We start from the raw sequence: 230,686 nt of genomic DNA on the forward strand, positions 1-230,686 counted from the left end.
TCTTCAGTTGTTTATGAAAACTCCCGGTGATCTGAGGTTTACAGATGCCACCAATCCTGATGGTTCACCAATTCTGGAAGGCTACCCGGTGATTACCGATATTCAGGAAACCCGTTACGTGACCGGGTATGCCGTAAAGAAAGGGCTTTCCTATCTGGAGTCACAAAAAGAAGGTAACATAGGAGAAACCGGAAGCATCGTGTTTAGGGCAGCAGAAGCTTACCTGAACTACATTGAGGCTTCTTACCTGAAAAACGGTAACATTGATAGTAAGGCAGACCAGTATTGGCGAGCAATTCGTGAACGTGCCGGCGTGAACCCCGATTACACCGTAACTGTAGCAGCTACCGACATCAGCCTTGAAGCAGAAAACGATCTTGCCGCTTACTCAGCAGGAACACTTCTTACAGATGCAACTCTTTACAACATTCGCAGAGAGCGTAGAAGCGAATTAATCGCCGAGGGAATGAGGTTTTTTGATCTGAAACGCTGGAGAGCTCTGGATCAATTGAAAACCGACCCATATATGGTAGAAGGTTTCAAATTGTGGGGGCCAATGCAGAATTGGTATGTGGACGAAGAAGGTGCGTCAACGCTCATTGAGCCCGGAACAGAAGGAGAAACTCCCAACGTTTCCAGCAGCACTGAAAGTGACTATCTGCGTCCTTATCGAATCAACCTGGACCAGTCCAACAGAGTTAAAGACGGATATTCATGGACTCCGGCTCACTACCTGAGCCCTATTGCAATCGAGCACTTCAACATTACAGCTACAGATGCTACTAAACCTGAAACATCTGTAATTTATCAGAATCCCGGATGGCCAATGCAGGCTAATGCGGGCGCAATAGACTAGTTTTATTGACATCTCAAAGCTGCGCATCTACGCCTCTGATGCGCAGCTTTTTTTTACCCGTTTGCCAAGGAAATTGGCAAACAAAAAACATCTCAATGAAACCAGTCCCGAATGCTCGGGAATATTCTCATTAGACCAATATCATAGAAAAATTTTACACGGATGAAACACTTACAGATTTACCTGTTTTTCCTGATTGCCATATCTGTCAGCTGCAGCTCAGGGAAAGATGAAGACACACCCAAAAGAAAAATCATCTGGCAGGATGAATTCAACGAGGACGGAACTCCGGATCCGGAGAAATGGACCTTTGCCGGAAGAAATACTCCTGACTGGGCATGTTATTGTACTGACGATCCCTCCACCGCCTTTGTCAGGGACGGGAAATTGCACCTTGTAGGCAAACTCTCAGAAAATCCTGAAGATACCGCCAAATACAATACCGGCTGTATCTCCACAAAAGAAAAGTTCGATTTCAAATACGGACGAATTGAGATAAAAGCCAAACTTTCAAAAGGAAAAGGATCCTGGCCGGCCATTTGGATGATGCCTTCGGAAAATAAATACGGGGGATGGCCACATAGCGGAGAAATTGATATTATGGAACACCTCAATTTTGACAACTTCGTGTATCAGACAGTGCATAGTGAATATGTGGATATTCAGAATAAACGTCAAAACCCCGATTATTCCACCACTGCATCTTTTAAAGAAGGAGATTTCAACACCTATGGAATGGAATGGTATCCGGACAGCATTGTTTTCATGATAAACAACAAAAAAACGCTTATATATCCCAAAGTTGAGAAAGAAGGTGCTGCACAATGGCCATTCGATCAACCTTTTTACATCATCCTTGATCAGGCCCTTGGTGGCAACTGGGTCGGAGAAATCATTGATGAAGATTTACCGGTAACCATGGAGGTGGATTGGGTAAGAGTATATCAGTAACCACCCAATAATTATCCGCCATTTTCTTTTCAGGGGGCCAAAGTCAATTCACTATTAGTGCGTTCGAAAAATAGCATTTCAAATATTTTGCTTTCATTTTTTCTTTCTGCAAGGCCAAATTTTGAAGCATAGCCATAGCTACGTTGAAAAATTTTAACGATGCAGAATGGAAAAAGGGATGTAAAATATGAAATAGTATTTTGTGACCGCACTACTATCTTAGGGTCCCCTTTTGCAATGTAATCTTTAATCTGTCTCTAATGAAACGAGCATGGCAAGGGTTCCACAATGGAATATGTATAAAACCCTTTCATGCGAGATCCATCAGACCAATAACTTAGACAAATTTTATGCTGATGAAACGAGCATGATATTTTTTAAGCATAAATATCACAAGAGAACATGTTAAAAAAATATTATGCGAGAGCGAAGCGGTTACATTCGTTCTCAAATTTTTAATTAGTTTTTTATCAGATAATTACAAAATTTTAAACGAATGAAAAACGTTAAGCTTCTCCCCCTAATAATTCCGATCTTCCTGTCATGTGGAAATCCTGAAGGTCATCAGGCATTCCAGGAACCTGAAAATCCTATTGAAACCATTGCCCGGGGCTGGAAAGAAACAACACCCAAGCTACACGCTTCCTTTGCTCCCACAGACCAAAAATTCAAAAAACAAATCCCCCCTAACATTGCAGGATCTTCCGGGCAAAAGATAACTTCATGGAAAGGGGAGCGGGTAAACCTTCAAATGCTGGTTTGGAGTTCGGAAGACATTAATAAGATTGAAATAACGCCTGAAGCATTAAAAGGACCTGGTGCCAGCACTATTCCAACAGAAAATGTGAACGTCCATCCTGTCAGATATGTCCTCTCAGATGAATTCCTTACCGGATGCGGCCATCGCGATAAAGACACCATACCTGCTTATCTCGTGGCTGATATTCTGGAAAACAACCTGCCTTTTGATTTAAAAGAGAAAACCACCCGCCCCGTTTGGATCACCATTGATATTCCTGCCAATGCAACAAATGGAAGCTATCATGGGGAAATAGAGATAAAATCCAGCAAAGGAAACTCACAAACACTCTCCCTAACACTGGATGTTCAGGATTTAACACTTCCCTCTCCATCCGATTGGACTTTCCACCTGGATCTCTGGCAAAATCCGTTTTCCATTGCCCGCTTGCACAACACTGAATTGTGGAGTGAAGAACATCTGCAAGTATGTGGCCCCTACCTGAAAATGCTTGCACAAGCCGGACAAAAAAGCATCACCACAAGCATCTTGCATCGTCCATGGGGAGGTCAGACTTATGACCATTTTGAGTCCATGATACAATGGACGCACCAGGGTGAAAACCAATGGTCATTCGACTACGAAGTCTTTGACAAATGGGTGGAACTGGCCATGGATGCAGGTATCACCAACCAAATCAACTGCTACTCAATGGTTCCCTGGGGAAACAGAGTACGCTATTTTGATACAGACTCCGCCGGTCATGTTACCAAATCGGTAAAGCCCGGCTCGGAGGAGTTTAAATCGCTATGGAAACCATTTCTGCTTAGCTTTAGAGATCATCTGAAAGAGAAAGGGTGGCTTTCCATCACCAACATTGCCATGGATGAAAGACATGTGGAGGAAATGAAAAATACCATTGACTTTATTCACGAGGTTACTCCGGAATTTAACATTGCACTGGCCGGGAATTATCATGAGGAAATTGCTGATGACCTGAAAGATCTCTGCGTATTTCATAATCCGGAGCTCAACACCCAGATCATTACTGACAGAAAAGAAAAAGGGCTTATCACCACCTTTTACACCAGTTGCGCAGCACCGGAACATCCCAACAATTTCACTTTTTCACCTCCGGCAGAACAGACTTTAATCGGGTGGTACGCAGCAGCAAAAGGATTCGATGGATTTCTCCGCTGGGCCTACAACTCATGGGTAAAAGATCCTTTAATGGATTCAAGATTCATCACCTGGCCGGCCGGAGATACTTATCAGATATACCCGGGCCCACTCAGTTCTATTCGCTTTGAAAAACTCAGAGAAGGCATTCAGGATTTTGAAAAAATACGAATCATTCGCGAAAGGCTGAAAGAACAGGATGATCAGGAAGGATTGGAAAAACTGAACAGTGTACTTTCCGCATTCACTCATCAAAACATAACCAGTCCGGGAGCTGCAGCAAATCTTGTGAAAAATGCGAAAAAGCAACTGAATGAAATCATTGTCGAACATCTATAATAGGATCTGCTAAAAAAACACTTAGAAAACTAACATTCAGCTATTTAAATATCGTAATTTCTTTTCATATGCAAGAGTTTTTATGCAAATCCTTCAAAAAGGTTGCACCCGCAAAGGTGAATTGTCAACATATCACTGTTCAAAGGAATGTTATTATAGTGAACGACTGTTACTATTTGAAAAGCGCGGTGGCCTGTCCGTTTTCCGGGCCGGCGGTTGGCGGAAAGGCTTAATGGGCGACATTCAAGGCCTTGTGCAATGGCCGGAAATTAAGCCTGAAGCGGGCGGATAGGTTTAAACGGACTAGACCTTTTTGGTTCTTTTTGGGGCGATGCCAAAAAGAACAATAAAAAATGAAATAAAAATAGGGCTGCTGACTTTTTCAGCAGCACCTATAATATGAGTAAGCTCCGCGAATTAGGAATATCCTCAAACTGAGGGGGACCGGATGTTTAGTCCCTGATTTGGGGGCAACCAAATAAAAAATAACACTTAAAAATCTACAATTTATGAACAAACGAAAATTATTAACAGTTCCTGCTTTTTTACTACTACTGGTTATTAGTTCCGGCTGTGACAAAAATGACACTGAACCGTATAAGGGTCAATCTGATGCTGTGTTTAACCCTGATAAAAGCTACGGTATTATGACAGATATAGATGGTAATGAGTACCGTACTATACAAATAGGTAACCAAACCTGGATGGCTCAAAACCTGCGTGTTAAGCACTTCCGCAACGGCGACCCCATAACAGCCCGCCCTGAAGGAAATTGGTTTGGCATAGAAGAACCGGCTTACTGTGCTGTAAATAATTGTAACCACCCCGATAGCACAGCTACTTTTGGATTGCTGTATAACGGTTATGTTGTGGCTGATGAGCGACAAATAGCCCCGGAAGGATGGCGGCTTCCCACTAAAGAAGATTTGTTTGAGCTGATAGACCATCTCAATACTGATGAAGGTACAACTCATATTAGAGGCAATACCATTGTGGGCGGCATGTTGAACGAAACAGGTAACAAGAACTGGAAGCCCTTTAATCTCAGGTCAGACAATAGCAGTGGACTTACCCTGCTTCCTACAGGATACCGCGTTGGAGAAAAATTTTCTGCAACAACTACAATGGCTTCTCTTTATACTACTACATATTACGATTCTGAATTAAAAATTAAAACATGTGTTTATTCTACCTCCTCTTTACTTCCTAATATAGATCTAATGATAACCGGAGGCATTGTTTGTGGTCGTTCTATCCGTTGTATAAAAGAATAAAATGTTAAACAATTAAATCAAACGATGATGACAAAATCAACAATTACTCTTGTAATTTTAATGGCTGCCCTGGTATGCGCAGGTAGCGTTACAGGCCAAAATTTTTCGGTGTCTATTGATGCTAAAGGTATTTTTGCCGATCCCTATTTTTACCCCAAACAAAGAGGGGAATCTTTCCAGTTTAAGGTGAATGTGAAAAATAAAACCGAAAACACACAAACCATATCCATCGATAAAGAAGCAACATTTCCCTATCCTGTTCATAACTGGGTGAGCATTGCAAATTTACATCTATTCACACAAAACCCGATAATATAAATCCACCATCATTGCGTTTGTTAATTTTTTTTAATTTATCCGAAGTTTCTTATATTTGGCTTTCGTAATACATAAGCCATGGAAGTACTGAGAGAAAGCACTTTTAAATTATTAAAAGAAGGAAATGAAGCTGCATTTGAGGTGGTTTTCAAGACCTACTATGCCAGACTTCAGGCGTTTTGCAGAGAATATGTAGTGGATTCATCAATTGCAGAAAACATTGTTCAGGACTCCTTTATGACTTTATGGAACAAGAAAAGCCAACTCAGGGAAGACACCAACCTAAATGCTTATTTGTACACAATTGTTAAGAATTTCAGCTTAAAACACCTGAGAAACCTCAAAACATCTGACAACCACAAAGAATACGAAAAGAACAGGGCAGAAGAGCTAAGCCTAAATGCCATGGCCCTTGTGGAGTTAGAGACATCAGAACTGGAATTTAAAGAAATAGAACAGCTTATTCATGAAACTTTGGAAGAACTTCCTCCCCGATGCAGGGAAGTCTTTGATCTGAGCAGATTTGGCGGACTGAAAAACCGGGAAATCGCAGAGAAACTCAACATTACTGAAAAAGCTGTTGAGGCCAACATCTCAAGGGCTCTGAAGAAGTTAAAGGTTGAACTGAAAGATTACCTTCCTCTGTGTATTCTGTTCTTAAACTAAATTCTTTTTGCACAAACCAAGCAATACTTAATTTAACCATCCACCTCCGGTCTCCATCGCAAACTCAGCAACAAACACATACAAAAACAACTCCACAGATACTCTGTGTGGCGTTTGAACTTATCTAACCACTGTCATAAGCCATCATTTTCGCCTCTCAAAAAACAAGAAAAATACCGTATTTGTAAAAAATAATGAAAAAAACACAATTTCCATATAGGGGAAAAGCGTGACAGTGGATTATAATACTAAAGGACTTTCAACAAACAATATGAACACAGACCAGATCATAAAATTATTCACAGATGAACTTTCCGCCAGGGAGCGTGAGGAAGTCCTCAATTGGGTCCATGAAAGTAAAGGAAATAAAAAAGAATTCATAAAGTTGAAAAATGCCTGGAGCCTTTCTGCAACCGATTCAGGCATTAAAAGTCAGCAGATTGAAAATGCCTGGCAGACATTCAAAATAAAAATTCGGAAAAACAGAAATAGAGGAACCAGCAGACTCCCCGTTTATTTCAAATATGCAGCAATGTTCATCATTGTATTTGGTGCCGGTTTAATTGCAGAAAAACTTATATCTCTAACAGACACTGTGCAGGAGGTCCCGGAGAATATGGCTGTCATTCAGGCACCTCCCGGGCAGGGAGCACAGGTTACTTTGCCCGACGGATCAAACGTTTACCTGAACTCCGGCACCCAAATATCCTACTCCAATAACTTTTTACAAGACAATAGAATTGTGAGTGTCATTGGAGAGGCCTTTTTCGAAGTGTCAAAAGACAGGCAACATCCCTTTATCATTAAAACAGACAAACTTGACCTGATTGTTCATGGAACCTCTTTTAATGTTGAAGCTTATGACCCGTTGCTGATGAATGTTACCCTGGTTGAAGGCAGCTTAGGTCTTAATTCAAAAAACGGAAAAGAACTCGTCAGGTTACAGCCCGGAGAAAAAGCAAATTACGACTCGGAAAGGAAAAAGGTCTCCATTGAGAAAGTGGACACAGAACTATATACCTCCTGGAGAAAAGGAATTATAACCTTTCGGAATGTCGCGCTCTGCGATATTATCGGAAAAATCGAACGCTGGTATAATGTAAACATTGAAATTGTTTCAGACGAACTCAAAAACCAAAGATATTCAGGCACTTTACTAAAGTCCAAGCCGGTGGATCAGATCCTTGAAGCACTTTCAATTACAGCATCATTCAGTTATGAAATTCAATACATCGATGATGCACCCACTTTAATTAAGCTAAAGAAATCGAATGAACAATAAATGTTAAACGTGCCTGCATTATTCACCTATCATAAATCAAGATCTTCGTGAATTTGGCAGGCTAAAAAAAGCCCTTTGGATTATTATGTATTACAATACGAGCTAAAAGAAGAGAGCTGCAGAAAAGTACCAGTTTCCTGCAGCTCCCAAAAGAAAATGTGGTTAAACGCCACCAGATGAACAACAAAGTCAACAAATGCTAACGTGACACATTATTCACCTATTAAATTTCAAATATGAGAAAAAAGAATTTAAACGCGCAATGTTTCAGGCGTTTTAATAAGATATTTTTAGCTATGAAACTAACCTTCGCATTAATGGTTGTTTTTACAATCCAGTCTTTTGCTGCCTCCGGTCAAAGCAATATGTTCAACATATCATCTGATCAAACAACCATTGAGGCTGTTCTAAACGAAATAGAAAACAAATCTGATTACTATTTCTTTTTTAAGGGAAATGAGGCGGAATTAAGCAGATCCAATATCAGTGTAAATTTCGAGAACTCCTCATTACAGGAAGTCCTTAACAGCCTGCTGGAGGACACGAATTACTCCTACAAAATCATTGAAAATTATGTGGCCATTGCTCCGAAAGGGCAAATGGATCAGCAAGCCGACAACAGGGTTGTTACCGGAATCGTAACAGATCAAACCGGAGAACCCATTCCCGGCGCAACAATTACAGTGAAAGGAACATCGCAGGGAACAATTACAAATATGGATGGTGCCTTTTCTCTTTCCATACCTGATGATGCCGAGGTTCTGGTTTTTTCTTTTATAGGGATGGAGACACAGGAAATTCCGGTAGGTGAAAACCTGAAATTCAACGTGACCCTGAATGAAAAAATAACAGGACTGGACGAAGTTGTTGTGGTGGGATATGGTACCATGAGAAAAGTTGATGTTAGTGGTGCTACCTCACAAATCAGCACCGATGATTTCAAAGATCTGCCATCATCAGATATTACCCAGTCGATGCAGGGACGTGTATCAGGTATGTCTATCGTCAATAATTCAGGAGCCCCGGGGGTAAGCTCTAAAATCAGAATCAGGGGTAGCAACTCAATGTTGGGAAACAACGACCCTCTCATTGTTTTGGATGGAGTTGCCGTCAATATGTCCATCAATGACATCAACCCCAACGACATTGAATCGATAGATGTCCTAAAAGATGCATCTTCCACGGCCATTTACGGATCAAGGGGAGCCAACGGAGTAATTGTGATCACTACCAAACGTGGTGCATCAGGAGCCCCCCGGGTTCAGATCTCTACAGACTATTCCATCGATCAGGTTTCCAACACCTATGATCTACTAAATGGTGAAGATTATATTGCACTCAACAACATTACCCCCACAAGTGAGGTCGCAAATACCGACTGGCAGGATATGCTGTTCAGACAAGGTATGACCAGCAACACCCGTGCAAGCATATCAGGTGGAAAAGATAACCTGAACTACTTCCTGTCCGGAAGCATGGTGGACCAGAAGGGACTGTTAATCAACACAGACTATCAAAAATACACCCTGCGGTCAAACGTGGATACAAAAATAAATGACCGTCTGGATATATCTCTGAATGTTACTGCATCGAAAACAGAGACAACAAACTCCGACGTTCTGGAGGCCTCAAAACAAAGCCCTATCTGGAATGCCTTGATCTGGTCTCCATCTGAGCCGGTTTACAACGAGGATGGTACTTACAACAAAACCGACCAGTACGGATCGATTGTTTACAATCCTTATATGAGATCTAAAGAGCGTCAAAATGACGTTTTTGCCACCTCGCTGCTGGCAAATTCCAAGATTAATTACAAAATTCTGGAAACGCTCGATTTTACAGCAACACTCGCTGCCGAGGAGATAAAAACCGAGAATGCAAGTTTCACAAATCAATACGTTAATGCCACAACCGGCTCGTCCCGTTCCTTTGCCGATAACTTCTATTGGCAGACAAGCTTCCTGCTGACGTATTCCAACACTTTTAATGACATTCATCGTTTATCGTTAATGGGTGGATTTGAGCAATCACAAAATACCACAAAGGGATTTAATGCAAACGGCAATAATCTGGCCAGTGAATCTGTAGGTTATCACAACCTGGCCCTGAATGAATCATCAAGCATTGGCTCATACTGGAGACGTTGGGCTTTACGCTCCTACCTCAGCCGGGCCACCTACTCACTGAAAGACCGTTACCTTCTTACAGCTACCTACCGGATCGACGGATCTTCAAAATTTCAGGGAGATAATGAATTCAGTGCTTTCCCATCAGTAGCCCTCGGATGGAGACTCAGCGAAGAATCATTTATGGACAATGCATCAAGTGTGAATAACTTAAAGTTACGCGCAAGCTGGGGCGTGACCGGAAGCCAGGCCATCAATCCATACGCAACCATGGCTTTGTTGTCACAACAAACCTACTCCTATGGAACTTCCAACCCACTGACTGGCTATATGCCCAGCGGTGCTCCAAACCCAAATCTGAAATGGGAAGAGACAACGCAAATTAACATAGGTGCGGATCTGTTGATGTTTAACGGTCGGTTGAATGCAACCATCGATTATTTTAAGAAAAACACAGAAGGTCTGCTTCAGGCAAAGGCATTGCCTGCCTACAATGGTGGAGGCACCATCATCTCAAATATTGGAGAAATTGAGAATAAAGGGGTTGAACTGGCCCTGGGAGGAACAATCATAAAAACTTCAGACTTTAACTGGAACGCTTCTCTGAACTATTCAAAAATTAAAAATGAGGTAATTTCTATCGGAGATGAAGATGAGATCTTTCCCGGAGGGAGTTATGCCCCCGGATTTCTATCTGAAAAGGTTTTTATTGTAAAGCCGGGAGAATCGCTGGGAACAATGTATGGATATAACTTCCTGGGCTTATGGCAGGAAAATGAAGCAGCCGAAGCAGCCAGATTTGGTTATCAGCCGGGAGATTCAAAATACGAAAATCTGGATGGGAATGACAAAATCGATGGTGATGACCGTAAAATTATCGGCAATGCCCTGCCCGACTTTACCTGGGGATTCAACAACACACTATCCTACAAAGGATTTGATCTGAACCTGATGATTGAAGGTGTACAGGGTCGCGACATCCTGAACCTGGCCTACGCAGGAACCGCAACGGCAGTTGGCGATGCCCGCTCTATTACTCTGGAGGAAGCTAAAAACACATGGACACCAACAAATACCAACACCATTTGGCCAAAAATCGGAAGTTCCAGCAACACAGAGTTGACCAACTCCACAAAATGGATACAGGATGGCAGTTACATCAAATTAAGAAACGTGAGTCTCAGCTACACCATTCCTAAAGAAAAACTAAAAATAGGTGACCTGCGCATCGTTTTGAGCGGCCAAAACCTCCTTACTCTTACCGATTACAAAGGATTTGATCCGGAAGTTTCATCCACCGGGAAAAGTGATATTGACCAGGGACTGGACTTAGGGTCATACCCCACAGCCCGCTCCTACACTTTAGGTTTGACATTAAACTTTTAATCACTCTAAATCGACTTAATTATGAAAAAATATATTAGCAGCATACTGATATTATTAACCCTGTTTACCTCGTGTAACGATGATTTTCTGGAAGAAGTTCCCAAAGGGCAATTAACCACCAATGGTTTCTTTCAGAATGAACAAGACCTGGAATTAGGACTTCGGGCTATTTACAATAAGATAAGCACGATGTTCAACGCGACTCAAATCTTCACACCGCTCTTTGGTGCTGATGACATTACCACCCGAACAGGTAGTAACAAGGGGCCCTTTCGTGAATACGACACCTTTTCGGCAACCAACTCCAACCCCTGGGTGTATTATCATTATCCTTACGCTGTTATCTTAGCTTCCAACAATGTTATTGTCAATTATCCAAATGCAGTTAAAGCAACAGAGGGTCAAAGACAGTTAGCGGCTGGACAGGCTTATTTCATGAGAGCTCTCAGTTACTTCTGGCTGGTCAGGGTATTCAATGAAATCCCCCTGATTACTGAATTAGAAGTAAACTATGAGGCTGTAAAAGCAAGCCCGGAAGAAACTTTTGCTTTGATTATTGAAGACCTCAAAAAAGCTGAAGATTTCCTTCCGGAAAACTGGACCGGACTCAAAGCAGGAGTCGCTCCTACCAAAGGATCCGCCAAAGCTCTATTGGCTTCGGTATATCTGCAAATGGCCGGTTACCCGGTTAAAGATGAAAGCAAATATGCTCTTGCTGCTCAAAAAGCCAAAGAGGTTATTGACAACAAAGATGTGTATGGTTACCGCCTGCTGGACAACTTTGCTGATTTATGGACTCCTCAGCAATTTAACGATGAGATGGTTTTCAGCCTGGTTTATGAGCACCAGCTTGGACTTGGAAATATGTGGGCTCCCCTGGGAGGCAAGCCGGAAGAAGAAGGCGGATGGGATGATTACATGGTGGAAATTAACTTCTTCAATAAGTTCCCCGAAGGACCTCGTAAAGATGCCACTTTCCAAACCATCATCCGTCCGGATGCAGAAACCACTTTGCACTGGACAGAAGCTGCTCAAAAGCACCCCTATTACAAAAAGATGCAACTCATGGAAGGTTCTGATCCTGAAAAGCCCTGGATCAACCCCAGCTGGTGGGGAAGCAGAACCAATATGGTAATCCGGTATGCTGAGGTGCTCCTGATTTATGCAGAAGCACAGGCAATGGCTTCAGGACCAGACGCATCAACCTATAATGCACTCAACCAGGTTCGTAACCGTGCCGGATTGGAAGATATGACCACAGGACTCTCAAAACTTGCATTCAGAGACTCTGTAGTAATGGAGCGTGCATGGGAATTTGCAGGTGCAGAAATCAACCCTGCACGGTGGTATGACCTTGTGCGGCTGGAGCGGGTGGAAGAAGCTGCCAGTGACAGACACGAGTGGGAGCTGCCCATTCCAAATCCTCCTACAAAAGAAGACTATTTTGCTCCAATCCCCGATAGCGAAATAAGGATTAATCCAAACTTAAAATAATAGGGTGAACGGGTCTTTTAACCTGCCGGCGGAAAGTTTTCTGCCGGTGGGTTAAATTTTCATTTACCCTGGTTTATTCATAAGTTTTCGTTATGAGATGTTTAAATACCAATAAATTCAGGCAACCGCAAAGAAAATTGATGAAGGGAATAGTGAGCTATTTTCAAATCAATTTTATTGAGGACGTCTGAATTTAGCAGGGAGTTGGACATCTTAATAGATAATATATGAATAATCCAGGTTATAACATCCCCATAAATATTTTTACAGAATCCTCCCCCGTTCCAACTCTTTTCAAAAATAAACATCCGTACAGAACGGACACGCTTCAAAAGGTTTGCGCTTACCCTGCACCTCAACTGATTGTTGCGCCCCATCCCGCACAGGGAAGTATTGATTTGTCAGATCCCATAACAATAAATCGTTAGATTTTAGAAGTTAGAGATTAGAATAAATCTTAAGATATTGACATTCTGCATTTTATCAAAAACATTCATTCAAATTTAACGGTCTAACTTCCAGAGCTTTGGAAAAATTTAACGGACTGTTGCTATAAAGTTCAAATAAAGACAAAGACACCTGAACACCAGCTCCTATCCATCGACATCCATTGTGTCAGATAATTAATTGACCCGGCGGTATCGTAGTTGTTAAACCTGTCACCAAAAGGGCTTTTCTGACCCAAATTGAGCATTAAAGAGGATAAATACAATACGTGCTGACCCCTCAAAAACCTGGAAAATCAATGAAAAACAGGCGCCATATGTGCTCATTCACGCGCAGAATACAAAAACATCATTGCCAGTTACATCAACTAAAAGGATTACTATGAAAAAAATTATTTCAATCCTCCTCGCCCTGATATTTGTTCAGATTGTATCTTCACAATCTAAAGTCTCCCTAAGAGAAGAACAAATGGTTTTGCCTACCTACCCGGTAGCCCCGGCGGATAAAAATCCAATATTCTTTAACAATGAAACTCATCAGGGAGCTGCCAAACACATCTATCCTTATGCCCTGAATGACACTTACCTTCATGAGCGTATTGAGAAAGCATATAAAGCATTAATCCTCGAAAACGATTACATCGAACTTTGCATTACACCCGAAATCGGGGGTAAACTTTATTATGCCACCGACAAAACCAATGGTTACAATTTTATTTACAAAAACGATGTGGTAAAACCATCCAACATCGGGATGACCGGAGCATGGGTCTCCGGAGGTATTGAATGGTGCGTGCTTCATCACCACAGGGCATCCACATTCCTCCCTGTCAATTATGATCTCCAGGAAAACGAGGATGGCAGTAAAACCATCTGGATTGGGGAAACTGAACCTCGTCAACAGATAAGATGGACCATGGGAATCACAGCGTTTCCGGGAAAATCGTATTTTGAAGTCGAATTAAAAATTCACAACGCCACCCCCTTCACCCACTCCTTCTTATACTGGGCCAATGTAGCAACCCACACCAATCAGGATTATCAAATACTGTTCCCACCAAGCGTTCAGTTGGCCACTTATCATGCAAAAAATGATTTCACGAGATGGCCTGTATCCACAGAGATTTATCGTGGGCAGGATTTTACGCAGGGCGTTGATATCAGCTATTGGAAAAACTCAAAGCGTTCCAACTCCTTTTTTGCACACAACCTGAAAGAGGATTTTATGGGAGGATATGACCATGGTCGTCAATCAGGAACCATACACGTGGGCAATCATCACATCAGCAAGGGTGCAAAAGTTTGGGAATGGGGTTCAGGACCACGGGGACAGGCAACGGAAGCCAGGCTCACAGAAAATGCCGGACCATACGTGGAAATAATGGTAGGAACTTACTCCGACAATCAACCGGACTATAGCTGGATAAAACCTTATGAAGTAAAAACCTCAAAACAATACTGGTATCCGGTAAAAGGCATCCAGGGCTTTAAGAATGCCAACAAAAAAGGGGCCGTCAACCTGGAAGAAAGGGATAACAACACCGTTTTTCTGGGGTATTACTCTACTCAGAAGATCGAAACTGCCAAAATCATATTACAGAATGAGAACAACACCGTTTTTGAAGAAGAGGTCAGCATTTCGCCAGAAGCGGCCTTTTCCCAGTCAATAAAACTGGATCGCCCATTCAAACTTACAAACCTTTACACCCAGTTGGTAAACACGAAAACAGGAGAAGTTCTGATATCGTATAAGCCCGAAATAAAAGAAAAGGTGGAAGAACTTCCGGAAATTGTGGAAGCCCCGGAAGAACCGGAAAACATTAAAACCGTTGAGGAACTCTTTTTGACAGGCAAAAGAATCGAACAGTTTCATCATGCAACCTACCAGCCCCTGAATTACTATTGTGAAGCTCTGAAAAGAGACCCGGGCGACATCAGAACCAATACTGCAATAGGTAATATTCATCTTCAAAATGGTAATTATTCAGAGGCCCGTGAATATCTGGGAAAAGCAATTGAGCGACTTACCAGAGACTATACCCGTCCCAAAGATGGTGAAGCGCTTTACCTCCAAGGGTTGACACTTAAAGCACTTGAAAGATATGAGGCAGCAACTGACACCTTGTACCGGGCCGCCTGGGATTATTCTTTCTCAGCTGCATCTTATCTGGAACTGGCAAGGATTTCCACTTTGAAAGGAGACTTCCCCAAAGCAATTGAACAAATCAACGAATCTCTTGCTACCAATGCCCGAAACAACAGCGCGATTATTTTAAAAGCCGTTCTTTTGCGAAAAACAGGAAATGATGAAGTCGCAGAGCAAATTCTGAAGTCGCTACTCAACCAGGACCCACTCGATTTGAAAGCAGCAAATGAGACTTACCTTCTTGCAAAAATGCAGGGAGATATAGAAAAAGCTGATGAAAAAAGATTGATGTTGGAACAAAACATGCGCAGTTTTGACCAGAATTACCTTGATGTGGCCACTTCATATATCAACGATGGCTTACCGGATGAGGCGCAGGATATTCTTTCACGCTTTAACGGAACAAACCCCATTGTGGATTACTACCTTGGCTACCTTGAAATAGAGAAAGGTAATAAAACCAAAGCTGCAGACCATTTTAAAAAAGCAACTGCGCAATCGGTGGATTATGTTTTTCCTTTCCGCCTGCTAACCGTAAAAGTGCTCGAAAGTGCACTGGAACATGATTCTACTGATGGAAAAGCACTTTACTACCTCGGAAACATTTATTACCATCGAAATCAACGCGACAAAGCCATCAACTATTGGGAAGAGGCTGTAAAACACAATTGGGAACTGGCTGTAGCCCATCGGAATTTAGGATGGGCCTATTACAATCACCTGGACGATGGAGAAAAAGCAATTTCAGCATACGAAGAAGCAATCAAACAACGCAAAGACCAAGCTATTTATTATGAAGAGCTGGATGAATTATATGAAATGAGCAATGCATCCATCGACACCAGGCTGAAATTATTCGAAGGAAACCATAAAGTAGTATCCCATCGTGATGATGCTTTTGTTCGCCAGATTAAAGTTTTAACACTGGCAGGCAAAGCTGATAAAGCTGTAGAGTACCTTGATGGTAAAACATTCAGTTACCGGGAGGGTAGTTCAAGGACCCGTGACGTTGTAATAAATGCACATCTTGCATCCGGCCTGAAATGTCTGAAGGAAAACAAGCCCCGCAAGGCACTGGAAATGTTCACAAAAGCACAGGTCCCCGACGAGGAAGCCAGCGAAAGCAGAACAGGCAACAGAAATATTCAGGTGCACTTTTTAACCGGGCTGGCCCACTATAACTCAGGAGATAAGGCCAAAGCCGAAGAGTATTTCAACAAAGCAAAGGAACTGACGGCTCATCCATCCGAATTCGTCAGTTATTACAAGGCCAGTAGTTTACTAAAACTAGGTGAAAAAAATAAGGCGGAAAACATTCTCAACTCCATGCTTGAGGAAGCCGAAGCACAATTTAAACAAAGCCCGAAAACGGATTTCTTCAACAAATTTGGTGCAGGTCAGGCTGAAAACGAACGGCTGTCTTATGCGTATTTATTAAAAGGCCTTGCTTACAAGGGTCTGGGAAAGACAGCCGCAGCCAAAGAAAACCTTCGCCGGGCCATTGATCTTTCAAAAAGTAATCTCTGGGCACAACTGGAGTTACCGATGTAAAAACCATATTAACCAACTTAAAATGAAGAAGGATGAAAAACAAATGGATTATTCTGTTTTGTGTAGTTTCATTATTTGGATGCGAAAATAAAGAACTTGAAACTACCAACACAACATCAGTTGAACAAACAAGCCAACCACAAAGTGAGAACAACATCTTAAAATCGGCCGGAAACTTCCAATTGGCCTGGCAGGACGATTTTAATGAATCCTCACTTGATGAGAACAAATGGAGTCGAATACCAGTGGGAGCTCCGGATTGGAAAAACTACATGACCACCGATGATCAGGTATTTGAACTGTCTGACGGATATCTATATCTAAAGGGCATAACTAATCCTGATACCCAGGCTGATCCAAGACCCTATTTAACGGGAGGTGTCTGGACCCGGGGGAAGTTCAATTTCACTTACGGAAAAGTAGAGGTTCGGGCAAAAATGGAGGCAGCTCAAGGCTGTTGGCCGGCTATATGGCTTCTGGGAAGTACCAGCGAGTATGGCGGCTGGCCTGATTATGGAGAAATTGACCTTATGGAACACCTCAACTTTGACAACTTTATTTACAGTACAATCCACAGCAACACAAAAAGTTCGCCCAGTAGTAAAACTGCAGCGGTTAACACTGGTGAATTTAACGTTTACGGAGCTGAATGGTATCCTGACAGAATAGTATTCACAATAAATGGGACTACAACATTTACCTATTACAAAGAAACGGGAGCAGATTGGAGACAATGGCCATTCGACAGGGCTTTTCATATTATTTTATCCCAACAACTGGGTGGAAGCTGGGTTGGAAATGTCAATGCAAGCCATTTACCGGTTGATTTTATCATAGACTTTGTAAAATACTACGAGTATATTCCTAATCCGACCCCCCCATCAGGAGATAATCAGCTTATCAAAATTCAAATGAATGGGAATACCGTTAATTCTTGGGATCACCTGACAGAAGTAACATTAATTCATGAAGGTACAGAATACAATCTCCCAGTGGGACATAATGCTCCATCTTTATTGGGAGATGGGATAGGAATAAATGGTGCTTCCTCGAACTTCTATGGTTTGAATGAAAACGGATTGTTAGAAATAGATCTGGGACAAGGTTATGAATTTGATGCTGTCAAGTTAGGAGTCTATAATGGAGATGGTCGTACTTACCCTAATGTCGAAGTATCCACTTCTTCTGATGGATCGGCCTATAGTATCCCAGTTATTCAGGATGTACAAAGCCATGCCACATTCACATTAAATCCGATTCCTAACCAGTATATTAAGATACAAATGCACGGCAGTACAGCCAATATGTGGAGTCACTTAACCGAAGTCACGCTTATTCAAGATGGGACTGAATTTGTTATGCCTGCAGGTCATGATGCACCGTCAGTATTAGGAGATGGCATAGGCGTAAACGGAGCAAGCACGGGCTATTTTGGACTAGATTCCAGCGGATTACTGCTCATAAATCTGGGACAGGCTGTTCTTTTTGATTCGCTCAAATTAGGTGTTTATAACGGAGGGGTTCGTACGTATGAGGATGTAGAGGTATCTCTTTCCTCTGACGGAGTTAACTACGGACTGATTGAAACTCATGATGTGCAAAATTATCAGGTATTCTTTTAAATAAAGTAATCACCTATGTTTTGAACCTTGATGAAAGCTCCTGTTTTTGACAAAAGTGGCAATTGGAAAACTTTGAGAAGTTTGACTTTTTAAGGTTCTAAGTGTTTTGTCCTATAAAACTAATATCGAATTGCAGGTTTTCAATGAATGAGTAATAAAAAAGAAATGAGGCAATACAATATGCAGCCTCATTTCTTTTTCTTTCATTCAATCCTCTAATTTCACGGCTCCATCTTCCGACAATTCCACCCTCACATCATCTTCTCTGCTCAATCCCTCTTCAAACTCATTGCCTTCAATCAGCACATTATCCACTTTCTCAAAAAAGAAGATGTGCTCATTCCAGTGAAAGGGATCAAAAGCATTGTTGTAGGTAATGGTATTGTTTCGGAATTGTAGTCCGTCGGTTGACTTAGCATACAGCAATGGCCGGTCAAACATCTCGAAAGTATTGTTTTCGATGACAATGCCCGAATGAAAAAATTTCTCCTGCTCCTCTAAGTTTGGAATTTCAGGATAGATGGAGATGACCGCATTGGTAAATTGATAGTTGGCTGACAGTGCATTCACAAATTTGTTATTCCGTATAATCACTTCTCTGCAGGATCCGGTCTCGTACCATCCATTGCAATCGCCGCAAAGCAAGATTGCGGTCCCATGGGTGTGATCAAACAAGTTGTTTTCACAAATCACCTTTTTGGGCGTGCTGAATAAAGTTCCCCTTGCCCGATTGTTTCGGATGGTATTGCCAGAGAATAACACTTCCGGAGTCCAGGTCAGATTCTCAATGCCATATGCTCCCTCTCCGGAAATCTCTTTTGGCAAAGAATCATTAAAAACAATCTCAAACTCTTTGGCCCCAAAATAAGTTGGGCGGTCAAGGGCCCGAATCTCCTTTATGGTATTCACATGATTACCCACAAGCTCCATTTTTTCTGATTCCACAAACTGTACACTATCTCCGGGCTCTCCCCATTTAAACCCCCAGGCCTGAGGGTGCATATAGCGGGCATGCAGAATATTGTCAGCGGGTCGCTCAAAAACTTTCAGGTAAGTTCCATGCACATTGATGGCATCATCCGCCATTCCTTCGTAAAGACCGTTTTTAGAAATAATGGTCCCTTTACATGCCGAAAAATGCGTGGCATCTGCCTGTGTTGTGAAATAGCGTGGGTCCTCCTCCCCCTTCAGACAAACATTAAACCCTTCAAGTGTGATGTTTTCGCTCATTTGCGCCAGCAAGCCCATACCCTCGGCATAATGAACAGTCACATTCTCCAGCACACTGTTTTTACTTTCATTGATGAAAATTCCGGGGGTTGGGCGATAATAGGTGCGCAAGGCATATCTTTCTCCCGGAGAAGTAACATTTACCTGATTCCACCCCTCAATCCTGAAGGTATCCGGAGCAATTTCTGTTACCGACTCCGGATTAAAGCTCACATCACCGCGCCTGTAGGAAAGTCGTTTATCTTCCCTGAAAGCCATCGAAACAAAAGGCCGATACTCATAACCTTCCCCGAGAACTACCAGCTTTCCTTCTTCAATCCTGTAATTCTCCCCCGGACAAATCGTGGCCTCAAGCACATCACTTTCTTTATCAACCTCCAGAATTTCAAGTTGTCGTAAAGCAGGAACTTCAAAATCAACAGAAAAGTTCTTCAAGGTAACATTCTCACATCCCGATAGTGCAAATGGGATCATCCGACCGTGAAAAACAAATTCAGACCCCTGACCATCAATGGTAACATTTTTTAAGTTCTCCAGTGCAAAGACAACCCGTTTGGGATTCACCTGATCATGATTGGAAATGTAGTATTCCCGCACAAAAGAACTGTTTTCATAAAAATCATACCTCCCTTTGGGAAAAGTGATGGTTACCTCCTCCTCATTGCTTCGCTCCCTGAGAGATCCTACCATCTTTGCCGCTGCCGGAGAAGAATTTTCAGTCTTACTTTGCATAAACTGCCGGAACGACAACTCATTTTCCTTCTCCTGCCCGCAACCGATCATGAAATAAGCAATGAATAAAAACAATATTACTTTTTTGGTTCTCATATTTCAAAATGTTAATTCTAATATAATATTACATACAATTATTTCAATTTAGCTAAAGTTTGGAATACAACCTCATTCCGGTATTTCAATTAGTCCTTCTCATACAATTTCTAAAAAACATTAGAAGATTTTGCAAAAAAACCACTCATCCAATGATTACATTTGCTAAGGTTCTTTTGTTATTTTTGTAAAAAAGTGGAATTAGTTTGTTTATTTTTTATCAGATCGTTGGACAAGCTAATTCCGGAATCATCTGATATAAAAAAAAAAAGACCCTTCATTTCAACCTGTCGCCCAAATATCAATCAATGAAAACTTTATATTTTTTCATTGTTATTGTTTTTTGGTAAAATTAATTCTTATTTTTGGCATTATGTAATACATATTCTGGATCAAAAATAATCATTAACGAACAAAAACACAATTTCAGGTTTAAAGCTAGGCAGAAAACAATTCATGAATCCTCCACAAATCCATGCACAATTGAAAAATAAAATAACTATAAAACGACTCCCGATTAGTCGGGACGAGTTCCATTAGACCTTCACAATCAAATTTTATACTAATGAAACGAGCATGGCAACGGTTGCCTCAAAAGAGAATGTAAACAATCAACCATGCGAGTTCCATCAGACCAATAACTTAGATAAATTATTTACTGATGAAACGAACAACCATCTTCACACTATTTCTGTTAATGGCTGCTTTCCTTGCAGCCCAGGGCAGCTACATGGAAAACTCACGGATGATCTCCGATAACAAAATGGAACCCCGGAGTACTTTTTACAGTTATTCCAATGCTGAAAAAGCCAAAACCTTTAACCGGGAGCAATCAGAGATGCTTATGCTCAATGGGGACTGGAAATTCAACTTCAACGATACGGAAGCAACAATTCCATCAGGTTTCTATGAAGGCGGATATGATGTCAGCACGTGGGACAACATTGAAGTACCTTCCAGCTGGGAAATGAAAGGATATGGCACACCCATTTACACCAATGTGGTTTATCCATTCCCCGTAAAACCACCTCACATCCTCAGGGACAATCCGGTGGGAATATATGCACGTGACTTTGAGCTTCCTGAAAACTGGGACCAAAAAGAAATCATACTTCATTTCGGAGGAGTTAGCTCCGCATTCCATCTTTGGATAAACGGAGAAAAAGCAGGATACAGCCAGGGAAATCGGCTGCCGTCAGAATTCAACATAACACCCTTCCTGAAAGAAGGCAGCAACCGCATTACTGTTAAGGTTTACCGCTGGAGTGATGGCAGCTACCTCGAAGATCAGGACCACTGGCGAATGAGCGGAATTCATCGGGAAGTATTCCTAATGGCACGAAATAAAATCAATATCAGCGATTTCGCCATACGCACCCGTTTTGACAAAACATATCAAAATGCTTTGCTGCAGATCCGCCCCGAGATTGCCCGTTTTGATGACACCGACATCAAAGGATGGACCATCGAAGCAAGTTTGACGGATGCCAGCGGGAAGAACATACTTGATTCGCCACTGACCGTCGATATTAACCGCGTTGTCAACGAATATTATCCACAACGCGACAATGTCTATTTTGGCCTGATGGAAAGGGAAATTTCTGCACCTCGTAAGTGGACCGCAGAAAATCCTTATCTCTACAACCTCATCCTCACTCTCAAAGATGCCAAAGGAAATGTGGTGGAAGCCATTCCGTCAAAGGTAGGTTTCCGGGAAATTGAAATCAAGGACGGTACGTTACTGGTCAACGGGAAAAAGGTAAAACTTAAAGGAGTTAACCGGCACGATCACAGTGAAACAGGTGGAAAAACCGTTACGCGCGAAGAGATGCTCAAAGATGTATTGCTGATGAAGCAATTCAACATCAACTCTGTTCGGACCTCACATTACCCCAACGATCCCTACTTCTATGAACTTTGCGATGAGTACGGAATTTATGTGATGGACGAGGCCAACATTGAAACTCACGGAGTGGGAGGTTATTTCTCCAATCAGACAGACTGGTCCTACGCCTTCCTTGACCGGGTGGTGAGAATGGTGGAGCGCGACAAAAACCACCCGTCCATTATATCCTGGTCACTCGGCAATGAGTCTGGCTCAGGCCCCAACCATGCAGCTGCGGCCGGCTGGGCAAAGGAGTTCGATCCTACGCGGTTTATTCATTACGAAGGAGCTCAGGGCAATCATGAACATCCGGATTATATCAAACCCGGATCAAAAGAACGGGTTCAATACATGGCCAACCCTACCGATCCTTACTACGTGGATGTTTTAAGTCGAATGTATCCAAGTCCGGACCAGGTTGAAGGACTGGCCAAAAGTCCCTATATCAACCGCCCCATCGTAATCTGCGAGTATGCTCATGCCATGGGTAATTCAGTAGGAAACCTCAAGGAATACTGGGATCACATCTATACCTACGACAATCTGATTGGGGCTTATATCTGGGACTGGATGGATCAGGGAATTCTGCAAACAGATGAAAATGGTCGTGAATACTGGGCCTATGGCGGTGATTTTGGGGATACCCCAAACGATGGCAATTTCTGTATCAACGGAGTTATTTCTGCCGACCAGACACCTCAACCGGAGATGTATGAGTTGAAAAAGATTTTCCAGGAAATTACAGCACTTCCCGGAGACCTCTCAAATTACGAAGTAAAGATACTTAACCGACACTCGCACAGCGACCTGTCGGATTACGAGCTGAAATGGAAAGTTTTGGCTGACGGAGCCACTGTTCAGTCAGGGACACTTCAATTTCCTGTAATTCTCCCGGGTGGTTATGCAGCTGTTCAAATCCCGGTTAAACCATTTAAGAAAGAAAAAAACAGGGAATACCTGCTGGAGCTCAACTACACGTTGAAATCTGCTACAAAATATGCTGACAAAGGCTTTGAAGCGGGTTGGGATCAGTTCCTGCTGGCCGACAATAAAGAGATTTCTGATGTTCAGGCCACAGGCAGTCTTACCGGTGAAGAGGTCGAAAATACCTACACACTCTCCGGAAGACGTTTTAGCGCAACTTTTGATAAAACCAACGGTGGCATTGCTTCATTCACCTACAGAGGTAAAGAAATGCTGTCAGCACCTCTGAAACCAAACTTCTGGAGGGCTCCAACCGACAATGATATGGCCGGGGGGAACCATATCTTTAAATCCATGAAAGTTTGGAAAGAGGCCGCAGCCAATATGAAACTCCAAAACTGGGAAGTCATCAAAAACAATGAAGGACTTCACACCATCAGGGCCGAGTACAAACTTCCCGTTAATGAGAGTCTTCTTGTTATGACCTACACAGTCAATGGCGACGGAGAAATCGCGGTGGACATGAACATCCAAAAAGGAAAAGATACTCCTCCTCTTCCCCGCTTCGGAATGCAGGGAGATATCCCGGGTTCTTTCAACGATGTTGAGTTCTACGGCAAAGGACCGCATGAATCCTATTGGGACAGAAAAGAAGGAGCACGACTCGGCCAATTCACCATGTCATTGGATGAAATCCCTTACAACTATGTTTATCCTCAGGAAAACGGCAACCGCAACGATGTGAGATGGTTAAACATCTCCGGAGGCAAAAATACCATTCAGGTGAAGGGCATTGAACAATTCGATTTTTCAGTATGGCCATGGTCAATGGAAAACCTGGAAGAAGCCACCCACATCAACGAACTGGAGCCCAGAGACGTATATACGATCAACATCGACTACGGCCAGATGGGACTAGGAGGTGATGATTCATGGTCACATAAGGCAATTGCACATCCGCAATTCCGCCTTTCTGACGACAACTATTCATTTTCTTTCATTCTGGATTTTTCAAAATAAGTAAAACGAGCATGGCAATGATTGCCTCAAAAGAATATGTATAAGTTCTTGCATGCGAGTTCCATCCGACCTTGAAAAATTAATTTTATACTGATGAAAGGCAGGGAGTACCGGAGAAATACCGGTACTCCTATTAAAATCCTTAGTCATGAAAAAAATTACTGCACTCAAAAAAACCGGTCAAGGTTTACTCGGCGTGTCTTTCATTACCACACAAAAATATGTCACATGACTTTCAAAAAGTATTTCATTTTCATCCTGATTGCCGGATTTGCATTTCTGAATGCTTCGGCACAGGAAAAATACATCAAAAGAGTGGACTTTGAGGAGGGAGAAACGCTCCAAAGCAAAATTCACAAAGCTGCCAGAGTTGTGCCTACCCAACAACAGCTCAACTGGCAAAAGCTGGAAATGACAGCCTTTATTCACTTTGGGATCAATACATTTACCGGACGTGAATGGGGCGACGGAAGCGAATCACCTGAAATATTTAATCCTTCAGAACTGGATGCCAGACAGTGGGTAAAGTCTCTGAAAGAAGGAGGGATGAAAATGGTCATTCTCACCGCCAAACACCACGATGGATTCTGTCTTTGGCCCACCAAAACCACAGACCACTCGGTTGCTTCATCTCCCTGGAAGAACGGAAACGGAGACATCGTAAAAGAGTTGAAAGATGCCTGCGATGAGTTCGGCATGAAATTCGGTGTTTACCTTTCTCCCTGGGACCGAAATGCCGAGTGCTACGGCGATTCCCCTGCATACAATCAATTTTTCCTGGATCAACTCACCGAATTGCTCACCTGGTATGGCAAGGTGGACGAAGTATGGTTCGACGGCGCCAACGGAGAAGGCCCCAACGGGAAAAAGCAAATTTATGACTGGTCCGCTTACTACAAAAAAATTGAAGAGCTTCAGCCCGAAGCTGTGGTAGCCATCATGGGTGAAGATGTGCGCTGGGTTGGAACCGAAACCGGTTACGGACGTGAGACCGAATGGAGTGTTACCGCTCTTGCTCCGGGGGGAACAGCTGAAATGAAAGCCATCAACCAAGAGTTGGACCTCAATGCACAGTCGAAAGATCTTGGAAGCCGGGAGCTGATAAAAAAAGCTGAACATCTCTTTTGGTTTCCCGCGGAAGTGGATGTTTCCATTCGTCCCGGATGGTTTTACCACGAAGAGGAGGACAGTCGCGTAAAATCACTGGCAAAAATGGTGGACATCTACTACAACTCTGTAGGGATGAATGCAGTTCTTTTGCTGAACGTTCCCCCCGATAAAAGAGGTCTGATTCATGAAAACGATGTAGCTGTGCTAAAAAAATTAAAAACCTACATCGACAAGACGTTTGAAAACAACCTGATGCAGGGCGCCACTTTTGCGCCTGAATTACAGACACAGACCATCCCGGCCGACAACCTCTACGGGGCCGCCTGGAAAACACCCCGTATTCCTGCTTCTGCTGAGGCTTCGTTGCAAGGAACAAAAACCTTTAACGTTGTTTTGCTGCAGGAAGACATTACCAAAGGACAGCGGGTGGAAGAGTTCAGCGTGGAAGCATGGATTAACAATGGTTGGAAAACCATAGCAACCTCCACCACCATAGGTTACAAAAAACTGCTGCGGGTGCCGGAAACCACCACCAACAAAGTTCGGCTAACCATTCACAAATCCCGCGACAAAGCTATCATATCCAACTTTGGGATTTTTCAGGCACCTGAGATTTTATCCGATCCGGTGATTCTGAGAAACAAAAAAGGAGAAGTGGTTATCACTACAGAGACGGCTCATCCGGTAATTCGATACACCCTGGACGGATCCGAACCAACCGCTTCCTCCATGGAATACACAGGACCGTTCATCCTTGAAAGCGGAGGTACAGTCAAAGCGCGTGCCTTCATCAACAATTTTGAGGAGCAGAGCAGCATAGTAACACGGGTATTCTACATCAACAAGTCCAAATGGGCTGTCACAGATTACAGCACTCAACACGAGGGTTACCCCGCTACCAACGCCATTGATGGAAACGAAAGCACCATGTGGCATACCCCGTGGGGTGAAAATGTGGACAAGCACCCTCATCACATTACAGTGGATATGGGAGAAAAGCTAAAAATAAATGGATTCTACTACAGCCCGAGAGCCGGAGAAAACAAAAGCGGAACCATTGCACGATACTCGTTTTTCATCAGCAAAAATGGTAAGAAATGGACGAAAATTAAAGACAATGCCGAGTTCAGCAACATTGCCAACAACCCCATACGGCAGGAGGTCACATTCAACAAAACCTGTAAAGCAAGGTTCTTCAAACTCGTTAGCCATGAAGGTGCATATAATGAAGCATGGATCTCAGTTGGGGAAATCGGTGTAATGAATGTAAAATAAGTTCTTTGCCTACTTTCTTGTATCAAGACAAGAATTGGAGCGCAGCGGAAATCATGAACGCCAAAAATAATTATACCGTGAACTAAAGTAGGTCAGGGTTTAAGGGATGAAATCCCTTTTAGGAAATATTTAGTACACTATTGAATATAAAATAATAAATACAGTTTTTTTAATGAGAACATCAATATTCACAACAGGATTGGCATTGGCATCTCTCGCAGCAGGCGGATGCCAGCCACAGCAGGAGAAAAAGCCGGAGAAGCCCAACATCCTGTTCATCATGACTGATGACCACTCCTATCAGACGCTGAGTGCTTACGATAATCGATACATCAACACACCCAATCTGGACAGGATTGCCAACGACGGAGTCATCTTCTCCAACAGCTTTGTGGCCAACTCCATCTGTGCCCCCAGCCGGGCTGTCATGCTCACAGGGAAACACAGCCATGCCAACGGTCAAATTGACAACTCCACGGCTTTTGACGGAAGCCAGCAAACATTCCCGAAAATCCTGCGTCAAAACGGTTACCAGACCGCTCTCATTGGCAAATGGCACCTGAAAAGTGACCCCACCGGGTTTGATTACTGGAACATACTGCCGGGTCAGGGCTCCTATTACAATCCGGATTTTATTGAAATGGGTGAAAACAAACGCTACCAAGGGTATGTCACCGATCTGACAACCGATTTCGGTATTGATTGGATTGAAAACCGCAACAAAGAAAAACCTTTCTGTCTGCTGCTACACCATAAGGCCGCACACAGGGTCTGGATGCCGGATACCGCTCATCTGAAGGAGTTTGCCGACACTACATTCCCCCTGCCGGAGACTTTCTATGATGATTATGAAGGTCGAAAGGCCGCACAAGAACAAAACCTGAGTATCCGCACCGACGATATGGATGTGGTATATGACCTTAAAATGGCTGACAAAGAGGGTGACATTCAGACAAGGTTGTCAGAAGCATACAGACATGGTGCCTATGCACGTCTGAATGATGCTCAGAAAAAAAGCTGGGATGACCACTACGATCCTATTATTGAAGATTTCAAGCAGGCCAATCTTTCCGGAAAGGATCTCAATGAATGGAAGTTTCAACGGTACATGAGAGACTACCTGGCAACCATCCGCTCCCTGGACAACAATATCGGAAAATTGTTGGACTATCTCGACAAGGAAGGTTTGCTGGACAACACCTTGGTGGTTTATACATCTGATCAGGGATTCTACATGGGCGAACACGGATGGTTCGACAAGCGGTTTATCTACGAAGAATCATTCCGCACCCCCCTATTGATGCACTTCCCTAAGGGTTATCAAAAAACCGGAGAAGTGCCCGAGATGGTTCAAAACATTGACTATGCTCCCACATTTCTGGATATTGCAGGGATTGAAATCCCGGAGGATATGCACGGAAAATCATTGCTCCCGCTAATGGATTCAGAGCCTGACAAAAGCTGGCGCGATGCCCTTTACTATCATTACTATGAGTTCCCCAACGAGCACATGGTAAAAAGACATTATGGCATAAGAACCGACCGATACAAATTGATTCATTTCTATTACGACATCGATCAATGGGAACTTTATGACCTGAAAAATGATCCCAAAGAATTAAACAACCTCATCGACTCACCTGAATATCAGGAAGAGATTGTCTCCCTCAAGAAACAACTCAAAGAGCTGATGCTTGAATACGATGACCAAAAGGCTTTGAAGATTTTTGAAGGAGAATTGGTTGTTACTGAATAAACTTTTCAACCTGGTTTATTAGAACTCAGTGAGGGGGCTGTCCCAAAAATATAAAATACCAGAATAATGTCATGTTGAGCGTAGTCGAAACATCTGTTTATCAAATGAACAGATTCTTCGACAAGCTCAGAATGACATCAAATTTGGACTTTTCGGACAACCTCCTCACTATCATCAATATTACAATAACATGATCCGAATCATCACATCACTCCTGGCAACTCTGCTTTTCTCGATTTGTGTTTCCGGACAAACCCCGGAAACGCCCCGACCCCGTACGCCAATCATGGGATGGTCGAGCTGGAACAACTACCATGTAAATATCAGTGAAGAAATTATTCAATCACAGGCTGATGCCATGGCCGCCTCGGGAATGAAAGAAGCAGGTTACTCTTACATCAACATCGACGATGGCTTTTTTGGCGGACGCAATGAAAATGGCGGATTACTGGCACACAAAAAAAGGTTTCCTTCAGGCATGAAGGCACTGGCCGATTACATTCATAAAAAAGGCTTAAAAGCCGGAATCTATTCTGATGCCGGCATCAATACTTGTGCCTCCTACTGGGACCAGGACACCATTGGCTCAGGCATGGGGTTGTATGGGCACGAATGGTCCGACTTAAACCTGATGCTCAAAGAATGGGGGTACGATTTTATAAAAATCGACTGGTGCGGCGGACAATGGCTCGACCTCGACGAAGAAACACGATACACCCTGTTGGGAAAAATGATTCGCTCCATCCGTCCCGATGTGGTTTACAATATTTGCCGATGGGAGTTTCCTGGGAAATGGGCATTAACAACCGCTGATTCATGGCGCATCTCCGGAGACATCACCAATACTTTTGAATCTGTAATGCACATCGTTGACCGGAATGCTGACCTCTGGAAATATTCGGGTCCCGGACACGTCAACGACATGGATATGCTGCAGGTGGGGCGTGGTATGGGCTATGAAGAGGACAAAACCCATTTCTCCATGTGGTGCATGCTCAATTCCCCGCTGCTTGCCGGAAACGACCTTACAAAAATGTCGGATGAAACACTGGAGATTCTGACCAACAAAGAATTAATTTCCATTAACCAGGACCCCTTGGTCTATCAGGCACGGAAACTGGAGGATCATGGCGACCTGGAACTCTGGACCCGCCCATTGGGATCAACAATGAGCGGCCGGGTGGCGGTGGCTTTGCTTAATAGATCTGACAAAAATCAAACGATGACCCTCGAATTGGAAAAAGTTGCCATCATTCCCGGCGAGGGCTACGTCGTAAAAGACTGTTGGGAACATACAACATCATCCGGAATGACAAAACCAACACTCTCTTATGAAATACCTCCCCATGGAGTAGTAGTATTGAAAATTGACGGAACCAATCCTCCCTTTAATGTTTTTCAGTTCGAGAATGGGAAAAAACCGCAATAACATAAAACAACAAATACTGTAATAATCATTAAGCTATGAAGAACACAAAATATCTTCTCTTATTCCTTTTTATTGTTTCAGCATTAAATGCAAGGACACAGGAAGCCAAATACTCCACCTATTACTACCAGAGAGCTTCTCTTTTTGAGCAACTCCAGGTGGACAACAACGACATCATTTTCCTGGGAAACAGCATTACCGACGGAGGCGAATGGGCAGAGCTTTTCAACAATCCCAATGTCAAAAACCGGGGCATCAGCGGTGATATTACCACGGGAGTTTATGATCGTTTAGATGCCATTCTCAAAGGTCAACCGGAAAAGATTTTTCTTCTAATCGGCATTAACGATGTGGCCCGGGGATTGTCCGTTGACTCCATTGTCGACAACATTGCATTGATTGCAGAGACCGTTAAAAGGGAATCCCCTGCCACACAATTATTCCTGCAAAGTGTACTGCCGGTGAATGATGAATTTCCCGGATTTAAAGGCCATACTTCCCGCTATCAAATGGTTCCTGAAATCAACAAAAAACTGAAGCTGCTGGCCCGAAAAAAGAACGTCACCTATATCGATCTGTTCTCGCACTTTGTCGATCAATCAGGCATCAAAATGGACAAGAAATACACCAATGATGGCCTACATCTTATGGGTGAAGGCTATATGCTTTGGAGAGATATTATTGCATCCTACCTCCAATAAAAACACAAAACGATCAAGTGAATTCAACTCTCATGAAAAATACTTTCTATATATCATCCATTGCCGCCGGAATATTAATGAGTTGTTCCCCTCAGACTCCTCAGGAAAAAAAATCAAGCAATATTCCCAAGCCCAATGTCCTGCTTATCTACACCGATGATGTCGGATATGGAGATATTGGCATTTATGGAGGAGAAGTGCCAACTCCACACATTGATGCACTGGCCCAAAATGGAATCCAGTTCACCAATGCCTACGCAACTTCTGCAACATGCACCCCGTCACGGTTTTCACTTCTAACCGGAGAATACTCCTGGCGCCAGCCGGGTCGTGGCGTTGCACCGGGGGATGCACCCGCCCTCATCCGTCCGGGCAAAGAAACTTTACCCGCTGTAATGCAACGGGCAGGATACCACACCGGAGTGATTGGCAAATGGCATCTGGGCCTGGGAGGAGAAAACGGCCCCGACTGGAATGGAAAAATAAGTCCCGGACCACTTGAAATCGGATTTAATTACTCCTTTATCATTCCCGCCACAGGCGATCGCGTTCCTACTGTTTTTGTGGAAAACCACCATGTGGTAAATCTTGATTCATCAGATCCTATTGAAGTAAGCTTTCGCGAAAAAGTGGGAGACCGACCAACCGGGACTGAAAATCCGGAAAAACTCGCACACCAATGGTCGCACGGTCACAATCACACCATCATCAATGGTATCAGCCGAATAGGTTATATGTCAGGAGGGGAATCAGCGCTTTGGCGGGATGAGGACTTTGCAGATACGTTCCTGAAACAGACCAAAAAATTTCTGGAGCAGGAAAAAGAGAAACCCTTCTTCCTCCTTTTCTCCACACACGACATCCATGTACCCAGAGTTCCGCACGAACGGTTTCAGGGAACAACAGACCAGGGTCCCAGAGGGGATGCCATAGCCCAGCTCGACTGGTCGGTAGGCCAATTGATGAACCTACTTGAGGAGAAAGGACTTGAAGAGAATACACTAATTATTTTCTCTTCCGACAATGGTCCTGTGCTTGATGACGGATATGAAGACAATGCTGCTGAGCAACTGGGACTTCACGACCCGTTCAGCAACCTGAGAGGTGGCAAATACAGTGCTTTTGAAGCAGGAACCAAAGTCCCCTTCATCGTTTCCTGGCCCAAAGAAATTAAAGCAGACCAAACAAGCACCGCCTTATTCAGTCAGATTGATCTGCTGGCCTCCTTTGCCCATTTCACAAAAACCGACTTCAACGGGAATCAGGCCATAGATTCACAAAACAATTGGAGCACCCTCATGGGAAAAGACAAAAACGGACGTCAATGGGTGGTTCAGGAGGCTATTCAGGGAGTCCTTTCCATCCTGGATGCAAAAGGTTACAAATACATCGCTCCCAAGGACGGAAGTAAACTGGTTCCCTGGGGAGTGAATATAGAAACCGGCTTTACGTTGGAGTCCCAGCTGTATCATCTGAAGAAAGACCCTAAGGAAATCAAGAACATTGCAGAAACACATCCTGATATAGTCAACAACTTAAAAACCCGGCTCGACAGCATTAAAAGATAATAATACTTCAAAAATATTGCACTCATGAATCATCCAGTTACAATAAAACAATTGCTGATTTTCTCTGTCAGTTTTTTATTTTCTGCTTCCATTTTTGGACAAAACATTCCTGATGTTTTCCCAACACCACAGAAAACATCCTACACCGGAAATCAATTTGCTCCTGAGAAAGGAAAAACCACCTGGAAGTTGAGTAGTAACATAGACCCGGATATTACAAAAGAATTGCAGGGATTATTCAAAAATCTGAATATTACCATTATTGCAGGAATTTGGGAAGAGTCGAAAAATCATACAATTAAATCAGCCCCGTCAAAACCGGAAGGATATTATCTTAAATTATCCGGAGACAGCGTTGTTTTGTCCGGTCACGACTATGATGGCCTTTATTATGCACTTCAGACAATCAAACAAATTGTTCCGGAAGAAAATCAACCTTTGCAAATCCCGGGAATTGAAATTACTGACTGGCCGGATGTCCCGTTCAGAGGTTCTGTTGAAGGGTTTTACGGAGAACCCTGGAGTCATAAAGATCGATTAAGTCAACTTGAATTCTATGGAAAGCACAAGCTAAATACTTACATCTATGGCCCAAAAGATGACCCATTCCACGGATTTTCAGACCAATGGAGAGAACCCTATCCGGAAGAAAAAGCCCGGGAAATTGAAGAGTTGGTTAAAGTGGCCGGAAAAAACCATGTAAATTATGTATGGGCTGTGCACCCCGGTCGAGATATTCACTGGACAGATAATGATGAAGATGGAACCATCGATGATTTTGAAGCCTGCCGTAAAAAATTTGAGTTGATGTATGATATGGGTGTTCGGTCATTTGCGGTGTTCTTCGATGATATCAGCGGGGAAGGAACCAATGCCAAAATGCAGGCCAAAATGCTGAACTACCTAAATCAGGAGTTTGTAAGCCAAAAACAGGATGTCACACCATTAATCATGTGCCCCACACAATACAACAGAGCCTGGTCATCAGGAGATTACCTCCAAATACTTGGAAGCGAATTGGATCAGGACATACGGATTATGTGGACCGGAAACTCGGTCTGTGCAGACATCACCAAAGAAAGTGTCGATTGGATAACTGAAAGAATTCAACGAAAACCTTTCATTTGGTGGAACTGGCCTGTAAGTGATTATGTGCGCACCCGTTTGCTGCTGGGGCGTGTTTACGGGCTGGATAAAGAAAATCAGGGATCTCTTTCAGGATTTACATCCAATCCCATGGATAAACCGGAGGCCTCAAAAATAGGACTGTTCGGAGTGGCAGACTATACATGGAACATGAAGGATTTTAATTCAGAAGTCACCTGGAAAGAAGGCATTGAACGTCTTTTCCCTGAATCATCAGAGGCCATGATAACTTTTGCCATGCACAACAGCGATCAGGGGCCCAATACACATAATTACAGACGGGAAGAATCGGAAAACATCCGCCCTTTTATTGAGGAGTTTATGCACTCCTACGCAGAAGACGGCGTTTTCCAACCCAACACCTACCGGAAAATAACCACTGAATTTCAAAAAATAAAGGAAGCAGGGGCAACACTCAGGAAAGAACTCCCAAATTCTCATCCTGCCTTTTTTGAAGAAACAAAATACTGGATCTACTCATTTGAATCTCTTGGAGAAGCAGGAACGACACTCCTCAATAACCTCCGGACAACCAATGAATCTTCCAAAACCCGGATTGCAGAACTGAATAAGATGCTTGGGCAATTCAGGCAAATGGATACCTATAGTAAGCTTCAGAAAAAAGCCGGAGAACCGGATCCATGGGCACAGGGATGCGTCACGGGTGGCACGGTTCTTACACCTTTTGTACAAAACCTGTTTCAACTTCGTGCTTCCGAAATTCATACTATAATCACCGGAGAAAAACCGGTTGCAAAAGGACTCAGCGAAGCTTTCTTCAAACCAATCACCAACATGACCTCGTTGACCAATCTTCAGCTCACCCGGGATGGAAAATACATAAAAATCAACCCCATACTGGAAATCCTAAAGCTTAACCCGGGCGATTTCATCGGTATCGAACTCCCTGAAGGTATCTTTGCCAATTATGTACACGCCATCCTTGGAAATAATGAAGTTTCTGAATACGGAGAAATCCAGGGTTCAAAAAATGGAACAGACTGGAAAAAGATAGATACCCGCAACAACGAGGGAACGATGCAGGCACGACTGGACGAAGAAGATAAAATAAGATTTGTTCGCTACATAAACATATCTGACAAGACTGTGGCTCTCAAAACAGATCTGTTTAAAGTGGATATCCCCGAGAATTCAAGAGTTAACAGCCCGGGAGCAATGACGGACAAAACTGTCTCCTCATATTACAAATTGCCGGTTTCGAAAGAATCCATAAAAATTTCAGCCCCCGAAAACCAACAAGTTACCTCGGTTGTGATTCTTGGCGATTTTGCAAATGCAACAGTGCATTTTGTTGATGATTCATCAATTCTTTATTCCGAACTATCGGAAGGGAACAAGAAGATAATTGACAACATCACCATTTTCAATCAACCATCACAAAGCCAGATTCACGAGATTTATTGGGTCACCGAAATAAATTAGATTTTCCTGATATATGCAGAGTTTCTCAACCACAACCTGAAAACGGGAAGTAAAGCTATTTCAGGAGAGTCAAATGCTCCCTAAAACACAACAAAAGAAATAATTAAGAAACAATTAAAAATACAATACCGAATGTCACATAAACTAATTCTATTAGTCGGTTTGTTCGCAGTCCTTGCCCCTGCAATAGGACAAAGCAACGAACGCCCAGACTGGGAAAACCCTCTGGTAACGGAAATTAACAAAGAGCCCGCACGAGCTACATTCACCTCTTATCCTGATGCCAACATGGCAAGAAGCGGTGAGCAATCCCCCTATATTCAATCACTTAACGGAACCTGGAAATTCCATTTTTCCAAAAACCCATCTGAGCGCCCAACCGATTTTTACAAAGAATCGTTCGACATCAGCAACTGGGACAATATCAAAGTACCCGGCAACTGGGAAGTAGAGGGCTTTGGCATCCCCATCTATGTGAACATCCAATATGAGTTTGCCGATCCCAGAACTCCCGTCACTGAGATGAAAGAGGGGCCCAATCCACCTCAAATACCCCGCGATTATAACCCGGTGGGTTCTTATCGTCGCTCTTTCGAGGTACCTCAAAACTGGGATGGTCGTCAGATCTATATCAAACTGGGAGCCGTAAAATCGGCCTTTTACATCTGGGTAAACGGAGAAAAAGTGGGCTACAGCCAGGGAAGTAAACTGCCTGCTGAATTTGACATTACTGATCTTGTTCATCCTGGCCAACCGAATACAGTCGCACTGGAAGTGTATCGCTGGAGCGATGGCAGCTACCTGGAATGTCAGGACTTCTGGCGCATTTCAGGCATCGAACGGGATGTAGAGATTTATAGTCAACCCAAAACACGCATTCGGGATTTTGAAGTCGTTTCGACCCTCGATGATAGTTACAAACACGGAAACCTTGACCTTTTTGTGAACATCAAAAACCATCTGCCGGCCAATAAGAACATTACTGTTGGCATGGAACTGACAGAGACAAACAACAACCAGGTGGTTGCCAAAAAGCAATCGATAAAACTTCCAAAAATGAGTGAAGTCACTGTTAAAATGGCTGCCACCATTGAGAATGTCAAGCCCTGGAGTGCTGAGCACCCCAATCTTTACAACCTGATCATCCAACTCTATGATGAAAGTGGAGAAGTTCTGGAATCCACTACCCGTAAAATCGGATTCCGGTCGGTGGAGATCACCAGGGGACAGCTGCTCGTCAATGGAGTACCCGTCACTCTCAAAGGAGCCAATCTTCATGAGCATCACCCTGAAACAGGCCATGTTATGGATGAGGAGACCATGATGCGTGACATCGAACTCATGAAACAAAACAACTTCAATGCAGTCCGTCTGGCACACTACCCGCAAGCAGAGCGCTGGTATGAATTATGCGATGAACATGGTCTTTACATTGTGGATGAAGCCAATATAGAGTCGCACGGTCTCGGCTATGGTGACAGATCTCTGGCCAAAAATCCCCTCTGGGAAAAGGCTCACGTAGAACGAATGACCCGAATGGTAGAGCGTGATAAAAATCACCCATCTGTTATTATCTGGTCAATGGGCAACGAAGGGGGTAACGGAGTTAACTTCTATGCAGGGTACAAAGCCATCAAAGAATTAGACAGGAGCAAAAGGCCGGTTCAATATGAACGTACCGAAGTTGGAAGTCGTTATGCGCTCGATTTTGAATGGAATACCGATATCATCGTTCCTCAATATCCGGGTCCATCCACTTTTGAATGGTTTGGCGAAAAATTGCTCGACCGGCCCTTCATCCCCTCAGAATATGCTCATGCCATGGGAAACAGTATGGGAAACTTTCAGGATTACTGGGACGTCATCAATAAATACCCGCAATTACAGGGTGGTTTTATCTGGGACTGGGTCGATCAGGGCATCCGCTCGATAGATCGGGAAGGAAACGAAATTATGGCGTATGGAGGCGATTTTGGAGAAGATATGCCCAGTGACGGAAACTTCCTGCTCAACGGAATTGTGAATGCCGACCGTACCCCCCAGCCGGGCCTCCTGGAAGCAAAGAAAGCTCATGAGTGGATTACCTTTGAGCCATTGCGTCTGAACGAAAGAACGGCCAAAATACTGGTGGAAAACCGTTATGACTTCACCAACCTGAGAGAATATCAAATTAGCGCTTTCATTAAAAGTGACGGAAAAATATTGAAAACGGTTGATCTTCCCGTAATGGAAACACCTCCTCATCTGGGAGAAACCATCACCTTCGACATTTCCGGCATTTCCCCAAAACCAGCCACTGAGTATTTCCTGGAACTGGAAGTAACCTCCCGAGAAGCTCATGGAGTTATTCCCAAAGGGCATTTAGTTGCCCGGGAACAGTTTAAACTCCCCTGGAAAGAAGAACACCCGGAAATTGGGAACTTAGCATATGATGTTAAGCAAACGGAAACAGCTGATAACTTTGTCTTTGAAACCGGCAAAGTGACACTTTCCATAGAAAAGACCTCCGGAAGAATAAACAGCTATCGTTTGAACAAAACCGATCTTCTGACTGACAATGGTGGTCCAATGCCCGATTTCTGGAGAGCCCCCAACGACAATGATTTCGGAGCAGGAATGCCAAAGAACAACATCAACTGGAAAAAGGCCACCCAAAACCAAAAGCTTGAAAGTATTGAATTGGTCAAAAATAGCAAAGGTGAATACCAGATCATTGTTGTATGGAATTTGTCTGATACCGACACCCGTTTCCATACTACCTACACCATTCATGGCAATGGCGGTGTAACACTGAACAACAAGCTGGAAGCCTCAGCTACTGAAAACAATGACATCCCAAGAGTGGGTATGGTGTTGACTCTTCCCCGGGAATTTGATCAACTCACCTGGTTTGGACGCGGCCCATGGGAAAATTATGTGGACAGAAAGGCAGCTTCTTTTGTGGGACTTTATTCTTCAAAAGCATCAGATCAGATGGTGCCTTACGAGCGCCCTCAGGAAAACGGAAACAAGACAGGAGTTCGTTGGGCGGCACTCACCAACAGCAAAGGGGTGGGACTCATGGCCATTTCAGCAGAGCATCCGGGAGAAGGATTCGAAATGACCGCCATGCCTTATCTCACAGCTGATTTTGATGCAAGAGAAGGATACGAGTACGGCCCTGTACACCTGGAGCAAAAACACATTGCACAGGTAAAAGAAAGAGACCTGATCCGTTGGAATATAGATTACGGCCAGCGAGGTCTGGGAGGCATCAATAGCTGGGGAGCACAGCCACTTGATAAATACCGGTTGTATCCGGACAAAGAATACACCTATTCTTTCACGCTGATTCCGGTCGAAGCAAATGATCAAGACCAACTTATACAAAAAGCCAAAGAAAAATGACTCTCATGCAAAATAACATTTTCAAATATGCTCCTGCTGCCATGGCCCTGCTGGCCATGAGCAGCTGCGGGCAACCAAAAGAAAGGCCTCCTCAAAAGCCCAACATTATCTACATACTGGCAGACGATTTGGGATATGGAGACCTTAGTTGTTACGGGCAGGAGAAATTTCAAACGCCCAACATCGACCAACTTGCCGCAGAAGGCATCCGGTTTACCAGCCATTACAGCGGCAGTACGGTTTGCGCTCCTTCCAGATGCTCCCTGCTCACAGGCTTGCATACAGGTCATGCCCCGGTCCGAGGAAATCGCGAGATTCAACCCGAAGGACAGCAACCCATGCCGGCAGATACCCGCACCCTCGCGCACGAACTAAAAGATGCAGGTTACAATACAGCCTGTATTGGGAAATGGGGCCTTGGCTATCCCGGATCGGTAAGTGACCCGTTAAAAATGGGATTTGACTATTTCTTTGGTTACAACTGTCAGCGACACGCCCACCATTATTTTGTGGACTATCTATGGGAAAACGATCGAAAAATCGAATATCCGGAGAAAGTTTATAGCCACGATGTACAAACAGAAAAAGCTTTCGATTACATCCGGTCGCAACAGGATAGTACTTTTTTTCTTTATCTGGCTTATACCATCCCGCATGCGGAAATGCGTCTGCCTGAAGCATACATGGAACCATTTATCAACCGGTATCCGGAACCAAACCCGTTTCCGGGAGGACATTATGGTGCACAACAACATCCGCGTGCTGCATTTGCCGCCATGGTAACTCACATGGATCGGGATATCGGAAGATTAATGCAATTATTGAAAGATCTCGGGTTGGATGAAAACACCCTCGTCGTTTTCACATCCGACAACGGAACACATGTGGAAGGGGGCAATGATCCCGATTTCTTCGACAGCAACGGACCATTACGTGGATATAAAAGAGATCTGTACGAAGGGGGCATCCGGGTGCCATTCATTGCCAGATGGAAAAATGTGATCGAACCCGGGCGTGAATCAAATCACATTTCAGCCTTTTGGGATATGTACCCCACCTTTTGTGAACTCGCAGGAAAGCAACCGGAAAAAAACACCGACGGTATCTCTATGGTACCCGAATTCACAGGAAAAGAGCAACCGCGGCATGATTACCTTTACTGGGAATTCCCGGTGCTGGGCGGACGCCAGGCAGTTCGAATGGGAAAATGGAAAGGTTTACGCTATAACCTGGCGGAAGGCAACCGAAATATTGAACTTTACAACCTGGATACAAATCCGGGAGAAACCAGGAATGTGGCAGAAAATCATCCGGAGGTGTTAAGCAAAATCAGCGCTGCCATGCAGGAAGCACATGAGCCTTCTCCGGTTTTCAAATTACCAATAGATGAATAACACAGAAGAGGCGGTCCAAAAAGTACAATTTTAATGTCATTCTGAGTGCCTACCCCAAAAAAGTTTGGGGAATAATGTGTAAATGACAGAATTGGCTTGTCCCTGAAAGGGGCAAATTTTAATAACCCCGGGTCGATAACCCGGGGTAAGGCTGAACGATTGGAATCAGGTCCCCGAATGGGGGCCAACAATTACAACCTTGACTTTCCGATTGTTGTAAAAATCTGTCATTGGTACCTTGTCGAAGAATCTGTTTGTTTGAAAAACAGCTGTTTCGACTACGCTCAACATGACACTTTTGGTGTGATTTATACTTTTTTTGACAGCCTCTAAATGACCTTAAAAACGATTGTAAAAACCATCACCAGTAAAATGTTTATGAAAAAATCACTTCTCATATTCCTCTTTCTCACAGCAATCTGTTCATTGCTGTTTGCCGACAATCCTCCCTCTCCGCTGACGTTGTGGTACAATCAGCCGGCAAGTCAATGGGAAGAGGCCATTCCCATTGGAAACGGCCACATGGGGGCTATGATTTTTGGGGGCACAGACAAGGAGAGAATCCAACTAAATGAGGAAACAATCTGGACCAAACGAGATGAATTCTCCGACAAACCGGACGGACATAAATACATCAACAAGATTAGAACGTTGCTCTTTGAGGAACAATATGAAGAGGCAGAGACACTGGTCCGCCGACACCTGCTGGAAGACAGAATGCCAAACAACACCAACTCTTACCAAACCCTGGGCGATCTTTATCTTGATTTTGAGAAATTTGAAACCATAAGCCAATATCAACGTCAGTTGGATCTTAGTGATGCAATTGCCTCGGTCTCTTTTATCTCCGATGGAGTTCACTTCTCGAGAGAATACTTTTCATCGAATCCGGCCAATGCCACCATTATGAAAATATCGGCAGATCAACCAGGCCAGATTTCTTTTACGGCAAGGCTCAACAGACCCGGTGATGGGGAGAATATCTCTGTGGATGGGCACACCATCATCATGAATCAGAAAGTGGATGACAAAGAGGGGGTTACTTATGAAACACGGGTTCAGATTCGTGCCAAAGGTGGGAAAACAGAGGCTACAGACAGACGCATAAAGATTACAGGTGCCGATGAAGTAGTGTTGATTCAGGTGGCAGCAACAGACTACCGGGGAGAAGACCCCACCCTGCTGTGTAATAACTACCTGAATGATATTTCAGAAAAGAGTTATGAGCTTCTCCGAAAGGAACACATAAGTGATTATCAATCCCTGTTCAATCGCGTATCCCTGGACCTGGGAACTTCGGATGCCATCTATTTCCCCGTGAATGAACGACTGAATGCACTTCGAAAAGGTGCTGAAGACCCGGCTCTGTTTTCATTGTACTATCAGTTTGGGCGATACCTGCTCATTTCATCATCACGCCCGGGTTCCATGCCGGCCAACCTGCAGGGATTATGGGAAAGCACATTAACACCTCCCTGGAATGCCGATTATCACATCAACATCAACATACAAATGAATTACTGGCCTGCTGAGGTCACCAATCTTCCTGAGTGTCACCTCCCTTTCCTGCATTTTATCGGACAACTCAGGGAAAATGGCCGGAAAACAACCAAAACACTCTATGGAGCCAGAGGATTTACTGCTCACCATACCACCGACGCATGGCATTTTACCACTGCACAGGGACAACCGCAATGGGCAATGTGGCCGATGGGAGCTGCCTGGGCAACCACACACATCTGGGAGCATTTCTTATTCACCCGTGACACTACATTTCTTAAGGATTATGGCTTTGATGTAATGAAGGAAGCAGCCCTTTTCCTCAGCGACTTCCTGGTTAAAGACCCTGAGACCGGACTGCTTGTATCCGGCCCCTCCATGTCTCCCGAAAACACTTTTTTCACACCACAGGGCAATCGCGCTTCGGTGGTTATGGGGCCATCCATGGATCATCAGATTATTCACCATCTCTTCTCATCGGTAATTGAAGCGTCCAAAGTCTTAGATGCTGAAGACCATTTCACCCGAAAAATCACCCGGCAGCTGAAACAACTTACACCTCCGGAAATTGGTGAAGACGGACGCATTTTGGAGTGGTCTGAAGAACTAAAGGAAGCCGAGCCCGGACACCGCCACATGTCACATCTATACGGGCTATATCCCTCCAGTCAGTTTTCATGGCAAAAAACACCCGAGCTGATGGAGGCTGCCCGCAAAGTAATTGAAGAACGCCTGAAACACGGAGGTGGGCACACCGGCTGGAGTCGGGCCTGGATGGTAAATTTCTATGCACGCCTCAAAGACAGCAATGAAGCGTATCAGAATATGAGAGCTTTGCTGACAAAATCCACCCATCCCAATCTTTTTGACAATCATCCACCTTTCCAAATAGACGGAAACTTTGGTGGCACCGCAGGATTAACAGAAATGTTGCTGCAATCACATCAGGGTAATATTGAACTCCTGCCTGCATTACCTTCACAATGGAGGGAAGGATCTGTAAAGGGGCTTAAGGCCCGGGGTGGATATACCATTAACATATCCTGGAGCGATAGCGCCCTTACCACAGCAGAAATTAGTGGGCCGGTGGATACGGATGTTCCGGTGGTTTACAACGGGCAAGCCATCAATGTGACCATCTATAAGGGAGAAACGACAATTATTCAGGTACAGGACTTTTAAACTGCCTGACACCTAAAACTTTGAATTAACTATTTATCAGATAATCACAAAATTTCAAACCAATGAAACGAGCATGGCAACGGTTGCCTCAAAAGAGAATGTAAACAATCAACCATGCGAGTTCAATCAGACCAATAACTTATATAAATTATTTACTGATGAAAAAAGGACTATTAACACTTTCAATGGCTTTGGGAATCACTCTTTTTGCCGGGTGCAACTCTCAAAAGGCCACTAAGGATGATCTTTCCATCATCCCCTTGCCGGTGGAAATGACTGCCGGAACCGGAGAATTTAAACTAAACGGAGACACAAAAATTCTAACTTCTTCCGATAATGAAGAAGTCCTGGGAGTCGCCGGATATTTGTCTGAATTGTTGTCTCCGGCCACCGGATTTGCTTTCACCACAGAGTTGGCAACAGAAGCGGCAAAGAACACCATATTTCTGAAACTGAATCCTGAAATTTCAGGGGAGACCGGCGCATATCACCTGACGGTTTCTGATGATCAAGTCATTATCGAAGCCCCTGAATCTATAGGCCTGTTTTACGGAGTTCAGTCGTTGCGACAACTCCTGCCTGCAGAAATTGAGTCATCCACAGTTCAGAACGGAATTTCATGGAATGTTCCGGCAGCGGAAATCAAAGACGAACCTCAATTTCAGTATCGGGGATTGCACCTCGACGTGGGTCGTCACTTCTTCCCGGTGAGCTTCATCAAAAAGTACATCGACCTGCTGGCCATGCATAAAATGAACAAATTCCACTGGCACCTCACCGAAGACCAGGGATGGCGGCTGGAAATCAAAAAATACCCTAAACTGCAGGAAATTGCAAGTCAAAGAGAGGGTACCCTCATCGGACATGGAGGAGAAACCCCGTTCGAATACGACAACAAACCCTATGGCGGCTATTACACACAGGAAGAAGCAAGGGAAGTGGTGGCGTATGCAGCAGAACGTTTTATCACAGTCATTCCGGAAATTGAAATGCCAGGTCATGCAACGGCAGCGTTGGCCGCGTACCCTGAACTGGGTTGCACCGGAGGGCCTTATGAAGTGATCAAACGATGGGGCGTATTCCCGGACATTTATTGTGCCGGAGAAGAAAAGACCTTTGAGTTTCTGGAAAATGTATTGCTCGAAGTCATGGACATTTTCCCCAGCGAATATATCCACATCGGAGGAGATGAAGCTCCGAAAGACCGATGGGAAGAGTGTCCCAAATGTCAGGCCCGCATTCGCCGGGAAGGATTAAAGAATGAACACGAACTCCAAAGCTATTTCATCACCCGAATGGAGAAATTCCTAAACAAACATGGACGCCAGATTATCGGATGGGATGAAATTCTGGAAGGTGGTCTGGCCCCCGGTGCCACCGTAATGTCGTGGAGAGGTGAAGCAGGAGGTATTGAAGCTGCAAAGATGGGACACGATGTAATTATGACCCCCAATTCTCACCTTTATCTGGATTACTACCAGACTGATCCTGAAAATGAACCATTGGGAATTGGTGGTTATCTGCCTCTCGAGAAAGTTTATTCATACCACCCCGTTCCTGAGGCCCTCACAGATGAAGAAGCCAAACACATATTAGGCGCTCAGGGCAATTTATGGACCGAATATGTAAAAACGGCCGACCATGTGGAGTATATGGTATATCCACGCGCCGTTGCGCTCTCTGAGGTTGTCTGGACTCCAAAAGAGCAAAGAGATTACAGCAACTTCCTGAGCAGATTGGAAAAGCACTACAAAAGGCTGGATATTCTGGATGTGAATTACTTCTATGAAGTTCCTAAGCCTTCCTCCAACACAGCTAAAGCAGGTTTTCTGGAATCGACCCAAATAGCACTCAGCACTCCGCTGAAAAATACAGAAATCCGATATACGCTTGACGGCTCAGAGCCAACAGCAGAATCAGCACTTTACACAAAACCTGTAACCGTAGATAAAACCGGAGTATTAAAAGCCATTACTGTAAAAACATCAACAGGAGAGATCAGTAAAACATTGGAAATTCCGGTTACCAAAGTAGCCTACACCGCTCCAATTGAGAACATAACTCCGGGAGAAACCGGTCTGACATACAGTTATTACGAAGGTTTCTTCAGAACCGTAAAACAAATGGAGGAACAGCAACCGGAAAACACCGGAATTGTAACTTCAAAATGGATTCCGGAGGTTGTGAACAGTGCTTCCTTTGGTTTTACCTTCTCAGGACTCCTCCCTGTTGAAAAGAACGGTCTTTATCACTTTCATCTCTCCTCTGACGACGGAAGCAAAATGTACCTCAACGAACAGGAATTCATCGATAATGACGGACTCCATTCCAATCAAACAGTAATTGAACCTGCTGCTTTGAAAAAGGGGCTTTATAAAGTGAAAATTTATTTCACGGAAGGCGGAGGAGGATACAACCTCAACCTGAAAAGGCAATCGCCGGACGGTTCTGTAAAAGAACTTACTCCTGCTGATTTCTTCACTGAGAAATAGTCCGGAAACGGAACCGCAAAAGCAGTAATGGTCAAAGGGGACACACTGCTTTTGCGTGTTTCCTTCGGATTCACTCTACTTCCAGATTTACCCCTTTTCACACAAATTTTTAAACTGATAAAAGGAAGCTGATTGTGACACCGCAACAAACAACCGGGATGTCATTCAAAAGATTATTGAACAACAAGAAACGTAAAAACGGACTCTAGTTATCTCATCATGAAAAAAATCACCATTCCATATTTAGACACACTATTTTCATCGCCGGAGGAAATCGTCGAAATCCTTGATGAAAAAGGAGTGCAAGAAACCATTGAAACGGTCAACTGGAAAGAATTTCCTTACCAACCGCAGGTTTCATTTGCCATGGCTTACAACGAAAACCATCTTTTTCTGAACTTTAAGGTACAGGAACAGCACATAAGAGCCATGGAAACCGAAACCAACGGAAATGTGTGGGAAGACAGTTGCTGTGAATTCTTCTGCGCCTTTGACGATGAAGGTTATTACAATATAGAAACCAATTGCATCGGCACTCAACTCATCGGGTGGGGAGCCAACAAAGAAGAAAGAACACTGCTGAATCCGGAAACTATTGATGCCGTCCAGAAACATTCTACCCTGAAACGAAGAACCATTGAACCTCAAAGCGGCCGTTTTGAGTACCAGTTAACCCTGATTATTCCAGCAGCCACTTTTGTCAATCATCCGGGGGTGAAATTCACTTCAGGAATGCAACTCAAAGGAAATTTTTACAAGTGCGGGGACAAAACACCCGAACCCCATTTTATTTCCTGGAACCCCATTGAAATTGAAGACCCCAACTTTCATCGACCGGATTTTTTCGGAGTCATTGAATTGGCATAAACCAAAAAAGAGCAATACAGAAAACCTGCATTGCTCTTTTTAAATAAAATATCACTCCCTAATCTCCCTCATTCATAATACTGCACATTCTCTTTGGTTACCACATCCAGCGGAAGGTATTTGATTTGCTCCACCTGCTTTTTAAACACCAGGTAGTCCGCCAAAAGCTTCACGCCCCAATAACCCTGACCATGCGGATTCTGATTTATCAGAAAATCTATAACCCCACTGTTCAGCAGTTCCCTGTTTTTTAACAAAAGGTCATAACCAACCAACTGAAAATGCTTCAGGTTATGTTTGATCAGAAAATCTGCAAGAACAAAAGAGCGGGAGTTGGTGACAAAAAATCCCCGCAAATCAGCATTTGATTCCAACAGTTTATTCATGTGATGATTAAAACGCGTTGTATCTTCCCAAAAATCTACCTCCGTACGAACGATCTGGTACCCATCAGAACGAAGGTCCTCAAAATAATCCAGAAACCCCTGTTCTTTGCGAACCAGGTGCGTTGAGTTGGTTACCTGCTCATCTAAATGAACCACCATAAAAGTGCCCGGCTTCTTGCATCCGTAATGGAGTAATCTGCCGGCAAGCAACCCGCTCTGATAGGAATCCTGCCCCACATAGGCCACCGGTTCATAATCGGGAATATGCGTATTAAAAAGATTAAATGGCACCTTTTCCTGCTTCCACTTATTCAAAAAAGCCAGCGATTCCCGATAAAAAATGGGAGCCACCAAAATACCGCTGTAATGACTCGAACTGACTTTCTGCGCTTCCCTTTTGAATGATTCCGAATCTTTCTGATTAAACAGAAATTTATCAACTACCACTCCATATTGGCGCAGCTGATCTGCAGCCTCCTCAACCCCGGCGAAAGGAGCATTCCAATATTCGTCATTACCGGGGTTGGGAATAATTGCCGCAATACGATATTCTCCGGATGAAACCAGGGCACGGGCCATGATGTTTGGCTCATAATCCAGCGCTTCCATCGCCTTTTTAATTCGCTTTTTTGCATCCTCCGAAACCCTGCCCCTGTTGTGAAGCACACGGTCAACGGTTCCGGCAGACACACCTGCCTGTTCGGCAATATCTTTTATGCGGGCAATCTTTTTCAAAAAGGTTGATTTTTTTAATTTCTGACTTTATGTCCCTTTAAGGCATAATAAAGGATATACAAAAACAAAGGAAGACAAAGCCAATATGCATTTTGTGCTCCAAACATATCCTTCAGAAAGCCATACAAGGTAGGTATTAATGCACCACCAACAATAGCGACCACCATCAGTGATCCACCTGCTTTGGTAAAACGTCCCAGATCCGTCATAGCCAGCGGCCAGATAGCAGGCCACATCAACGCAGCTCCAAGTGCAATAAGCACTACGAAGAAAATTGAAATTTCCTCAGGCGCCAGAACCACCATAAAAGACCCCACGATTGCGGTAACCGTACTTATTACCAAAGCCTTTGACTGACTGACGTATTTGGGAATCAAAATAATACCGGCAATATAGCCAACTACCATTCCTACCGGGGCAATCCATGCATACCATTCAGGATTGGCGAGTCCCAGACTCTCGGCATAATCAACCAATGTCCCCAGCGCAACCGTTTCAACACCCACATAGAAAAACAGGGCAAGAACACCTAACAATAAGTGATGGAACTGAAAAATTGATGTCTTCTTAGCGGCATAAGGACAGTCATCGGCACTTTCTTCATCTTCACCAACTGCTTTCACTTCCGGAAGGGGTGAAATCAATGCAATCAACCCCAAAAGGAGAAATACCCCAATGATGATGTAGAAAGGCAAGGTAGTGTCGGAGAACGTTACCTGATCCACACTTTTTCCAATCACCAAAGCAAGGAATAACGGTGCTACAGGCCATGCCAGCTTATTCAGGATTCCCATAATACTCATTCGCTGTGCGGCACTATCAATAGGCCCCAAAATGGTCACATAAGGGTTTACTGTTGCCTGAAGAAAGGTATTTCCCATACCACTCAAAAATGAAGCTGCCAAAAACAAAGGAAGACTCTCCATTTGTCCCGAAGGAATATACAGATAAAAGCCGATGGAGAACAAAAGGAATGACAAAGCCATGGTCTTTTTGTAACCGATACGGGCAATCACAAAGGATGCAGGATACCCAAAAATCAGAAATGCGGAGAAGGTAGCTGCCAGCACCAGATACGATTCAGCAGAACTAATACTCAGCTCGCTTTTCAGCAGTGGTATCAGATAACTGTTAATTCCGAGGGCAAACCCGATGGAAAAAAACATCATCCCCAAAATGGCGAGTGCAACCAACTGTGTGCTGCCTCTCTTTTCAGATGCAATTTGATTACTCATAATAGATTTCTTTCAAGATTTAAAATTTGTATCGTCTAAAAGCCTCAATGGCCTCATATTCTGTAAGTCCAAGACTATCATAAAGCTGAGCCGTCTCTCTGTTCCGGTCTTCGGCACGCTCCCAGAATTCGCGAGAATCAGTTCCCGGGAAAACAGGTTCATCTTTCTGTGACTGGTGTTTAAAAATAGCCATTCTTTTCTTCTTGAGCTCATCGGGGCTGATGGGCACTGCCATCTCTACATCTTCAATATCCCATTCCTGCCATGCACCACGGTAGAGCCATACCCAGCAATCTTTGGCCCACTCTTCTTCTCTGATAACTTTAAGTGCATCGAAAATGGCATGCAGACAAACCGCATGTGTACCATGAGGATCCTGCAAATCACCGGCAGCATAAATCTGATGAGGCTTCACTTTCCGCAACAAATCTACAATTATATCGATATCGGCCTGCGAAACAGGGCTTTTTTCCACACTCCCGGTTTCATAAAACGGCAGGTCCAGAAAATGGATGTTCTCTTCTTTCACTCCACTGAAACGGCTGGCAGCAATAGCCTCTCCCTTTCTGATTTGTCCTTTAATGGCCAAAACAGATGGATGACTATTCCCATTCCCCGGGTTTTCTTTCAGATAACCGGTAATCTCATTATAGAACTTCTCAATATCTGTCTCGCATAATGACATCTGACGGGAAAGGCCGCGCATAAAATCCAAATACCTGTAAGCATCGTCATCAAAAACGGCAATATTACCCGATGTCTGATACGCAACATGAACATCATGACCCTGCTCGGCCAAACGGATAAACGTGCCACCCATCGAAATAACATCATCATCCGGATGGGGACTGAATACAATTACCCTTTTGGGGAAAGGCTCAGAACGCTCAGGACGAGTCTTGTCATCACTTCCGGGTTTTCCTCCCGGCCATCCGGTGATGGTTTGCTGCAACATATTATGAATCTCGATATTCAAATCGTAAGCTTTCTCTCCGGTCTGAAGAAGAGATTTCAAACCCCACTCTTTGTAATCGGCTTCAGTAAGCTTCAAAATAGGTTTCCCGGTCTGCTTAGACAACCAAATCAAAGCTTTTTTCCGCATGGTATCATTCCATTCGCAGTCACCCGTCAGCCATGGTGTCTCAATTCTGCTAAGTTGAGCCCCGGCAGCTGGATCAACCACAAATAAGGCATCCGGATGATTTTGCAGAAAAGAGGCAGGAAGCTCAGCGGTCACTGGTCCTTCCACCGCGGCTTTTACAACCTCCGCTTTACCCTGACCCCACGCCATCAGGTAAACTCGTTCAGCCTGCATGATGGACTTCACTCCCATCGTAATGGCACTTCGGGGTACATTTTCTTTACCTCCAAAATCCCTGGCTGCATCCTCAATGGTTACCTCATCAAGATGAACCAGTCGCGTTTCATCGCCTGCCTGCGAGCCGGGTTCATTAAACCCTATATGCCCGCTGCGTCCAATACCCAGAATTTGAATATCCAGTCCACCCAGCGATTTTATCTTATTATCATAGTCGCGACAATACCCCTCTATCTGCTCCCGGGACAATGTCCCATCAGGGATATGAACATTCTCGGGAAGGATGTCCACATGAGAGAAGAAATTCTCCTGCATAAACCTGTGATAGCTATTCACATCCTCATGACCCATGGGATAATATTCATCCAGATTAAAGGATATCACATTTTTAAAGCTTAACCCCTCCTCTTTATGAATCCTGATCAATTCCTTATACAACAACAACGGCGAACTGCCGGTGGCTAATCCCAGAACCGTTGTTTTATTAAGCTTATTCTTTTCTTTAATCAATGAGGCTATTTCTCTTGCCACAAATGCTGATCCTTCATCACGATCGCTGAAAACTTTAACCGGCACCTTTTCCAGGTGACTCCTTAATGTTGACTCTGTCATAATGGCTCCTTATTTAATTGGATAATTCTTTTTTCCTGCAACAAAATTAATCATTTTGTGTGTACGCACACACATTTTTTAAAAATTTATTTGCCAGTCACTTAAAAACAACGACACAACATCGATATTTTGCTTCATCTGCGTGTAACACAATGTCAATCACACACAATAAATAAATTCCGGGAAAGAGAAGTCCAGGCCACGTTATGCATAAGACGGGTAAAATGTAAAAAGACTGAATGCCTGACAGCAATAGTCAGCTCTATAAAGCATCAATCCCCTCCTCTCATTATTGGTCGCGACGCGACCAATAATGAGAGGAGGGAAGAGTTGTAACAAATTTTCCTGGGGCCTTGCCCCACGCTATTGCTCTCAGGCCGTTGGCCTGTTGAAGAATCGTTTTTGAGAGAAAAAACGTTGCCCTAAAGAAAATTCAGACAATTTAAAATGTAATAAATTGGTTTGCCAACTTTTCAGCAGCCTCTAAATAAGTCCTTTCAGGGAATGACGTAACAGCCTGCCCGGATCCTTCCGGGAAGCAAATGTGACTTGTATGGACAAGCACTAAATACCCCGACATAACATTAACCGACAAAAATTATTCATTTCAAAACACAAAAACCCACAAAACATTGACTAAAAAACCTTTACCAAACAGCCTCATGAAAAATTTAAAAAAGAGAGCAGTTTTTTTCACTTTTTTCATACCCGAAATTTGCAAGAAGTGAAATTTGATTTATCTTTGCATCCGCATTTGAAAAAGAACACTTCATCTGCGCAACGAAATGGTCCCTTCGTCTAGTGGTTAGGACGCCAGGTTTTCATCCTGGAAACAGGAGTTCGATTCTCCTAGGGACTGCTAAAAGAAAAATTTGTAACAATTAGCAAGGATTAGAGATGGCAAATCATCAATCAGCAAAGAAGAGAGTTCGTCAGATTGAGAAGCGTAAGCTTCACAATAAGTATTACGCCAAAACGGCCCGTAATGCTATCAAGAAGCTGAGAAGCACTACAGAGAAGGCAGAAGCTGAATCAATGTATCCTCAGGTTACTTCTATGATCGACAAGCTTGCCAAAAAGAACATTATTCACAAAAATAATGCGTCAAACCTGAAATCAAGTTTGGCAAACCACATCAGTAAGCTGGCTTAAGCATTAAGCCTTTTTACGGTCCCTTCGTCTAGTGGTTAGGACGCCAGGTTTTCATCCTGGAAACAGGAGTTCGATTCTCCTAGGGACTGCTGAGGTCTTTCCATATTGGGAAGACCTTTTTTTGTTCCTTTTTTTGTATATTGCATCAACCGGTTTAACCTTACAATTCATTAACCCGCCCAACCCCCTGCTCAGGATCTTCTATTTTGCCGGGATTTGGTGCTAAAAAAAGAAGGATGGAAGAATATCAAAAAACCAGCATCCGAAACTGGGCCATTGAAGACCGCCCCCGCGAAAAACTCATACAAAAAGGCATCGCATCACTTTCCAACGCAGAGCTTTTGGCCATCCTCATAGGATCCGGAAGTCGCAAAGAGTCAGCCGTTGAGCTCTCAAGAAAAATTTTGGGTGATGTCCGCAACAACCTCAACGAACTGGGCAAAAGCACCATTGATGCGTTGCAAAAACGTTATCACGGCGTTGGTCAGGCCAAAGCCATTACCATTGTTGCAGCACTGGAACTGGGCCGAAGACGTCAGCTGGCCTCCCCCTTAGAGAAACCCCAAATCAGAAAAAGCGAAGATGTATTTGCATTGATGAGTCCGGCTTTAGCCGATCTGCCACATGAAGAGTTCTGGATTCTCGTGCTCAATCAGGCCAACAAAGTGGTGACACGTTTCAACATCAGCAAGGGAGGAATCGCCGGAACCGTCATTGATGTGCGGCTAATCATGGAAAAAGCCCTTTATCAGCACGCTTCTTCCATCATTCTATGCCACAATCATCCGTCCGGAAATCGCAAACCCAGCCAGCCCGACATCTCCATCACTAAAAAACTTGCCGAAGCTGGAAAAATTCTCGACATTCATGTATTGGACCATGTAATTATTGCCGAAAACCATTATTTTAGCTTTGCCGATGAGGGCATCCTCTGATCCTTCATTATTTGAAAAAACCCCATTAGATACTCATTTTCATGAAAATTCAACACTTACACAACCAGGAAATAAACCGCCTCAGATATGACAATGCACTTAAAAGATCTTTCAATGCCAATATTTTTGCCTACTCCTGGTATATGGATCAAACCTGTGACGAATGGGAACTGCTAATAGAAGGAGACTATGAAACCGTGTGTCCGATACCCTTAATCCGCAAAATGGGAATTGCAAAGGTCAGCCAGCCCCGCATGACTCCTTTCCTTGGTGTTTTTTCTTCTAATCACCTGCCCGCCGAAAAAGTCGAAGCAATTCTTCACAGCATCCCATACGCCAACATCTCTCTTACTTTAAACCACCTGAACCGACTTACCAAATACAACCGGAAACGGACCGTAAAAGTTCCGGTACTCGATTTGATTACTCCCTATAAAAAGATAAAAGAGCGGTATAGCGAAGAGGCAAACGCAGCTCTGTCTAAAAATGACGGATCTTTTGTGATGCGCTCGATCAGGAGTGATGAATATATGTTTTTCCGAAGAAGACAAAATAAAAAAGGAGCCACCGAAGAGATGCAACTGACACGAATAATGAATTATGCGATCCGTTACAAAAGCGCAGGCATATACGCCACCTACTCCTCGAGGAATGAACTAATTGCAGCAGTCTTCCTGATAAAATCCAACAACAGACTTTTCCTGTTCGATTGCACAGAAAATCAGGAAGGACGCCGATCACATGGTGTATTTAAAGCCATCAATCAACTGATAGAAAGCAACTGTGAAAGCAACCTCACACTTGAAGTTCCCTTTTCATGCGAAGCACTGACCTCACTGATAATGTTTGATCAACATCAATGCCTCAGATATAAAAAAGGATTTTTGTAATGTCCAAAGCACCAAATGCTTTTCCAACATCTACACAAGAGACGCTTGCCGGATATTCAGTAGCGTTGCTGCCCCGAGCAAAGATAAATACCAGCCGCTGGGATAAATGTATCGAAAACGCTCTTAACGAAAGCCCTCTGGCTTACAGCTGGGTTTTGGATCATCTATCTCCAAATTGGATGGGGTTAATACTGGGAAATTATGATGGAATAATGCCTCTCCCGGCAAGAAAGCAATTTGGCCTTAACTTCATTCAGATGCCGGAAGGAGTTTTAACTTTAGGGCTTTTTTCGAATAAATCTGAAATAATAAGTCTTTTCCCAGGCATTCTGAATCATTCTGCCTTTTCAAAGTATCATTTCATAAACTACAACGGAGCCATAAAAACAGTCCCAACCTCACTACATCAGGGAAGCAAAATAAAACAAACTTATGAATTAAATTTATCAGATAGTTATAAAAATTTATACCGCCATTTTTCGCAGTCCCATAAACGCAATATTAAACATTTTCATTCCACAAATTTAAAAATTGACTCCAATCCCGCATCTTTTGTTTACACTTCTCTTCTTGAAAATTTAGGTAAAAAAAGACCTGAACTTTTTATGTCTCATACAAGTCGGATCCGCATACAAGAAATGACTCATCAAGCACTAAATAAAAACATGGGAAAGACATATTCAGTTTGGGAAAATGACAACCTTATTGGAGGAGCATTCTTCCTTATTGGCAACAAACGCATCATAGCATTTCATCTTGCAAATGCCCGGGGAAGATTTCATAAAACCTCATTTGCTATTATTGACAAGTTTATACAAGAACACTCAGAACAAGAAAAAACACTGGACTTTGCAGGTTCTGTCATTCCCAATGTGGCTACTTTCAATCATCGATTCGGTGCCACTCCAGCTAATTATCTGGCTGTTACAATAAACAAACTACCTCAACCCCTTAAATGGGCAAAAGAAAAAAATCTGCTCTTTAATTTAAAACGGCTCTTTTTTAAATAGATCAAACTGGAAAATTCAGACTTAAACATTATTTTTGCATATAAAAATCGGGAAATGGAAATTAAACTCATTAATGAACCCTTCAGCATCCTTAGCACTTTTGTAGCAGAATTAAGAGACGTTAATATTCAGCACGACCCCCTTCGCTTTCGCAGAAACCTGGAAAGAATTGGCGAAATCTTTGCCCTGGAAATCAGTAAAACATTAACCTACAAAGAAACCGACATCCCTACACCACTGGGAACTGCCAAAGAGTGGTTGCCTCAGGAACAAGTGGTGGTAACCTCCATTCTCAGGGCCGGAGTACCACTCCACAACGGGCTGCTTAATTATCTCGACCGGGCAGAAAACGGCTTTGTTTCAGCATTCAGAAAATACACCGACGATGGAGAGTTCCGCATTCATATTGAGTACATTTCAGCCCCCGATCTCAACGATAAAATTGTAATTATGGCCGATCCCATGCTGGCTACCGGATCTTCTTTAGAACTGGCATACAAAGCTATTCAGGCCAACGGAACCCCCAAGCATGTGCATCTGGTGAGCATTGTGGCAAGCCAGGAAGGTGTGGAGTATATTCAGAAGAAACTGGGTGACGAACCTGTAACACTATGGCTGGCCACTGTTGATGATGAACTCAACGCTAAATCGTACATTGTTCCGGGACTGGGAGACGCGGGAGATTTGGCTTACGGCCCCAAACTGTAAAAGCAGCTTACAGCTTTATCACCTCCGACTCATCCCGACATTCGTTCAGCAATGTTGCAATACTTTTATTCATCCCCGGATGTATGAAGTCCGGTGCAAGTTCCTGCAACGGAAGCAGTGTAAAACGTCGCAAATGCAAACGCTCATGAGGAACAGTGAGTAGTGGTGAAGAGATTACGATGTGATCATAAAATAAAATATCGATATCCAGAAGGCGACCCTCGTAATGAGTGGTCGTCTTTTTTTTGCGCCCCATGTCACGTTCAATTTGCTGGGTTTCTACCAATACCGCCTGCGGCTCCAAACGCGTCTCCACAAAAACCACCTGATTCAAAAACCACTGGTCATCCTCAAACCCCCATGGAGGACTTTTATAAAGGGAAGAGCAGCGCTGAACAAGCCCTATACGTTGTTCAAGAAGCGCTAAAGCCTGCTTAAAGACATTTTCTGTATTCCCCCGGTTTCCTCCGAGAAGCAGAATTACATTTGACATAAGTGTGCATCGTTTGATGAAAAGCTGAATTCTGTCACCTTCAAATAAATAATTTTTCGCAAATTTGTAAAAGAATGACTTTTGAAGAAAACAGACAAGTCTTAAATCTATTATTTTTACTAAACAATTCCTGTCTTTAACTTAAACAAGAAAATAACCCTAAAAAAACAAACATGAAGAAATTTCTCAAGTACACCCTTGCTGTCATTGTAGGATCAGTGGTTTCCATCACCATCCTGACGCTCGGGTTTTTTATTTTTGTTGGCATTCTTGCAGCTTCAACTTCTCAGGAAGTAACCGTCAAGGACAACTCACTGCTTGTACTCAAGCTGGACGGTCCTATCGTTGAAAGACTTGCCGACGATCCATTCGCACAGATTTTTGCTGAAATTTCGGGCGAAGCCGCCCCAATGGGCTTGAATCAGATCCTCTCAAGCATTAAAAAAGCCGAACGCGACGACCGGATCAAAGGAATCTATCTTGAATCCGGACTGGTAATGGGAGGTCACGCCACCATCGAAGAGATTCGCAATGCCCTTTTGGATTTCAAAAAAACCGGTAAGTTTATCATCAGCTTTGCCCCGGTCTATTCCCAAAAATCTTATTACCTGGCATCAGCTGCCGACCGCATCTATCTGCCTCCAGCCGGAATGCTTAATTTCCAGGGTATCTCGTCACAACACACCTACTTCAAAAACACGCTGGAAAAACTGGGTGTTGATGTTCAGGTGTTTCGCCATGGCAAATTCAAATCAGCCATTGAGCCATTTACCCGTACCAACATGAGTGATGAGGCCAGACTCCAGACCGAGACCTATGTGAATTCAATGTGGGATCACATCACACAAAAAATCTCAGAAGTCAGGAATATTGCCCCCGACAGGCTCAATGAAATCGCCAATCAGGTTCCCATGTTCCAAACCGATGACTTTCTTCTGAAATCAGGTTTGCTGGATGATCTGAAGTACAAAGATCAAGTGCTCAATGAACTGAAGGACTCCACAAAAACCGATTATACCAAAGACCTCAACAGCATTGATGTAAGACAATATGCAAAAGCCTATGTGTCTGACGGCAAAAAAGGAATTGCTAAGAATAAATTGGCCATTATTTATGCCGAAGGAGCCATTGACTCAGGTCAGGATGGCATCAATTCTGAAGACCTGTCGCGTACCATTCGTGAGGCTCGTCGTGATTCTTCCATCAAAGCGGTGGTTTTGCGCATCAATTCACCCGGCGGCTCCGGAATGGGCTCTGAGATTATCTGGAGAGAAGTGAAACTAACTGCTGACACCAAACCACTGATTGTCTCCATGAGTGATCTGGCTGCATCGGGAGGGTATTACATAGCCTGTGCTGCAGATACCATCGTTGCCCACCCAAACTCCCTCACAGGATCCATTGGTGTCTTTGGAACCATCCCAAACCTGGAAGGACTGCTTGACAAGGTAGGCATCTCAACAGACGTTGTTAATACCAATAAATTTTCTGACATGCCGGCTCTGACACGCCCGTTCCGTCCTGAAGAAAAGGAGATTATGCAGGCCTACATTGAGCATTTTTATGACTTTTTCCTTCAGCGTTGTGCCGATGGAAGGCAAACCACCAAAGCCGCCATCGATGAAATCGGGCAGGGACGCGTCTGGAGTGGCGAAAATGCCCTTGAAATTGACCTTGTGGATGTATTGGGCGGAATCGACACTGCCGTAGATATTGCCGCTGAAAAAGCCGGTATTGCTGACAACTACCGAATAGTGGAACTGCCGGAAGTATTGCCTCCATTTGAGCAATTGATAAAAGATCTGACCGGTAATGCTTCGGCCTATATGAAATCCGTATTCTTTGGAAACTCAGAATACCTGAAGTATATGCAAACAATTGAAAACCTGAAGGAGTCATACCCCATTCAGGCACGGGTTCCATACGAAATCTCAATCAATTAACAATACTGTTTTATTGCAGAGGGCGCATAAGGTCGTTTCACTTTATGCGCCCTTTGTTATCCAATAGCCAACGAATGATACGCGCCTTCCGGATTTTACTTTTCCCCTTTTCGTTGCTGTATTGCCTGGTAACATCCATCCGCAATGCACTATACAACAGCGGGATTAAAAAAAGTACCGCCTACCCGGTTCCGCTCATCTCTGTCGGCAATCTCACCGTAGGCGGAACAGGAAAAACTCCCCTGACCGAGTTGTTAATCAAAACGCTGACTCCGGATTACAACTGTGCCCTTCTGAGTCGGGGTTATGGCAGAAAGACAAAAGGGCCGATCCATGCAAAAGACGATGCCTCTCCCTCAACCATCGGAGATGAGCCCTTGCAGATCATGCAAAAATTTCGGGATCTCACCGTTATGGTGGCCGAAAAACGAACCCGGGGAATGGATTACCTGCTTCAACTAAATCCTCCCCCAAAAGTTATACTGCTCGATGATGCCTATCAGCACAGAGCCGTATCCCCCGGACTTTCCATTCTTGTCACCGATTATTACCGCCCAATCTACAAAGACTTTTGTCTGCCGGCCGGAAATCTGAGAGAACCTCTTGCCGGAAAAAAAAGAGCAGACATCATCGTGGTCAACAAATGCCCACACAACCTGAGTGAAACAGAAAAGGACAAAATACTGCGAAAGCTTAAACCAACAGCTCAACAAAAAGTATTCTTTAGCACGATAGGTTACGATTATCTGAAATCACTCAAAAGCACCGATACCCGGGAACTGTTCGGCAAAGAAAACAAACCGGTACTCGCTGTTACAGGTATCGGAAACCCTGCCCCATTCTTTAATCATGTCGAAGGCTATACTAAGGAACTCGAAAAAATAACCTTCCCTGATCACCATGATTTCTCAGACACCGATATAAAAAAAATCAACGCCAAGCTGGAGAAAATGGGACCCGACTCCATCGTTATCACCACAGAAAAAGATGCAGTTAGACTTCGGCATAAAAACCTGCCTGACAGTCTATCCAAAAAAATTTGGTATCTTCCCATTGAGTTGAAAATACTCTTTAATGAACAGAACACATTTATAAAAACCGTAAAAAGTTATGTTGAAGAAAATTCAGGAAACAGCAACGTTTCTTAAGCAAAACCACAAGACCTCCGCCCGGGTGGGCATCATACTGGGAACCGGACTGGGCGGTCTGGTTAAGGAAATTGAAATAAAAGAAACCGTTTCTTACGGTGACATTCCCAACTTTCCCGTCTCAACAGTTGAAGGCCATAAGGGACGCCTGATTTTCGGCTCTATCCGGGGAACAGAAATCGTAGCAATGCAGGGACGTTTTCATTACTACGAAGGTTACGATATGCAGGAAGTAACATTTCCGGTACGCGTGATGAAAGCTTTGGGAATAGACCATCTCATCGTATCGAATGCCAGCGGTGGATTGAATCCTGACTTTAAAGTTGGCGACATCATGGTCATTACCGACCACATCAATATGTTTGGAGACAACCCCCTCATTGGTCGAAACCATAATGAACTGGGGCCCCGTTTTCCCGACATGAGTGAACCCTACAGCAAAGAACTGTCCCAAAGAGCCCTCAAAATTGCAAAAAACAATGACATAGAGCTTAAAACGGGGGTGTATGTGGGGACTGCAGGCCCAACCTTTGAAACACCAGCTGAATACAAATTTTTCAGGGTAATTGGCGGCGACACCGTGGGAATGTCAACCGTTCCTGAAGTCATCGTAGCCCGCCATGCCGGCATGACCTGTTTTGGCGTAAGCATCATCACCGACTCCGGCGTCCCCGGACAAATTGTGGAAATCTCCCATGAGGAAGTTCAGGAAGTAGCAGCAGCGGCAGAACCCAAAATGACCAAAGTGATTGCAGAGCTGGTGGGAACACTTTAACATCAGAAAATTGGGCAGGTAGAGAGAGATTTTTGTTTTAATTATCCCTCTCTCCTGCTATTCCGCTTCAATATCGGGATAAAGAAAATCATTAAACGGAAAACGGGTAACATGAATTTTTACCACTTCGCGGTACAACAACTCTCTGAATTCATCGAAATTTGTCTTTTCCTTAGCTGAAATAAAGATACTCTTAGTATCCTTAGCCATCCAGCTCTCCTTTAAATCATCGAGGGAATAGTTCTCACGCGTTTCGGGAGTAAGATCGTCCTCCTCTTTTTCCGTGTAGGTAAAAGCATCCACCTTATTAAAAACCATAACCATGGGCTTTTCCCGCTCATCAATTTCGTGAAGGGTTTTATTCACCACCTCAATCTGCTGCTCAAAACCGGGATGTGAGATGTCCACCACATGGAGCAATATATCTGCCTCACGCACTTCATCAAGAGTTGATTTGAACGACTCAACCAGGTGGTGCGGCAATTTCCGGATAAAACCTACCGTATCTGCCAAAAGAAACGGCAGATTACCCACCACTACCTTGCGAACGGTGGTATCAAGGGTCGCAAAAAGCTTATTCTCAGCAAACACTTCACTCTTGGCAAGCGTGTTCATCAGTGTACTTTTTCCCACGTTGGTATATCCTACCAGGGCCACCCGCACAAGTTTACCACGATTCTTCCGCTGAGTTGCCATTTGACGATCAATCTTCTGAAGATCATTTTTTAGCTTGGAAATTTTATCACGGATAATCCGACGGTCTGTTTCAATCTCCTTTTCCCCGGGACCACGCATTCCAATACCTCCGCGCTGTCTCTCAAGGTGTGTCCACATTCGGGTAAGGCGTGGCAGGAGATATTGATACTGGGCAAGCTCTACCTGTGTCTTGGCATGTGCAGTGCGGGCACGGCGTGCAAAAATATCGAGAATCAAATTGGTCCGATCCAGAATCCGTCTTCTGAAAGCACCCTCCAGGTTTCTCAACTGAGAAGGTGTCAGTTCATCATCAAATATAATAGAATCAACATCTTCATGAACCTTCACATATTCCACTATTTCTTCAAGCTTTCCGCTTCCTACAAAATACCTTTTATCGGGCATAGGTAGCGACTGCACGAAACGTTTCACAGGGATGGCACCTGCCGTTTCAGCCAAAAAAGCCAGTTCATCAAGATACTCCTCCACCTCCCGTTCAGAAACGTCAGGTGTACGAATGGCCACTAAAACAACTTTTTCAAGTTCCTTTTCTGTCGATATCAGGTCGTTCATAGTATTGTGCAATATTTATCAGATGCAAAAGTAATTGATTTCATCAAAAAGAAGAGGAAAAAATATTCCTTCGCGAAGCAATGGAATTAGCATAAAACTAAAAAAGCCCGGAAAAAACCGGGCTTTTTAATATTTTAACCTTAAAATGCTATTATTGAAGCACAAAGTTGATGGGCACAGTGTAAGATACTCTTACCGATTTACCCCTTTGCTTACCAGGCTTCCATTTAGGCATACTCTTAACAACCCGGATGGCTTCCTTGTCAAGACTCGGGTCAACACCACGGGCAATCTGAACATCTGTTACAGAACCATCGGTGTTAATAACGAACTTCACATACACACGTCCCTGAATTCCGTTTTCCTGAGCAATTACAGGATAATCAACGGACGTTGCAAGGTACTTGTGCAAAGCAGCATCTCCACCTGGGAACTCAGGCATATCTTCCACAATAAAGAATACGGGAGCTTCCTCTGTTTCCTCTTCTGTTTCCATATCGGAAAAATCTACTTCCATCTCTTCGGTAGCCTCGGTATCTTCAATAACAAGCTCCTCTTCGAGTTCCACATCGTCTTCCACGATATTCAATACATCTGTAACTTTCGGTGGTGGCGGCGGCGGTGGTGGTTTCACTTCTTCCTGGGTGGTGATCGGAATGATCTCCTCCTCTACTTCCTCCTCTTCAATCTTAAACCCTTCATTGACATCAGCATCAGTTGATGTCCATTCAAAGGCGATGAAAACCAGAGAAAGCACCACAACAAGTCCAATCTGCATGAAGACTGACTTCTTGCTTTCCAAATCTGCTTTGGGCGACTTTTTTACTTCCATAATAAAAATCGAATTTTGGTGCCTAAAATTTAATGTCTCTTACTGCTTTTCAATGTTCCAAAATCTAACGAACAAAAGTCGTCTTTCATTTTGAGAGGCTAAAAATAGGATTTTATAATCAAATCCAAGCAATTTTAACGGTTCTTTTTAATCATTCAAGAAAAAAGAACTTCCCAAAAAAAACCTTTCATCGCTAAATTTCAACACCTTAACAGTAATTACGTAACAAATACCAATCCAAACCACATTTTTTTCGAAAATCCTTTGGCCTGTTTCCCGATTTTCATTTATATTTGCAACTCGAAAACCGGGGGTGTAGCTCAGTTGGCTAGAGCGCGTGACTGGCAGTCACGAGGTCAGGGGTTCGACTCCCCTCATCTCCACGTTTGTTATACTAAATATACAAAGAACCGGACAGAAGGTCCGGTTTTTTTTGTTTTTATTAATATCATTTTCAGAAAGTTTAACACCGCGTCTTTCGGTTGTTAAATGTAAGCCTTAAATTTGTCTCTCCAACAACAAGCATCAATTACCTGCAATTTCAGACATCATTGATCGCTCAATCATTCAGTAAATAAGCATGACAGACAACTCAGGTAAAATCATAAAAAGTATTAACCCCACCAAGATAATCCTTCCAATTCTGATAGGCTTATCGGTTACAGGTTTTTTGCTGTATCGGGAATTCGAACCCGGCAGTTTTAGCTTTGTGCGGTTTACTTTCTGGTCTGTTTTCTGGCTGTTGGTATCTTTTACGTTAATGGCAGTCAGAGATTTTGGATACATGATGCGTATCCGTATCCTGACCAATAATGAGCTGTCATGGAAGAAAGCGTTCAACATCATAATGCTTTGGGAGTTTACCTCCGCCATTACCCCCTCTGCCATAGGTGGGACCAGCGTGGCCATATTCTTTCTCAACAAAGAGGGAGTGCGCCTGGGGCGAAGCACTGCTGTAGTAATGGTTACCTCTTTTCTGGATGAACTCTATTTCATACTTGCCTTTCCTATTATCCTGTTATTACTGGGTCGCTCAGACATCTTCATTCTGGATGCGGCCGATGCAGCTCTGCCATGGTACAAAAACAATTTCTTCCTGCTGGCCATGGGAGGATATTCCATAAAACTGCTCTACACACTCATTCTCAGCTACGGACTGTTCATCAATCCCAGAGGTCTGAAATGGCTGCTTCTGATGATTTTCAAATTGCCCATCATCCGCAAATGGCGCCCTCAAGCCAATGAATCTGGCACAGACCTCATTCAAACCTCCAAAGAATTTAGCGGATGGCCGTTTTCAAAATGGCTGAAAGCATTCGGAGCAACATTTTTCAGCTGGACCTCTCGTTATTGGGTTGTCAACACGCTGATTGTAACTTTCCTTGGCGTTAAATGGCTCGGTTGGGAGGACCACCTTCACGTATTTGCCAAGCAGCTGGTCATGTGGATTATGATGCTTATCAGTCCCACCCCGGGTGGCAGCGGCTTCGCAGAATATGTATTCAAAGAATTTCTTGCAGCCTTTATCCCTGTGGGGACAGGTATTGCCATGGCATTCATGTGGCGAATGGTCAGCTATTATCCTTATCTGATATTCGGAACATTTATGGTTCCGCGCTGGATTAGAAGGCACTTCCTAAGTCGAAAAGTGAAATAACAATAATTCAGGACCCTCTTTCGTTTCTATAGCATACCGCCAACATTTGACCAACAGCACGGTTTTTGTGATTAATCAGGTGATTATAAAATTATTATGGTTGTAACTTGCATTTGACCAATAATTATTTTTGCACAAAACCGCCCGGCAGGATGTAAAACCTTAAAGGTTTGAATAATTACACCAACCTGCCATCCATTTCCGAGACAACATTGAAACGTTACAAACATGCCTGGCAACCATCAAACAGAGAGAGAGCGTCTTTACAATAACCAATCACTGATCAGGAGGAAATTGCTAAACCTTTTCCCTTTTGTGCTCTTCAGCTTACTGGTTCTTCTATTCACCGGAGCCTGCAATACAGGCAAAACCAGCGACAAAGAAGACGATCCGGATATTATTATCTATTGTGAAAACGGAATTCTGGCTCCCATCCTGGAAATTGTTCAGGAATATGAAGACAGCACCGGCCTTCATATTAGTATCCAGAACGATTGCGCAAGAAACCTGGTTAATCTCATCCATTATCGACGAGAGGCAGACATATTCATTCCTGATTCCAGAGAAGCCATCGATAAAATATTGCTGACTTCCCCGGAAATAATCGCAGACTCTGTATCTGTGGGAAATCAAACTCTTGTGTTCATCGTGCCCAAGAAAAACCCGCTAAAGCTTACCGGTGAGCTGAAATCTCTTACAACTCCTGCAAACGGAATTATCCTGGCCAACCCCGAAAGCAGCACGCTGGGGTTCTCCAGCGGAACACTCCTGCAAAAACATCAGATCTATGACCAGGTAATGAATTCGGTGCTCTTTCTGACTGCTGATTCCAGAAGCCTCGTAAGAAACATCGCTAATAACCATGCATCACTTGCCATAGCCTGGGAATCTGATTATCTCACCAACAGCATCAGAACACAGGTGGACACCCTCTCCATAGCATCTCCACACAAAACATTTCCTGCTGTGGCTGTACTACTTAACACAGGAAAACAAAAAGAGAAAGCAGTGGAGTTTCTCTCAAGCCTGAATAAAAAAAACGCCCGAAAAATTTTTGAAAAATACGGAATTCGCCAACCGATATGATTTTTAGTGCGCGTAGCTTTATTTTCACATGTTAATTCCCTATCTTGAGCATGCCCATAAAGCATCACTTGCTTCGCATTATTGCTGCCAAAATGCACTTTGCCGGAGAATAACCGGTTCTTTTGGCGGCTTGCGCCACCGCTTAAGCGTTAGGCGGCAGTCGGTAGTAAACAATGCAAACGGACTTTGGGGATCAGACACTAAACAAAAACCTAGTTTATCGACAAGCACATATTTAACCTTATAATATGCCATCACTTGTTAACATCCAGCTGGTGTAATAAACCTTAATCATAACAGACAGTTCAACAAATTCCTGACCTCAAAAACGCAATAAATTGGTCCTGAAAACAAGTAAAAAAATTCTAAAAAGGCTTCCTTTCGGAAAGAGCAGCGGACTTTTTAAAGAACCCCTGATCAACAAATTATATCTTTTGCTGGGTATATTCATCTTTACCATTGCTTCCATCCTCATTATTGGCAATTATTTCGACAAAACTTATACCATCCATTATCAAAACACAATAAGGAATCAGGAACAAAAGCAAAGAATAGAAGCTTTACTGAAAGAGAATCTGCTTAACATCAACCTGGATTTCAAATCATACTCTTCCGTTTCACATCCACAGCAACTTAGCAATCTTCAAAACAGAATCAGGCAAAACATCAACAGAAGCCTGACTATGCTGGAAAAACTCGACAAAGGGGGCAGCATTACCGTGATAAAAGCGGTAAACATGGAAAATGCAGACCGAATAGCAGAAATAATTGACTACCGGGCCGATGAATATACCGGAACCATTCCGGAGATTCGTGACATTCCATCCATGCTCTACGAACTGCAATCACTAAGTGCCAAGATAACCGGCTCTTTGAAAGGACAAATGGCAGGCACTGCACCGGTAGCTAAAGAAAATCTGGAATCCATCAGTTTTTACCAGAAACAGGCAGAAAGCATTCTTTCCAGAATTTATGAAATAGAAAATCAGATCTCTTTTCAGATCAGTAAAACCATCTCTGACTTAAACGAAAGAAGCATTTTTGTATTTGAGAGATATTCGTGGATAAAATACCTGAGCTTAATCATATTCTCCCTCCTCGTAGCTGGAATTACCTTTATCATCATCAATCAGATCGGACTGGTTATCCTGCACAGACGTAAGGCAGAAGAGACCAATGTCAAACTCTTAAAGGCGGTGGAACAAAGCCCGGTTTCCATCATGATTACCAATACAAATGGCATTATTGAATACGTGAATAAATCGTTTGAACAAAAAAACAACCTTACCAAGAAAGAAATTGAGGGCACAAGTCTCCATCTGCTACAGTCGGACAAGAACGATGAATTTGCAAGAATCCTGCTGGAAAACATTCAGGAAGGCCGTACCTGGAACGGCGAAATTCGATCTACCAACGAAAAAGGAGAAACTACCTGGGATAAAATATACATTACCCCGGTGCTCAACGATGAAAATACCATTTCCAACTTCATCGCCATCAAAGAAGATGTAACCGAAAAACGCCTGCTGACACAATCGCTCCGCGAATCAATAGAAACGCTGAAAACCATTACCGAAAACCTGCCGGTGGGTATCCTCATTACCGACGAAAGCCGGAATATCGTGCAGATCAACTCTACAGCGGCCACCATCATGGGATTTGATAACCTGGAGGACGCCATTCAGGAGGTGAAAAATCAGGGATACAACAAACTCTTTGAAACCATCAAACACGAACACTACAAAGATGATGGATCAGGCCTGACCATTTCCACTATGGAAGAGAGATTGAACGTAAGGGAAAACAACATCTCCCGAGTGATCCTGAAAAACATCATTCCCCTGAAGATAAACAACCAACAGGTGCGCCTCGAAGCATTCATGGACATCTCGGCCCAAAAAGAGATGCAACACCGCGAAGCAGAAGCCAATAAGGCAAAATCGGAGTTCCTGGCCAATATGAGCCACGAGATCCGCACCCCCATGAATGGAATTATTGGTGCCACAGAGCTGCTCGGACAAACCAGACTCAATCGTGAGCAGCAAAACATCATCACCATCATCAGCCGCTCTTGCGACAATCTCCTCAACATTATCAATGACATCCTGGACTTCTCAAAGATTGAAGCCGGAAAAATGAAAATTGAATCTTACTCTTTCAACATACGATCGACAGTTGATTACCTGCTGGACCAAATGGCCTTCAGAAGCCACGATAAAAACCTGGAACTCATAGCTTCTGTGGAAGAGACCATTCCATCCTATCTGCTCGGAGATGAAGGACGACTTATCCAAATCATTATCAACCTGATGGGCAATGCCGTGAAATTCACACAGGAAGGAGAAGTTGTACTAAAAGTGGACCTGGAGAAACAGGAAGGACAGAGCCTCAGTGTCCATTTTGCCATTGAAGATTCCGGAATTGGAATCCCCCCCGATAAAAAGGAGAAGATATTTGAATCGTTCACCCAGGCAGACGGGTCAACTACCCGGAAATATGGCGGAACAGGACTGGGCACAAGCATCTCGAAAATGCTCGTTGAATTGATGGGCGGAAAGATATGGGTGGAAAGTCCAAATCCAAACTTTGCCTGGTCTGAAGAGAATCCGGGATCCGTATTCCACTTCACAGTGCCCCTGAAAGCCGACAAGAAAAATCAGCAGGATGATTTCAAAAATCCCAGAATGAAATCTCTGAAAGCCCTGATTGTGGACAATCACAAAACCAACCTGTTATTATTAAAAAAAGCGTTTCACAACTGGGGAATAACACCGGTAACGGTCAGCGATGAGAAATCGGCTTCTGAAAAACTCCGGGGAGATAAAAATTTCGACCTGATTCTGATTGATTCACATATTTTTAGCAACAATGAAGAGACCGGAATTCAAAAGATAAAGGAGGCAGCCCCTAAAATAAAAACCTTACTTTTTACCTCCCAAAACAAACATTCATTCAAGGGATTTGATATGGTGCTGGAAAAACCTATTAAACACACAGAACTTTTCCACATCATCAATCAACTGATATTCGGTATCGACACGAATAAAGGAGATGAGAACTTCTCATCCAAACCCAAAGAGAATAAGAAAATTCTGCTGGTAGAGGACAATCCCATCAATCAGAAAATCACAGAGAAAATGCTGAGCAGAATAGGCGTGGTAACCACTATTACGAACAACGGAGCAGAAGCGGTGGATTTACTGGTAAATAACCAGGAAACCTTTGATGCCATTCTGATGGACATCCAGATGCCTGTTCTTAACGGACTGGATGCCACACGGGAATTGCGAAAGGCAGGCATATCAACCCCCATCATTGCAATGACGGCAAACGTACTTAAAGGAGACCGGGAAGCATGCCTGGAAGCCGGCATGAACGATTACATCGGGAAACCGGTAAAATTAAACGATTTGCAACACACCATTCAGAAATGGATGTAATTAACTTTTGCAATACAGCATAACAGTTTTTACGTTGATTCAGTTAGAAACAGGCACTATTCAAAGCACGGATTATTCCTTTTGGAAGATTCAAACTACTACTTTAACTTGATTTATTCATGAATCTTCGTGATGAAATGTTCAAATATCAAGAAATCCATAGAGCCGATTTGACAAGATTAGGCCGTGTTCTTTTAAGGCCGAAGGTCTTTAAGCAATAGCCTGGGGCAACGTCCCAGGGAAATTGTAATACCTCTCTACCCGCGTTTTATGTATAAGGTTAACAAAAGGTGCTCATACTTTTTTATGACTTTGAGCCTGCTTGCACCTTATCTGTCTTATGTAAAAAATGAATTACATAAAAAACTGCACAGCAGCTGTACCCACCACTAAAAACCAAAGAAAAAATTCACGCCAGAATTTTGCACCCATCTTGTCGAACCAAAAAGCCAGTACAATTGCCGGCCCAATGGCCAAGACGGGTGTGAGTTCCACTGAAAAATAGGGAGTCAGGCAAAGTGCAGCTGTAACCAATATCAGCCACACAACCACTCTGAAATGCTTTCGGGTAATAATTTTCTGGGTGGGAATATATCTCACAAGAGTAATCAACCCTACTAAAGTAAGCAAAATAACCACAGGAAGATAAATTTGAGAAACCAGATTGTGACCAAACTGGCCGGTATTGCTGAACAGGTTCAGTACAAAATAAACCCCAAACTCCTCCACACTGGAGAAAACAAAAAAGTAACCTGCACTCAGGATTAAAGGCAGAATAAGCCCGAGCAAACTGGCGATAAAGGAACGTACCGAAAGGACCCTCAGCACCCCCATTGCAACCACAATCATCGGGTAAAGATAGAGCCCTTTGGCATAAAACAGCACACCAATACCAAGCAGCACCCCTCCATCAAAACATCTGACTTCTTTGCGGGAGGAGGCAGGAGCTCCCATTATCCGCTCTATCCCAAGCAAGAAAAACAGTGCAAACATCCATACCATATGCAAACGCTGCACACTCAAAAAGCCACTGACCAACAATCCGAAAATCAAAGCGGGAAGGACCGACTGCCTGCCCAATAAACCATAACGGCCAACCACCCGGTTGACCGTAAAAGCCGTCAGGACAGCAAGCACATAGGAAAACACCGCTGCCCAAAATACACTTTGCCCAAAAACAGGACGAATCAGCCACTCCCACAAGGGCATATGTATCCCATCGAAACTAATTGGCTGAACCCCCTCAAAAAGAAAAACCCTGACCCAAAACAAGAGCAATATAAAAGGGACAAGAATAAAAGCCATTAAGCTATTATTGTGCAACGTCCTGTAGAGCATTTTTTAATTACTTTAAATCAAACCCGATGTCCTTTCGGTAATACTTCTTCTCAAACTGTACTTTTTCTGCATTCCGATAGGACTTCTCAAGCGCCTCATCAATAGAGTTTCCAAGCGATGTAATCGCCAGCACACGGCCTCCGGACGTGAGGACTCCGTTGCCGCTTGTAGTCCCTGCATGAAAAACAATACTGCCTTCTACGTGGTCAAGGCCCAAAATGTTTTTACCTTTTTCATATTTTCCGGGATAACCACCGGAAACCATCATCACAGTTACCGCGGTACGCGGATCAAACTTCGGTGTCAGATCTTTCAAACGACCTGCAGCAACCGCTTTAAACACCTCTACCACATCCGATTGCAGCCTGGGCATCACCACTTCAGTTTCCGGATCTCCCATCCGCACATTGTATTCTATCACATAAGGATCATTTTCAACTTTTATCAATCCGAAAAAGATAAATCCTTTGTAATCGATTCCGTCTTCTTTTAATCCGTCAATGGTGGGTTTAATAATGCGATTCTCCACCTTTTCCATGAATTCTTCATCGGCAAAAGGCACGGGCGAAACAGCTCCCATTCCTCCCGTATTGAGGCCTGTATCCCCTTCCCCGATTCTCTTGTAATCCTTAGCATCTGGCAGAAGCATGTAACTGTGTCCGTCCGTAACTACAAAGACCGACATTTCAATGCCAGACAAAAACTCCTCAATCACAACAGTGTCACTGGCTTTGCCAAATTTACCGCTGAGCATCATCTGAAGCTCATTCTTTGCTTCGTCAATATCATCAATAATCAAAACCCCTTTGCCTGCAGCCAATCCGTCGGCTTTCAAAACATAAGGTGACTTCAACGTATTCAGGAAACGCTCCCCCTCATCAATGGTATCTGAAGTAACAGCCAGATAGCGGGCTGTAGGGATTTTATGCTGAACCATGAACTGTTTGGCAAACTCCTTGCTTCCCTCCAACTGGGCCCCGCGGGCCGAGGGACCGATAACCGGTACGGATGAAAGTGCAGGATCATTCAGAAAAAAATCGACAATTCCTTTAACAAGCGGAACCTCAGGGCCTACAATTACCATATCAATGTTGTTTTTGATTACGGCATTTTTAACCCCGTTGAAATCGGTGGGATCCACATTCAGGTTTTTTCCAATCAGTCCGGTGCCCGCGTTTCCCGGTGCAATAAAAAGATTATCCAGCAGCGGACTTACCCTCATTTTCCAGGCAAGTGCATGTTCCCTGCCCCCCGATCCCAGAAGCAAAATATTCATAATTTCCTCTTGTTTTGGTTTATAGAAGTCAATAATTCTGTTGTATAACCATTGGCTTTGAGCCAATTCAAAACTGCGGGCAATGCCTCCTTCAGGTTAGGCCAGGCCTTTAATGAATCGTGAAACACAATAATGGATCCGGGCCTCACATTACTCAATACATTATCAACCACCTTAGCAGGAGAAAGTGAGCGGTCATAATCGCATGACAAAACATCCCACAAAACAACCTGCAATCCCTTTTTTTTAATTCCTGACACCCACCAGGGAAAAATTATTCCGTGAGGTGGTCGAAACCAATTTACCCTGCCACCATATTCAAGCCCTCTGTCAATATCCTTAAAATACCGGTTTCTCCCGGTTTTATGACCGGGCCGGTGTGCAAACCCGTGCGCACCAACGTCAAAGTTCTCCCGGAGAAGCTTTTCATAGACTCCGGGATATTTTCTAACATTATCGCCGATGCAAAAAAACGTCGCTTTTGCACCCGAATCTTTCAGCTGGTCAATAACCCAGGGGGTAACTCCCGGCACCGGGCCGTCATCGAAAGTGAGGTAAACACGTTTTTTCTGTGTATTTTCCCTCCACAGGGTGGCCGGAAAGAGCCATCTCACCCACAGTGGGGGCCTCACAATCCATGAACTCCTATTACTCAAAAAATCCCATTTTCTGAAGACTTGAATTGTACTCCTGATCCAATCCCTCCAGTATTTCTTCCCGCTCAAAACTCTCAGCAGTACGAACTATTTCTCCGTAAATCGCCATATTGCGACGAATGTCGTTCATTACCCGATTCCGTTTGCGCGGCGACAACGAAAGGAAATAATCCAGCTCCTGGAAGTTCACTTCAGCAAACCCTTTCAGAATTTCATCTCCTTTTTCAAACTCCCCGCCATTGTAATAGCCTTCCGCCAGGAAAATGGAGAAATAATTGTGCGGAATTCGGTCGGCGGGAAGTACTTCCATCGCCTTATCCAATACATCCAATGCTTTTTCAGTCTTTCCCTCATTCAGCAATGCAGTGGCCAAACGCCCCATATTGTTCCGGATATTGATGGCCATACGCTGGTGGTTCTCATCCAGGTAAACCCTTGGGTCCTTGAAATTTTCCAGATTGTAAACCTCCATGAAATTGCGATAGGCCTTTTCAGTATCAACCCTGCCGGTGAGCCCCTGCTGATTACTTCCTTTTATCGGCACAATTCTGTAACCAAATCCTTCGAGCTGGAAATATTTATCCAGTCCTACATAATTATCGCTTCCTACGGTCACAGCATAAAATATCGGACGTTCCCAGTCGTTGGTAGCCAGCATATCCAGCACAATCATCTCATTTTTGAGCAGATAATCCCTGTTTCCGAGATTAATTTCCATCACAGAATCAATCAGGTGAGCATATTCCTCACTAACAAAATCCTTTTGTAACAACTTGAGACTGTCGGCCGGCAAACTAAATGAATTTGAAGGAAGATATTCAATTTCCTCACTGTAACCGGGAACTCGCTTGGTTCTTTCATTATCACTTTTCAGAAAAGCCATAGCCTCCTGTAAGTCAGGAGCTCCTTCAGTTCTGTTTATCAGATAAACCATATCACGGGTACCAGTCACATACTGATCATGAGTCATGGAGATGGGAAGAGGATCCGATTCATAGGCTTTTCTCTTCATCTGATCGATGTACCAGTCGGTTTGCAGATAGCTCAGGTTACACACTCTCACATCCGTACGTACACCCTCTACCTCCTGAACATACCAGAGCGGGAATGTATCGTTGTCACCGTTGGTATAGATAATTCCGTCTTCATCAATTGTATTGAGATAATTGATGGCCAAATCACGGGCAATAGTCCGGTGCGACCGGTCATGATCGTCCCAGTTTTCTGCCGCAAGAATGCCCGGCACCAGTCCAAGTGCAATTAAAGTGGAAGCCAGAGCTGCATTTCTGCCACCGAGGATCTTTCGCAGACCATCCACCAGAGCCAGTACACCCAGACCAATCCAGATAGAGAAAGCATAAAAAGATCCGGCAAAAGCATAATCACGCTCACGGGGCTGAAGCGGAGTCTGATTCAGATACAACACAATGGCCAGTCCGGTAAGGAAAAACAGGAGCATCACGATCCAGAAACCCTGCTTGCCCTGCCGGCCGGAGCCATACTGAAAGAGTAAGCCAATAAGCCCCAATAAAAGGGGCAGGAAATAATAAGCATTTCTGGCAGGATTGTTCTTCAAGTGATCGGGAAGTTTACTCTGGTCTCCAAGCATGGCATTGTCGATAAAAGGAATACCGGAGATCCAGTTGCCGTGATGCAACTCGCCATGACTCTGAATATCGTTCTGACGACCGGCGAAATTCCACATAAAATAGCGCCAGTACATATGACGTATCTGGTAATTAAAGAAGAATTTAAGGTTTTCGCCAAACGTGGGCAGCTGAATGGTTTTGGGCTCTCCGTTGCTGTCTCTAACGGAAACAGGACGTCCTTCGATATCCGCCCACTTTTTGTATTCTGAAATATGGGACTGCTGACGACTGTACATCCTGGGAAAGAAGGTAGTGGTATTGTCGTCAAAAACATACTCGGGACGATACTGAACGATCTCGTACTTACCGTCCTTTTTAATTCTGACAGGCGACCCTTGCTTTGCCTGTGATGCCTGCCGGTCAATCACTGAATTGTAATATTCCCCGGTAAAAAGCGGACGATCACCATACTGCTCACGATTGAGATAGGATATCAGAGAAAACACATTATTGGGTGAGTTCTGATCCATGGTTGGTTCGGCAGCAGAACGAATAACAATCATGGCAAAGGAGGAATAACCGAAGATAATAACCGTAATAGCAGTAAGGGCGGTATTTAAAACCACCTTTTTGTGCTGATAGGAGTAGTAAATTCCAAAAATAAGTCCGCCAATGAGCAGAATTCCGTAAACCAGCAATCCTGAATTAAACGGAAGTCCCATTCCATTAACAAAAGCCAGTTCGAAAGCTCCGGCAACTTTGGGAACACCGGGAATAATTCCATAGAGGATGAAGAGAAGCAAAACGGCAGAGATACCTAATGCCCTCAATGTATTGTTTTGGGTAATCTCGAATTTCTTAAAATAGTAAACCATTACAATGGCCGGAATAGCCAGCAGGTTCAGAAGGTGTACACCAATGGATAATCCCATCAGGTAGGCGATAAGAATCAACCATCGGTTGCTGTGGGGCAGATGAGCCACATTCTCCCATTTGAGGATGGCCCAGAAAACTGCTGCCGTAAAAAGACTGGACATGGCATACACTTCGCCTTCCACAGCCGAAAACCAAAAAGTATCTGTAAAGGTATAAGCCAGGGCACCGACCAAACCACTTCCCAGAACAGCCCAGTAACGCCAGTCCTCGGGAGACTCCTGATTATCCACAAAGATTTTGCGGGCCAGATGAGTAATGGTCCAAAAAAGGAATGCAATGGTCATGGCACTCGCAAGTGCAGACATTGAATTTACCATTGCAGCTACATAAGTTTCATCGGGAGCAAAAAGAGAAAAAAAGCGCCCCATCAACATAAAGAATGGTGCTCCGGGAGGGTGACCTACCAATAATTTATAGGATGCTGCAATAAACTCACCGCAATCCCAGAAACTGGTTGTCGGCTCAATGGTCAACAAATAAACCATGGCTGAAATCAGGAAGGTCAGCCACCCCAATGCGAGATTAAACTTTTTGTATTGTCTCATCTGTATCTTGTTTTCCTTCGTTTTTGGCGTTTCAAAAAACAACTGACAACAGGCTGATGGCGGCAGGTTCCCACACCTCCATTTCACCAAAAGTATTTTCGGATCTGCCTGATTAATCAGAAGTTTGCCAAAAATACATAAAAGTTAGAAAAATCCCTGCTTTATCGGAACAGAAGTGAAACACTATTTAGTTTCTGTCCATAAAGTACCATTTACCTGTTTTTCAAAAAAGCTCAACCGTCCCAAAACATCAGCCACCACAACTCCAAGTTGCGCACTTTGCCGAATGTACATATCGCGATAATACTCAATAGATTCTGATATAGCCTGTAAAAACTTTTCATTTGCGGCCTTTTTCCGGACATCTGATTCTTCCTGCGGCTTCAATTTCTCAAAAAAGTAATTGACATACAGCTCCAGCTCTTTCAAAAAGATGTGTGGCCGATCTGACCGGCTCATGATGTTTTCCCGTCCGTAAATATGATCTGCCATCTCCTTTAAGGAAGCCTCTTTGTCAAAATAAGCCATATTGGGTCCGGGACAAACAGAGACTCCGGCACCTTCCCTTGTATGGGAAATGCCGTTGGCAATAAGAGCAGAAGTCCCCAGACCTACACAAATACATGACTTTTCGGTAATTTTCTTAATTTCCTTATCGATGGCTGCCTGCGATGACAGTTCTGCTTCGGCCAACAGGATTTTTTTCCGCTGATACTGACGGGAAGCAGTACATACCGGACGCCCTGAAAATTCACTATTCAACGAACAATATTGTTTGGTACAGTTGCTTCCCGGACGGTTGGCTTCGATTTTGCGCTTTTTTTCCAGGTCCTTGGTATTTCCCCTCAGGTTATTAAAAGGAACACCCAAAGGGGATATATCACTCAGGTAAAGATCCTTTTCTTTAGCCCGGCCAAGCTTATTGATGGTATCGGCATCAATACTAACGGCCTCGGGCACCATCAGAAAAGGTGTTCCCCACCCCACGGAATCCAAGTGATAATGGTGAAGTAAAAACTGGTGTTCGTCTGCTGTCCCCACACCACCCTGCGCAGAAAAACGCATTACAGGGGGTTGCTCAGGGCAGGTCATCCCTTTTGCTGCCAATCCTTCACAAAAAGTACGAAACTGATCCTCAATCAAGTCCTTTCTTTTCTGTTTAAATTCCTCCAACACAGGCCCCAAAAGGTTTCCCTGTGAAGCAAAAGCATGGCCTCCGCAATTGAGTCCCGATTCTATACGAAATTCCGACACCCAGATCCCTTTTTTGGCAAGCATTTTCCCCTGCACCACCGCCGAGCGAAAATCACTTACTTTAATGGTCACTTTCTTCTTAATCACCCCTTCCGGATCGGGGTAAAAATCATCCCATTTCTCCATATAACTAAAAAGACGGGGATTCATTCCAGCAGATAGCACCAGCGAAGAGGACAAACTACTTTTTGCAAAGCCACGCAATGCTGCATGAGCATCATTAAACTCCACGGGCAACTGCTCACTTCCTGAAAAGTTAGGTTTGTCCAGCTTGGTCATAATATTCACATCGATCTGACCGGGATGCAAATTTTCAAAGACCCAATCTTTCAAGTCGCTAAAACTTGCATTTTGTTTCAGGTAAAAATAGGTCTGCCGTGCTTTTGAGAAGTCAGGAAGCATTTCAAAATATTTGTCAACCTCCTCACTTTTTCTGTTGAAGGAACTCTTCATACCGGCAATCTTCTCTTTTACCATACCATCCATCAGATCTAAAAAAGCTGTGATGCGACGGGCCCTAAAATCGGCAACTTTGGAGGAGATACCCTGAAATGGAGAGTTCATGCTTCTCGTGTGGAACTCCCTCATTTTCTCCATCAGCATATCATCCACCAGTGATACCACGGAGGTGATTCCAAAATGAGCCAGTTTGAGAGGACTGTCTATGGTATATCCAATGCCCATAACAGGCACGTGGAATGTGTGGGGACTAAAATTGTACATACCCTTTAAATTATTTGGTGCCCGATAAAATGGACACAATTGAGAAATCAAAGATTTATTCTGAAAAGATGGGTAGAAGAAATCGAAATGATAGATATTCACAGAATAATTTTGCCAACCACGGATGTTTGGTTGCAACAAACTACGCCCTCAACCCGAGGGTTCCCATGCAGGCCGGTTACCCCGGCTTTCCTTATTAAGCTCCGGAATTTTCCGGAGATCGAAGGTGAATATTGTCAAAAAAGAATTAATCCACTTGTTCTTAACATTTATGCAGACAAAGGTAAGGAAGAATATCAGATTCGACTCATAAATATTGTAAAAACAAACCGCTTGAATCAATTAAAACAAACCGTTCAAAAACTGCAAATCCGTTGAAGCTCCATTTCCAACTCCACAGCCTGCCTGTCCATCTCAAGCTGTTTGGCCAAACGATGCAAATCTCTGAAAAACCGGCAATACCGTTGCTTCAGATACTGTAAATCAAAACCGGAATAATAAAAAAAGTACAAATCGGATAAATTTACGTAGGCAATATTGCTTACCAAACCGGCAGCCTGATCAACATTTCCTGTCAACTGCAGCAACTGTGCCGTTTGGAGCATCAGATCCTGATCCTGCATGGGAGAAAAGGGCCACTCCCGCAAACTTTTCTTCAGCACTGCTCCTGCACGTTCCTCATCTCCTGCTTCCATCAGTTCCCGGGCCAACGTTAAAGCTGTCTCCCGGTATCCTGATGTGGAAAGGGCCTGGCGGCAGGTATTATCGAACCAGGGCTCACCTCTTAACAGGGAAATACTATCAGAAAAAAGGGTCCATCGTAACTCTAATTCGGCGAAAGCTTCTTCATCCGATAATCTCCCGGGACCCAGCTTCATATTTAACCCAAATGGTTGCAGAAGATTCTGAAGCCCCCCAATTGACGCGACTTCCACATTGCGCGTAAAACAAACCGGACGCTGATGCACATTGCTTGCTACCACATCCAGCAAGGCAAGGTCTCCTATGGACAAATAGGATTGATCAAGGGTCAACTCCATCTTTTTTCCATCCGGCAAAGTCATTTCCCACTGAGGATGTATTCGCTCTTCAGGGTTTCCACTCTCTCCGGCGTCGATCCCGGCTCCAAGAGCATTCAAAACTTTAATCCCCTCCACCGGAGCAGAGAAAATCGAGGACACCGGAAAAAAGGTCACTGCATTGCTGCGATAAAAATTCTCCGGCAAGGTCATTTCCAGAGCCCCGTTTCCCTTTTGTGAATTCCGCAGATATTGCTGATACCAGAATGTATGTAACAAACCAATATTCACGATTTTTACATCAGGGCGAACCATCTCTACTTGCTGAACATACCACAGAGGATAAGTATCGTTGTCGCCATAGGTAAACAGCACACTTCCCGCAGGACAACTGCGCAATTGAGACATTGCCAGATCACGGGCAAGATATCTTTCCGACCGGTCATGGTCATTAAGGTTAACCGAAAACAACAACCCGGGCCCGGCCAATAAAAGCAACAATCCGGACAATCCCGTAGTCAGGAATGATTTTGAAAAATGAAGAACGGTTCGTAGAAGCGCATAAATCCCAACCCCTCCAAACATAGCAAGAGCCATAAATGAGGCTACATAAACATAATCCCGTTCACGGGGCTCGTAAGGTGGCTGATTGAGATACAGCACCAGCAGGGGCCCGGTCATTAAGAAAACCGTTCCAAGAATCATCAACACCTTTTTTCTTCCGGGTCCTTTGGACAACAGGAAAAACAGTCCCGCCAAAATAAATATAAGCGGAAGACCGTAATAATAATTGGCTGAAGCACTGTATGTTTCTCCGGAATGACGATGCTCACGGCTGCCCAGCATTTGCCCGTCGATAAATCCAATGCCTGATGCCCAATTTCCCGAAACAATGTCTCCATGCCCCTGGTCATCGTTCTGCCGGCCCGCAAAATTCCACATCAAATAACGAAGATAGCTGTGCCCCACCTGATATTTGAGAAAAAAATCAACCTGATGGGCCAGCCGGGGTGTTTCCGCTTCACCATCCAGACCCGACCACCACTCATAGCCTTCCTGGTGATAACTCTGGCGACTGTACATACGGGGGAAAAACACATAATCATCCGGATCATAAGAGAAAACAGTGCCGGCAGGAATCTTCTCATAAACAGAATCCTCACTGTCAAAAACATATTTATCAATATTTTTCCAGTCCTCTGCCTGCGCCCACGCATGGGATCCCACCACCAACGGCCGGCTACCGTATTGTGTGCGATTGATATAGTCATGCATCGAAAAAACATTGTCCGGTGCATTCATATTAATATCCGGATTGGCTGAGGCTCTTACAGGTATCATCAAATAAGAAAACCATCCCATAAGCAGCAGTCCTGCGATGGTAAAACCCATATGCACCAGCGGATATCTTTTAAAGGAAATAATCATGCCGAAAGCTATTGCACCTGCAAGAAATATAAGCCACAACAAAACTCCGGAATGTTGAAAGAATCCCCACTCATTAACCAGTAACAATTCAAGTTTCATGGCAGGCCAAAGTCCAAATGATATCAGACCAAAAAACAACACGCCCAAAATGACAAACCCAATAAGTAACCCCAACAGGGTTGTTTTAATCCCGGCTCCGTAAACTTTCCAAACAAAAAGCAAAACAAAGACGGGGGCCATCAGTAAGTTAAGTAAGTGAACACCCATGGAAAGTCCCAAAAGAAAGACCCCAAGATAAAACCACCGGGGGGATGCACCTCTGCCCACATACCACTTGAGAAAGACCCACAATGTAACAGACGAAAAGAAGAGGGACAGCGCATACACTTCAGCTTCCACGGCAGAATACCAGAAAGAATCGGTAAAAGCAAAAAGCAAGGCGCCAACACCTGCGGCCAGTTGCTCAACCCAATGAACAGGCTCTTGTTCCTGATTTCTGACCATCCGGAGAAGAAGCACCAAAATATGAAAAACAAAAAATACCGTAAATGCGGAAGCTGCAACCGATAAAAAGTTGATAAACAATGCAATGTATGTTGGTCCGGGGGCCAAAATCGAGAACAAACGCCCCAGCAAAAGATATATCGGCGCACCCGGTGGATGCGGTACCTGAAGCATGGCAGCAGAGGCAATAAATTCACCACTGTCCCAAAAGCTGACAGTTGGTGCCATGGTTTTGCCATAAACAAACAATGAAACGCCCAAAACCAATAACCCGGGAAATTTTTTTTTCAGATATTTCAACCCCTTATGCATCACAAATAATCTTTTGGCTGCTAAACTATTGCAAAAGCCCCATAAAAACAAGACTCAACAGAAGTTGAATAATCTTTAATTTTTTTGAGAAATATTTTTTGCGGGTTCATTAAAAACATCCTATATTTGCATCGCTTTTGAAGGAAAAAGCACTCAATGATTGTCCCGTTGTGTAATGGTAGCACAGATGGTTTTGGTCCATCCAGTCCGGGTTCGAATCCTGGCGGGACAACAAAAAAGCTGTAAATCGGATGATTTACAGCTTTTTTTTATGTCTTTTTTCAGAGTATCAATGCCCCTCCTCCAATTTCAACGGAATCTCAAAAGTAAAGGTGGTTCCCTTTCCGGGGACTGAATCCACCCTGATTTCTCCGTTCATGGCATTGGCCACCCTCTGCGAAATGGCCAGTCCGATACCAATGCCCCCGTATTTGGCATGATCCTGTCCGTCGGCTTGCCGAAAGAAATCAAAAATCACCTCCTTTTGGTCATCCGGAATCCCGATACCCGTATCCTGCACGGATAGTGCAATTCGATTCTGGCTGCATTTGAAACACCCGAGTTTCACAAATCCCCTTTCGGTAAACTTCACGGCATTTTTCACAAGGTTAACAATCACCTGATACACTTTACTCTTATCGGTCACAATTTCAACATCCCTCAATGTCGGATCTATTTCATTGAGCGAATCCACCACTTCATCCTTCCCATATTTATAAACAATTTCCTGAAGATGCTTACCGAACTCATCGAAGAGATCGCCCAATCGGAAAGTGGCAGGACGTAATCTGATCTTTCCATGTTCAGACATCGCCAGTTCCAGAATATCATCAATGATTGTCATTACCTTGAATCCTGCCTCATAAATAAAGCCGGCATATTCCCGATTGCTCTCCTGTTCAGCTGTATTTTGAATAATATCGCTAAAACCTAAAACTGCATTAAGCGGTGTGCGAAGTTCATGGCTTACAGAGGCCAGAAATGCAGATTTCAGCCGACTGCTTTCATTGGCCATATCCCGGGCAATCTCCAGTTCTTTACGGGCATTCACCTCACTGGTCCTGTCCTCAAACATCCCTATTATCTGAAGTTTCTCAAAAGCATCAATGAAAGACCTCACTTTTAACTCCCCCCACACAATACCCCCATCTTTACGAATGTATCGTTTCAGCATCTCATAACTGTCGCGCTTTCCCGCTTTAAGCTCTTCAAAAAGCAACAAATCCTTTTCCAGATCTTCTGAATGGGTGAAATCGGCAAATGTCATTTGCAACATCTCCTGCCGGGTATATCCGGAAATATCTGCAAACTTCTGGTTCACCTCCAGCAACTCTCCTGTTTCAGCCACCAATGAAATACCGATAGGCGCCTCTTCAAACAAACGCCTGAACCTCAACTCACTATACTTCAACTCCTGTTCAGCCCGGACCTCGGCATCCACATCGTTGATTAAGACCAATAACGTAGGCTTTCCACGATAGTCGAGCTTTTTAACTTTAAAATCAACCCAGACTTGAGCACCGTTTACGGATAAAATTTTAGTTCTGTAACTTTCAGGAACTTCTAGTCCAGCCAGTCTCTTCACATAAAATTCACTAATCCTTTCCCGCTCTTCAGGAACAATAAGATTAATAAACGGAGTACCTACCAACTCATCAAGTTCTTTATGGGTATAAGCAGTGAAACTATTGTTTAAGAACTTCAGCAGCCCATCCTGAATAATAGCAACACCGGAGTGCATATTATCAACAAGCATCTGATAATCGGACTGTGCCTGTTGAAGCTTATTTCGCGCAATAATTTCGGAAGTGACATCGGTAAGATTAAGATAAACCCCGGAAGGGGATTCTTCGCCATTCTCAAAAACAGGTATTGCATTGACCTTTAGCCAACAGTAAGCATTCTTAACCGGATGATAAAAACCTGCAATTTTATCGTTTACGGGAAGTCCGGTCTTCAGGGCAATTCGGGATGGTTGCTGATCAATGGGGATGTCTTCGCCATTTTCGGCAAGCAAACGCCAAAAGGAAACATCATTCTCTCCTGACATTAAATCATCCAGACTTATGCCAAGCATTTCAAGAGCAGCCGGATTGGCACACATAACCGCCCCCCTCTTATCGAAACAAACCACGCCGGTTGGCAAAGTCTGAAATAAAATATCGTCACTAAAATCCCTCATAATCAACAATCCCGAAGACTAACAACTCAAAAATTCATGAGTCTTTACAAACAAATCATTCTACGCAATCGGGGTGCCAGGGTTTGAAAAAAACCAAAAACAATTAAAAAAAATACTTAAACTGAGTACTGAATACCAATGCAATACAATAACAGAAACATAAAATCGTTAGTAACAGCACCGACCAAAACCAGAAAACCAAACCATTTGGTACATCTTTTGTTAAATGAACAAGCAGACAAAACAAACTTTACGTAAATTTGTGGTCAAATAGTAAAAACAATGATAAGATGAAGAAAACAGGGTTAATACTTTTTGTGCTTTTCATGGCAATTCCGGCCATTTCAATGGCCCAGAGAGGCGACAATGCCATCGGTCTGAGATTCGGTGGCGGAGTGGGTTATGACACAGAGATTACATTCCAGACTCCATTCGACAACAACCGTGCAGAACTGGATCTCGGATTTGGTGGAAGAGGCGACTTCAGCTACTGGAAATTAACCGGACTCTACCAGTGGGTAATGCCCATCGAAAGCGGTTTTTACTGGTATCTGGGTGTTGGCCCCTCATTGGGAAGCTGGGCGCATGACGATCTTGATGACAGTGGTGTATTTCTGGCAGCTGCCTTAAATGCAGGAATTGAGTACAATTTCTCAGAGGTACCGCTTCAGGTGGCCATTGATACACGACCTGAATTGTCGTTTGTGAATCCCCCGGACGATCCGTTTGGATTCGGACTTGCACTCTCGTTGCGATACAGATTTTAAAAGAATTAAAAAAGCGGTTTTCACCGCTTTTTTTAGTTTATAAGATTGTCCAGCATCGATTTCATTTTCGTGGAGTTCCATTTAGCTGCCCCTGTTTTGCTGATCAACAACCGTCCGTTGGGCCCTATCAAATAAGTTGACGGGATGGTGGAAGTTTCAAAAACAGCAGGCACTCCTCCCCTGAGAATGTAGATAGGAAAGGAATAGTCATGCTTTTCAAAGAAAGTCTTTATTACATCAACCGACTCATTGCTTACCAACACAAAAGCTACTTCATCCTTATACTCATCATACAGCTCCTGAATGGAAGGCATTTCTGCAATACAGGGAGGACACCAGGTGGCCCAAAAATTCAAAAAAACGGGTTTCCCCTTAAAGTCGGCGAGTTTCATCATTCCATCCGCTCCTTCCATCTCCATCTGCATGGACCAGTCCCTGTCAGACAGATAAACGACATTCTCTTTTTCGGATGGAGAAAACAATGTTTGCCTGATTAAAAATGCAGACAGTGGTTTCCGTGTTGCAGGAAACAGCATTGCAATCAGTAATCCCGCAAAAATAAAATCCAGTGCAATGGTCCACCACCGTTTTTTTCTGCTGTACTTCTCCCAAAATTTTTTTAGCATATCGGTCTGTTTAATGATCACTGAATTGATTTAAAACAATTTTCCGGCTTCCCGGTTCATGTCCCGGTAAACTTCACGCTGCTACCTCACCAACCATGCCAGCCAGGAGGGCAATGCATACGCACGATATTTCTTACCATCGGTGGTCTCCACAGATGCTCCAACCCTGTTGCTGCTGCTAAGATCGGGTATCTTCTCATAAAACTGCTCCAAATCCAGAACCAGCCTGTGACTTGTTCCGGGGGTTAACGTCAGGGGAAACATATCCTCCTGATTGCTGCCTTTAAGTCTGAAAACCCGCTCTTTTCCCCACTTACCAAAGACAAGGTTGGGTGGCAGAAAAGTAAGCCCTTCATCTGTTTTGTTTACAATTACAATTTTTAAAATGCGACGGCCGGTCACCGAATCATGCGATCGGCTTGCATGAAACATTACTCTTCCGGGCAGCCATTTGCGCACAGTTTGCTGCACGCTCTTTTGCTGGAGTAACCAAACCAGGCCAAATGCAATGGTCAGCAACAAAAACATGATCATAAAGCTTCCGGGCCCCTCATTCTCCTGCATCTGCCGCTTGGTTACCAGTTCCTCATAAGTTTTAAGGGTGGTAATTTCATCGTTCTGCACCGGGGCTGAGTTTCCCTGCTCCTGTTGCTCAGAAGGGGGGGCCTGTCGGTCACGGGGCGACTGGTTGCAATAATTTATCAGGAATAGAAAAAACAATCCTGCCAGAATGAATTTCCCGTATTTTTTCAAATATGATTGGAAATCGAATTGCCTCATGACAACTGATGGTTTTAGTTTTTAGTTTATAGAGAATAGTTTGTAGCAAGGTTGCTTATCCTGGAAGCTAAGTCCCATGCCTACTGAGGAAAGGGCTGCAATCCTTTATAGTTGATAAAATACTCCCCGTCAAGTTCAGGTTTACCCATCTCCTCATCAGTCTCTCCCTCAGCATTGGCAATGCCCACACTGGCAAAATAACAAATGGCTTTATGTTTGTTGGCATGCATCGTCACACGCGCGGCAGTCCTGGGTTTTAAAACACCCATATCAGGAAAACGTGCGGTACGGACCACGATAAAAAGCATTTGCTCATCTTTGCGCGCCAGAATTTGGGGATCAACATCCTCCTCCTTCCGTACATTCAATACTTCATAGCCTTTGTCCACCAAATCCTTATATACCACTTTGATCCCAAGAAAGTGTAGCTCCTCATCGTTCATCTCTCTTTTTTTCCCCATTTTCTGTTCAAATTTTTATTATTTTTGCACCATGTGGATTTTACTATTAAGCATTGCAGCAGCGCTCATCGTCGCCCTGGTTATCAACAAATTGACCTCAACAAAGGAAGAATCCAAAGAGGCTCCTCCGTCAGATTGTTGCGGTGCACATGAGGTATGCGACAAAGAATCTCTTATTGCCCATACGCATGGTGAAATTATCTATTTCAATGATGAAGAGCTCGACCGCTTTAAAGGTCAAGCCCCGGATCAATATACCCCCGATGAAACAGAACAATTCCGTGAAGTCCTCCTTACAATGCATCCACATGAAGTAAATACCTGGCTTCGCAGCATGATGGCCCGCGGCATCAGACTACCTCTTGACGTACGGGAAGAGGCCCTGGCAATTCTAAAACGCCAAAGGGCCTAGTAACTCACTTCACGAGGGTACCTATTTTCTCCCCTTTCATCACCTTCATCAGGTTGCCTTTCACATCCATATTGAAAACCATTATTGGCAACGAATTCTCTTTACACATGGTGGTAGCGGTCAGGTCCATTACCTTTAATCCACGGTTGTAAACCTCATCAAACGAAATGGTATCAAACCTGGTAGCTGAAGGATCTTTCTCCGGATCGGCAGTATAAACACCATCCACACGGGTTCCTTTCAGCATCACGTCGGCTTTCACCTCAATGCCCCGAAGTGCAGAAGCTGTATCGGTAGTGAAATAAGGATTTCCTGTGCCTCCTGATATAATAACCACCTCTCCGTTGTTCAATGCATCCAATGCCTTTGGCTGGGCATACAACTCCCCAACAGGCTCCATCCTGATGGAGGTCATCACACGCGTTCGTGTGCCCATTGCATCAAGAGCAGAAGCCAGGGCCAGACTATTAATTACTGTTGCCAGCATTCCCATCTGATCGCCTTTGTAGCGATCAAATCCCTGGGCTGCGCCACTCAGACCACGAAAAATATTGCCTCCGCCAATGACAATGGCAATTTGCACACCGGCTTTTACCAGCTCACTGATCTGCCCGGCATAATCATTCAACCTTTCGGAATCAATGCCATGTCCCTGCTCGCCCATGAGCGACTCTCCGGAAAGTTTTAGTAGAATTCGTTTGTACTGCATAATGGTTTATTTGTTTTCCGGACACAAAAATACAAATAAATTCAGGGGTTTTCATTTTTTGGCAGATACTCTTTTGGGAAGTCCAGTCAGAGGGCATATGGAGCGGGAATAAGTTAACAAGGCAGAAGATAGAAGGCAGAAGAAAAAATGTCAACGGTAGCTCGCCCGTTTCAGAGGTTGCTAAAAAAAGATTTAAAGATCTAATAATAAAACGATTATAGCCAGCCATTTCATTCAAAGTGCAAGGTATTTCAAGTAAATCTTTCAAAAAGTTTGCACTAGTGATGGTTAATAGTCAAAAGATTACTGTTCAAAGGATTTTTTCTAGGTTAAACGACTTTCCCTGGTTAAAAGGCGCGGTGGCCTGTCCGTTTTCCGGGCCGGCGGATAGCGGGAAGCCAAAATGGGCGACTTTTAAGGCCTTGCGCAATGGCCGGAAATTTTGGCTTTCGCGGGCGGATAGGTTTAAACGGACTATATTTTTTTGCTTCTTTTTGGAGCAATGCCAAAAAGAAAATCAATAAAGAAATTAAAATTGGTCTGCTGACTTTTTCAGCAGCCCCTATTTTATCCGCGAAATTGGATAATTTTCTTATTTCCTTAGGAGAAAGAGTTCGTTGAAGTGTACGTACTCCTCAATCTGTCTGCTCCAGCCCCCGCGGAGCGACAGTTTGGTCATAATGACATTACCATAAATAGTGCCCTTCTATAAACTAAGCAAAGTTTCTCAAGTTCGCTGTGTCTGTTCAGAAGGTTTCGTTTACAAGGCTTGCCATTAGCGGAAATGCGGAGTTTACTCGAGTAAATGAGCAGTTTCCGCTAATGGCGTAACGCAGTAAACGGGACTTTATGGACAGATACTAAATAAAGAAGCCCGATCAAATAAATGACCGGGCTTCCATTATATTGCGAAAAATTATCAGCAATGATTAGCTGTTCAAAGAGTAACGCTCAAAAGCTGTAACAGTAAGCTCTTTGTCGGCACCTTTCAGGTATTGCTCAATAGACATCTTGTTGTCTTTCACAAAAGCCTGTTGCAACAGAGTGCTTTCTTTGAAGAATTTACCCAAACGCCCCTGAGCAATTTTGTCAAGCATAGCTTCGGGTTTACCTTCGTTACGAGCCATCTCTTTACCGATTTCCAACTCTTTATCAATAACATCCTGGGGAACTGAATCCTTATCAACAGCAACAGGAGCCATAGCAGCAACCTGCATGGCAACATCTTTACCCATCTGCTCTTCCAGGTCAGCTTTATTAAAACCAACAAGGGTAGCCAGTTTGTTACCGGGGTGAATGTAAGCAACCACTTTTTCTGCTTCAACCACGTTGAAAGCAGCCAATTCAAGTTTCTCACCAATCACACCAATCTGCTCGGTAATAACGTCTTTAACAGCAACTCCATCCAATTCCAGCTCGTTCAGTTCAGCAAGCGTTTTGGCTCCCTGAGTAAGTCCGAGATCAAGAATAGACTGAGCAAGAGCTACGAAGCTTTCGTTTTTAGCCACAAAGTCGGTTTCGCAATTCAAAACCACCAAAGCACCTTTTTTGGCATCATCGGTAACTTTTGAAAGCACAACGCCTTCGGTAGCTTCACGGTCGGCACGCTTATTGGCAACAGCCATACCTTTTTTACGAATTACTTCAACAGCTTTATCGAAATCGCCGTCGGCTTCCTGAAGGGCTTTTTTGCAGTCCATCATACCGGCGCCGGTCATTTGTCTGAGTTTGCTTACATCAGCAGCAGTAATAGCCATGATATATAGTTTAAAGGTTATTAATAAGAGGAGGTTCGCTTAAAAAAACGAACCCCTCAAACAATACTACTCTTCTTTTTTTGTTTCCTCGTCTGAAGGTTTTGCTTCGTCAGAAGAAGAGGCAACCGGTTGCTTGTCGGCAGTGTCCTCTTTGCGGGCACGTGCTTTACGACCTTCTCCTTTGTTACCACCTTTCTTGTCACCCTGAGGCTCTTTGTCTTTCTCAGCTTTACGCTCAGCCAGACCTTCTTTGATAGCCTGAGTCATGATGTCCACGATCAGCTCGATCGAGTTGGAAGCGTCATCGTTGGCAGGAATTACAAAGTCCACTTTATTGGGATCTGAGTTGGTATCAACCATACCGAAAACAGGGATATTCAACTTTTGGGCCTCTCTCACGGCGATGTGTTCTTTCATCACATCCACCACGAACATAGCAGCAGGAAGACGATTCAAATCTTTGATTGAACCCAAAGTTTTTTCCAGTTTGGCACGCTGACGGGTAATCTGCAACTTCTCACGCTTGGAGAGACGGTTCCAGGCATCGTCGCCCATCAGTTTGTCGATTGAACCCATTTTCTTAACGGCCTTACGCACAGTTGGGAAGTTGGTAAGCATACCACCCGACCAACGTTCGGTAACATAAGGCATATTGATAGCGCCAACTTTATCAGCAATAATATCTTTTGCCTGCTTTTTGGTAGCAACGAAAAGAATTTTGCGGCCCGACTTGGCGATTTGTTTTAAAGCATCAGCAGCCTCTTCAATTTTAGCAGCTGTTTTGTGCAGGTCTATAATGTGGATTCCGTTGCGCTCCATGAATACATAAGGAGCCATAGCGGGGTTCCACTTTCTTTTGAGGTGACCGAAATGTACTCCGGCCTCTAATAGTTGATCAAAATTAGTTCTGGGCATTTTCTTTTGTTTTTTTCGTTTACATTCTGTTTAACGCAACCATTAAGTAGTCCTTTACGCGGAATCTTAACAGTTTAGATACTAAACGTACCAGACGATTATTAACGCTTGCTAAACTGGAATTGTTTCCTTGCTTTTGGTTGACCGGGCTTCTTACGTTCCACAACACGAGAGTCGCGGGTAAGAAAACCTTCTGCACGCAAAGCAGGTTTGTTTTCTTCGTTGATTTTCACGAGTGCTCTGGCAATTGCCAGGCGGGTAGCTTCAGCTTGTCCTTTGATACCACCACCTGTGAGCGTCACTTTGATATCGTATTCACCGGCAACATTGATGGTATTCAAAGGTTGCTTAACGATATACTGAAGTGTGGGGGTGGGGAAATACTGAGCCAAATCTCTTTTGTTGACGGTAATCTGACCTTTTCCCTCACTTACATAGATACGGGCAATGGCCTCTTTCCTTCGTCCAATTGCATTAATCACTTCCATACTGCTTATTTAATGGTATTAATATCAATTACCTTTGGTTTCTGGGCCTCATGCTTGTGCTCGCTACCTACATATACGAAAAGGTTTTTGAACAGCTTGTTTCCCAGCTTATTTTTTGGCAACATTCCTTTGATGGTATGCTGAACCAGTTTGGTGGGGTCTTTGGCAAACATCTCGGCAGGAGTTGTTTCACGCTGACCGCCCGGATAACCACTGTGCGAAAAGAACACACGATCGTTCCATTTTTTTCCGGTAAGCTTCACCTTGTCGGCATTGATAATAATGACATTATCGCCACAATCCAGGTGAGGCGTATAATTGGGCTTGTATTTACCACGAAGCAATTTCGCTACGCGGGTACCCAAACGACCCAGCACCATATCGGTGGCATCTACTACAACCCACTCTTTGTTAATGGTAGCTTGTGAGGCCGATTTTGTTTTGTAACTTAAAGTATCCACAGTCTTCCTCTTTTGAAAATTAGACCTACATTAAAAAAATAAATTCACACAACACATAGCTGTATCTCTTGCTGCCATTGACGTCGGGCAAACAGCAACAGCAACAAATCATCTGCAATACAATCACTTGTGTCGTTTAGCACGGATAATAATCGGCCGCAAAAGTACGGCTAATTTTATTAATCACCAACCTTTTAGAGATAAAAATTGGCAGGGAGCATGGGGCAGGAGCAATGGGCAGAGAGCATGGCGCGGAGAGCCTTGGGCGTAGAGCATGGGGCAGGTCAAGGCTCTTAGCTGTTGACTCTTAGGTAAAGAGTTGAAAGCATAGGAAAGGGAATGACTTGTCCTGAACAAGCATTGCAGCAGATGTCAGTCATTCAAATAATTACAAAATGAAAAGTCAACCTGTATCAGGACGGCGCAACACGAAACCCGCAACTCAAAAACAAAAATTCCCCCTTCGCTTACCCCCTAACCACCTGAAGGGGGAACGCCCCCCGCAGCGCCTCAACTAAAAGCACAAATCCTAAAAATCAGACACGAAACTCGGAACTCTTCTCAATTTCCTTAAACCACAAGATTTCTTCATATTTGCAAGTCGTAAAAAGATAAAAAAATGAGCAACCACGAAGAATATATGAAAATGGCAGCGAAGCTGGCAGAAGAGAATGTGAAAAATGGAGGAGGGCCCTTTGCAGCGGTAGTGGTAAAAGACGATAAAGTTATTGCCACAGGCTGTAACCGCGTGACCGACAAACATGATCCCACTGCACATGCGGAAGTGGAGGCCATTCGCAAAGCCACCCAAAAACTGGGCACCCACGACCTCAGCGGCTGCACCATTTACGCCAGTTGTGAGCCTTGCCCCATGTGTTTGGGTGCCATTTACTGGGCACGGCTGGATCGTCTTTTCTTTGGTAACACCCGCTCCGATGCAGCCTCCATCGGATTTGACGATGAGTTTATTTACCTCGAACTTGAAAAACCTATTGATCAACGCTCCATCCCTACTCAGCAAATCGTCACGAAAAACATTAAAGATGCCTTCGAGCATTGGGCTCAAAATGAAGATAAAAAAGAATACTAATTAGTGTTTGTCCATAAAGTACCATTTACTGCGATACGCTTGCCCGAAAAATCCTCATCCCGATTGTGTTTTTTGTTGGTTTTTTTCAAAAAACCTTACATAAGTTACTTCGGGACTGCGTATTTTCGGGCTTCGCAGGCCCCCGAAGAAAAATCGGGGCAGGCTTTGTAATTGGCACTTTCTTGACAAACACATAACCAGAAATAAATTTTGCTTAGTCTATAGATAAACACTTCTATGAGATTACCCCGCGACTTTTTCTCCAGAGATGTACTGGAAGTAGCTCCCGAGCTTATAGGTAAAATCCTGGTGCGGCGATTTGATGATGGCAGCGAACTCCGGCTTACCATCAACGAAGTGGAAGCCTACAGAGGCGAAGAAGATCTGGGATGCCACGCCAGTAAAGGACGCACACCCCGCACCGAGGTGATGTATCATCAGGGAGGCCTGGTATATGTTTACCTCATCTACGGAATGTACTGGCTGCTCAATTTTACCACAGGAACCGAAGGTCATCCGCAGGCAGTTTTAATTAGGGGAACTACAGAAATTCAAGGGCCGGGACGCATCGGACGTGCCCTCAATCTTGACAAATCCTTCTACGGAGAAGACTCCATTTCTTCAAAACGTTTGTGGGTAGAAAACAATAAAAACCTGCCCGGGAAACCTAAAATTATCACATCACCCCGAATTGGAATTGACTATGCAGGTGAGAATTGGGCCGGAAAGCACTGGAGATTTATTGAAGGAAACGGATCATGAAGGGCTCCTGTGTTTACAGCTTTCGCAAAAGATACCATATCGGCGCTGAAGATCTTGCATGCTGAAAGGACCGTTAAATATCCGACCCCCTCAATCTAAAAAACATGATAAATTTCATAAAATAAATTAAAACCATTAATTTTGCATCAACCCCATTAATGCAAAATTATGACCCGTAAAAACCCGATTTTCATCCTGTTAATCTTTTTTGCACCCCTCTGGGGAGCTGCAAACCCCCAATCTGTAAGATTTAAAAACCTGAATGTTGAGGATGGATTATCCAGCAACTGGGTAAAATGTTTCCTTGAAGACTCCCGGGGTTTTCTGTGGATAGGCACAAGCGATGGCCTCAACAGGTACAATGGCTATCAATTTGAAACCTATAAATACAGCAGCGATTCTATCGAAAGCCTCAACGACAATAACATCAATGTTATTTTTGAGGATAGAAACAAGAAACTGTGGGTTGGAACACACTGGGGAATAAACCTGTACCTCAGGGATCAGAATCGTTTTATGAGTATTCCGGGATTGGAAAATTATGTCTCCGACATCTTTGAACTCCCAAATGGGGAATTACTAATAGGTTCACCGGGAGGCCTCTATCTACTCAACCCAAAATCATTGTCTGTACTCCAGATAAACCCGCGACTAAAAATTGAAAAAATATCCGGAGACTCTTATGGAAATATTTTCATCGCCGGAGCCCATGGAGCCTGTCTCTTCAAAGCATCTGAAATACCCAATGCTCTCTTCAAACCGCCCGATGACGAAACCTCTCTTCTGTCCGGATGCTTTATCAACAGTATGCTCATTGACAGCCACGACCGAATATGGCTGGGCACCAGCAGTTACGGACTCACCCTTCTAATCCCTGATTCAACACATACCAGGTTCTCATCTCAACGTTTTCAACATGATCGGAATGTTCCCTCTTCCCTCAGCAAAGGAGCCATTCTTTCGATTGAAGAAGGACCTGACGGCAACATCTGGGTGGGTTTGGAAAACGGAGGCCTGAATATCCTGACTCCCCCGGACAAAAAAAATGACCAGCCTGTTGTTGAGCATTTCACTCATTCTCCGGTTGACAAACGCTCCCTGTCATTCAATTCTATTCATGCCCTCTACAAAGATTCCAAAGGCATTATGTGGCTTGGATTGTATAGCAACGGTGTCGATTTCTACCACCAAAACCTTTTTCAGTTCAGCCACTATTATTCCCTTCCGGGAGTTCAAAATTCCCTTACCAGCAACTCTGTCAACACCTTTCTGGAACTGGAGAACGAAATTCTCATTGGCACCGAAAACGGCCTCAACACCTTAAATAAACAGTCAGGAGATATTGGTCTCTATCTGCCCGAAACAGAAGATCAGGATCGCCAGATTGTCTGGTCACTGCTTCGCGACAAAAAAGGCCGCATCTGGATTGGAACCTGGGACAATGGAATAATCGTCTATGATCCTGAAACAGGAGAAAAAAGAAACTTCAGGCATGATCCGGATAACCCTCATTCATTGGGAAACAACCATGTATTCGGAATCATCGAGGACAGCCGGGGCACAATCTGGGTCGCCTGCCTGGGAGGTGGTCTGAACCGCTACAGCCCTGAAAAACAAAACTTCAAAAGATACCAGTTTGGCAATCCCGTAAACAGCATCAGCAACGACTGGGTCGTAACGCTTATGGAAAGCAGCAACGAGGAAATCTGGATTTCCACCACCCGGGGACTCAACGTACTTAATCTGAAAACAAACCGGTTTCACACTTTTTGGCATGCACAAGACAATCCGGCCAGCATCAGTTCTGACAATGCCATTTGCCTCTTTGAAGACAGCAAAAAAAATATATGGATAGGAACAAAAAACGGATTGAACCTTTTCATCAGAAAAGACTCCTCATTCATGCGCTATGGGACTAACCATGGCCTCTCGGACAACACCATTAACGCCATCCGGGAAGATGAGTCAGGCAACTTATGGGTTTCTTCCAAGAAAGGACTATCGCGAATTGTAAATGGCATTTCCTGCCCAAAAAGTCCTGTAATTCAGAACTTTGACATTCACGACGGATTGCAGGGACTGGAATTCAACAGACGATCTGCTCTGAGAACAAAAGACGGCCGTTTGTTCTTTGGCGGGATGAACGGGTTCAATGTTTTCGACCCGCAGGATATAAGAACCGAAACCCATCATCCTCCGGTTGCATTCAGCGACTTCCTGCTCTTCAACAAAACTGCTGAGATCGGAACTCCGAATGCCCCGCTGGAGAAACACATCAATGAATGCAGGAAGGTGGAATTGCAGCACGATCAATCGGTTTTTACCATTAAATTTGCCTCTCCCGAATACCTGCATCCCCAAAAAGTAAAATATGCCTACCAGCTGAAAGGTTTTGATGCGCAATGGACCGAGGCAGACCAAAGCCGGTCGGCAACTTACACCAACCTCAATGCAGGTGAATACACTTTTCTGGTTGCCGGCACCACGGGAACCGACTTTAATTACAACACGGCAGCATCAGTCAGCATTATCATTCACCCTCCCTGGTGGCTCTCACTCCCGGCAAAGATCCTGTACGTAATACTGATAGTGCTGACGCTATACTTTTTCAGACGGTACACTATAATCTCCGTCAACATGAAAAATAAACTTTGGCTCGACCATCTTCAAAAAGAGAAAGAGGAAGAACTGACGCAAATGAAATTGCAGTTTTTCACCAATATTTCGCACGAACTGCGCACCCCCCTGACAATCATTCTTAACCCATTAATAAAACTGAAGGAAAAATGGAACAACTCCCCTGAACTTCAAATTATCCATCACAACTTTCTTAAAATCAACAGGCTTGTTGACCAAATCCTTAATTTCCGACGAATAGAAAGCGGAGCAATGCCCGTGAGTAAAACTCCTTTTGATGTTATCTGTACAGTTAAAGCTACGGCTGACAATTTTGCCTATCAGGCCAGAGCCGCAAAAATCGACCTCTTCTTTCAAACAACACACTCCAAACTACTGATTATTCACGACCAGGAGAAAATCGACCTCATACTCACCAACCTGATTTCCAATGCAATAAAATTCACTCCCAAAAAAGGAGAAATTTACATTGAAACAGCTTTAAATACCGATACCCTTATTCTAAAAGTTACTGACACAGGAACAGGTATTCCGGAACCGGAGATGCAGAAAATATTTGACCGTTTCTACTCTGCCGGAAAGGCAAATTCCAGCAGTGGAATCGGCTTAAATCTTGTTAAACGTGTTACAGAGTTATTGAATGGAACAGTTACCGTAGAATCAAGGCCCGGCCAGGGAAGCAGCTTCACCATCAGGCTCCCCCTTTCAGAAAACGAAATACTGGAAGCTTCACCCGGATCTTCACTCACCATGATTTCGAAAATCAATTTACCCGACTCTTCTCAGCAAATTGCTGCTCCCTCCGAAAATATTACCGTAATGGTGGTGGATGATGATCCTGAAATTTGCGACACCATACGTGAGAGTCTGAAGGACTGGTTCTACGTAACAACAGAATGTGATGCAAAAGAGGGCATAAAAAGAATAAAATCGGTTGTCCCCGATTTGGTCATCAGCGACGTGATGATGCCAGACATTAATGGGTATGAATTGTGCGAAAAAATAAAAACAGACCTGCGCACCTCTCACATCCCGGTAATACTGCTAACGGCTGACAGTTCACGCACCGGACGACTGGAAGGTTTCGAAACAGGCGCAGACGACTATCTGTGCAAACCGTTTGAAGCCGACATTCTGATCTCCAGAATCCGCAACCTCATCAAACAACGGGAACGTCTCAAACATCAGCTCATCAGACAGGATCTGACCATCAACCCCGAGAGTAAAATACGGGAATCAGAAAGAAGATTTCTCCAACAGGTCCTGGATATTATCAAGGATCATTTCGAGGATCCTGAATTCAACGCTTATGCAGTGATTGAACAATCGGGCATGAGTCGCAGTGTCTTTTACAAAAAGTTCAAGGCTGTGTCCAATCAATCTGTAAGTGAACTGATAAAACAAAACCGGCTCAGACGCGCAAGTCAGCTACTCTCCGAAGGAAAACTCTCTGTTAGTGAAGTGGCATATGTCTGTGGTTTTAGTGATCCTTCGTATTTCAACCGGGTGTTTAAAGAGGAATTCCAGGTAACGCCGGGGGAGTTTGTGAGTAAACCCAATTAAAAGAACTCAGCCTCAGTCAAAAAGAAACTGGGTGAAAACACCAACTGAATGCCCGGAGCAAAGTCAAAACGGGCATCAGGAATATCGTAATAGCCCTCAAAAAGAAAGGAGAATTTAATTTTCTTCAAAAACATACGGTTGTATCCAATCTTCATAGTAACCAGCTGTCGTGTGGGGATATAGACATTGTCGCGAATAGGGGATACTGACTGGAAAATGCCCCCTCCTCGCAGTGCCACAAAATCGTGTCCGTAAAAATAGCCTGCCATCAAATTTGTGCGCCGGGTATTGGCGGTAACTCCGGCATACCAGGCATAGCCATTATTCACACCCAGTTGACCAACATCATTTAGGTTGTTATAATTCATGGCATAAGCGAACAGTCCCGCATCCTCAAAAGCGCCTTGCAATTTCCTGTTCAGACGAATGCCGGCTGCCAGATTCATGGAGGTCTGTACCCGTTCGGGATAATTGCTTACTTCTCCTCCCCGATGCACTGCCATCATATTCAATGGAATATTCAGTTGCCATAAACGCCCGGTAGTATCATTTGGCTGAAGAGAAGTACTCATGCCGGCAGTAAACCACTCCGGAAAGTCATCTCCCTCCTGGATAAACTGCTCCCAGTCAACCCACACATCCATATCGAGCCACGGGCGGTCAATCAGGAACTGAATTCCGTTTTCCACCGGACGGGTGTATTGACGCTCCGTATCGAACAAAGGCTCTATCACATCATGATGCACATGCCCTTTGAGCGTTCCCATAATCAAATCGAATGAGGGACTGACTCTCAAGTGAGCCGACAAAACCGGACGCACTTCGCTGTAATAATTGAGACCACTGTATTGCTGCAAAAACAGACCTGCCCTTAATCTCAGGCGGTCTCCGGCATAATACATCAGCGAGGGCTGAATGCCATAACCAATAAGTGTATGTCCCCAGGCAAACTTATTTTTATACTCGTTATTCTTTACAAAGTTGATATTGGCCAGGTGCAGCAATAGCTGATGTTTACGCCCTTCTTCAAACTCCGGGTAATAGTACCGGGATTCATTGTTAATCTGAGCTCCAGAAAAAAGGGGGACACATAGAAAAAGAAGAAATAAGATAAATGGTCGTATCGGCTGTTTAATCATCTCCGGGCAATAATTTTCTCTAAATTAAATAGAATATTTCTCTTTTTACTGTGATTCCCTGAAAAAGTTTTAAACAAATAAAACGAGCATGATATTTTTTAAGCATAAATATCACAAAAGAAACAGAATAATAATTTTCCCGTCAAATTCTTTAAAATGTATTCTATAGCCTCTGGCATAGTTAATTTTTAATTGCCGAATACCATTGCCAGCAGATTCACTGTCTCAAAAGTGTTCATCAATCTCCATCTTTTGAATGCGGCACAATATTTTTTCTTCTGCCTTCGGCCTCTTAAACTTCTGCCTGTTGGTCACTAACTTCTGCCTCATTAAGATCACACATGATTGCACTCAATCCCATTATCCACATGAGTCTCCACCTGAACCGTTGTGTGCGAGATATTAAACCGGTCATCGAGCATCTGCTGAACTTCTGCCAAAAAATCATCACTGCCGCCATCGGGCACCACCAAGTGCACCGAAATAGCAGTTTTATTAGTGCTAAGGGCCCACACATGCAAATCATGGGCATCCTTTACCCCCGGAAAATCGTTCAATGCATCACGTACTTCAGCAATATTGATATTCTTTGGAACCGCATCAAGTGCGAGATTTACGGAATCCACAAAAAGGCCCCAGGTACCATAGAGCACTACTGCAATAATCACAAAACTCACCACGGGATCAATCCACTGATATCCTGTTGTATTGATGAGCAAGCCGGCTACTACAACGCCCACAGAAACAGCCGCATCAGCAGCCATGTGCAAAAACGCACCTTTAATGTTCAGATCGTGTTTCTGACCTTTCACAAAAAGCAAAGCCGTAATGGTATTGATAACAACCCCGATACCGGCCACAATCATCACGCTGGTTCCTCCCACCGGCTGTGGATTATCGAGTTTTAAAATGGCATCTTTTGCGATAAAGAAAACAGCTATAAAAAGCAGCACCGCATTGAGTATTGATGACAAGATAGTACTGCGCTGCAATCCATAAGTATATTTACCCTTGGGTTTCCTGTTGGCCAGACGAAATGCCCCCCATGCAAAAAAGAGTCCCAACACATCGCTGGCATTATGCCCCGCATCGGCCAGCAGCGCCGAAGAGTTGGCCACAAGGCCATAAAAAACTTCAACCCCTACAAACACAATATTCAGTGTAATCCCGATAGCAAATGCTCGGCCACTGGTGACATGATGATGTGTATGTGACATTTCAACAAAATATTTAATTTTTATCTGGATAATTTAATAATCCGCACTGCTCCCCATACAACAAGTCCGAATACAATGGTTCCTGTCACCAGGTCAGGTATGGCTGAACCTGTCCAGTAAACCAATCCTCCTGACACAATAATACCTGCATTGATAATAACATCATTGGAGGTGCAGATCATACTGGCTTTGACGTGTTGCCCCTTACTTTTGGATTTTTGCAGCAAATAAAGACTAACAGAATTGGCTACCAATGCCAGAACAGACACCACAATCATCGTCCGGAAATCCGGGAATATCTCTACTCCGGTAACCCTTCTGAGGACTTCCATCAATCCCATGGCTGCCAGTGCCAGCTGCAAATAACCGCTGACCGCAGCCACCCACTTTTTCCGGGAAACCAATGCACCTACCGCCCAAAGACTAAGTCCGTACACCAGTGCATCGGCCAGCATATCCAACGAATCGGCTACCAGTCCCATCGAACCGGAAAGCCAACCGGCAATCATCTCTCCCACAAAAAAGACCGCATTGATGATCAAAACCGCCCAAAGCATTTTGCGCTCGACAGAATGATCAGCAGTTTCATCGGGCAATTCATCTACCTCCGAAACCAGGTTGAGCCTGCCCCCCATATTCAGAGACTCAATCAGTGGAGTAATATCTTCTACTTTCCCTGAATGAAATACATCCAGTTTCCGTCCGTCCAAATCAAAATCCAATGCTTCGAGCCCCTCTACACCCTCCAGCTTCATGCGGATAATCCGCTCTTCAGAGGGGCAATCCATTCCGGGAATATGATAACAAATCTTCTTCATGACATCAAAAATAGAAACAAACAACTAAAGAAAACCAACATCCCCCCGTCTTGGTTTAAAAATACCAACAAATGGGGATCAACATGAACAGATTGCTCATGGTAAAAAAAGTCCATATATTTGAATTGTCAACCAATATTTAAATTTTCATGCATCTTCAATATATCCTTGATAACAAAGGTGAAACAGCCGGAGTTTTTATTCCCATCGAAGAATGGGAAAGACCAACCAAAGGATTCAAATAGCCCCATGTGGATCGACCTCGGATATCTCGGCCTCTTTCTGGCCAGCTTTTTAGCAGCAACCATTCTTCCTTTCAGTTCCGAATTTGTTCTTAGCGGCATTTTGGCTGCCGGAGGAGATCCGGTTTTGAGCCTGGCTACAGCAACACTGGGCAACTGGCTGGGGGGACTGACCTCTTTCTGGATAGGATGGGTAGGAAAATTTGAGTGGATTGAAAAATATCTGCACATTCCCCAATCAAAATTGGAAAAATGGCACCGCAAAGTAGAAGGAAAAGAGTGGTGGATCAGCTTTTTTTGCTGGCTTCCCGGAGTGGGAGACATCATAGCTGTCATTCTGGGTCTTCTCAAAAGCAATTTTTGGGTTTCAGCCATCGGAATGTTGGTGGGCAAGGCTCTACGCTATGTAGTTTGGGGATTGATGACACTTGAAGTGATTGAGCGGTTTTGAGAGGGATTGGCAAAGGGCAGGGAGCATGGAGCATAGGGCGGGGAGGTCGTTCCTGGCTCATAGCTGTCAGGAGAAACAGCGGGGGATATGAAATTGGGACAATGCATTGCATGCTGGAACAGCCCCAGCGGGGCGATAGTATGGTAGCAATGGTATTACAAAATGTGATAAAAACCCCGGCAGGGGTGACACCCTAATTAAAAAGATAATGGAAGAATTATTCTCAAAAGAAGTTATTAAGCAATGAAGAAACTGAAAGAAACCCGTCAAAGCTTAGGTTTTATCTTCCACCAAGAGCAATTGAAGTTTCAATTTATGAACCGTTAATCTGTAAACAAAATCTAGGACGGATCAGTGGTTATAAACGCGTCAGCGCAGGCCATTTGAGCACTGCGAACAGTTGCGTTTGCGGACAGAACCTCGAGGACATAAGCGCTAAGAGCTAAGAGCCAAGAGCCAAGAGCTAAGAGCTAACAGCTAACAGCTACTCCCCTCTCGGAGCACCAAAAACCTGTACCCAATACTGCCCGTTGTTCGACAACGCAGCCCCCATTTCCGTAAAACCATCACTCATAATGTTGCTACAATGGCCGGGACTATCCAGCCATCCTTTAACGGCTTCGGAAACCGAACGTGGTCCCATAGCTACATTCTCCCCAACAGCGCGCCAGAGATACTCCTCACGCTCGACTCTCACCACCACAGTGGATTTATCAGAACCGGTATGATCAAAAAAGTCATTATCGCCCATATCATCGGCATGCTTTTGGGCTGCTTGTGCCAGCTTTCTATTCCATTGAAGCGGAGCAACTGCATCATGTTTCTTACCTCCGCAACGACGCTTGGTCATCCGGGCATTGTTGACCAATTCCAGCATTTGTTGCTTGTCAAACTCCACATCGGAATAATCCGGGGTTTGTGCCGTCCCGAATAATCCAAATGAAAAGAAAAGGAGAGAAATAAATATCTTTTGCATAAAAAAGCAGCTAAATTATAGTTACACAACCAATAGTGTCCTAAACATTTTCAAAAGGGATTTCATCCCTTAAACCCTGATCCCGATTATGATTTTGTAAGGTTTTGATTTTCCAAAACCAACAAAAATTTATTTCGGGACAAAAAAGATCAAGACTTTGCCAGCTTTCGCTCTAAAAACTACGGTTCTTCCATCGAAATCGTCTAAACTCATCTCACTTGCTGCGCGCGTGAGATTCAAACAAAGACGATTTTTCGATAAAACAATCTTGTTTTTAGGCTTACCTGCCAAGGTCGGCACCCAACAAGCCTGACAGCTCTGTTAAAATAATTATATTGGAAAGGTTTGTTACACAACTAACAAAAAACAAGCCGCTTTTGTTAGCCCCCAAAACTCTTACTATTCAACAACTTTCGGTTGTGGATCATTAGCCTTAAACGAACCAATAAACATAATAATAACAAATCCCAAACCAAGCCATCCCATGGAAGTATAGGTTTTAAATATCGTTTTGGAAAGGCTGAAGAAAAACGGAGCCAAAGCACTGGCAAACACCAGCATGGACATTGCCTTCCCGGAAATTGCGCCCAAATGTTTTCGTCCAAAAAGTTTGGGCCAGGTAACAGAGTTCAGTACAGCAAACAAGCCGCCGCTGACTCCTGACCCAACAATTATCAACCACAAGCCCCAGCCGCCAGACAAACCAATGAGTCCGACTACCCAAACCAAGGCTCCCCCAATCATTACAAAAAGAAGTTTCTTAAGCGGCATCGAATCACTAAGGAAATTGAAAAGCAGGGAAACACTCACATTAATGACCGATATGGGGAGAAAAACAGCCACTGCCTCCTCCCGGTCGAGCCCGGTGGAGGTGAAAATATCAACCATGTGAAATGACAAACCGGTAATAAAAAAGGAGTTGAAGGACATCATCATGGCATACATCCAAAATGCCCGGGTGACAAAGGCTTCTTTGGGCAGAAATTGTTTCAGCCTGGGCATCGGCTTGTGCTTTGGGTTGCTGCTACCCCGTATCCCATCAGGAACCAACCCCATATCTTCAGGATTGTCGCGATAAAAAATCCACATCAGAACACCAATAATCAGGATTCCGATGGCCAAAATACGCCAGGCTCCATTCCAGTCCCAATCCTTAATAATGGCATCGAACAACAGTGGTGAACTGGAAAAACCCAAAGAAATGCTGATACTCACAAAAGCATTGACCCGTCCGCGGTAACGATCGAACCACTTCATTATCATATTACGCGATGCCATGGTCAGTACTCCCTGACCACTAAAGCGCAACAGGAAAAAGAACACCATCATAATAGAAAAGGGCACTCCCCAATGCTCAATGCCTGTAATCGATTTTACACTTTCGCTTAGGACATCAGAGATAGAACTTAAAAACAAAGTACCTGCCAGCATAACCGCTGATAAAACAGCCACAATTCTTGCTCCGGCGCGGTCGAACCAACGTCCGGCCCATCCAAGCAACAACGAACTCCCAAAAGTTCCCACCATATAGGCCGCACTAAACTGGTCACGCGTCAGCCCCAGTGCATCTTTTACCGGGTCGGTAAAAGTGGATACCCCGATAGTCTGACCCGGAACACTTGCCCAGATGCCAATGGTGCCAACAACCATCACCACATAACCATAAAAAAATGGCCATTGAATGTGTTTTGTTTTGCTTTTCATAATCCGACAAAGTTACCAAAAAGCTATAAGATGAATTGTCAGAGGTGGTCAAAAGCTTATAAAAAACCTAAATGAAATCCCTTACATTCTACCCCTCCTTTAAACCGGTTAGACCATTTTATTTCATCTTTATATCAACACATCCAGATATGGCACTGTTTTTGTAATTAATTTTTTATTAAATTACTCATAATTATTTGAACATCCGGATTGGAAAAGTGATTCAGAAAACTGACAAATAAGTGAATTTTGAATGACAGTCCACTAATAATTATAAAATCATGATTGCATTTCGTCTCAGGCCTGCATCAATTAAAAGATTAACACCTGGATTATTAATGCATTAAAACACTGATACAAAACAAAATGAACTCATTTAGGTCCTTCAAAAATAATAGTTCATGCAAATTGACTCAAAACTAACAATCATTGTTCCGGTTTACAATGAGGAAGAGAGCCTGCCCAGACTAAGAGCAGAGGCTAAAAAGTTTAAAACCGAGAGCCTCATTAAAACAAGTATTCTTTTTGTCGATGATGGCTCCACCGATCAAAGTCTTTCCATCATCCGTCGCTATTGCTCCGAAGACCCGGATTATTTCAGCTTTATCGCACTGGAAAGGAACAAAGGACTCAGTACGGCCATTAAAGCCGGGATTGATCATGTAAAAACCCCCTATCTTGGTTATATCGATGCAGATCTACAAACCAGTTTCATGGATTTCATCAGGTTTTATGACTTCATTGGGGAATTTACCATCATTAACGGCATTCGCAAAAACAGAGCAGACACACTGATAAAGAGATGGTCTTCAAAAATAGCCAACAGCTTTCGACAGTGGATGATTCATGACAATGTAAAAGACACCTGCTGTCCGCTAAAACTGATGGAAACACAAATGGCCCGGGAGTTGCCATTCTTTAACGGCATGCATCGTTTTATTCCTGCCCTGGTACAACTGCATGGCGGCAATGTTAAGCAAATTCAGGTTCAACACTTTAAGCGAATGGAAGGTACTTCGAAATACAATCTTAGGAACCGCCTTATTGGTCCTTTTCTTGACACCCTCGCATTTGTGTGGATGCGCAAAAGAAACATCAGCTATTCAATCAAAGAAAGCACCACAAAGCAATGATCAACAATTATTTTATATTTGGACTGGGCTTTGTGGCTCAAGGTCTGTTCTCAGCCAGACTATTGGTTCAGTGGCTATTATCCGAAAAAGCAAAAAAAGTTGTCTCCCCGGAAATTTTCTGGCAATTAAGCCTTTTTGCCTCCTTATTGATGATGGGATATGGTCTGCTTCGCAAGGATCTGGTTATTCTGGGAGGGCAATTAGTGTCTTACTTCATTTATATCCGAAACCTGAAACTTAAAGGCAGCTGGGAACCTCTTCCCCGTCCCATACGGGTTGTCGCATTTATTGCCCCGGCTTTCACCCTGGGGTTACTCATTTTTAATCATCACGGCTACAACTTTTTCGATCTTACACACAACCCTGACATAAACATTAAACTTTTTATTCTTGGTACCGCCGGACAGATTATTTTCACCTTCCGTTTTATTTTTCAATGGCTTTATTCCGAGAAAAAGAAGATTTCCGTACTTCCCCCGTTATTCTGGTTAATCAGCATAACAGGTGCAGCCGTCATCATTGCATATGCCATCATTCGAAAAGACCCGGTAATAATTGTCGGTCAAGCATTTGGCATGCTTCTCTACAGCCGAAATCTGATTATTCACTACTTCGTGCAAGAGAAAAGCGTTGGGCTCAAACAGAATAAAACACAGTGAAAGTTAGGCAGTAGGCAGTAGTCGAATTTTAATTACCGACATACCTAAGGAACTAACAAAATTACCTAAACAGCACATCTTGAAGTCTTTATGATTCTTGTTATATGAAAGTACCCTACAGGCAGAAGTTGGAGAGGCAGAAGGCAGAAGAAAAGTATTCAACTTTACAGTCATTCCTTAGCTTTTTGAGGAAATTTTGACTGATAAAAAAGATCTAAATTAAGGATTAATTAACTATAACAGAGTGTTTTGACAATTGAGTTAGATAAAATATTTACGTAAAACCTATAATTCTGATAACCTGTTAGATAACACAATCCCCCGCAACGTCAACAAACACCTGAATATCAGTATGTTTCAGGACATTAACGGGCTATTGACAAAAGAATATGTTAAAAAAATTTTTGCGAGGGCGAAGCTGTTTCATTTTTTCTAAAATTTTAATTAACTTCCTATCAGGTAATTACAAAATTTTAAACGAATGAAACGAGCATGGCAACGATTGCCACAAGAGGATATGTATAAGTTCTTAAATGCGAGTTCCATCAGACCTTAATTAATAAATTTTATACGAATGAAAAAGATTTTCACCGCAAGATTAGAGCAAGGAAAATATTTATGGTTCATTATCCTTATATCTGCTATAGCACTTTTAGTCAATCTGAACGGATGGGGGGTAACCGAAACCAGTGAAGCCCGCTATGCAGAAATTGCTTATGAAATGTATCAAAGCGGTGATTATCTTCATCCCCGTCTGTTAGAGATTCAGCATTACCATAAACCTCCTGTTACTTATTGGATAACTGCACTTTCTTATCATATTTTCGGGCCGAATGCTTTTGGAGCACGCTTCTTTCTGCAAATAATGATACTAATACAGATATGGTTAGTTTTTCGTTTGTCGGTATTGTTTACAAAGGACAAAACAATCGCTATCACGGCCGCACTCATTTACATCAGTTTCCCGGCAGTACTTATTTCTGCACGGGCCCTTACCACAGATGCATTTCTCAACACTTTTGTATTGCTTTCGGTTTTCTTCTGGGCCAAGCGACGTATCACCCAACAACCCCATTGGCTTTATCTTACATATTTGTCTCTTGGACTCGGCTTCATGACCAAAGGGCCGGTTGTCTTTATTATTCCGGCTGTTACCCTACCATTGATCAATCATCTTTTCCCGTTAAAACAAAAAAAGCAGTTTTTTCATCATATTTCCGGATTGATGGTATTTTTATTTAGCGGGATTTCCTGGTATCTTTTTTTGGTTTGGCAAAATCCGGAATTTATTGACTATTTCGTCATAGACCACACCATCAATCGATTTGCCACTAATCAATTCAATCGGGGCGAACCTTTCTGGTTTTATCTCGCTTTTGTACCAGCCATGTCCTTCCCATGGTTTATACTATCGATATACCATTCAGCCAAAAATTTTAAAAGCCCATTCAGCTACAGCAAATTACTATGGCTGTGGATCGCCATTCCTTTGTTTTTTTTCTCGCTTTCCACTTCTAAATTAATTCTGTATGTACTTCCCGTTTTTCCTGCAATTGCCATCATTGCAGCCAACACCTGGGGGGTTATATCTGAGAAAAACAGAAAACGATGGAGTAAGGCTCTTGCCTTCTACCACATTCTAATTATTGTCACATTGTTATCGGCAGGATATATAACTTCTGAAGACATCAGCTTTTCTGTCGGCATGTACGTGATAATTGGCCTGATGGGTTTATTAATATCTTTTCAGACCATAAAAATCAACAGGACCCAATTTACGGTTCCTGTCGCAAGCGCATTTACGCTGTTACTTGTTGTTTTCAGCACCTATTTCATGCAAGCCAATCCACGCATAGCCAATGACCAGAGAAATGTAGCCATCGAAGCAAAAACAAAACTAACTGAAGACGGGCATATCATGGTTTATGACAGACGATTGCCATCAGTGGCCTTCCATGCCCATCAGCCCGTAATATCAATATTTAATGGGGACAGAGGACTGAATCGGGAAACAAGATTTGAAAAAACGGACAAATGGAAACATTCCCTGATAGATTTTGGTGATGAACGATTAGAAAATCCTGCTTTCTTTAAAGGCAGTGTTCTAATTGCCAGGCTAAGTGATGCCCGCAAAACGGACTTCCAAAAACTGAAAAATTTCTTCACGGAAAAAGAAACTCTGGACGGATGGGTAATTCTTTACAATTCCAAAGCACAATAGATCGTCAGACTTATAGACATAAGTTTCAAGGCAAACCATATAGCACTTATGACCAGAACATTGAAGCGAACACATGTCCAACTGAAAGAAGATAATTTACTATCTCTTATAAGAGTTTACCGGAATATTGAAAGAAGATGTTTTATAACTTTGGAATAAGGGATTTCTTATATTTAATTGTCATTACGCTGACATTCCTTGTCTGATTAATCCATAAATTAATCCAGCTAAATAAGATGATACACTCACTCTCAGAAAAAGAACCGATGCAAACAGAACTCAGGTATATTTTCAACATCTTCTGTATTTCTTTAGCAATATTGATAATAACAGGCTGCCAGCAACAGCAAAAAAGCGATCTTGACATCATTAAAGCATTCAAGCCTGAAGACAAGTACTTCAAGTCTTCTTTAATGAGTCTCCACTTCATCATCGAAACTTCCCCCATAGACAGAGTGGACTCTTCCTTTCAACAGATTATTGATGCATACCAGCTCCCCATTTCTGCCAAAGGAGTTCCGGATGGCACCTACAGCGCAGCGACTCCTGCTGATGCCTTTGACTACCAACATGTCGTTACCATTTCTGTAAAAAACGAAAGAATCACTTCAGTTGACTACAATGAAATAAAACAATCCGGCAAAGGCAAGCAGGAAGATCCCGCTTACTGCAAAGAGATGCAACCCGCCGGAACCACTCCGGCCATTGCTTACCCGATAATGGAACAGCAACTGCTGGAAAAGCAGAATATAATGGATGTGGATGCAGTGTCGGGAGCTACCTATTCGCTTTACCGAATGCGGTATGCATTAACCATGGCATTAATGAAGGCAAGAATTGAGAACAACAAGAAGTAGGCCAGCACTGGCGGGGCACCAGTTTGGCAGCAGTTAGGTTGCCCTATCAGCTAAGAGCTATGAGCCAACAGCTATCACCTCACCTCATGCAATCTCTGCTCACTGCACTTTCCTCTCTGCTCCATGCACAATGCTCTTTCCTAAAAAAGTCCTGAGATTACGCCATCATCATCAATGTCAATATTCTCAGCAGCAGGAGTTCCCGGCAGTCCCGGCATACGCATAATGTTACCGGTAATGGGAACGATAAAACCGGCCCCTGCGGCAATCTCAATTTCACGAACGGTAACCACAAAATTCTCGGGTCTTCCGAGCAGTTTGGGATTATCGGAGAGCGACTTCTGGGTCTTGGCAATACATACCGCTTTGTTGCCCAGCCCCAGTTCTTCAACCACCTTGAGATCTTTTTTGGCCTGAGCTGTATAATCAATGGCTTTGGCTCCGTAAATTTCTTTGGCAATGGTTTCTATTTTCTTCTCTACTGACCAGTTCCAGTCGTAGAGCGGTGTCATTTCAGAAGTGCAGCTTTCAGCTGCCTCTGCCACCAGGTGAGCCAATTCCTCGGCACCCTCACCTCCTTTGGCCCACACATCGGCCACAGCCACCTTCACGCCAAGCTCTTTGCATTTTTCTTTTACTACAGCGATCTCCTCGTCGGTATCGGAGACAAAACGATTGATCGCCACCACCGGACACACATTGAATTTTCGCATATTTTCCACATGCTTCTCCAGGTTTTCTATTCCCTGCTTCACCGCCTCCACATTGGGATTGTTCAGATCGGGCACAGGAACTTCTCCATGATATTTCAACGCCCTCACGGTTGCCACCAATACCGCGGCCTGAGGCTTCAGGTCTGCCGACACACACTTGATGTCCAGAAATTTCTCTGCACCAAGATCAAAACCAAATCCGGCTTCGGTAACCACATAATCGGACAGGGAAAGGCCCATTTTGGTTGCCAGCACAGAATTGGTTCCCTGAGCAATATTGGCAAAGGGACCTCCATGGATAATGGCCGGATTGCTCTCCAGTGTCTGAACCAGATTAGGTTTAATGGCCTCCTTCAAAAGAGCGGCCATAGCACCCTGCGCATTCAGATCACGGGCAAAAACCGGTTTCTTATCAAAGGTATATCCCACAAAAATATTTCCGATTCGCTCTTTCAGGTCGTGAAAATCCTCGGCCAGGCAAAGAATGGCCATTATTTCAGAAGCAGCGGTAATGTTAAATCCTGTTTCACGAGGTATTCCGGAGGTGGTTCCGCCCAGCCCGACAATAATATTCCGCAGGGAGCGGTCGTTCATATCCATCACACGCTTCCAGTGAACGGTACGTGGATCAATATTCAATGAGCGACCATTGTTCTGGATATTGTTATCGATCAAAGCAGCCAACAGGTTATTGGCTTTTTCGATGGCTGCAAAATCCCCTGTAAAGTGTAGATTGATGTCCTCCATGGGAATGACCTGGGAGTAGCCTCCGCCGGTGGCGCCGCCTTTAATCCCAAAGACAGGCCCCAAACTGGGTTCCCGAAGCACGACGGTGGTTTGTTTGCCAATTCGGTTAAGTCCTTCGCTAAGTCCGATGGAGATGGTGGTTTTACCCTCCCCGGCAGGTGTGGGAGATATGGCCGAAACCAATACGAGTTTACCCTCCCGGGCTTTTTCAGAATCAATCAAATCAAGCGGCAGCTTCGCCTTGTATTTACCGTAGAGTTCCAGTTTATCAAACGGAATCTGTAAATTTTCTGCAATTTCCGCAATGGGTTTGATGCCCGCTTTCCGGGCGATTTCTATATCACTTGCCATATCCGTAAAAGTTTAAATTGAAAGGGATATGAAGATATATAGAATAATTGAAGTGTCAAAATCGATCAATCAGCCAAAGGGATTGTAAATTCAAAAACACTTCCTTTCCCTACCCGGCTCTGCACAGTTATCTTACCGCCCTGTTTTTCCACAAACTCTTTGCAAAGCAAGAGCCCAAGACCGCTACCCTGCTCGTTTTCGGTTCCTGCATGCGAAGTATGCCCGGCAACGTCCCAAAGTTTCAGAAGATTCTTCTCATCAATTCCAACTCCGGTATCGGCAACCGTAACAACTGCCTCATTATGCTTGCGGACAACCGAAAGCATAACATTTCCCCTCTGTTCAGTAAACTTAATAGCGTTGGAGAGCAGATTTCTGATTACCGTAGTCAGCATAAACCGATCGGCTTTCACCAATACTGTTTCTAAGGTGTTACAGGATATTTCAATATTCTTCCGGTCTGCCTGATCCTTCATTAACTCCATTACATTCAAACACACCTCCCGGGAATCCACTTCTTCAGTCCGGGCATTAAGTTTGCCTGACTGAGAATTGGCCCACATCAGCAGATCCTCCAACAGGCTATATGTTTGCTCCCCGGCTCTCAGAATTTGTTTTAATTGATTTTCCACCTCACTTCTCTCAAAAGAATCCAGATCACTCAGCAGCAATTCGGAAAACCCGATAATCGTGTTGAAAGGATTCCTCAAATCATGAGCAATAATGGAAAGAAACTTATCTTTAGTAGCATTGGTCTGTTTAAGTTCATTTCTTTGACGGATAAGTTCCCTGGCCTGCATCTCAATTTGCTCCTGCCGCTCTGTTAGCTTAACATTGATCTCCAGCAACTGTTGCTTTTGATCTTCCAGCACTTCATTTTTTTGCCTGATTTCCTCAGTTCGTTTTTCCACCAGCCGGTTCAGCTTTTTTATCCGCTGCAGCCTTGACCGGTAAAACAGGGCAAAAATCAACAACACAAAAAGAACCACCAGACTCCGAAACCAGAAAGTTTGCCAAAAGGGAGGAAGAATAACAATTTCAAGTTTACGCTGTTCTTTGCCCCAGGCTCCGTCTATCTTGCATTTAATCTTGAAAACATACCTGCCGGGATTCAAATTGGTATAAGTTGCTTTCCGGTTCTTACCCACAAAATACCACTCCTTATCGAAATTCTCCAGTTTATAGGCATATTCAATATCCGTAGTGAAATTGTAGTTCAGGGCTGCATACCTCATCGAGAACATGGAATAGCGCCAGGGAATTTCTATATAACTTGTTTCAGTAATGGATTTTTTCAACAGCGAGTCCATCTCACCTATCTTCACGGACTTGTTAAAGATCTCAAAATCGACGATTTCAATAGATGGGGCTTTGATAGCAATATCAACACTATCGGGATGAAACCTGTTAAACCCGTTAATCCCTCCAAAGTACAGATAGCCATCTTTATCCTCGAAAGATGCACCCCGGCTAAACTCTATATCCTGCAATCCATGCGCAGTAGTAAAGCGCCTGAAGTATCCCGACTCAGGGTTAAAGACCATTAATCCGTTGTTGGAACTAATCCACAGATTATTGTGAATATCCTCTTCTATGCCCAACACCCGCAGCTCAGAAAGACTGTCATCCATAGCATAATAGTGAAACTGCAAGGCTTCAGGATTAAGCTTGTGCAATCCTTTATTGGTCCCAAACCACAAACCACCCTTTTCATCCTTTAAGGAAGATAAGATATTGCCGTTTCTGAGCCCCCTGCGGTTGTCCTCAATGCCCAGAAACTGCCTGAAAGTATGATTACGTCGCATCATATTGATTCCTCCACCATCTGTGCCAAGCCAAAGCAGACCGTTATCCCCTTCCAGAATATTTACCACATGATTATTGCTAATGCTCAACAGGTTGCCCGGCTCATTGGTGTAATTTGTAAAGGTCCCCGTTTCATAATCAAACAAATTGAGGCCACCACCAAAGGTTCCCACCCAGAGATTTCCCTTTGAATCCTGATAGGCCATGGAGACATTGTTGGAGTTTATAGCCCCTTCATTGTCAGGATTTCGCTGGTATCGTGTAAACTTGCCTGTATCAAAATCATATCGGTTCAGCCCTCCTCCCCAGGTACCAATCCACATATTTTTTGCGGAATCAGTAGAAACACCCATCACATAATCAGCTCCCAGGGTTGTATCATTCCCTCTCTGAAACTGATGATGCCTGAAGCGGGACTGATTCGACTCCAGAATATTTACGCCTCCTCCATCGGTCCCAATCCAGAGATTGCCTGAATGATCCTGCGCAAAACTGGTAATACTGTTGTGATTCAACTGTTCCCGTCCACTCTTTTTACGAAAATGCTCAAAGGTGTTATAGCTTTTGAAATAGGCATTCACCCCCCCGGTATAAGTACCAATCCAGATATTTCCCTCAGCATCTTTATACAGTGAATAAATAGAATTATTATTGAGGCTTTCTTTGTCGAAATCATCGTTTACAAGATTCGTAAACTTTCCGGTGGACGGATTTAAAATGCTGAGCCCTCCGTTCTCTGTTCCAAACCAGAGGTTTCCTTCGTCATCCTCCACAATAGCTCTAACCACATTACTGCTCAATGAATTTGGATTGAAAGGATCGTGCGAATAGTTCTCAAAACGGTTTTCCTCCGGATAATAGCAGCTAACACCAACTCCCCTTAGAGAAATCCAGATTCTACCTTTTGAATCTTCGTAGATATCATAGAAGCTATCACCGGTAACAACTCCCTCCTTATCTTCCCTGACAATGAGATGGTGGAAAACCCCTGTTTCCGGATCATAGCGGTCAATTCCTGTCTCAGACCAGAAACCGACCCATAGGTTTCCGCTGGAGTCTTTAAGCAAGGTTCGGATACTGTTAGCTCCCAACGACCGGTCGTTTTCCGGATCATGAACAAGATGCGTCATGCGGGTACGCGCCTTGTTGATGACATACATACCATTGCCAAAAGTCCCAATCCATAAATTTTCCTGATCATCCTCTGTAATGGCAGAAACATTTGAATTGGGTAGTTCCACATTTGTTTCAGGAGTTCTGTTGAAATTTTCAAAACTGTCGGTTTCAGGATTATACCGATCCAGACCTCCTCCCTCATGTCCTATCCAGATATACCCTCTTTTGTCTTCGTACAGCGCACTTATCTGACTGCTTATTAATGTGTTTTCTTCGCCCGGAATGTATTCATAAAGCCGGTAGTCGTAACCATCGAAACGATTCAGTCCGGCTCTTGTACCAAACCACATAAAGCCTTTTGAATCCTGCAGGATGACCACCACATTATTCTGAACCAGTCCATCTTTAGAGGTGAAATGTCTGAATTTCATATTCGGACTTTGAGCTCCTGAGTGCAGCAGACAGAAGGATAGAAGTATCAAAAACAAACTCCTGAGCATAAGTTTTCTCATTTTCTTCATCCCGTTGAGACAACGGGCTTAATGCAAGTACCCAATAAAACAAAAATGCATAACTCCATTCATCTCTGTTAAAAAACAATCTGTTTTGTAAAAAAAACAAAACAAGCCATTTCCCAATACGAAACAATTCCAATAAAGTTGCTTTTTGTACTGCAGAAAGGAGCATTACAGGGGAAATTACAAAAATCAGGGTATGATTTTCTCACAAACAAGCTCCATCAAAGCTTAACGAATATATCCTATGGTGATAAAGCTCCGCTTTTACAAAACAAAAGACAAGCCCATCCTGTTTTCTATATTAATGCCTTAATAAAAAATACTATGAACAATACCCAACATACCAACCACCTCATCCACTCCACATCCCCCTATTTGCTGCAGCATGCGCACAATCCGGTGGACTGGCACCCATGGAACGATGAAACTCTAACAAAAGCCAGAGAGCAGGACAAACTTATGCTGGTAAGCATTGGTTACTCTGCATGCCACTGGTGCCATGTCATGGCGCATGAGTGTTTTGAAGATGAAGAGACAGCCCGAATAATGAACGAACACTTCATCTGCATTAAGGTGGACAGGGAAGAACGCCCTGATGTGGATCACTTTTTCATTACAGCAGTTCAATTAATGGGTGCTCAGGGGGGATGGCCCCTCAATGTGGTGACATTGCCCGACGGACAACCATTCTGGGGTGGAACCTATTTCCCCAAAGACCAATGGAAAGAGATATTATTCAAGATCAATAACTTATTTCAGTCCGACCGCGAAAAACTAACGCATCATGCTCATCGGTTGACCACAGGAATTCAACAGTCATCCCTGATCTCACCTGAACAGACGGAAGCTCCCGACCTTTCGGAAGTCATCAATGAAGCAATTGAACGCTGGTCGGCACAGTGGGACCTGAAACTTGGCGGCTCACAAGGCAAACCCAAATTCCCCATGCCTGTAAATCTGGAGTTTCTGCTTCATCTCCATTTTCATCATCCTCAAAAGATCTTTTCGGATTTTCTCAACACCACACTTCAGCAAATGGCCCGGGGCGGCATTTATGATCAGGCAGGCGGAGGTTTTGCCCGGTACTCGGTAGATGAGTTCTGGAAAGTCCCACATTTCGAGAAGATGCTTTACGACAACGCTCAGCTCATCGAACTTTACAGTCATGCTTACGCTCATTTTGGAATGGAGGAATATCGGGACGTGGTAAAAGAAACCATCGCTTTTGCGGAAAATGAGCTGATGCATCCTTCCGGAGCTTTTTATTCAGCTCTTGATGCCGACAGTGAAGGAGAAGAAGGAAAATTTTATGTTTGGACAGAAGAAGAGCTCGTAGATATCATTGGCAGGGATTTCCCTCTGTTTGCTGATTACTTCAACGTAAATGCAACCGGCTTGTGGGAAAACGGAAATTACATTCTGCTGCGAACCGCCTCTGATGAAGAATTTGCTCAAAAGCACAAGATGACCCTTGAAGAGGTGAAAAAAAAGGTATCTGCGTGGAAAAAAGACCTGGTCAATCACCGCAAAAACCGGATACGACCGGGGCTTGATGACAAGACCATCACCTCATGGAATGCCCTGATGACCAAAGGTCTGGCGGAAGCCTACAAGGCGTTCGGCGACAGTCATTTTCGACAACTGGCGCTCAAAAACGGCGAATTCATCAGTCGCTCTCTGATTTCAGAAAACGGCAACCTATTCCGCACCTGGAAAGACGGCCGGGCATCAGTCACGGGATTTATGGAAGATTATGCCTCAGTAATCTCCGCTTTTATCGGATTGTATGAGATAACCGGTGATGAAAAATGGATTGACCAATCAATCAGACTGGCTGATTATGCCGAAAAAGCCTTTTATGATGAAGTAACCGGTCAATTTCATTATATGGAAAAAAACCAGACGGAATTACCTGCCAATCATTTTGACACACAAGACAATGTGATACCATCAGCAAACGCGATGATGGGGCATGCTCTTTTCAAACTGGCGGCATTGACCCGCAATCAACATCATCGGGAAACCGCGGAAAACATGTTGAAGCAGATGCTGCTGCAATTCAAAGATTATCCATGGGGTTTTGCGCATTGGGGCAGTCTGATGCTGATGGTTCACAAATCCTCGTTTGAAGTGGTAGTAGCAGGTTCCGAGGCCGGGCAGGCACTGCAACAACTACAAAAGCAATACCGCCCGAACGTCATATGGGCTCCTCTAAAACCGGAAAGTCCGGGAAAGTTGAGCATTACAGAAAACCGCAAATCAAATGACGAAATCACCATTTACGTTTGCGCTCAGGGAGCTTGTCAGTTGCCGGTACACTCTGTGGAGGAGGCGCAACACCTCCTTGACTGAAAGAACCTGATTATTAATTGTCAGGTTTGTTTTTGCAGGTGTTCACACCAAACAAGGTATATGCCCCGCAAAACCGGAATAAGGAAGTAACCAATAATACAATTGCCACAATTAAAAATATGGTTGCCAAAGTACCTGAAACAACCTCTGCCAGGTAAAGTCCTGCAAGAATGGCGGCAATTACAATTCTAATCAGCCGGTCAGTGTTTCCAACATTTGTTTTCATGGTTTTAGTATTTAGAACATTTACTGACAAATAAACAAACCAACCGGTTATTAGTTTTCACAACAAAAAACCCACCTGCTGTTAATCGCAAATGGGTTTTTCTATCTTATTGATAAAGACGTTAACCAGCGTCTGTCCATAAACTAAGTAAATTCTGTTTTCAGAGCTGTTTCTGGTCAGAAAGTGCCAATTGCCAGGCTTGCGAAGCCGCCAAAAACGGAGTTTACTAATCGTAAATGAGTATTTTGGCGGCAAGCGTAACGACGCAAGTGGTACTTTATGGACAGAAACTAACTATTCTTGGCCAGTCTCTTCCGCTCATGCTCCTGCAACAGAATTTTTCTCAAACGAATGCTCTTGGGCGTTACTTCCACATACTCATCTCCCTGAATGTATTCAAGTGCCTCTTCAAGACTGAAAATGATCGGGGGAACCAGCTTGGCTTTCTCATCAGAGCCTGAGGTCCGCATATTGGTCAGTTTTTTCTCTTTGGTGACATTTACAGTCATGTCTCCATCGCGACTGTTTTCTCCAATTACCTGGCCCAGGTAAACCTCTTCCATGGGATGAACAAAAAACTTACCCCTGTCCTGCAACTTATCCAGTGCATAAGCGATGGCTTTACCGGACTCCATGGCAATCAAAGATCCGTTCTGGCGCTTGGTGATTTCACCTTTCCAGGGCTGAAACTCCACAAAACGGTGCGCCATAATGGCTTCTCCTGCTGTGGCGGTCAACATATTGTTACGCAACCCTATAATTCCGCGCGACGGGATATTAAATTCCAGCACCACACGTTCACCTTTGCGCTCCATCGACAGCAACTCACCTTTGCGCTGGGTCACCATCTCAATGGCCCGTCCGCTATACTCATCCGGCAGGTCAATGGTGAGCTCTTCAACAGGCTCATGCTTCTCACCGCCAATTTCCTTAATAATTACACGAGGCTGCCCCACCTGCAACTCATATCCTTCGCGTCGCATGGTTTCAATCAACACCGACAAATGCAACACTCCGCGTCCGTAAACATTCCAGGCATCAGCAGAGTTGGTTTCTTCCACCCGAAGCGCAAGATTTCGCTCCAGCTCTTTATCCAGACGATCCTTAATGTGTCGGGAGGTAACAAATTTTCCGTCTTTTCCGAAAAATGGCGAGTTGTTAATGGTAAACAACATACTCATCGTAGGCTCATCGATGGCGATGGGATCCAATGGCTCCGGATTTTCCGGGTCACAAATGCTGTCTCCGATGTCAAATTGCTCAAGACCGATAATTGCGCCCAGTTCTCCATTGACCAAAACATCTGTCTTGGCACGCCCAAGCCCGTCAAAAATATTAAGTTCTTTAATCCGGGTCTTGCTTACCTTGCCATCGCGACTGACCACAGCCACTTCCTGACCGGTTTTCAAAGTTCCTCGATGCATACGCCCAATGGCAATCCGACCAACATAAGGGGAATATTCCAAAGATGTAATGAGCATTTGCGGTGTTCCTTTGCGTTCTTCCGGAACCGGGATGTATTCAATAATGGCATCCATCACGGCCGAAATATCTTCGGTCTGTTTCTTCCAGTCGGTGGACATCCATCCGTCGCGGGCAGAACCATAGACCGTCGGGAAATCCAACTGATCTTCGGTGGCATTGAGGCTAAACATCAGGTCAAAGACCATCTCCTGAACCTCTTCGGGCCGACAGTTAGGTTTGTCCACTTTGTTTATTACCACAATAGGCTTCAGTCCCAGTGCCAGAGCTTTCTGCAACACAAAACGAGTCTGAGGCATCGGCCCCTCAAAGGCATCCACCAACAACAAAACTCCATCGGCCATATTGAGCACTCGCTCCACCTCTCCTCCAAAGTCGGAGTGACCGGGGGTATCTATAATGTTAATTTTGTGATCGTTCCAAACCATTGAGGCATTTTTGGAAAGAATGGTAATGCCTCGTTCCTTTTCCAGATCATTGCTGTCCATGATAAGTTCTCCCGGACGCTGATGCTCGCTAAAAAGCTTTCCCGCTTTCAACATCTCATCCACCAGCGTGGTTTTGCCATGGTCAACGTGGGCAATGATCGCAACATTTCTGATTGACTGCATAATTTTTTCTTAAAAGAGCGTGCAAAAGTACTCTTTATTAATAACAATCAACGCTGTTACATGGTTTTAATCGTGTTAAATATGCTTAACGAATTTAAAGCTTCTCAAGGTTTAAAGTTCTGGTTTAATTAGTGTCCGTCTATAAACTAAGCAAAATTTGTTTTAGTCATGTATTTGTCATTAGAGATTGCTTCTGACATTGCCCTCGGAATGACACGTTCCTCCCTCTCCTTTCCGACACTATGCGGACGTCATTACGAGGGAACACCTCAATTAAATTTTGAGACATAATGGGAATATGACAAGCTGAAATGCTCAATATTAAAACTATAGGAAAGGTTATTCATTAAACAGGTGCGGCGGATTCTGATCCGCCGTACCTAATCTGTCATTGGTAGAGTTTACGCCGAAGCAATCTCAGCAAGTAACAAACTTCTGTGGCTAAAGAGTTCCTACCGAAAAATATTTACCCGACTATAAAAATGACAATTCAATAAAAAAAATTAGTACTTTGTATTGCATGGTACTAAATTTTATTCATATATTTGCATTACACTATTCAGGGTAATAGATAGTACCCTGAAAGCAAATTCAATATTTTGGTTAAACAAAAAGGAAATGAAGACCTTAAAAATCAGGCATCAAAGAGAAATAATACCGGTTGTTTTCATCGGCCTCATTCTCTTTGGCCTGCTTTCCGGGAAGCAGCAATGCGACCTTTTTCCCTGCGAAAGCTTTGCCACACCCAATGAAGAGCTCTTCAGACAAGATGTTAAACCATGTTCCGAACCCGATTCGGGCACCGATAAATCAAATATGAAGGCCACAGCTGCTTTTATGATTGGCTTACCGTTCTAAAAACCAAAAAGTATGAAGATAGAAAATGCGAAAGCCCAAATGCGAAAAGGAGTGCTGGAATATTGCATTCTTTCAGTTCTTTCGCGGGGCGATGCCTATGCGTCCGACATCATCCATGATATGAAGGAGGCGCGCATTATTGTAGTTGAGGGAACCCTTTATCCGCTGCTCACACGGCTGAAAAATGCAGGGCTACTCTCCTACAGATGGGAGGAATCTACCCAGGGACCTCCACGTAAGTATTACGAACTCACCGATCGTGGCAAGGAGTTTTTGCAAGACCTTGACAAGTCATGGCACGAATTGGTAGATTCAGTTCAGTTTATCCACTCCAAAAATCCGCAATCATGAAGAAAGTAATGACCATCAATATAGCAGGTCGCTCCTTCTACATCGACGAAGACGCCTATGCACGCCTGGAACAATACCTTAAAAGACTGGAGCGCTGGTCGGAAAACAAAGAGGAAGGTCGGGAGATTCTTAGCGATATAGAAGGCCGCATTCGGGAACTGCTGGAAGAAAAAATTAATCCGTCCACCGGTGTTATTACTCTGGATATTGTCGGTGAAATTATTGCAACAATGGGTGAACCTGAAGAGTTTGCCGAGGAAGACAGCAGCCACGCCAAAACCGGAACGTCCACAGACTACACCACCAGCCCGAAAGGTCCGGGTCGCCGGCGATTATACCGTGACATGGAAGACAAAGTTTTCGGCGGGGTTTGCTCAGGCATTGCAGCCTACTTCAACATCGACAGGGTGGTGGTAAGAGTTCTGTTTGCATTGCTGGCTTTCCTGAGTTTCGGCACCGCTCTGCCGGTGTACATCATATTGTGGATTGCCATCCCTCCTGCCCTTACCTCCTCTCAACGCCTTGAGATGAGGGGAGATGATGTAACCATTTCCAACATCGAAAAGAACATCCGAAATGAATACAACGATGTGAAAGAAAGATTTCAGAAATCATCCGCTTTCAAAAGGGGCGAAGATTATCTCAGCCGGTTTCAGAAACGCGACCGCAACATCTTCATCATCGCGGCAGTAATTGTCGGGGTCATTGTGCTTTCCAACCTCATCAGCATCCCTTTTCATCTGGGAATCGGGCCTGCATTTCACATGAATATGCCTTTTACCCAACTGAGCTTTCCCGGCCTCTTCCCCCTGATCCTGATTTTGCTGATCCTGGGTCTGGCATTTCGTTCTGCTATGAAAGGTTTTTTAGTCCTCATCGGGGTGGTAGTGGCGGCAGCTATTCTGTTTAAAATAATGGGATTTGTGTTTTGGCCACACGTAATGCACAGCTTTTTATAGCCGGAGAGTTTTGAGTTTTGGGCTTTGGATTCTGAGTTTTGAGTTAACTCCGGCTTCCTACTTGCCGATTCTCCAAATTTCGGATTAAAAGAAATTATAAAAACAACGTAAATTATGAAGAAAACCATACATATCAATCTGGCAGGTCACGCATTCAGCATTGATGAAGATGCCTTCGAAAAACTGGATGCTTACCTGAAGGCCGTGGAAAAAAAGCTCGGCAACAACGAAGAGGCGCAGGAAACACTGGAAGACATTAATCTTCGCATCGCAGAACTATTTCGTGGCGTTCATACAGATGCCACGTCTGCCATCACTTTAAATGATGTGGAAGAGATCATAAAAACACTGGGTGACCCGGGTGATTATGAAACCCCGGAAGACCCGGAAGAGGCAGGTCAGGAGCGCCCCTCCTTTGAACCTCCCTATAAAAAACAGCTTTTCAGGGACCCTGACAACCGGGTACTGGGGGGTGTTTGCAGCGGACTGGGCAATTACTTCGGAATTGATCCCATCATTTTCCGTCTGCTCTTTATTGCAGCAACCTTGCTCTACGGCACATCATTTCTGGCATATCTGGTATTGTGGATTGCCATTCCCAAAGCCGTTACAGTACAGCAACGCATCATGATGACCGGGGGAAACCGCAGCAGCGAATCGTGGCGCCGGCGACAAACTTACCGGCCGGCAACCACAAACTCCGGAAACGGTATTATACGGGCATTGGCAGTTGTTCTGGGTATTTTTCTGATTCTGGCATCGTTCATTTCCCTTACCGGACTCATTATTACCTTTACAATGACCGATGTATTGCTGGGTGTTTTCCCGGGCAATGAAATTTGGATTGGACAACTTGACTCCCTGTTTTTGATGCCGGATCAGCGATTTTCTGCCTTTCTGGGACTTTCTTTAACTGCCGGAATACCTCTGTTGGTATTGTTTTATCTGGGTATGTACCTGATTTTCCAATTTAAAAAAGGAGGTCCTGCATTCCTGATAACCGCCCTGGTTCTCTGGCTGGCAGGTATCGGCCTGGTCATTTATACTGCTCTTAATGTTGCCTCGGAATTCTCTCATCACGAGACACTGGAAGAAACATCTCAACTGGGCATCTCCCCTGCCGACACCCTTTACATCGATGTAAACAAGTCCTCTCTGCCCTTGGGCAAAGGCGACTTCCTGTTCAGCCACAAAGGGTTATCCGTCCGAAAGCAGAACAATCAGCTCAACCTCATCGGAACCCCTGACATTAATGTAACCAAAAACACCGATGCACTGAGCATTACCATCAGAAAAGAAGCACGGGGAAAAACACGTGAAATCGCAGAAAGAAACGCATCGGACATTGAGTTTTTCTATCTTCAGAATGACTCAGTTTTGATGCTCGACCGTTACTTCAACATCCAAAAACCATCTATCATTCGCAACCAAAAAGTAATTGTGGATATCAATCTCCCTGAAGGTAAAGAACTGAAAGTGTCAGATGACCTGAAATACATCGTGGATGTATCCAATGAAGAGAATAGTTTTTAAACTGCCTTATACATAAGACAGGTGAAATATAAACAGGCTGAAAGCCTGAGAGCAATAGCCCTGGGTTTTGAGGTATTCCTCATCCCCCCTCATTATTGGTCGCGACCAATAATGAGGGGGGGAGTAGTTACAATTTCCCTGGGGCGTTGCCCCAGGTTATTGCTTAAAGACCTTCGGCCTTAAAAAAACACAGCCTAAATCTTGTCAAAGTAGCATTATGCATTTACCTAATAGATAAAAGCCATGAAAGCAAAAACACTGTTAACGATTTTGATCATTTTGGCCTCCGGAATCACCATGACAGGTCAAAACAGTCCTTCAGAAAAACTCTATGCACAACTCGACGGTGCCGAGGGTATTACCATTCTCTCATTTTCGCAAAATGCCATAGAATTGGCCAATATTTTTGTGGATGAGGATGAAAACACGGAAGTCAACGGAGAACTGAAGAAAGTTAAAATGATGATTTGCAAAGGAACGGATGAAAAAATCCGCCGAGATGTGGTTCGTACCTTTGAAAAGCATCCCTATTCCGAAGTCGAAGACGAAGAAGGAGATCACGACAATGACGGTCGCATCTTTGTCATCAGAAACGGACGAAAAGTAAAGGAATGCCATTTGCTCAGCAACGAGGAAAAAAACCTGGTGGTTTTCTCGTTCTATGGGGATTTCAGAATTGAAGACATTGATGATCTGACAAATAAAGCCTCAGAGATGAAGTAATCAACCAATATTTTACTAACTTGGTTCTGGATAACGGGCAATGCCCTAACTGTTCAGGACCATGTTAAGTAAAGCAACTTTTCTCATTTCTACATTGTTTTGGATGATCGCCGGTCAACCTTCTTCCGGTCAGGTTAAAGATTTAACCGATGCCGACATCCGACATTTTATGCGCACACTTCCGCGAATGATTCCTCAGCTCAGGGAGACAGAAATAACCATCAACGAGGCTTATTACATCTGGCCCCGGGATGCTTCATTGGATGCCAGAGGTGCAATTCTGCTCGAAGATTATGGCTACGATGCTTTGCGTCTGGAAGCACTCGAAACTTTCTGCAAAACCTGGTTCTGCCTCCATTACGACTCGCTGCTCACGCAGCGGCAGCAGATACTAATGTCGAACGAAGAGCAGCTCACGGAGAACCCCTACATCTCCGACGACCAAAAACGCATCAACATCCGCATTCTCAACAAAGAACTGGGCCAAAACAAAGAAAAATTACAGGAAAGTGTGGGAGAATCAAACCTGCAGATAGTAAAAACATATTGCCCGGAAATCCGGGATATGTGGGAAAAAGTAAGTGAGGAAGAGTAACATAAATCGTTCTTTATGGACAGAGGCTACCTAGAGTCCGTCTATAAACTACGCAAAGTTTGTTTTTAGTCATGTGTCTGGTCAGAAAGTGCAGGTTGAAAGGCTTGCGAAGTCGGAAAATACGGAGTTTGCTAATTGTAAATGAGTGATTTTCGGACAAGCGTAACGCAGCAAATGGTGCTTTATGAACAACCACTACTTAAACTCCATTCCTATAAGTGAAATATCATCAAAAACAGCACCCGACTCAATATATCTGCTAACCAGCGCTTTTGCCTCCTCCATATTGGTCTCCATATCGTGCCCGTTGCTGATGATCTTTTCAATTTTGGTTAAGCCCGAATGCACTTCATTGTCGCGCTCCAGTTCTATCAAACCATCAGTAAAAGCCATCATTTTGGCATTTTTGGGAATGGTTATCCGTCCCACCTCTACCGATGGAATAACATCCAGCATACCCAACCCGATGCACCCTTTATCCAGAGACGAAAGATGGGATTTCTTGGAATCGAAAAGCAGCGGTGGCAAATGACCTGCGTTCACATAGGTAAATCGCCGGCTCCGAAGATTATACTTTCCTATAAACATGGTGATAAACTTCTCATTGTTGGCACTGCTGTTTACCCGCTCATTCAACTGATGCACCAGTTTTTTCAGGTTAATCCCAGATGTGAAAAGTGTGCGTATGACGGCCTGAAAATTGGACATCAACAAAGCAGCTGCAATTCCCTTTCCGGAAACATCGGCTACGCAAAACCCCACAGAAGATTTAGAAAGTGGAATAATATCGTAATAGTCACCGCCTACCCCCCAATGTGGGTGATAAAAAGAGTGAAGCGATAGTTTTTTATGCTTTGGCAATTCATCTTCCCCGGGAATAAGTTGAGTTTGAATACGTGATGCCACCTCCATCTCTTTCTTTAAAGCTTCCTGTTCAAGGATGGTCTCCTGCATTCGTTTGTTTTCTATAAAAACAATGATCAGGTTGGAGATAATCTGAATCAGTTTCAGGTGTTTAATGGTGGGACTGATGCCCTGGTGCTCCTCTTCCACATCACCAATCAACACATAACCAATGGCACGATAACGGTGAAAAAGCGGAATGACAGCATCAAAACCCTGCAAAGGCTCGGGAGGTGCCAGGGTAATGTTTTCGATGGATTTAAACTGCAGAAGGTCATGCTCCACATCAATCTTCTCCACTTCTGATGCAGAAACACCGGATATAAGCAGGTTTTTCCATTCGCCATCTGAATTGGTAAACACCAAAATCTTTCCCACCTCCAACTCTTCACGCAACAATATCTCGAACTCCCCCAGCAAGTCCTCAACCGTATGGTCCTGATTGATAGTCTGAGCAATGTCGAGTAATATATTGAGCCTGTCCTTATATAGGCGAAGTCTTTTCTTTTTTACCTGCGTAATCATGAATAAATATATATAACAACAAGCCTAAATGTACAAAATAAAATTTTTATATGCGAACATTTGTTCGTCGGATGTCAGGAGCCTTCAACAATCGAAAAAAAGAACCCGTCAGATTTCTTCCTGATAAAAGAAACCTGACGGGTTCAAAAATATTCGGTAAAAGCCTACTCCTTAACCCGTTCCACGTAAGACTGGTCGCGTGTATCTACTTTAATGTTGTCACCGGTATTTACAAACAGGGGTACCATAATAGTAGCTCCTGTATCCACTGTAGCAGGTTTCAGTGAATTGGTGGAAGAAGTATCTCCACGAACACCGGGCTCTGTATAAGTTACCTCATAATTGATAAACTGTGGAAGGTTCATCATCAAAGGCGTTTCGGTATCTGCATGGTAAACGATTTCCACTTCCAGCCCCTCTTTCAGCAAATGAGAACTGTCCACCAAATCTTCAGCAAGATTGATTTGCTCAAAAGTTTCACTGTTCATAAAGTGATATCCCAAATCGTCCTTATAAAGAAACTGATGAGGACGTCTTTCCACCCGGGCTTCGGTCACTTTAACACCCGATGAAAAAGTATTGTCGAGCACCTTTCCGGTGGATACATTTTTAAGCTTTGTACGTACAAATGCAGGCCCTTTTCCGGGCTTCACGTGCTGAAACTGAATAATGAAAAACAACTGTCCGTTGAATTCTATGCACATTCCGTTTCTAAAATCTGCGGTTGTTGCCATTTTATCTGTTCTTAAATGTGGTGTGTATTTTTTTGCCCTGCAAAAATAGTGTAAATCAATTAAAACGCCACATTATTTTAGAGTTTATGTGTTAGGGGTTCGGTCAACTCTCAACTCTGCCCCCTTCAATCCAGGTGAAAGCTGGAAAACGGATTTTCCAATCCCCGGAATTGTTCCAGATTACAGGTAAAGGCACCAACACGCAATTCAAACCGGATACGTACCGGAACCCGGTTTTGATCACGGGATATCCAAACCTCCATATCGTCTTCATTTTTAAAAGCACGCCCCACCTCCGTAACAGGAACAAACTTGTAACACTCCAATTTGCCCAAAGGGGTATCTATGGTTTCGAGGCCTTTGTAACGAATGCGTAGCGGAAACAGTTCATCCGAAAACCAGGTCATGATTTCAATCATCTCCCCTTTTCGTAAATCATCATTGAATTTATGCTTGCGGGCAAAATAAAATGCCGACAGAATGTCCTGAATGTTTTCGGGCACCCAGTGCTTTCCGGATTTCTGACTCAGCACCAGGGCGGAATCGGCATGATGATGCTCATATTCCACTTCATTGTAATAACGATAGCTTCCTTCGCGGATGCTGCGAACCGATTTCACGGGAAGATCTGTCTGAGGATGGATAAAACTCTCGTAGCGATCGCGCACTTTATAGATGGCATCGGCCAGCCCCACTGTTTTTCCGCTGGCAATTACATGATGTACACGCTCACCTTTGAAAACTGTATCTTTAACTGTAAGATTGGCTTCACCTCCCTTGATGAAACCATATTTCAGAGAATACATTAATTCTTCTCCCCCCTGATAAACAGCCGGATTGCCTGAAAAGCCACGCCCATTCGCCGGTGGATATTTGTTTATGGCACTTACACCACTCAAAGTCAGCCAGATCAGTGCAGATATAAATATAAAATTTTTCATAACAATTACGGTTTTGGCCCATAAAGCAGCCACTTACATGCCTTTTTATGGATTTGTTTCCCTAATTGTTACAATTTTGGGGCCGTTTTATTCGTAACGAAGTGCTTCAATTGGGTCAAGCCCTGCAGCCTTGCGGGCAGGATACCATCCAAAAAAAATTCCGACCACCGCACAAACAACAAAAGATATGACAATGGATTGGTTGGTTACAACCACAGGCCAATCAAGCATATTTCCCATGCCATAAGCAAGCGCCAGCCCCAGCAATACTCCAAACAATCCGCCTCCTACGCTTACGATCACAGCCTCCATCAGGAACTGGGACAATATGTCGCGTCCCCTCCCACCAACGGCCAGCCGTAAACCAATTTCACGGGTTCGCTCTGTTACCGAAACAAACATAATATTCATAATGCCAATGCCTCCCACCAAAAGTGAAATCCCGGCAATGGCTCCCAGCAGAAGGGTTAGCATTTCACTGGTGGAACTAAATGTATTGATAAGTTCCTGCTGCGACCGGACATTGAAATCATCCTCCTCATCATCAGCCAGACTATGGGATGCTCTGAGGGCCATTGTAATTTCCTTTTCTGCCTGTTCGGATACCCCCTCACTCTCTGCACTTGCATAGATAGATTGAATGTGGGTAATGGCCATAATTCTTTTCTGAATGGTGGTATAAGGGGCCAGTATTACATCATCCTGATCCTGACCAAAAGTGTTCTGTCCCTTGGCAGCCAAAACCCCAATCACTTTTAACGGGATATTCTTAAACCGGACAGTTTGTCCCACCACATCCTCAACGTCCGGAAAAAGGTTTTCCGCCACTGTCTGCCCCAACAGACAGACTTTCGCAGCACGTTTTACCTCATAGTCTGTAAACATAACGCCCTCTGCAACCTCCATCTTGCGAATCATCAGAAAATCCTCTCCCACCCCCTGAATAGTTGTAGGCCAATTGCTGCCCCCTGCGATTACCTGACCTCCGGAACTCACCATTGGTGACAAAGCCGACAACTGAGCGGCATAACGACGAATGGCAGACAAATCGTCCAGCGTCAAAGACTTCATGGAGGAAGGATCCATTCTTACACCTCCCCTCATGTCGCTTCCCGGATGTACCATTATCATGTTGGCCCCCATGGAAGAAATCTGTTCCTGAATGCTTTGTTTGGATCCTTGCCCGATGGCCAGCATCGTAATAACGGAAGTCACCCCGATGATAATGCCAAGCATCGTCAGAAACGTCCTCATTTTATTACGGGCCATTGCCTTCACGGCTATTTTAGAGAGATTAAATACAGTCATTGGATATGCGTTATGGGATTTTTCTTTTGCAGAGACGCACGACCGTGCGTCTTTTACTTTAACCCTGCGTAATTCATGTAATAAAGAGACGCACAATTGTGCGTAAAACCAGAAAACACAAATTTGATTGCATCAGTTTTATTCAATCCAGAATAGCCTGACGCCCTTGATTTGTATAATCTTTGACAATTTCTCCATCCTTCAAAACAATGGTACGATTACTATATTCGGCTATTTCATTTTCATGTGTCACAAAAACAATGGTTTTACCCTCGCTGTTAAGCTTTTGAAAAAGCCCCATGATATCCAGGGTTGTTTTACTGTCCAGATTCCCGGTCGCTTCATCTGCCAGTACCATTACAGGATCATTGACAAGGGCCCGGGCAATGGCGACCCGTTGCTGCTGACCGCCCGACAATTGATTGGGCGCATGCCCCATCCGATCAGCCAGCCCAACAGTTTCAAGTGCCTGACATGCCATTTCCCTGCGTTCACGTGGAGACACTTTTGCGTTGTACATCAACGGGAGTTCCACATTTTCCAGTGCCGAGGTACGGGCCAGCAAATTGAATGACTGAAAAACAAACCCAATCTTACGATTTCTTATTCCGGCCAGTTGATCTTTTGTTAATGTTCCCACATTTGTCCCATCAAGTAAATAATCACCCGCCGAAGGACGATCTAAAGCTCCCAGTATATTGAGTAATGTTGATTTCCCCGAGCCACTGGCCCCCATGATTGTCACAAATTCTCCTTCCAACACATCAAAAGAAACCCCCTTTAAAGCATGAATGGTTTCTATACCTACCGAAAATTCACGCTCCAGACTGGCAATTCTGATTATTTTGTTTTCCATCATCATTTCTGAACTATATCCGCTTTATCATTATTTTCCGACTATTCTTCTTTAGCTTCTTTTTTCTCATTCCCGGGAGGCCCGGGCATAAAAGGACTTCTGGCCTGTCCGGAATGAGTTTCATTGCTGATTTCGAAACCGGTAACTACAGAATCGCCAACAGTTAACCCGGATAAAACCCCGGCCATTACACCATCCTGAAGTCCTATTTTTACAGAAACCGGCCAAACTCTCCCATCCTTCATCACCCATACATTCTCAGCATTCTCCTCTTTGCCGGTAGATCTTTGCTCAAAACGTCCGGGCGCACCGGGAAGCGGAGTAATATCAGGCAGCATCTCCGGATCCGGTTCAAAACGCAATGCGGCTATCGGAACTACCGGAATATCCGTCACCTCACGTGTAACAATGGTTACACTGGCTGTGAGCCCCGGTTTTAATTTTAACCCGGGATTGGGAGCATCAATAATCACGGTGTAAGTAACAACATTACTCTCCACTGTTGGTTCCAGTCGTATTTGCGTAACCTCCCCCTTAAACTCCGTATCAGGAAAAGCATCCACTGTAAATGTGACCTGCTGCCCCATAGCTACCTGCCCGATATCTGCCTCATCCACATCGGCTTCTACCTGCATCCGGGTCAGATCTTTGGCAATCAAAAACAAGGTGGGCGTATTAAAACTGGCAGCTACCGTCTGCCCTACCTCCACACTTTTGCTCAAAACCACCCCGCTGATAGGTGAATAAATGCGTGCATAAGAAAGATTTACCTCAGCCTGTTCCACCTCTGATTTCAAAGACTCCACCGATGTTTTCGCATTTCTGTATTTGTAGAGCACCTCATCATATTCCGTCTCACTCACCATCTGTTTTTCATATAATTTTTTGGTGCGATCATAGTTCTTTTGCTGATAATCCAGTTCATTTTCGGCAGAAGCCAGACTGGCACGAGCCTGAAGCAAACGAGCCCGCAGGGTACTTTCATCAATACGGGCAATCAACTGCCCCTTCTCTACCTTTTCATTATAGTCGGTGAATATCTCTTCAATGACTCCGGACACCTGTGTTCCTACCTCTACCTGATCGATGGGTTCCACTGTTCCGGTAGCAGTAACTGTATTTATGATGCTGCCTTTCTCTATCAGGTGAATTCTGGGCTGAGCAGTTTTTGGTGACGTACCCGTACGGAAAATAAAGGCTAATGCAAGGATCAGCACCAACAGGATAACAAGAATAATGACATGTTTTAGTTTCATTGTAGTTATAGTTTTTATTGACCTGATTCTTTTTGGGCAAGCGTGATCGGTTTTCCACGGTAGAAGTCCAGCATTTTCTGATACAACAATGCTGAATACCTGGCCTGGATCAATTCGGCGCGGGCATTTAGGTATTCGTCTTTCGACTGCCTGAGATCTATGGCATTGAGCATGCCCAAATCGAATTGTTCCTGTCTTAACTCATGACTAATGCGCGCAGTCCTTTCCTGTTCAACAGCTGCGCTGTATCGCGATTGTTGGGCCATCGCATCCACATACAACTGTTCAACTGTCTGCAGCAGTTGATTTCGCACATTTCTGCTCTCCAATTCTAATTGTTGCAGATTTATCCTTGAACGGGCCACGTTGGCTTTGTTTTCATTTCGGCTAAACACCGGGATACTGATGGAAAGACCTATATTCTGAGAGAATCGGTCATTCAACTGTGTACCGAAAGAGGTAGCATAAATATCAGAATAAGAAGATGACGCCGAAGCACTCAAACTAAGGCGGGGCAAAGCTCCGGCCCTGGCATTTTCCAAATCGATTGAGGCCACTTCTTCCGACAAAGCACTATTCTCAATCTCCGGCCTATATGCCAAAACCTCTTCTGTTATCTGACCAAAAGCAGGCAACTCTTTACCAGGCTCGGGAATCTGTGCCGGCCAGGCAGGAGAAAAATCAGTATCAAAAGATAAATCCAACAGGGTTTTCAACTCTGTAATCCTCACATTCAGTTCATTCCGGGCCGTCACCAGCGAATACTTATCAGATGCATACTGGGCCTGCATTTCGGCCAGATCCTGTCTGGAAACGGCACCCGCCTCCATAAGTGCCCCGGTACGCTCAAGTGCAGCTGCAGATGTTGACTCCGCTTCTTTAAAACAAAGAAAGTTTTCACGGGCAAAAAGAATGTTCATCCAGGCCTGAGTTACAGAAAGCACTATGTCATTTTCAGCCTCTTTGGTATTTAACCTTGCCTGATCCAGCTCAATGCGTGATGATTGAATGTTATTGGAAATTCTGCCTCCCTGATATAGGGGTAATTCGGTATTAATGCCCATTTGCGCTCCGGTTGAAAACTCCCCTCCTGTATTATCGTAGGCTCTGCTATTGTTCCCGGAAAAGGACGCTGACGCATTCACCGACGGCAAACGACTACTCTTTGCCTCCATAAAAGAAGCCTCTCCGGATTTTTCCTGCAGCCGGGTCTTTTGCACAGGAATATTATTTTCAAGTGCATATTCAATACAATTCTCCAGCGTCCATAGTCTCCCGGCAACCGAATCATTGATTTGTCCGAATGTTTCCAGGCAGAGGCCCCACACTAAAATGAGGGAGAAGATACCAGCTTTTATTCCTTTGTTCATTTGTCTGACCTTTCAAAATTGATTTCGGAAACAAATTTCCAAAAGGGAAAAATATTCCTGAAATCATTTCACCCAACCCTTTAAAATCCTCAACCAACAGCCATTTCTGTCTTATTTCACATTCACAGTACATCTCCACGTTAACTTTTCATTAACATGAAATAACAACACATTAACACATCTTTATTAAGATTCAATCTAAACTTGTATGAAATCAAAATGAATTTTTAACCTAATAAACAATAGCGCTATGAAACGTAAATTAGCTTTATCATTTTTGTTTGTATTCACACTGGCTCTTTCTGCTCCGGTAATGTCTGAAGCCATGGTTCAGGAACCAGAAAAGAAAGAGTGTGAGCAAAAGAAAGAGTGTTGTAAAAAAGAAAAAGCTGAATGTGACAAGAAAGCTGAAAAGGCAGAATGTGACAAGAAAGCTGAGAAAAAAGAGTGTGACAAAGAAAAGAAGTAATCTTCAATTTATTGTGAATGAGAAAGGGAGGTAGCCTAATTGGCCGCCTCCCTTTTTTTCATCTATCATACCCTTCAAAAATCTATGCCGGACATCACAACGAATCCCAAATCATAAACTATTCAGTTCAGGTTAAACAGCTCTTTCCGAACCTCATCCCTGTAAGATTGTCCTATGGGAACGGTTTTATCACTATTGTGCAGTTGTAACTGATTGCCATAAAGCGCCTTCACCTGTTGCCGGTTGACGATGTAAGATTTATGTACCCGCATAAATAACCCGGCCGGAAGCTGCTCTACCAGATTCTTCAGGGATTCCAGCGCAACCAGTTTCTGGTTTAAACAATGAAACGTTACGTACTCCCGCATCCCTTCAATAAAAAGGATATCAGCAACATTGACGCGATAAGATTTATGATCGGCCTTGACAACAATAAACTCCCTGCTTTCGGCAAAGGCAGTTGCCGTCGTAGAGCTATCCGAATTTCTTTGATGCAACCGATCGCCGGCTTTCTGCACAGACTGCACAAAACGCTCAAATGCAAAAGGTTTCAACAGGTAATCAATCACATCGAGCTGGTATCCCTCCAATGCATATTCCGGATAGGCAGATGTAATAACCACCAGAATGTTTTTAAGGTGAAAAGCTTTCAGGAAATCCATTCCGGAAATCTCGGGCATCTGAATATCCAGAAACACCAGATCGACACCCCCACTTTGCAATAAGGGCAGCGCTTCCAACGGTGATTTGAAACTGCCCGTCAGTTCCAGATGCGGAAACCGCTCGATATAATCTTTCAGCAGAGCCCGGGCAGGAAATTCATCGTCTATTATTACACACCTAATCTTCATCAACTCAGGTTTATTTCCAACAACACTTCAAAACGGTCTGCTTCATCCTTAATTTCAATATGATGACAATCTCTGTAAAGATAAGAAAGCCGTTTTTTTACATTATCTATGCCAATCCCTCCCACTTTGTCCTTGGAAATATCTCTGGGAGGTTTACTATTCGCACAACTAAACCGGATTGTCTGCCCATCATACTCAAGCTTCATCTGAATCCAACCATTCACAGTATCATCGATGTTGCTATGCTTAAAGGCATTTTCCACAAAAGGGAACAGAAGCATAGGCTCAATCTTCACACCCGGACGAACATCTTCCAGATTGATTTCAAGCCGCGGTTCCTCCTCCAGTTTAATTTTTTGAAACTCCACAAAATTGCGGATATAATCCACCTCATTCTGAAGGGGTATTTTACCGTTATCGGTTTCATAAACAATAAACCGCAGCATGGAGGAGAGTTTCAAAACCAGAAGAGCAGTTTTATTACTCTGCCGCTGTGCCAGAGAATAAATATTGTTCAGGGCATTAAAAAGAAAGTGCGGATTCATCTGGGACTTGAGAAACTTCATCTCCGTGGACAGATTCTCATTGGTCAGTGACAGTCGTTCATTCTCTTTCCTTCGCGCATCAACCATCAACCAAAACATGGTACTTAGAAAAAGAATCCCCAGAGAAGAGAATATACTGAACATGGTATGTCTTCCAAAAAGATCCCAGGGAGGCTTTGGTGGCTTTTCATCCACTTCAGGTCCCGGTCTCCCGGGCTGTGGAGGTCTTGGCGACAATTGCTCCCCACCCGGATTCTCTCCCTGGCTAAAATGCAACACCTCCGGCTGACTCCTTCTCAGCTTCTCCCAGTCCTGTTGGCCAACCGGATCGGTAACCTCCCACAACAACGAAACGCTGCCCAACAAAATGAGAATAGCAACAGCATAAGCTTTAAATTTGCTGCGACCCACAAGTAAAGGCAACAAAACCAAAACATTAATATAGAATATCAATGCATTAACAGCCAGCGTTCGCAAGGTCATCAAGATGGCCGTTTCAGTATCGAATATAAGATTGGGGCCATAAAAAAACACCAATGAATAACCTACCCATATCATAATATGAAGCCATCCCAGCCGTTTAAACTCGGTTGAAATCACATGCCATACTTTCCCTTCAGATTTGCTATTCTTCTCCCAACTCATCGCACTTCATTAAAAACAGGTTAATCATTATCATCTTGTTCTTCACCGGGGCGAAACGTCCACACATCATCGAAATAATAGGCCGAACTGTTGCCGGTGGCCACATAAGGGGTGTTGTTGATGGAAAAAGCCAAGGCATCACTCCTGGAAGATCCCTCAAAATTAGTCTTTTCCTCCCAAAAATCGGTAATAGGATTGTACTCCCAGGTAGAATTGCCGGCATATCCTGCACCCCCGGTTGTAAGATACCCACATCCATCCATTGTAAATGCTACGACGTTGCTCCCGGCAAGACTGTAATCATCATCATACGACTCATCATCATTTGTATTACTGGTAATCTCACGTTTCTCGGTCCAGCTGTCACTTTCCGGATCATACATCCAGGCATCGGTCACATACTCACTATTGTCAACCCCGGTAAACACATAGGCTTTGCCTTCCAATACGAAGACGGCGGCATCCCGGCGTTTGGAACCACCAATGCTGGTAATTTGCGACCAGCTACCACTCGAAGCATCATACCGGTAAAAATCTTTGAGCCGGTTGCCATCATAGCCGGTGCCCACATATCCATGGTTGTCGATACCAAAGCCAATCGCTGAATAACGCGCGGTACCGGGGAAATCGGCAATTTGTGTCCATTGTCCGTTGTCGCCTTTTGCAGGATCAAATTCCCAAAAGTCCTTTAGCTTGTTGTCCCCATCATACCCTGTACCAACATACCCTTTACCGTTGGCAGAGAAAGCTACGGCCCCATTTCGGGCAGGAGCTTCGTCAGGAAGAGCAGCCACCTCTCTCCAGCTGTCATTGGCTGCATCATAACGCCAGAAATCTCTCAGGCGCTCATCTTCCTCTCCATTGTAACCGGTGCCTATATAGGCATAATCACCAATTACAAAAGCCACAGCATCGGTACGGGGAATTCCTTCAAAGGCTCCCATTTCAACCCAGTTGCCCAATAGTTCTTCATCGTCGTCATCATCGCATGCTGCAAACAGCAAAATTGTGGATAATAGAATCCACCATAACATTTTAGATAATTGCATAAGATATTGCTATTTAATATTCCAAACTATATTTTTTCTTTTTACCCTCTCACTGATAACGAGCTGGCTGACCACAAAAAGACAAATAACCTGACTCTCCACCACCTTTTTTTCAACCAACAGGAGAGCAAACTCTTTCAACGGTTCGGTTTTCTCTATTTCCTGAATGTCCAATACCATCATTGAGAATAATCAGGTGCTTGCCGGCAGATTGGCCCCTCTCGTTGAAAAAAAGAGACTGAAGAGCGCCCCCTGTCATACATTCGCGGTCAGGAAAAACAACCATGTATGAATAAGCAAACCACGTTACTTCTTCTTCAGATTCTCTTGTTTACCGGAATCCCCCTCTTACCTTCCTGCTCAGAGGGGGATCTTTCTATTGGAGATGATTTTGTAGATACAGAAACCTACACAGCTATTACAGATACTTTTTCACTGAACCTTTCTACCTTCAGGATGGATAGTGTGGAAACATCCGGAACAGGAATTGCTCTTTGCGGCTATAGCGAGATACACGAAACAAAATCCACCAGTTATTTCAATATCGAACTAACTTCCGATAACATCAACAAAGGTGAGAAGTACGATTCACTATGCCTGGTCTTACAACATTCAGGATATTACCTGGGGGATACAACTCAACTATTTGGGGTCAGTGTTCATTTGCTTCAGGAAGAAATCACTGCCAACGATGCAGGAACGCTTTGTGCAGATAATTTTTTCCACTATGCAAAAGGGCCTGTCGGACAGGTAACTTATTATCCCGAGCCGAACACCACCGAAGAGAAGGAGTTACTTATCAGGATAGATGATTCATTTGGTCAGATGCTCCTGGATACACTGCAAAGCAATACATCACTTACGGCTGTGGACTTTGAAGGGATCCTTCATGGTCTTGCCCTGGTTCCCGACTCAACCATCTCCAACGCCGTCCTGGGATTTGAAGCCGAAGAAGGAAGCATCAATCTACGGCTATATACCCATAAGGTGGATTTGGAAAAGACCGAACTCACCCACGATTTTCCACTGGCAGAAACAACCCTTCAGTTCAATAATATTGTAAGCATCTCCGATAAGGAAGCATTGCGATCATTGACATCTTACAAACAAAAAGTCCCCGAATCTCAATTGAATCAATCAGCTATCTTGCAGGGAGGAACCGGTTTCTTCGCCCGCATAGACCTTCCCGGACTCCCATCCATGAAGGCACTGAAACAGCAGGGGCAAATTGTAAAGGCTACCTTGCAAGTGGGTGTCAAAGCGGAAAGTCACCAAACCCAAACACCACCAACAACTTTGTATTTACTGGAAGCTGACAAAATCAATCAGCTATCATCCTACATTGTGAACAGCAGTGGCAATACTGTAACCGGCACCTTGAGTAAATCAACCTCCCTCTATGAGGAATCCTATACCTACACTTTCGACATCACCTACTTTCTGAATGCGCTCATCAATGAAGAAGTTACCACCGAAGGCACAGGTATTGTACTGGCACTTCCCGAAGAAGACCTTCAAAGTAGTGTGGACAGAGTGAAATTTAAAGGATATACCGACCCTTCGGCAGAAACCAGATTAAATGTTTTTTACTACAATTATGACAAAGAATAGACAACGTATTCTCCTGTATTTTCTGATTGCAATCAACGGTATAGTGCAGCTAAAAGCGCAGAACAACACCTCATCTCCTTATTCTGTTTTTGGATTTGGGGTAATGGAAACAGCTGCACATGCTCACAACACTGCCATGGGCAACAGCGGAGTGGCAATACCCTCAGAAAAGTACCTAAACACACTGAATCCAGCTTCACTCAGCAATCTTGATTCTCTGTCCTTTTATTTCAATTTCCAGGCACAGGGAACTTCCAACAAATTCATCATGTCAGGAAAGGAACAAACCAATTTTGATTCCAATTTTGACATTCTTTCCATGGGCTTCCGGATTACTCCCCGGTGGGGAATGTCGGTGGGTTTATACCCCTTCTCAAGTATAGGATACGAGATTAACGCCCAAAGTGACATACTGGGGTCAACATCCGAGTACCCCATTGTTTATGAAGGAGGTGGAGGCCTTTCGCGGATAACCATGTCCAACGGAATTAAGCTTTGGAAAAACCTGTCGGCGGGTATAGACTTTTCTTTCCTCTGGGGATCTACCGACATTATGGAGACAGCTGATTATTCATCTCTTAGTGGAATGACCATTAGCAACACCAGAAAATGGTATTTCAACAATCTTTATCTGAAATATGGTTTGCAATACAAGGCGCGACTCAAAAACGGGAGTCTGCATGCCGGTGCCACCTGGCAACCCCAAACCAACATTTATGCCACCTTCAACCAAACCATCGAACAGGATGAAAGTACCACCTATTACGATGAAGACCAATCGGCTGATGATGTGTGGTTACCCAACATTTACAACATCGGATTGGCAGCTCAATGGAACTCCGGATGGCAGGTAGCAGCTGATTACTCATTGGCGGAATGGGCTCTGTTGAACCACAGCAGCACACTGAACGGTACTTTTCATGATTCACAAACCTTTGGTGCAGGAGTATCCTGGTCCAATCCTAACAACAAACACAAATGTATTAATCAGATGAATTGGCAGGCAGGAGCTTTTTATACCGACGGACATATCAGCATCAATGGAACACGCATTGCTGAAAAAGGATTTAGTGCCGGTTTTTCTGTTCCGGTAAGCGATCGCGGAAACAGGTTCCATCTATCATACCAATACTCCATAAAAGGAACTGCAGACAACGGACTTATCGAAGAGCGTTATCACAAATTCAAACTCAGTTTCTCCATTATTGAACATTGGTTTGCAAAGCAGAAATTTTATTAGAGTTGTCCGGCTCAGATAGTTCCTCCAAAGGCTCCCAGGCCCGAATCCAGGCATCACTAAAACGACCGTTTTGCTGAATACGGGTTCGGTATTGTTCAGCCTCCTCCCGATTGCGGAAGCGTCCGGTTACGTATCGCAGATAGCCGTCACGACCTTCAAGAGCGTTGACCGATTCCAGATCCAGACCCCGGAAGAACCAAAAACCTACTTCGGGATAATGGCGGAGTGCCAGCACCTGAATGGTAAAAGTGGTATCCAATCGAGCCTGCAGTTTTTCTAAGTTCTGCGGAATTTCTGCCAGTTTGCGATAATTTCCCGATTCAGGAACCAGACCCGGTTTCAGAGGAGCAGCCATCCGCGGATCCTGCAACATCACTATTTGCTCTGTTTTATCGTACGACAATTGGTCTGACACATGAATATTCAAAGGCTGTTCCGCCGATTCGGGCGTAACTTCTTCAATGGTATAGTTTTCACCTGCTTCCAGGAACAATAGATAACGACCATTGGCAGGGTTGGGACGGTAATCGCCCACCTGCTTATTATCCGAATCACGCGAAACAAGAAGCCTGATCTGTTCAACAGGTACATCCCCGGAATTTCTGATGGTTCCCTCAATCACTGCCAGAGAACCGCTATACAAAGAATCAAACTCTACTTTATAGATGTCTGAACGACCCACATTTTCAGAAAACCGGTAAGATGCATAATAAGCCTGACTCTTGTCCAGCGTGGGAACAAAGAAAAAATCATCATCGGGTGTATTAATGGGATGTCCCATATTCACAGGCTCGGTCCAGGTCTCTTCTGACTGGATCTGGCTGTAAAAAACATCAAATCTTCCCATAGAGGTATGTCCCTCGGAGGCAAAATAGAGCGTTTGTCCATCGGGGTGTAACATGGGAGTCTCTTCATCCAGTTCTGAGTTGATCATCGGTCCCAGGTTTACCGGTTCTCCCCATTGTCCATAAGCATCAAGTTTGCTCCTGTAAATATCAAGTCCTCCAAATCCTCCGGGTCTGTTGCTGGTAAAATAGAGTGTGCTCTGATCCGGCGACAAAGCAGCATGCGTTTCATCCCAACGGGAATTGATCGGATAAGGCAATTTTTCAGGTTCCTGCCACTCTCCGTTCATATAATCACTCACATAAATACTTTTCCCCTCCCTGTCGTTTTTAAAAAGAAATAACCGATTGCCATCGGGCGACAAAGACAATATGGATTTGTGTTCGGTGCGCGAAAAGAATTCATCCAGCACCCGGGGTTTGCTCCACCCTTTTTGGTTTCGCTCGGCGAAAAACACCTTTTCGGCAAATTGTCCGTCGGGCAACTGTGCCCCGCGACCGGCAGGACGGCGCGATGTGAAAAAAATACGATTCCCGGTTAACGAAACCAGCGGACTGTGATCGTCATAGTCAGAATTAAAAAAATCCCCAAGGTTGGTAATCTTCAACGGCACGGGATTCTTCAACAAAATAGCAGAATTCCGGATTTGCTTCATCTCTGCGGCGATTTCCTCCCGCAAATTAGCCTCTGTCACGGAATCGCGAAGGGTTTTAAGAACAGACAAGGCCTCCCGGGGTCTTTGTTCCAGGTGGTATGTACGCGCAATGGTGCGTTGCAAATCCACCCCGAACGGGGAAAATTTGTCGGATACAGGAATAATACTAAGTGCAGTATGAAAAAGCGCCAATGCCGAATCAAGCTCCTGATTGGTATGTACAAAGCAGATACCCAGCTGTGTCAGGGCATCCACATGCTGCGGATTTTGCTCAAGAATCTCTGTGTATAAGGCAATTGCCTCCTCATAATTTTTATCCCCGGCAGCAGCAAATGCTTTTTTAAATGTACGCATATGCAAATCGTCTCTACCTGCCTCGGCAGGTAGAGCCACTGATATCAAAAGCACAAGGATAATTGCCTTTCGTGTCAAATTGTGTAAAAACCTCATGGTCATGGTCTTCCCCTCTACATGTTCTATCCCCTCTTACGCCACAAAAATGTAAAAGATTGTAATTCAAGACAAAGCAACACCACATTTTGACGAACAACCCAAAATAAAGGATAAACAACTCTGTATTGCCGAAAACAGAAGCACCTAAACTGCTGATTGTTAACAAAAGCAAATGGGGAGTTGGATCCTCAAATCCTTCCCTTCGGGATTGGGGTGTTCAACCAGTTGGATTTTCCTTTTCCTTCTAAAAATACTCTGCCACCTCCACCAGCGGAGCGACCCATACCTCATCCTCATGGACCTGCAGGTATTCCAACAATTTGTTGTGTGCCTCCAGCGAAACATTCATATTGTGCTCGCCCCCCACTCCGTGAAACAGGAATACCAGCAAACCGCCCTCTTCACGCACCTTTTCAACCTGTGCAATCAGTTCTTCACCAGTGTGATTCATGGCGACAAAAGAACCTACCTCCATACGATTGATCTCACCTTGTTTCTCGATGCGGTAAACCACATCACGAGCGGCAGTAAACCAGCCGGAGATGGCTTCCACAAAAGAGGAGTCTTCGGCAACTTTATCGCCACAAGTATAGGCAAAAGTGCGTTGATCCTTTCCGTCTATGGCTTTCAGGAATGCATTGGCTATCCGAATCTCTTCCGTCAACTGCGAAAACGAGTAGGTGGAAAGATCCTGATCCGCACTCACCCATTCGCGGCCGGGCAAACTGCCATCGCAAGGATGGAAAAGAGTGTGGTTACCCAATTCATGACCGCTTCGGGCTATATCCCGCCATTCATCCATGCGCTCCACCAGTGCCAAAGCATTGCCGGGTACATAGAATGTTCCTTTCATACCTGCGGCATCCAGGGCAGGGACCACATTGTCGAGATGCACATTGAGCGCATCATCGTAAGTAAGTACCACTGCTGCTTTGTGATTGTTCCAGGGACCTTTGGGTTGGTCGGTTTGTGCGTGACTGACGGTACCAGCCAATAGCCCGGAAATTGCAATAATTGATATCAATTTGTTCATTTTTCGGATGGTTTTACTTTTCTAAATGCGCTGTTAAGAGACTTACGGGGATTCAGAAGATTCAGTTCCATGAAGAAAGATGCTTTTGTTAGCGTAAAAATAACAAAAATATCCGTTCAGAGACAGGGAATAACCGGCAGACTGACCATTGCCGACATTAAACGACAAGGAAGGGGCACCTAAGACAATTTCCCTTCTCATCGCCATTCGTTCAAATCCCTCTTTCAAAAATTTACACTACATTTGATCTGTTGAATGTACCGAACAGGCTCCCCAATCATCCAACCTTCAGGAACTGCGAAAACATCCACAAATATCACTCTTGAATACACTGCTAAACAGCAAATATGAGCAAACTGGTAAAAAACTTAAAGAACAACAGAAAAGTCGTATATGACCAAGGAGCCGTTGACAATCGAAGCGTCTGGATTGTTGAGGCAGATGGTACCCGGAAAACACCCCGTGAAGAAGAATACCTTACTGATCTCTATAAAATCTCAAAAACCTATGCACCTCAAAAACTTTACAATGATTTTGTTGAGATTTATGAACGTACCTCCTACAACATCAACACAAGTGTTTTGAGCCTGATTGACTCAATTACCGGGTCTTATCTTCACGGCGATCAAAAAATAGTGGAGCAATGGTTTTCGGTGATCTATGCCGAACTCATTGCCGGAGAGAATGAGAATAGTTCTCTGTTAAAAAAACGAACAATCAGGCTGGCGCTGTATCAGGTGCTGATTTTGGGAATGCCTGCTGCCAAAGCTGTAAATTCCAGCAAAGGAAAACATTCATCGGAGCTGGATGCCATTATGAAATCTTTAGGTTTTTAAGCTGCTTCATACAATTCACACCGCCCTCTGCTACCGTGTTTGCAAAATTTTATTATGTTTGCAACATCAGCATAAAATGTGATTATTCCTTTCTTACAAAACCCCTTCCTGTAAAACACCTGTTTCTTTAAAAAGCAATATTTGGTGATATTGGGAAACATCCCGGACCATACAATACCAGACACCGAAGGCCTTGAGTTTTTGTGAAAGCAATGCCAGTCGCATTTGGGGGGTAACATCCTACCCCAAAATTAAATATTAATTCACTAATATGCTGAAATATATTTAATCTGTTAAACAAAAGGACAATGAGTCACACCCCGGAAGCGGTAATATTAAAAAGTAAAAAACATTTTCATCTCCTGGACGGATTAAGAGGGATTGCGGCCATTGCGGTGGTGATTTTTCATTATATGGAATGGATAAAACCGGACATTTCCCAAAACTTTATCGGACATGGGTTCCTCGCAGTGGATTTTTTCCTGTGCCTCTCAGGGTTTGTAATTGCCTATGCATACGACAATCGGTTGCCCAAAATGAGACGTAAAGATTTCTTTATCTCCCGCCTGATAAGACTACATCCATTGGTAATTATCGGCTCCATTCTTGGCTTGATTGCGCTTCTGGCTGACCCTTTTGCCAACCATGCAGAAGGATATTCACTGGCGGCAATGGCTCTGATTTTCCTTGCCTCCATGTTGATGATTCCTCTCCCCGTAATGGAAGAGAGAGGCTTTAATCTTTTTGGGCTGAATGCTCCCTCGTGGTCACTCTTCTGGGAGTACATCGCCAATATACTTTATGCATTTGTTTTGATCCGACTTTCGCGCAAAACTCTGTGGGTCTTGCTTATTCCGGCAGCTATAGCTCTGGTATGGGTAAGCTACAGTGCCGGCAACCTTCTGGGAGGCTGGGATGGCAACACTTTTTTGCACGGCGGGGTAAGAATGTCCTATTCATTTCTGGCAGGACTACTCATCTTTCGTTCCGGATGGATTATCAAAAACAAACTGGGATTTGTCCCATTGGCCCTAATGCTGTCCGCCGCCTTTTTCATGCCATGGCACTCTCAAAACTGGATTACCGAATCCCTTATAGTTCTTCTTTACTTCCCTTTTATCGTTGCTCTTGGAGCAGGTTCTGCACTTTCCGGAGTTCTGAAAGAAACAAGCATCTTTCTGGGCAAAATATCCTATCCATTATACATGACTCATTATGCAGCCATTTGGATGTTTGGTCACTATTTTACCACACGGAATCCTACGGATGAGCAACTTACGTGGATCATCGCAATAGGAACGGCGCTCATGATCTTTTTTGCGTGGCTGGTTATGCAACTTATTGAAACACCTGTGCGCAAATACCTTACCAGAAAAAGAAAAGAAAAATTGCTAAAATATTAATGCGTCTTTGTTAAAATCACATAAATGAAGAAAATATTATTTTCCTTACTGCTTATTACTGCACTGTCCTCCTGCACACAGGAAAAAATGAAGGTTGCCTGCGTGGGTGACAGCATTACTGAAGGGTTCATGATTTCGCCCCAGAGCAAATTGGCCTATCCCGTAATTCTGGACAGTCTTTTGGGCAATCAATATTCTGTGATGAATCTTGGCCGCACCTCCACCACGATGCGATATGACGGCAATTTCCCCTATCATACAGCCAAGGAGTTCTCCAATGTTTTTGCGTATGAGCCTGATGTAATCATACTAAAGCTCGGAACCAACGATACCAAGCCTGTCAACTGGAATGAAGACAAGTACGAAAGCAGTTATCAGGCAATGATTGATACGTTTAAGACCATCCCAACCAACCCGGAAATTTATGTCTGTCTCCCCGTGCCGGTTTTTAAAACCAAGTGGGGCATCAATGATTCTACGGTGGTCAATGGCGTCATCCCCGTTGTAAAGAGGGTTGCCCAACGCAACAACCTCCGGGTCATAGATCTCTACACCCCCATGCTGGACAAAGGCGAAATGTTTTTCGACAGCATCCACCCGGATACCCGGGGGCTGGCCACGATGGCAGAGATTATTGCAGGAGAAATATTATAGATTTCAATCAAGGTATCACCCCGGCTGGGGCTTTTCCGAATGGCCCCATGCTATGCCTCGGCAGCATTCTCATCATAGAGCACTACCACAGCATCAAATTCAGTCTTGACAACTTCCTCTTTGGTGAGCCATTTTTCTGAAGTGATCACCTCATAATGATCATCCCCTTTCTCTTTCAATTCCCAGACAATTCCCTCGGCTTCGGGAAACGGAACCTTTCCTTCCAGTTGATCTCCAAAAAGGCGATGAAGCAGGTTATTGTCCGACAAGCCCTGACTAAAAGCCTTTAAAACCACCTCTTTATTAAACTCAGCACCTTCTTCATTGGTACTTAGCTCCAAATCAATCACATTGATTTGAATATGCGGGAACTTTCCGTTATAGGCTTTGTAAAGCAATTGATTAACCTCAAACAAAGGTTTGTGAAGGTCAATCTCTGTATATTTTTCCGCCATCTTCTCACTGAGCATTTCCAGCGAGATATTATCAATCTGCCCCTCTGTCAGCTGGTCAGATAATTTGTAATCAAGCACAATGGCAGCGGATTCCCTGGGCTCAAATTCATTAATGGCCATAAAAAGAAAATCCTTCACTTCGTTATCCTTCACCGTTTCGGCATCCGGCACCTCAAAACGGGTCATCAGTTCTTTGAAATCGGCCAGCGACCAGGCATCTTCCAGCTGGTCTGTGTTTTTAACCTCATTAATCTTAACATGAAATTGCATAAACAATCTTTTTCGGTTCATAAGGCTAACCAACGAGATTGTGAATTGTTGTGAAAAACTCAGCAAAAAACCCGGCATCAATTGAATCATCAATCGATACCGGGCTTTTGTTTATGCGTTTGTTATTCTGTATTTACACAGAAATTATTTCTGATCACCGTTGTACCCCCATTTCAGATAGAGGGCACCCCAGGTAAATCCTGCCCCAAAAGCAGCCAGAATTATGTTGTCTCCTTTTTTCAACTGGTTTTCCCATTCCCAAAGGCAGATGGGCAATGTGCCGGCAGTAGTGTTGCCATAGCGATGAATATTGATCATTACCTGTTCCTTATCGATACCCATACGCTTTGCAGTACCTTCGATGATGCGCATATTGGCCTGATGAGGCACCAGCCAGTTCAGCGTTTCGGAAGTAATGTTGTTGCGTTCCATCACCTCAACGGCCACATCGGCCATTTTCGACACCGCATGTTTGAATACATGAGGGCCATCCTGGTAAATGAAATGTTCCCGGTTGTCGATGGTCTCGTGCGATGGCGGTTTCACTGATCCACCGGCTTTCTGATGAAGGTAAACACGCCCGAATCCGTCACTTTGCAATTTACTGTCGAGCACTCCCACCTCTTCGATTGTAGGCTCTAACAGTACAGCACCGGCTCCGTCACCAAAAAGCACGCAGGTGGTCCGATCGGTGTAATCGGTAATGGACGACATTTTATCAGCTCCCACCACAATGACCTTTTTCCTGCTTCCGGTCTGCACAAATTTGGCTGCAGTATCCAGGGCATACAAAAACCCGGAGCAACCCGCGTTAATGTCAAAACTATGAGCATTGCGAATATTGCATTTGTCAGAAACAATATTGGCGGTTGCAGGAAAAACATGATCAGGAGTTACGGTGGCACAAATCAGCATATCCACCTCTTCGGGAGAAGTGCCTGATTTTTCCAGTACCTGATTCACGGCCATCATAGCCATATCGGAGGTGCCTTTGCCCTCCCCTTTCAGAATTCGGCGTTCTTTAATACCTACGCGGGTGGTAATCCACTCATCGGAGGTTTCCACCATTTTACTTAATTCCTCATTGGTAAGAACATAATCGGGGACATATCCTCCGACGGCGGTAATAACTGCATTCAATTTTTCCATTGTAACAAACAGAATTTTTGAGGCCGTAAGTATCCCGGTGCGTCACGGAATGTGGCGGGCCATGGCTTGGGCCTGATAATGGCAGCGTTTGGCACCAACCAAACATCTGCAAACAAAACTGCCCCTAAATGAATCACTTAGGGGCATATTTCAATCAATCAGATTTCGTAGTCTGCAAAAACAGTCATTTGAAGGGATGCCGGTTCAGTACAACAAGTCACACCATCTTTCACACTGTTCCGCAAGACGGGAACACGTTGCAAGCCGATGATTCGTCTGTTACAACCGAACATCTCAATCAACTGAAACTTAAGCGGTAACTTCTTTCTCTACAGCCAGTTTTCCTCTGTAATGGCCACACTCATCACATACAGTATGCATTTTGATGGTAGCGCCACAGTTAGAGCAAACTCCCAAAGCAGGCATGCTGGCTTTGTAGTGAGTTCTTCTCTTGTCTCTTCTCGTCTTCGATGTTTTTCGTTTTGGATGTGCCATCTTATAACCTCTTTTTACTTGTTGTTTTTATTTATTAATTTCTTTAACTCATCCCATCGGGGATCTACAGGTTCATCATCATCCGCATCCTCTTCTTCGGAAACGGAAATATCGTCGTGGACCATATATTCTTCCAGTCGCTCCAGCATTTCGGGATCACATCCCGGTGTGCCGTCTTCGTTATCGGGATGAATATGCCTGATGGGCACGCTAACCACGATAAATTCATAAAGATAGCTGGCAATATTGAAGGTGTGTTCCTCATGCGGAATGATCACAATTTCTTCGGTAGGCTCCGCATATTCATCACCAAAATTGACATAAAGTGTTCCTTCATAATCGATGGGAACATTTACATCCGACAAACACCGGTCGCAAACCGTGCCAACTTCTCCTTCGATGCGGAATCGAAATTCCAGCATCCGGCTGCTTTTTAAGAGCGTTACAGTGGCCAAAAGGTCACCGGTCTCTACCTGAGGCTGCTCGAACAGCTCAAAAAAGGCGTCCTTCAAACGGTACTCAAAGAGGTGTTCTCCATCCTTAAGTCCCTTAAAGGCAATGCCATACTCTTTCAATTTCTTCTCTGCTGCCATACGTAAAAACTTCGCAAAGGTATAAAATATTCATTGTGTGGGAAAAATAATTTCAGAAAAAGTTTTTTTGATCTGAAACCATCAGCAAAAACACTAATAAACCCAGGATTGTAAAAACGCACGATCGTGCGTCTTTACAGACACCCAACCTCATTCCTCAACCCTCATCCCTCATCCCTCATCCCTCAACTCTCATCCCTCAAAACCCCCTATCCAACCAAAATCCGGAAGGTAGTTCCTTTTCCGGGTGATGACTCCTTTACAAAGATGCGCCCGTTGTGATAATCCTCCACTATCCGTCGGACAAGGGTTAATCCGAGTCCCCAACCCCGTTTTTTTGTGGTGTAACCGGGCTTAAAAATGGTTTTCTGATTTTTCCGGGCAATCCCCTTTCCCGTGTCTGAAATATCGATAAAAGTTTGATTTTTAAAAATTCCCCAGGCAAAAGTGAGCGTTCCCTTCCCCTCCATGGCATCGGCAGCGTTTTTACTGATATTCTCCACCACCCACTCAAAAAGGGGCCGATTCACCCGAATCCCCGGAGTATCCATGTTTTCAGGTGGCTCCACCCTGATTTCCACGCCCGAAGAGATGCGATGTTCCAGATAACCGATCACCTCATGAAGCATATCTGTAACATCCACATTTTTGAGTTCGGGACGAGACCCGATTTTCGAAAAACGGGCAGTTATGGTTTGCAGCCGTTGAATGTCATGCCGCATCTCCCCAACCAATGATGGATCGACCTTCTTCATCTCCAGCAGTTCGAGCCAACCCAGCAGGGAGGAAGTGGGAGTACCCAACTGGTGCGCTGTTTCCTTGGCCATGCCTACCCACACCTGATCCTGTTCCCATCGCCGGGCAGCACTAAAAGCCCAGTATGCCAGCAAAACAAAAACAATCACCACAAAAAGCTGAACCAGCGGAAACCACCGCAGCTTGCGCAGAATAATGGAGTCTGCATAATAAAGATACTGCCTCTGACCGTTCCCCAGGTCAATTACAATGGGTTCCCTCCCCTGCTTCATCTGCCGAAGCTCCTGCTGAAGAAAAGCAGACTGGTTTTTATCGGGCAATTCCAGATTCCTGTGAAAATATATGGTATCCACCTTGTCTGCGATGATCAGTGGCACGGTGGTATTATTCTGGATAATTTCAAACACCAGCTCCAGCGACTGCTCATCAATATCGGGACGGGTAAACTGCCTGTTGGCTTTGGCCCACAATTCCATTTTACGCGTCTCTTCACGCCGGAGCTCCGAGGTAAGTTTATTGGTATAAAACAACGAAGCCCCTCCAATGACCAGGGCTCCTGTCATCAAAAGAAACTTCCACCACCTTTTCCGACTGTAAATCTCCATTTATGAATTGTTCTATTCCAATGCCCAATATCAACGAAAGTTTTAATCACATCCACCAATCCGCTCAACTCAAAACTCCAAACTCCGAACCCAAAACTCCGAACCACGAACTCACAACCCAGAACCCCGAACTCACAACTCAGAACCCAGAACCCCGAACTCAGAACTCAGAACTCAGAACTCAGAACTCAGAACCCCGCCCCCCGAACTCCCTCTACCGGTACTTCTCATCCCGGTTGAGATAGATGCTTACGTAGCTCTTGTATCTGGAAGCGGCAATTTCACCGTTTTCCACAGCCTCTTTTACGGCACATCCGGGTTCATGCAAATGTGTACAATTGTAATAACGACAACCGGGAGCCACCTTAAAAATCTCCCTGAAATAGTGGGCCAGCTCTTCTTTTTCAATATTAAAGAGTCCAAATCCGCGGATACCGGGAGTGTCGATGATATATCCTCCGAAAGAGAGGGGATGCATTTCAGCAAAGGTAGTGGTATGCCGCCCTGTGTGGTGACGCTCAGAAATGCGGCCGGTCTTAAGATTCAGCGAAGGTTCCACCCTGTTTACCAGTGTACTTTTCCCTACACCTGAATGACCGGCGAGCAGAGATACTTTCCCTTTCAATAGATCTTTCACACACTCCAGATCTTCATCATGCTTGGCGGAGGTGGTCAGAACATTGTAACCTGTTTTTTCATAAATCTCCTGAAATTCAGCCAGCTGATCCTTATGAAAATGATCATACCGATCCACCTTGTTGAAAATAATGGTGGCAGGGATGTCATAAGCTTCCGTACTGGCGAGCAACCGATCAATAAAAACAGGAGTGGTAACCGGATAGTTGATGGTGGCCACAATGATGGCCTGATCTATATTTGCAGCCAGAATCTGGGTTTGGCGTGACAAGTTGGAAGCGCGACGGACAATGAAATTGCGGCGTTCTCCGATTTTCTCGATCACGCCCGTTCCGGTGGATTCATCAACACTGTACATTACCCTGTCGCCAACAGCCACAGGATTGGTACTCTTGAGTTCATCCAACCGAAATTTCCCCTTGATTTTGCAGGAAACAGGAGCTTCATCATTGGTTTGCACATTGTACCAGCTACCGGTCGATTTTATGACAACGCCTTCTTTCAAATGTCTCTTTTTAGTAATGGTATTCTAACTGTTAGCGTAATGAACCTTAATTTAATCAATTATGGATTTTTACACTTATCAAAAATAATGATTTATCAGTTTCAGTCACAATCCTGAAAAAATAAATTATTCGTTCCGCTTCTTTTTTTGAAGAATGATTACTCTTTTCCCGTCGTCCCAAACAATCTCAAATCCCCACCTGCGGGCAATGTATTCAAAAGATCGGAATGAAAAGAACAACACATGCGTATCATCCCGGGCATAAAACCAATTAAGAAATTTTTCCGGACCCGAATGCCACATGGTCATGATTACCAGGAATCCACCGGGATTTAATCGGTCATGAATAAGATTCATCTCTTTTACAGGATCGTGAAAATGCTCAAACGCTTCGGTGGAAAAAATAAAATCAAAAAGTCCCTCCGGGAATGAAGGCCCGAAAACAGGATCATAATCCTGACAATCAAAGCCCCTTTTGCCAAGCAACGTCGAAAGGGCAGGTCCCGGACCACTGCCAAAATCAAGCCCCCTCATTCCTGTATTTATAAAGGGAAGCGCAGGATCCATTGCCTGATTAAGAAAATTCACATACCCGGCATCGTTGATGTCATTTTCGTGTTTTTCGTAGCGTTCCTTTTCTCCGTCAACGGTCAGCAAATCATCAGAAGAAACAAAAATCAGATCGCAAACCGGACAATGAAAATAGTGCCTGTTTAGGGGGCCTTTCAAGGGGGAAATTGCTATAGAATTATTGCACAAAGGACAACTCCGGGCCATAAAAATCTTGCTTTACATATACTTCAGATAATCTTTGACCTCCAGAAAGGCTTTCTCCAGACGTATCATCCGGTCAATCATAAAAGTAAAGATCTCGGGCCAGGTCTCTCTGACATACATATCACCCGGCTGCTCCACATACACCCGGCACACATCCCGCCCATTGTCTTTGGTATAAGCAAAATCCCAAATCAAAGGCCCTTCAAACTCCCGCTCAAACAATTCTTTGGCAGCTTCCAGCTTTTCATAGAGGGCCAGGCGGTCCTCTTCTTTTTTCTTATTGATCTCCAAAGCCACAATGATCTTTTCACGCCCTACATCAAACCGCAAATCCAATCCCTTAATTCCGGTATTGTCACCAATCCACAGACGTTTTCGCCCTTTTTGGCCTGGCAATCTTCTGGTACGGTTGGAAAGTTTTTGCCAAAACTCAAGACGCAACTCTTTGGCTTCTTCTTTACTGAACATATTCGCTTCAGATCTGATTATACATTATCCTTTGACAAAAAAGCGGAGCTTTAGTCATTCTTTTGCTCTTCGCTCTTTTTCTGCGACAAAAGCAGGTACAGAAGATAGGCAATTCCGGTTCCCATCAACCCTATGGCTATACGCTCCATGGTTTGCGATCCACCGTGAACCATTCCAAACCCCATTACTACAAACAAAACAGCTACAATTCCCAATTTTGTCTTCATATGCTTAAAAATTATACCGTAAAGATAACAACATCCGATGATTAATATATTCTTCGGTATTGACAGGAACACCATAACTGTCGTAATTGTTTCCCCACTGCGCTGCAGTAAACAGATATTCCAGTCCTACCCAGGCATTACCCATGAGATACTTTATACGTGGTGACACCCCAAAGACTGAGGCCACCAGCCCCTCGCTGCGTGACAACTCCGGGATTACGGTCACCTCCCCGGGAGCACCCATATTTGCAGTATATCCGGCAAAGAGTCCGGGCTGAAAACCTTCCTTATTGTTGCCATGAATATCGGTCCAGACAGAAGCAGTATGAAGAGAGACAAACTCATTGTCACCAACCGACCGGCCGGTACCTCCCAGCATCACCAAATCAGAAAGATTGCTTCCGTAAATACCCTCCATACTGAAAGTAACAGCAGGCAATTTATATTTAAAAGACCCGTTAAAATGAAACCCGGAAACTTTTTCCACATCCGCACCTTCGGTAAATTCACCGGGGACAGCCAGGGTTTTATATCCTGCTGTAAAAGCAGTCCAGACACCATCTCCGCTCCATTTCATCTGAAGATCCAGCTCCGGCATCAAAGCATGCTCGGTACCGGAAACCTCAAAACCACTGTTTCTGAAATTGTTTTGCTCCACCACAAAGAAGAGCAACTGCGTTTTTGGAGATAGCTGTCGGGAAATTCTGATCTGAGGATTCCTTATCAGGGGATGAAACGGAGTTCCGGCATTTACATTTACGGTGCCCGGACAATTTTCGGGCAAAAACATTGGATGCCATGTTTGACCTGCCGTAATCGACCACTTTTCTTTTGCAAAGGTCACAAAAGCATGTCGCAGCCTGAAATTGTTGTCGCCGTTGCCCTTCCCAAGGAAGTCACCCTCTACCATGGCAGAAGTTTTGAATCCTTTAAGTTCGGGACCGGAAATATGAAGCCCAAAACGGCTGTAAGCAGCATCCAGGTCAAACTGCGACTTATCACGTTCGTCCTCTCCTGCATCGTTCAACAGTTCGGGCAAAGGATAGAGATAAATATGTCGGTTGCGGGCTTCAGCACTTTCACGGCTGTTAACCGAAGCATTCACGCCAACATATCCTTTCAATTCAATTTTGAAATCCTGGGAAACTACATCCGGCAAAACAAAAAGCGTTAATACCAGAACCAAAAAAAGACTATTCATTCGTTTAAAAAATTAATATCAATAAGAAAACTAAAACCTTATAGTCTTCAATAAAAAGCGGATAATAATGTGTCCTAAAACAAAAAAAGTCACCCCGAATCCAGGATGACTTTCAGCTCCCCAGGTAGGACTTGAACCTACGACCTACGGATTAACAGTCCGCCGCTCTAACCAACTGAGCTACTGAGGAATAAGTGCAAAACAACAATTTCTTGTTTTTTTAAAAGCCGTTGCTTTTATCTGATTGCGGTTGCAAAAATATGACCTTTATTTTAACTGTGCAAGACCTTCAATGCATTTTTTTGAAAAAATTCCTGCTTTGTAAAAAAATCCTCATCTTTGCACTCCGAAAATCAAAACAGAAAACATTATGAGCAAGGTTATTGGGATGGGCAACGCGCTGGTGGATATTTTAACCCGTTTACAGGACGACACCATTCTCTCCGAATTGAAATACCCCAAGGGGTCAATGCAACTGGTAAATGTTGAGGAAGTGGCCAACGTTTTACTTGCCACACGCGATTTTCCCAGAAATCAGGCATCGGGAGGTTCGGCTGCCAATACCATCCACGGACTTGCCAACCTGGGAGTAGAGACAGGTTTCTTTGGCAAAGTAGGAAGAGATGAGTGGGGAGCATTTTTCCGTTCCGACCTGGAAAAGAGGAGTATTAAACCCTATCTGCTGGAAAGCGACAACGAATCAGGACGCGCCTTTGCACTGATCAGTCCCGACTCGGAAAGAACCTTTGCCACGTTTCTGGGTGCTGCTGTTGAGCTGGCACACCACGAAATACCTGACAGTCTGTTCGACGATTACAGCATATTGCATATTGAAGGATACCTGGTTCAGAACCGCGATTTGATTCGTCATGCCCTTCAACTTGCCAAGTCTAAAGGATTGAAAGTATCTCTCGACCTGGCCAGTTTTAATGTGGTGGAAGACAACCTGGACTTCCTGCATGAAATGGTGGAAAAATATGTGGATATTCTTTTTGCCAATGAGGAGGAAGCAAAAGCCTTTACCGGTTTGGCAGAAGAAGAAGCACTACATAAAATTTCCGAATTTTGCGATCTCACCGTTTTAAAACTCGGAAAAAAAGGCTCTGTCATCAAGCACCATGATGAAATCGTGAAAATCGCCCCCATTCAGGTTGAAAGCCTGGACACCACCGGTGCCGGCGACCTGTATGCTTCCGGATTTCTCTTTGGAATGATTCACGGTCTCTCCATGCAACAGTGCGGCCGCATCGGCTCATTGCTTGCCGGAAAAGTGATTGAAGTAATTGGTCCCAAAATGGATGATGCTACCTGGGATATGATTAAAGAAGAGGTCGCAGCGCTGATAAACTAAGCGCCGGACAAATTATTTTGCTATTTTTGCAGGCGTTTTGCAGATAATCAAATAAAAGAACGATATATATTATGGAAACTGTTGTAAGTGGTATTCGGCCTACGGGAAATCTTCATCTCGGCAATTATTTTGGTGCAGTAAAAAACTTCCTGAAAATGCAGGAGAACTTCAACTGCTACTTTTTTATTGCTGACTACCACTCACTAACCACACATCCACACCCGGCAGATTTGCACGGAAATGTGCGTCAAATTCTTGCTGAATACCTGGCAGCAGGTCTCGATCCTGAAAAAGCGACCATTTATATTCAAAGTGACTTACCCGAAGTAGCGGAACTGACATTGCTGATGAATATGAATGCCTACCTGGGTGAGTTAGAACGCACCACCTCCTTTAAGGATAAAGCCCGCAAACAGCCCGAGAATGTGAATGCCGGTCTGCTGACCTATCCGGTGTTGATGGCTTCAGACATCATTATTCACCAGGCCTCGAAAGTACCGGTAGGAAAAGATCAGGAGCAAAACCTGGAGATGACACGCAAATTTGCCAATCGTTTCAACCGAATTTACGAAACGGATTATTTCACCATTCCCCAACCTTTTAACTTTGGAGAGTCTCTTATAAAAATCCCGGGGCTCGATGGTTCAGGCAAAATGGGGAAATCCGAAGGCAATGGCATCTTTCTGGCCGAGGAACCTGCCTCCATCCGCAAAAAAGTGATGAAAGCAGTCACCGACAGCGGCCCGACCGTGCCCGACTCTCCGGTCAGCGAGCCTGTTCAGAATCTTTTCACCATTATGGAAGTGGTTTCACAAAAAGAAGTGCTCGATCAGTTTAAAGAGGATTACGCCAAATGCATCATTCGCTACGGAGATCTGAAGAAAAAACTTGCTGAAGACATCATCAACTTTACAGCTCCCATCAGAGAGAAAATCAATGCCATTGCCGCCGATGATGCTTACCTGAGAAAAGTTGCCCAAATGGGAAAAGAAAAAGCACATGCCAGTGCATCCAAAACAGTAAAAGAGGTAAGAGAAATTATCGGTTTCAAACCGTTTTAACCTGCTCTGCAGAGAAAACTCATATCATCAGTCAAAGAGGTATTACGGAACAATTTCGTAATACCTTTTTTTTACGGTTTCGTATTTCCGTGCTTCCAGAGGAATGCCTGAGCCTTCATCCATCCAGACGAGGGTGTTTTTCTCATCCAGGCTCTCAATTCGTCTAAGGTTTACCACATACAAGGGATGGCAACGCAGGAACCCAAAATTGGCGAAAAGTTGCTCATAATACCGCAGGGGCCGAGGCACAAACAAACTTTGACCATTTTCGATATGCATCACAGATCCACCAGCCACAGCTTCCCCAAAAAGGATGGAGGACAAGGAAACGGCTTTCACCATCCCCTCTACAGGAAAAACCACCATTTGTGAGGCGGCAGGAAGATTGGCATTGGTAAGAAGAATCTCCAACTTGTAATGATACTCAGCTTCATCAATGGCTTCACAAGCTTTATCCACTGCCAGTACCAAATCGGAAACATCAAACGGTTTCTTTACAAACCCCACCGCCGAAAACTGAATAGCCTCTTCCCGGAAATCTTCATGACCCGACATAAAAACCACCTTGAAATTGTAGAATTCCACCTTTTGAAGAAGATCAAAAGCGGTCCCGTCGGGAAGTGCAATATCCAGAATTAAAAGATCAGGTGTCTCTTCATGTATAATCTCAACAGCTTCAGAGACCAGCGAAACTGCCCCCAGAAGTTCAAACTCAGGAAAATGATGTCTCAGAATCTCTCCCACAATTTTCTGCATCACCCGATCATCCTCAACAATTAAGACCTTCTTCATTACGTTATTTTATATTCTGGTTGTAACTTTCAGGTGCGGGTTTGCTTATTTAATGAATCTGGCAGCCGGTTCTAAACTGATACAGACTCTGTTTTTAGAACATTGTTTTTCTGACGGGAAACCGTTTTCCCGTGCTGATCAATTTCCACAAGAGGAATAACAATCCTGACAATGGTTCCGCGATCAAAAGGATTGATCTGCTTTTTATCTCTGATGGACAGCTCGGTACGTCCTCCGGAATCTCTCCGCAACATATCCAGCCGCTCCCGGGTGATCTTAATGGCCATAGATTCATGGCTACGCTCCTTTTCGCTGGCCTCTTTGGATGCGTCAATTCCAATTCCGTTGTCTTCAACCTCAACCACTACCCGGTTTTTATCATTTTTAAAGTGAATCTGAATCTGTCCCTCACTGCCGATAGGTTTAATCCCATGTTCGATGGCATTTTCGATAAATGGCTGGGTAAGCATTGGCGGAACCATCACATGCTCTATCTTCAGAGAATCATCAATATGAAGGCCGTAATCGAACGACTCAGAAAAGCGAAGTCGCTGGAGTTCGAGATAATATTTCAATATCTGAACCTCCTCTTTCAATGAAATGTAATCGTGAGTGGAATTTCGCAATACCTGACGCATCAGGCGTGCAAAATCAGTGAGAAAACGGGATGATTTTTCGATATCATGCTCCAGAATATAGACCTGAATGGCACTTAAGGCATTAAAAATAAAATGCGGATTCATCTGCGAACGCAGCAATCTTTGCTGGTGACGCACATTTTTGTACCGGCTCTTCAACTGCATCTGTCTCACAATCATGAATATTCCAAACGAAATGGTCACCACAATAATCAATGCGGTAATTAAATAAAACCGCTGACGATCGAGCATCGACTTTTGACGAATGGTCTCCTGATTCAGTTGATTAATTTTCTCCCGTTGCCGCTCCGACTCAAGAATAGCCTCCTGGGTGGCCAGATGATTGATGTTTTTTGTATTGATAATACTGTCTCTGTAAACAGCTGCGGTTTTAAAGAAATCAAGTGCCTTGCCAAATTCCGCTTTCTCCTCATATAATTCTGACAATAACCGGGAGCCCTCTTCTATCTGGTACAGCACTCCGATACCTTTGGCAATCTCCAGACTTTCCCTCAGATGTTTTTCTGCCTCCTGCAATTCTCCCATACCCAAATAGGTCTCTCCAATTTTGGAATGGCTGATGGCCACCTGCATCAGATCCCCCAGCTCTTCATTAAGATGCAGAGCTTTCTGTAAATACTCCAGTGCTTTATGAGGCCGGTCGAGTGCGATGTAAGCTCCTCCCAGACTGTTAAAGCAGATGGATTGTCCCACCTTACTGTTGATTTGGTAATTATAGTCGAGTGAAGTGAAAAAATGATGAAGTGCAGAATCAACCTGCCCCATCTTAAGCAGAGACTCTCCCATATTGTTATGGTTAATGGCCAGTCCAAGCTTATTCTTTTGTGCCTCTGACATGGCCAGTGACCGCTTAAAATACTCAATGGAGGAGAGGTATCGTCCAAGATTGTAATTCACATTCCCGATACTGTTGATGGCAGAACTGATGGTTAAAGAGTCACCAGCCTCTTCTGCAAGAGCCAGCGCTTTCACATGCATCTCCAATGCCATGGGGTTGTCATCAATGCGCCGGTAAACCACCCCAATCTGATTATATACACTTGCCAACAGCTCCTGCTTATTAGCAACAGTAGCGAACTCCAGTGCTTTTTGATGAAATTTCATGGCCTCACCATAATCGGCCCGGTTTCGGTAGCGTTGTCCCAGTAAATTATAGATGCGCGCAAGCTGATAGATGTTATCGTTTTTCCGGGCAATATCCTCCGCCTCGGCAAGATAACTGTCGTTAATATCCACGTGTACACCTCCCTGCCCATAATGAGAAAAGGATTTTTCTATCAGCTGTTCCACCACCAGAGAATCGGTACCGGGGAGCCGGTCTCCTTCCGGTTTACCGGGCACCTCAGCCTGCTCCCCGATTTTATTACAGGAGATTGTCAGGAAGAAAAAAAGAAAACACAGGCACTGAAGTTTTCCCATAATAATTCAGAATTTTATTCTTCATGCAATTCGGTAAAGATTTCCCGGTAAATTTTCCGGAAACAGAACGGCTGATTCACACAAAATTCACCGCCCGGGGAAACCCACCTGCCATTTTCAGGCAAGGTCTTAAAGATCAACCCGAAATTTGAGCAATTATAACCGGATTGTCCACCAAAATACAGTTTTTTTTATCTAATCAGCCCATGCTGTTTCTCAATTTTTGATGAAGGGTTATCTTTGCAGGCTAAAATGGATACAAGTGAAGATAGGGAATTTACAACTGAGGGCTGAACCTTTGCTTCTGGCCCCGATGGAGGATGTTACCGACAGAATGTTCAGGGAACTGTGCAAACGGTATGGCGCCGATCTGATGTACACAGAATTTGTGTCATCGGATGCACTGGTGCGCGAAGTGGATAAGACACTAACAAAAATGGAACTGAATGATGCAGAACGTCCTGTAGGCATCCAGATCTACGGCAAAGAGATTGATGCCATGGCAGAAGCAGCAAAGATTGCCGAGCAGGCCAATCCTGACATCATCGACATCAACTTTGGCTGTCCGGTGAAAAAAATCGCTTCCAAAGGAGCCGGAGCCGGTATGTTGCGCGACATTCCCAAGATGATTGCTATTACCGAAGCCATCGTCAAAGCGGTAAAAACGCCTGTAACAGTTAAGACCCGTCTGGGGTGGGATGAGTCGTCGAAACACATTGTGGAAGTGGCCGAACGGCTCCAGGACACCGGCATACAAGCACTTACCATTCACGGACGAACAAGAGCACAGATGTACACCGGAGAAGCTGACTGGACCCTGATTGGAGAGGTGAAAAACAATCCCAGAATGCACATTCCCATCATTGGAAACGGCGACATTACCTCACCTCAAAAAGCACGCAGATACCTGGATACTTATGGCGTGGATGCTCTGATGGTTGGACGTCCGTCCATAGGCCGTCCATGGATTTTTAAAGAAATCCGTCACTTTCTTGACACGGGAAAATTATTGCCCGCCCCTACAATGGCAGAACATGTGGAGATGATTCGTGAGCAGGTAAATATGTCGGTGAAATGGCTGGGCGAAAGACGAGGCATCCTGCATTCGAGACGTCACCTGGCAGTGACCTTTAAAGGTCTGGAAAACTTCAGACCCCTGAAGATAAAAATGTTGCGGACAGAACACATTGAAGAACTCAACGAAATACTGAGTGAGATTGCTTTGAAATGGGCCAATTACTCCTCCCCCTGCTCCGAATAGTAGCGACGAACAATCACCCTTACGGGATACCAGGCGGCCAGAAATCCAATGGCTGAGACACTCACATAAACCAGCACCATATCTGTCCATTGCAGTGCCACAGGATAGGCATCCACCACAAAGGTGCCGCCACCACCAAAACGTAACAAACCGTATTGTTGCTGAATCCAAACCAGTAAAGCACCGAGAAGGACTCCGGCGGTAACCCCGGCCAGAGATATCAACCATCCCTCAATGAGAAACACACGGTTGATTAAAGTTCTTCCGGCTCCCATACTGCGGAGCGTTCCGATACTTTCCCGTTTCTCAAAAATCAGCAGTGACAAAGTTCCGATTACATTAAAAAGAGCAATCACCAGGATAAAAAGTAAAATCAAATAGGCCATCAGTTTCTCTACCCGCATCAACTTGTAAAAAGTGGCATGCTGTTCATGCTGATCCTGCACTAAAAATCCGGCGCCGAGAAGCTCTTCCAAACGCCGTTTTAAATCATCGGCATCCACCCCCTGCTTTAAAGAAATTCCCAGTGACGACACTACCCCGTCACTATACTCAAACAGGCTGCGTGCCTGTCCAATATTGACAATCAGATATCGCGAGTCATAATCAAGCTGTTGGACTGCAAACATTCCTGATGGATGAATATACTCCTTTCGAAACGACAAATCCGGACGCATCAGATTGATCTGTCCGGTACGCCGGGGAACATACATCACCAATGGTTTAACAAAGTTGAGTCGCAAACCAAGCTGGTCGGCCAACACATAACCAATGACACCAAAGTTTTGCATCCCCTCCTGCAGTTTGTATTCTCCCTCAATGATAATTGAATCAATACCCGACACTTCAGCAAAATTGTCATCCACTCCCATGATCATGGCCGGCACCTGACGGCTCCCGGAGCGCAGCAAAGCCTGACTCTCCAACACCTGCGAAACAGCAGAAACCTCTTCCATCTGCACAATTTGCTGATAAGGAATAGAATCCAGGTAAAAAACCTTGCCCTGATCAGGTGATATCTTCAATTCCGGATCAAAAGAGCCATAAAGTGACCCGATAAGTCCGTGAAGTCCGTTGAAAACTGCCAGCACAACAATCAGGGCCAAAGAGCCCACCAAAACCCCTGTCACCGAAATCATAGAGATCACATTGATGACATTTTGAGATTTTTTGGCAAACAAATACCTCAGTGCTATATGGAGAGCCAGCTTCATTCGATTAAAAATTACCTGAATTAGTGTTTGTCTATAAAGTCCAATTTCTACGTTGTTGCTCTAAATCTAAATCCTTAAATACATTAGTATTCTGCAGTTTATATTTTTCACACGCCTTGAATTTGAACTTTCTAATTCAAACACGTGAAAAACATTTAGTTTATGGACAGAGACGAATTATTGGTTCCCGGCTTCGCATCAGGAACCATATTCTACTTTTGCATCGGTCTGTATGCCTTTACAATCAAACCCGTTCCCTCTTTGTGTTGCATGGAAACATCCATAAGATTCAACAATGCGGCAAGAGGCCAGACTGCCAAATAATAAAAGGGTAGCAACACAAAAAAGAGTCTGCTTTTATTGAGCATGGTAATGGGAAACTTCATGGAAAGTAACCAGGAGATATGCCCCGGCTTCCCATAGGAGTACCGGCAATCAATATCTGAGAAGCCGGCCTCTTCCAGCTTTTCATGAATATCCTCCATGTTGTATCCGTCGCGCACATGTTCATCAATAAATCCGGAGATACCTTCCTCTCCATGTTCATGTGCATCAGAGCCTCCCTTGTCGGATGGAGTGGAAATCAACAACATTCCACCCGGTGCCATACTACTGAAAAAATTATGAAAAACTTTACGGTCTTCTTCAATATGCTCCATCACATCAACCGACAATATCAGGTCGTACGATTCAGGCTCATTGAACCGGGTAAGATCAGCGATTTTAAAAGTAACGTTGTCACCCTTCCCGAGTTTATCAAAAAACCGGTTGCAATCGGCCACCTGTTCTTCTTTCACATCCACTCCCAAGATCTGATAACCGGCTCCCAGTCGCGACAAAGACCAGGTATATTGCCCAAATCCGGAACCAGCATCCAGGATGGCTGCCCCACGGCCCTGCCTGGAAGCCCATTTTTTTAATTCACGCCGGATATACCACGAACGCAAAAGCAACAAATTCAAGAGTCTGTAAAACAACACCCTGAATCCGGGTGTAGCGTTAAAAACACGTCCCAGCGAACGTTTTATAGGATCATACTGCATAACTTACTTCCAAGATTTAAGCACCTGCTATTCCTGCAACAACCTGTCAATATTGTCGATATAGTCCAGGCTGTCATCAATAAAGAATTCCAATTCCGGAATAACCCTCAACTGTTTGCCTGCTCTCTTCCCCAGAGCAAATCTTATTTGCGATGCATGCTCCTTAATTTTTTCGTACACCTCCTGTTTCCGATCGGTGGGGAAAATGCTCAGATACACTCTGGCAAGGCCCAGATCGGGTGTAACCCTCACCACGGTCACCGACACAAGAGCACCTGCAGTAACCTCCTTTACTTCACGCTGAAACATCTCACTCATATCCTTCTGAATGAGTCTTCCTATCTTCTTTTGACGAGTACTGTCCATGATTTTTTATTTTAATGCACGAAGTTAGGCAAAATTATGCAAACACATTTCCAACTCTTCAACCATCCGTTCCGGATCAAAAAGTGCGGAAACAGTTTCCTGCCCGTTACGCCCACAGGTGCGCAATTCTTCGGGATGCATAGATTTAAGTCCTTCCAGTCTGTCAGCGATAGCTTCAATGCGCCGGTCAACCAAAAAACCGTTCGTTCCATCCTTAATAAATTCCGCAGCACCACCCGCATCGGTGGTAAGCACGGGCACCCCGGCTGCCATTGCCTCAATAAGGGCATTACTGATGCCTTCATTGGCAGAAAAAAGACAAAACAGGGAGGCTTTTCTCAGCCATGGACCGGGATCTGAAAAACCCTCCATCGAAACAATTTTCTGCAAACCACAATCCCGGATTTGCTTTTTCAGGGCCTCTTCTTCCCTGCCTTTACCCAAAACATGAACTTTCATATCTGACAGCCTCTCTTCAGGCATCTGTGCCAGCGCCCGAATAAGCAGATGAAATCCTTTTCGGCGGGTAAGCATTCCGGTGGAAACTATGGTAAACGGATTATTTGATATTGAAGAGGCCGGTGCTTGTTTCAATCCCGGCATTCCGTTGTAGATCACTCTCACGGGATGATTCTGCATCCAGGAGTACCTCATCAGTTCCTTCTTTATTTTATGTGCATTGACAATAATTCCATCATTGAGCCGACCATAGACCCATCTGTGCCACAAAGGCCACCTCATTTTCCGTACAATCCCAAGTCTCAAAAAGTGCCTGATTCCCTGCCGTCTTGCTCCCAGACCACCCAAAATGTACTCCTTCTTTTTAGTAGAAACAATAACATCAATCCCATAAGCAGAAACAATCTGTTCTATTTTTCGTCCGGAGCTCCGATCAAAAGCAGATCTAAAGGGTGCTGAAAAAAACGGAATGTCAGTGTCAAAACGCCCTTTCAGGTATTGATCTTTTCCCAAAAAAAACACATTGTGCCGTTTTTTAAGTCCGGTCATGGCAATGGAAATCCATTTCTCATTTCCACCCCATACTTTGGAAGAACAGATGAAAAGTACCTTCATTGGTATTATATTTTTTTATATCTTGCAAATCAAGAACTTAAAAATCCTGATATCCATGAGAAAAATAACTGCCTTTCTGCTTTCAATTGCCGGAACTGCTGTTTCGGCTGTAGCCCGAATGCTTTCAGATTCCGAACAGAAAGAATCAACATCCGCTCCTGAAACCGCCCTTTCACCGAAAAAACCAACAGAATCTTCAGAAAACGGTAAAGAGTTGTACAAAACAGCCGGCATAAAAAAAGCTGAAGTCAAACAACTCACCAACAATGCCCCTCTTACCATTCCCGGATTTATTACAGGATCGGCCTCCGTCAGACCACACGAACACGACAAATACAATGTGGATATTCTGGATACACATGAAAAGGTCATAGGGCACATCGAAAAAAACAGACGCCTGTGCAACTCTCTGGAAGAATGGAACAGAGGCACTGTTTTCACCTTTGTAAAGGTAACAGAATCCAATGAAACAGAAACAAGTTCAGGAACTGCTTTTATTCCGGCAGGATTGGCTACAAAAGAAATCAATAACCTAAGAGAGGTATTTGAAAAACTCTCCATTCGCAATAAGATACTCTCCAATGAGAATATTCACTCAGCTGATTATCTGAAGATTCTGGACGACCACAAACAAATTTCCCGAACGCTTGCCGGGCTGAACATCACTGACCTTATAGATATCTCCCTGTCTAAAAGACTGATTCCGACACTCTCCAAACAACTGGAGGACCAACAAGACTGGGCCGGTCTTCTAAAGCTGGAAAAACACAGCGACCTGATTGATGAACTTAGCAAAAGATTTGCAGGAACCACTTACCGGAGAATCAGCAAAGCCAAAAAAAATACCGGGCAGAAAATCTGACCCGGTAAACGGTTTGTTTTTGTACAATAGATCGTTAGATTTTTATAAGTTGGAGGTTGGTGACTAACAGGCAGAAGTTTAAGAGGCAGAAGGCAGAAGAAAAAACCTTGCCCCAAAAGCCATCTTTCATCCGTATAAAATTTATTAATTAAGGTCGGATGGAACTCGCATGCAAAAATTTATACATGTTTTTTTGAGGCAATCGTTGCCATGCTCGTTTCAACATTCAAAAGAAATATTGTCAGGATACCATATCACTGAAGATCTCCACACAAACATCTCTCTCCACTTTGCTGGTAAGTTTTCGGACCACATTATTGAGATTGTGTACCACATAGCCCAGCTCTTCAGAGGGTGCAGACTGATACAAACGATCGGTAATCCAGTAAAGTGAACGAAGGGAACCTTCCAGCAGCGGCCGGGTTTCTCTTACCGAAATATCTTTAAAAGCACCAATTTTTTTCTCATCGCTCAGGTCGTCAAACTCGTTCTGAGCCCTTACCAGTTCATCAAACCAGTCGGCCGCCCCAAGTCGGGCAATCATCTCATAATGGTTGTGCCTAAGTTCCCTGATCAGTGCCGGAAGTCCGGTTGACTGTCGCTGGTAACCATCGCTTTTAGTATGCCAGGCATGTTGCTGCAAAACAGCGAGCAACTCCGTTCCCAGCATGCTGTGTTTCTTCGATGCCCGGTGACACGATGCTTCCACAAATCTGTAAAACGCAATGTATGCCTCATCCCGCTTACTTGCCTGGAGGGTTTTTCGCTCCATCACACAACTGATTACTCTTCTTTGAAAGGTCTGTTCGTAGCTGGCGAGACTTTCTCTCACATCTTCCACAAAAGTCATGAGTTCGCCCTTATTTACCGGACAATGGTCATAGATCTGCAGGGTCACTTTGGCAAGATCGTAAAGATCGAAGGAAAGGAGCTGGGAAAAGTTTAAAGACTTTAGCATAACACTATAAGGGTTTAGGAGTTGGAAAACTCTCTGATAAACATAAAATAGCAATCCGGTTTCCCGGACTGTTGCATCTGTCAGAGTGCTTATTCTTACATATATTTTACGGACGATTCATCGCAAAGGTTTCAAAAAACCTGTTGAAACGAGCATGATATTTTTTTAAACATAAATATCACCAGATAATATGTTTAAAATAATGTTTTTGCGTTTTTTAAGGCCGAAGGTCTTTAAGAAAATTGAAACTCCCTCCCCCCCACTCATTATTGGTCGCGACGCGACCAATAATGAGTGGGGGGCATGAGGAATACCTCAAAACCCAGGGCGTTGCCCTGGGCTGTTGCTCTCAGGCATTCAGCCTGTTTACATCCAATATATCTTATGTATAAGGTTAAATGTTTCCGGAAATTCCGGTCCCCTGAATCTTACGGAATAAATCCAGCGCATAAACATCCGTCATTCCGGAAATAAAATCAATGACCGTTTGTACCCGGTGATGCACAGGGGCACTTTCCGAAACTTTATATTGTTCAGGAATAAAAGGGAGTAGCAGACGTGAATAGTAGTGTTTGGGTTCCAGCACTGCTTTGATAAACTCATCAAGCAGAGTACCCAGAATCCGAAAACCGGCAATTTCAATCTCCACCACAGAAGGATGCCGGTAAATACGCTCGAACCCCACGCGGGCACACTCTTTCATGGCAACATCCATATTGCCCGACAATTTATCGGTAAGAGCCCCGCTAAAGGTCCCATCCAGAATGCTGTCGTGATGTTTAATAAAAATTTCGGAACAGGCCCCCACCAGCTTACCAATGACTCCGGCTCTGAGGTAGGCAATCTTTTCATTGGTATCAGTGACTTCACGATAGACCTCTTCTATTCTCTTTAGATGTTCTTTATCCTCCACCGGATCATAAAAAGCCATCAGGAGATCCATGGTCTCCGGAGTGGACAAAATCCCCAGCTTGTGGGCGTCTTCAATATCCATCAGCTGATAGCAAATATCATCGGCGGCTTCCACCAGATAAACCAGCGGATGACGTGCAAAAATACCCGGAGAGGTCTCTTTCAGTCCCAACTCGGCAGCAATGTCCAGAAAAACTTCCTTTTCACTCTGAAAGAAACCATACTTTTTCAGATCCCTGTTCCCCGAAGCATAAGGATACTTAACAATGGATGCCACAGAGGTATAAGTCATGGCAAACCCTCCGGTACGCCGTCCGGAAAACTTATGTGTCAACACTCTCAGGGCATTGGCATTCCCTTCAAAATCGACAAAATCGTTCCAAACAGCCGGGGAATGAATCATGGATTCCAGATAACGCCCGTTTCCATGCCTGAAAAAATCAGAAATGGCTTTTTCTCCCGAATGACCAAAGGGCGGATTACCCATGTCGTGTGCTAGACAAGCAGCCGCAACAACAGAACCCAGTTCCTGAGCCAATGGCAGTTCATCCCCATAGATTGAAAAAAGATACTTTGAAATATTGTTTCCCAGCGAGCGCCCGACGCTGGCAACCTCAAGACTGTGGGTCAACCGGTTGTGCACAAACACACTTCCTGGCAATGGAAACACCTGTGTTTTGTCCTGTAAACGCCTGAACGGCGAGGAGAATATCAGTCTGTCATAATCGCGCTGAAACTGCGTACGATCATGAGAACTCACACCCGAAGAAGTTCCGGTGCGCTTTGTGGATAAAAGTTGTTTCCAATCCATGAGCCTTCCTGTTCAATATATGGTTGTGCGATACTTTTTCATCTCTGCGGCCAGCGAACGGGCTTTCCCGCCGGTCACCCGATCCAGCAACTGCCAGAAACCGGGACCATGGTTCTTTTCCCTGGTGTGACACAATTCATGCAGCACCACATAATCTATCAGGTGCTGTGGCAGACGCATCAATTGCAAATTGAGATTGATGTTATTCACGGAAGAACAACTCCCCCACCTGGATTTCAGATTCTTAATAAATACTTTGTTCACTTTAAACCCGTGCAATCCGGCAAAATGCCTGACTCTTCCGGGCAACATCGTCTTTGCTTCAATTCGAAGCCCTTCCTCTATCCCCTGACGGATTGCCGCCTGAACTCTTTCATCCTCCACCTTCATAAAAGAAGGGTATGCAACCCGCAGAACACCTCCATGCAAAGTCATACGCAACTGATCACTGTGATGGCTTTGGATACGAAGCTCAAAAGTGCGGGTGCGAAACTTCGTATCTTCATTAAAGACGGTCTTCATATTCTCATGCGCAGCCATTTGTGCCTGATTCTGCTGAATCCAGGAACGCTTCTCCTCCACAAACGACAAAGCCTTTTTGATGGAGTACCCCGGAGGAAACAGAACTGATACCCCCTCAAAAGGCTTTAGCCTGATGGAAAGCCGTTTGCACCGGGCATCACTTTTAAAAAGTACGGGTCCGATGCCCTCTATATCTACCAATGATGTTTTTACCGACATAATAACACAAAGGTAAAGTTTTCCCGCTATTGCCAAACCAATGGTCTGTGTCGTAAATTGGTTTCCTCTAAAAACGACTTCCTTCCTGTAACGAAACACTACTGCTATGCGTCACACATTGGATTATGTTTTCAAATGAAAACAAGTACACAATCAGGTAAACTGTTACCTAAAATGACAATTAAACTTCATTTTGTTACAAATATGCCCGATTTCGAACACCCGCTGTTTCGAAATCAGACAGTTTTATTTTAAGTACAAAAAGGAGATTGCTAAAACAAAGCGTTATCTGACAAATACTTACATTATTTGGCAGGACAATTGATTAGAAAAAACCGGAAAAAACACACAAAACCAGATACCATGAGCAACAGCATTATCAAAGTAAGCAGCCTTCACAAATCATACCGGATGGGAAACAATGCTCTGCATGTCCTTAAAGGTATTGATCTGGATATTAAGGCAGGTGAGATGGTTAGTATCATGGGCTCCTCAGGCTCAGGTAAATCAACCTTATTGAACATTCTCGGGATTCTTGACAACCATGATCGGGGAGATTATTACCTGAACAATGTAAAAATCGAGAAGATGAATGAAACCAAGGCCGCCAAGTTCCGCAACAACTATCTGGGCTTTATTTTCCAGTCATTCAACCTCATTTCGTTCAAGAATGCCATGGAAAATGTGGCTCTTCCACTTTATTATCAGAATGTCAGTCGCAAAAAAAGAAATCTCAAGGCATTGGAATATCTGGAAAGACTGGGATTAAAAGACTGGGCGGGACATCTTCCTTCAGAGTTATCAGGAGGTCAGAAACAACGCATAGCCATTGCCCGGGCACTTATCTCCGAACCAAAGGTAATACTGGCCGATGAACCAACAGGAGCTTTGGACTCCCAGACATCTTATGAAGTGATGGATATTCTTCAGGAGGTCAACCAAATGGGCATCACCGTTATTATCGTAACCCATGAGGATGACATAGCACACCGCACACAGCGAATCATAAGACTCAAAGACGGATTGATCGAACACAATGAGTTGAACGGAAAATATGAACCCGTTGTCGCCGGTGAAATCTTCACGTCCAATTAAACCCTGCATTTATCACCAATAAAACAGGCTAAACCTTTCAACAACTTTGAACTATGTTTAATTCACTGCAGGAAATATTCTCCACTCTTAAACAAAATAAACTGAGAGCCATCATGACAGGCTTCAGTGTGGCCTGGGGTATCTTCATGCTTATCCTTTTGCTGGGGTCGGGAAACGGGCTTCAGAATGGCATGGAAAACAACTTCAGAGGCACTGCAAAAAATGCACTGTGGATCTGGAGCCGGCAAACCCAGCTATCATACGACGGCCTCCAGGCCGGCCGGCGGATACAATTTACCGATGAAGATTACGATATGCTGGTCAACCACTTCAAAGATGACATCTCGGACATTTCGGGTCGTTTCAGACTTTGGGGCAGCGGGACTGTAACCTACAAAAATGAATATGGTGACTATAGCCTTGAGGGTGTGATGCCGGAGTTCAAAAACATTCAGATTGTGGACATGGAGCAGGGGCGCTACATCAATGAGCCGGACATTCAGCAATTCAGGAAAGTGGCCATCATCTCTGTTCCGGTAAAGAAAGCATTGTTCAAGGAGGAAGATCCCATTGGCAAATACATCCACATCGACAAAGTTCCCTTCAAAGTGGTTGGTACCTTTATTAACCCGGAACGACGGGACGATGAACAAGTCTATATTCCGGTAAAGACTGCCCAGCGCGTTTTTAACGGAAGCAACAAACTTAATGAACTGGCGGTGGCTACCAATGCACTTACCGTGGCCGAAAATAAACGTGTTGAAGAGGCCATCAGAACCACCCTGATGAAAAAACACCGGATTGCCCCTGACGACAAACAGGCGCTCGGTATCTGGAACACCCTGGAGCACTTCAAGCAGGCACAGGGTGTATTCACCGGAATCCGGATATTCGTCTGGGTAATCGGCATCATGACCATCATTGCAGGCATCGTGGGTGTCAGCAACATCATGATTATTCTGGTAAAAGAACGCACAAAGGAACTGGGCATCCGTAAAGCCATTGGCGCCACCCCGTGGTCGGTCATTCGGCTGGTTCTCTCCGAATCAGTGTTCATCACCACCCTGTCCGGATTTTTCGGGCTGGTGGCCGGGATGGGACTCATGGCAGCCATCTCCATGGTGTTGCAAAGCGCAGCACAGAGTAATCCCAGTATCGAAAGCACCTTTTACAATCCGTCGGCAAACCTCTCAGTTGCTGTGTCAGCCCTGGTGGTCCTTATTGTTGCAGGATTAATAGCAGGATATGTACCAGCACGCAGAGCTTCGGCCATTAAGCCCATCGAAGCACTGCACGACGAATAAACAAGTATGAGCACGGTCTAAAAAGGATCTTTATTGCCAAACTCTTCGTTCTTTAAATTTTTTGAGTCCTCATTAACATTGAGTTAACTCCGGCACAAAAATTTTAAACGCCTTGATTTTGACAAAAATCTACCTTTTTATTCCACACTCAAGTATCAATGTAACCAGGAAAGCACATTTTTTTTAATTAAAACCATAATACCGTGTTTGACTTAGACCGCTGGCAGGAGATTCTAAATGCCATAAAACAAAACAAGTTTCGCAGCATACTTACCGCATTTGGGGTATTCTGGGCCATTTTCATGCTGGTTGTTATGACCGGTGCAGGAAACGGACTGATAAACGGTGTCACCAGTGGCTTCCAGGATTTTGCCACCAACAGCGCCTTTATGTGGTCTAACCGCACAACCATCGCCTATCAGGGATACGATCGCGGTCGCTGGTGGAGCATCAACAACGATGATATTGAAGCCATCCGAAATGAAATTGACGGAATAGATGTAATATCACCCAGGTTGCAGGGCTGGAATCTTCGCGAAGGCCAGAATGTGGTACGTGACGAAAAAGCTGCAGCTTTCAATGTGATGGGAGATTATCCCCAATACCGGAAAATAGACCCGTGTACAATGCCCTGGGGCCGATACATCAACGAAGAGGATATCAAACTCAAAAGAAAAGTCTGTATCATCGGAGAAAATGTATATGATGTGATGTTCGACGAAGGAGAAGATCCGGTAGGTCAGTATTTGCGCGTAAACGGCGTCTATTTTATGGTGGTGGGTGTTTTCAGATCGAACAATCCCAACATCAACATCGGAAGCAATAAAAAAGAGACCATTTATCTGCCATTTACCACGATGCAGCAAACATTCAATTACGGAGATGAAGTTCATTTCTTTGGTTTTACTGCAAAACCCGGGGTGAATGTTCAGGGTATTGTGGATGAAATAGAGCCGCTGGTAAAAAAACATCACAAAATTGCGCCGGAGGACGATGAAGCCATCGGTGGTTTTAACGTTCAAAGCGAGTTGCAGACCATGGAATACACATTTCTGGGTATCAACATCCTGATATGGGTAGTAGGTATCGGCACCCTGATTGCCGGAGCAGTGGGAGTCAGCAATATCATGCTGGTGATTGTAAAAGAACGGACACGTGAGATTGGTGTTCAACGCGCCATCGGAGCCAGACCGGCAGTCGTCATTGGTCAGATTCTTACAGAGTCGGTATTTCTGACCACTGTGGCAGGTTTTCTGGGACTGGCCTTCGGAACACTTATTCTGCATCTCACCAATATAGCATTGACAGCTGCAGCGGCCAATGCTCCGGAAGATGAAATGACCTTCTTTGCGAACCCTGAAGTAGGTTTACCTCTGGCCATTTCTGCCCTGGCGTTGCTCATTCTGGTGGGTCTCTTTGCCGGATTGATTCCGGCGATGAAGGCTGTAAGAATAAAACCCATTGATGCACTCAGACATGAATAACCTCTGTGCCCATTGTGATATATAGTCATGAAGAACACAGGGGAATAAAATAAAAACAAAAACAATTTAAAATACGGGCACCAATGCCTATTAAAACCTGAACAAAATGAAGAAGTTTTTTAAAATTCTGATGGTAGTTGTTTTGATAGCCCTTGTAGGATGGGTCGTTTACTACCTTTACAACCAGACCAAAAAATCGCCCGTGGTTTTTGAAACCCAAAAGCCAGAAGTCACCAATATCATTAAAAAAACGGTGGCCACAGGATCCATTGTCCCTCGAAAAGAGATTCAGATTAAGCCCCAGGAATCGGGCATTATTACAGAAATTTACGTTCAACCGGGCGATTTGGTAACGCAGGGCGACCTCATGGCCAAGATTCAGATTATTCCGGAAATGCTTCAGGTCAATGAGGCCGAGAACCGCCTGGCCAAGGCCCGGCTGGCTTTTGAAAATGCCAAAATCGAATATGAGCGGTCTCAGGAGCTCTATGACAACAAAGTAATACCCGAATCACAGTTTCTTGAAGACAAACTGAGCTTCCAGACTTACCAAAAAGACCTGGAATCGGCACAAAACAATCTGGAACTGATCAAAGAGGGGGTTATCAAAAAGGCCGGCGCACAAACCAATACCCTTATACGAGCCACCACTTCAGGCATGGTCCTGGATGTCCCCATCGAAATCGGAAATTCTGTAATCAAAAGCAATACGTTCAACGACGGAACCACCATTGCACTGGTTGCCGACATGGGTGAAATGGTATTCGAAGGAATGGTGGACGAAACCGAAGTCGGAAAGATTAAAGAAGGAATGCAGCTGCTGCTGACCATCGGGGCCCTTGATGAAGAGGAATTCAAAGCCAACCTGGAATTTATCTCACCCAAAGGGGTGGAAGAAAACGGAGCCATCCAGTTCGAGATTAAAGCGGCCGTGGAGTTACAGGAAGGAAGTTTCGTGAGGGCAGGTTACAGTGCAACTGCCGACATCGTTCTGGATCGTCGGGACAGTGTCCTTACCCTGCAGGAAAAAATGATAACTTTTAAAGATGATTCCACCTTTGTGGAGATTATGACCAGTCCTCAGGTCTTTGAAAAACGTTTGGTTAAGACAGGTCTGTCGGATGGTATCAACATTGAAATTGTGGAAGGTCTCTCTCAAGAGGATGAAGTTAAAGTGCCGAAATCGTAAAGATTTAGGGAACTAGTCAGTAGTTTATAGTCAGTAGAGGAAATTTAAGGAAACTGAAACACTCAGAAAACTGTCGAACTATATTAATAGATGCAAAAATTGACAGACAAAGGGGTACCACACTGACGAATCTTAACTTAACTGTACTTTGACACTAAACTCAAAACACTAAACTCTCGATCCTCAACCCCTGAGCCCGGAACCCGAAAATTAAAACCGAAATAAACAAATCATGAGAAACATAGCTGCAATACTGATGCTTCCGATGCTCCTTGCCTTTACGGAAGCCGATGCTCAACAGCCTGAACAATGGAGTCTGAAAGACTGCATTGAATATGCAAAGGACAACAACCTGTCCATCAAGCAACAGAGCCTGAATACCGAATATCAACAAAATGTCTATGAGCAAAAGAAACTCGACCGCATACCATCTGTAAATGGTAGTGTGGGATACCAACTGAGCTTTGGACGCGTGCTGGATGACACCTCTTACGAAATTACGGATCAAACAACTCAGTTCGGACGTTTTTCGTTAGGTGCATCTGTCCCCCTTTTTCAGGGATTTTCGCTAAACAACCAAATCAACCGGGATAAAGCAAACTGGCAGGCATCACGCAAAGAACTGGAAGCTGCAAAGAATGACCTTGCACTGAACATTACCTCTTTGTACCTGCAGGTTCTTTTTGACAAAGAACTGCTCCAGGTGGCTCAGGAACAGTACAAGGTGGCCCGGGAACAGGTAGAGAATACCCAGAAGCTTGTGGATGCCGGACGCGTGGCAGAAGGCAATTTACTCGAAATAAAATCACAGGCAGCACGAGAGGCGCTTACAGTAACGCAGATGGAGAACAATCTTACAATGTCTTTGCTAAGCCTCGCACAGTCTCTTGACTTGGAGGACACCGGAAATTTCGACGTAGTGACTCCGGAAATTCCTGAATTGAAACAAAACACACTGACACCTCCGTCCGATCTTTTTATCCAGGCAGTGGATTTAATGCCGGAAATTGAAGCATCCGAGTTCACCCTGGAAAGCGAACGTTTTGCTTTAAAAGCAGCGCAGGGACAGCTCTATCCTTCCTTAAACATGGATGCCGGATGGAATACGTCAGTGACTAAAAAAGAAAGTACCGTTGATTTTGACTTTGGCGAACATTTTAGTGACAACGCTACCCAGTATGTGGGCCTGACTTTAAGAATTCCTGTCTTCAATGGTCTTGCCGCCCGAAACAATGTGAAAAACACAAAACTGAGCATCCGAAGTGCCCAGCACGATCTGGAAAAGGAAAAACAGACATTGAGAAAAGAGATTCAGCAGGCTTATGCAGATGCACAGGCAGCTTACCTCAAGTACAATTCAGCTCAAACAGCGGTAAATTCTTATGAAGAATCATTGCGATACACCGAAAAGAAGTATTCCGTAGGCCTGGTAAGCCCGGTGGATTACAGTGTTGCAAGAACTGATTATTTGAAAGCACAGTCCGACTTCCTTCAATCGAAGTATGAATATGTGTTACGAACGAAAGTGCTGGACTTTTATACAGGAGCCCCTTTAAATCTTGATTAAACACAATCCAAACTGTCAATACGCAAAAAAGGCGCTGCGGGATTTTCCTGCAGCGCCTTTTTCAAAATGTTTAAAGAAATCCACTCTCACAACATCATGTAACTATTTAAAAGTCACTTCAAAATCCAATTCAAAATCATCATAAATCAGATTGTCACCGAGGTTATCAAAGAAAGAACCGGATCCGTAACGTACATTATATTTGGAACGATCCACCACCAGTTTCCCGGAGAATGTTTTACCCTCCACTTTAGCCTCAAAAGAAACGGGGTTGGTCTGTCCTTTTATGGTCATGGTACCGGTAAACTTGTAATTACCCGATTCAACTTTCTCCCCATTCTTAATTTCAAGGGTTGCCGTAGGATATTCATCCACACTAAAGAAATCATCAGACTTCAGGTGACCAACCAACTGGGCTTTTGAGTCTTTATCTTCAATGTCATGATTACTAATGGAGGTCATGTCGGCCACAAATTTTCCAGAGACAAAGCTGTCTCCTGATTTCTCCAGGTATCCCGACAATAACTCAATGGCTCCGGTGTGAGATCCACCAACTTTCTTCCCTGTCCAGACAATCTGACTGTCCTCTACTTTCAATTCACTTTTTTGCCCGAAGGCCGCCGGGGTCATTACCAGAAATCCCAGCGCCAATATCAAAGTTGACAATTTTTTCATATGATTCTCCTTTTTATTTATATTCGTTTATATAAAACAATCCGGGGTTAAAAAAGTTTTAGCCCCCAAAAAAGAGATCATCTGAATAAATCAATTGAGATTGCTTCGCTACGTTAGCAATGAAAGATTAGGTGCGGTGAATTAATAGTTGGCCCCATTCGGAGACCTAATCCATTTTTGAGCTGTAGCCCGAGTTTGCACTCGAGGTTATTGACTATCGTCGATCTTCGATTCAAAAATGCTCCTTCCAGGGACCTCCCAGATCTGTCATATTCCCATTATGCCTCAAAATTTAATTGAGGTGCGCACTTGCAATGACGGCAATAATTAGGATTAGCAGCCGTCTTTAGGCGGGTGTCCCTGCGGTACAGTCCCTGACACATCAGCCAGCTTTAAGCCGGCTTCTAAACAACAACAAGATCTCATCTGTTTTTTAAAATGAAAAGCCGACTCAAAGCCGGCTCTGACAACCTGAATTTCAGGCCATCAGCCCCGGCTGAAGCCGGAGGCTAATCTCAGGGGGCCTTAGCTGCAGATAGATATAAATAGATGATGTTTTCCTGCAAACACTATATTACTTCTAATTCTTTCCCGATTTTAATGAAAGCAGCAATTGCTTTATCAAGATGTTCTTTCTCATGTGCTGCCGAAAGCTGAATTCGTATTCTTGCCTGCCCTTTTGGCACCACCGGGTAATAAAATCCGGTAACGTAAATGCCCTCTTCAAGCAACCGTGCAGCAAAAGTCTGAGACAAACGCGCATCATAAAGCATCAATGCCACAATTGCCGAGTTGGTCGGTTTAATATCAAACCCCGCCTCGGAAATCCTTTGCTTAAAATAGTCAGCATTGCTCATGAGTTTATCGCGAAGAGCTGTAGATTCGCTCATCATATCAAACACCTCAGTGGCAGCACCAACAATGGATGGAGCCAGAGAATTACTGAACAAATAAGGTCTTGAACGTTGGCGCAACAGGTCAATAATCTCCTTTTTCCCGGTGGTAAAGCCGCCTAAAGCCCCTCCGAGAGCCTTACCCAATGTGCTGGTGATAATATCCACGCGGTCCATCACATTGTGGTATTCATGAGTTCCTCGCCCGGTTTTTCCAATGAAACCGGATGCATGGCTGTCGTCCACCATCACCAGAGCGTTGTATTTTTCGGCCAGATCGCAGATTTTATTAAGTGGCGCGATATCTCCATCCATGGAGAAAACCCCGTCGGTAACAATTATTCTGAATCGCTGCTGTTGGGCATCCTGAAGTTGTTTCTCCAGATCATCCATATCGGCATGCTTGTACCGGTATCTGGCAGCTTTACAGAGTCGCACTCCATCAATGATACTGGCGTGGTTCAGTGCGTCAGAAATAATGGCATCTTCAGCGGTAAAGAGCGGTTCAAAAACCCCTCCGTTGGCATCGAAACAGGCAGCATACAAAATGGTATCCTCCATGCCGAAAAATGCAGCAATCTTTTCCTCCAGATTTTTATGAATGTCCTGGGTTCCGCAAATAAACCGTACAGACGACATTCCATAACCATGAGAATCCAGTGCCTTGTGAGCAGCCTCAATCACTCTGGGATGAGCAGAGAGCCCCAGATAATTATTGGCGCAAAAGTTTAAAACCTTTTCCCCTGAATCAAGCGAAATCTCAGCTTGCTGAGGCGACGTGATGATTCGCTCGGTTTTATACAAACCTGATTGCTTTATATCCTCAAGTTCTTCTTGCAGATGATCTTTGTATTTACCGTACATAACTATATTTTTTGATGACTTCAGACAAAGTTAAAGATAGTGTCTAAACAAAAATATGACAAAAGATCATTTATCATTTATGACCTGTAAAAGTGTTACCAAAATTGTTTATATTACACTAACGATTGTTTACCAAAATAAACACGGCTTTACTCAAATATAACCACTTCTAATGATCCTGAGCCCCCTCTTTTTCCTATTTTTATGGAGATTTAACACCCACCCCAAAAAGTAAACTGTATGCATAATGTAAAAGGGTTCCCCCCAACAGCATTGGAAACCCTTGGTATATTGACGGCTTTCACAGCCTCTGTGGTAGTACTCACGGTGGAAACAGAAGGTGATATTACCTACATCCACGCCGGAGCGGGCAATGCCCCGGAGGAAAAGTCCCTTCTTGAAAAAGCCGTTAACAAAACAGCCGGTTTTGGCCACGGAATAAGCGGATGGTTCGAATTGAACGATCCCTTATTGGTGCGTCCATATAAATCGGGTCGCTTCATCAATCTAACCTCCAAATCGCTCAGTGGCAACAATCGTCTTTGCCTTTTCACCAACAACCCCGAAGGCTGGAGCAAGCAGCAACTCCTCCTAATGGACCAGACAAGAAAAAGCATCGAACAACAATTTGAGAACTATTTCTTCGAGCCCAATACCATCGACCAAACTGACAACGACCGTTTCCGTTTGCTTTTTGATTATTCTCCGGTTGGGGTCTTTTTTTACACCACTTCACTGAAGATTTCAGCTTTTAACGACCGCTTTGTTTCAGTTCTCGGTGCCCCGGCATCCCGGTTACTCAACCTGGACCTGAATACGATATCTGACCGTTCCATACTACCAGCGATCCTGAGGCCTTTATCGGGAGGTGAAGGCGATTATGAAGGCACCTACACATCCATGCTCAGCGGGAAAAAGATCAACGTTACGCTCAAAACTGCTCCCATACTAAACAATTCCGGGGAAATAACGGGAGTAATCGGTGTTGTTACCGACAATACCGATAAAATCAACACCCTAAACGAATTAAAAGAGAGTAAAAACCGCTTAAAGGTACTTATCAACGCAACACCCGACATCATCTGTTTCAAAAACGCAGAAGGTCAATGGATGGAGGCCAATGAATCCATTCAGGAACTATACAGACTTAAAGGGAAAGATTTTCTTTTCAAAAGCGAAGAACATCTTAAAAAACTGGTTCCGGAATTGTCGGAAGTCTTCAGTCAATGCAGTATCTCGGACCAAATGGCATGGGAACGAAAAGAGCCGGTGGTCGTGGAGGAGATTATCCCCTTACCCAATGGGGATGAACGGAGAATTGATGTCATAAAAACACCCGTATTTTATGCCGATGGGACCAAAAAAGGAATTGTAATTTTAGGTCGTGACATTACTGCCAGAAAAAAAGCGGAAGAGATGCTCCGTGAGAGTGAAGAGCGATTCAGAATAGTTGCAACACATGCCAATGACATCATATTTGAATGGAACCCGGCCTCGGACAAAATCAGTTGGTTCGGAAATTCGGGGTATATAGGCTCAGCGCAGACCCCGCCCCGAACCTTTCATGAGTTTGTAAAGCTTATTCATCCGGATGACCGCAAAAGGGTGAAACACTTCTGGACCAATCGTTTTCCGCTCAAAGAAGAATGGAACGACGAATTTAAAGTACAGCTGAGAAACGGGAACACCAAACATTACCGCGCATCAGGAATCATGATATTTAAAGAAGGAAATCCGGAAAAAGTCATCGGAACCTTCACCAACATCACACAGGAAAAAGAACTGATATTCAGCCTCAAGGAAGCTGTAGAAGAGGCACAAAACAACCAGGCACGAATAACGGGATTGCTGGCAGTAATTCCTGACCTCATCTTTGTTTTCAACAGAGACGGAGTCATTAAAGATTATCATGCCGACAGTGGCGAAAACCTTTATGTTGCCCCCGAAGTATTTCTGGACAAGAAAATAGATGAATTCATGCCTGAGGAGATCGCCCGCCTGACACATGAAAAGATTGCATCAGTCATCAGCCATAAAGGTATAGAGACCTATGAATATGAAATAACGGAAGATGGGAAAACAGGAATTTACGAATCGCGAATGGTTTTTGTGGATGAAAACCGGATTATGACCATTGTGAGAGATGTTACCCATGCCCGACAAGTAGAAAAAGACCTGATCGCAGCCAAAGAACAGGCCGAAAAAAGCGATCACCTCAAATCCGCGTTTCTGGCAAACATGAGTCATGAAATCCGAACCCCGATGAATGGAATTCTGGGCTTTTCGGAGCTGCTCCGCAACGAATACCTGGATCCGGAAGAACGCCGAAAAAGCATAGACGTCATTGTTAAAAGCGGTCAGCAATTACTGGCAATCATCAATGATGTGCTTCAGGTATCGCAATTGGAAACGGGGCAGGTAAGCCTGATGCCGGACAAAGTTAACCTCAATAAACTGGTTACCGATCTGGCCAGATTCTTTGAAATAGAAGCCACAGACAAGGCAGTGGAATTAATCACTCAAATCCCGGAAAGACAAATTACCGCCACGGTAGATGGCGGAAAAATCACCCAGATATTCAACAATCTCATCAGCAATGCCTTCAAATTTACTTCTCCCGGAGGACACATTGCTTTTGGTTTTGAAGAAGATGGCAATGAAATTCGGTTTTTTGTGCATGATGATGGTATTGGCATCGCAGAAAAGCACCACAAAATCATCTTCGAAAGATTTGGCCAGGTCCTTAAAATTGGTGCCAAAAACAAAGGTGGAACAGGACTGGGACTCTCCATCTCAAAAAGTCTGGTAGAACTGATGGGCGGACAAATATGGGTGGAGTCTGAAGCAGGCCACGGAGCCAGTTTCTTTTTCAGTTTGTCTCGCTCAATGGAAGTTTAACGCTTTATTCCCGGGTTTTACCCTTTCATCCCTCTTTTTCGGTAATACATCGGTTCTCGGTTGTTTACAACAGGAAAAGGCTGTTTTTTTGCTCAAAACTTACAAAAAACCATGAGCAGAAACAGATTACACTATCATATATGGGGATTGATTCTTATTCTTTCTGCAGGCTGCGAAAATCTTATCGAGTACAGTCCTTATCAATCGGGTTCCGGAGACTTACCACAAAAGTTGAACGAAAAAGTCATTTCCGGACTAAAAAGTAAAAGTTCAGACACTTTTGAACCGTTTAGAGTTGCCATTATCGGTGACAGCCATACCTACTACGACGATTTCGACGATCAGATTAAAGCACTGAACAGCATCGACAGCATCGATTTCGTCATTCACAACGGAGATATTACCATGAGTGGTATTTACCGTGAATTTATGTGGTACCAGGACATTGCTTCCGGGTTAAGTCACCCGATGATTGCCATTGTGGGAAATCACGACTTCCTTTCCAACGGCGAACTGGTTTATCAGGATATGTTTGGTCCGTTGAGTTTTTCGTTTGACTACAACAACTGTCGCTTTGTCTTTTTCGACGACATCATCTGGGAACGAAACGTGGAGGATCCTGATTTTGAATGGCTTTATAGTGCATTAGAAGCCGACGGCAACATTTCTCATGTTTTCCTGGTAGCTCATATCCCCCCCTGGAGCGCACCTTTCAGTGTCGGAAACAGTTATCTGTTTTATCGCATCCTGGAGGAGCAGCAGGTTTCTTTATCCATTCACGGGCATACACACAGCTTTTTTCAAGGCAAACGCGATGAGTGCGAAGTTCCGTTTCTGATTTCAGGTGATGCTACCGATCGCGAAATCATACTCATGGATGTCCGGCCCGACACCGTTCTGATCACCAGAGAATCCTTTTAAAGAATCGAAGAAATGCGCTTAATTTATTTGACAGCCCTGCTTCTGGCGATGCTTTTTAATTCAGGCGCCAAAGCCCAATTTTACTCAGAAGGCACGTACCAAAGAGCCGGAATATTTGACCGGATGTATCAGCCCAGAAAAACGGTAATCTCCGGTGATACAGTTCATTACCGTTCACGCTGGTTCTTTCCGAAACACGCCAAAATACAATATGCCGGAAGTGTGGGATTTTTATCTGTCGGGGTGGGTTACCATTTATGGGACATTTACGAACCCACCTTTAGCTACGGTTTGTTAAACGAATTCTTGGGAGGCAGCAATGTAACGGTGCATACCTTTTCGCTAAAAAACAGTTTCTTCCTGACCCAAAGACCATGGTTTAATCACTTCTGGCCAAAAGCAGGATTAATGATCAACCGGGGAAACACCAATAATACATTTCGAAAACTGCCGCCTCACTATCCCGAGAGTTACTATTTTCAAAACAAGATACATGCAGCACCCTTCTGGGGAGGCGAATGGTATCAGCCACTGAAAGACAAACACCTTACGGGATGGGGATTTTATTTTGAGTTTTCGGCACTCGATGCCTATTTACTGGAAGCGATTCGCACAGAGTATGTGACCATGCTGGATGTATGGAGCCTCGCATTTGGGATCACATTCTACTTTCATTAGGATAAAATTTAATTATAAAGGTCTAATGGAGCTCGCATGCAGGAACTTTTACATATTCTCTTGTGGCAATCGTTTCCATGCTCGCTTCATTAAACCGTATCAAAGGAATAAACGTTAAAACCAACGCAGCCAGCAATTAATACCAATCCCTTCAAAACTGAAAAAACGAAACAGGATCTACATTTTCTTTTATGATATAGATGGTTTCGCTACTTTTGCGAAAAAAATATCCCGATGGCGTATATTCTATGCATTGAAACTTCCACCACGGTCTGCTCTGTAGCACTTACCCGTAATGGGGAAGTGGTTGCAGCCCGGCAGGAGAATGAGGGCAATTCTCACGCCAACAGACTTACTGTTTTAACGGAAGAACTCTTCAAGGACTCTTCGGTAAATATAGAGATGAGTGATATTGACGCAGTTGCAGTAAGCAGCGGCCCCGGATCCTACACCGGATTGCGAATCGGCGTATCCACCGCCAAAGGCATTTGCTTCGCACTTGGGAAACAATTAATCGCCATTCCTTCCTTATCGATTCTCGCTCTTCCGGTAGTACAAAGCCTTGGTTCATTGAAAAATAACCAGGATGCCTGGTACTGCCCCATGATTGATGCCCGTCGGATGGAGGTTTATGCCGCAATGTATGACAGCGGAATGCAGCAAAGGAAGGAAACCTCAGCCGACATTATAGACAGCGAAAGCTATGCAGAGATTCTCAACCGTAGAAAAGTTTTCTTTTTCGGTAACGGAGCCGCCAAATGCAAAGAAACGCTGACTCATCCCAACGCATTTTTCCCGGAAGATGAAGGCCCGCTGGCACGCAACATGGCACAACCTGCTGCAGAAGCCTGGAATAACAGGCAATTTGAAGATGTGGCTTATTTCGAGCCCTTTTATCTGAAAGATTTTATTGCCACCATCCCAAAAAAGAAGATTCTTTGATTAAAAAACACTCCGCGTTAAACCCTGCCCCAGTATGTCTTGTTTAAGTTACTGATGGACTTTCATTTGCTTAACATACTACTCGTCGAAGACGACCTTACTTTGGGAGAAAAGCTAACTGATTTTCTGAAATCCTTTGGTCACGATGTCGTGCATTGTGGCGATGGCGATAAAGCTTTCGAGGCTTTCTGCGACGGTAGATTCAACTTCTGCATTTTCGACCTGATGCTTCCCGGAATTGACGGCTTCACACTTACCGAGCGGATTCGCAGGCGGGACAGTTACATTCCGGTTGTCATCATCAGTAAAAGAAATCATAAAGACGATAAACAAAAAGCTTTTGACCTGGGGGTAGACGATTATCTTGTAAAACCTTTCGATCCGGATGAACTCCTTTGGCGAATCAGAGCTGTCGCAAGACGTATCCATGCACCTTTACCTTCAGGCAATGTTGCCGCTCCCCTGTCCATCGGAAAATTCACCTTCGACCTGAATCGTCAGATGCTGCTAAACGGATCAACCATCCGCCGCCTTACCCGCAGAGAGAGCGAAGTTCTGAAATTGCTGTGCACCCGCAAAAATCAGCTCATAAAGAGGGAAGAAATTCTTATGCAACTCTGGGGCGATGTGGATTATTTCCACGGGCGCAGTCTGGATGTATTTATCAGCAAAATAAGAAGATACCTAAAGGAGGACAACAGCATCAGAATTGACAACATCCCAACTGTGGGGTATATTTTAAAAGAGGGCAAATCCTGAAAACAAAATCGGGCTGCTCCACATAAAGCAACCCGATTTGTATAGAATTTACAGCCGATAAAATCAGCGTTTTCTTATTAAGCACACCTAAAAAAAACAGGAGTTTACTTGCTAACACTATCTAGCCTGGTTTCCGTCTATAAACTAAGCAAAATTTTGTCTAGAAAGTTCCAGTTACAAGGCTTGCGAAGCCCGAAAATACGCAGTTTACCTGAGTAAATGAGGAATTTTCGGGCAAGCGTAACGCAGTAAATGGTACCTTATGGACAAAAATTATTTAATCAATCCTTCCTTAATCATATATTCAGCAATCTGCACAGCATTGAGTGCTGCACCTTTGCGAATCTGATCAGCCACAGCCCAGAAAGTCAATCCGTTGGGATTGGCCAGGTCGGCACGAATACGTCCCACAAATACCTCATCTCTTCCGGACAGGAACAAAGGCATGGGATACTCGTTGTTGTCGGGATTGTCGATCACTTCAACACCTTCTGCTTTATCAAAAGCCTCACGTGCTTCCTGAACACTTACAGGGCGCTCTGTTTCCACCCAGATGCTTTCGGAGTGTGCACGCAAAATAGGAATACGCACACAGGTGGCGCTTACCTGCACATCTGAATGCATAATTTTGCGGGTCTCGTTAAACATCTTCATCTCCTCCTTAGTGTATCCGTTTTCGGTAAACACATCCACATGAGGAATAACATTCATCGCCAGCTGATGGGCAAATTTCTCAACGGTGGGCTTTTCACCCTTTACAATCTGCTCAAACTGCTTCTCCAGTTCGTCCATTCCGGAAGCTCCGGCACCACTGGCAGCCTGATAGCTGGAAACATGAACCTTGCGAATGTGAGAAATGTTCTCAATCGCTTTGAGCGCTACCACCATCTGAATGGTTGTACAGTTGGGGTTGGCAATGACTTTACGCGGAGCATTGGCACAATCAGTTGCATTCACTTCCGGAACCACCAAAGGTACATCATCATCCATACGGAAAGCACTTGAGTTGTCAATCATTATGGTTCCGTGCCTGGTAATGGTTTTCTCAAACTCTTTGGAAGTTCCCCCTCCAGCACTGGTCAATGCAATATCAATGTCTTTAAAATCGTCGTTGTGTTGAAGTTCTTTTACGACCAGCTCTTTTCCCCTGAATGTGTATTTTTTGCCTGCACTGCGGGCGGACCCGAAAAGCACTAATTCATCAATCGGGAAATCCCTTGTTTCAAGAATACTCAAAAACTCTTGTCCTACAGCACCGCTGGCACCTACAATAGCTAACTTCATGTGATAATATTTGGTTTTACATTGTTGAATAAAATCTCTAAATTGCATTCGGCCGGGTTTATTACACGTCGGAAAGATTTCAATTTCATTCCGGCAGATTTTTCATGACCGTACGACACAATCGTCACAAAATTAATACATTTAAGTAATAAACCCTAATCCAATGAAGCCGATTTTTTTTCATTTAGTCATTACCACCCTGCTGATTCTCACTTATCAACCGGTTTCTTCCACCACATTTCAGAATTTCCCTTCATCATGGACCGGAAATACCGAATGGTTCATTTTCCACCAGGAAGAGAACTCCCTTCAGTTGAATGCTCCGGAGGATTCTGAAAAAGCCATGCTTTTGCACCCTTCCACCGCTTTTGAGGATGCAGCGTGGACAACCGGTTTTCAACTGGCCTTCAATCCTTCCTCTTCCAATTACCTGACAATTATTCTGGTAGCTGACAATGCCGAAAACTTTCAAAACGGTTTTTATCTGGAAGCAGGAACATCGGATGACAACATTTCGCTTTGGGAAAGAAAAAACGGAACCGACAATCTTCTGATCAGAGGTACCGAAAACCGGCTAAACAGTAGTCCGGCTGTTGCCCGGGTAAAAGTAACCCGCAAAAAAGGAGGAAACTGGACGCTGGAAAGCGACACCGGCAACGGCTGGCAAACAGAAGGCTCCATCATACACAAGCGTGGACTTCCCTCTGCTTATGCAGGATTCAGCTGCCACTACACCCAAACCCGACGGGATAAGTTCTATTTAGAACCACTGGAAATATCCGGCTCGGCATACCGGGACACCATTCCCCCGGTAATAGAATCCATGAAGCTAAAAAACGGATACACCATTGAATTGGGTTTTTCAGAGCCTGTGGACGGGAATTTGTCTTCAGAAAGCTTAACCATTGCCAAATCGGGGAAAAACATCATTCACAGCATCGCATTTATCGACGTTTTCACCACTGCCTCCATTCGTTTGACACACAAATTACCTGACGCACAGAATGAAGACCTCCTAATTTCAGGATGGTGCGATGTGAATGGCAATTGCCTGAAAGACACAGCCATTCGCTTCTCATACCTCGCACCTGACATACAATCAGCCCATCTGCTCAATTACACCACCATTGAACTCCGGTTCAACCAACCCATTCCTTATGAAATCATTCATCCTGAGAACTTTGTTTCCGATGAGATTCCTAACGGCTTCTCTCATGTGGAACCTCTTTCAGAGGAAAGCTGCCATCTGTTTCTCAATAAACCCATCCGGGATGCGCTCCAGGCAAATCTTTTCATCAACAATCTTATTCTTCCGGAAGGAGACACTATTCCATCGGGCCCGTATGCTCTTTACTATCATGAAGCAGCCTTTTCTGACCTGGTTGTAACGGAAATCATGCACGATCCCACTCCCCCGGCATTACTTTCCGAAACCGAATTCATAGAATTGTATAACCGGTCGGACCTGCCGGTGAATCTGAAAAATATGACCCTGCAAATCAATGGCAGTATCTTGCAACTACCGGAACACCTCCTTTTCCCGGACACCTATGTAACCATTGCCGCAGATGACACCAACTTTACGGATGCTTTAGTTCCTGACAAATGGATTGTCCTCACCAACGGCGGAGGTGAGATTGTTTTGCAGAACCCCTCAGGCAAAACCACCACAGCATTCCGATATCCCGGCATTTTGACCGGCTCATCTTTCAAGCAGAATGGCGGATGGTCGATGGAGTGTATAGATGCAAATAATCTATCGGGCGACCTGATTAATTGGGCCTATTGCAACAACGACAAGGGAGGCACCCCGGGGGCGGAAAACTCCGTTAAATCCCTGAATCCCGACATGCAAAAACCGGAAATTGAAGATGCGTGGCTGGAAGGCGACTCCATTCTGAAGGTTAACTTTGGTGAGCCTATTGACGAATCAACAATAGACAAAGATGATTTTGAATTATCTGTTCCGGATTTAAACATCACTCATCTGACACAGGAAAACCTGTTTGGAAACATTTTAACCTTTGAATTTCAACCACGTTTAACTCCAAACCGGATAATAACACTAACCTTACCCGCTGAACTGACCGATCTTGCCGGCAACAGCTATGACGGTGCTCCGCAGATGTCTTTTGGCCTTCCCGGAGTAACCGACAGCCTGGATGCAGTCATCAACGAGCTCTTGTTTGATCCACCTTCAGACGGCTGTGATTATGTAGAGTTGTACAACCGTTCAACAAAAATTCTGGCATTAGACAGCCTGTGTCTGGCTCGTGGCGGGAACAACGGCATGCCTGAACCTCTGGTGCTACTCTCCGACAAGTGCCGATGGTTTCTCCCGGGTACCTGGCTTTGCTTTGCCAACGACCCCGACTGGGTGAAAAAGCAATTTAACCAACCCGATGCGGCTAATATCCTTGCTTTAGCTGGGCTTCCCAACTTCGAAAGTGAAGGGGGCAGCGTTTTTCTTACCCTGAAGAACGGCACCATCATCGATCAGATGAATTACACCCCGTCACTCCATTACGATTTACTCTCTGAAACCAAAGGAGTGGCACTTGAAAGAACCCGGTTCGAAGGGCCTTCAGACAATCCGATGACCTGGCATTCAGCAGCATCGACGGCAGGATCAGGAACTCCGGGCTATGCCAATTCGCAGGCGATAAATGTAGAAATAAAACAACCAGAGCGACTCTTCTCGGTATCGCCTGAAATTTTCACTCCGGACCTGGATGGCAACAATGACCAGTTAAAAATTACCTATCAGTTCAATAATCCCGGGAAAAAAGGAACATTTACCATTTATGATGCAGATGGTTTTCAGGTAAAAAAGCTGGTCAATAATCAAAGCCTCGGCACATCGGGGGTTATAACCTGGGACGGCACAAATGATAATCATGCCGCCTCTCCTCCCGGCATTTACATCATCGGAGCAAGAATTTTCGACGAAAAAGGGAATGTTCAAAATGCAAAAGAGTCCTGTGTTTTGGGCATCCGTAGTTATTAATTCACCACTGCAATTTCATAACCGCAATCAGGGCAATACCCTTGCTTAATGTGGTTAAACAATACATGATAGCCTACTCTTTTAATTAAAACAGCTCCGCACCCCGGACAAAGAGTATTTTGATCGGCTGATGCAGGTACGTTTCCCACATATATGTAATTCAAGCCGGCCTCTTTTCCGGCCTCAACAGCACGTTGCATTGTACCCAACGGAGTGGGCGGAACATCCTGCATTTTGTAATCGGGAAAGAAACGACTGATGTGCCACGGAACATCCACACCCAACTCATCGGCTACAAAATGGGCCATTTGGTGCAAATCTCCTGCGCTGTCATTGATCCCCGGAATAATCAGGCTGGTTACTTCGAGCCAGATCCCTTTGCCAACGATGTACTTCATGTTTTCCAAAACCGGCTGCAGCCTCCCCCCCATCAATCGTCGATAAGCATCCTCATGAAAAGCCTTCAGATCAACATTGATGGCATCGAGCCAGAGAGCTGCTATATCCAACATTTCTCTGGTCATAAAACCGTTGGAAACTAAGATATTTTTGAGCCCTGCCTTCCGCGCCAGCAGGCCAATATCGTTGCAATATTCAAAAAAAATAGTGGGCTCGGTATATGTATAGGCAATGCTTTTGCAACCGGCATTCAAAGCCTCCTGTACAATTTCTTCAGGTGAGGCAGTACTTCCCAATTCAAGTATTCCGGGAGAAGTAACCTGTGATATTTCACAATTCTGACAAAAATCGCAATGGAAGTTGCAACCGGCAGTCCCGATAGAGAACGCCCTACTGCCGGGATAAAAATGGTACAAAGGCTTTTTCTCTACAGGGTCTGTGTGTCGCGCAATGGTGCGTCCATAAACATGGGTGTATAAGGTACCATCAATATTTTCACGAACATTGCATATCCCCCACTTACCCGGAGCAATTTTGCAATGATGCGCACACAGGTTACATTTTACGTTTCCATCATCAAACTTCTCGTAAAGCAGAGCCTCTTTCATACAAAAGATCGTTAGATTTATAGAAATTAATGGTTAGTGACCAACAGGCAGAATTCAAAAGGCGGAAGACAGAAAAAATATTGACGCAAAAGCCATCTTTCAACATTCTATAAGAAAGTTTTGCCTGATTAGCAAAAGCCTAACTGCCTGCTATAATGTTTTGATAACAGACAACTTACAACTCGAGTCAGATAAAACCAAAACCGTATAGCGCTGACAATATGGATTTTACCAAAAACATCCATTTAGGCTTAAGTTTATAGTTGCGTGTGGATGTTTAGAGATTGCTTCGGCTACGCCCGAAGCAATCTCTAATTGAAAAAACGTTATTTTAAAATATAGCCTGACCCGACGGACCAGGAAAATTGTAACAAATCACCTCAATTTACCACTGAATAACTGCTTTTGCAAGCAACAACCGTCAAAATCAATAAAACACTCATATCCATGACGATAAAAGAAGTTCAGCAACTTGAGAAATAATCCAAAATAAGTTAGTTTTGTAAAAAGTAATCTTATGAATATTCAGGCAAAGAAATTACAGTTAATGAAATTGATTTTGGAAACAGAAAACCCCAGGATTTTAGAATCAATTAACAACTCAAAACTTAAACACGGTCTTATTGTCGTCCTGTTCACTTTCACAACTATGCTAACAGCCCAGACGCCCGACACAGGCATTTTTAACGAACACAACGATATCGGAGAAACAGGCATCCAGGGAAACGCCTTGTATAACCCGGAAAACCAGACCTACACCATCAGCGGAAGCGGGGAAAACATTTGGTTCGATGAAGATGCTTTCCATTTTGCCTGGCGCGAGATATCAGGAGATTTTATCCTGAGAGCCAGGATGAAATTTGAAGGAGAGGGCAATCACTCACATCGCAAGATGGGATGGATGCTTCGCGAAGATAAAACCACAGGTTCACCTCATTACAGTGCGGTTGTTCACGGTGACGGGCTCACATCGCTTCAATACAGAGAGAAAGAAAACGGTGAAACCCTTGAAATGTCATCAGAAACAGAAGCACCTGACATCGTACAACTGGAACGAAGAGGCGGGACACTTATCATGTCGGTAGCCAAATACGGTGAACCTTTCAGTTCGGTTTCCATCAAGGCAGACAGCCTGTCGGATAAGTTAATGGCCGGGCTCTTCGTCTGTTCACACGACAGCACCACTATTGAAAAAGCAGTTTTTGAAAATGTGCGTTTGGTCAAACCGGCACCTGCTGATTTGGTTCCCTATCAGGATTACCTGGGAAGTCACCTGGAAGTAATGAATATGGAAACCGGGCACAGAAAAATCATTTTTACCTCTCCCATCTCTATTCAGGCACCCAACTGGACACCGGACAACAAACAATTGATCTACAACAGTGAAGGATTGTTATTCAGCATTCCCCCATCCGGAGGAATCCCCCAACAAATAAACACCGGCTTTGCCACCAACAATAACAATGATCACGTGCTTACCTTTGACGGAAAAACCATCGGAATCAGCCATCACACAGAGGAGGACAACGGAAACTCCGTAGTTTACAGTCTTCCCACAGAGGGCGGAACCCCAAAACGAATTACCGACAAGAGCCCCTCCTATCTTCATGGCTGGTCGCCCGACAAACAGTTCGTAATTTATACAGCCGAACGCAAGGGTCAATACGACATCTACAAAATTTCTGCGGACGGCGGCGAGGAGATTCAACTGACCAACCAAAAAGCACTGGATGACGGATCGGAATACTCACCCGACGGGGAATACATCTATTTCAACTCAGCACGGACAGGTACCATGCAGCTCTGGCGAATGCGTCCCGACGGATCGGAACAGACACAACTAACCTTTGATGAATACAACGATTGGTTTCCGCATATCTCTCCCGATGGGAAAGAACTTGTTTTCATCTCCTACGGACCTGAGATAGACGCAGGCGACCACCCTTTCTATAAACACGTATATCTGCGAAAAATACCGGCAGAAGGTGGCCAACCTGAAATCGTTGCCTATCTCTACGGAGGTCAGGGGACGATGAATGTACCCAGTTGGTCGCCCTGCGGCAAATACATCTCGTTTGTAAGTAATAGCGGGGTGTGGTGGTAAGCCCCACCAACCTCCCCCAAGGGGAGGCTAAAAAAATCCCGAAAAAGTTTTCATCTAAGCGAAAGACGCTAATTCATCAGTATAAAATTAATTTTTCAAGGTCTGATGGAACTCGTCCCGAACAATCGGGACTCGTTTCATCTGTAACACAAATCCTTAAAAGTCCCCCTTGGGGGGATTTAGGGGACCCTTTCACTTCCCGCTAACGACTAATTCACTTTCATCTTTCTGTTCTTCCAAAAGGCAGACCCTATCAACACACCAATTATCACCACCGCATAATAAACCGCTGACGGTATGGGCACCGGGTCACCACCGGCATAAGAGTGCATGCCGGTGAGGTAATAGTTTACGCCCAAATAGGTCATTATTACCGATCCGAAGGACAAAAGAGCAGCGGTATTAAAGGCCATGCGTCCCCGCAACCCTGGGATCAGGCGCATGTGTACCACAAAGGCATAAATCAGGATGGTAATGAGCGACCAGGTTTCTTTGGGGTCCCAACCCCAGTAACGGCCCCACGATTCGTTGGCCCAGACACCTCCGAGAAAGGAACCAATCGTCATCAGATACAATCCCACAATCAGGGCCATTTCATTAATAGCTGTCAGTTCATCAATCGCAAGACTTATTCTCGATTTATTCTCTTTGGTTTGCAATGTAGTAAGCAAAAGATTCATAAATCCAAGCAAAGCACCGAGTGTCATGAATCCATAACCACCAATGATTACAGCCACATGCAAGGTCAGCCAGTAAGATTTCAGCACCGGAACCAGATTGGTAATCTCAGGATTCATCCAACTAAGATGAGAAACCATCAGCACCACACCGGCAAAAAGGGCCGTCACCGACAGCACCAGGGGGGAGCGACGGCTAAACAGGAGTCCTGCCAGCAACAATGCCCAGGCAATGAATATCATCGACTCATAACCATTGCTCCAGGGAGCATGCCCCGAAACATACCACCGTAGTACCATTCCAAATGAATGGTAGAGGAAACCAGCTCCGATAATCCATAGCGATGCCGTCTCCACCACTCTCTTTGAAAAAGGCGGATAAACCAATCCCAGAATATTGTATAAAACCAGAATAATGCCCAAAACAAAAAAGAAAGTGGCCAGCCACATAAAAATGTTCAGCCGATTGTAAAGAATCTCTGCATCACGAATGGTTTCGGAAGGCAGCAGCCTTCCGCCATGTACCGACTGAAATTCGGACATATCCTCCAACACAGACAGAGCCTTTTCATTATTATTCTCCCGCAGAGACACAATGAATGCCGGCATCGCGGAAGCGACAAACAAACTGTCTTTTGCAGAGAGCCCTTCAGGTGCTTTGGAAGGAATAAGCCAGGGGTTAGAACGCTCGTTGTTGACCGGAAACATCCGATGCAACTCACCGGACTGGGCCATATAGAACACATTAACCTGTTCGTCCACTTTTATCAGTTCCTGCTCCAGTTTGTCGCGGTTGGCCGGATTGTTTCGATAAGCCGCATCCACCATTTCTTTGATTTTATAGCGACGGTCGGAACCGAAAAAGTCACTAAAAGCTGCCTTCTTCCCGGAAACACCAAGCATCTCTTTCAAGTGAGGATGCTTGACCGTTATCAATGGTACCTGTTGCCACTCGGCAGGGTGGGTAAACATTCCCAAAAGCATTTGATCAGGGTTAAACCCATTAAAACTGTTGTGTTTTACCAGTTTCACCATGATCTCCTGATGCAGGCTGTTGAGTGGTTTAATCCGTCCCCCTTTGTCCTGAACCCACAACTGCCCCAACTTTCCTGCAATATCCTCGTCAGGCCGGGGAGGCATCTCCTGAGAAAAAGCAGTGGTGGAAAAGATAAATAACAAAAGAATGCCTAGACTTTTCCTCTTTTGATAAATGGTATTGGTTTTTTGCAACAACTGACGAAATCTTGTTTTTGAAGCAAAAAGTGACCAAAACATACTGACACTCATCAGAATATACCCCAGATAGGTAATAACTGTCCCCAAAAAATCACGATTTACCGAAAGAATGGTCCCTTTTTCATCCCGATCATAAGACGATTGGTAGAAACGGTAACCTTCGTAATTGAGAATATTGTTCATAAAAATACGGTAATCCATTTTTAAATCTTCGCGCTGATCAATCAACGTAACCTCACTGGCATAGGATGAGGGACTCTCCGAACCGGGATACCTCTCCAATTGAAAATCATTCAACCGGATGGCAAAAGGGAGCTGAAGCGGCAGTGAACCATAGCGAACCGAAATTTTTCCATCAGGCAGAGATAGCGTGTTGGGCTCTCCAAAGACCCCTTTCTCTCCAGTGACATGAAGGTCATAACTCTTCTCATCTCCGGAAATTCTGAAAGAAACCACGTCAGAAAGTCCGGATCCTCCCTGTCCGGGCACGGAAACTGGGCCCAATACTGCTTCGGGCCAAAACCGGGACAAAGCAAATTTCACCTCATCCCAAGAAAACAAAATGCCCGGCTGCATCTCTACAATGGTTCCGGGAGCAACTGATTCCTGAGTTCCTGAAGTCATTGATGATTTCTCTAAGGTCTTCCGGCTTTGCAATACGATACCTGCCTCGCCATGACGACGAATGATGAAGTCCACCCCCGCTGGATCATTGGGCTCAAAAGCAAAGATTACTCCCTGTCGGTTTATTCGCTCTCCGGGAGCCAGGAACTGCTCCGTCCTGCCAACAGAGGATGAAAACAGAATACCTGCCAACGGTTGTCCTCCCGGTTTTTCCACAGGGCGAACAGCTGCATTTTGTACATAAGAGACACTCTCGATCTTGTAGGTTTGATTGTTAATTTCCACACTTTCAGAAAATTCCCGGGGGGTCCGGGGCGATAGAAAAACCTGTTCATGGATTACATCTGTACCACCCTGATCGGCAACCTCAACGGTTACATATCCCTCCAAAGAATAATAAGTATCCGATATTTCTCCTTCACGAATGGGCATGCTCCCCTCAAATCCCACATAACGCGTTATTGCTGCACCCACAATAATGATAAAAAACGACAGGTGAAAGAGCAAAACAGGAAATTTGGACCAACGCCAGAGATTGAAGGCAAACAAATTTCCAAACATATTTATGGCCAGCAAGAGAAATATCAGTTCGAACCACCAGGTGTTGTAAACCAGCGCTCGTGCAGCATTGTATCCAAAATCGTTTTCCAGAAATGTGGCAACGGCCAGCACAACAGCCAGAAAAATAAAGAGAGCACCCATCAGTTGACGGGAGGTGAGAAAATTAACAACGCGATCCATAAAACATTATATTTACATAGTTCGATTTGATTTGCGAAAATAGGATTTTCTTCCGGTTTTAAGCAACAAGTGGTCAGCTAACTCCGTCTGTTGGCTTCTTCCTCACGGTTGGGACAAGTACTTCTACAGCCCCAACAAACCTTTGTGACAGTTTCCAGAAAAAACCAGCCTACTCCACCCGGTATCCAAAAGGGGTGAGTGCCAACCCGGCCAGTTTAAAATGCTGCCGTGCAAATGGAATCCCAATAATGGTAATCGCCAGTAATACCCCGAAGATTAAATGTGTGGCCGCAATCCAGATTCCTCCAATCAGAATCCAAATGATATTCATTACGACGCTCAGGCATCCTCCGTTGGAACGAGTGGGAACCACCTTCTGACCAAAAGGCCACAAAGCCAGCAATCCCAACTTAAGTGTCTGTAAACCAAAGGGAATTCCAACAATGGTAATCATCAGTAAAACACTGGAAACAAAATATTCGATGGCGGTAATAATTCCGCCGAAAATGAGCCAGATAAGATTTCCAAGAATTGACATAAGGATCGTTTTAAATTTAAAAGATGCCAACAACCGAAATCACCATGAGGTATTACGGTTTGTATATTAAAGTAAAAATAAAGAAATATTTAAACTTTCCTGCAGACATCAAGCAACAAGGGTAAAGATTGTTGTGATTCAGCAAATAACTTATCTATTGAATCAGGCTGAAAAAAGTTTGACTCAGCCCCGGCCTCCCCCTTGTATGCATTAATTAACACAAAAGGCGTCAGTACCGTTTCTTTTTAAAAATTTTTACCTCTTTGCTTAAAATTTTCACTCTTTTTAAGAAACGTACTCCCTTTAACCGAATAAATACCCCGCAAGAAAGTGATTAAGAGTTAATTTCGTAAAAATCATTATTAATATTTACCTCAACAAATCACTTACCAATGAGAAAAACATTTTCCCTGCCGACAATCCTGCTGGCCATTTCAACGTTAATTGCCTACAGCGCAATGGGATGTGAGGACAAAGACAACTTCACGCCAATGCTGGAAGTACATTCCTCCTCCCTTACGCTAAATTCAGCAGCTCAAAGCACTGACACATTCAAAATCATCTCAAACACAGAATGGACCATCTCTTCCGGAGCTGAATGGCTCTCACTGACTCCGGCCTCCGGAACCGGAAATGCAAAAATAACTGCAGCAGCAGATGAAAACACTGATTTTACTTCCCGTTCGGCAACGGTTAAGGTTACTGCTGATGGAGTTTCTTCCAAACTGGTGGAGGTAACCCAAAGCCGGGCTCTTTCCGTGTCCAGCAATGAGATAACCATTGATCCGGAAGAAGGTAGTACGGAAAAATTTGTCATTAATTCTGAGGGCAAATGGACCATCTCCGCCTCCGAAGACTGGATAAGCTTTAGCCCGGAGTCAGGAACAGGCAACGCCACCGTTACCATCACTGTCCTTTCAAACCCTGACTCCGAACCAAGAATCGCCACCATCACTGTTACAGAGGCGGGTGCCACCGCACAATCGGTGGATTTGATTCAGGGTGGAAACCCTTGTGACCCGGCTGATGATAATCAGTTTTGCGAAGTAGCTGGATGTGTTATACCCGAGCTTCCCTCATACAATGACCTAACGGAAAACCCGTATCTTCCGGATCCTTTCGAATTTCTGGACGGTTCCAGAGTCACCAGCCAGGCAGACTGGACCTGTCGCCAGGCAGAAATCTCAGCTTTGGCTCAAAAATTTCAGTATGGTTACAAACCCTGCATTCCCTATGATGCCACCACCGGCTCATTCAGTGGAAACACTATAACGGTAACGGTACAGGAAAACGGGCGCTCCATCAGTTTCGACTGCAGCATCACTTACCCCACAACGGGACAGGCACCTTATCCCGCAGTAATCGGTATAGGATTTTCCTTTCTCAACAATCAGCAGTTACTGGACCTGGGGGTTGCCGTAATCAATTTCCCACAGGATGAAATTGCCCTTCAGGATAATGCCGGATCCAGAGGAACAGGAAAGTTCTATGACCTATACTGCAGCAGTCATTCAGCGGGCGCCATTATAGCCTGGTCATGGGGTGTAAGTCGCCTTATTGATGCCTTGGAAAAGACACCTGCCGCCAACATTGACCCTCTTCATCTTGCCGTAACCGGCTGTTCCAGAAATGGCAAAGGCGCTTTGGCAGCCGGTGCTTTCGATGAACGAATTGCACTTACCATTCCTCAGGAATCCGGATCTGGAGGTGCAGCCAGCTGGCGGGTCTCCGATTTTCAGGGATCAAGCGTTCAGCGCTTAAGACAGATTGTTACCGAAAATACATGGTTCAGAAAGAACTTCGATCAATTCAGCACATCCGTGGATAAAGTTCCTTACGATCACCATTCCATCATGGGATTGTGTGCGCCCCGGGGATTGCTGGTCATTGAAAATACATCCATGGAGTGGCTGGGCAATTTGAGCACATGGACAGCAGGAAATGCAGCACATAAAATATGGGAAGCTCTGGGGGTCCCTGACAATATGGGCTTCTCGCAGACAGGCCATTCCGATCACTGTGGATTGCCTGAATCTCAGGAACCGGAAGTGGAAGCATTTGTCAGAAAATTTCTTCTTGAAGAGGAAAATGTCAACACCTCCATTATGAAAACAGACGGAAACCTGACATTTGATGAAGATAAATGGATAAATTGGTCGGTGCCGACCCTCTAACCCAACTATGAGAACAAGGTAATGCCGGAGAGGGATAACTTTTCTCCGGCATTATTTTGATCAATCAAAATGAAACATGACACCCACCGAAAACGGATAAATTTCCGGACCTTCTCCCGTTTTAAACATCGGTTCAGGGTAGTATGTCGCATACAAAGAAAAGTCACCATAACCTGCTTTTGCCATAAATCCGTAACGGAATGTGGGCAGTCCCATATCGCCACGCTTTTTCTTTTTCTCCTCCCCGTTTCCGTCATCAAAAACCAATTTGGTATGCGTTTGCAAACGGACTCCTCCTACCACTCCTCCTGAAAGATACAATGAATTGTGCCGGCTCCTGTTCGAAAACTGGAGTTCAGCCATAAGCGGTACATTCACGTGCATCATCATCAACTTACTTTTGGAAATGGATGCTTCACTTCCTACCTCAGGAAACCATTCCTGTCCGGGTTCATCCACCTCCGAAATATTGTCCAGATTGAAGCGGTAGTTGTTGTATTGCAGTCCAATACCTGTTGTGAGACCGAACCAATTCCCCAAAAGCCGTATGTTTTCCGAAACAGGATAGATACTTACCTCCACAGACTTGGTCTGATTCAAAGACATAAACTCATACCCTGCAGGCAATTCTTCCTGCAAATCTGCATCCAAATACCCGTTCAGAGCAATTCCCACACCTGCCAGGTGACCATCGAAGTATCTTCGCTTCTTTTCCTTTCCGGGAAAAGATATCCCTTCTCCATTATGGCGAATATCAATATAATCCTTTTCTATTTTAACACGATATTGTTGAGGTTCCTCCTCCCCGGTATCCGATATTTGGGACGCCTCTTCCCGGGGCTTATGAGTCACCCCAATCATGCGCCCTTCCCGGTCAATCACCAAATACTCATCATCTGATGTCACAACGGTTGTATCCCCTTCAAAGGGTAGTACTTCATCATAGATCGGCGGTATTACCTCATTTCCCTGCTCATCAATAAAGCCCATTTTTCCACCACGAATAATTCTTGCTCTACCATTCCTGAACGGCTGGATATCCTGATAAACAGGCGGGGCAATAATCTGTCCGTCGGCAGCAACAAACCCGGTCATACCGTCCTTAATCACCTTGATTCTTCCATCATGGGGTGCCCACACATGCTGATATTCACAAGGCACGACCATCAAACCCTCCATATCGACAAAACCAAACTTGCGGTTTTTCATCACCTTGGCCAATCCATTTTCAAACTCCCATATTTGATCATATTCAGCAGGTAAAATGATGCCTTTTTCGATATGATAAAGTCCTGTCTTCATGTTCAACAACACCCTGATGTAATTGTCCTTGTTTGGTGTCCAAACCTGATCAAAACGACAAGGAACAACGATCCGGCCGTTTTTGTCCACCACTCCAACCTGCCCTTCCTCCATCACCCGGAACAGGCCGGATGACATTTCCCAAAACCGATCATACTTCTGCAAAACCGAATCAGGAGATTCGTTTTGCCCCCGGACACTTGTAACCACAAGCACCATCAAAAGAAAAATAACAGCTCGTTTCATAGTTTGATATTATGATACTTTCTAAACAACACCTGTTTTTCAAAAATGAACCAGCGTCACACCAACGGTCCAGGGATAAACTTCAGGTCCCCGTCCCGATTCGATAAGAGGAGTCAGATCACACTTTGCAAACAAATTCAGCCACTTATATCCTGCCTTGGCCATTACTCCATACTTAAAGGTATTGATATTATAGTCATCCCGGCCTTTTTCCTTTTCTCTGTTTCCGTTTTCGGAGTAAACCACTTTGGTGTGGGACCCAAGACGGAAGCCTCCGTAAACACCTGCCGAAATGAAGAAATCTTTTTCTCCGGAACGTGCGGGCAGCTGTAACTCAAGCAAAACAGGCACCGTTAGATAGCTCGTCACCAGTTTATTCTTCTCCACATTCCGATCGGCAACCCGATATGAGGTAATGCCTTCATCACTCCTGATTAAAACATTTTGACTATCGAAGCGGTAGTTGTTAATGGTCCAGCCCAATCCGGTGACAATACCAAAATTATCCCTTTCCTTTTGGAGTCCGATGCTGTATTGCAACAAATTCATTCCCACAGAAACCGATTTTCCGCCATTTAGATCCATCCATTGCCCGTCTTCAGGCAGATTGGAATCAAAGGGAGTGGAAAAGAAATTGGTCAGGCCCAAATCAAATCCCGCCCAGTGACCTTTAAAAGTTTCGCGTGGCTCCCGAACCATCTGGATGCGTGTGTGGTGCCCCGGTCTGTCAATCACTTCATACCGCCGTCTTCCGATGGTAATTTTAGTAATGGTATCGTTCATTTCATCCACCTCCACATCGCCACCGGGAAATTTAACCCTGGTGCGGTGGGGCTCCTCCTCTACGGAAACAATTTCTTTAAATTTACCTGCCCGCCTTGTGGTATCTTGCTGTGCAATAACGCTTCCGGGTAAAATCAATAAAAATGCCAATGCAATGACGCTGTATTGAACTATTGGTTTCATAGTTTTTGGTTTTTAGTTTTGTTAAAAGTTGTCTTCCTCCCTCACTATTGCTTTAACCTACCATATACATAAAACAGGTAAGATATAAACAGGCTGAAAGCCTGAGAGCAATAGCCCAGGGCAGCGCCCTGGGTTTTGAGTCATCCCTCTCACTCCTCTTATTATTGGTCGCGACGCGACCAATAATAAGAGGAGGATTTTTCAATTTCCTTAAACACCTTTGGCCTTATAAAAATACATTCGTTTAAGAACCACGAAATGATGAACGTCTTTAGTTTTTTGTTTGCAAACAACGATAAAACAAGAGTCTTTCAGGTTCGTTCTGTTTTTGAGACGTAGAGAAACTATGAATTGTTACAGAAGAAAAAAATTAATGTGGTTATCATCGCTGACGGAGACTCCGGTAAAGGCTTTTTGCTTCCTTTAGTTCATCGCGGCTGATGTGTCCCGTAAGAAACAAGATGACTACAAAAACGGCAACAACACCAAGTTTAAGAATCAATCCGCTAAAAAACGGAAGCGCGAACAACTGCATTCCGCCCCATACCATCAGACTCCAGATAACCAAAAGAAGAATGTTTCGAACCGGGGAGAAGTTTATCTCCTCAACTTTCCCGGCTTCACTTAAAAACCATATCAAGGCAAAAAGCTGAGCCACCACAGTGGAAATGGAAGCCCCCATTTTACCTATCCAGGGAACGAGAACAAAGTTCCCGGCCACATTAATGACTGCACTCACTATCAAAATCATGGAGATTTTACGGGTACGTTTGTGCTTGTTCAGGGGAAGCGTGAAAAGCTGCCGAAGTCCGGAGAAAATCATCCCGAGCATTAATACCGGTACGATGATTACAGAGGTCTGGAAAAACGCACTTCCCATGGATACCACATAAATAATTTCAGGAGAAAACAAGACAATTCCCAGTCCTCCCAACGTAATAAGCACTGTAAAATAGCGCACAATTCTCTGATAAAAAAGAGTGCTGTTCCCGCTGTGCAGTGTTTTAAAATAATAATTGGTAAAGCCTGTGATGATAGATGCCACAACTACAACCTGAATGAGATTAGAGATTTTAAACGCCATGCTGTAACCTGCCACTTCACTCAAATTCTGATACTGATTAATGATGTGGCGGTCACTTAAGGTTAAAACAGTGGTAAGAATATTGCTGATAGCCAGCGGCAATCCGTATTGCAAAAGCTTTTGGAGCACATCGTACCGGAACTTAAAGGAAAAGTTCCGCCAAATGAGCGGAATCATCGGCACAAAAGTAAAAAAATGAGCAACCATCTGCCCCAGATAAATCCCTTTGAGTCCCATATCAAAAAACTCCAGAAACACGAAGGTGAACAAGAGTACCAAAACCACATTCAAAGAAAACCAGCCGGTCTGTTGCGCGGCTTTCTGCTGAATGCGCAACATAAAAAAGGGAATGTCAAAAAGCAGTCGAAACAGTGTTCCCAGCGAGAAATAAAGAATGATATCACTGGAGATATTGGTCTTAAAAATTGCTGAACTAAAGAAAAAAAGAATTCCGCCAATCACCAAAACTGCCAGAAAACTGCTGATTAAATTGAATGAGTATGCCGTGAAAAACAGCTGTTTCTGCTCCATACGTGACTTAAACTCATAATACCAACGAGAGAATCCGGCGCGAATCCCCCATCCGGAAAGTATCATAATGAATTGTGCAATGGTCTCAAAAAGCGAGACCACACCAAATTCTTCTTCCGAGATGTATTTCAAATAAAGCGGAATCAGCAACACCCCGCTCAGCTTGGAGAGGATATTGCCCACACTGTAAATGGCCGACTGACGAAAAACAAAACGGGTTTGATTCTGCATAATTCAAAATTAGCGGAGTCGCTTTAAATGACGGGCAATTTTTATTTTATTCAACATTTGCCGGTAATACGAAGGTCGGTAAAATTCACGAAACGCTTTGCTGATTTGAGGATTTTCAAATGCCGGATGCGGAATCAGGGGCTTTGGAGACAGCTGAACCCGGTATTTCCCGGTACTCCTCACGTGTGTTCCCGAACCGTCGGCGCCCATATTCCTTACCAGCGATCTCACCGGATAAATATTGGTTTTCCCTTCTCTGAAACAGGCCTGGTTGAACCTAACTGCCCAGGAACCAATCTTTCCGGTTTGTTGTTTGAGCAACATAACCGGCAAATCCTTTCCCAGCAAGGTTAATTCCTTCACCCGGCTTTTATTACTGATAAAGGCATCAAAATCTTTTACATCCCAGTCCACCCGATTCCATCGGTTTCGCCACGTTCCCCAGCCCCAGGAATTGATGCGCGGAAACCTGAAAGCTTCGGCAGCATAATCATCAGGAATGGCAATGGGGGGACAATAACCCGAAACGGAAAAAATTTCTGAATCATCAGCATAACAAGAAAGTCCGCTATTGAGAAAATCAAGAAAGAAAGGGGCTGTTTCCAAATCGTCTTCCAGAACAATACAGGCATCGTCTTGCGCCAAAACCGCACTGACTCCGGCAATAATGGAGGCAGCTAATCCCCTGTTGACATCATTTTTAACAACCCGCACTCTTTTAAAGCCTTCGACATTATCAATAATCTTCCGAACCTCATCAACAGAAGCTCTGTCACCCTCACCTGCAGGCCCGTCTGAAAAGAACCAGACCTCAGTATCTACCGCTCCCGCATTTTTCTGCAGAGCCGCAATGGTCCGTTTTAAATGAACGGGACGATTGTAACAAAATAGAGCAACAGGATAATGCATACTTATGATTTAAGAACAATTTGATTCCAGAAACTGTCTCGCCGGATCTGTTCCAAACGGTCAGTTATTTTTTCCGAAAGAATTTCCTTTTCAGCAATCAGCCCTGCCACAAATCTATTCACATCCATGTCTTCAATTTCCTGATGCTGCAAGTCCATCAAATGATTTTTGAGGTCGAAAAGCTGAACCAGATGGCGATACTTCCCTGCCCATCCGATAATCAACAATGGCTTGTGGCAGATGAGCGCGTGAACGGCACCGTGATAACGCGCCGAAACCACCATTTCAGCGCTGGAAATAATTTCAACTAAAGCTTCCACTGAATAGTCTGAATTATCTATAATCAATAAGTTGTGCGATACCAATGCACTTATCCTTCTGCACAATTCTTCATCATCTCGGCTGTGCCGCACAATTCTGACAACCATCGATTTTTCGAGAAAACAATGGATCAACTCCGCAAACAGTCCAACGACTTTTTCAGGTTCTGAAAAATTAAAAAGCTGTCTGTTGGGTATGACAATCACCTCCCGGCCTGCCTGATTCCCGGCTTTCGGCTCCCTGTGCAGCACTATATCGGAAGAGAGCAGCACAGGACTCTTTCGCACTGACTCAAGGGCTTCCATACTTTCAGGCTCACGCGCAAATGCAAGAGTGGGATAATTGAGAAGATCTTGTCCCCACCATCTGAACAGGAGTTTTTTTATCCCCCTGAAATTGAACGGGCCGAAACTCTGAGGGAGCAACCAGACCGGAACCCTGCTTTTCCGGGCAAGATGAAACGGGAGCAGATAGGCCACACTCCACAACAATGGCTGATTATGAGCACTTAGGCCATAGCCACTAATATCAAACAACGCATCAGCTTCCCGAAACAGACGCTTTATCGAATTTTCATCATCACTGATTGTTTTGCGAGTGAAGAACATCTTCAAAAACGGAAATGAAATGCGAAAAAGAGTGCGCACATGCATATTCACAATTCTGTAATCATAGTTCTTTTTTTCCACATCGGTTTTAACCGGAAACAAATCCACCAACACCGGATCATAGCCTGGAAAGTGTTCCCGGATTCCATCCACGGTGGCCATCAACATGGATTCAGCACCCTTGTTGATGAAATTTCCTCCTATGATTAAAATTGTCTTCATTGGCACAATACACTATTCTTAGGGTTGATGAAATTCCAAAAGTTCAGTGACTCCTTTTCTCACAGAACAGGCTACAAGGCCGGTCCCCGCTGCCTGCCCCATAGCTATCAACATCACCGGCCTTTCGAACTTCTCCAGCGCCACAATCTTTCGCAGGGCCTTCTCCGGTTTCTTATTGTCAGGCCAATTGATCGGACAGGAAGAAACGCCCATACTTTCCAATGCCAGCATAAAATTCATAGATGCCAGACTTCCGTCGATGTACATCAAATGGCGGTCGCCCGGAGAGGGAGAGACACTGGTACTTCCCACAACTACGGCCAGTGAAGGGATACCTTCCGCAAATGAACGGGCACCTCCGGCAAGTTTACTCACAGCCACCACACTCTCTTTATCTTCCAGTACAACAAACCGAAATGGCTGGCGATTACAAGAACTGGGCGCTGTGGCAGCCATCCGAACGGCTTTTTGAAGCTGATCCCGCGACGGGTTACTTCCAGGAACAAAGCTGCGCACAGATTTTCGGATATTCAGAAGTTTTTGGAAATGAATGAAAGCATCCGAATCGGGGGATGACTTCACAAAAGGCAATTTGCTTTGGTCCGGCAGGTTTTTAGTATAAATAACTCTTCTGAAATACTGATAAGCATCCTGAACAACAGGAGATTCTCCAACTATCCTAAAGTATTCATTCAGGATATCGAATACCCAGTCGTTCAGTTCCGATGATCCGGTCTGAGCCACTGACGCCGAAAATTGCGAAACAGTTTGCCCGATAAAATCAAGGCCAAAAACCTGCTTCCGGTCTTCAGCCATCAGTCCTTTTTCCAGCCGGTGGGTATTACGTCGCAACAGCGATTCATTAAAAACAGGACCACGGCTACGCTTCAGGTAAAAATAACGCCCGTGAATATACTGGCGCATTTCGGCACTAAAAGTAGAAGAAAAAAGAGCAAAATAAATCCGACGCAACAAGCCGGATCTTTTAAGCATTGGCAAAACAGCCAACAACTCAGCAACCTCCTTTAAATCCATCCATTTCAAATAGACCTTTTGGGCAAATTCCAAAAGGCCTGCTTTTTGAAGAATATTCTGAAGCGGTTTTCCCATTTTCTGTTTATTCAAAATCTCCCACAAAGATAAAAGTATTTAGTGGTTAGCAGGCAATCCGTTGTACATCTCCTAAAATCCGGCTGGTGTATCAAATGCCGGAAAAGTCATTTTTGTTCAGTTCCATCTTTTCCTCAATCAGTTTTTTGCCTGTAACAACTTCTGCCCCTTCTTCCACTATCGCTTTAAGTAGATCTTGATAAAAAACTGTAACACCACCATATTCATACTCGCTCATCCTGCAATTATGCCAAAGCAAAGAAAAAAGTCCGTTAAACTTCCGGGCTTCTCTGATGTAATGAAAAACAGATTTTCGAATTTCTTCAAAACCCTCTTTGCGGTATTGCAAAACAGAAACTTCCATCATTACCAGGGGAATTTCCCATATCTTCATCATGCGGTCATTTTCAAAATCATACGGGTGAAACGGAAAGCAATAACCGTTGCGATAGCCGTCCTGTTCCGCAAAAGCCAGAGAAGTATCGTAAATCAGTCCTGCTTTTTCCTGAAGCTGAAAAGTTGAAGGATGGAAAAAACGAAGATAATGCTGACGAATACCCGCAGGGGCTTCTCCCAACACTTTGGTGAGCTCATCTCTCTGTTGGAGCATATTATCCCCGTCGGCTGCAGAGCGCATAGTGCCATGAAGTCCTACTTCAAATCCCTCTTCTTTGAGAACTTTAATCAAGTCACTTATCCTTTTAAAATGAAATTTATACAATGAATTATCAAACCGGTCCTCCTGCTTCAGGAAAAAGAAGGTTGAGCGAATGCCCAGTCTTTTCTCCAGGTTTGTAATCCAGTCAAAGTTCCACCACGGATCCTGGTTTCTGAAAGGATTCAACTGAAAAGCAATCCCTTTAAGAAACAATTTAAATGTTGTCTTTCGGCTGTTTTGTAATGGTGCAAGCCCCAACAATTGTTTGATTTTAAACAAAATACGAAACGGATGATGAAAGGATATCCGATCCACATCGTGTGAAAGCAAAAACCCGAAGTTTTGGAACAACCGTTTGCGATGAACAGAGCAATTCTGGTGCTTCTCAAACTCCTCCAAACCCCGAATCACCATTTCCATATAATAATTCACCAACGGTAAATGCGCACAACCCAGTTTGTTTTGCAAGGAACAGGCATACGGGAAACGGCCATATCGATCCCGCTGTGAGACCTCCAATTCCTGAAGTCCGGAGAGTAAGTAAAAAACAGAAGACAAAAAATCAAACCCAAAAATCAGATTTCCCCTCTCGTCCATGCGATAAAGATCCAATTGAGATGGGCCAAGCGGAAAAAGAATCGGAATCTCCTCCCCCATAAATTCGACCGATTGCGGGGCCGGTGTCCCGGCATCTGACAACAGAAAAACAACTTTATTTTGAATTTCAGGACAGATCTCTTCATGTTCATTTAAAACAACATAACAGGAATCATTCAAAGCATTGGTTGAAATATGCTGCTTTAAATGAAACAACACATACTCTATTTTATTGGTAGAAAGCAACATAAAATCTCTGTTAACCGATCAATAATACCTGCTTTATCCGGAAGAGAGGCAGACTGCAAACAAGCTGAAAGCTTGGGAACGATAGTCATGGGCGCTGCTTAAAGACCTTCGGCCTTTTTAAAATCATGTATTCCTTAAAAAGCAAAAAGACTTTTCCTTTGGAATACTAAATTACACACAACCACGCTACAAAACAAAGGTATGATTATATCCTGTTTTTATTCATCCGTATAAAATTTATTAATTAAGGTCGGATGGAACTCGCATGCAAGAATTTATACATGTTCTTTTGAGGCAATCGTTGCCATGCTCGTTTCACAAATAATTATTGATGTCCGTTTAAAAAATTGAAATTGCTTTACAACGTACCAAATGACAGATTTTTTTGGGGAATAGTCGCCACCATCCACCGATTAATAAAAATTAACGTCAGTATATTAAGAGGCCTAAGGAATTAGCGTAACTTTGCACTCAACCAAAACTTAAGCCAATGGAAATTTTCACCACGCAGTACTTCGGTCTCTTTGTCATCATCTGCCTGGGCTTCATCCTTGGAAGCATCAAATTTAAAGGCATCTCACTGGACATCTCTGCCATCATTTTTGTGGCATTGATTTTTGGACATTTCGGGATGACCATGCCCCCAATTATTGGAAAACTCGGACTTATCCTATTTATTTATACCATTGGTATGCAGGCCGGTCCCGGATTTTTCGAATCATTCAAGCAACAGGGACGCAATCTGGCCATCATTGCCACCATCATCGTGGCATCTGCTTCGGCCATCACTTTTGCCGCATTTTGGTGGACCGGAATCGAGATGCCCGTGGCCATTGGCTTGTTGACAGGGGCTCTTACCAGTACTCCCGGACTTGCAGCGGCCATTGACGCCACCGGATCCCCATTGGTCTCCATCGGTTACGGTATCGCTTATCCCTTTGGCGTTATCGGAGTCATTCTGTTTGTCAGACTTTATCCCAAATTTGTGAAGGCAGACATCAAAAAAGCTGAAAAGGAATATGAGAAACTGAGTGAATCAGGCTTTCCGGAAATTAAAAGCAAGACATTCAAAGTGGAGAATGAAAATGTCGAGGGAAAATCCATTTCGGAACTTCGAATCCGCTCCATGACCCAAGCTGTAATCTCCAGGATCATGCACAACGGGGAAGCAGTGGTGCCGTCTCCAGATACCATCCTGCACAAGGGAGATCTTGTAAAAGCAGTAGGCACCGAAGATTCATTAAACAAAATCAACCTGCTGATTGGTAACGAAACGGAAGAGCAAATCCCCCTGCATAAATCCTATGAGGTTCAATCCATCCTGGTTACCAATAAGGAAGCCGTCAATCAGATGCTGGGAACTTTCAATCTCTGGAGCAACTATCAGGCAACCGTCACCCGCCTGCGACGTAGTGGAATCGACATCACCCCATCACCCACCATGCGGCTGCACATGGGCGATAAGCTAACGGTTGCCAGCAGCCGGGAAAACATGAAACAGGTAGTTCGGATTTTCGGAAACAACGACAAAAAACTTTCCGACACCGATTTCTTCCCTATTGCAGCAGGAATTGTACTGGGTATTATCTTGGGCGGTCTCTCCCTCTCATTTGGAGAAAACATCTCCTTCAACCTGGGATTAACCGGCGGAATACTCGCAGTTGCGATGATATTGAGCCGCATCGGACGTACCGGCCCCATCATCTGGAGTATGTCGGGGGCTGCCACACAGCTGTTGCGGCAGATTGGGCTGATGTTCTTCCTCGTGGAGGTGGGAACAAAAGCCGGATCCCAACTGGTGGAAACTTACAATCAATATGGCTCACAGCTTTTTGTCATAGGAGGAGTCATCACTTTACTCCCTATGTTGCTTGCTGTTATATCTGCTCATTTCATGAAAAAGATGAATATACTGACCATGCTGGGTGCCATTACCGGTTCCATGACCAGTACTCCTGGACTTGCAGCCGTTGACCCCATGACTGACACCAACGCTCCCGCCATTGCCTATGCCACAGTTTACCCGGTAGCCATGGTATTGCTGATTATCTTTACACAACTACTGGCAATTTTTTAAAGGATTGTTTTGCCGATAACAGTTCGTTAAAGAAAACTTAAACGCAAAGGCGCAATGAGGCAAAGGTTTTACAATGGGATAGGAGTAGTTCAAGAATCTTATATCTCAGCGAAGTCTTGACAAAGAAAACCATGAAAAAACCAGTGAAAAGAATCATTACCGGAAACCTCTTCCGTCTGTTGATGGGGATTTTGGTAGTTTTTTTACTTTTCCTGTGCATTCCGCCTCCCCAATTTAACAAACCTCTTTCGACGGTCGTTTTTGCCGGTGACGGCTCACTACTGGGTGCCCACATAGCAAAGGATGGCCAATGGAGATTCCCGGCGCCCTCTGACCTGCCAAAAAAATACAAAAGCGCTCTGCTTACTTTTGAGGATGAATACTTCTATTACCATCCGGGCATCAACCCATGGTCGCTTATCCGGGCCACCTTCCAGAACATAAAACAAGACAGAATAGTAAGTGGTGGCAGTACCATCACCATGCAAGTGGCCAGGATGTCGGCCGATGCTCCCAGAACCATCGGCAACAAAATACTGGAAATGGTCAAGGCTTTGCGACTGGAGTTGACGCACAGCAAAGAGGAGATTCTGCTCATCTATGCCGGCAATGCTCCTTTCGGAGGGAATGTTGTCGGTTTTGAAACAGCCTCCTGGCACTATTTCGAACGACCGCCAAAACATCTCACCTGGGCTGAAGCAGCTCTTCTGGCTGTTTTGCCCAATGCTCCCGGATTGCTTCGCCCGGGACACAACAGCATCATACTCAAAGAAAAAAGAGACCGTCTGTTACAAAAGCTTTCCGAAAACGGCCACATCTCTCCCATTGAGCTGAAGCTTTCGATCGAGGAACCACTCCCTGAAGGCACCCGGCCACTTCCCTCATCTGCTCCACACCTGATTGATTATTACCTGAAGACCCGTCCGGGAGAGATGATACACACCACTCTGAATGCAAATCTGCAAAAACAAGCAAAGGATGCCCTGCAACGGCACTCCAACCGTATGGCTTCCAACCTCATCCGTCATGCCGGAGCCATCATCGCAGATGTGGAAACCGGACATGTGCTGGCCTACATCGGCAACAGTGCATCTCGTAAAGAGAGAACAGGCCATGCGGTTGACATGATTCGGGCCCAAAGAAGTTCCGGAAGCATACTTAAACCAATACTTTATGCGGATGCCCTTCAGGAAGGGACCATCCTGCCTCAGAGCCTTCTGGCAGATGTCCCCACCCAGTACCAAAGTTACACACCCTCAAACTTCCACCGCAAATACGATGGTGCTGTTGCAGCAGATGAAGCACTTTCCCGATCACTCAACATACCCTTTGTGCGACTCCTGCACCAACACGGGGCAGAAAAATTTCTCAACAAACTAAACATGGCCGGTATCACTACAATGAATAAAGGCTATGAACATTACGGACTTAGTCTGATTCTCGGTGGCGGGGAAGTAACTCTTTGGGAGTTGGCAGGAACTTACGCCTCCATGGGACGGACTTTAAAGCACTACGTTGAAAACAACAGCCGTTACAGCAGCAATGACTTCCACCCGCTGCAGTTGGAACAATCTGTTACAGCTCCAACACAACCCACCGACCACCCTTCTGTTTTTTCGGCAGGTGCCATCTGGTGGACCCTCGAAGCCATGAAGAGCCTAGTACGTCCTCCTGAAGAGAGCGGATGGGAACATTTTACTTCCGGACAAAATATTGCATGGAAAACCGGTACGAGCTATGGCTTCCGGGATGCCTGGAGCATTGGTGTCAACGCGCGATACGTGGTTGGGGTTTGGGTAGGCAATGCATCCGGCGAAGGACGGGCCGGTCTGCTGGGGGGACTCACCGCCGGCCCTTTGATGTTCAGGCTTTTTGATCTCCTTCCCACATCCCCCTGGTATAAAGTGCCGCATGACGACTTAAAAGAGACGCAGATCTGCCAAAAATCGGGGTTCAGAGCATCACCGATATGCCCGGAAACAGAAACAATGCTGATTCCGCATACCATAAAATCCAATCCTGTCTGTCCCTACCATCAGCTGATCCATCTCACCCCTGACAGACAATTCCAAACCCGAAAATCATGCGAACCGGAAGGTGAAATCATCTCCGAGCCGTGGTTTGTCCTGCCGCCATTAATGGCCTGGTATTACAGTCGCCAAAAGCCGGACTATCGGTATCTACCACCCGAAAAACCGGGATGCTTTCAATCCTCCAAATCTCCAATTGGTTTTATCTATCCCCCGCCGGGGGCAACCATCATGCGTCCTGTGGACTTTGATGGAGAACAGGAAAAAATTGTTTTCAAAGTGGTTCATTCCAATCCGGAGGCTGAAATCTTCTGGCACCTTAACCAGGACTATCTGGGCAAAACCAAAGAAAACCATGAAATGGAACTTGAACCGAAAAAAGGAGAACATCGGCTTACTCTTGTGGATGACCAGGGAAACAAAATCATCCGAAAATTCACCATTAAAGAATAAAATCTCTATTCTCGTCAAACAAATTATTCCTTTTTCATCCCCTTTACTAAGTTTGTGAACATTAGCTCGCTTGGCGTACTAATATCTACATTCATTAACCATTAATAAAGACCCGTAAACATGAATTTAGTTTGTACTAACTCACCCAAATGCCCTATTTTCAATGGCATTCTGGCAGGAAAAGAATACACCGCATCTGTGTATCGAAAAAAGTATTGTGAAGGTGGCGAAGCGGCCTTTAAAACATGCAAACGCTACATGGCAAATGAGAAGTTTGGGAGTTGTCCCCCCAACTTGTTGCCTAATTCCAGCCTCAGTCTGGGAGAAATAGGGGTAAGATATAATCTTCTCTGACATGCTACTCATCAACAAAAATAACTGTGGCTCACCGAATACACGACGAGCCACAGTTTATTTTGTTCACACAGAATTACCATGCAACCTTTCTATTTCTTAGACCTTCTTTGAGGTTTCTCCTTTTTCCTCACATAAATCAGCTTCAGCTGTCCTTTGGAGTTTTCCCGTTTTTCAATCTCAAAATTACTGATGGACTTAATCAGCGGTGTCAGCTTTTGAAAACCATAGTTACGGGAGTCGAAATTGGGCTGTTTCTTCTGAATCAGATTTCCAACATCTCCCAGGAAGGCCCATCCGTCATCATCAGCAATATCATCAATGGAGCTTGCAATCAATCGAATGACCTTCGGAGTGATCTTATCCACCGAGGCTTTAGGAGGCTTCTTATCTTCTTCTGCCTCATCATCTTCATCTGCAATATTCTTCAATATCTCGATGTAAATAAACTTATCACAGGCGACTATAAAAGGATCTGGTGTTTTCTTTTCTCCAATACCGATGACCTGCATTCCGGCTTCACGCAAACGGGTGGCCAACCGCGTAAAATCACTGTCGCTGGAAACCAGACAGAACCCGTTGACCCGCTCGGAATACAAAATATCCATAGCATCAATAATCATGGCCGAATCGGTGGCATTCTTTCCGGTGGTGTAACCATATTGCTGAATAGGTGTAATGGCATTTTCCAAAAGAATATTTTTCCACCGCGACAAATTGGGTTTGGTCCAGTCGCCATAAATTCGCTTGATGGTAGGATTGCCGTACTTGGCAATTTCTTCCATCATCTCTTTTACATATCCCGAAGGAATGTTGTCTCCGTCGATGAGTACTGCAAGTTTTAAATCCATAATTGCAAATTACGAATAATATTTGAAGTTTTAACTACCCTATAATATTATGCAAGCCCCCCGGGGAGCAGAAGTCCCATTTTAGTTTGAGATTTCTATTTTGACTCTTTTCTTCTTGATTCTTTCTTCCTTTATCAGTTTAAGCGTATTATTGATCTTATCGCGCTTTACAGCCACATAAGCCGAATGATCCAGCACTTCAATTCTACCCAATTCTTCTTTTTGAAGCTGACCATTGCGCAGCATCATCCCTACGATGTCCATCTTGTTGATCTTGTCCTTTTTCCCGGCTCCGATGTACAAGGTTTTCCATTCGCCGGGTTTTGGAAGAGTCAGTTTTTCAGGTAACTTTTCATCATCAGGCACAGTACTTATAAAATCGGGTAAAAAATCATCCGAATCCAACAAAAAATAGGCCGTACCACCCGCATGCATCCTGGCTGTTCTTCCGTTGCGATGAATCATAACGTCTTTGGTTGCCGGCAGTTGATAATGAACAACAGCTTCAATTCCGGGAATATCCAACCCGCGTGAAGCCAGCTCGGTGGTGATTAATATTTTAATACTCCCGTTCCGGAATTTCATGAGTGTTTTCTCTCTGTCGATTTGCTCCAGACCTCCATGATAAAAACCATGTTCAAAACCATTTAACTTCAGTTGCTGCGAAATCCGGGTTACCGCATCGCGGTGATTACAAAACACGAGGGTAGATTGTGCATCAATGTGCCCCAGCAATAGCATGAGGGCATGTAATTTGTCACCGCCCGTCACATTCACCGACTTCATCACCAACTCCGAATTTGATGTCAATTGTCGTGTGGAAAAATTTAACTCAATGGGGTTATTGATACCAACAAATGCCGGAATCTCTTTAATCGGGGTTGCCGAGGTGAGAATTCGTTTTTTCACCCCTTTGCATTGTTTCAGGACGTACTCTATCTCACTGGTAAAGCCAAGCTCTAAGGATTTATCAAATTCATCTAAAATGACTGTGGAAACATCCTCAAGAACCAGGTTTTTCCGACGCAGATGATGAGCCACTCTTCCGGGAGTGCCCACTAAAACAGCGGGCAACTGTTGAAAATTGTTTTGTTCTATGCGAACCGAATGTCCTCCATAACAGGAATTAACCTTATGGGGAGTTCCCATTTGTTTAAATACCTGCTCCAATTGTATGGCCAGTTCCCTCGATGGAACCAGAATTAAAACCTGAACGCCCGATTTATCGGGGGATAACAGTTGCAATACAGGCAAAAGAAATCCGATGGTTTTCCCCGAACCGGTGGGTGAAATTAATACCACATCGTTTGGCTTTTGGACGGCAGCAAGCATTTCATGCTGCATCTCGTTCAGAGCATCAATATTGAAGCGGGAAAGTATTGTAGAATGAGACATTTTATTAAAATTGATTGTGTTAGTATTTTGGATTCTATTTTTGCAACAACTAATAAATCCACCCTCAGTTTGCTTCGTTTCACTACCAATGACAGTTTTTTTTGTAACAAACAAAAATCAGCAAATTAATAGTTGGCCCCCATTCGGGGACCTGATTATATTTTAGCTTGGAATCCCTGGGTTCGGCACCCTGGGTTATTCAATTTTGCCCCCTCCGGGGACCTGCCACATCTGTCATATATAAATTATGCCCCATTTTTTTGGGGTAGTCATTCACAATGACCTGTTTTATTTACCTTGTCGTGAGATATAATCTGAGAATATACATCCCAAAACGAGAACTTTTCCAGGAATAATATTTCTCAGTCCATTTTTGCGGATGCAGGAATCGGTCAGGTTAATCCGTGGCAAAGGTACTATTAAAAAGAGGTAAAATATTATATCGTAGTTCTTTTCAATGTATCTTTGCAAACAGCCTGCTTTATTGATGAGTTTTCGCTTTTAAACGACTGAACATTCAAACCTAAAGAGATCACTGGTGTCCGGAGAAACTATTTTTTTAAAGGAAGATTGCTTTCCCGATAACCCGGGACAAGCTGCGTTGCGACCAATGAAAAAATATAGGCAATCGGCGGAAAATCCTAAGAACCATAGGCTTTAATCATTAATTATCAACTCACTTTTTATGTCATTCTCTTCGCTAGGACTATCGCCAGCTTTATTAAAGGCTGTAACCGAACAAAAATACAAAACCCCTTACCCGATACAAAAAGAAGCAATCCCTGCTATTTTAAGCGGTAAAGATATTTTGGGCATTGCACAAACAGGCTCAGGGAAAACGGCGGGTTTTGTACTGCCCGTTTTGGAACAAATTCAGAAAAATACCCGGCCCCTGAAAAACCGGCATATAAAAGCCTTGGTGATGGTGCCTACCCGCGAACTTGCAGTTCAGATCAATACTGCCTTCAACATGTTTGGGAAGTATCTTCCTGTAAAAACAAGAAGTCTGGCAGTCTATGGCGGCGTTTCCATCAACCCACAAATGATAGATTTACAAGGAGTGAATATTTTGGTTGCCACCCCCGGGCGACTGTTGGATTTAATTTCTGCAAAAGCCACTTCCCTCTCGGAGGTAGAAATATTGGTGCTTGATGAGGCCGATAAAATGCTCAACCTCGGCTTCAAAGAAGAAATGACCAGGGTTCTTAATCTGTTGCCTGCCAGGCGACAAACTCTTTTGTTCTCTGCCACCCTTAGCGAGGATTTGAGTACGTTTCAAAAGAAATTACTCCGCCAGCCGGTTGTAATTAAGGTAGAAGAAGAAAAAGCCAATCTGGATTTAATAGAACAAACTGCCTATCTAATTCCCGAGGAAAAGAAAGGTCCTCTGTTGCGCTATCTCATCAAGCATGAAAATATGCAACAGGTTCTGGTGTTTACATCGTCGGTGCACCGGGCGGATGCCGTCGTCGTAAAGTTGCAGGCAAACGGCATCAAGGCAGAAGCCATTCACAGCAAAAAGAGCCAGGGAAACCGAACTTCCGTTTTGCGTCTGTTTAAAGAAGGAAAACTTAAAGTGCTGGTGGCAACCGACCTAATCGCAAGAGGCATCGACATTGAATTTTTGCCCTATGTGATAAATTACGAATTACCCCGATCGCCCAAAGACTATGTACATCGGATTGGACGGACAGGTCGTGCTGGCTCGAAAGGAAACGCCATTGCGTTTGTTTCGCCCGAAGATGAGCATCATTTTAAAATCATTCAGAAGAAGATGGGCAAAAGAGCGACGCAGGTTGATGGAAATGCACTTAACCTGCAAGGGGTTTAGTGATATTCCCTGTCAGCGTCACCGTTTTGCCTTCTCCTCAAGATGCTCAAAGAGTAGATTTTAAAACAATATCATCATTAAATCGTCTCACAATCGTGTCGAAATGTTTTTTTACTTTAGAATATTCATCGGGACTATAAACTGCTTTCTTTAAGGTATATTTTCCGGTGACAAGAATTTTGTCTTCTTCAGTTTTCTCATAATTCAACTGAATATCCGCCAGGTCATCAGAAGTATTTTCATTACCTGGTAAGTGTTCCACTTCAAAACCTTCGGGGATAAAAATGGTTGTCGAAAATGATTCTTCTCTGGCGTATATCAGGTCAATGGGATAGTTCCGATCCTTTTGACTGAGTTTGTTTTCATTCATTGCCAGGTCAAGAAAAGGAGAAATTACAATTTTATCTCCGATTTGCTCGATATCCATTTCACCATCAATAAAAATTTGATACGCTTCCTCAGGTTGGTCATAATTTCTTGTTTTGACGCCATTTATTTGTGAAATCTCTTTTGACAAGAAGAAATCTTTTATTGAAGCGATATCGTCGTTATGTTGATCTTTAAACAGCCCTGCTTCATATCCATCGTAAAAAGATGAAATACTGGTGGCTGCTTTTAACGTTTCGGGATTAGGACGAATGATTATCTGGTTTCTTTTTGAGGAAAGAATCTGGTCTTTTAATTCCACCCAATTCACTTCATTCTTTTCAACAATCAGTCCGGTTTCATTAATACAGCGGACAGGTATTTTATAAAATGGAAGGAACACATTGGTTGCATCCACCAATATTGGTTTCTCACGGCCAGCCATCACCACAACATAATTAAAGTCTTTTTCAAAAGGATAATCGGTGTTAATCTTTCCGTTTTTCCGTGTACTCAGGATTACAGGCTGAGCATCAATTTCGGCGGCATTAAAAAGCGCCAGTAGAAAGAGATTTATGTCGGCTGAGTTTCCTGTTTTTTGAGTATCAAATTCAGAAGGGGATTTAGAAGCAAATTTGGAATTATACTCGTTCCATGTATAATTATCTTTCACATACTGAATAAGCGTTTTTATTTTTTGTGCTTCGTTTTGCCCCTCAAGATCAATGGAATTTTTCATGGCCTTTTTCGCAAAACGGCTGCATCGTTTAATATACTTCCCAAATTTATCGTGGTCCAGCAAAGCTTTATTGAGTTTGGGCCAGGTTGTCATTATTTCATTGGATCCTCCACTGGGATAATGAACCTTGGAGAGCTGAAAATCAAGCTTTATGATGTAATCGCTTATAGACGTAATAAAAGACTCATCTTTAAAAGCAGGAACATTCCTCATGCCGTAGGTATGAATATTCTCCTTATACTCCACTCCATTTCCTGTTGTTGTACCCATATGCTTGTTTAGAGTGCCCCAGATTCGTGTTTGGCTTGAAAGTCTGGACATTTGCATATCGAAGGCATTTTTGCCCTGTAAATAAAAGACATATTCATAAAAAGGGATGATTCGAACCTCATATTGACTATAAATAACCGGAATCTTTTCCTGAAACTCCCAGTCGGGGAGATTGAACAAAAACGGCGATTCCACAACATACCTCATTTCTAAAACCGAACCTTCCTGAACATCAGGGAAGACAAATTTCTTTCTTCGCCACCGCTCATTGATACGCTCTTCAAAAACATCAGAACTCTTGACCGCAGTGCGTGTAATTTCGCCATTTACTTTATTGTAGGTAAAAGCCTCAATGGATTCCACGGTTTCGGTTTTTCCCCGTCCATCGACATAAAAAGGAATAGAAATCTCTGCCTGATCCAATTCCGACTTATCAAAAATTTTAATTCGCTTGGATCTGATAAAACGGATGTTATAATCATATTGGTCGTCAATAAAGCGCGATTCTCCCATATCATAAAGGACAACCGCTCCGGCATCCGGGTCTTAATCATAACTGGTTAAATTCATTTCAGCATCCGAAATATCACCGAATTTTCTGGAGAAATTTTGTGCTCCTGCCAATTGCGTAAAGACCAGGAATAGAATAATAAGACTGTGTTTCATGGGTTTAAGTTGTTTTCTCAAACGCAATTATTGTTTGTGGTTTGTAAAAAAATCTTTTCAACGACTGGCGACAGACTAAAAATCTCTTCTTCCTTCAGCCGGATTTTTATTTTATGTTTATTACAATGCCAGACTGATGTCTTATTTTATCAATTTCACTAAAAAAAGAGTAGAACCCATCATAATCTTCTATGGGATAATCTCCCTGAAACAACTGGAATTTACTGACAACTATGAGTTTATTGTTCTCATTCAGGTAGCGTGTTTCGTACTGACCATAAGGTGTATCCAGAAACACGTCCGCGGGGAGTTCTATCTCATGGTTTTCAGGTAACGAAAGATTGTAAACCATGGAATCTGCTTTGTTAACCGGAATATGAACCCGGACGGCATTTCTTCGTTTTTCTGGTTTTTCGGGCATGGGAACGGAGAACACAGGTGGTTTAATGATTTTAATATTCCCAACCCGCCGGAAAAGATTTTTGCAGGATGCTTCGACAAGGATATTGAACTGACGCTCATCCCTGCCCGCCGGGAGAAAAGAAAAGCTTTCTAAATCGAAATACGTTGTGTTGAGACCATTTTTAATTGCCCGCTCCTGCTCTTCGGGATTTAAAGCCTTTTGAAAATACCTGTACTTTTCAAATTCCCCGCCCCTCAGATGCTGGCTTATAATAATCGCACCACTACCCTCGCTATCCAAACCGAACACAAAAACCCTGTGTTCATAAACCTCATCAAGGGTCATTGCCGGAAAAGTGATTAGTTTACTGCGGTCCTTATTTACAAACAGAGCTTTCCTGTTTTGCAAGGAGGTTCCCAGATAATTAAAAGGAATAATTCCTGAAGTATTTTCCAGCCAAAGAGTGTCATTTCCCAATGGGACACTCAGTATCGTATGGTTGAACTGTTGACCGGGAAGATTGGGATTAATCCGGGGAACGTCGAAGCCGCCACGGATAAGCACATAATTGGATGGGATGCCGGCATAATTTAACAACGCCTTCATATAGGTGGTAAGCGCTTTGCAATCGCCGTACTTTTTTTGACAAACATACTCGGCGGGATACGATTTCAGTCCTCCAAGGTCAAGCCGAACGTTGACATATCGGACATTGTCCTGCAAATAATGATAAAGCGTTTTAACAATTTCTCTTTTATCATCAATACCCTTTATCAGGTTATCAATTATCATTTTTTCTCTTACCGTCAACATAAGAGAACCCCTGTTAAGCGAATCGAACCATTCGCCGAACGAAGCCCATGAACCGGAATTCCCCGCTACACCATACTTAAACTCTTGCGGAAAAATGTAAACATAGGGAATCGTTTCAAATTCATGGGGTGCAAACATTTCCTGTTCCGGTTTTTTATAATCCCGAATCTCCCAGACCATCGTTTTAACATCGTCGCGCTCATTTACCTGGTATTGGAGCTGATCTGAAATATCCATGGATACAGGATAGTCAGAAGGAATTTCCACCTGAAGGGAAGCCTTTTTAACAGAAAGACCTTTTTCAACAATGGGAGACCAACCAGCTACCGAAACAAATTTATATTCAACTATGCTATAGACGTATTTTATTTGATACGGATAATTGTTCCAGTAAAGTTCAAACTCCTTTACCACGTCATCATTGAAAAAACTATCATACGAAAGATTGCTGCGGGTTTTGACATCCCGGTTTTTAAGTTTTCGGACCTTTTCTCCATTAGCATAAAGAACAGAAGCTTCCAGCAATTTGAATTCCTGAGAATTTTGAACCTCAATTTCTATATCAGCAAGATGCAGATCGTCTCTGGAGTTGATATTTATTAAGAAGCTTTTTTCGATAATCTTTCTATCCTCATCAATTTTCACTTTAGTGTCATAACTGGCAATCTGTGCCCGCGCAAAAAAACCGGTACTAAAAAAGAGAAAAAGGGAAATATGAAAAAGGCTTATTCGGGGCATAGGGTTCTACATTAAAAAAAAGAAAAGCAACTAAATAGTATTTACAACGCTCTTGAGAATTCAAAATTATCATATTTTTAAACTTTTGCACATTTTTATGCAATTTTATTGGTGATATTTGATAAAAAGGATTAAAACAAGAAGCAACGCCAGATAGACAAAGGGAAATTCGGAGATTGATGCAACCATGGTTTAAGGTTGGATTCGGGATGTTAACTGTGGAGGTGAGGAATCAGGGAGACTATTGCCGAAAATATATTTCAGAATCCAAATCTTTTTCTATGCTCTTCAATTTTCCCCAAATCCGGGTAATATTCCACATTCCCGGGCAGTGCTATTCTTTTATTTTCAAATTGCTTAATGCTGCAACCGGAACTCAAATCCATCACTTGCCTATGGATCAAAACAGTATAGTCATCCGACAGGGCAATCATACCCTGGTCAAAGGCTCGATGTAAATGCGGGGATAACGCAATACCGTTTCGAATGGTATCGTCGAAGGATTCAGCAAAAGGCCGAATATGGCAGGCATCAATAAGCCCTGCTTTTCCATTAAAATTAACTTTCAAACCACTTATGGCACATCGATAATCATAAATATCCAATATGGCATTACGAAAAATATGACTTCGAACTATAACTTCCTGTTCCTTTAACTCTTTCGGTAAATATTCAAGCTTCTTCTTAATTTTTCGGGCATAATTTTCAGACTCGTCATAAACCATCTCCTTCCTGAGATTAGCTTCGTAGGGAGATTTATGATATTGTACATTTCTTGTTTCCGGGAAGTAACGGTTAAGAATTAATCCTTTAAGCACCTCCCGCTCAACAGGATGAGAAATCGCCTTAAACAGAGAGCCGGACAAACGCGCTGCTGCCACAGAGTCCCTTAACGCCTTATAACTTTTAATAGAATTACTACGAGTCAACGGGATACTTCTCCCAGGAAATGGAATTAACTCCCAGATTCTGCTTTTCTCATTTTTTAAGTGAAAAAATGGGAGAGCAAAAGTAGGTGAATGATTCGTCTGAACTAGTGTGGACCAAATGCTGCGAAACCGAACAACCAATGCTTCAGTCGGCTCAATCCAGTTTTGAAAGATCTCATTACTTTCAAACATATCAATAACAGCCAACAAAAGTATTGGTTTATGTGGAGCAGGGCCATAAACGGTTTCTCCCTGATTTAAAGATAATATGTCTTTTTGAAGCCTGTTCATTAATTCCAACCCTAAGATAATTAATTATGGGGGATTCTGATCACTCTTCGAGATGAAATCCATTGGTACATGACCTTTGTAAATAAAAAATCCACACTCAATACTCTATGGATTCCTATAGACCTCTTACTAAAAAAAGATTTCTCAGATAATATGGGAGTACAACACTTGGTGTCAAAAAACAAAAGCACCCTGATAATCAGAGTGCTTTGTAGCCCCAACAGGACTCGAACCTGTATCTAGAGTTTAGGAAACTCTTGTTCTATCCCTTGAACTATGGAGCCTTAGTTTGCCTGCAAAAATAGGAAAATCATTCGTAATTAAAAAGGTCATTTGCGAGTTCCTTCTTTCATTGATGACCTAACGACTCCTTTTGAGGTAAACGAACCATCTGTATAAAATTTGAATTATGCCCTACATTTAAACTTTATGTCCTTAAATAAATCTATATATTTACACAATATTAAAGAAAACTTGCATCAAAGCACCCTTTTCAACCCAGTACCAGTAAGATGTTTTACATTTATTAACACATAAAGTTCTTGAACATGAGTTTCAATTTCAAATTAACAGTCATTCTTTTATTGTTTTCCGGACTGATCCGGGCAACATCTCCGGATAACACCACAACACAGGCAATGCTGGAAAAGCTGGCAGAAAACTTTTCACCGGAAAAAAATATAAATACCGAAGGACAACAATTAACCTACGTCGATATTCCTGAGAATGTTAAGGTAGAAATAGCCGGTACTTCATTTGAACAGATAATCGATTTTGAAGGGAAAATAATCCGTCCTTTAAGCGATAAGGCCAGTCAGGTAACATTTTTACTAAAAAAAGACACCCTTAGTGCTCTCACTAAAACCTTTTCGATAACAATATCAGCTAAGGAGACTAAAACTCCGCAAGACAATCCCAAACCGAAGGTCATTCCTGCGCTGCAGGAATGGAAAGGTACAACAGGAAGCTGGATGGTGCCCAACCGCAAACTAAGCATCCAGATTGACCATAAAGATTTGGAGGAGAGAATGGAAATCTTTGCTAAGGATTATCAGTCCCTGACCGGAAATCAGGCAGAAGTAATTCATTCAGCCACTGATCAAAGTAAAGCTGACATCTCCGTCGATCTGAGTGCTCCTTCTTCGGTCGGCGAAGAAGGGTACATCTTAAATATCAGCAACGACAAAATATCCATCTCAGCCACCACCCCTACCGGTGCTTTTTGGGGTACACGCACCCTCCTTCAGGTTTTTCACAACAATGAATTCAGATTCCCCTGCGGTTCCGTACGTGACTATCCTCAATATCCGGTACGCGGATTTATGTACGATGTAGGTCGAAAGCCGGCAACACTGGAAGCGATTCAATATGTTATGAAAACTATGTCGTATTACAAACTGAATGACTTGCAGTTACACCTCAACGATAATTTCATATGGCTCCATGAATATACCGAAATTCCGAATAAAAAGGATGCCACTGACGAACAAAAAGCAGCTGCCCGGAAAGAAGTGATGGATGCTGCCCCCACGGCATTCAGACTCGAATCATCAATGGTCGGGGAAAATGGGATTCCGCTCACAAGCAAAGATGTTTTTTATACAAAAAAACAATTTGGCAACCTTATTGATGATGCCAAACTTTACGGTGTTAACATTGTGCCTGAAATTGATGTTCCCGGTCATGCCATGAGTTTCGTACGCGTACGTCCGGACCTGATGTATCGTGGTGAGTTACAAAAGCCTTATGATGTGGAACGGACTGCGATGCTGGATGCCTCAGAAGACATCTTTGACCCTGAAACCGGGCGCACCTACAGAGAAGAGACCATGAGTTTTGTTCAGGAAGTTTTCGATGAATACCTGACCGCAGAAGATGGGGAGAAACCTGTTTTCAGAGATGGGATTGTGCATATCGGGACCGACGAATACTATGGCGAAGCCGAAGATTACCGTTGGTTTGCCAATGAATTACTGACTTACGTCAAAGAACGCGGATTTACTCCTCGCTTGTGGGGAAGCCTGACTGCCAAGCCGGGGCAAACACCAGTAACCAGCAAAGGCGTTCAAATGCATGTGTGGTCACTTGGCTGGCAGAGACCACTGGATGCCATTGATGCAGGATTCGACATCATCAACATTCTGGATGTTGACACCTACATGGTCCCCAACGGAACTGAAAACATAGGAGGATATGGCGACTACGTCAATCTCCAGCATCTTTACGGGGCAAAATGGCAACCCAATGTTATGCGTCAGTACACCGTAATTCCAGGACATCCTCAAATGCTTGGTGCTCAATATGCATTGTGGAATGACAACTCGTTTCGCCGTACCACCGGACTTACAGATTATGACTTGTATGAGCGGATACGCACAACCGGTGCGGTTATCGCTGAAAAGACCTGGAACGAAGCCAAAGACAACAGTTTTACTGACTTTATGTGGTTGATAAAAGAGACCGGGACACCTCCCTCCATCAATCCCCAATACAAAGCTGATTTCACAGTATTAGAACCTGACTTTTCAGCAAACAACCCGGTTTTGCAGAACGCAAAAATCAGAAAAAATGTCATCCATCTGAAGGGTGGGAAAAGCTACGTTAAACCCCTTCTGGTTGAAAATATAGGACCAGATTACATTGCTGAATTTGAAGTTAAAGTGACTGGCAGTTCAAACCAGGAACAAATCTTATTCTCTTCTCACACAGGCTCTTTCAAAATGGTTCAGAACAAAACGGGACAGATAGGTTTCTCCAGAGACGGATTCGACTATTCATTCAACTATACTGCTCCAAAGAATCAATGGCTAAAAATAAAACTGATTGCCAAAGGGCGAACGCTCAACCTCTTTGTGGACGGAGAAAAAATTGAAGGACCAATCCGCAATAGATATCCGGAAACAAACCGTTTTAACACATTCATCTTCCCGCTGGAATTTATTGGAGATGAAACCAATGCACTAAACGGGGAATTAAGAAATTTCAAGATTACCCGGTAAATAAAAAACTCCCGGAATCAAAAGGTTTCGGGAGTTTTTTTATTCGATAATCAGAACTGCCCCAATCGCTTTGCTACTTCTTCCAGATTCTCATCTGTGCGTGCAAAATTAAACCGCAACAGGTGCTTTTTCGATTTTTCGTGATAGAAAGCACTAATCGGAACAGTTGTTACCCCTGCCTCTTTAACAAGCCGTATGGCAAAATCCTTATCGCTCTCATCAGATATATTATCGTAACTAAAAAGCTGAAAAAAGGTGCCGTGCGAAACAATTGGCTTGAAGCGGGTGGTGGCCATTAATTCATTGAAACGATCACGCTTTTCTTTGTAGAATTCGGCCAGTTGAAGATATTCCTCTTTATACTCCAGAAATTCTGAAAGTGCCCATTGGAAAGGTGATGACACACTCTGCATCATAACGCGTTGCACCTTTCTCAATTCGTGCATAACATCAGCAGGACCGGCACAATAGCCTATCTGCCAACCTGAAACATGATAAGTTTCGCCAAAGGAACTGATGATCACACTTCGCTCGGCAAGCTTTGGGTAAAGAGCAACGCTCTGATGCGAATCACCATTGAAAACAATGTGTTCAAAAATCTCATCTGAAAGAACCGTGATTCGGGTGCCATTGATAATCTTCTGCAGACGCAGCATATCCAACTCAGAAAAGACCATCCCGGTAGGATTGTGGGGCGAATTAATGATAATCATGCGGGTGTTGGCAGTAATCAACTTCTGAACCTCTTCCCAGTCAATTCGAAAATCATTCCCTTTCAGCGGCACGAAAACCGGCTTCCCTCCATTAATTTCAATGGCAGGTACGTAGCTGTCATAGGCGGGTTCAAAAATCACCACCTCATCACCTTCCCGGATAAGGGCAGTCACAATGGTGAAAATCGCCTGGGTAGCGCCGGCAGTAATGGTAATTTCTGTCTCCGGATTGTATCTATGTCCGTACAGATTCTCAATTTTTTCGGAAACACGCTCCCTCAAACTCGTTACTCCATATGGCGGTGCAAATTCATTGATTCCTTCGGATATATGCTTCTGCACAAGATCGATTAACCTCGGGGAACAATGAAAATCGGTATAACCGGTGGCCATATTAATGGCATTGTGGCTATCGCCCAACTCACTCATTGCATTTACAATACTGTTCTCAAGGGTAATAAGCTTGGGAGCTATCATGATAAAATATAATTTTTCAATGTCTGTTTAACCAAATATACTAATAATAGATGCAAAAATGCATCTTTTAATTCAAATAGAACCTCGCCTGTAAAAAACACCATTAAACAAGTAATCAACAATAACATACGCCCAACCCACTCAATTCAGGCTGCCAGCAAACACCTCCTTATCAGACTATTCTCTAATCTTACAAATAGCTACTATTTTTGATATAATATCAACCCATATTTGACAGAAAGCCCTATTTAATTGACCACCTGCCCTACTGAAGCACTAACCGGCTTTATTCATAAAAACCCAGAATGAAAAAACCATACTTCAAATACTAAAGAAACGAGCAAGGAAAAGTTTGTCTCTAACTGCGTGTCACTTTAGCATTAGCGGAGGCACAAGAGAATGTAAATAACCAGCTATACGAATACCATCAGACCAACAACTTAGATAGATTATCTACTGATGAAACATGCTTTGCAGTACCTCAAGGGATTTTAACGAACCAAAGCTGTTGGTGTGAAGCCGATAGAAATCGAGTAGTGAATTTAAAATTACACTTCTTTCAGAGGCATTTTTTGCAATCTCTTTCAGTGTAAAAACATCAACATCAAATAACCGGTTAAAAAGTGCGGCTTTCCCGGGATTAAGAAATAGAGGATGGGCAGGTTCATGACTAGTGAAATCTCCGTTTTTCAAATCGAACCAATAGCGACTCCCAATAACATTATGGTTGGGATAAAAGCCCAGGAAATGTGTGAGGCGGAATAAAATAAAAAGATGAATGTTTTCGGTTCCTTCGGCTCCCGAATCCATCAGATCCAAAGACTGGTCTAAAAAATCAAACAACTCTGCTGCCGGATCCTGCATCACCAGGACTTTTGCCAACACCTCCACCAGAAAGAAAGCCTGAGCCCTTGTGCTTTGGTGATAAGGAACATTAACCAAAGGACGGTCCAGATAAAATTCCTTTATCCGGTGAAGATCTTTCCGGGGCGAATGATAAACCTCCAGTTTTACACGATTAAGAGGTTGAAGAAGAATGGTCTTCCGGCTTTTTCTGTTGCCCCGGACCCCGTTCACGATGTAATTCTGACGCCCCAACTCCCGGGTGTAAATATGAATAATGGCACTGGTCTCACGATACAGCACGTGATCCAATATTATTCCGGAAGTTTTAATCAGTGTACTCATCAACGTCGAATAATTTTCTTTGAGAATACAAAGATAAGAGTAATTGAACCACGGAAGAGGATAAAAAGGATTAAACCATATAAGGCATATTAGAAAAGCAGATTTGGTGATAGCTGTTAGCTCATGCCTCTTAGCTCTTGGGAGAGAAGCCGCAGGGCTGAACATTAGCAGTCATTCCTTTATCTTTTTCAGAACACTATCGAAGCATAAAAAAAGCGCAATAAACACCACATTGCCGGTGTTTTTCATTTTAACCATAAAAAAGTAATCAATTAATTCCGGAATTTTTGTTTGCAACACCAAAGGAATGTTTTATATTTGCACCCGCAAAACATTGATTTTGCAACCAGCAATGCCCAGGTGGCGGAATTGGTAGACGCGCTGGTCTCAAACACCAGTGATAGCAATATCGTGCCGGTTCGATCCCGGCCCTGGGTACTCAGAAAAAGCCTGACAAGTTGATTGTCAGGCTTTTTTTTGCAGTAAACAGAGGCTTTCTTAATTCGCATCACCCCCCATTTGCCAATTGCTCCACATACTGCAAAGCACTCAGGCGGTCGTGAAAAATATTCTCTTCTCCAACTTTCTGATGCAGCTTTAGTTTTCGCAGTCGTTTCTCTATAAAATGCCTACCGGGAACCAGATAAACGCTTTTCCCGAAGTCAAGGGCCTCGTCCACCATATTCTCAATGGCCAGCAAAACAGTCGTGTCGAGATGGGTTACATCCTGAAGGTCCAGAATCAGGTGATTGCATGGAGCAATGTTTTTTCGCTCTCGTTGAATCGCTCTGGCCACTCCGAAAATCATCGGTCCGCTTAGGTAAAACAGATAAACCTTATCTCTGATTGTATCGAATATTTCTTTTTCCTCATCAGATAAAGGGGCGGTATCCACGCTATCTGAAATCATACGAAGATTAAAGCTTTGGAGGTGACTGAGTTTTTCGATGGTCAGCATATTGGCCACAAAAATGCCCAACCCGACTGCGATTACCAAATCCACAAAAATGGTCACCAGCAGCACCCCATACATAATAAACAATGCTCCCTGACTAATTTTGTGGGCCCGCTTGATAAATGACCAGTCCAAAATATCGATCCCCACTTTAAATGCAATGGCAGCCAAAAGGGCCAGCGGAATATACTGAATCAAAGGTGCGGCCCCGAAAATAAGGATAACCAGAAATGCCGAACGCATAATTCCGGACCAGCGGCTTCGGGCTCCGGTGCGAATATTAACTACCGTTCCCATCGTAGCTCCGGCTCCGGGCAATGTTCCCAGAAGTCCTGCAAAGAGATTGGCCAGCCCCTGCCCCATCAGTTCACGGTTGCTGTTGTGTTCCTCGCGGGTCAGTGAGTCGGCAATCAGGGCGGTGAGAATGGTATCAATGCTGCCCAACAAGGCCAGCAGGAAAGCATCCAGAAAAACAGAACTCCAATTGTGATCCAGCGGCATCAGCGGCAAATTAAAGTTGGGCCATCCCAGATCAAACGCTCCAATGAGCCGGATCTCTCCCAGGCCCGGAATAAGAAACACCAGAAGACTGAAAAAGAGCAACACCGCAAGTTGAGAGGGGAAACGCCCCTGCCACCGTTTGGGATAAATCAGAAGTATCAGAAGGGCACTACCACCAATCAATAACTCCGGATAATTGACCGATTGCAAAAGTTCCGGAATATTTTTCGCCAATCCCACAATTCCACCTTTCACGGCATCATGTCCCAAAAAAGCCGGCAGCTGCATGACAATCAGAATCAGAGCAATGCCCGACATAAAGCCGCTGATAACAGAATAGGGCATCAACCGGAAGTAACGCCCCAACTTAAAATAACCAAGCAGGATTTGAAACACTCCTGCGAAGAAAACCACCGTAAAAGAGTAAATCATTCCCTGATGTAGCCCGTATTCAGTGACGTTGGATGCAAAAACAGCCGTCATAAAAACAGCCATGGGGCCGGTAGGCTCAGAAATAAGCGTTTTGCTGCCCCCCGCAAGCGTGGCAACAAGTCCAATGATCACCGCTCCGTAAAGTCCGGCTTCCGGACCGGCACCCGAAGCAACTCCGAAAGTAAGCGCAATGGGGATGCTGACAATAGCGGCCACCAGCCCCCCGTAGATGTCGCCTCTTTTTATCTTTCCTATATATTTTGACATGAGATTGTTTAAAATATCTTACCTGGTTTATTCATAAATTATCTGTTACGATGTTCAACTGCCTGCTAAATTCAGGCGTCCTCGATAAAAGTGACTTGAAAATAATTTACTATTTCCTTCATCAATTTTATCTGCGGTTGCCCTAATTTATTGGCATTTCAACATCTCACAACGAAAACTTACGAATAAACCAGGCTTAATGACAACCGAAAAATAGAAAGATTGTTCCAAAAAGAATTCGATCTTTTTGGAACTGTATCAACTTCCAAGTCACATTCTTTGTTAATTTTGTAGCAACTGAAGAGTATTAATCATCAATTCTTTACCCTGTGAGCAACGAAAAACAGCAGATTCTGGATCGCAGATACCTTGATATGGCCCGCATCTGGGCACAAAACAGTTATTGCAAACGCCGTCAGGTTGGAGCCTTACTGGTACGCGACAAAATGATCATCAGCGACGGTTACAATGGCACACCATCCGGATTTGAAAACATCTGCGAAGATGAAGACAACAAAACTAAACCCTACGTATTGCACGCCGAGGCCAACGCCATCACCAAAGTTGCCCGGTCGGGAAACAGCAGCGATGGGGCTACACTTTATGTAACCTCATCCCCCTGTCTGGAATGTTCTAAGCTGATTATTCAGGCCGGTATTACCAGAGTTGTTTTCTCAGAGAACTACCGCGTCGAAGATGGAGTAAACCTCCTGCGAAGAGCCAACATTGAAGTGGTACAGCTGGAATCCCGCAATTCCGAAAAAGCCGCTGATTAAGGAACAGTTTTTGTTACTACTCCGGAATTGCTAAAACTATAAGAACAGTCAACAAATGAACGAGCAACACAAGAATACCGCACGACAAATATATCTACCCATGGTGCTGGCAGCAGTGCTGATTGCCGGAATGTTTATCGGACGCATTACCAATCCTTCCGGAAACGGATCGTCGGGGCAACGCTTAATGCTTGCTCCCGAATCGGGCAAACTTCAAACCATCATCAACCTCATCGACGAACAATATGTGGATAGTGTGGACGCATCGAAACTGGTTGAAGATGTCATCCCTGAAGTACTGGAAGGCCTGGATCCGCACAGTGTTTACATCCCGCCCAAAGATTTGAAGGCTGCCAATCAGGAGCTGGAAGGCAACTTTGGCGGCATAGGAGTCGAATTCAGCATGCCCGATGATACCGTAATGGTGGTAAGTGTTGTCTCCGGAGGGCCATCTGAAAAAGTAGGCATCCTGCCGGGTGACCGTATCATCACTGTAAACGACTCTGTAATTGCCGGCGTAGATATGCCCACCAATGATGTGGTAGGAATGCTTAGAGGAGACATCGGAACCAAAGTAAATGTTGGTGTTCAGCGACGCAACCGAAAAGATCTCATTGACTTTGAAATCACTCGTGGAAACATCCCCATGTACAGTGTTGATGTATCCTATATGGTCACCGACTCCATTGGATATGTCAAAATCAACCGCTTTGCCCGCAACACCTATCAGGAACTGCTTTCTGCCCTGGCAAAACTCAAAGCTCACAATTGCAGCGATATCATTGTTGATTTACGTGGGAATTCAGGTGGCTACCTGGATATTGCCATCAGCATGGTCAACGAATTTCTGAGCAAAGGCGATATGATTGTTTATACTGAAGGAGTCAACAACCCGAGACAAGACGTATATGCCAATGGCTCAGGATCCTGCAAAGACATCGGAGTCACGGTACTTATTGATGAATTCAGCGCTTCGGCCAGCGAAATTTTTGCCGGGGCCATGCAGGACAATGACCGCGGACTCGTAGTCGGTCGTCGTTCCTTTGGAAAAGGCCTGGTGCAACAGCAGTTCTCGCTCCCTGCAGGTGGTGCATTACGGCTTACCGTAGCCCGTTACTACACCCCAAGTGGAAGGTCTATTCAAAAACCGTACGACAACGGCGTAGAGGACTATTACCACGACATCATTGAACGTTTTGAACATGGAGAATTTTTTGAAAAAGACAGCATCTCCGTCAATGATTCATTAAAATACAAAACTGTTGGAGGTCGCACTGTTTATGGTGGTGGAGGCATCATGCCTGATGTATTTGTACCACGTGATACTACTGACCATTCAGATTATTACTACCGTCTGCGGGAAACAGGAACCATTTACCAGTTTGCACTGGAGTATGCCGATCGCAACCGGGAAGAACTTTCCGCTTTTGAAAATGTAAAAACACTTAAAAACCATTTGGATCAACAAGATATCAGCAATCAATTGATTGAATTTGCAAAAACAAAGGATGTGAAATATCATCACAGTGATTTCCAAAGGTCGAAAAATCTGATCGATCTGGAAACCAAAGCTTACATCGCACGCAACATCCTGGACAATGAAGGCTTCTACCCCATCATCAGTGAAGAGGATGAAGTGTTGCAGAAAGCAATTGAGCTGATTCAAACAAACAATCTGGAAGCCGTTTTATTTGAAAATCAATCAGAAGAAATTCCCGCAGAAATAACTGCGGAAAACTGATTGACGAAATCGCAATATCAGGAAAAGAGAAAAATTATTATGGGAACACTGGCAAGAATACTACTGATTTTTATAATCATCTATTATTTGTTTCGCCTGATTGGAAGATACCTGTTTCCTTATCTGCTAAAGAATCAGGTAGAAAAAATGCAAAAGAAACAGGAGCAATCACGCAAAGATTTTGAAAACAAACAACGATCTCAAGAGGGTAAGGTAACCATCGATTACAACACCAAAAAGAATAAAAAAAGAGGAAACGACAACCCTCCGGGTGAATATGTGGATTATGAAGAGATCAAATAAAAAAAGCGCCGGTCAGGCGCTTTTTTTATTCGTTATTCAATTACAGTAACCCATCCGTAAGGATCGGGCTCGTCGCCATACTGGATGGCCCGCAACTTATTGTAAAGCTTCCTTGATATCGGGCCGGGTTCTCCGTCTTTGGAGAAACTGTACGACTTATTGTTGTCAATGTCATCGATGCGCCCAACCGGGCTGATTACAGCTGCCGTTCCACACTGCCCTACCTCCTCGAAGGTACCTACTTCTTCAAATGGAACCGGACGACGCTCTGTTTTGAGCCCCATATCCTGTGCCAGCTGAATAAGACTCTTGTTGGTGATGGATGGCAAAATAGATTTGGATTCCGGAGTAATATAAGTATTGTCTTTAATCCCGAAAAAGTTGGCCGGTCCACACTCATCAATGTATTTCTTTTCACGGCTGTCGAGATACAACACTGCCGAATAGCCCTTATCTTTAGCCAGCATACCGGCTTTCAGACTGGCAGCGTAGTTGCCGCCCACTTTAATATTCCCGGTTCCCTGGGGTGCGGCACGATCATATTCGCGCATCACAGCCACATTGGTCAATTTAAACCCTTCCTTGAAGTAAGGACCTACAGGGGTTACAAAAACCATAAACAAAAACTCGTCAGCCGGCTGAACACCCACTTTAGGCCCGGAACCAATCAACAATGGACGGATGTACAATGAAGCTCCCGACTCATAAGGAGGAACAAAGCGTTTGTTCAGAGACACCACTTTTTTCACTGCTTCCACAAACAGTTCCTCCGGCACCTCTGCCATCATAATGCCCTGAGCAGATGAAATCATCCGCTTGGCATTGTCAGCAGCACGGAAAATCCGGATTTTATCATCTTTCCCGCGAAAAGCTTTCAGCCCTTCAAAGGACTCCTGTCCGTAATGCAGCGCAGTGGCCGCTATGTGAATATTAATCTGATTGGAGGAAGAAACTTCCAGTTCTCCCCATTTTCCGTTCCGGTAGTAACAACGAACGTTGTAGTCGGTATCCAGATAACTAAAGGATAAGTTTGGCCAGTCTATGTTCATGACAATATTGGTTTTAAACAATCATAATAATGGGTTTAAAGTTAATGATTTTTCGCTAAAGAGGGATGAATAAAATCAGCTGGTAAATATGTTTTTGAACAACTACTTAGTGCCTGTCTATAAAACCGGGAAAGTCTGTAAAAAGCCATGTGTATGGTAAGAAAGTACCAATTACCAGGCTTGCGACCGCGTGCCGCCTAAAGCTTTAGCAGTGGCGCTAGCCCGAAAATACGCAGTTTACTTGAATAAATGAGGAATTTTCGGGCAAGCGTAACGCAGCAAATGGTACTTTATGGACAGAAACTACTTAAAAAACAACAGCACCGCCGACAAAGCTATTACCACCGTCACAAAAATCCGGAATTCCCGTTCAGGAATAAAACGCACCAGGTATTTCCCTGTGACAGACCCCAGCCATACGGCCGGAAGCATCACAAAGTTTAGTTGCAGAGTGGCCGTCGAAATGGACTCCCAAACAAAAAAGTGCAAGGGTATTTTCAGAATATTCAAACTCAGATAAAATACTGCCCCGGTGGCGATAAAACTCTCTTTGGGCAATCGCATGGAGAGCAGGTAAAGATTAAAAATAGGCCCTGCAGCATTGCCGATCATGGTGGCAAATCCACCTGTCACTCCAAGTATTCTGGCAAACCAGTTTTTTCGTGTAAAACCATCCGGACCGCCGGAATAGTCACGATAAAAAATCAAACCCAGACATAACAACACAGAAACCCCGATCACATTGCGAAACTGATTATCGGAAATCATCTCCCCCACCACCAGCGCAATGACGATTCCGGCCAATGCATAGGGATACAGTTTTTTGATGTGCTCCCACCGCAAACTTTTGTAGTAATAACGAATGGCAAACAGATCGCCAAAAACCAGAAATGTGACCAAGAGGCCGGCAGAAGCCATTCCTCCGTAAAAATGTGCCAGTAACGGAATGGTGACCATGGCAATTCCCTTCAATCCGCTCTTGGAGACACCAACGAGCCAGGCACTGAATAAAGTCACCAACCAAATTCCCCAACTTGTATGTAAAGGATTAATAATCGATTCTATCATGCTGCAAAGAAACGAAAAAAAGAGCAGAGAAGATGGAGGGAAGAGCATGGAGCCATACATGGGGAAGTGAAGTCATAAGCAGGCCAACTGCACATCCATGAAATGTGTGTTAAACATTTACCATCCACCGTTTCCGGCGAGTCTAAAATATAAAGCCCTATTTTTTCTGATTTTGCTCCTCAATAAGCCTCTCTAACCATTCAATAAGTTCATCCAGATAGGACACTATAATCTCCCAAACTATTTCATGATCAACGCCAAAATACTCATGAACAATTCTATTTCGAAAACCCCTGATTCTTTTCCACTCAATCTCCGGATTCTGAATTTTAAAATCATCATCAATACGGTTTGCAGCCTCCCCGATTATCTCAAAATTACGAACAACTGCATCAACTGTTTTTTCATCTGATATAAACTGCTCATAACTATACTAAAGGGTATAACGTTTAATCTTGAGGGCAGATTGAAACATATCATCCAAAAGCAATACTATATCCCGTCTATACAAAAACTAAATCAGAATTAATTGATTTAAGGTACTTCTCTTTTATCCAATTTCTGGAAACCAAATCAACTTTCATCCCTGTAATATCCTCCAGCTCATCAGCTAGATCAATAAACCTGATACCGATTTTCCCTGTAAAATCTACAAGAATATCCAGGTCACTGGATTTGTTCTGTTCGCTCCTCGAAAAAGAACCAAAAATCCCCAGTGATTTAATCGGATAGTCTTTGTACAACCTGCTTTTATGACTATTCAGCTTTTCTATTATTTCCTGTAATGAAATCATATTACACAAAATTAAAATTTTCAGTTAATAAATGAGAACTTTCTGGTTTTCAAATCCCCTCATTTTCTACTAATATTTTGCGCTATCTATTCAAAAAAAAGAAACTTTTCAATTCATAACTCTACCTCACCAACTCGCGGATAACTTTCGAAGCAGCCATCAGACCAAAGAATGCAGGCATATAAGAAATAGTGCCTACAGTAGTCAGCTTATTTCGTTCGCCTTCGGTATGAACAACGGCAGACTGATGCACCGGCTCGGGGCTGAAAACCACATCAAATCCATTTTTAATATTAAACTTAGTCAGTCTTTTGCGAACCATTCGCGCCAACTTACAATGGTATGATTTACTGATGTCGGCCATCTCCACTTTCTCGGGGTTGAGTTTACCTCCTGCCCCCATTGAAGAAATCAGTCGTTGGCCATGATGCACCGCTGAAACAATCAACAGGACTTTCGGTGTTAAGGAATCAATGGCATCCACCACATAATCGAAAGGTTGTTTCAATAAATCATCAAAATCCTCACCTGTGTGAAAAAAACCTCTCGGATGCAATATAACTTCGGGATTGATGGCTTGGAGCCGCTCCACCATCACGTCGGTTTTTGGCATTCCCTGCGTGGCTTCCAGAGCCGGTAATTGCCGGTTTCGATTTGAAGGCTGCACCACATCCCCGTCAATAATGGTAAGTTCACCAACTCCTGCACGCACCAGCATTTCGGCACACCAGGAGCCGACACCTCCAAGTCCCGCAACCAGCACGTGAGCTTTATTTAGCTTTGTAACATTTTCTTTTCCGACAAGCAGTTCGGTCCGTTCCAGCCACTCCATAATTTTTTATTTTTTCAAGTGGTGCCAAAGATAATAGATCGTTAGATTTTTAGAAGTTAGAGATGAGACAAAATGATGAATTCAACTACGCTTCAGTGCAGGAATCAGCTGCTCCCCATTTTTACTGATGGCTTCTTCAAGTACCTTCACAGAAATCCCCCGGATATCTGCAGCCTTATCATACAAAGCCACGATAGATTTGTTGGTATGATCGGTCTCCAAAAAAAAACGATCTTCCGGAATCTGACGAAAAGATTCGGCCGCTTTATTGGAAGGATAAAGAATTTTTGGCCCGAAAGAGAGATAAAACCCGGCCTTAATCAGCTGTTCCATCTCCTGAGGATGACCGTTAAAACCATGAATAATCCAGGGCTGGGCGGGGTTCATGGTTTTTCGAAGATTCAGCACCTCATTGTTTGCTTTAACCGAATGGATGATGAGCGGTTTATTCACAGCTTCAGAAATCTCTATTTGCCAGCAGAATAAGCGTTTCTGGACATCCATGGGTGGCCCCTTCAATTTATCCAGTCCGGCTTCGCCAATGGCGACAACCCGATTGAAATGTGCGGCTTCTCTTACATGCTCCAGAAGTTTCTCCGGATCGTTGCCCTGAATATACCAGGGATGGATTCCATAAGAAAGATAGATCCCCTCCTGATAATCGCAAACGGGCTCCGGAGCAACGCAGCTGACAATAGCATCGATCTCAACCGATTCTTCAGGCCAGGTATGGGTATGAAAATCAAGGTATCGCATAGGTCTGGCTTTGAAGGTTAACCAAAACGGGCAGGAAATAGTTTAATGAAACAAAAAACTTAACCTGCCCGTGTAATATCATTTATGGTTTTATAACCTCAACTACAGAACCTCCTAGCCTTGCTCTGACATCCCGATTGTACATAGCCTCGCAACTTACCGGCGGTAAATAATACTGCCCCGGGAAAGCTGCGTGGACAACAACCACAAATTGCTTGGTTTCGCCGGCATCCAAATCAAAATACGACATTACCCGGTCGTCCCGGATATCCCGATAATCAGGAATGTCCTTTTCATGCACTGCATTCCCCTCCAGTCGGGTATTTCTTATCTCCCATCCTGAAGGAATCAACTGAGTAAGTGCCAGATTCTCAACATCTCCGGATGTCCCGGGATTGCTCACACG

General features: G+C 44.0%; 172 protein-coding genes, 7 tRNA genes and 1 pseudogene (2 of these 180 only partly in view). 88 read left to right on the top strand and 92 right to left on the bottom strand.

Annotated elements, in window-relative coordinates; translation table 11 throughout:
- From BY457_RS01910 to BY457_RS01970, 11 genes are all read left to right on the top strand, one after another.
- On the top strand, positions 1 to 856 hold the 3' portion of the coding sequence (locus BY457_RS01910; protein ID WP_106151650.1) for a RagB/SusD family nutrient uptake outer membrane protein. The gene continues 1,139 nt to the left of window position 1, outside the view; 856 of the gene's 1,995 nt are visible here — the last part of the coding sequence; its start codon lies beyond the left edge, outside the window; the stop codon is at positions 854 to 856.
- 162 nt (positions 857 to 1,018) lie between these two features.
- Positions 1,019 to 1,807, top strand: coding sequence for a glycoside hydrolase family 16 protein (locus BY457_RS01915; protein WP_106151651.1), 789 nt, complete (start codon positions 1,019 to 1,021; stop codon positions 1,805 to 1,807).
- Positions 1,808 to 2,303: 496 nt separating this feature from the next.
- Positions 2,304 to 4,064 (top strand): DUF4091 domain-containing protein, encoded by a 1,761-nt coding sequence (locus BY457_RS01920; protein WP_106151652.1) that lies wholly within the window; start codon positions 2,304 to 2,306, stop codon positions 4,062 to 4,064.
- 647 nt (positions 4,065 to 4,711) lie between these two features.
- Positions 4,712 to 5,338: a fibrobacter succinogenes major paralogous domain-containing protein gene (locus tag BY457_RS01930; protein ID WP_181256311.1), complete on the top strand. Its 627-nt coding sequence runs from the start codon at positions 4,712 to 4,714 to the stop codon at positions 5,336 to 5,338.
- A gap of 27 nt (positions 5,339 to 5,365) precedes the next feature.
- Positions 5,366 to 5,656 (top strand): hypothetical protein, encoded by a 291-nt coding sequence (locus BY457_RS01935; RefSeq protein WP_146130942.1) that lies wholly within the window; start codon positions 5,366 to 5,368, stop codon positions 5,654 to 5,656.
- Between the two features lie 78 nt (positions 5,657 to 5,734).
- On the top strand, positions 5,735 to 6,322 hold the full coding sequence (locus BY457_RS01940; RefSeq protein WP_106151655.1) for an RNA polymerase sigma-70 factor: 588 nt from the start codon (positions 5,735 to 5,737) through the stop codon (positions 6,320 to 6,322).
- Positions 6,323 to 6,593: 271 nt separating this feature from the next.
- Complete coding sequence (locus BY457_RS01945; RefSeq protein ID WP_106151656.1) at positions 6,594 to 7,604, top strand: FecR family protein; 1,011 nt, start codon at positions 6,594 to 6,596, stop codon at positions 7,602 to 7,604.
- 296 nt (positions 7,605 to 7,900) lie between these two features.
- A complete protein-coding gene (locus BY457_RS01950; protein WP_181256313.1) occupies positions 7,901 to 11,116 on the top strand; it encodes a TonB-dependent receptor in 3,216 nt (1,071 codons plus the stop codon).
- Positions 11,117 to 11,137: 21 nt separating this feature from the next.
- Entirely contained in the window at positions 11,138 to 12,610 is a 1,473-nt protein-coding gene (locus BY457_RS01955) for a RagB/SusD family nutrient uptake outer membrane protein (protein WP_106151658.1), read from the top strand.
- An 828-nt stretch (positions 12,611 to 13,438) separates the two neighbouring features.
- Positions 13,439 to 16,753 (top strand): DUF5107 domain-containing protein, encoded by a 3,315-nt coding sequence (locus tag BY457_RS01965; RefSeq protein WP_106151660.1) that lies wholly within the window; start codon positions 13,439 to 13,441, stop codon positions 16,751 to 16,753.
- A 32-nt stretch (positions 16,754 to 16,785) separates the two neighbouring features.
- A complete protein-coding gene (locus tag BY457_RS01970; RefSeq protein WP_106151661.1) occupies positions 16,786 to 18,375 on the top strand; it encodes a glycoside hydrolase family 16 protein in 1,590 nt (529 codons plus the stop codon).
- Positions 18,376 to 18,582: 207 nt separating this feature from the next.
- On the opposite strand, the gene BY457_RS01975 is transcribed toward BY457_RS01970, so the two are convergent.
- On the bottom strand, positions 18,583 to 20,433 hold the full coding sequence (locus BY457_RS01975) for a right-handed parallel beta-helix repeat-containing protein (protein ID WP_106151662.1): 1,851 nt from the start codon (positions 20,431 to 20,433) through the stop codon (positions 18,583 to 18,585).
- A 661-nt stretch (positions 20,434 to 21,094) separates the two neighbouring features.
- Between BY457_RS01975 and BY457_RS01985 the strand changes: the two genes are divergently transcribed.
- The 12 genes from BY457_RS01985 (at position 21,095) to BY457_RS02050 (ending at position 45,512) form a co-directional block, all read left to right on the top strand.
- The gene (locus BY457_RS01985; RefSeq protein ID WP_106151663.1) at positions 21,095 to 24,262 is read left to right on the top strand and encodes a glycoside hydrolase family 2 TIM barrel-domain containing protein; all 3,168 of its coding nucleotides are present in this window, start codon (positions 21,095 to 21,097) and stop codon (positions 24,260 to 24,262) included.
- Positions 24,263 to 24,490: 228 nt separating this feature from the next.
- Positions 24,491 to 26,647: an alpha-L-fucosidase gene (locus tag BY457_RS01990; protein WP_106151664.1), complete on the top strand. Its 2,157-nt coding sequence runs from the start codon at positions 24,491 to 24,493 to the stop codon at positions 26,645 to 26,647.
- 172 nt (positions 26,648 to 26,819) lie between these two features.
- Positions 26,820 to 28,403, top strand: a complete 1,584-nt coding sequence (locus tag BY457_RS01995) for a sulfatase family protein (protein ID WP_106151665.1) — start codon at positions 26,820 to 26,822, stop codon at positions 28,401 to 28,403.
- A gap of 190 nt (positions 28,404 to 28,593) precedes the next feature.
- Positions 28,594 to 29,832: a glycoside hydrolase family 27 protein gene (locus BY457_RS02000; protein ID WP_106151666.1), complete on the top strand. Its 1,239-nt coding sequence runs from the start codon at positions 28,594 to 28,596 to the stop codon at positions 29,830 to 29,832.
- Positions 29,833 to 29,867: 35 nt separating this feature from the next.
- Positions 29,868 to 30,533, top strand: a complete 666-nt coding sequence (locus BY457_RS02005) for a GDSL-type esterase/lipase family protein (protein ID WP_106151667.1) — start codon at positions 29,868 to 29,870, stop codon at positions 30,531 to 30,533.
- Between the two features lie 32 nt (positions 30,534 to 30,565).
- Entirely contained in the window at positions 30,566 to 32,101 is a 1,536-nt protein-coding gene (locus tag BY457_RS02010) for a sulfatase-like hydrolase/transferase (protein WP_106151668.1), read from the top strand.
- Positions 32,102 to 32,125: 24 nt separating this feature from the next.
- A complete protein-coding gene (locus BY457_RS02015) occupies positions 32,126 to 34,690 on the top strand; it encodes a beta-N-acetylglucosaminidase domain-containing protein (RefSeq protein WP_106151669.1) in 2,565 nt (854 codons plus the stop codon).
- A gap of 132 nt (positions 34,691 to 34,822) precedes the next feature.
- Positions 34,823 to 38,077 carry a glycoside hydrolase family 2 TIM barrel-domain containing protein gene (locus BY457_RS02020; RefSeq protein WP_106151670.1) on the top strand — a complete coding sequence of 1,085 codons (3,255 nt, stop codon included), beginning with the start codon at positions 34,823 to 34,825 and terminating at the stop codon, positions 38,075 to 38,077.
- A gap of 5 nt (positions 38,078 to 38,082) precedes the next feature.
- Entirely contained in the window at positions 38,083 to 39,471 is a 1,389-nt protein-coding gene (locus BY457_RS02025; protein ID WP_258176515.1) for an arylsulfatase, read from the top strand.
- Positions 39,472 to 39,849: 378 nt separating this feature from the next.
- Entirely contained in the window at positions 39,850 to 42,153 is a 2,304-nt protein-coding gene (locus BY457_RS02035; RefSeq protein WP_106151915.1) for a glycoside hydrolase family 95 protein, read from the top strand.
- 158 nt (positions 42,154 to 42,311) lie between these two features.
- The gene (locus BY457_RS02045) at positions 42,312 to 44,645 is read left to right on the top strand and encodes a family 20 glycosylhydrolase (RefSeq protein ID WP_258176517.1); all 2,334 of its coding nucleotides are present in this window, start codon (positions 42,312 to 42,314) and stop codon (positions 44,643 to 44,645) included.
- Between the two features lie 219 nt (positions 44,646 to 44,864).
- A complete protein-coding gene (locus BY457_RS02050; RefSeq protein WP_106151674.1) occupies positions 44,865 to 45,512 on the top strand; it encodes a carbohydrate-binding family 9-like protein in 648 nt (215 codons plus the stop codon).
- A gap of 68 nt (positions 45,513 to 45,580) precedes the next feature.
- Here the strand turns inward: BY457_RS02050 and BY457_RS02055 are convergent, their stop codons facing one another.
- From BY457_RS02055 to nagB, 3 genes are read right to left on the bottom strand one after another with little or no spacing between them, the layout of a single operon-like run.
- The gene (locus BY457_RS02055; protein ID WP_106151675.1) at positions 45,581 to 46,633 is read right to left on the bottom strand and encodes a LacI family DNA-binding transcriptional regulator; all 1,053 of its coding nucleotides are present in this window, start codon (positions 46,631 to 46,633) and stop codon (positions 45,581 to 45,583) included.
- 14 nt (positions 46,634 to 46,647) lie between these two features.
- Positions 46,648 to 47,868 carry a glucose/galactose MFS transporter gene (gene gluP, locus BY457_RS02060; RefSeq protein ID WP_106151676.1) on the bottom strand — a complete coding sequence of 407 codons (1,221 nt, stop codon included), beginning with the start codon at positions 47,866 to 47,868 and terminating at the stop codon, positions 46,648 to 46,650.
- A gap of 19 nt (positions 47,869 to 47,887) precedes the next feature.
- The gene (gene nagB / locus BY457_RS02065; RefSeq protein WP_106151677.1) at positions 47,888 to 49,798 is read right to left on the bottom strand and encodes a glucosamine-6-phosphate deaminase; all 1,911 of its coding nucleotides are present in this window, start codon (positions 49,796 to 49,798) and stop codon (positions 47,888 to 47,890) included.
- A 787-nt stretch (positions 49,799 to 50,585) separates the two neighbouring features.
- Here nagB and BY457_RS02070 point away from each other — a divergent pair.
- The 7 genes from BY457_RS02070 (at position 50,586) to upp (ending at position 54,493) form a co-directional block, all read left to right on the top strand.
- Positions 50,586 to 50,657, top strand: a tRNA-Glu gene (locus BY457_RS02070).
- A 38-nt stretch (positions 50,658 to 50,695) separates the two neighbouring features.
- Positions 50,696 to 50,950, top strand: a complete 255-nt coding sequence (gene rpsT, locus BY457_RS02075) for a 30S ribosomal protein S20 (protein WP_010664886.1) — start codon at positions 50,696 to 50,698, stop codon at positions 50,948 to 50,950.
- Between the two features lie 17 nt (positions 50,951 to 50,967).
- Positions 50,968 to 51,039, top strand: a tRNA-Glu gene (locus BY457_RS02080).
- Positions 51,040 to 51,186: 147 nt separating this feature from the next.
- Positions 51,187 to 51,885 (top strand): RadC family protein, encoded by a 699-nt coding sequence (gene radC, locus BY457_RS02085; protein WP_106151678.1) that lies wholly within the window; start codon positions 51,187 to 51,189, stop codon positions 51,883 to 51,885.
- Positions 51,886 to 51,926: 41 nt separating this feature from the next.
- The gene (locus BY457_RS02090; protein WP_106151679.1) at positions 51,927 to 52,775 is read left to right on the top strand and encodes a hypothetical protein; all 849 of its coding nucleotides are present in this window, start codon (positions 51,927 to 51,929) and stop codon (positions 52,773 to 52,775) included.
- A complete protein-coding gene (locus BY457_RS02095; RefSeq protein WP_258176518.1) occupies positions 52,775 to 53,785 on the top strand; it encodes a hypothetical protein in 1,011 nt (336 codons plus the stop codon). Before BY457_RS02090 ends, BY457_RS02095 begins: the two co-directional genes overlap by 1 nt.
- A gap of 54 nt (positions 53,786 to 53,839) precedes the next feature.
- Complete coding sequence (gene upp, locus BY457_RS02100) at positions 53,840 to 54,493, top strand: uracil phosphoribosyltransferase (protein WP_106151680.1); 654 nt, start codon at positions 53,840 to 53,842, stop codon at positions 54,491 to 54,493.
- A 7-nt stretch (positions 54,494 to 54,500) separates the two neighbouring features.
- Here the strand turns inward: upp and folK are convergent, their stop codons facing one another.
- The gene (gene folK, locus BY457_RS02105; RefSeq protein WP_106151681.1) at positions 54,501 to 54,986 is read right to left on the bottom strand and encodes a 2-amino-4-hydroxy-6-hydroxymethyldihydropteridine diphosphokinase; all 486 of its coding nucleotides are present in this window, start codon (positions 54,984 to 54,986) and stop codon (positions 54,501 to 54,503) included.
- Between the two features lie 173 nt (positions 54,987 to 55,159).
- On the opposite strand from folK, the gene sppA reads away from it, so the two are divergent.
- From sppA to BY457_RS02120, 3 genes are all read left to right on the top strand, one after another.
- Positions 55,160 to 56,929: a signal peptide peptidase SppA gene (gene sppA / locus BY457_RS02110; protein ID WP_106151682.1), complete on the top strand. Its 1,770-nt coding sequence runs from the start codon at positions 55,160 to 55,162 to the stop codon at positions 56,927 to 56,929.
- 74 nt (positions 56,930 to 57,003) lie between these two features.
- Positions 57,004 to 58,077 carry a tetraacyldisaccharide 4'-kinase gene (gene lpxK, locus BY457_RS02115; RefSeq protein WP_106151683.1) on the top strand — a complete coding sequence of 358 codons (1,074 nt, stop codon included), beginning with the start codon at positions 57,004 to 57,006 and terminating at the stop codon, positions 58,075 to 58,077.
- Positions 58,040 to 58,852, top strand: coding sequence for a purine-nucleoside phosphorylase (locus tag BY457_RS02120; RefSeq protein WP_106151684.1), 813 nt, complete (start codon positions 58,040 to 58,042; stop codon positions 58,850 to 58,852). The genes lpxK and BY457_RS02120 overlap by 38 nt, the downstream gene beginning before the upstream one ends.
- Before the next feature lie 57 nt (positions 58,853 to 58,909).
- Here BY457_RS02120 and hflX read toward each other — a convergent pair whose 3' ends face one another.
- Together hflX and BY457_RS02130 are read right to left on the bottom strand one after the other, a co-directional pair.
- Positions 58,910 to 60,121 (bottom strand): GTPase HflX, encoded by a 1,212-nt coding sequence (gene hflX / locus BY457_RS02125; RefSeq protein ID WP_106151685.1) that lies wholly within the window; start codon positions 60,119 to 60,121, stop codon positions 58,910 to 58,912.
- A 151-nt stretch (positions 60,122 to 60,272) separates the two neighbouring features.
- A complete protein-coding gene (locus BY457_RS02130; protein WP_106151686.1) occupies positions 60,273 to 60,953 on the bottom strand; it encodes an energy transducer TonB in 681 nt (226 codons plus the stop codon).
- Between the two features lie 309 nt (positions 60,954 to 61,262).
- On the opposite strand from BY457_RS02130, the gene BY457_RS02135 reads away from it, so the two are divergent.
- The 4 genes from BY457_RS02135 (at position 61,263) to BY457_RS02150 (ending at position 67,136) form a co-directional block, all read left to right on the top strand.
- Positions 61,263 to 61,336, top strand: a tRNA-Ala gene (locus BY457_RS02135).
- 197 nt (positions 61,337 to 61,533) lie between these two features.
- A complete protein-coding gene (locus BY457_RS02140) occupies positions 61,534 to 62,610 on the top strand; it encodes a lysylphosphatidylglycerol synthase transmembrane domain-containing protein (protein WP_106151687.1) in 1,077 nt (358 codons plus the stop codon).
- 228 nt (positions 62,611 to 62,838) lie between these two features.
- On the top strand, positions 62,839 to 63,696 hold the full coding sequence (locus BY457_RS02145; protein ID WP_106151688.1) for a substrate-binding domain-containing protein: 858 nt from the start codon (positions 62,839 to 62,841) through the stop codon (positions 63,694 to 63,696).
- Positions 63,697 to 64,034: 338 nt separating this feature from the next.
- Positions 64,035 to 67,136 (top strand): PAS domain-containing hybrid sensor histidine kinase/response regulator, encoded by a 3,102-nt coding sequence (locus tag BY457_RS02150; protein WP_106151689.1) that lies wholly within the window; start codon positions 64,035 to 64,037, stop codon positions 67,134 to 67,136.
- 354 nt (positions 67,137 to 67,490) lie between these two features.
- Here BY457_RS02150 and BY457_RS02155 read toward each other — a convergent pair whose 3' ends face one another.
- The 6 genes from BY457_RS02155 to BY457_RS02185 form a co-directional block, all read right to left on the bottom strand.
- Entirely contained in the window at positions 67,491 to 68,441 is a 951-nt protein-coding gene (locus BY457_RS02155; RefSeq protein WP_106151690.1) for a hypothetical protein, read from the bottom strand.
- A gap of 40 nt (positions 68,442 to 68,481) precedes the next feature.
- Positions 68,482 to 69,750, bottom strand: a complete 1,269-nt coding sequence (gene purD, locus BY457_RS02160; protein ID WP_106151691.1) for a phosphoribosylamine--glycine ligase — start codon at positions 69,748 to 69,750, stop codon at positions 68,482 to 68,484.
- Positions 69,747 to 70,406 (bottom strand): polysaccharide deacetylase family protein, encoded by a 660-nt coding sequence (locus tag BY457_RS02165; protein ID WP_106151692.1) that lies wholly within the window; start codon positions 70,404 to 70,406, stop codon positions 69,747 to 69,749. Before BY457_RS02165 ends, purD begins: the two co-directional genes overlap by 4 nt.
- Complete coding sequence (locus tag BY457_RS02170) at positions 70,399 to 73,476, bottom strand: glycosyltransferase family 117 protein (protein ID WP_106151693.1); 3,078 nt, start codon at positions 73,474 to 73,476, stop codon at positions 70,399 to 70,401. Before BY457_RS02170 ends, BY457_RS02165 begins: the two co-directional genes overlap by 8 nt.
- Positions 73,477 to 73,659: 183 nt before the next feature.
- Positions 73,660 to 75,453, bottom strand: coding sequence for a hypothetical protein (locus tag BY457_RS02175; protein WP_106151694.1), 1,794 nt, complete (start codon positions 75,451 to 75,453; stop codon positions 73,660 to 73,662).
- A gap of 356 nt (positions 75,454 to 75,809) precedes the next feature.
- A complete protein-coding gene (locus tag BY457_RS02185; RefSeq protein ID WP_106151696.1) occupies positions 75,810 to 78,716 on the bottom strand; it encodes a glycosyltransferase family 117 protein in 2,907 nt (968 codons plus the stop codon).
- A 161-nt stretch (positions 78,717 to 78,877) separates the two neighbouring features.
- Here BY457_RS02185 and BY457_RS02190 point away from each other — a divergent pair.
- Positions 78,878 to 78,948: transfer RNA gene (locus BY457_RS02190), tRNA-Gln, on the top strand.
- A 57-nt stretch (positions 78,949 to 79,005) separates the two neighbouring features.
- Here BY457_RS02190 and BY457_RS02195 read toward each other — a convergent pair.
- The gene (locus BY457_RS02195; RefSeq protein ID WP_106151697.1) at positions 79,006 to 80,898 is read right to left on the bottom strand and encodes a PAS domain S-box protein; all 1,893 of its coding nucleotides are present in this window, start codon (positions 80,896 to 80,898) and stop codon (positions 79,006 to 79,008) included.
- Between the two features lie 290 nt (positions 80,899 to 81,188).
- Between BY457_RS02195 and BY457_RS02200 the strand changes: the two genes are divergently transcribed.
- A complete protein-coding gene (locus BY457_RS02200; RefSeq protein ID WP_106151698.1) occupies positions 81,189 to 81,665 on the top strand; it encodes a hypothetical protein in 477 nt (158 codons plus the stop codon).
- Between the two features lie 32 nt (positions 81,666 to 81,697).
- Here BY457_RS02200 and BY457_RS02205 read toward each other — a convergent pair whose 3' ends face one another.
- The 3 genes from BY457_RS02205 to BY457_RS02215 form a co-directional block, all read right to left on the bottom strand.
- On the bottom strand, positions 81,698 to 82,291 hold the full coding sequence (locus tag BY457_RS02205; protein ID WP_106151699.1) for a TlpA family protein disulfide reductase: 594 nt from the start codon (positions 82,289 to 82,291) through the stop codon (positions 81,698 to 81,700).
- Between the two features lie 81 nt (positions 82,292 to 82,372).
- Entirely contained in the window at positions 82,373 to 83,071 is a 699-nt protein-coding gene (locus BY457_RS02210; protein ID WP_106151700.1) for a hypothetical protein, read from the bottom strand.
- Positions 83,072 to 83,151: 80 nt separating this feature from the next.
- Positions 83,152 to 83,532: a hypothetical protein gene (locus tag BY457_RS02215; protein WP_106151701.1), complete on the bottom strand. Its 381-nt coding sequence runs from the start codon at positions 83,530 to 83,532 to the stop codon at positions 83,152 to 83,154.
- Between the two features lie 31 nt (positions 83,533 to 83,563).
- Between BY457_RS02215 and BY457_RS02220 the strand changes: the two genes are divergently transcribed.
- Positions 83,564 to 83,944, top strand: coding sequence for a hypothetical protein (locus BY457_RS02220; protein ID WP_106151702.1), 381 nt, complete (start codon positions 83,564 to 83,566; stop codon positions 83,942 to 83,944).
- Between the two features lie 4 nt (positions 83,945 to 83,948).
- Here the strand turns inward: BY457_RS02220 and pyrH are convergent, their stop codons facing one another.
- Entirely contained in the window at positions 83,949 to 84,653 is a 705-nt protein-coding gene (pyrH, locus tag BY457_RS02225) for a UMP kinase (RefSeq protein WP_106151703.1), read from the bottom strand.
- Between the two features lie 429 nt (positions 84,654 to 85,082).
- Here pyrH and BY457_RS18945 point away from each other — a divergent pair, with 429 nt between their 5' ends.
- Entirely contained in the window at positions 85,083 to 85,274 is a 192-nt protein-coding gene (locus tag BY457_RS18945; RefSeq protein WP_181256315.1) for a hypothetical protein, read from the top strand.
- Positions 85,275 to 85,582: 308 nt separating this feature from the next.
- Here the strand turns inward: BY457_RS18945 and tsf are convergent, their stop codons facing one another.
- The 4 genes from tsf to rplM form a co-directional block, all read right to left on the bottom strand.
- Entirely contained in the window at positions 85,583 to 86,410 is an 828-nt protein-coding gene (gene tsf / locus BY457_RS02235; protein WP_106151705.1) for a translation elongation factor Ts, read from the bottom strand.
- 66 nt (positions 86,411 to 86,476) lie between these two features.
- Complete coding sequence (gene rpsB / locus BY457_RS02240; RefSeq protein WP_106151706.1) at positions 86,477 to 87,325, bottom strand: 30S ribosomal protein S2; 849 nt, start codon at positions 87,323 to 87,325, stop codon at positions 86,477 to 86,479.
- Positions 87,326 to 87,426: 101 nt separating this feature from the next.
- The gene (gene rpsI, locus BY457_RS02245) at positions 87,427 to 87,813 is read right to left on the bottom strand and encodes a 30S ribosomal protein S9 (protein WP_010664804.1); all 387 of its coding nucleotides are present in this window, start codon (positions 87,811 to 87,813) and stop codon (positions 87,427 to 87,429) included.
- Positions 87,814 to 87,818: 5 nt separating this feature from the next.
- Positions 87,819 to 88,274, bottom strand: a complete 456-nt coding sequence (rplM, locus tag BY457_RS02250; RefSeq protein WP_106151707.1) for a 50S ribosomal protein L13 — start codon at positions 88,272 to 88,274, stop codon at positions 87,819 to 87,821.
- Between the two features lie 619 nt (positions 88,275 to 88,893).
- On the opposite strand from rplM, the gene BY457_RS02255 reads away from it, so the two are divergent.
- The 3 genes from BY457_RS02255 to BY457_RS02270 all read left to right on the top strand — a co-directional run bounded on the left by BY457_RS02255 (position 88,894) and on the right by BY457_RS02270 (position 94,326).
- Positions 88,894 to 89,364 (top strand): nucleoside deaminase, encoded by a 471-nt coding sequence (locus tag BY457_RS02255; protein WP_106151708.1) that lies wholly within the window; start codon positions 88,894 to 88,896, stop codon positions 89,362 to 89,364.
- A gap of 237 nt (positions 89,365 to 89,601) precedes the next feature.
- Positions 89,602 to 90,126, top strand: a complete 525-nt coding sequence (locus BY457_RS02265; protein ID WP_106151709.1) for a DNA-3-methyladenine glycosylase — start codon at positions 89,602 to 89,604, stop codon at positions 90,124 to 90,126.
- A gap of 168 nt (positions 90,127 to 90,294) precedes the next feature.
- Positions 90,295 to 94,326, top strand: a complete 4,032-nt coding sequence (locus tag BY457_RS02270) for a hybrid sensor histidine kinase/response regulator transcription factor (RefSeq protein WP_106151710.1) — start codon at positions 90,295 to 90,297, stop codon at positions 94,324 to 94,326.
- On the opposite strand, the gene BY457_RS02275 is transcribed toward BY457_RS02270, so the two are convergent.
- The 3 genes from BY457_RS02275 to BY457_RS02285 all read right to left on the bottom strand — a co-directional run bounded on the left by BY457_RS02275 (position 94,323) and on the right by BY457_RS02285 (position 97,500).
- Complete coding sequence (locus tag BY457_RS02275) at positions 94,323 to 95,465, bottom strand: hypothetical protein (RefSeq protein ID WP_106151711.1); 1,143 nt, start codon at positions 95,463 to 95,465, stop codon at positions 94,323 to 94,325. The two genes, BY457_RS02270 and BY457_RS02275, sit on opposite strands and share 4 nt — an antisense overlap.
- Before the next feature lie 335 nt (positions 95,466 to 95,800).
- Complete coding sequence (locus tag BY457_RS02280) at positions 95,801 to 96,682, bottom strand: cation diffusion facilitator family transporter (protein ID WP_106151712.1); 882 nt, start codon at positions 96,680 to 96,682, stop codon at positions 95,801 to 95,803.
- Positions 96,683 to 96,702: 20 nt separating this feature from the next.
- Complete coding sequence (locus BY457_RS02285) at positions 96,703 to 97,500, bottom strand: cation transporter (protein WP_106151917.1); 798 nt, start codon at positions 97,498 to 97,500, stop codon at positions 96,703 to 96,705.
- 249 nt (positions 97,501 to 97,749) lie between these two features.
- On the opposite strand from BY457_RS02285, the gene BY457_RS02290 reads away from it, so the two are divergent.
- Positions 97,750 to 98,193 (top strand): YqaA family protein, encoded by a 444-nt coding sequence (locus tag BY457_RS02290; protein WP_106151713.1) that lies wholly within the window; start codon positions 97,750 to 97,752, stop codon positions 98,191 to 98,193.
- A 484-nt stretch (positions 98,194 to 98,677) separates the two neighbouring features.
- Here the strand turns inward: BY457_RS02290 and BY457_RS02295 are convergent, their stop codons facing one another.
- Together BY457_RS02295 and BY457_RS02300 are read right to left on the bottom strand one after the other, a co-directional pair.
- A complete protein-coding gene (locus BY457_RS02295) occupies positions 98,678 to 99,169 on the bottom strand; it encodes a CAP domain-containing protein (RefSeq protein ID WP_106151714.1) in 492 nt (163 codons plus the stop codon).
- A 399-nt stretch (positions 99,170 to 99,568) separates the two neighbouring features.
- Positions 99,569 to 100,873, bottom strand: a complete 1,305-nt coding sequence (locus BY457_RS02300) for an MFS transporter (protein WP_106151715.1) — start codon at positions 100,871 to 100,873, stop codon at positions 99,569 to 99,571.
- 401 nt (positions 100,874 to 101,274) lie between these two features.
- On the opposite strand from BY457_RS02300, the gene BY457_RS02305 reads away from it, so the two are divergent.
- From BY457_RS02305 to BY457_RS02320, 4 genes are all read left to right on the top strand, one after another.
- The gene (locus tag BY457_RS02305; RefSeq protein WP_106151716.1) at positions 101,275 to 102,006 is read left to right on the top strand and encodes a glycosyltransferase family 2 protein; all 732 of its coding nucleotides are present in this window, start codon (positions 101,275 to 101,277) and stop codon (positions 102,004 to 102,006) included.
- Positions 102,003 to 102,665 (top strand): lipid-A-disaccharide synthase N-terminal domain-containing protein, encoded by a 663-nt coding sequence (locus tag BY457_RS02310; protein ID WP_106151717.1) that lies wholly within the window; start codon positions 102,003 to 102,005, stop codon positions 102,663 to 102,665. Before BY457_RS02305 ends, BY457_RS02310 begins: the two co-directional genes overlap by 4 nt.
- Positions 102,666 to 103,239: 574 nt before the next feature.
- On the top strand, positions 103,240 to 104,886 hold the full coding sequence (locus tag BY457_RS02315; RefSeq protein WP_106151718.1) for an ArnT family glycosyltransferase: 1,647 nt from the start codon (positions 103,240 to 103,242) through the stop codon (positions 104,884 to 104,886).
- A 236-nt stretch (positions 104,887 to 105,122) separates the two neighbouring features.
- Positions 105,123 to 105,743 carry an FMN-binding protein gene (locus BY457_RS02320; protein WP_114437425.1) on the top strand — a complete coding sequence of 207 codons (621 nt, stop codon included), beginning with the start codon at positions 105,123 to 105,125 and terminating at the stop codon, positions 105,741 to 105,743.
- 140 nt (positions 105,744 to 105,883) lie between these two features.
- Here the strand turns inward: BY457_RS02320 and BY457_RS02325 are convergent, their stop codons facing one another.
- Positions 105,884 to 107,554 (bottom strand): formate--tetrahydrofolate ligase, encoded by a 1,671-nt coding sequence (locus BY457_RS02325; protein WP_106151720.1) that lies wholly within the window; start codon positions 107,552 to 107,554, stop codon positions 105,884 to 105,886.
- 65 nt (positions 107,555 to 107,619) lie between these two features.
- A complete protein-coding gene (locus BY457_RS02330) occupies positions 107,620 to 110,907 on the bottom strand; it encodes a sensor histidine kinase (protein WP_258176527.1) in 3,288 nt (1,095 codons plus the stop codon).
- A gap of 411 nt (positions 110,908 to 111,318) precedes the next feature.
- Between BY457_RS02330 and BY457_RS02335 the strand changes: the two genes are divergently transcribed.
- Positions 111,319 to 113,346, top strand: coding sequence for a thioredoxin domain-containing protein (locus BY457_RS02335; RefSeq protein WP_106151918.1), 2,028 nt, complete (start codon positions 111,319 to 111,321; stop codon positions 113,344 to 113,346).
- Positions 113,347 to 113,359: 13 nt separating this feature from the next.
- Here BY457_RS02335 and BY457_RS02340 read toward each other — a convergent pair whose 3' ends face one another.
- Both BY457_RS02340 and typA read right to left on the bottom strand, forming a co-directional pair.
- Positions 113,360 to 113,572 (bottom strand): YgaP family membrane protein, encoded by a 213-nt coding sequence (locus tag BY457_RS02340; RefSeq protein ID WP_106151722.1) that lies wholly within the window; start codon positions 113,570 to 113,572, stop codon positions 113,360 to 113,362.
- Between the two features lie 290 nt (positions 113,573 to 113,862).
- Positions 113,863 to 115,665, bottom strand: coding sequence for a translational GTPase TypA (gene typA, locus BY457_RS02345; RefSeq protein ID WP_106151723.1), 1,803 nt, complete (start codon positions 115,663 to 115,665; stop codon positions 113,863 to 113,865).
- A gap of 618 nt (positions 115,666 to 116,283) precedes the next feature.
- On the opposite strand from typA, the gene BY457_RS02350 reads away from it, so the two are divergent.
- From BY457_RS02350 to BY457_RS02375, 6 genes are all read left to right on the top strand, one after another.
- Positions 116,284 to 116,523: a hypothetical protein gene (locus tag BY457_RS02350; protein WP_106151724.1), complete on the top strand. Its 240-nt coding sequence runs from the start codon at positions 116,284 to 116,286 to the stop codon at positions 116,521 to 116,523.
- A 12-nt stretch (positions 116,524 to 116,535) separates the two neighbouring features.
- Positions 116,536 to 116,874 (top strand): PadR family transcriptional regulator, encoded by a 339-nt coding sequence (locus BY457_RS02355; protein WP_106151725.1) that lies wholly within the window; start codon positions 116,536 to 116,538, stop codon positions 116,872 to 116,874.
- On the top strand, positions 116,871 to 117,833 hold the full coding sequence (locus BY457_RS02360) for a PspC domain-containing protein (RefSeq protein WP_106151726.1): 963 nt from the start codon (positions 116,871 to 116,873) through the stop codon (positions 117,831 to 117,833). The genes BY457_RS02355 and BY457_RS02360 overlap by 4 nt, the downstream gene beginning before the upstream one ends.
- Before the next feature lie 114 nt (positions 117,834 to 117,947).
- On the top strand, positions 117,948 to 119,366 hold the full coding sequence (locus BY457_RS02365) for a PspC domain-containing protein (protein ID WP_106151727.1): 1,419 nt from the start codon (positions 117,948 to 117,950) through the stop codon (positions 119,364 to 119,366).
- A 243-nt stretch (positions 119,367 to 119,609) separates the two neighbouring features.
- Entirely contained in the window at positions 119,610 to 120,089 is a 480-nt protein-coding gene (locus BY457_RS02370) for a DUF4252 domain-containing protein (RefSeq protein ID WP_106151728.1), read from the top strand.
- A 61-nt stretch (positions 120,090 to 120,150) separates the two neighbouring features.
- Complete coding sequence (locus BY457_RS02375; protein WP_106151729.1) at positions 120,151 to 120,684, top strand: hypothetical protein; 534 nt, start codon at positions 120,151 to 120,153, stop codon at positions 120,682 to 120,684.
- A gap of 195 nt (positions 120,685 to 120,879) precedes the next feature.
- On the opposite strand, the gene BY457_RS02380 is transcribed toward BY457_RS02375, so the two are convergent.
- From BY457_RS02380 to BY457_RS02410, 7 genes are all read right to left on the bottom strand, one after another.
- Entirely contained in the window at positions 120,880 to 122,112 is a 1,233-nt protein-coding gene (locus BY457_RS02380; protein WP_106151730.1) for a PP2C family protein-serine/threonine phosphatase, read from the bottom strand.
- A gap of 164 nt (positions 122,113 to 122,276) precedes the next feature.
- Positions 122,277 to 122,846, bottom strand: a complete 570-nt coding sequence (gene efp, locus BY457_RS02385; RefSeq protein WP_106151731.1) for an elongation factor P — start codon at positions 122,844 to 122,846, stop codon at positions 122,277 to 122,279.
- 125 nt (positions 122,847 to 122,971) lie between these two features.
- Positions 122,972 to 123,787, bottom strand: a complete 816-nt coding sequence (locus tag BY457_RS02390; protein ID WP_106151919.1) for a DUF3108 domain-containing protein — start codon at positions 123,785 to 123,787, stop codon at positions 122,972 to 122,974.
- 87 nt (positions 123,788 to 123,874) lie between these two features.
- The gene (locus BY457_RS02395) at positions 123,875 to 125,095 is read right to left on the bottom strand and encodes an ABC transporter permease (protein WP_106151732.1); all 1,221 of its coding nucleotides are present in this window, start codon (positions 125,093 to 125,095) and stop codon (positions 123,875 to 123,877) included.
- 142 nt (positions 125,096 to 125,237) lie between these two features.
- On the bottom strand, positions 125,238 to 125,951 hold the full coding sequence (locus tag BY457_RS02400; protein ID WP_106151920.1) for an ABC transporter ATP-binding protein: 714 nt from the start codon (positions 125,949 to 125,951) through the stop codon (positions 125,238 to 125,240).
- Positions 125,952 to 125,992: 41 nt separating this feature from the next.
- Positions 125,993 to 127,207, bottom strand: coding sequence for an efflux RND transporter periplasmic adaptor subunit (locus BY457_RS02405; RefSeq protein ID WP_106151733.1), 1,215 nt, complete (start codon positions 127,205 to 127,207; stop codon positions 125,993 to 125,995).
- A 14-nt stretch (positions 127,208 to 127,221) separates the two neighbouring features.
- Positions 127,222 to 128,577: a TolC family protein gene (locus BY457_RS02410; RefSeq protein ID WP_106151734.1), complete on the bottom strand. Its 1,356-nt coding sequence runs from the start codon at positions 128,575 to 128,577 to the stop codon at positions 127,222 to 127,224.
- A gap of 250 nt (positions 128,578 to 128,827) precedes the next feature.
- Between BY457_RS02410 and BY457_RS02415 the strand changes: the two genes are divergently transcribed.
- A complete protein-coding gene (locus BY457_RS02415) occupies positions 128,828 to 129,046 on the top strand; it encodes a hypothetical protein (RefSeq protein ID WP_106151735.1) in 219 nt (72 codons plus the stop codon).
- A gap of 122 nt (positions 129,047 to 129,168) precedes the next feature.
- On the opposite strand, the gene BY457_RS02420 is transcribed toward BY457_RS02415, so the two are convergent.
- From BY457_RS02420 to BY457_RS02430, 3 genes are read right to left on the bottom strand one after another with little or no spacing between them, the layout of a single operon-like run.
- Positions 129,169 to 129,897 (bottom strand): LytR/AlgR family response regulator transcription factor, encoded by a 729-nt coding sequence (locus BY457_RS02420; RefSeq protein ID WP_106151736.1) that lies wholly within the window; start codon positions 129,895 to 129,897, stop codon positions 129,169 to 129,171.
- Positions 129,897 to 131,087: a sensor histidine kinase gene (locus BY457_RS02425; protein ID WP_106151737.1), complete on the bottom strand. Its 1,191-nt coding sequence runs from the start codon at positions 131,085 to 131,087 to the stop codon at positions 129,897 to 129,899. Before BY457_RS02425 ends, BY457_RS02420 begins: the two co-directional genes overlap by 1 nt.
- A 20-nt stretch (positions 131,088 to 131,107) precedes the next feature.
- Entirely contained in the window at positions 131,108 to 132,136 is a 1,029-nt protein-coding gene (locus tag BY457_RS02430) for a Kelch repeat-containing protein (protein WP_258176528.1), read from the bottom strand.
- Between the two features lie 288 nt (positions 132,137 to 132,424).
- Here BY457_RS02430 and BY457_RS02435 point away from each other — a divergent pair, with 288 nt between their 5' ends.
- Together BY457_RS02435 and BY457_RS18950 are read left to right on the top strand one after the other, a co-directional pair.
- On the top strand, positions 132,425 to 133,747 hold the full coding sequence (locus BY457_RS02435; RefSeq protein WP_106151738.1) for a DUF4270 family protein: 1,323 nt from the start codon (positions 132,425 to 132,427) through the stop codon (positions 133,745 to 133,747).
- Positions 133,734 to 134,987 carry a hypothetical protein gene (locus tag BY457_RS18950; protein ID WP_258176529.1) on the top strand — a complete coding sequence of 418 codons (1,254 nt, stop codon included), beginning with the start codon at positions 133,734 to 133,736 and terminating at the stop codon, positions 134,985 to 134,987. Before BY457_RS02435 ends, BY457_RS18950 begins: the two co-directional genes overlap by 14 nt.
- On the opposite strand, the gene BY457_RS02445 is transcribed toward BY457_RS18950, so the two are convergent.
- Complete coding sequence (locus tag BY457_RS02445) at positions 134,950 to 136,938, bottom strand: tetratricopeptide repeat protein (RefSeq protein ID WP_219885124.1); 1,989 nt, start codon at positions 136,936 to 136,938, stop codon at positions 134,950 to 134,952. The two genes, BY457_RS18950 and BY457_RS02445, sit on opposite strands and share 38 nt — an antisense overlap.
- Positions 136,939 to 137,185: 247 nt before the next feature.
- Positions 137,186 to 137,974 (bottom strand): polysaccharide deacetylase family protein, encoded by a 789-nt coding sequence (locus tag BY457_RS02450; protein ID WP_106151740.1) that lies wholly within the window; start codon positions 137,972 to 137,974, stop codon positions 137,186 to 137,188.
- A gap of 347 nt (positions 137,975 to 138,321) precedes the next feature.
- On the opposite strand from BY457_RS02450, the gene BY457_RS02455 reads away from it, so the two are divergent.
- The 3 genes from BY457_RS02455 (at position 138,322) to BY457_RS02470 (ending at position 140,867) form a co-directional block, all read left to right on the top strand.
- Entirely contained in the window at positions 138,322 to 138,810 is a 489-nt protein-coding gene (locus BY457_RS02455) for a DUF7004 family protein (RefSeq protein ID WP_106151741.1), read from the top strand.
- A 308-nt stretch (positions 138,811 to 139,118) separates the two neighbouring features.
- Complete coding sequence (locus BY457_RS02465) at positions 139,119 to 140,213, top strand: acyltransferase family protein (protein ID WP_106151743.1); 1,095 nt, start codon at positions 139,119 to 139,121, stop codon at positions 140,211 to 140,213.
- 24 nt (positions 140,214 to 140,237) lie between these two features.
- Complete coding sequence (locus BY457_RS02470) at positions 140,238 to 140,867, top strand: DUF459 domain-containing protein (protein WP_106151744.1); 630 nt, start codon at positions 140,238 to 140,240, stop codon at positions 140,865 to 140,867.
- A 50-nt stretch (positions 140,868 to 140,917) separates the two neighbouring features.
- Here BY457_RS02470 and BY457_RS02475 read toward each other — a convergent pair whose 3' ends face one another.
- The 11 genes from BY457_RS02475 to BY457_RS02520 all read right to left on the bottom strand — a co-directional run bounded on the left by BY457_RS02475 (position 140,918) and on the right by BY457_RS02520 (position 149,194).
- Positions 140,918 to 141,592: a hypothetical protein gene (locus tag BY457_RS02475; protein ID WP_146130943.1), complete on the bottom strand. Its 675-nt coding sequence runs from the start codon at positions 141,590 to 141,592 to the stop codon at positions 140,918 to 140,920.
- Positions 141,593 to 141,736: 144 nt separating this feature from the next.
- Complete coding sequence (locus BY457_RS02480; protein ID WP_106151746.1) at positions 141,737 to 142,741, bottom strand: beta-ketoacyl-ACP synthase III; 1,005 nt, start codon at positions 142,739 to 142,741, stop codon at positions 141,737 to 141,739.
- Between the two features lie 309 nt (positions 142,742 to 143,050).
- Positions 143,051 to 143,236 carry a 50S ribosomal protein L32 gene (gene rpmF, locus BY457_RS02485; RefSeq protein ID WP_010664763.1) on the bottom strand — a complete coding sequence of 62 codons (186 nt, stop codon included), beginning with the start codon at positions 143,234 to 143,236 and terminating at the stop codon, positions 143,051 to 143,053.
- 14 nt (positions 143,237 to 143,250) lie between these two features.
- Positions 143,251 to 143,829: a YceD family protein gene (locus BY457_RS02490; protein WP_106151747.1), complete on the bottom strand. Its 579-nt coding sequence runs from the start codon at positions 143,827 to 143,829 to the stop codon at positions 143,251 to 143,253.
- A 209-nt stretch (positions 143,830 to 144,038) separates the two neighbouring features.
- Complete coding sequence (locus BY457_RS02495) at positions 144,039 to 145,190, bottom strand: ATP-binding protein (RefSeq protein ID WP_106151748.1); 1,152 nt, start codon at positions 145,188 to 145,190, stop codon at positions 144,039 to 144,041.
- A gap of 214 nt (positions 145,191 to 145,404) precedes the next feature.
- The gene (gene rsgA, locus BY457_RS02500; protein ID WP_106151749.1) at positions 145,405 to 146,331 is read right to left on the bottom strand and encodes a ribosome small subunit-dependent GTPase A; all 927 of its coding nucleotides are present in this window, start codon (positions 146,329 to 146,331) and stop codon (positions 145,405 to 145,407) included.
- A gap of 126 nt (positions 146,332 to 146,457) precedes the next feature.
- Positions 146,458 to 147,108, bottom strand: coding sequence for a class I SAM-dependent methyltransferase (locus tag BY457_RS02505; protein ID WP_106151750.1), 651 nt, complete (start codon positions 147,106 to 147,108; stop codon positions 146,458 to 146,460).
- A 12-nt stretch (positions 147,109 to 147,120) separates the two neighbouring features.
- Entirely contained in the window at positions 147,121 to 147,576 is a 456-nt protein-coding gene (locus BY457_RS02510) for a DUF4268 domain-containing protein (RefSeq protein ID WP_106151751.1), read from the bottom strand.
- Between the two features lie 50 nt (positions 147,577 to 147,626).
- Positions 147,627 to 147,803, bottom strand: coding sequence for a hypothetical protein (locus tag BY457_RS18955; protein WP_181256321.1), 177 nt, complete (start codon positions 147,801 to 147,803; stop codon positions 147,627 to 147,629).
- A gap of 4 nt (positions 147,804 to 147,807) precedes the next feature.
- Entirely contained in the window at positions 147,808 to 149,004 is a 1,197-nt protein-coding gene (locus tag BY457_RS02515) for a DcaP family trimeric outer membrane transporter (protein ID WP_106151752.1), read from the bottom strand.
- A 116-nt stretch (positions 149,005 to 149,120) separates the two neighbouring features.
- Positions 149,121 to 149,194, bottom strand: a tRNA-Asn gene (locus BY457_RS02520).
- A gap of 180 nt (positions 149,195 to 149,374) precedes the next feature.
- Here BY457_RS02520 and BY457_RS02525 point away from each other — a divergent pair.
- Together BY457_RS02525 and trpS are read left to right on the top strand one after the other, a co-directional pair.
- Positions 149,375 to 150,355, top strand: a complete 981-nt coding sequence (locus BY457_RS02525; RefSeq protein WP_106151753.1) for an adenosine kinase — start codon at positions 149,375 to 149,377, stop codon at positions 150,353 to 150,355.
- 71 nt (positions 150,356 to 150,426) lie between these two features.
- On the top strand, positions 150,427 to 151,416 hold the full coding sequence (gene trpS / locus BY457_RS02530; protein ID WP_106151754.1) for a tryptophan--tRNA ligase: 990 nt from the start codon (positions 150,427 to 150,429) through the stop codon (positions 151,414 to 151,416).
- A gap of 42 nt (positions 151,417 to 151,458) precedes the next feature.
- Here the strand turns inward: trpS and BY457_RS02535 are convergent, their stop codons facing one another.
- A complete protein-coding gene (locus tag BY457_RS02535; RefSeq protein ID WP_106151755.1) occupies positions 151,459 to 152,208 on the bottom strand; it encodes a LytR/AlgR family response regulator transcription factor in 750 nt (249 codons plus the stop codon).
- 71 nt (positions 152,209 to 152,279) lie between these two features.
- The gene (locus tag BY457_RS02540; protein ID WP_106151756.1) at positions 152,280 to 154,286 is read right to left on the bottom strand and encodes a tetratricopeptide repeat protein; all 2,007 of its coding nucleotides are present in this window, start codon (positions 154,284 to 154,286) and stop codon (positions 152,280 to 152,282) included.
- 262 nt (positions 154,287 to 154,548) lie between these two features.
- On the opposite strand from BY457_RS02540, the gene dusB reads away from it, so the two are divergent.
- Complete coding sequence (gene dusB / locus BY457_RS02545; protein ID WP_106151757.1) at positions 154,549 to 155,547, top strand: tRNA dihydrouridine synthase DusB; 999 nt, start codon at positions 154,549 to 154,551, stop codon at positions 155,545 to 155,547.
- Here dusB and BY457_RS02550 read toward each other — a convergent pair.
- From BY457_RS02550 to BY457_RS02565, 4 genes are all read right to left on the bottom strand, one after another.
- Positions 155,523 to 156,761 (bottom strand): ABC transporter permease, encoded by a 1,239-nt coding sequence (locus BY457_RS02550; protein ID WP_106151758.1) that lies wholly within the window; start codon positions 156,759 to 156,761, stop codon positions 155,523 to 155,525. The genes dusB and BY457_RS02550 overlap by 25 nt on opposite strands.
- A 212-nt stretch (positions 156,762 to 156,973) precedes the next feature.
- Entirely contained in the window at positions 156,974 to 157,804 is an 831-nt protein-coding gene (locus BY457_RS02555) for a class I SAM-dependent methyltransferase (RefSeq protein WP_106151759.1), read from the bottom strand.
- A gap of 27 nt (positions 157,805 to 157,831) precedes the next feature.
- The gene (rbfA, locus tag BY457_RS02560) at positions 157,832 to 158,170 is read right to left on the bottom strand and encodes a 30S ribosome-binding factor RbfA (RefSeq protein WP_106151760.1); all 339 of its coding nucleotides are present in this window, start codon (positions 158,168 to 158,170) and stop codon (positions 157,832 to 157,834) included.
- Positions 158,171 to 158,194: 24 nt separating this feature from the next.
- Positions 158,195 to 159,244: a glycosyltransferase gene (locus BY457_RS02565; protein WP_106151761.1), complete on the bottom strand. Its 1,050-nt coding sequence runs from the start codon at positions 159,242 to 159,244 to the stop codon at positions 158,195 to 158,197.
- Between the two features lie 55 nt (positions 159,245 to 159,299).
- On the opposite strand from BY457_RS02565, the gene BY457_RS02570 reads away from it, so the two are divergent.
- Complete coding sequence (locus BY457_RS02570; RefSeq protein WP_106151762.1) at positions 159,300 to 160,106, top strand: hypothetical protein; 807 nt, start codon at positions 159,300 to 159,302, stop codon at positions 160,104 to 160,106.
- A gap of 241 nt (positions 160,107 to 160,347) precedes the next feature.
- On the opposite strand, the gene BY457_RS02575 is transcribed toward BY457_RS02570, so the two are convergent.
- From BY457_RS02575 to BY457_RS02585, 3 genes are all read right to left on the bottom strand, one after another.
- Positions 160,348 to 161,064: a DUF6261 family protein gene (locus tag BY457_RS02575; RefSeq protein ID WP_106151763.1), complete on the bottom strand. Its 717-nt coding sequence runs from the start codon at positions 161,062 to 161,064 to the stop codon at positions 160,348 to 160,350.
- 394 nt (positions 161,065 to 161,458) lie between these two features.
- Complete coding sequence (gene dgt, locus BY457_RS02580) at positions 161,459 to 162,787, bottom strand: dGTP triphosphohydrolase (protein WP_106151764.1); 1,329 nt, start codon at positions 162,785 to 162,787, stop codon at positions 161,459 to 161,461.
- Between the two features lie 12 nt (positions 162,788 to 162,799).
- Complete coding sequence (locus BY457_RS02585) at positions 162,800 to 163,528, bottom strand: M48 family metallopeptidase (protein WP_106151765.1); 729 nt, start codon at positions 163,526 to 163,528, stop codon at positions 162,800 to 162,802.
- Between the two features lie 363 nt (positions 163,529 to 163,891).
- Between BY457_RS02585 and BY457_RS02590 the strand changes: the two genes are divergently transcribed.
- From BY457_RS02590 to BY457_RS02610, 5 genes are all read left to right on the top strand, one after another.
- Entirely contained in the window at positions 163,892 to 164,623 is a 732-nt protein-coding gene (locus BY457_RS02590; protein WP_219885126.1) for an ABC transporter ATP-binding protein, read from the top strand.
- Between the two features lie 53 nt (positions 164,624 to 164,676).
- Entirely contained in the window at positions 164,677 to 165,927 is a 1,251-nt protein-coding gene (locus BY457_RS02595) for an ABC transporter permease (RefSeq protein WP_106151766.1), read from the top strand.
- A 203-nt stretch (positions 165,928 to 166,130) separates the two neighbouring features.
- Complete coding sequence (locus BY457_RS02600; RefSeq protein ID WP_106151767.1) at positions 166,131 to 167,411, top strand: ABC transporter permease; 1,281 nt, start codon at positions 166,131 to 166,133, stop codon at positions 167,409 to 167,411.
- Positions 167,412 to 167,517: 106 nt separating this feature from the next.
- A complete protein-coding gene (locus BY457_RS02605) occupies positions 167,518 to 168,600 on the top strand; it encodes an efflux RND transporter periplasmic adaptor subunit (RefSeq protein WP_106151768.1) in 1,083 nt (360 codons plus the stop codon).
- Between the two features lie 232 nt (positions 168,601 to 168,832).
- Entirely contained in the window at positions 168,833 to 170,167 is a 1,335-nt protein-coding gene (locus BY457_RS02610; protein WP_106151769.1) for a TolC family protein, read from the top strand.
- A gap of 102 nt (positions 170,168 to 170,269) precedes the next feature.
- Here the strand turns inward: BY457_RS02610 and BY457_RS02615 are convergent, their stop codons facing one another.
- Positions 170,270 to 170,842: a YceI family protein gene (locus BY457_RS02615; protein WP_106151770.1), complete on the bottom strand. Its 573-nt coding sequence runs from the start codon at positions 170,840 to 170,842 to the stop codon at positions 170,270 to 170,272.
- A 569-nt stretch (positions 170,843 to 171,411) separates the two neighbouring features.
- Positions 171,412 to 172,599: a glycine C-acetyltransferase gene (gene kbl, locus BY457_RS02620; protein ID WP_106151771.1), complete on the bottom strand. Its 1,188-nt coding sequence runs from the start codon at positions 172,597 to 172,599 to the stop codon at positions 171,412 to 171,414.
- Positions 172,600 to 172,839: 240 nt separating this feature from the next.
- Here kbl and BY457_RS02625 point away from each other — a divergent pair, with 240 nt between their 5' ends.
- From BY457_RS02625 to BY457_RS02645, 5 genes are all read left to right on the top strand, one after another.
- Positions 172,840 to 175,497, top strand: coding sequence for a sensor histidine kinase (locus BY457_RS02625; protein ID WP_106151772.1), 2,658 nt, complete (start codon positions 172,840 to 172,842; stop codon positions 175,495 to 175,497).
- A 111-nt stretch (positions 175,498 to 175,608) separates the two neighbouring features.
- Complete coding sequence (locus BY457_RS02630; protein ID WP_106151773.1) at positions 175,609 to 176,418, top strand: metallophosphoesterase family protein; 810 nt, start codon at positions 175,609 to 175,611, stop codon at positions 176,416 to 176,418.
- Between the two features lie 12 nt (positions 176,419 to 176,430).
- Positions 176,431 to 177,096: a hypothetical protein gene (locus BY457_RS02635; protein ID WP_106151774.1), complete on the top strand. Its 666-nt coding sequence runs from the start codon at positions 176,431 to 176,433 to the stop codon at positions 177,094 to 177,096.
- Between the two features lie 234 nt (positions 177,097 to 177,330).
- On the top strand, positions 177,331 to 178,038 hold the full coding sequence (tsaB, locus tag BY457_RS02640) for a tRNA (adenosine(37)-N6)-threonylcarbamoyltransferase complex dimerization subunit type 1 TsaB (RefSeq protein WP_106151775.1): 708 nt from the start codon (positions 177,331 to 177,333) through the stop codon (positions 178,036 to 178,038).
- 54 nt (positions 178,039 to 178,092) lie between these two features.
- On the top strand, positions 178,093 to 178,797 hold the full coding sequence (locus BY457_RS02645; protein ID WP_258176532.1) for a response regulator transcription factor: 705 nt from the start codon (positions 178,093 to 178,095) through the stop codon (positions 178,795 to 178,797).
- A gap of 273 nt (positions 178,798 to 179,070) precedes the next feature.
- Here the strand turns inward: BY457_RS02645 and BY457_RS02650 are convergent, their stop codons facing one another.
- Entirely contained in the window at positions 179,071 to 180,081 is a 1,011-nt protein-coding gene (locus BY457_RS02650; protein WP_106151777.1) for an aspartate-semialdehyde dehydrogenase, read from the bottom strand.
- Between the two features lie 163 nt (positions 180,082 to 180,244).
- Here BY457_RS02650 and BY457_RS02655 point away from each other — a divergent pair, with 163 nt between their 5' ends.
- Positions 180,245 to 183,088 carry a lamin tail domain-containing protein gene (locus BY457_RS02655; protein WP_106151778.1) on the top strand — a complete coding sequence of 948 codons (2,844 nt, stop codon included), beginning with the start codon at positions 180,245 to 180,247 and terminating at the stop codon, positions 183,086 to 183,088.
- Here BY457_RS02655 and amrS read toward each other — a convergent pair.
- Positions 183,085 to 184,095: an AmmeMemoRadiSam system radical SAM enzyme gene (gene amrS / locus BY457_RS02660; protein WP_106151779.1), complete on the bottom strand. Its 1,011-nt coding sequence runs from the start codon at positions 184,093 to 184,095 to the stop codon at positions 183,085 to 183,087. The two genes, BY457_RS02655 and amrS, sit on opposite strands and share 4 nt — an antisense overlap.
- 517 nt (positions 184,096 to 184,612) lie before the next feature.
- Between amrS and BY457_RS02665 the strand changes: the two genes are divergently transcribed.
- Positions 184,613 to 186,199, top strand: coding sequence for a TolB family protein (locus BY457_RS02665; protein WP_258176533.1), 1,587 nt, complete (start codon positions 184,613 to 184,615; stop codon positions 186,197 to 186,199).
- 209 nt (positions 186,200 to 186,408) lie between these two features.
- On the opposite strand, the gene ccsB is transcribed toward BY457_RS02665, so the two are convergent.
- Together ccsB and BY457_RS02675 are read right to left on the bottom strand one after the other, a co-directional pair.
- Positions 186,409 to 189,477 carry a c-type cytochrome biogenesis protein CcsB gene (ccsB, locus tag BY457_RS02670; protein WP_106151780.1) on the bottom strand — a complete coding sequence of 1,023 codons (3,069 nt, stop codon included), beginning with the start codon at positions 189,475 to 189,477 and terminating at the stop codon, positions 186,409 to 186,411.
- 169 nt (positions 189,478 to 189,646) lie between these two features.
- Positions 189,647 to 190,015 carry a YccF domain-containing protein gene (locus BY457_RS02675; RefSeq protein WP_106151781.1) on the bottom strand — a complete coding sequence of 123 codons (369 nt, stop codon included), beginning with the start codon at positions 190,013 to 190,015 and terminating at the stop codon, positions 189,647 to 189,649.
- Positions 190,016 to 190,407: 392 nt separating this feature from the next.
- On the opposite strand from BY457_RS02675, the gene BY457_RS02680 reads away from it, so the two are divergent.
- Entirely contained in the window at positions 190,408 to 192,189 is a 1,782-nt protein-coding gene (locus BY457_RS02680; protein WP_106151782.1) for a BACON domain-containing protein, read from the top strand.
- 60 nt (positions 192,190 to 192,249) lie between these two features.
- Here the strand turns inward: BY457_RS02680 and BY457_RS02685 are convergent, their stop codons facing one another.
- The 7 genes from BY457_RS02685 to BY457_RS02715 all read right to left on the bottom strand — a co-directional run bounded on the left by BY457_RS02685 (position 192,250) and on the right by BY457_RS02715 (position 201,223).
- Positions 192,250 to 193,737 (bottom strand): WG repeat-containing protein, encoded by a 1,488-nt coding sequence (locus tag BY457_RS02685; protein WP_106151783.1) that lies wholly within the window; start codon positions 193,735 to 193,737, stop codon positions 192,250 to 192,252.
- A 39-nt stretch (positions 193,738 to 193,776) separates the two neighbouring features.
- Positions 193,777 to 194,703, bottom strand: coding sequence for a porin family protein (locus BY457_RS02690; protein WP_106151784.1), 927 nt, complete (start codon positions 194,701 to 194,703; stop codon positions 193,777 to 193,779).
- A gap of 382 nt (positions 194,704 to 195,085) precedes the next feature.
- Positions 195,086 to 196,549: an oligosaccharide flippase family protein gene (locus BY457_RS02695; protein ID WP_106151785.1), complete on the bottom strand. Its 1,464-nt coding sequence runs from the start codon at positions 196,547 to 196,549 to the stop codon at positions 195,086 to 195,088.
- A 9-nt stretch (positions 196,550 to 196,558) separates the two neighbouring features.
- A complete protein-coding gene (locus BY457_RS02700) occupies positions 196,559 to 197,458 on the bottom strand; it encodes a glycosyltransferase (RefSeq protein ID WP_106151786.1) in 900 nt (299 codons plus the stop codon).
- Positions 197,459 to 197,460: 2 nt separating this feature from the next.
- The gene (locus BY457_RS02705; RefSeq protein ID WP_106151787.1) at positions 197,461 to 198,609 is read right to left on the bottom strand and encodes a polysaccharide pyruvyl transferase family protein; all 1,149 of its coding nucleotides are present in this window, start codon (positions 198,607 to 198,609) and stop codon (positions 197,461 to 197,463) included.
- Positions 198,610 to 198,627: 18 nt separating this feature from the next.
- Complete coding sequence (locus tag BY457_RS02710) at positions 198,628 to 199,719, bottom strand: nitroreductase family protein (RefSeq protein ID WP_146130944.1); 1,092 nt, start codon at positions 199,717 to 199,719, stop codon at positions 198,628 to 198,630.
- 91 nt (positions 199,720 to 199,810) lie between these two features.
- Positions 199,811 to 201,223 carry a polysaccharide deacetylase family protein gene (locus tag BY457_RS02715; protein WP_106151789.1) on the bottom strand — a complete coding sequence of 471 codons (1,413 nt, stop codon included), beginning with the start codon at positions 201,221 to 201,223 and terminating at the stop codon, positions 199,811 to 199,813.
- A gap of 490 nt (positions 201,224 to 201,713) precedes the next feature.
- On the opposite strand from BY457_RS02715, the gene BY457_RS02720 reads away from it, so the two are divergent.
- The 3 genes from BY457_RS02720 (at position 201,714) to BY457_RS18895 (ending at position 206,137) form a co-directional block, all read left to right on the top strand.
- Positions 201,714 to 203,300, top strand: coding sequence for an aspartate:alanine exchanger family transporter (locus tag BY457_RS02720; protein ID WP_106151790.1), 1,587 nt, complete (start codon positions 201,714 to 201,716; stop codon positions 203,298 to 203,300).
- 131 nt (positions 203,301 to 203,431) lie between these two features.
- Entirely contained in the window at positions 203,432 to 205,783 is a 2,352-nt protein-coding gene (gene pbpC / locus BY457_RS02725; protein WP_106151791.1) for a penicillin-binding protein 1C, read from the top strand.
- Positions 205,784 to 205,903: 120 nt separating this feature from the next.
- Positions 205,904 to 206,137, top strand: a complete 234-nt coding sequence (locus tag BY457_RS18895) for a hypothetical protein (protein ID WP_146130945.1) — start codon at positions 205,904 to 205,906, stop codon at positions 206,135 to 206,137.
- Between the two features lie 92 nt (positions 206,138 to 206,229).
- Here BY457_RS18895 and BY457_RS02730 read toward each other — a convergent pair whose 3' ends face one another.
- On the bottom strand, positions 206,230 to 206,988 hold the full coding sequence (locus BY457_RS02730; RefSeq protein ID WP_106151792.1) for an NYN domain-containing protein: 759 nt from the start codon (positions 206,986 to 206,988) through the stop codon (positions 206,230 to 206,232).
- A gap of 81 nt (positions 206,989 to 207,069) precedes the next feature.
- Positions 207,070 to 208,383, bottom strand: a complete 1,314-nt coding sequence (locus tag BY457_RS02735; RefSeq protein ID WP_106151793.1) for a DEAD/DEAH box helicase — start codon at positions 208,381 to 208,383, stop codon at positions 207,070 to 207,072.
- A gap of 685 nt (positions 208,384 to 209,068) precedes the next feature.
- On the opposite strand from BY457_RS02735, the gene BY457_RS02740 reads away from it, so the two are divergent.
- Positions 209,069 to 210,214 (top strand): DEAD/DEAH box helicase, encoded by a 1,146-nt coding sequence (locus BY457_RS02740; RefSeq protein WP_106151794.1) that lies wholly within the window; start codon positions 209,069 to 209,071, stop codon positions 210,212 to 210,214.
- A 46-nt stretch (positions 210,215 to 210,260) separates the two neighbouring features.
- On the opposite strand, the gene BY457_RS02745 is transcribed toward BY457_RS02740, so the two are convergent.
- The 4 genes from BY457_RS02745 to BY457_RS02760 form a co-directional block, all read right to left on the bottom strand.
- On the bottom strand, positions 210,261 to 212,102 hold the full coding sequence (locus tag BY457_RS02745) for a DUF3857 domain-containing protein (protein WP_106151795.1): 1,842 nt from the start codon (positions 212,100 to 212,102) through the stop codon (positions 210,261 to 210,263).
- 259 nt (positions 212,103 to 212,361) lie between these two features.
- Positions 212,362 to 214,209: a transglutaminase-like domain-containing protein gene (locus BY457_RS02750; protein ID WP_106151796.1), complete on the bottom strand. Its 1,848-nt coding sequence runs from the start codon at positions 214,207 to 214,209 to the stop codon at positions 212,362 to 212,364.
- Between the two features lie 260 nt (positions 214,210 to 214,469).
- Positions 214,470 to 215,429 (bottom strand): HNH endonuclease, encoded by a 960-nt coding sequence (locus tag BY457_RS02755; protein WP_106151797.1) that lies wholly within the window; start codon positions 215,427 to 215,429, stop codon positions 214,470 to 214,472.
- A 212-nt stretch (positions 215,430 to 215,641) separates the two neighbouring features.
- Positions 215,642 to 215,713 (bottom strand) — tRNA-Arg (locus tag BY457_RS02760).
- 264 nt (positions 215,714 to 215,977) lie between these two features.
- On the opposite strand from BY457_RS02760, the gene BY457_RS02765 reads away from it, so the two are divergent.
- The gene (locus BY457_RS02765; RefSeq protein WP_106151798.1) at positions 215,978 to 218,428 is read left to right on the top strand and encodes a family 20 glycosylhydrolase; all 2,451 of its coding nucleotides are present in this window, start codon (positions 215,978 to 215,980) and stop codon (positions 218,426 to 218,428) included.
- A 50-nt stretch (positions 218,429 to 218,478) separates the two neighbouring features.
- On the opposite strand, the gene BY457_RS02770 is transcribed toward BY457_RS02765, so the two are convergent.
- Positions 218,479 to 219,618, bottom strand: coding sequence for a methionine aminotransferase (locus tag BY457_RS02770; RefSeq protein ID WP_106151799.1), 1,140 nt, complete (start codon positions 219,616 to 219,618; stop codon positions 218,479 to 218,481).
- Positions 219,619 to 220,071: 453 nt separating this feature from the next.
- Positions 220,072 to 220,806 carry a DNA repair protein RecO gene (gene recO / locus BY457_RS02775; protein ID WP_106151800.1) on the bottom strand — a complete coding sequence of 245 codons (735 nt, stop codon included), beginning with the start codon at positions 220,804 to 220,806 and terminating at the stop codon, positions 220,072 to 220,074.
- Between the two features lie 354 nt (positions 220,807 to 221,160).
- Between recO and BY457_RS02780 the strand changes: the two genes are divergently transcribed.
- Positions 221,161 to 221,244: transfer RNA gene (locus tag BY457_RS02780), tRNA-Leu, on the top strand.
- A gap of 70 nt (positions 221,245 to 221,314) precedes the next feature.
- On the opposite strand, the gene BY457_RS02785 is transcribed toward BY457_RS02780, so the two are convergent.
- Positions 221,315 to 222,961: a SulP family inorganic anion transporter gene (locus BY457_RS02785; protein WP_106151801.1), complete on the bottom strand. Its 1,647-nt coding sequence runs from the start codon at positions 222,959 to 222,961 to the stop codon at positions 221,315 to 221,317.
- 329 nt (positions 222,962 to 223,290) lie between these two features.
- On the opposite strand from BY457_RS02785, the gene BY457_RS02790 reads away from it, so the two are divergent.
- Genes BY457_RS02790 through BY457_RS02800 form a run of 3 tightly spaced genes read left to right on the top strand, consistent with a single transcriptional unit; the run spans position 223,291 to position 225,781 of the window.
- Complete coding sequence (locus BY457_RS02790) at positions 223,291 to 223,737, top strand: deoxycytidylate deaminase (protein ID WP_106151802.1); 447 nt, start codon at positions 223,291 to 223,293, stop codon at positions 223,735 to 223,737.
- A 55-nt stretch (positions 223,738 to 223,792) separates the two neighbouring features.
- The gene (locus BY457_RS02795; protein ID WP_106151803.1) at positions 223,793 to 225,478 is read left to right on the top strand and encodes a S41 family peptidase; all 1,686 of its coding nucleotides are present in this window, start codon (positions 223,793 to 223,795) and stop codon (positions 225,476 to 225,478) included.
- A gap of 39 nt (positions 225,479 to 225,517) precedes the next feature.
- The gene (locus tag BY457_RS02800; protein ID WP_106151804.1) at positions 225,518 to 225,781 is read left to right on the top strand and encodes a DUF4834 family protein; all 264 of its coding nucleotides are present in this window, start codon (positions 225,518 to 225,520) and stop codon (positions 225,779 to 225,781) included.
- A gap of 32 nt (positions 225,782 to 225,813) precedes the next feature.
- On the opposite strand, the gene BY457_RS02805 is transcribed toward BY457_RS02800, so the two are convergent.
- The 7 genes and pseudogenes from BY457_RS02805 to BY457_RS02840 all read right to left on the bottom strand — a co-directional run.
- Complete coding sequence (locus BY457_RS02805; RefSeq protein WP_106151805.1) at positions 225,814 to 226,830, bottom strand: branched-chain amino acid aminotransferase; 1,017 nt, start codon at positions 226,828 to 226,830, stop codon at positions 225,814 to 225,816.
- A gap of 303 nt (positions 226,831 to 227,133) precedes the next feature.
- The gene (locus BY457_RS02810; protein WP_258176535.1) at positions 227,134 to 227,898 is read right to left on the bottom strand and encodes a sulfite exporter TauE/SafE family protein; all 765 of its coding nucleotides are present in this window, start codon (positions 227,896 to 227,898) and stop codon (positions 227,134 to 227,136) included.
- A 157-nt stretch (positions 227,899 to 228,055) separates the two neighbouring features.
- A pseudogene (locus BY457_RS19315) lies at positions 228,056 to 228,316 on the bottom strand (HepT-like ribonuclease domain-containing protein); the annotation flags it as partial.
- Between the two features lie 85 nt (positions 228,317 to 228,401).
- Positions 228,402 to 228,692 carry a nucleotidyltransferase family protein gene (locus tag BY457_RS02825; protein ID WP_106151808.1) on the bottom strand — a complete coding sequence of 97 codons (291 nt, stop codon included), beginning with the start codon at positions 228,690 to 228,692 and terminating at the stop codon, positions 228,402 to 228,404.
- A 121-nt stretch (positions 228,693 to 228,813) separates the two neighbouring features.
- Entirely contained in the window at positions 228,814 to 229,524 is a 711-nt protein-coding gene (locus tag BY457_RS02830) for a tRNA threonylcarbamoyladenosine dehydratase (RefSeq protein WP_106151809.1), read from the bottom strand.
- A gap of 81 nt (positions 229,525 to 229,605) precedes the next feature.
- On the bottom strand, positions 229,606 to 230,280 hold the full coding sequence (locus BY457_RS02835) for a TatD family hydrolase (RefSeq protein WP_106151810.1): 675 nt from the start codon (positions 230,278 to 230,280) through the stop codon (positions 229,606 to 229,608).
- 82 nt (positions 230,281 to 230,362) lie between these two features.
- Positions 230,363 to 230,686, bottom strand: partial view of an alpha-2-macroglobulin gene (locus BY457_RS02840; RefSeq protein WP_106151811.1) — the 3' portion only. 5,202 nt of this gene lie beyond the right edge of the window; only the last 324 of its 5,526 coding nucleotides appear in the window; its start codon lies beyond the right edge, outside the window; its stop codon occupies positions 230,363 to 230,365.

This window comes from Marinilabilia salmonicolor (assembly GCF_003003035.1).
Classification (GTDB): domain Bacteria; phylum Bacteroidota; class Bacteroidia; order Bacteroidales; family Marinilabiliaceae; genus Marinilabilia; species Marinilabilia salmonicolor_A.

Bases quoted from the DNA above. Each gene is read 5' to 3' on its own strand.
- BY457_RS01915 (WP_106151651.1), top strand. From the start codon at position 1,019: ATGAAACACTTACAGATTTACCTGTTTTTCCTGATTGCCATATCTGTC.
- BY457_RS01920 (WP_106151652.1), top strand. From the start codon at position 2,304: ATGAAAAACGTTAAGCTTCTCCCCCTAATAATTCCGATCTTCCTGTCA.
- BY457_RS01930 (WP_181256311.1), top strand. From the start codon at position 4,712: ATGACAGATATAGATGGTAATGAGTACCGTACTATACAAATAGGTAAC.
- BY457_RS01935 (WP_146130942.1), top strand. From the start codon at position 5,366: ATGACAAAATCAACAATTACTCTTGTAATTTTAATGGCTGCCCTGGTA.
- BY457_RS01940 (WP_106151655.1), top strand. From the start codon at position 5,735: ATGGAAGTACTGAGAGAAAGCACTTTTAAATTATTAAAAGAAGGAAAT.
- BY457_RS01945 (WP_106151656.1), top strand. From the start codon at position 6,594: ATGAACACAGACCAGATCATAAAATTATTCACAGATGAACTTTCCGCC.
- BY457_RS01950 (WP_181256313.1), top strand. From the start codon at position 7,901: ATGAAACTAACCTTCGCATTAATGGTTGTTTTTACAATCCAGTCTTTT.
- BY457_RS01955 (WP_106151658.1), top strand. From the start codon at position 11,138: ATGAAAAAATATATTAGCAGCATACTGATATTATTAACCCTGTTTACC.
- BY457_RS01965 (WP_106151660.1), top strand. From the start codon at position 13,439: ATGAAAAAAATTATTTCAATCCTCCTCGCCCTGATATTTGTTCAGATT.
- BY457_RS01970 (WP_106151661.1), top strand. From the start codon at position 16,786: ATGAAAAACAAATGGATTATTCTGTTTTGTGTAGTTTCATTATTTGGA.
- BY457_RS01975 (WP_106151662.1), bottom strand. From the start codon at position 20,433: ATGAGAACCAAAAAAGTAATATTGTTTTTATTCATTGCTTATTTCATG.
- BY457_RS01985 (WP_106151663.1), top strand. From the start codon at position 21,095: ATGAAACGAACAACCATCTTCACACTATTTCTGTTAATGGCTGCTTTC.
- BY457_RS01990 (WP_106151664.1), top strand. From the start codon at position 24,491: ATGACTTTCAAAAAGTATTTCATTTTCATCCTGATTGCCGGATTTGCA.
- BY457_RS01995 (WP_106151665.1), top strand. From the start codon at position 26,820: ATGAGAACATCAATATTCACAACAGGATTGGCATTGGCATCTCTCGCA.
- BY457_RS02000 (WP_106151666.1), top strand. From the start codon at position 28,594: ATGATCCGAATCATCACATCACTCCTGGCAACTCTGCTTTTCTCGATT.
- BY457_RS02005 (WP_106151667.1), top strand. From the start codon at position 29,868: ATGAAGAACACAAAATATCTTCTCTTATTCCTTTTTATTGTTTCAGCA.
- BY457_RS02010 (WP_106151668.1), top strand. From the start codon at position 30,566: ATGAAAAATACTTTCTATATATCATCCATTGCCGCCGGAATATTAATG.
- BY457_RS02015 (WP_106151669.1), top strand. From the start codon at position 32,126: ATGAATCATCCAGTTACAATAAAACAATTGCTGATTTTCTCTGTCAGT.
- BY457_RS02020 (WP_106151670.1), top strand. From the start codon at position 34,823: ATGTCACATAAACTAATTCTATTAGTCGGTTTGTTCGCAGTCCTTGCC.
- BY457_RS02025 (WP_258176515.1), top strand. From the start codon at position 38,083: ATGCAAAATAACATTTTCAAATATGCTCCTGCTGCCATGGCCCTGCTG.
- BY457_RS02035 (WP_106151915.1), top strand. From the start codon at position 39,850: ATGAAAAAATCACTTCTCATATTCCTCTTTCTCACAGCAATCTGTTCA.
- BY457_RS02045 (WP_258176517.1), top strand. From the start codon at position 42,312: ATGAAAAAAGGACTATTAACACTTTCAATGGCTTTGGGAATCACTCTT.
- BY457_RS02050 (WP_106151674.1), top strand. From the start codon at position 44,865: ATGAAAAAAATCACCATTCCATATTTAGACACACTATTTTCATCGCCG.
- gluP (WP_106151676.1), bottom strand. From the start codon at position 47,868: ATGAGTAATCAAATTGCATCTGAAAAGAGAGGCAGCACACAGTTGGTT.
- nagB (WP_106151677.1), bottom strand. From the start codon at position 49,798: ATGACAGAGTCAACATTAAGGAGTCACCTGGAAAAGGTGCCGGTTAAA.
- rpsT (WP_010664886.1), top strand. From the start codon at position 50,696: ATGGCAAATCATCAATCAGCAAAGAAGAGAGTTCGTCAGATTGAGAAG.
- radC (WP_106151678.1), top strand. From the start codon at position 51,187: ATGGAAGAATATCAAAAAACCAGCATCCGAAACTGGGCCATTGAAGAC.
- BY457_RS02090 (WP_106151679.1), top strand. From the start codon at position 51,927: ATGAAAATTCAACACTTACACAACCAGGAAATAAACCGCCTCAGATAT.
- BY457_RS02095 (WP_258176518.1), top strand. From the start codon at position 52,775: ATGTCCAAAGCACCAAATGCTTTTCCAACATCTACACAAGAGACGCTT.
- upp (WP_106151680.1), top strand. From the start codon at position 53,840: ATGGAAATTAAACTCATTAATGAACCCTTCAGCATCCTTAGCACTTTT.
- folK (WP_106151681.1), bottom strand. From the start codon at position 54,986: ATGTCAAATGTAATTCTGCTTCTCGGAGGAAACCGGGGGAATACAGAA.
- sppA (WP_106151682.1), top strand. From the start codon at position 55,160: ATGAAGAAATTTCTCAAGTACACCCTTGCTGTCATTGTAGGATCAGTG.
- lpxK (WP_106151683.1), top strand. From the start codon at position 57,004: ATGATACGCGCCTTCCGGATTTTACTTTTCCCCTTTTCGTTGCTGTAT.
- BY457_RS02120 (WP_106151684.1), top strand. From the start codon at position 58,040: ATGTTGAAGAAAATTCAGGAAACAGCAACGTTTCTTAAGCAAAACCAC.
- hflX (WP_106151685.1), bottom strand. From the start codon at position 60,121: ATGAACGACCTGATATCGACAGAAAAGGAACTTGAAAAAGTTGTTTTA.
- BY457_RS02130 (WP_106151686.1), bottom strand. From the start codon at position 60,953: ATGGAAGTAAAAAAGTCGCCCAAAGCAGATTTGGAAAGCAAGAAGTCA.
- BY457_RS02140 (WP_106151687.1), top strand. From the start codon at position 61,534: ATGACAGACAACTCAGGTAAAATCATAAAAAGTATTAACCCCACCAAG.
- BY457_RS02145 (WP_106151688.1), top strand. From the start codon at position 62,839: ATGCCTGGCAACCATCAAACAGAGAGAGAGCGTCTTTACAATAACCAA.
- BY457_RS02155 (WP_106151690.1), bottom strand. From the start codon at position 68,441: ATGGCTTTTATTCTTGTCCCTTTTATATTGCTCTTGTTTTGGGTCAGG.
- purD (WP_106151691.1), bottom strand. From the start codon at position 69,750: ATGAATATTTTGCTTCTGGGATCGGGGGGCAGGGAACATGCACTTGCC.
- BY457_RS02170 (WP_106151693.1), bottom strand. From the start codon at position 73,476: ATGAGACAATACAAAAAGTTTAATCTCGCATTGGGGTGGCTGACCTTC.
- BY457_RS02175 (WP_106151694.1), bottom strand. From the start codon at position 75,453: ATGTACAATTTTAGTCCCCACACATTCCACGTGCCTGTTATGGGCATT.
- BY457_RS02185 (WP_106151696.1), bottom strand. From the start codon at position 78,716: ATGCATAAGGGGTTGAAATATCTGAAAAAAAAATTTCCCGGGTTATTG.
- BY457_RS02195 (WP_106151697.1), bottom strand. From the start codon at position 80,898: ATGAGGGATTTTAGTGACGATATTTTATTTCAGACTTTGCCAACCGGC.
- BY457_RS02200 (WP_106151698.1), top strand. From the start codon at position 81,189: ATGAAGAAAACAGGGTTAATACTTTTTGTGCTTTTCATGGCAATTCCG.
- BY457_RS02205 (WP_106151699.1), bottom strand. From the start codon at position 82,291: ATGCTAAAAAAATTTTGGGAGAAGTACAGCAGAAAAAAACGGTGGTGG.
- BY457_RS02210 (WP_106151700.1), bottom strand. From the start codon at position 83,071: ATGAGGCAATTCGATTTCCAATCATATTTGAAAAAATACGGGAAATTC.
- BY457_RS02215 (WP_106151701.1), bottom strand. From the start codon at position 83,532: ATGGGGAAAAAAAGAGAGATGAACGATGAGGAGCTACACTTTCTTGGG.
- BY457_RS02220 (WP_106151702.1), top strand. From the start codon at position 83,564: ATGTGGATTTTACTATTAAGCATTGCAGCAGCGCTCATCGTCGCCCTG.
- pyrH (WP_106151703.1), bottom strand. From the start codon at position 84,653: ATGCAGTACAAACGAATTCTACTAAAACTTTCCGGAGAGTCGCTCATG.
- BY457_RS18945 (WP_181256315.1), top strand. From the start codon at position 85,083: ATGGCCGGAAATTTTGGCTTTCGCGGGCGGATAGGTTTAAACGGACTA.
- tsf (WP_106151705.1), bottom strand. From the start codon at position 86,410: ATGGCTATTACTGCTGCTGATGTAAGCAAACTCAGACAAATGACCGGC.
- rpsB (WP_106151706.1), bottom strand. From the start codon at position 87,325: ATGCCCAGAACTAATTTTGATCAACTATTAGAGGCCGGAGTACATTTC.
- rpsI (WP_010664804.1), bottom strand. From the start codon at position 87,813: ATGGAAGTGATTAATGCAATTGGACGAAGGAAAGAGGCCATTGCCCGT.
- BY457_RS02255 (WP_106151708.1), top strand. From the start codon at position 88,894: ATGAGCAACCACGAAGAATATATGAAAATGGCAGCGAAGCTGGCAGAA.
- BY457_RS02265 (WP_106151709.1), top strand. From the start codon at position 89,602: ATGAGATTACCCCGCGACTTTTTCTCCAGAGATGTACTGGAAGTAGCT.
- BY457_RS02270 (WP_106151710.1), top strand. From the start codon at position 90,295: ATGACCCGTAAAAACCCGATTTTCATCCTGTTAATCTTTTTTGCACCC.
- BY457_RS02275 (WP_106151711.1), bottom strand. From the start codon at position 95,465: ATGATTAAACAGCCGATACGACCATTTATCTTATTTCTTCTTTTTCTA.
- BY457_RS02280 (WP_106151712.1), bottom strand. From the start codon at position 96,682: ATGTCACATACACATCATCATGTCACCAGTGGCCGAGCATTTGCTATC.
- BY457_RS02285 (WP_106151917.1), bottom strand. From the start codon at position 97,500: ATGAAGAAGATTTGTTATCATATTCCCGGAATGGATTGCCCCTCTGAA.
- BY457_RS02290 (WP_106151713.1), top strand. From the start codon at position 97,750: ATGTGGATCGACCTCGGATATCTCGGCCTCTTTCTGGCCAGCTTTTTA.
- BY457_RS02295 (WP_106151714.1), bottom strand. From the start codon at position 99,169: ATGCAAAAGATATTTATTTCTCTCCTTTTCTTTTCATTTGGATTATTC.
- BY457_RS02300 (WP_106151715.1), bottom strand. From the start codon at position 100,873: ATGAAAAGCAAAACAAAACACATTCAATGGCCATTTTTTTATGGTTAT.
- BY457_RS02305 (WP_106151716.1), top strand. From the start codon at position 101,275: ATGCAAATTGACTCAAAACTAACAATCATTGTTCCGGTTTACAATGAG.
- BY457_RS02310 (WP_106151717.1), top strand. From the start codon at position 102,003: ATGATCAACAATTATTTTATATTTGGACTGGGCTTTGTGGCTCAAGGT.
- BY457_RS02315 (WP_106151718.1), top strand. From the start codon at position 103,240: ATGAAAAAGATTTTCACCGCAAGATTAGAGCAAGGAAAATATTTATGG.
- BY457_RS02320 (WP_114437425.1), top strand. From the start codon at position 105,123: ATGATACACTCACTCTCAGAAAAAGAACCGATGCAAACAGAACTCAGG.
- BY457_RS02325 (WP_106151720.1), bottom strand. From the start codon at position 107,554: ATGGCAAGTGATATAGAAATCGCCCGGAAAGCGGGCATCAAACCCATT.
- BY457_RS02330 (WP_258176527.1), bottom strand. From the start codon at position 110,907: ATGAAATTCAGACATTTCACCTCTAAAGATGGACTGGTTCAGAATAAT.
- BY457_RS02335 (WP_106151918.1), top strand. From the start codon at position 111,319: ATGAACAATACCCAACATACCAACCACCTCATCCACTCCACATCCCCC.
- BY457_RS02340 (WP_106151722.1), bottom strand. From the start codon at position 113,572: ATGAAAACAAATGTTGGAAACACTGACCGGCTGATTAGAATTGTAATT.
- typA (WP_106151723.1), bottom strand. From the start codon at position 115,665: ATGCAGTCAATCAGAAATGTTGCGATCATTGCCCACGTTGACCATGGC.
- BY457_RS02350 (WP_106151724.1), top strand. From the start codon at position 116,284: ATGAAGACCTTAAAAATCAGGCATCAAAGAGAAATAATACCGGTTGTT.
- BY457_RS02355 (WP_106151725.1), top strand. From the start codon at position 116,536: ATGAAGATAGAAAATGCGAAAGCCCAAATGCGAAAAGGAGTGCTGGAA.
- BY457_RS02360 (WP_106151726.1), top strand. From the start codon at position 116,871: ATGAAGAAAGTAATGACCATCAATATAGCAGGTCGCTCCTTCTACATC.
- BY457_RS02365 (WP_106151727.1), top strand. From the start codon at position 117,948: ATGAAGAAAACCATACATATCAATCTGGCAGGTCACGCATTCAGCATT.
- BY457_RS02370 (WP_106151728.1), top strand. From the start codon at position 119,610: ATGAAAGCAAAAACACTGTTAACGATTTTGATCATTTTGGCCTCCGGA.
- BY457_RS02375 (WP_106151729.1), top strand. From the start codon at position 120,151: ATGTTAAGTAAAGCAACTTTTCTCATTTCTACATTGTTTTGGATGATC.
- BY457_RS02380 (WP_106151730.1), bottom strand. From the start codon at position 122,112: ATGATTACGCAGGTAAAAAAGAAAAGACTTCGCCTATATAAGGACAGG.
- efp (WP_106151731.1), bottom strand. From the start codon at position 122,846: ATGGCAACAACCGCAGATTTTAGAAACGGAATGTGCATAGAATTCAAC.
- BY457_RS02390 (WP_106151919.1), bottom strand. From the start codon at position 123,787: ATGAAAAATTTTATATTTATATCTGCACTGATCTGGCTGACTTTGAGT.
- BY457_RS02395 (WP_106151732.1), bottom strand. From the start codon at position 125,095: ATGACTGTATTTAATCTCTCTAAAATAGCCGTGAAGGCAATGGCCCGT.
- BY457_RS02400 (WP_106151920.1), bottom strand. From the start codon at position 125,951: ATGGAAAACAAAATAATCAGAATTGCCAGTCTGGAGCGTGAATTTTCG.
- BY457_RS02405 (WP_106151733.1), bottom strand. From the start codon at position 127,207: ATGAAACTAAAACATGTCATTATTCTTGTTATCCTGTTGGTGCTGATC.
- BY457_RS02410 (WP_106151734.1), bottom strand. From the start codon at position 128,577: ATGAACAAAGGAATAAAAGCTGGTATCTTCTCCCTCATTTTAGTGTGG.
- BY457_RS02415 (WP_106151735.1), top strand. From the start codon at position 128,828: ATGAAACGTAAATTAGCTTTATCATTTTTGTTTGTATTCACACTGGCT.
- BY457_RS02420 (WP_106151736.1), bottom strand. From the start codon at position 129,897: ATGAAGATTAGGTGTGTAATAATAGACGATGAATTTCCTGCCCGGGCT.
- BY457_RS02425 (WP_106151737.1), bottom strand. From the start codon at position 131,087: ATGAGTTGGGAGAAGAATAGCAAATCTGAAGGGAAAGTATGGCATGTG.
- BY457_RS02430 (WP_258176528.1), bottom strand. From the start codon at position 132,136: ATGCAATTATCTAAAATGTTATGGTGGATTCTATTATCCACAATTTTG.
- BY457_RS02435 (WP_106151738.1), top strand. From the start codon at position 132,425: ATGAATAAGCAAACCACGTTACTTCTTCTTCAGATTCTCTTGTTTACC.
- BY457_RS18950 (WP_258176529.1), top strand. From the start codon at position 133,734: ATGACAAAGAATAGACAACGTATTCTCCTGTATTTTCTGATTGCAATC.
- BY457_RS02445 (WP_219885124.1), bottom strand. From the start codon at position 136,938: ATGAGGTTTTTACACAATTTGACACGAAAGGCAATTATCCTTGTGCTT.
- BY457_RS02450 (WP_106151740.1), bottom strand. From the start codon at position 137,974: ATGAACAAATTGATATCAATTATTGCAATTTCCGGGCTATTGGCTGGT.
- BY457_RS02455 (WP_106151741.1), top strand. From the start codon at position 138,322: ATGAGCAAACTGGTAAAAAACTTAAAGAACAACAGAAAAGTCGTATAT.
- BY457_RS02465 (WP_106151743.1), top strand. From the start codon at position 139,119: ATGAGTCACACCCCGGAAGCGGTAATATTAAAAAGTAAAAAACATTTT.
- BY457_RS02470 (WP_106151744.1), top strand. From the start codon at position 140,238: ATGAAGAAAATATTATTTTCCTTACTGCTTATTACTGCACTGTCCTCC.
- BY457_RS02475 (WP_146130943.1), bottom strand. From the start codon at position 141,592: ATGCAATTTCATGTTAAGATTAATGAGGTTAAAAACACAGACCAGCTG.
- BY457_RS02480 (WP_106151746.1), bottom strand. From the start codon at position 142,741: ATGGAAAAATTGAATGCAGTTATTACCGCCGTCGGAGGATATGTCCCC.
- rpmF (WP_010664763.1), bottom strand. From the start codon at position 143,236: ATGGCACATCCAAAACGAAAAACATCGAAGACGAGAAGAGACAAGAGA.
- BY457_RS02490 (WP_106151747.1), bottom strand. From the start codon at position 143,829: ATGGCAGCAGAGAAGAAATTGAAAGAGTATGGCATTGCCTTTAAGGGA.
- BY457_RS02495 (WP_106151748.1), bottom strand. From the start codon at position 145,190: ATGGAGATTTACAGTCGGAAAAGGTGGTGGAAGTTTCTTTTGATGACA.
- BY457_RS02505 (WP_106151750.1), bottom strand. From the start codon at position 147,108: ATGGCCCGGAGTTGTCCTTTGTGCAATAATTCTATAGCAATTTCCCCC.
- BY457_RS02510 (WP_106151751.1), bottom strand. From the start codon at position 147,576: ATGTTCAGTAAAGAAGAAGCCAAAGAGTTGCGTCTTGAGTTTTGGCAA.
- BY457_RS18955 (WP_181256321.1), bottom strand. From the start codon at position 147,803: ATGAAGACAAAATTGGGAATTGTAGCTGTTTTGTTTGTAGTAATGGGG.
- BY457_RS02515 (WP_106151752.1), bottom strand. From the start codon at position 149,004: ATGAATAGTCTTTTTTTGGTTCTGGTATTAACGCTTTTTGTTTTGCCG.
- BY457_RS02525 (WP_106151753.1), top strand. From the start codon at position 149,375: ATGAGCAAGGTTATTGGGATGGGCAACGCGCTGGTGGATATTTTAACC.
- trpS (WP_106151754.1), top strand. From the start codon at position 150,427: ATGGAAACTGTTGTAAGTGGTATTCGGCCTACGGGAAATCTTCATCTC.
- BY457_RS02535 (WP_106151755.1), bottom strand. From the start codon at position 152,208: ATGAAGAAGGTCTTAATTGTTGAGGATGATCGGGTGATGCAGAAAATT.
- BY457_RS02540 (WP_106151756.1), bottom strand. From the start codon at position 154,286: ATGGGAAAACTTCAGTGCCTGTGTTTTCTTTTTTTCTTCCTGACAATC.
- BY457_RS02550 (WP_106151758.1), bottom strand. From the start codon at position 156,761: ATGAAGCTGGCTCTCCATATAGCACTGAGGTATTTGTTTGCCAAAAAA.
- BY457_RS02555 (WP_106151759.1), bottom strand. From the start codon at position 157,804: ATGCAGTATGATCCTATAAAACGTTCGCTGGGACGTGTTTTTAACGCT.
- rbfA (WP_106151760.1), bottom strand. From the start codon at position 158,170: ATGGACAGTACTCGTCAAAAGAAGATAGGAAGACTCATTCAGAAGGAT.
- BY457_RS02565 (WP_106151761.1), bottom strand. From the start codon at position 159,244: ATGAAGGTACTTTTCATCTGTTCTTCCAAAGTATGGGGTGGAAATGAG.
- BY457_RS02570 (WP_106151762.1), top strand. From the start codon at position 159,300: ATGAGAAAAATAACTGCCTTTCTGCTTTCAATTGCCGGAACTGCTGTT.
- BY457_RS02575 (WP_106151763.1), bottom strand. From the start codon at position 161,064: ATGCTAAAGTCTTTAAACTTTTCCCAGCTCCTTTCCTTCGATCTTTAC.
- dgt (WP_106151764.1), bottom strand. From the start codon at position 162,787: ATGGATTGGAAACAACTTTTATCCACAAAGCGCACCGGAACTTCTTCG.
- BY457_RS02585 (WP_106151765.1), bottom strand. From the start codon at position 163,528: ATGTCGGTAAAAACATCATTGGTAGATATAGAGGGCATCGGACCCGTA.
- BY457_RS02590 (WP_219885126.1), top strand. From the start codon at position 163,892: ATGAGCAACAGCATTATCAAAGTAAGCAGCCTTCACAAATCATACCGG.
- BY457_RS02595 (WP_106151766.1), top strand. From the start codon at position 164,677: ATGTTTAATTCACTGCAGGAAATATTCTCCACTCTTAAACAAAATAAA.
- BY457_RS02605 (WP_106151768.1), top strand. From the start codon at position 167,518: ATGAAGAAGTTTTTTAAAATTCTGATGGTAGTTGTTTTGATAGCCCTT.
- BY457_RS02610 (WP_106151769.1), top strand. From the start codon at position 168,833: ATGAGAAACATAGCTGCAATACTGATGCTTCCGATGCTCCTTGCCTTT.
- BY457_RS02615 (WP_106151770.1), bottom strand. From the start codon at position 170,842: ATGAAAAAATTGTCAACTTTGATATTGGCGCTGGGATTTCTGGTAATG.
- kbl (WP_106151771.1), bottom strand. From the start codon at position 172,599: ATGTACGGTAAATACAAAGATCATCTGCAAGAAGAACTTGAGGATATA.
- BY457_RS02625 (WP_106151772.1), top strand. From the start codon at position 172,840: ATGCATAATGTAAAAGGGTTCCCCCCAACAGCATTGGAAACCCTTGGT.
- BY457_RS02630 (WP_106151773.1), top strand. From the start codon at position 175,609: ATGAGCAGAAACAGATTACACTATCATATATGGGGATTGATTCTTATT.
- BY457_RS02635 (WP_106151774.1), top strand. From the start codon at position 176,431: ATGCGCTTAATTTATTTGACAGCCCTGCTTCTGGCGATGCTTTTTAAT.
- tsaB (WP_106151775.1), top strand. From the start codon at position 177,331: ATGGCGTATATTCTATGCATTGAAACTTCCACCACGGTCTGCTCTGTA.
- BY457_RS02645 (WP_258176532.1), top strand. From the start codon at position 178,093: ATGGACTTTCATTTGCTTAACATACTACTCGTCGAAGACGACCTTACT.
- BY457_RS02650 (WP_106151777.1), bottom strand. From the start codon at position 180,081: ATGAAGTTAGCTATTGTAGGTGCCAGCGGTGCTGTAGGACAAGAGTTT.
- BY457_RS02655 (WP_106151778.1), top strand. From the start codon at position 180,245: ATGAAGCCGATTTTTTTTCATTTAGTCATTACCACCCTGCTGATTCTC.
- amrS (WP_106151779.1), bottom strand. From the start codon at position 184,095: ATGAAAGAGGCTCTGCTTTACGAGAAGTTTGATGATGGAAACGTAAAA.
- BY457_RS02665 (WP_258176533.1), top strand. From the start codon at position 184,613: ATGAATATTCAGGCAAAGAAATTACAGTTAATGAAATTGATTTTGGAA.
- ccsB (WP_106151780.1), bottom strand. From the start codon at position 189,477: ATGGATCGCGTTGTTAATTTTCTCACCTCCCGTCAACTGATGGGTGCT.
- BY457_RS02675 (WP_106151781.1), bottom strand. From the start codon at position 190,015: ATGTCAATTCTTGGAAATCTTATCTGGCTCATTTTCGGCGGAATTATT.
- BY457_RS02680 (WP_106151782.1), top strand. From the start codon at position 190,408: ATGAGAAAAACATTTTCCCTGCCGACAATCCTGCTGGCCATTTCAACG.
- BY457_RS02685 (WP_106151783.1), bottom strand. From the start codon at position 193,737: ATGAAACGAGCTGTTATTTTTCTTTTGATGGTGCTTGTGGTTACAAGT.
- BY457_RS02690 (WP_106151784.1), bottom strand. From the start codon at position 194,703: ATGAAACCAATAGTTCAATACAGCGTCATTGCATTGGCATTTTTATTG.
- BY457_RS02695 (WP_106151785.1), bottom strand. From the start codon at position 196,549: ATGCAGAATCAAACCCGTTTTGTTTTTCGTCAGTCGGCCATTTACAGT.
- BY457_RS02700 (WP_106151786.1), bottom strand. From the start codon at position 197,458: ATGCATTATCCTGTTGCTCTATTTTGTTACAATCGTCCCGTTCATTTA.
- BY457_RS02705 (WP_106151787.1), bottom strand. From the start codon at position 198,609: ATGAAGACAATTTTAATCATAGGAGGAAATTTCATCAACAAGGGTGCT.
- BY457_RS02710 (WP_146130944.1), bottom strand. From the start codon at position 199,719: ATGGGAAAACCGCTTCAGAATATTCTTCAAAAAGCAGGCCTTTTGGAA.
- BY457_RS02715 (WP_106151789.1), bottom strand. From the start codon at position 201,223: ATGTTGCTTTCTACCAATAAAATAGAGTATGTGTTGTTTCATTTAAAG.
- BY457_RS02720 (WP_106151790.1), top strand. From the start codon at position 201,714: ATGGAAATTTTCACCACGCAGTACTTCGGTCTCTTTGTCATCATCTGC.
- pbpC (WP_106151791.1), top strand. From the start codon at position 203,432: ATGAAAAAACCAGTGAAAAGAATCATTACCGGAAACCTCTTCCGTCTG.
- BY457_RS18895 (WP_146130945.1), top strand. From the start codon at position 205,904: ATGAATTTAGTTTGTACTAACTCACCCAAATGCCCTATTTTCAATGGC.
- BY457_RS02730 (WP_106151792.1), bottom strand. From the start codon at position 206,988: ATGGATTTAAAACTTGCAGTACTCATCGACGGAGACAACATTCCTTCG.
- BY457_RS02735 (WP_106151793.1), bottom strand. From the start codon at position 208,383: ATGTCTCATTCTACAATACTTTCCCGCTTCAATATTGATGCTCTGAAC.
- BY457_RS02740 (WP_106151794.1), top strand. From the start codon at position 209,069: ATGTCATTCTCTTCGCTAGGACTATCGCCAGCTTTATTAAAGGCTGTA.
- BY457_RS02745 (WP_106151795.1), bottom strand. From the start codon at position 212,102: ATGGGAGAATCGCGCTTTATTGACGACCAATATGATTATAACATCCGT.
- BY457_RS02750 (WP_106151796.1), bottom strand. From the start codon at position 214,209: ATGCCCCGAATAAGCCTTTTTCATATTTCCCTTTTTCTCTTTTTTAGT.
- BY457_RS02755 (WP_106151797.1), bottom strand. From the start codon at position 215,429: ATGAACAGGCTTCAAAAAGACATATTATCTTTAAATCAGGGAGAAACC.
- BY457_RS02765 (WP_106151798.1), top strand. From the start codon at position 215,978: ATGAGTTTCAATTTCAAATTAACAGTCATTCTTTTATTGTTTTCCGGA.
- BY457_RS02770 (WP_106151799.1), bottom strand. From the start codon at position 219,618: ATGATAGCTCCCAAGCTTATTACCCTTGAGAACAGTATTGTAAATGCA.
- recO (WP_106151800.1), bottom strand. From the start codon at position 220,806: ATGAGTACACTGATTAAAACTTCCGGAATAATATTGGATCACGTGCTG.
- BY457_RS02785 (WP_106151801.1), bottom strand. From the start codon at position 222,961: ATGTCAAAATATATAGGAAAGATAAAAAGAGGCGACATCTACGGGGGG.
- BY457_RS02795 (WP_106151803.1), top strand. From the start codon at position 223,793: ATGAACGAGCAACACAAGAATACCGCACGACAAATATATCTACCCATG.
- BY457_RS02800 (WP_106151804.1), top strand. From the start codon at position 225,518: ATGGGAACACTGGCAAGAATACTACTGATTTTTATAATCATCTATTAT.
- BY457_RS02805 (WP_106151805.1), bottom strand. From the start codon at position 226,830: ATGAACATAGACTGGCCAAACTTATCCTTTAGTTATCTGGATACCGAC.
- BY457_RS02810 (WP_258176535.1), bottom strand. From the start codon at position 227,898: ATGATAGAATCGATTATTAATCCTTTACATACAAGTTGGGGAATTTGG.
- BY457_RS02825 (WP_106151808.1), bottom strand. From the start codon at position 228,692: ATGATTTCATTACAGGAAATAATAGAAAAGCTGAATAGTCATAAAAGC.
- BY457_RS02830 (WP_106151809.1), bottom strand. From the start codon at position 229,524: ATGGAGTGGCTGGAACGGACCGAACTGCTTGTCGGAAAAGAAAATGTT.
- BY457_RS02835 (WP_106151810.1), bottom strand. From the start codon at position 230,280: ATGCGATACCTTGATTTTCATACCCATACCTGGCCTGAAGAATCGGTT.